This is a genomic window from Streptomyces qaidamensis (assembly GCF_001611795.1).
Taxonomy (GTDB): domain Bacteria; phylum Actinomycetota; class Actinomycetes; order Streptomycetales; family Streptomycetaceae; genus Streptomyces; species Streptomyces qaidamensis.
This window is the reverse complement of record NZ_CP015098.1, coordinates 2,163,810-2,393,884: the sequence shown is the minus strand read 5'-3', so window position 1 is coordinate 2,393,884 and position 230,075 is coordinate 2,163,810. Positions and strand designations below refer to the sequence as shown.

The window sequence follows — 230,075 nt, the reverse complement described above, 5'->3', positions numbered from 1 at the left end:
ACCTGGACGCCGTCGAGCCGCTCGACGACACCGACAAGCAGTGGCTGCACGACGTGGTCCGCCGCCACCAGGAGGAGACGGGCTCGACCGTCGCCGAGAAGCTCCTGGCCGAGTGGGACACCGCCGTCGAGCGCTTCAGCAGGATCATCCCCAGCACGTACAAGGCAGTGCTCGCCGCCAAGGAAGCCGCCGAGCGAGCCGGTCTCTCCGAGACCGAGACCCACGAGAAGATGATGGAGGCGGCGATCAATGGCTGACCCGAAGGGCTTCCTGAACCACGGGCGCGAACTCGCCAGGTCCCGCCCCGTCGAGGAGCGCGTCCGGGACTGGAACGAGGTCTACGTCCCCGGCTCGCTGCTGCCGATCATCAGCAAGCAGGCCAGCCGCTGCATGGACTGCGGCATCCCGTTCTGCCACAACGGCTGCCCGCTCGGGAACCTGATCCCCGAGTGGAACGACTACGCCTACCGCGAGGACTGGGCGGCGGCTTCGGAGCGTCTGCACGCGACGAACAACTTCCCGGAGTTCACGGGCCGCCTGTGCCCCGCTCCCTGTGAGTCGGCGTGTGTGCTCGGCATCAACCAGCCGCCGGTCACCATCAAGAACGTCGAGGTCTCGATCATCGACAAGGCGTGGGAGACCGGGGACGTCGCCCCGCAGATCCCGGAGCGCCTGTCCGGCAAGACCGTCGCGGTCATCGGCTCCGGCCCGGCGGGTCTCGCCGCCGCCCAGCAGCTGACCCGGGCCGGCCACACGGTCGCCGTCTACGAGCGCGCGGACCGCATCGGAGGCCTCCTGCGCTACGGCATCCCCGAGTTCAAGATGGAGAAGCGGCACATCAACCGCCGTATCGAGCAGATGCGCGCGGAGGGCACCCGCTTCCGCACCGGCATCGAGATCGGCCGCGACCTCAAGGCCACGGACCTGAAGAAGCGCTACGACGCGGTCGTCCTGGCCGTCGGCGCCACCACGGCCCGTGACCTGCCGGTGCCCGGGCGCGAGCTCAAGGGCATCTACCAGGCCATGGAGTACCTGCCGCTGGCCAACAAGGTCCAGGAGGGCGACTACGTCACCACTCCGATCTCGGCCGAGGGCAAGCACGTCGTGGTCATCGGCGGCGGCGACACCGGCGCGGACTGCGTCGGCACCGCCCACCGCCAGGGCGCGGCGTCCGTCACGCAGCTGGAGATCATGCCCCGCCCGGGCGAGGAGCGGCACCCCACCAACCAGCCCTGGCCGACCTTCCCCATGCTGTACAAGGTCACCTCGGCGCACGAGGAGGGCGGCGAGCGGGTCTACTCGGTCTCGACGACCCACTTCGAGGGCGACGAGGACGGCAACGTCCAGTGGCTGCACCTCACCGAGGTGGAGTTCATCGACGGCAAGCTGACCCAGAAGCCGGGCACGGAGCGCAAGATCCCCGCCCAGCTGGTCACCCTCGCCATGGGCTTCACCGGCACCGACCGGGACAACGGCCTGGTCGAGCAGTTCGGCCTGGAGCTCGACGAGCGCGGCAACATCGCCCGCGACGCCGACTTCCGGACCAACGTGCCGGGCGTGTTCGTCGCCGGTGACGCCGGCCGCGGCCAGTCGCTCATCGTCTGGGCCATCGCGGAGGGCCGCTCGGCGGCACGCGGGGTGGACCGTGCCCTCACGGGCACGAGCGAGCTGCCGGCGCCGATCCGTCCGACGGACCGCGCGCTGATGGTCTGACAGCACCTCACAAGACGTCCCGCACAACGGCGTGCGGAACACCGACAGCGTCTGCCCAACAGTCCCCGACCGGACGAGCGGGCAGGCGCTGTCGCTTTCCCCCGTCGGCCACGACACCCTGTACGGGCCCTGGTCACGGCACCTTGTACGTGTCCCCGTAGACGGCCCACTCCAGCGGCGTCTCGAGACGCAGGTTGCCCTCGTTCAGGAAACGGCGCTGGGCGGTGTCGACGCGGCTCGTGTCCGTGTGTTCGGTGGCCATGGCGGTGCGGCGGATGTCGAGGAAGGCGTCCAGGTACGCCTTCTCGCTGCCGCCCTCGGCCGGTGTGTCCGCCCCGCGCAGCGCGCGTTCGCGCAGGCCGTAGAAGCCCTCGGGGCCGGCGTCGGGGCCGTGGAAGATCAGAGCGTCGTAGTAGACGAACTGGCCGAGCGTGCCCAGGCCGTCCAGCTTGGCGAGGCGGACCGCCGGGTCGAAGGAGACACGGTCACGGTGCTCGTCCTGGGCCCTGCGGAAGGCCGGAAGCTTCGCCTCCGCCTTCCAGGCCGCGGTGAAGCCGGGGTCCAGGCCCTCGTGGGAGTCCGTGCCGTCGACCTCGCGCAGGGCCGGCAGGTAGCGGGCCAGGCCGTTGTCCGGGTGGGTTTCGGTGTAGTGCTCGACCAGGGCGAGCAGGTCGTGGGTGCCGGTGCAGAAGCCGGCGACCCCGGCGGTGTAGCCCCGCCCGTCCTCCAGGTCCTCGATGGAGCCGTAGAGGGTACGCCAGTTCAGCGTCGACTGGTGGGCGCTCGCGACGATCCGCTGCGCCAGCTCCTTCTTCTCCGGGGCGGCCAGGCCCGCGGGCAGCCCGGCGATCACCTTGTCGTCCTCCGCCCGCTCCTGCTCGGCCCGGTCCTTGGCCTCCTCACGGGCCGCCTGGGCGGCGGACACGGGGGGTTTCGCCGTGGGCTCGGCGGAGTCCGCGGGTACGAGGAAGTAGGCCGACGCCGCGGCGATCGCGGCGACGGAGAACGCCACACCGGCACGCTTCACTGGGATCACCCTGCCTGTCAGCTCCGTCACGTTCCCCGCCGTCCCGGCCGCCTGGAGCATCAGCGGCCCGGCGTACGACCCCGTCCGCACCGGCGCGCGGCGCCGGTCCAGGGGCGCGTAAGCGTACGCCGACGTCCGCGAGTGTCCACCGGCGGGTCGCCCAGGCACAGGAGGCCGATCCCGCGCTGGTCGGGGAAGACCGGCTACCACCCGGCGGTGGACGCCCGGTCGCATGGCCTCAGCCGTTCCCGCTCCCGTTCCCGTTGCTCTCCGGCCACACCTGGATGTGGTCCTCCTCCAGCTCCAGCAGCACCCGGTCCGCCATGCCCAGGGCCGCCGTGTACTCGGCCGGCAGCTGGAGGCGGCCCGCCCGGTCGAGCATCGCGTACTCACGGGCCACCAGGGACTCCCGGCCCGCCTCGTCGACCTCCGTGCGGCGCAGCACCTCCGTCGAGGTGCGGCCGTCGCGGATCGCGACCGTGCGGCGGACCTCACCGGCGACCGCCTGGTCGTGCGTGACGATCACGATCGTCGTGCCCAGCTCCTCGTTGGCCCGGCGGAACGCCGCGAAGACCTGCTGCCCGGTCGCCGAGTCCAGCTCGCCGGTCGGCTCGTCGGCGAGCAGGACGGCGGGGGCGTTGGCGAGGGCGACGGCGATCGCGACGCGCTGCTGCTGACCGCCGGACATCGCCTGCGGACGCCGGTCCCGGCAGTCGGCGACGCCGAGCAGCGACAGCAGCTCGTCCGCCCGCCCGGCCCGCTTCCGCCGGGAGACGCCCGCCAGCTGCATGGGCAGCTCGACGTTCTGAGCGGCCGTCAGGTACGGCAGCAGGTTGCGTGCCGTCTGCTGCCAGACGAAGCCCACCACCTCACGCCGGTACCGCAGCCGCGCCTTCGCGTCCATCGTCAGCAGATCGCGGCCCGCGACCTTGGCGGCGCCCGCGGTCGGGACGTCCAGGCCCGCGAGGATGTTCATCAACGTCGACTTGCCGCTGCCGGACGCTCCCACCAGGGCCATCAACTCACCCTCCCGCACCAGGAGATCGAGCCCCTGGAGGGCCTGCACCTCCACCGCGTCCCCGCCGCCGCGCCGGGCGAAGATCCGCACCAGCCGGTCGCACGCGATCAGGGCGTCGTGCCCGTACGCCGGCCGGTCGCGGCGCCGCGCCACCCGCCGCTCCAGCTCCTCCAGCGACTCCGTCGTACCGCTCATCGCATGTCTCCTGCCCTGAGGTGGCTGATCGGTGTCCGGCGCCCCGCCCACCAGGCCTGCGCGACGGCCACCGCCCCCGCCAGCAGCATCGCGCCCGCGGCCGGCAGGGCCAGCGACCACAGGTCGGTCCGCAGCACGGCATCCGGTGGCGTGACGCCGGACGTGTCCGCCAGGGCGAGCCGGTCCAGGTCGATGCCCGGGGCGAGCAGCCCCACCGTCGCCCAGCCGACGGCCATGCCCCCGCCGGCGGCGAGCAGCGTCTGGGGCAGCGCCTCCAGGCCGAGCAGGCGCCGCCCCTGGCGGGTCGTCATACCGAGGGTGCGCAGCCGGGCCAGCAGCGCGGCCCGTTCCGGCGCGGACCGCACCAGGCCGAGCACCAGGGCGAGCACGGCATAGCCCGCGCCCGCGGCGACGGCCCAGAGGTAGATCCGTTCGGCACCGGCCTGCAACGGTGCGTCGGACAGCGCCGCCCGTGCCTCGCTCCGCAGGGTCACCGAGAGGCCGGAACCGGCGCCGCGCACGGCCGCCCGGAGCGCCTTCGTGTCGAGCCCCGCACCGGCCGCGAGCAGCGTCGACGGGCCTGCCGAGCCCTTCAGCCCCGCCGCGTCGACCAGGAGGAACTCACCCTCGGGGACGGCCGGGGTGCGGGGGCGCACCGCGGTGATCCGCACCGTGAGAGGTCCGGCGTCGGTCACGATCCGGTGCGGTGCCCGCCCGAGCCGCTCGGCGACCTCCGGGGAGGCGACCGCGTCCAGCACCCCGTCCCGCATCCGCAGCCGGCCGGCCTCGAAGCCGCCGAGTCCCATCCGCCCGGCCAGCTCCCCGTACGACTCCGGCTCGACCCCGGCCACGGTCAGCGACCGCGCCTCGTCGGACGCGCCCTCCGAGGCGAACTCGACGCCCACGGCCGTCACCTGCCGCACACCCGCCACCCCCCGTACCGCCGGGGCCAGTCCCGCCGGGAGAGGGGCGCCGTCGGGGGTGGTGATCAGCGCGTCCGCGCCCGTCTCCAGCAGCGCGGCCCGGTCCCGGGCGTCCGCCACGCCCGCCAGCACGGACCCCCCGAACGCGGCCGTCGTCAGGGCCGTCAGCAGGGCGAGCAGCGGCAGCGTGGCGACCGCCGCCGGTGAGCGGCCCGCGCGGGCCAGCGACAGGAACCCCACCACCCCGCGCAGCCGCCCGGCCGGGCCCGCGGCCCACCGCAGGGGCAGCGGATACAGCCGGACGAGGACCAGCGCCGCCACCAGGGCGACGAGCACCGGGGCGGCGCTCACCAGCAGATCACCGTCCCCGCCCGGGCCGCGGCGGCGCAGCGTCAGCACCGAGCCGGCGGCCAGTACCAGCAGGGTCAGTTCGGCGACCGTGCGGCGCCCGCCTGGCCTGGCCCGGGCCAGGTCGTCGCGCCCCTGGTGCGCCCTCGGCCTGCGATGCGCCACCGCCGCGCGCACCGGCAGCGCGGCACAGGCGAGCAGCGCCACGGCACCCGCCCCGAGTACGGAGGGCAGCAGCCGGGCCTCGTCCACGACGAGCACGGCCAGCAGCAGACCGCACGCCGCCGCGGGCACGGCAGGCACCGCGTTCTCGGCCAGCAGCCGCCCGGCGATGCCGCCCAGGGAGCCGCCCCTGGCCCGCAGCAGGGCGAGTTCCCCCTCGCGGCGGGCGGCGGCGAGGCCACCGCTCATCAGCAGGACGACGAAAGCGACCGCGGTGATCCCGAAGGCCGCCACGGCGACCACGGGCGCGACGGCGTCACGCGTCTGCGCGTAGGCGCCCACGACCTGCTCCAAGCCGGTGGACAGCTGCGCCGTCGGACCGGCGACGGCCCGCATCCGCACCAGGGCGGGCCCGTCCTCCAGGGACGCGATCCGGTCGGCCAGGGCCGCGGTGTCCGCCCCGGTCAGCCGCCCGGTCGCGGGAGCGAACCGCCAGTACCGCTCCGGCTCTCCCTGACCGCCGAGCAGGGCCGGGGCGGCACCCGGCGCGAGCAGGACTCCCGCCTCCCAGTAGAACTGCGGCGGACGGCCGCCGTCGCTCGCCATGGCCGGTGTCCGCAGGACCGGTTCCGCGGACCAGTAGCTGCGCTCCGGGTGCCGGGGCTGGAGGACGCCGGTGACGCGGACGGTCAGCGGTCCGTCCGTGAAGCCGTCCAGGGTGAGGGTGGAGCCGGCCCGCAGCCGCAGCGTGCGGGCCGTCTCGGCGGTCACGGCCCCTTCCACCGACCGGGTGTCGACGGTCACCGAGCCGTCGGCGGTGGGCAGCCGGCCCTCCCGCACGGTGGCGTGACCGGCCGCCCCCGACTGCGCGAGCAGGGTGAAGCGGGGCAGCAGCCCGTCGGGCCGGGGCAGCCACGCGTCCAGCGCCTGAAGGCTCTTGCCGGTCCGCACCCCGTACGCCGACTCGGCCGGGTCCACCCGCAGCGGCTCGGGCAGCAGCGCCCGCGCCCGGCCGTCGACCGCCGCGAGCGCCTCCGGCCGGACCTCGGCGGCCCGGGCCTCCTCCGGACGGTTGAGACCGGGCTGCTCCGTCTTCAGCTCCAGCACGGTCGACTCGGGCGCGGCACTCGCGACGGCCTCGCGCAGCCCGTCCGTCTCGTACGCCTCGACAGCCCGGGGCAGGACGGCCGCGAGGAACGCCGTGACCAGCACCAGCACACCGAAGACCACGGCGGGCCAGGGCGCGGCCCGCAGCCGGGTCCGTACCCAGGAGGCTCCCGGTGCGTTCGGCGGCATCTCAGTCCTCCCCCTGGTGGCGGAGCGCGACGGCCGGCTCGGCACGGCGCAGCGCCGACGCGACGGTGATCAACAGCAGCGGGGCGGCCACCCCCGCGAGGAGCAGAGCCACCTGCGGCACCGGGAGTTCGACGAGGACCGGCGGGAGAGGCCGTGCGGCACCGGAGGTCAGCACGATCAACGGGACGACGGCCCGGGTCAGGACCGTGCCGAGACCGAGCCCGGCGAGCAGACCGGCACCGATGAGCAGGCTCTGCTCCGTCGCGACCAGCCGGGCGAGATCCCGGCGGGGCGCGCCCAGGGCACGCAGCACCGCGAACTCCGCGGACCGCTCCCGGCGCGCCCCGGCGGCACTCACCGCGAACCCCCCGGCCGCCAGGGCCGCGGCCGCCACCGCCACCGCCGTCAGCGCCGAACGCGGCCCGGCGCCGAGCGGATCCCGCAGCAGCTCGGCCGCCGTCTCGTCCCGCACCAGCACCTGCCCGGGTTCGAGGTCGGGGCGCGCCCTGAGTGCCGCGGCGACCTCGGCCTCCTTGCCCGGGGCGGTGCTCACCCACCACTCGTTGGGGGTGAGCGGCGTGCTGGCCCGCTGCGCCAGCACGGCGTCGACGGCCCGCAGATCGAGCAGCAGCGCCCCGCCGGACAGGGTCTCCCCGGCCAGGTCGGTGGCGGTGGTCGGCAGCTCCTGGACCGACCGCACGATCCGCACCCGCAGCTGTTCCCCGGACAGCGGTACGTCGATGGTGTCGCCGGTCCGGGCACCCGCCGCCCGCAGGAAGTCCCGGCTCGCGACGGCGGAGAGGATGCGCGGCACCTCGGCGCCGGTGGTGTCGACGCGGACGGTGTAGACCGGCTGGGCGCCGTAGCCGTCGCCCTGGTCGGCGCCGGTGCCGTACGACACGGCCAGCGGCGCGCTCCCCGACGCGCCGGGCCTGGTGGCCGCACGGGAGACGACCTCGCCGTTCTGCGTCACGACCCGGCTGCCCTGCCAGCGCGTCCCGGCAGCGATGTCGACGGTCCGCGCGGAGCCGGCGCCGCCGGTGGCGAGCAGCCGCTCGACGGTGAACCGGTGCCGCTCGGCGCGGCCGGCGGGAGAGGTGTCGTCGAGCTGCATCCCGGTCAGCCGCAACGGCCCGGCCGGGGCCGCCCGGCGGCCCGCCGCGGCTGCGTCCAGGTCGAGCGCCGTCCGGTGGACCCGGCCGTCCACCGGGACGGTGCCGCCGCCCAGCCGGTACGCGATGCCGTACCGGTCCTCCACGACCACCGTGAGCAGCGGTGCGCGATCGGAGGGGGAGCGCTTCGTCCGGGCCCGCTCGTCGGTGATCCGCACGTCCAGGGCGATCCGTCGGGTGCCGTCGGGAAGCCGCACGGCCCGGTCCCCGTCCGGCGCGGGCGGCGCCAGGGCCCCCAGCAGCCGTGCCGGGGACTCCTCGGCGAGGTCGCCGCGCATGAGCATCCCGTCCCGGGCGCGGGCCGTGTCCAGGGCGAGGACCGTCGCCCGGCGGTCCCCGGAGAGGCTCAGAGTGGCGCGGTGCGCGGGAGCGGCGGCCACCGCGCCGGGCAGCGCCGCGTAGAGCCCCGTCTGCCCGGGGCTGCCCGGCCGGTAGTCGAGCACCCGTACGGAGGCGCCCGTCCGGAAGTCGGCCTGGTCCTCCTGCGACCGGTCCCAGGACGCACCGTGCCCGATCGCCAGCATGCCCGTCGCCACCGCGATGACCAGCAGCAGCACCGGCCCCGCCCCGCGCAGCGGACGCCGGCTGAACTGCCAGCCCGCCAGCGCCGCCGGCAGTCCACGCCCGCTCGCCGACCGCCGCTCCGCGAGCCGGGCCACGAACGGCAGCAGACGCAGCGTCAGGACCGTGCCCGCCAGCAGCGCCAGCGCGGGCGCCGCGACCAGCAGCGGATCGATGCCCAGCTCCCCGGCCCGGTCCCGGCTGAGCACGCCGCCGCCGGTCGCGTCGGTCTGCCGGTCGAGCTGCCAGTACGCCACGCCCGCGATCAGCAGCAGCCCCACATCGGCTCCCGCCCGCACGGGCGCGGCCGACGTCGCGGCCCGGACCCGCCGCAGCCGTACCGGAGTTCCCGTCGTCGCCGCCAGCGCGGGCGCCACCACCGCCGCCGCGCAGGCCGCCGCCACCCCGCCCGCGACCAGCCATACCCGGCCCGCCGGGGCGGCGTCGAGCCCCAGCCCGATCCCGTCGAGCGAGGACCACCGCGCGAGCAGCCGGGCCAGCGGGCCGGACAGCAGCGCGGCACACACGGCGGCGGGGACCGCCAGCAGCAGCGCCTCCAGTGCGGCGAGCCCGACGATCCGGCCCCGCGATCCGCCTCTGGCCCGCAGCAGCTCGGTCTCACCCGCCCGTTCGCTGCCCAGCAGCCGGGCCACCAGCAGCAGCGCGTACCCGGCGAGCAGCACCAGCTGCACCGAGACGATCACCAGCGTCGACCGGGACACCAGCAGGCCCCGCTCGGTCCGGTCGAGCACCTCGGGCAGCCCCGTGCGCACGTCCGCGTCGCCCCCGAGCGCCGGGTCCTCGCCCAGCGCCCCGGCCGCGCGGACCGCCGCCGAGCGGAGCGCGCCGATGCCGTCCGTCGTCAGGGCGCCGAAGCCGGCCGTCGCCACCCAGCCGGTGGCGTCCTCGGAGGCGCGGCCGGAGGCGAGCACCGACCCGTGCGTCAGCAGCGGCCCGTACGTGGTGAAGGCGACCGTGCGGATGCCCCGGCCGCCGAGGGCGTCGGCCTGCCAGTAGGGATCGGAGCCGTCGGCCGCCCGGTACACGCCGGTCACCCGGACCCGGAGCGGATCGCCGCCCAGCCGGTCGGTGAGCGTGACCCGCGCTCCGGGCCGCAGCTCCAGCCGGTCGGCGGCCGCCTCGGGCAGGGCCACGGGCACAGCGGCCGAGCGGGACGCCGGGGCCGGGCCCGGCAGGGTGCCCGAGAGCAGCCTGATCCGTGAGACGTCCAGGGCGGCGAGGTGTGTGAGGTCGGGCTCCCCGGCGCGGGCCTCGGCACTCTGCAGGGACCGGGGCAGCGCGTACGGCCCGGACCGCTCCAGCCTCCGGACGGTCACCGGCAGCCCGCCGAAGGCGTCCCGCGCCCCGCGCACCACCGCCCGCTGCGCCGCGTCCCGCCGCTCCCGGGGCACGTCCGCCTCGACGACGAGGGAGGCGGAGGCCGCGGCCCGGCCGCCCAGGGCGCCGCGCAACGCCGCGTTCCCGACGGAGCCGGAGTAGGCCGTCAGGGCGGCGAGCACCGAGGTGGTCAGCAGGACGGCGAGCAGGGCGGCCGTGAGCAGCAGCCGGTGCGCGCGCAGGCGCAGCAGCAGTAAGCCCGTCACTCTTCCCCCACCCGATGCGCGAGCCGTAGATCCCCCAACCCGGCATGCATATCACGGAGTTCCCCACCCGGCACATGAGTTCGAACGCGGGTCGTCCGGCTCTTGACCATGCGGACCGCTTCCGTATGGGATGCGGTGATGACCGAGAACACCAGTGGGGGAACCGGCGCCGCCCTCGCCGACGACGCGTCCGGCGGGCCGATGCTGCGGGTGGAGGACCTCCACCACTCCTACGGCACCGGGGCCGCCGCCGTGCACGCACTGCGCGGGGCCTCCTTCACCGTCCGCAGCGGGGAACTGGTCGCTCTCAAGGGCCGTTCGGGCTCCGGCAAGTCGACGCTGCTCCATCTGATCGGCGGCCTCGACGCCCCGCAGAGCGGCCGCATCGTCGTGGGCGGCACCGACCTGTCGGCGCTCGGCGAGAGCGAGCTGCTGGAACTGCGCCGCGACCGGATCGGCTTCGTCTTCCAGTCCTTCGGGCTCATCCCCATCCTCACCGCCGCCGAGAACGTGGGCGTGCCCCTGCGGCTGCGCCGGGCCGAGCCGCGCGAACGCGAGGAGCGGGTGGCGCTGCTGCTCGCCCTGGTGGGCCTCGCCGGCCATGAGACGCAGCGGCCCGCCGAGCTGTCCGGCGGCCAGCAGCAGCGGGTCGCCATCGCCCGGGCCCTCGCCAACCGGCCGGCCCTGCTGCTCGCCGACGAGCCGACCGGCCAGCTCGACGCCGCCACCGGCCTGGCGGTGATGGAGCTGCTGCGGGCCGTGGTCCGCAGCGAGCGCGTCACGGCCCTCGTCGCCACCCACGACCCCCAACTCCTCGGCCTGGCCGACCGGGTGCTGGAGCTGAGCGACGGGGTGGTCGTCGAGAGGTGAGAGGATGCGGGCCATGGTCGCGATCAGTCTGAGCAAGGTCCAGGAGACGGCTCCCGCGCTGGTGAACCTCTACAAGAGCGCCGGGGTGTCCCTCACCAAGCACGGCCTCGACGGACTGCGGGCCGCGGTCTACCTCGTCGTCGACTACTCCGGCTCGATGAAGCCCTACTACAAGGACGGCAGCGTCCAGACGCTGGCCGACCGGGTGCTCGGCCTGTCGGCGCACCTGGACGACGACGGCACCGTGCCCGTGGTGTTCTTCTCCACCGACATCGACGCCGTCACCGACATCGCGCTCGCCGACCACCGGGGCAGGATCGAGCGGATCGTGGCAGGGCTCGGCCACATGGGCAAGACCGCCTACCACCTGGCCATGGACGCCGTGATCGACCACTACCTCGACAGCGGGACGGCCGAGCCCGCCCTGGTCGTGTTCCAGACCGACGGCGGGCCGATCAACAAACTCGCCGCGGAGCGGTACCTGTGCAAGGCCGCGAGGCTGCCGCTGTTCTGGCAGTTCATCGGGTTCGGCGACCCGAGCAGCAAGCAGTTCGACTTCCTGCGCAAGCTCGACGAGCTGGCCGTACCGGGCAAGCGGACCGTCGACAACGCCGGGTTCTTCCACGCGGGCCAGGACCCGCGGAAGGTCTCGGACGCCGAGCTGTACGACCGGCTGATCGGCGAGTTCCCGAAGTGGCTCGTGGCCGCACGGGCGCAGGGGATCGTGCGGCACCCCGCCGCTCGCTGAGCCGGCCGCTGGTCCCCTTGGCCCAACCCTCCCCACGCCCCGTTTGCACGGCCACGACGCCGTGCCACGCTGGGAAGGATCCGACGGGGAGGCGACGACGCATGGGCGACGACGGCGCACGACGGGTGTACGGGACGGACTCCGCCCACCGGAGGCCGCCCGCCGGCAAGGGTGAGCAGCTCGCCGACTGGGCGGACGGGAGGCTCGGGCTCTACGCCCTGGCCAAGGCCAACATGCGCAAGGTCTTCCCGGACCACTGGTCCTTCATGCTGGGCGAGGTCACCCTCTACAGCTTCGTCGTGCTGATCCTCACCGGCGTCTACCTCACCCTGTTCTTCGAGCCCAGCATGCAGGAGGTCGTCTACAACGGCTCCTACACGGAGCTCAACGGCGTCCTCATGAGCAGGGCGTTCGAGTCCACGCTGGACATCAGCTTCGATGTGCGCGGCGGGCTGCTGATCCGGCAGATCCACCACTGGGCGGCGCTGGTCTTCATCGCCGGCATGCTGGTGCACATGATGCGGGTGTTCTTCACGGGCGCCTTCCGCAAGCCGCGCGAGCTGAACTGGGTATTCGGCTGGACCCTGCTGATGCTCGGCATCATCACCGGCCTGACCGGCTACTCCCTCCCCGACGACCTGCTGTCCGGCACCGGCATCCGCTTCGCGCAGGGCGCGATCCTGTCGGTCCCGATCGTCGGGACGTACCTGTCGTTCTTCCTGTTCGGCGGCGAGTTCCCGGGCGAGGACATCATCTCGCGGCTGTACCCCGTCCACATCCTGCTGCTGCCGGGGATCATGCTGGGCCTGGTGACCGCCCATCTGATCCTGGTCTTCTACCACAAACACACCCAGTTCCCGGGCCCCGGACGCAAGGAGCGGTCGGTCGTCGGGATGCCCTTCCTGCCGGTCTACATGGCCAAGGCCGGGGGCTTCTTCTTCCTCGTCTTCGGCGTCCTGACGGTGATGGGCGCGATCGCCCAGATCAACCCCGTGTGGGCCTTCGGCCCCTACCGCCCCGACCTGGTCACCACCGGCGCCCAGCCCGACTGGTACCTCGGCTTCTCCGAGGGCCTGATCCGGGTGATGCCGGGATGGGAGATCAACCTCTGGGGCCACACCCTCGCCCTCGGCGTGTTCATCCCCTTCTCCCTCTTCCCCCTCATCCTGCTCGCCCTCGGCCTCTACCCCTTCATCGAGGCGTGGATCACCGGCGACAAACGCGAGCACCACATCCTCGACCGGCCGCGCAACGCACCCGTGCGCACCGGCCTCGGCGTGGCCTGGCTGACCCTGTACACGGTGCTGCTGATCGGCGGCGGCAACGACATCGTCGCCACCCATCTGCACCTGTCCATCAACGCGATCACCTGGTTCGTGCGGATCGGCGTGTTCGTGCTGCCGGTCGCCGCGTTCATCGTCACGAAGAAGATCTGCATGGGCCTGCAGCGCCGCGACCGCGCCAAAGTCCTGCACGGCCGGGAGGCCGGCACCATCAAACGGCTGCCGACCGGCGAGTACATCGAGGTGCACGAGCCCCTCGCCCAGGCCGAGCTGTTCACGCTCACCCAGCACGAGCAGAACCCGCCGTACGAGGTCGGGCGCGAGGTCGACGCGGGAGGCGTCCGCCGCAAGGTCAAGCGCTCCGAACGGCTGCGAGCCCGCCTCGCCAAGGCCATGTTCGGGCCCGACGCGCGGATCGAGAAGCCGACGGTGGAGGAGTACCGGCAGATCACCAGCGGCGATCACCAGCACTGACGGCCAGCCACAGGCCCGCCCCGGACACCCCAGGCCCCCGCGCAGCGCCCGATCGCGAACTTTGGGGCCGCGCTCCCTACGTGTCGCACTCCAGCACGCTCCGGCACAGCGCGCACCGGGCCCGGACCCGGCCCCGTACCGGCACCCTGATCCGCTGGTGGCACGTGGGGCACGGGAACGACACCCGCAACCGGCCGCCCCCGTCCGGGGAGAACGCGTACCCCACCCCCGGCAGCGGCTGATCCGACGACCCGTGCCGCCGGTCCCGGGCGTACCGCCGGCGCCCCGCCCAACCCGCCGCCGTCAGCGGCGGCTGCCGCTCGTCGAGGCGGGCCAGCTCCATCCCCTTCGCGTACGCCGTGTACGCCTGCGCACTGGTGAACCACACCGACGGGTCCTCACCGAAGACCAGCGCCCGCTTGGCCAGCACGTACCCGAACTCCTCCGGCGTGAGATACCCCAGCTTCTGCGACGACGCCCCGTCCTCCCGGTACGCGTCCAGCAGCAGCCACCCCGCGCCCAGATACGTCGTCGCCGTGTCCGTGAGGATCTCGTTGTCCCGGACGCCCGGGAAGGACAGGTCCAGACGATGCAGGTACACGTGCATCACCTCGTGCGCGAGGGCCGCCCCGATGTCCCGCCGATGCCTACGGAACCGGTCGTTCAGCTCCACGAAGTACTCCGGCCCCGCCGCGAGCTCCACGTTCGCCGCGTGCCGCATCTCCCGGAAACTCACGATCAGCCGGGCATCCGGCAGGCGGTAGTGCCGCACCAGCTCCTGTGCCACCCGCTGCGCCCCCATATACAGGTCGTCGGTGTCGCAGAACGCCACGTCGACGGGGAGCACGCTGGTCTCGAACGTCCGGACGGTGTCGTACGACAGCCGCTTGTACAGCGCCGTGATGGCGGCCCGCACCGTCTCCAGATGCGGGTAGCCGTGCTCGACCGGCCCGTCGCTCGCCACGCCTCACCCCCAAGGACGCCCCGGAAACCCGGTTCCACTGTACGAGGACGCGACCCGGCGCGCAGACGGCGAAAACCGGTCGTCACCCCCCGGCACCTCCGGCAGAATCCGCGCCGTGACCAGCGAACAGCACACCGTCGCCGCCTCGCTCCGGGTGGGCGGCCAGGACGACGACCTCGAAAAGCGGCTCGACGAGGAGCTGACCGCCTTCAACACCGCCGCCGCCGACGGCGCCGTCACCGAACCCCTCACCGTCCGCGCCACCGACGACACCGGCGACCTGGTCGGCGGGCTCACCGCCTGGACCTGGGGCACCCTGTGCTCGGTGGACATGCTCTGGGTCCGCGAGGACCAGCGCCACCGCGGCTGGGGAAGCCGGCTGATGCGCGCGGCGGAGGCCGAGGCAGCCCGGCGCGGCTGCACCGACATGATCGTCTCCACGTACAGCTTCCAGGCACCCCGCTTCTACCCGACGCTCGGCTTCCGGGAACGCGCCCGCATCCGGGGCGTCCCCGGCGGCCACGAGGACGTCTACTTCCACAAGCGGCTCTCACCGCCGAAGGATGAGACGGCCGGCGGCCACCCCGCGTGATCCCCGTAGGCTGACGCCCCATGACCACCAGCAACACCGGTTCCCGTGACGCCGACACCGCCGTCCGTGAAGAGCTCGCCCGGCTGCGCGACAGCATCGACAACATCGACGCGGCCGTCGTCCACATGCTCGCCGAGCGTTTCAAATGCACCCAGCAGGTCGGCCACCTCAAGGCCCGGCACCAGCTGCCGCCCGCCGACCCGGCCCGCGAGGCCCGCCAGATCGCCCGGCTGCGCGCCCTCGCCGAAAACGCCAAGCTCGACCCGGCCTTCGCCGAGAAGTTCCTCAACTTCATCGTCGCCGAGGTCATCCGCCACCACGAGCGCATCGCGGACGAGGCGCTGGGCGGCTCCACCACCGGCGCCAACTGACTGCGCGCACGCCCCGGGGGAGTGACACAGCGGCCCGCTCGCGGCATGCTGCGCTGTGCACAGCATGTCAGCTGACGAGCACACCCCGTCAGCGTCCCGGACCTACTCTGGTCCTCCACGAGGGAGGGGCGTCGGGCCATGTCGTCGGATACCAGGATCCTCATCGTCGACGACCACGAGGACACGCTGTACGCGCTGGAGAGCGCCCTGGCCCCGCTGGGCTACCAGCTCGGCCGGGCCACCAGCGGCGACGAGGCACTCAAACAGGTCCTCCGTGGCCAGGTCGGCCTGCTGCTGCTCGACGTGCGCATGCCCGGCGTCAGCGGACTGGAGGTCGTGCGCTACATGCGGCGCGTGGAGCAGACCCAGCACATCCCCGTCATCCTGCTCACCGGCTTCGGCGCCGACCACGAACTGACCACCACCGCCTTCGGGCTCGGCGTCGCCGACCTCGTCCTGAAACCCGTGGACCCCTGGGCCCTGCGCACCAAGGTCCGCTACCTCTACGACGCCCACCGGCGCCATCTCGCCCTCGAACGGGAGGTGCACCACCTGCGCGCCCTCATCGGAGAGCACACCGGGACCGCCGCACACCCCCGCCCCGGACTTCCGCACCCCGACGCGCGCGTACCGACACAGCGGCCCATGGGGGCGCACGCCGGGGAGCTCGAAAAGGACCGCACGTAGACCGGACATTGGGCACGTACCGATCCGCCTCTGTGCCTTGCCGACGCCATCAGGCAGCATGTCACGCATGTCCGTACTGACGCGCGACGAAGCGCAGACCCGAGCAGAGCTCCTCGACGTCCACCACTACACCATCGAACTCGATCTGACCGGCGGAGACGAGACCTTCGACTCCCGCACCCTGATCAGGTTCGCTGCCCGCGTGGACGGGAACACCTTCATCGAGCTCAAGCCCGCCGAGCTGCGCTCCGTCACCCTCGACGGACACCCCCTCGACCCCGAAGCCCTGGACGGCAACCGGCTCGCCCTGCCCCACCTCACCGCCGGCGAGCACGAACTGCGTGTGGACGCCCGCATGCGCTACTCCCGCACCGGCGAGGGCATGCACCGCTTCACCGACCCCACCGACGGCGAGACCTACGTCTACACCCAGCTCTTCATGGACGACGTCCAGCGCGTCTTCGCCGCCTTCGATCAGCCCGACCTGAAAGCCGTCTTCGAACTCTCGGTGAAAGCCCCGCAGGACTGGACCGTCCTCGCCAACGGCATCACCGAACACACCGACGGCGTATGGAAGGCGGCCCCCACACCGCTCATCTCCACCTACCTCGTCGCCGTCGCCGCCGGCCCCTGGCACTCCGTGCGCACCGAGCACCGCGGCCTGCCCTTCGGCCTGCACTGCCGCCGCTCCCTCGCCCCCTACCTCGACGCCGACTGCGACGAACTCCTCGACGTCACACGCGCCTGCTACGACCGCTACCACGAGAAGTTCGACGAGCCCTACCCGTTCGACTCCTACGACCAGGCCTTCGTCCCCGAGTTCAACGCCGGCGCCATGGAGAACCCCGGCCTCGTCACCTTCCGCGACGAGTTCGTCTACCGTTCCGCCGTCACCGACACCGAACGCCAGACCCGCGCCATGGTCATCGCCCACGAGATGGCCCACATGTGGTTCGGCGACCTCGTCACCCTCAAGTGGTGGGACGACATCTGGCTGAACGAGTCCTTCGCCGAGTACATGGGCTACCAGACCCTCACCGAAGCCACCCGCTTCACCGACACCTGGACCGACTTCGGCGTCACCCGCAAGTCCTGGGGTTACGACGCCGACCAGCGTCCCTCCACCCACCCCGTCGCCCCCGAGGCCGTCCACGACACCGCCTCCGCACTGCTCAACTTCGACGGCATCTCCTACGCCAAGGGCGCGAGCGCACTGCGGCAACTGGTCGCCTGGCTCGGCGAGAAGGACTTCCTCGCCGGCATCAACACCCACTTCGCCCGGCACAAGTTCGCCAACGCCACCCTCGCCGACTTCATCGACAACCTCGCCGGCGCCACCGACCGCGACGTCCCCGCCTGGGCCGACGCCTGGCTGCGCACCACCGGCGTCGACACGCTCACCCCGCGGATCACCCCCGGCGAGCACGGCACCTGCACCCTCACCGTCGACCGCGCCGGCAGCCGCCCGCACCGCATCGCCGCCGGCCTCTACGACCGGGACCTCGGCGACGACGGCGGGCAGCTCGTCCTGCGCGAAAGCCTCCACCTGGACCTCCCGCAGACCGACGCCCACCCCATCGGCAAGCGCCCCGCCCTGCTCCTCCTCAACGACGGCGACCTCACCTACGCCAAGGTCCGCTTCGACCCCGAGTCCTTCGAGACCGTCCGCAAGGACCTGTCCGGCCTGCCCCGGCCGCTCACCCGCGCGGTCGTCTGGAACGCCCTGCGGGACGCCGTCCGCGACGGTGAACTCGCCCCCGGCGCCTACCTGGAGACCGCTCGCGCGCACCTCCCGCTGGAGACGGACCTCGCCATCGTCCAAGGCGTCCTCGCCTTCGCCTCCACGTACATCGCCGACCGCTACCTCACCCCCGGCGAGCGGCCCGCCGCACTCGCCACCCTCACCGAACTGTGCCGCGACCTCATCCGCCGCACCGAGGACGGCGACAACCCCGGCCTGCGCCTGATCGCCGTACGCCACCGCATCGACGTGGCCGCCCACCCCGACACCATCGCCGCCTGGCTCACCGACGGCACCGTCCCCGGCGGCCCGGAACTCGACCCCGAGCTGCGCTGGCGCGTACTCGCCCGGCTCGCCGTCCTCGGCGCGACCGACGAGGCCGCCATCGCCGCCGAGCTGGAACGCGACCCCAGCGCCACCGGCCAGGAGGGCGCCGCCCGCTGCCGCGCCGCCCTGCCCGACCCGGAGGCCAAGGCCCGCGCCTGGGAGGCCATGTTCGGCTCCGACGACCTGTCCAACTACCTCTTCACCGCCACCGCCCGAGGCTTCTGGCAGCCCGAACAAGCCGACCTGGTACGCGAGTACGTCACGCGCTACTACCCCGACGCGGTCGCCGTCGCCGACCGCCGGGGCCCCGCCATGGCGGAGGCGGCGGGCCGCTGGGCCTTCCCCGCACACGCCGTCGACACGGACAACCTCCACCTCGGCGAGACATGCCTGCACGACGGCGCCCCGATCCCCGCGCTGCGCCGCAAACTCGTCGACCAGCTGGACGACTTGAAGCGGGCGCTCCGGGTCCAGGGAGCCACGCGGGCCTGACGGCGGGCACGGGGCGTCCGCCCTTCGCCGATGCAGCGGCCTGGCCGCCCTTCCCGCCCCGGCCCACGGGCTCGCAACGCGACCCGGGGCCGGGCCCGGGGGCCCATACGGCGGGGTCCGAGAACCGACCCCCGCGCTGCGCGGCATCGTCTGCGCGGCATCGTCGCCCACCTGGACGACGCGAAGGGGCGCTCCGGACCCAAGGGGACCGGGAGGCCTGACGGCGGGGCTCGTGGCGCGGCGGGCGTCCGTCTCCCGCCGTCGCCTTCCGCCCCGGGCCACGAGGCCGTGACCGGCCCGGGCTCGGGGGCTACAAGACCGGGTTCGAGTACCGCCACCGCGCCCAGAGGCCGGCCCGGCCCCGCTCGGGGCGGACGCCCTGCCGCCGTCGCGGGGGCCCGGCCGCCCCTTCCGGCCCGGCCACTGGACCGTGACCGAGCCGGGGCCCATCCCGCCGGGTTCGAGTACCGCCACCGCGCCCAGCAGCCGGCCCGGCCCCGAGGCCCACACGGCGGTTTCGACAACTGGCATCCGCGTACAGAAGTACCTCCACCCGGGTTGGATCGTTGGGCTGTCCGGGCGTGCCGCCACCCGCGCCCCGGAGGTCAGTCCATGAGCACGCCGCCCCTCGCATCGGGCCCCCACGGCCCGCACGCCCTGCGGCCCTTGCTTCACACCGTGCTCGACGCCCTGGACACCGGCGCCCGGGCGCGCGGCGGGCCGCTGCCCGCGGGCGGCCCGGAGCAGGTCGCGGCGCGGCTGCGGGACGCGGTGGGAGACGTCCTCCCCGACCGGGGCGACCCGCACGCCCTCCGCACCCTGGTCCACGCCTTCGCCCGGACCGCCGCCGACCCCGCCCACCCCCTGTGCGCCGCCCACCTCCACTGCCCCCCGCTCGCCGTAGCCACCGCAGCCGACCTCGCGGCCTCCGCCCTCAACCCCTCCCTCGACTCCTGGGACCAGGCCCCGGGGGCGTCGGAACTGGAGCGGCTCATCACGGCGGCACTGGCCCGGGAGGTCCACGGAAACGGCACACCGGCAACCCCCGACTCCCTCATCACCACCGGCGGCACCGAAGCCAACCAGCTCGCCCTGCTCCTCGCCCGGGAGTCCCACGGAGCAACCGTCCGGCTCGTCTGCGGAGCCAACGCCCACCACTCCCTGCCCCGCGCCGCCTGGCTGCTCGGCCTGCCCCAGCCCGTCGTCGTACCCACCCCGCACGGCACACTCGACCCCGACGCGCTCGACCGGACCCTCACCGGGCTGAACGGCCCGCTGCTCGTCGCCGCCACCGCCGGCACCACCGACGCCGGCCTCATCGACCCGCTGCCCGAGATCGCCGCCCGCTGCGCGGTCCACGGCGCCCGGCTGCACGTGGACGCCGCCTACGGCGCAGGCCTCCTCTTCAGCGACCGGCACCGCACCCGCCTCACCGGACTCGACACCGCCGACACCGTCACCCTCGACCTGCACAAACTCGGCTGGCAGCCGGTCGCCGCAGGCCTCCTCGCCGTCCGCGACAGCCGCGACCTCACCGCCCTGCGGCAACGCGCCGACTACCTCAACGCCGACGACGACACCGAGGCCGGACTGCCCGACCTGCTCGGCCGGTCCCTCCGGACCACCCGCCGCCCCGACGTCCTCAAACTCGCCGTCACCCTCAAGACCCTCGGACGCCACGGACTCGGCACACTCGTCGACCAGGTCTGCGCCCACGCCCGCGAGTTCGCCGCCCTCGTCGACGCACACCCCGGCTTCGAACTGCACGCCCCGCCCGTCATCAGCACCGTGCTGTTCCGGCCCACCGGCGCCACCGACACCACCGTCGCCGCCGTACGCCGCGCGCTGCTCACCGACGGCTCCGCCGTCCTCGGCCGGGCCCGCCTCGACGGCCGGCTCTGGCTCAAGGCCACCCTCCTCAACCCCGCCACCGGGCCCGACGACCTGGCCGCCCTGCTGCACCTCGCGGCAGCGAGCCGAGCCACCCTCGTGGAAGGACACACCCCCCGATGAACCCCGCCCCGGCCCCCGAACCCGACGCCCCCCGCGACCTCGTCGGCATCGGCATCGGCCCCGCCAACCTCTCCCTCGCCGCGCTCGCCCACCCCCTCGGCGGCCTCGACACCGTCTTCTACGACCAGCACCCCGCCTTCGGCTGGCACCCCGGCCTGCTCATCGAAGGCGCCACCCTCCAGGTCCCGTTCCTCGCCGACCTGGTGTCTCTCACCGACCCCACCAGCCCCTGGACCTTCCTCAACTACCTCAGGTCCCGCGAACGGCTCTTCCCCTTCTACTTCGCCGAGCGCTTCCACATCCAGCGCGCCGAATACGACGCCTACTGCCGCTGGGTCAGTGAAAACCTCCCCGGACTCCGCTTCGGCCACCAGATCGACGCCGTCCGCTGGAACCCCGAACGCGACGTCTTCGAAGTCGACTTCACCCAGCTCGACACCGACGGAGAAGCCGAGGCCCTCGGCCGCACCTACGCGCGCAACGTCGTCCTCGGCATCGGGACCGAGCCCTACGTCCCCGACCCCCTCAAACCCCTGGTCGAAGCCCCCGGCGTGCCCGTCGTGCACGCCGCCGACTACCTCGACCACCGCGCCGCCCTCCTCGCCGCCGAGCACGTCACCGTCGTCGGCACCGGACAGTCCGGCGCCGAGATCTTCCTCGACCTGCTCCGCAACAGGCCCGCCGGGCGCGAGAAACTGCACTGGCTGGGCCGCACCGAGGCCTTCGCCCCCATGGAGTACTCCAAGCTCGGCCTGGAGCACTTCACCCCCGACCACACCCGCTATTTCCACGCCCTGCCCGAATCCACCCGCGACCGGCTCGTCGACGGCCAGTGGCAGCTGCACAAAGGCATCGACGCCGCCACCATCGCCGCCGTCCACGACGAGCTCTACCGCCGCACCCTGCACGGCGGCTGGCCCGACGCCGTCCTCACCCCCGGCGTCCGCGTCCGCACCGCCGGCCGGATCGCCACGACCAAAGTCGAACTGCACCTGGAACACACCCTCCAGGACAGCCGCTCCCGCCTCACCACCGACGCCGTCGTCCTGGCCACCGGCTACCGCGAACGCCCCCTCGACCGGATCCTCGCCGGCCTCGACCCCTACATGCGCCGCGACAGCCGGGAACGCCCGCGCATCGACGAGGACTACCGGCTCGTCCTCGACCCGTCCGTCACCGGCACGGTGTACGTCCAGAACGCCGAGACCCACACCCACGGCGTCGGCGCCCCCGACCTCGGACTCGCCGCCTGGCGCAGCGCGATCATCCTCAACGCCGTGACGGGCGGGGAGGCCTACGCACTCCCCGCCCGCACCGCCTTCACCACCTTCGGCCTCACCCAGCGGGCCCACGTCCCGCCGCCCCGCGAGGCACCCGCGCTGACCCCGCTCGTCGACGACCGAAGGTGACGAAGCGCCTGCCTCAGAAGCGCCTGCCTCAGAAGCGCCTGCCTCAGAAGCGCGTGCCTCCGAAGCGCCTGCCTCAGAAGACGGGCGTGCCCTCCCGCGTGAGCTTCCAGTCCACCGCCGCGAAGGCGGCCGGGTCGATCGACCCCTTCGCCTTCACCCAGGCGATCATGGTGTTGCGGATCTCGTCCGAGTTCGACCACAGCAACGGGGCCGCGGCGACATGCGGGAAGTTACCGCCGCCGTTGGCCCGGTAGTTGTTCACCGCGAACACGAACTTCGCGTCGTCCGCGAGCGGCTGCCCCTCGAACCGCACGTTCGTCACCCGCGAACCGGCCGGCTTCGCGATGTCGATCTCGTACGCCAGGCCGCTCACCACGTCGTAGTTGTAGTCCGGCGTGCCGTTCGCGTTCGTCAGCTTCGCCGGATCCACCGCGGCACCCGGCGCGGTCTGCACGAAGTAGTTCGCCGAGTACTCCAGATACGCCTTCATCTGCGCACCCGTCATCAGACGCGCCTCCAGGGTGTTCTCGAAGACGTACAGACCCGCCACGTCCCGGATCGTCACCTCACCGGCCGGGATCCGCGCACTGCGCGAGAAGCACGCCGCCTGCGACAGCACCGGCAGTGCGGCGTGCTCCGTGCCCGCCAGCGCCTGCTTCACCGTGTCCGCCTGGATGTGGTTGATCAGATCGATGATCGGCACGTCCTTGTACGGTGCCTCGACCGACGTCATTTCCGCCGCGTTCGTGCCGATGACCTGGTTGACGTACGCCACGACCTTCTCGTGCTCGTCCCCGAGCAGCTTCGTGATCTTCGGGTCCTCCTCCACCGTGTTGGAGTTCAGGACCTTCGCGCCGACCTTCTCGACCTTCCAGCAGCCCTTCTCCCAGACCAGCTCGAAGTCGAACAGCGTCAGCCGCTGACCCCACTTCAGCGGCTCCGACAGCACGACCCGCTTCCCCGTCTTCTTGTTCGTGACGAAGTACTCCGGGATCTCCGTGTGCGCGTGCCCGACCAGGATCGCGTCGATCCCCGGCACCTGCTCGGCCACCAGACCCGCCGCGTTCTCGATGTACGGCAGCTGGTCACCGTAGGACGACGTCCCCGACGAGCCGCTGTGCGCCGACACGATGACCACGTCCGCACCCATCGACCGCAGCTTCGGCACCCACTTCGCCGCCTGCTCCTCAAGACCCGGGAACGTCATCTTCCCCTGCACGTTCGCCTTGTCCCAGATCGCGATGCCCGGGTTGGTCAGCCCCAGCACCGCCACCTTCACGTCCCGCCCGTGCGGCGTGCGCAGCCGGTGCATGCTGTACGGCGCGAACGCCGGCCGCAGCGTCTTAGCGTCCAGCGCGTTCGCCCCCAGCAGCGGGAAACGGCACTGCTGCTCGAACTTCCGCAGCACCGGGATGCCGTAGTTGAACTCGTGGTTGCCGAGCGCCGCCGCGTCGTAGCCCATGGCGTTCATCGCCTGCGCCATCGGATGCACCGGGCCGCCCTCGGCCGTGATCGGATCGACCTTGGCGTAGTAGTACGACAGCTGCGTGCCCTGGATGGTGTCGCCCGCGTCGATCAGCAGCGTGTTGCGGCGGCCCTTCTCCGCACGGACCCGGTTCACGAGCGTCGAGACTTTCGCGAGGCCCACGTCGTTGTGGTCCTTGTCGTCGAACTCCTTGTCCGTGAAGTAGTCCCAGTTGAAGACGTTGCCGTGCAGGTCCGTCGTCCCCAGGACGGTGAACGCGTACCGCTTGGCGCTCCGCTTCGCCTCGGCCGCCTGCGCACCCGGCGCCGAGACCGCACCGGTCAGCGCCACCCCCGCCCCGGTCACGGCGGACTTCTCCAGGAACTTCCGGCGGTTCAACGGCATGTCTGGCTCCTCGCGGAATCTGTGAACGACGCGCGTAGATAACGCGCGTAGATTCTGACCCGTCCATGACCGGCCGCAACAGACCCGCCAGGTTGCGATCTGATGACTCGGTCCCCACATCTCGCCCCTCTGGCCAGCCAAGACGTGACAGAGTGGGGCGTATGACCGCGCCCACGGCAGACGCCTCCCAGCCCGCCGTCCCCTACGGCACACCCGAGGCCCCCCGCATCGCCGTCCGCGGCGAAGCCCGCCTCGAAGTCGACCCCGAAATCGCCCGCATCGGCATCACCGTCGCCGCCCGCGGCCGCGACCGCCGCTCCGCCCTCGACGACCTCACCCGCCGCAACGCCGGCGTCCTCGACCTCGTCAAGTCCTACGGCGACGCCGTCGAACGCCTGGAGACCGGCGCCTTCTCCATCACACCCGAACTCACCAAACACGGCCGCGGTGAACGCGTCCGCACCTACCACGGCAGTGTCCGCGTCACCGCCGAACTCACCGACTTCACCGCCCTCGGCGAACTCACCACCCGCCTCGCCGACCTCGACCTCACCCGCGTCGACGGCCCCTGGTGGGCCCTGCGCCCCGACTCACCCGCCCACCGCGAGGCCAGGAAGAAGGCCGTACACGAAGCCGTCCAACGCGCCCGCGAGTACGCCGACGCCCTCGGCACCACCCTCTCCGCCCTCGTCGAACTCGCCGACATCGGCGCCGAGAGCACCCCTCCGGCCTACCCCCAGGCCCCCGGCCGCATGCGCTCAGCCGCCTACGCCGGCGCCCCCGAGGAAACCCCGGCCCCCCTCGATCTCGAACCCCAGCGCCAGCGCGTCCACGCCCAGATCAACGCCCGCTTCACGATGGTGCCGCCGCAGCTGTAAGCCCCCGGGCGGATATCCGAAAACATGCACGAATTTCTTCCGGGTGCTCATCGGAGCACCCCGCCGCACAATTCAACACTTGTCAATAACGCTTAACGCAAAGTCTGTTGGGCGGCCATGCCCGCCCCATTCCCTACCAGTCGGTAACTCATAAGCTCGTGCCATGCGCCGAGCCAAAATCGTCTGCACCCTAGGACCCGCCACCGACTCGTACGACCAGATCAAAGCCCTGGTCGACGCCGGAATGGACGTAGCCCGCTTCAACCTCAGCCACGGCAGCCACGCCGAACACGAGGAGCGCTACCAACGGGTCCGCAAAGCCGCAGACGAGACCGGCCGCAGCGTCGGCCTCCTCGCCGACCTCCAAGGCCCGAAAATCAGGCTCGGCCGCTTCACCGAAGGCCCCGTACTCCTTGAACGCGGCGACACCTTCACCATCACCGTCGAAGAAGGCGTCGAAGGCGACGGCCAGATCTGCGGCACCACCTACGCCGGCCTCGCCGACGACGTCACCACCGGCGAACGCATCCTCATCGACGACGGCAAGGTCTGCCTCGAAGTCACCGGCGTCGACGGCCCCCGAGTCCACACAACCGTCCTCGAAGGCGGCGTGATCTCCGACCACAAAGGCCTCAACCTCCCCGGCGTCGCCGTCTCCGTACCCGCCCTCTCCAAAAAGGACGAAGACGACCTCCGCTGGGCCCTGCGCACCGGCTTCGACGTCATCGCCCTCTCCTTCGTCCGCACCGGCCGCGACATCCAGGACGTCCACCGCATCATGGACGAAGAAGGCCGCCGCCTCCCCGTCATCGCCAAAGTCGAAAAACCCCAAGCCGTCGAGAACATCGACGACATCGTCGACGCTTTCGACGGCATCATGGTCGCTCGCGGAGACCTCGGCGTCGAAATGCCACTGGAGCAGGTGCCGATCGTCCAAAAGCGCGCCATCAAACTGGCCAAACGCAACGCCAAACCGGTCATCGTCGCCACCCAGATGCTCGACTCGATGATCGACAACGCCCGCCCGACCCGCGCCGAAGCATCCGACGTCGCCAACGCCGTCATCGACGGCACCGACGCGGTGATGCTCTCCGGCGAGACCAGCGTCGGCAAACACCCGATCGACACCGTCCGCACGATGGCCCGCATCGTCGAAGCGGCGGAAGAGGACATCCTGGCGAAGGGCCTCCCGCCCCTGACCGAACGCAACAAACCCCGAACCCAGGGCGGAGCGGTAGCCCGGGCTGCCGCGGAAATCGGCGACTTCCTCGGCGCGAAATTCCTGGTCGCCTTCACCCAGTCAGGCGACACCGCCCGCCGCCTCTCCCGCTACCGCTCCCCGATCCCCCTCCTCGCCTTCACCCCCGACCAGGCGACCCGCTCACAACTCGCCCTCACCTGGGGCGTGGAGACGTATCTCGGTCCCTGCGTCGACTCGACCGACGCGATGGTCGACCAGGTCGACGAGCTACTGCTGCGCTCCGGCCGCTGCGAGAACGGCGACATGGTCGTCATCACGGCAGGCTCCCCGCCCGGCGTCTCCGGCTCGACGAACATGGTCCGGGTCCACCACATCGCGGAGTAGCCAGGTCAGTACTTGGGGCCGACGTGGGCGTCCATGAGGGCGACGGAGGCTTTGCGGGCGACGGAGATGTTGCGCGTGTTTGCCATCTTCCATTCGACGCCCACCTGGTCGAGCGCCGCGGTGAAGAGGCGGATGATGTCGGCGGAGAGGTTGGTGAGGAAGTACCGGGGATATTCGTAGCGCTTCTGCTCACCGCCGACGAGCCGGGTGGTCCAGTTGGTGATCCGGCAGCCGTCAGAATGGATGAGACCACGGATGAACTCCCAGGGGTGCGCGTCGACGATGGCTTGCTGCCAGGGTTCCAGGGCGATGTGGCGTTCGTGCTTCTTCCCGGGTCCGTGCTGAGGGAAGAGGCGCGGCCAGTGTCTGCTGTAGCTGACAACCGAGACGTATCCCTGTGCCTGGGTGCGAGAGGCGCACCCGGTCGGGTTGATGGCGCGCACGGCAATCTCGCATGCCTCGATCAGACCGGGCCACGAGTTCGCGCACGCGATTCTCAGGTAATAGCCGGTGCCGCGAGGGTGGCCACTGATGCAGCCATCGCCGAGATAGAGGCCCAGCAGGTAGGCGTACTTGCACTCGTCGGCGGGCGGTCCGGGGTCCGGCGGCACCATGCGGGGCAACGGTTCCAGGCGGTTCTGCCAGCTGCGGATCGCAGCCCGTGAGATGCCTGTCTCGCGGCTCACCGAATTCAGGCTGCGGCCCTGGGTCACCAATGCGAGTGCTCGCTTGCGTGTGCTGATGTCGTACATGGGATCACTGTGGAACCGTGATCACGTCGACACGCAGCAAAAAGCGGATGTTCACGAGAACGTGGACATCCGCTTCGAAGTGGTGACCTTGGAAACCAAGGAAAAGTGCCCCGGGTCGGACTCGAACCGACACTGTATGGGTTTTGAATCCATTGCCTGCTGCCAATTGGGCTACCGGGGCCCGGTGAATCCAAGGTTGACCTCGACCCACTGCCTGACCACCATACCGCAGCTAGGTACGCTCTTGGGAGCAGTACCGGCCTGCCCCTACCAAGGAGCCCACGTGAGTGCCCCCGAGTCGCCCCAGCCTGTTGACGTGCCTGAAGAGGACAAGTCGCACGTGCCTCCGTTGACGACGCGGGTCGTCATCGCCGAGGACGAGGCGCTGATCCGGCTCGATCTCAAAGAGATGCTGGAGGAGGAGGGGTACACCGTCGTCGGTGAGGCCGGGGACGGTGAGCAGGCCGTGGAGCTGGCCCGTGAGCACCGGCCCGACCTCGTCATTCTCGATGTGAAGATGCCGAAGCTGGACGGCATCTCGGCGGCTGAGAAGATCGCGGAAGAGAGCATCGCGCCGGTGCTGATGTTGACCGCGTTCTCGCAGCGGGACCTCGTGGAGCGGGCCCGGGATGCCGGTGCCATGGCGTACCTCGTGAAGCCGTTCAGCAAGACGGACGTCGTGCCGGCGATCGAGATGGCCGTTTCGCGGTTCACGGAGCTGAAGGAGCTGGAGAAGGAGGTCGCCGACCTCACGCTCCGGCTGGAGACGCGCAAGCTGGTGGACCGGGCGAAGTCGATTCTGCAGACGGAGTACGGGCTGTCGGAGCCGGCGGCTTTCCGGTGGATCCAGAAGACGTCGATGGATCGCCGGATGTCGATGCAGCAGGTTGCGGAGGCGGTTATTCAGGACGCCGACGAGAAGAAGGCCAACAAGGGCTGAAGGCCCGACGCGAGAGGCCCGCTCCCCTTCTGGACCGAAGGGGAGCGGGCCTCTCGGCGTACTGGCCGGGACGTCAGTCCTCGCCCAGGTACGCCTTGCGTACCGATTCGTCGTGGAGCAGGTCCTGCCCGGTGCCGGAGAGGACGATGTTGCCGACCTCCATGACGTGTCCCTGGTCCGCCAGGGACAGCGCGGCCTGGGCGTTCTGTTCGACGAGGAGGATCGTCGTGCCCTGGGACTTCAGCTCCGAGATCGTCGCCATGATCTTCTGCATCATGATCGGGGAGAGGCCCATGGAGGGCTCGTCGAGCATGAGGAGCTTGGGCTGGGACATGAGGGCGCGGCCCATGGCGAGCATCTGCTGTTCGCCGCCCGAGAGGGTTCCCGCGGCCTGCTTGCGGCGTTCCCCGAGGATGGGGAAGAGGTCGTAGGCGCGCTGGATGTCCTTCTCGATGCCTTCTTTGTCCTTGCGGAGGAACGCTCCGAGCTGGAGGTTCTCCGCGATGGTGAGGCGCGGGAAGATGTGGCGGCCTTCGGGGGAGTGGGCCAGGCCGAGGGAGACGATCTTGTGGGCGGGGACCCCGTTCAGGGGCTTGCCGTCGAAGAGGATCTTCCCGGACGTCGGCTTCAGCAGGCCCGACAGCGTGCGCAGGGTGGTGGTCTTGCCGGCGCCGTTGGTGCCGATGAGGGTGACGACCTGGCCGGCGTCGACACTGAAGGAGATGCCCTTGACGGCTTCGATCTTGCCGTAGGAGACCCGGAGGTCCTCGACTTCGAGGAGTGCGGTCACTTGGCTTCTCCCTTGGTGCTGCTGGTGGTGCTGGTCGCGTCGGCGGCGGCTTCGGCGGCCTCGACCTCGGCGGCCTCGACCTCGGCGGCTTCGGCCTCGCCGGGGGCGCCTTCGAACGGCTCTCCGAGGTACGCGGCGATGACGCGCTCGTCGGCCTGGACGACGTCGGAGGTGCCCTCGACGAGTTTCTCGCCCTGGACGAGGACGGCGACGCGGTCGGAGAGGTTGAAGACGAAGCGCATGTCGTGCTCGATGAGCAGGACGGCCATGCCCTTGTCGCGGATGGCGAAGACGAGTTCTTCGGTGGCCCGCGTCTCCTGGGGGTTCATGCCGGCGGTGGGCTCGTCGAGGAGGAGCAGGCGGGGCTCGGAGGCCATGGCGCGTGCGATTTCGAGCTTGCGCTGTTCGCCGTAGGGGAGGTTGCGGGCGAGGTGGTCGCGCTTGTGGGCGAGGCCGATGAACTCGAGGAGTTCCATGGCGCGTTCTTCGCTGTGGCGTTCGGCCTTCTTGAAGCCGGGGCCGCGCAGGAGGGCGGACCAGAGGCCTTCCTTGGTCCGGGTGTGGCGTCCGACGAGCACGTTTTCCAGGACCGTCATGTTGGCGAACAGGCGGATGTTCTGGAAGGTGCGGGCGATGCCGGCCTGGGTGACCAGGTGGGGCTTGGGCGGGAGGACGGTGCCCTTGTAGGAGACGGTGCCCTCGGTGGGGACGTAGAGGCCGGTCAGGCAGTTGAAGAAGGTGGTCTTGCCGGCGCCGTTGGGGCCGATGAGTCCGACGATCTCGCCTGCGTTGACGGTGAAGTCGACGGAGCGTACGGCGGTGAGGCCGCCGAAGCGCATCGTGACGCCGCGTGCTTCGAGTACAGGTGTGGGCTGTGTAGTCATCGTGGTTACGCCCCCGCCTTGGTGACGGCCGGTTCGTCGGTCAGCGTGGTTTGTTTGGGTACGTCGAGTTGGCCGGTCTCGTGGAATTCGAGCTGGCGCCGGCGGTTGGCGATGATGCCTTCGGGGCGGAAGCGCATCAGGAGGACGAGCGCGACGCCGAAGGCGAGGAGCGACTTCTCCTGGAGGAAGACGAGCTTCTCGGGGAGGAGGTAGAGCAGGGCTGCGCCGAGGAGGGGTCCTGCGACTGTGCCCATGCCGCCGAGGACGACCGCGGCCAGGAGGAACGCGGAGTTGGGCGGGGTGGAGCCGGCGAACTGGTAGGGCGTGGGGACGACGCTGTAAGTGACGTGGGCGCTGACGGTGCCGGCGAGGCCGGCGAGGGCGGCGCCGAGGGCGAAGGCGACGAGCTTGACGCGGAAGCCGTTGATGCCCATGGCGGTGGCGGCGGTTTCGTCCTCGCGGATGGCGATCCAGGAGCGGCCGATGCGGGAGTCCGCTGCACGCGTGTAGACCAGGACGACGATGGCCATGATGAGGACCATCAGCAGGTAGTAGTTGGCAAACCGGCCGAGGGTGAAGCCGCCGATGTCGTGCGACTGGCCGAAGTTGAATCCGAGGAGATTCAGGTCGGGGATGGAGGGGATGCCGTTGGGGCCGTTGGTGACGTCGGGTCCGGACTGGCCGTCCATGTTGTTGACGGCGATGCGGAAGATCTCACCGAAGCCCAGCGTCACGATCGCCAGGTAGTCGCCGCGCAGGCGCAGGGTCGGGGCGCCGATGAGGACGCCGAAGACCAGCGAGGCGGCGGCGCCGGCCAGGGCGGAGGCCCAGAAGGGCAGGTGGACGCCGGAGATGGTGGAGAACTCGGAGCCGGAGACGAGGGCGGCGGTGTAGGCGCCGACGCCGAGGAAGGCGACGTATCCGAGGTCGAGGAGTCCGGCGAGGCCGACGACGATGTTGAGGCCGAGGGCGACGGTCCCGAAGATCAGGATGTTGACGCCGATGTTGGCGTAGTGGTCGTCGGTCTGGGTGAAGGGGAAGGCGATGGCCGCGGCGAAGCCCATGGCGAGGGTGAAGCTGCGGTTGCCGGCGACGAGTGCGGAGAAGCGGTCGAGGAGGCCTGCGGTGTGCAGGGCCCAGACTGCGAAGGTGACGACGAAGAGGTAGCCGACGAAGAGTTCGCCGTACTCGGTGTCGATGCCGTAGGTGAAGACGCCGAGGCCGATGATGGTGACCACGGTGATGACGGCCCGCTGGATCCAGGGCGCGGTGGCCTGGGGGGCGGGGATGCGCTCGGGCTTGGCGAGGTAGGCCTTGATGGCTTCCTTGGTGCCGTCGGTGCCGGTGCGCTCCTGGGGGAGGGCGAAGGCGCCGATGACGGGCAGCAGGGAGGCTACGGCCGCGATCCAGCCGCCGGGTTCGAGGTTGACGACGCCGCCGAGTTCGGTGCTGATGGCGATGACGGTGAACCAGGTGACGGCGAAGCCGCCGAGGGCGGTGAGGGCGAGCGGTGCGTTGTTGCGGGCGGGCAGCAGCCAGCCGAGTCCGCGGACGCCGTAGGAGGCGAGGGCGAACAGGGCGGTGAGGACGCCGGCGGTGAAGGTCAGCCACTGCAGGCCGCCGGGGTAGCCGTTGATGGTGAGCTTGCCGGGGAATTCGGCGGTCCAGGTCCAGGCGAGGAACGTGGAGGCGGCGGTGGCGATGCCGCCGGCGAGCAGGAGGCCGCGGGCGGCCGCGGTGGGCAGCGGGATGAGACCGCGCAGTGCGGGCGTCGGGGTGGGGGCGGCGCCCGGCGTCGGGGTCTTGGTCGTCTCGGTCATGTGATCACGCCCTGTCCGCGACGCGCTCGCCGAGCAGGCCCTGTGGCCTGAAGAGGAGCACGAGGATGAGGAGGCAGAAGGCCCAGACGTTGGCCCAGCTCTGGCCGCCGAGCTGCTGCATGCCCGGGATCTCGTCGATGTAGGCGGAGGCGAGGGTTTCGGCGACGCCGAGGACGACGCCGCCGAGCATGGCGCCGTAGATGTTGCCGATGCCGCCGAGGACGGCCGCGGTGAAGGCCTTGAGGCCCATCAGGAAGCCCATGCGGTAGTCGACGTTGCCGTACTTGAGTCCGTAGGCGACGGCGGCGACGGCGGCGAAGAAGCCGCCGATGGCGAAGGCGATGACGATGATGCGGTTGGTGTCGATGCCCATCAGCTGCGCCGTGTCGGGGTCCTGCGCGGTGGCCTGCATGGCGCGGCCGGTGCGGCTGCGGCGCACGAAGAAGGCGAGGGCGGCCATGCAGAGGACGGCGGCGAGGATGAGGAAGATGTCGGCGTCCTTGATGGTGACGGAGCCGATGTCATGGGTGGCGTCGAGGCCGGGGAAGGCGCGGGCGCGGTCGGCGCCGGGGTAGAAGTTGCGCACGACCTCCTGAAGGGCCAGGGAGAGGCCGATGGCGGTGATGAGCGGTGCCAGGCGTGGTGCTCCGCGCAGTGGTCGGTAGGCGAACCGTTCCGCTCCGACGGCTATGAGGATGGCGACGATGGCTCCGCCGAGGAGCATGAGGGGTACGGCGAGGGCCATCGAGGTGCCGTCGGGGAGGATGTAGAAGTAGACCGTGAGGGCGCCGAAGGCCCCGGTCATGAAGATCTCGCCATGCGCGAAGTTGATGAGCTGGACGATGCCGTACACCATCGTGTAGCCGATGGCGATCAGCCCGTACATCGAGCCGAGAAGCAGCCCGTTGGCCAGCTGCTGCGGCAGGGTGTTCACCGCGTGGCCTCCATGTCGCTGGTGGTCGTGTGCACTGGATGCGTGCGTGGTCGCGTGCTGTGTGGGGGTGTGAAAACGGGCCGCGCGGTCGGGGTCCTCCTTCCGCGCGGCCCGGGGTGAGGCTTGCTGGGGGGCTGGTACTACTGCAGGTCGGCGGTGCCGGTCTCGACGGCCTTCCAGGCGCCCTTCTCGACCTGGTACACCGTCAGCTGCTTGTTGGTGGTGTCGCCGTACTCGTCGAAGGCGATCTTGCCGGTGAGGCCTTCGAAGTCGGCCTTCTGGACACCGTCGACGACCTTGGAGCGCAGGTCGTTGATGTCGGTGGGCACCTTGCCGCCGTTGGCGTCGGCCGCGGCCTTGACGGCCTTGATGATGGCGGTGGTGGCGTCGTAGGCGTAGGCACCGTAGGCGCCGTAGTCACCCTTGTAGCCCTTGTCCTTGTACGTCTGGATGAACGTCTTGGCGGCGGGCAGGGTGTCGGCGGGGACGCCGATGGCGGTGGCGAGGTCGCCCTCGGAGGACTTGCCGGCGGCCTCGATGTAGGTGGTGGCGAACATGCCGTCACCGCCGAACAGCGGGATCTTGACGCCGGCGTCCTTGAGCTGCTTGGTGATCAGCGCGGACTCGTCGTACTGGCCGCCGTAGTACAGCAGGTCGGCACCGGAGTTCTTGATCTTGGTGACGAGGGAGCCGAAGTCCTTGTCGCCGGTGTTGACGTGGTCGGTCCCGACGACCTTGCCGCCGAGCTTCTTGTACTGCTCGTTGAAGATCTTCGCGAGACCGGCGCCGTAGGTCTGCTTGTCGTCGACGACGAAGGCCTTCTTCTTCTTGAGGCCGTTGTACGCGTAGCCGGCCGCGAAGCTGCCCTGCAGTTCGTCGGTGGTGGCGGTGCGGAAGTACGTCTTGAACGGGCGCTTCTTGTCCGACTGCCAGTTCTTGCCCTGGGTCAGCTCGGGGGCCGTGTTCGCGGGGGAGATCTGGACCATGTTGGCCGAGGCGAACACCTGCTGCATCGTCTGGGCGACGCCGGAGTTCAGCGGGCCGACCGCGCCGACGGCGGTCTTGTCGCCGACGATGTTGGTGGCGTTGGTCTGGCCGGTGGCGGGCTGCGCCTTGTCGTCCAGGGCCTTGAGCTTGAACTTCACGCCCGGGACCCAGTTGTTCTTGTTGGCGTCGTCGATGGCTATCTGGGCGCCGTACTGGATGCCGAGGCCGGTGGTGGAGTTCTCACCGGAGAGGGGGGCGTCGACGCCGATGGTCAGCGTGGTGCCGCTCCCGTTGTCTCCGCCCTTGTCACCGCTGTCGTCTCGGGAGCCGCAGGCGGTGAGAGTCAGAGCTCCGGTCGTGAGAACGGAGGTAAGAATCACCAAGGAACGCTGTCGCACAATCAGTCCTTTCACAGGCAGGCCCCGCCCTGGTCGGGGGGTGAGTGCCGCGCTGGTACCGAACTCCCGATGGAGGCGGTGACTGGCGGTGACTCTAAGCCCGGGGTAAGGGCATGGGCAGCGGCGTGGGCTGGCTTGTGACTTTCTTGTTATGACGTGGTGGATGCCCGGTCTCGGCGGCGGGCCCTCTCGACGGGTTTGGTGGATTTTCGCCGAGGTCCGCATTCTGAGAACCCGCACTTCCGGTTGGCCGTGGCTGAGATCGTGCGGTGGTCCCGCCGCCTGCGGCCGGAAGAGATCGGAAAGGTCCCGGGCCGTGGGCGCGGCCGGAGATGAATCTGTGGCGTTGTATTGCGTGCGCGTTACGGAGCGTTACGTCGAGAAAAGGGGCGGGCGGCGGCCCCGGGGGAGTGCCGGGAATTGGAATCGGTGATTTCCGGGTGGTGCCGCGGGGGCGTGACGGCCGGTGCGGTCGGTGATCCCGGCCGGGGGGCGGCGGTCTTCAGCGGTCGCGGCGAACCGGAACTTGCCCGGGTCTCAGGGCAGTTGAGGGGGCCGGGGAGGCCGGGTGGTGGCGGCCGGTGACGTGGGCGGGGTATGGGGTGAGGCCGGTGCCGTGCCGCGGCCCCGGCGGGGGCTCGCGCGCCAACTCTGTTGTCCGGCGGCCGGGTTGGCCGGTTCGGCGCGGTCGGCGCCCCGCTGCTCCCGCTGGTCGCGGGATGCGGCGGGGCCGTCGGCCGCGCCGCCGTGCGGCCGGTGGTGCGGATCTCGGCGTCACGGATGACGGCGTCACGGATGACGGCGTCACGGATGACGGCGTCATGGATGACGCCGTCACGGATCACCGGCTCACGGCGTCACGGGTCACGGCAGCTTCACGAACGGCGAGAGGAAGGCGCGGGCGCCGGGTGTGTCCAGGCGGTACGTCACGTTGGTCGCGTAGCAGGGGGTGTCGCCCGTGATGGTGGTGGCGGCAAGGATGCTTCTGCCGCCGATGGTGGCGAAGTTGGGGCCGCCCGAGTCGCCGTAGCAGGCGCCTCCGTTGCCCTGGGGCGCGGTCATCGCGAGCCGGGCCCAGGAGTCGTTGAGGGCGTTGAAGGTGACGGGTGCCTTCATGCGGACCCCGCCGCCGGGGTGGGTCTGGCCGCCGGGGCCGTTGACGGCCTCCTGGGTGCCGTACCCGGCGACGAGCCAGTCGGTGTCGTTCAGGCCCTGCGGTCCGAGCCTGCCGAGCTGGTTTGCGGTGGGCAGGGTCGCCAGGGTGAAGCTCCAGCGGGCCTTGACCTCGGCGGCGGGCAGCTGGACCACCGCGATGTCGTGGGTGTCGGAGGCGGGCCCCGGGTAGTCCGGGTGCGAGTGGGCCGTGCCCGGGACGGCGACGGCGGCGGCCTGTGCGGCCGGGTCGCCGGGGTACTTCTTCGCGGCCGCGTCGAGCCCGGCCTGCACGTCCTGGTCGAGGGACACGTAGAACCGCACGTTGTCCGGCCAGTCGGTGGTGCAGTGCGCCGCGGTCAGGAAGGTGTCCGGGTCGATCATGGTGCCGGAGCAGACCCAGTCGGCCCGGTCGGGGGTGGCGGGATCGCCGTCGTCGTCCCAGGTGGCCACGAGCGCGCCGACCTCGGTGCGTTCGGGGGCGGGTGCGGCGTTGTAGGAGTTGATGGCGGAGGACGGCAGCGCGGTGGCGAGCACGGTGGCGCAGGCCGCCGCGGTGACGGCGAGGACGCGTACGGAGGTCAAGAGAAACCCTTCTGCGGGTGGGACGGGTCTTCTCCTGTGGGGGGAGCGCCAGTGAAATGCCCGCGGGGCGGTCGCGACAAGAGCGCGCCCGCCCCTCCAGGGTTTTCCCTCTGTCCGGATCAGCCCGCGGAGCGGATGAGCTCCTCGTCGCCCGGCCGCACGTCGCGCAGCATGCAGGTCAGCCGGGCGGTGCAGACCCGCTTGTCGTTCTCGTCGGTGATCACGATCTCGTAGGTGGCCGTCGAACGTCCCCGGTGCACGGGCGTGGCCACGCCGGTGACCAGCCCGGAGCGCGCCCCGCGGTGGTGGGTGCAGTTCAGGTCGACGCCCACGGCGATCTTGGAGCTGCCGCCGTGCAGCATCGATCCGATCGAGCCGAGGGTCTCGGCCAGCACCGCGGAGGCCCCGCCGTGCAGCAGACCGTAGGGCTGGGTGTTGCCCTCCACCGGCATCGTGCCGACGACCCGGTCGGCCGACGCCTCGGAGATCTGGACGCCCATCCGGTTGCCGAGGTGGCCCGCGGAGAACAGGGCCAGGAGGTCCACGCCGAGCGCGGCGTACTCGTCGATGACCTCTTGCGGGAACTTCACATGCTGTTGCTCACCCATCGGGCCCGGCTCCGTTCGTCCTCGTCACTCGGCTGCCTGTGTCACTGAGCAAACGCTCAGTCGGTCGCCGATTGTTCCAGACGCACCACGACGGACTTACTGGCCGGGGTGTTACTGGTGTCCGCGGTGGCGTCCAGCGGCACCAGCACGTTGGTCTCCGGGTAGTACGCGGCGGCGCAGCCCCGGGCCGTCGGGTAGTGCACGACCCGGAAACCGGGCGCCCTGCGCTCCACGCCGTCCTTCCACTCGCTGACCAGGTCGACGTAGACGCCGTCCGCCAGCTTCAGGGCCCGCGCGTCCTCGGGGTGCACCAGCACCACCCGGCGGCCGTTGCGGATGCCCCGGTAGCGGTCGTCGAGGCCGTAGATCGTGGTGTTGTACTGGTCGTGCGAGCGCAGCGTCTGCAGCAGCAGGCGGCCCTCGGGCAGCCTCGGGTACTCCACCGGCGCGGCCGTGAAGTTGGCCTTGCCGGTGGCGGTGGGGAAGCGCCGCTCGTCGCGCGGGGCGTGGGGGAGCGCGAAGCCGCCGGGGCGCGCCACGCGCGCGTTGAAGTCCTCGAAACCCGGGATCACACGCGCGATGCGGTCGCGGATCGTCGCGTAGTCCTTCTCGAACTCCTCCCACGGTGTGCGGCTGTTCTCGCCCAGCACGCGGCGGGCCAGGCGGCTGACGATGGCCGGTTCCGACAGCAGGTGCCGGCTCGCGGGCTCCAGGCGGCCCCGGGAGGCGTGCACCATGCCCATCGAGTCCTCGACCGTCACGAACTGCTCGCCGCCGCCCTGCAGATCGCGCTCGGTACGCCCGAGCGTCGGGAGGATCAGGGCACGCGCGCCCGTGACCGCGTGCGAGCGGTTCAGCTTCGTCGACACGTGCACGGTCAGCCGGGCGCGGCGCATGGCCGCCTCGGTGACGTCCGTGTCGGGGGACGCCGAGACGAAGTTGCCGCCCATGGCGAAGAAGACCTTCGCCTCGCCGTCGCGCAGGGCGCGGATGGCGCGGACGACGTCATAGCCGTGCTCGCGCGGGGGCGCGAAGCCGAACTCCTTCTCCAAGGCGTCCAGGAACGCCGGGGCGGGCCTCTCGAAGATGCCCATCGTGCGGTCGCCCTGCACGTTCGAATGCCCGCGCACCGGGCACACGCCCGCACCCGGGCGGCCGATGTTGCCGCGCAGCAGCAGGAAGTTGACGACTTCCCTGATCGTGGGCACGGAGTGCTTGTGCTGGGTGAGGCCCATCGCCCAGCACACGATGGTGCGTTTCGAGGCCAGGACCATACGGAGGGCCTTGTCGATGTCCTCCTGGGCCAGGCCGGTCGCCGTGAGCGTCTCGTCCCGGTCGGCGGCGCGGGCGGCCTCGGCGAACTCCTCGTAGCCGTGCGTGTGCTCGCGCACGAACGCCTCGTCGACCGCGCCGTCCGTCTGAAGGATCAGCTTGTTCAGCAGGCGGAACAGGGCCTGGTCGCCGCCGATGCGGATCTGCAGGAACAGGTCGGTGAGCGCGGCGCCCTTGACCATGCCCTGCGGGGTCTGCGGGTTCTTGAAGCGCTCCAGGCCCGCCTCGGGAAGCGGGTTGACGCTGATGATCTTCGCGCCGTTGTCCTTCGCCTTCTCCAGCGCGGACAGCATGCGCGGGTGGTTCGTCCCCGGGTTCTGCCCGGCGACGATGATCAGGTCGGCCTGGTAGAGGTCTTCCAGCAGGACACTGCCCTTGCCGATGCCGATCGTCTCCGACAGGGCCGAGCCGGACGACTCGTGGCACATGTTCGAGCAGTCGGGGAGGTTGTTCGTGCCGAACTCGCGGGCGAACAGCTGGTAGAGGAACGCTGCCTCGTTGCTCGTGCGGCCGGACGTGTAGAAGACGGCCTCGTCCGGGGAGGCGAGCGCGGCGATCTCCTCACCGATGATGTCGAAGGCGCGCTCCCAGGTGACCGGCTCGTAGTGCGTACCCCCCTCGGGGAGGTACATGGGGTGGGTCAGCCGGCCCTGCTGGCCCAGCCAGTAGCCGCTGCGGCCGGCCAGGTCGGCGACCGGGTGCGCGGCGAAGAACTCGGGCGTGACCCGGCGCAGGGTGGCCTCCTCGGCCACGGCCTTCGCGCCGTTCTCGCAGAACTCCGCCTTGTGCCGGTGCTCCGGCTCGGGCCAGGCGCAGCCCGGGCAGTCGAAGCCGTCCTTCTGGTTCACGCTCAGCAGTGTCAGCGCGGTGCGCTTCACTCCCATCTGCTGCTGGGCGATCCGCAGCGTGTGCCCGATGGCCGGGAGCCCCGCGGCCGCGCGCTTCGGCCCGGCGACCTGCGGCGCGTCCTGAACCGGATCGCTCTTGGGCGGCTTCGACGCCATCGCACACTCTCCTTCGACTGCGCTGTGAGGTACGTCTCCGATCCTCGCACGCTGTGGTGACAGCGGTTGCGGTCGGGCCTGGAGACGCCGAGGGCGGGGTGAGCGGGGTCCCCCGGGGGGTGCGCCCGAGCCCGGCACCCGCGGGGGCGGGGCCGACTGTCAGTGGGGCGTGGCAGGATCGGGGGCGTGGCAGAGACAGCATCGAAGACGACCGACCAGACCTCCGGCGGCAGCCGGCCGCGACTGATGCTCATGGACGGGCACTCGCTGGCCTACCGTGCGTTCTTCGCGCTGCCCGCGGAGAACTTCACCACCGCGACGGGCCAGCCGACGAACGCGATCTACGGCTTCGCGTCGATGCTCGCCAACACGCTGCGCGACGAGGCGCCCACGCACTTCGCGGTCGCCTTCGACGTCTCCCGCAAGACCTGGCGGTCCCAGGAGTTCACGGAGTACAAGGCGAACCGCTCCAAGACCCCCGACGAGTTCAAGGGCCAGGTCGAGCTGATCGGTGAGCTTCTGGACGCGATGGGCGTCGCCCGCTTCGCGGTGGACGGCTTCGAGGCCGACGACGTCATCGCCACGCTCGCCACCCAGGCCGAGGCCGAGGGTTTCGAGGTACTGATCGTCACCGGCGACCGCGACTCGTTCCAGCTGGTCAGCGAGCACACCACGGTGCTGTACCCGACCAAGGGCGTCTCCGAGCTGACCCGCTTCACCCCGGAGAAGGTATTCGAGAAGTACGCGTTGACGCCCGCGCAGTACCCCGACTTCGCGGCCCTGCGCGGTGACCCCTCCGACAACCTCCCCGGCATCCCCGGCGTCGGCGAGAAGACCGCCGCGAAGTGGATCAACCAGTTCGGCTCCTTCGCCGAGCTCGTCGAGCGCGTCGACGAGGTCAAGGGCAAGGCCGGCCAGAACCTCCGCGACCATCTGGAATCCGTCAAGCTCAACCGCCGGCTCACCGAGCTGGAGCGCCGCGTGGAGCTCCCCAAGGGCGTCACCGAGCTGGAGCGCGCGGCCTACGACCGCAAGGCCGTCGCGATGATCCTGGACACCCTGGAGATCAGGAACCCCTCGCTGCGCGAGCGGCTCTTCGCCGTCGACCCCGGCGCCGAGGAGGCGGAGACCACCCCGGTCAGCACCGAGGGCGTACAGGTGGACGGCACGGTGCTCTCCACCGGCGAGCTGCCCGCCTGGCTCACCGAGCACGGCACCCGGCCCCTCGGCATCGCCACGGTCGACACCTGGGCGCTCGGCACCGGCTCGGTCGCCGAGGTCGCCCTCGCCGCACCAGGCGGCCCCGCCGCCTGGTTCGACCCCTCCCAGCTGGACGAGGCCGACGAGAGGGCCTTCGCGGCCTGGCTCGCCGACGCCGCCCGGCCCAAGGTCCTCCACAACGCCAAGGGCGCCATGCGCGTCTTCGCCGAGCACGGCTGGAGCGTCGAGGGCGTGAGCATGGACACCGCGCTCGCCGCCTACCTGGTCAAGCCCGGCCGCCGCTCCTTCGACCTGGACGCGCTGTCCCTGGAGTACCTGCACCGCGAGCTGACCCCGGCCGCCGCGGCCGACGGCCAGCTCGCCTTCGGCGCGGACGACGCCGCCGCGGCCGAGGCCCTGATGATCCAGGCCCGGGCCGTCCTCGACCTGGGCCAGGCCTTCGAGAGCCGGCTGGAGGAGGTCGGCGCCGCCGACCTGCTGCGCGACATGGAGCTGCCCACGTCCGCGCTGCTCGCCCGCATGGAGCGGCACGGCATCGCGGCCGACCGGCCCCACCTGGAGGCCATGGAGCAGATGTTCGCCGGCGCCGTCCAGCAGGCGGTCAAGGAGGCCCATGCCGCGGCCGGGCACGAGTTCAACCTGGGCTCGCCCAAGCAGCTCCAGGAGGTCCTCTTCGGCGAGCTGGCCCTGCCCAAGACCAAGCGGACGAAGACCGGCTACACCACGGACGCCGACGCCCTCGCCTGGCTCGCCACGCAGACGGACAACGAGCTGCCGGTGATCATGCTCCGCCACCGCGAGCAGGCCAAGCTCCGCGTCACCGTCGAGGGCCTGATCAAGACGATCGCAGCGGACGGCCGCATCCACACGACGTTCAACCAGACCGTCGCCGCCACCGGCCGCCTGTCCTCCACGGACCCCAACCTCCAGAACATCCCGGTCCGCACCGACGAGGGCCGGGCGATCCGCCGCGGTTTCGTCGTCGGCGAGGGCTTCGAGTCGCTGATGACGGCCGACTACAGCCAGATCGAGCTGCGTGTGATGGCGCACCTCTCCGAGGACGAGGGCCTGATCGAGGCGTTCACCTCCGGCGAGGACCTGCACACCACGGCCGCCTCTCAGGTCTTCGCGGTGGAGCCGACCGCGGTCGACGCCGAGATGCGCCGCAAGATCAAGGCCATGTCGTACGGCCTGGCCTACGGGCTCTCGGCCTTCGGCCTGTCCCAGCAGCTGAACATCGAGGCGGCGGAGGCCCGCGCCCTGATGGACGCGTACTTCGAGCGGTTCGGCGGCGTACGGGACTATCTGCGCCGGGCGGTCGACGAGGCCCGGGCCACGGGTTACACGGCGACGCTCTTCGGGCGCCGCCGCTACCTCCCCGACCTCAACAGCGACAACCGCCAGCGCCGCGAGGCCGCCGAGCGGATGGCCCTGAACGCGCCGATCCAGGGCACCGCGGCCGACATCGTCAAGATCGCCATGCTCAAGGTCGACGACGCCCTGAAGGAAGCCGGCCTGGCCTCCCGCATGCTCCTCCAGGTCCACGACGAAATCGTGCTGGAGATCGCCCCCGGGGAGCGGGCCGTCGCCGAGGAACTGGTCCGCCGCGAGATGGCGAACGCCGTCCACCTCCGCGTCCCCCTGGGCGTCTCGGTGGGCGCGGGCCCGGACTGGGAGTCGGCGGCGCACTAGCCCGCGGGCGGATCAGAGCGGTGGCCCGGGTGCGCGGGGAGTTTCCCGCGGCCCGGGTCCCGTGCCGGCCGGGTGGCGAGGTTCCGCATGTCTCCGAGGCTCAGGAGCCCTGCCTGGGGCCGGGCCTTGTGGCCCGCCCGCCCCGGGCACGGGCTCGCCCTGGTCACCCACCCCGCCCCGGACCTCACTGAAACCGTCACTCGCGTGGCCCCCGAGAAGGCGCCTCCGTCCACGGTGCTCGCAAAGATGCGGGGCATGGGTATACGCACGCTCCTCAGCCGCACGGCACCAGGCGTGGCACGGCCGCCGGCCCCGGCGTTCGAGGCCGCCGCGAGTACGGTTCGCGTCCCCGTCACCTTCACCTCGGCCCTGCGCCACGCGACGGCGGACCTCCGGCAGCGCCTGGCCCCCGGCCGACGGCGGCCCACCGGCGCCGCCGACACCGGCGTCCTGACCGCCGCCACGGTGCGACCCGGTGCCCACGACCTGCCCGCGGCTCCCGTTCTCGTCGGCGCCGACGCTCTGGCCGTCCTGACCGCTCTCGCCGACACGGATGCTCTGACGGACCTCACCAGCACCGATGCTCTGTCCGCCCTGACCGGTCTCACCGACACGGAAGCCCTCGCTGCCCTGACCGGTCTCAGCGACACGGAAGCCCTCGCTGCCCTCAGCGGCGCCGACGCTCTGGCTGCTCTTACTGGCCTCAGCGGCGCCGACGCTCTGGCCGCTCTCACCGGTCTCAGCGGCGCCGACGCTCTGGCCGCACTCGCCGGTGTCATCGGCGCCGACAACACGCTGACCGTGGCCGGTCTGTCCGCTGTCACCGGCCACGGACCCGCCGAGGCCCGACCCCTCTGCACCCCCGGCCCCCCGGGCAAGCCCTCCCGCCCCTGGGCCCGACTGGCCCGTGACTACCTGGCCCTCGTCCTCACCCTGCTCCCACGCCCCCGCCCCGCGCACACCACCATCACCGTGTACATCACGACGGACAGCGCGCTCAGCGAGCAGTCGGGCGGCTCGGCTCCGTCTCGGCGGCAGGGGCAGGACCGGTGGGGGCCGGAACCGGACGCCGCGCCCTGACCCCCACGGCGTAGAGCAGCAGCGCCGGGACGAGTCCCGCGCCCGCGCCGAAGCACACCGTCGGAATGATCTCCCACGGCTTCGCGGCCGAGCCCCAGTACGCCCACCACCGCGACGCCCGCTGCACCGCCCCCACCAGCGCGAAGCCGCTGATCAGGGCGGCGGCCGCCCACCGGTCCCGCACAGCGAGGACGGGGACCCCCACCGGCTCGCGGACGGGCGTCCGCCGCAGCGCACACGCCACGAACACGGCGATCACGACCGCGGCCACCGCCGAACCGCCGTACTGCAGGTACCAGTACAGCGGCGAGCCCGCCACCTCCCGGCCCAGCACCGGAAACAGCCGCATGCCCCACCGGTCGAGGTGCGTGAACGCGTCCCACACCACATGCGTCAGCGCACCGAGCACCGCGGACACGTACCACCGCGCCACCAGCGACGGCCGCACCCGCTCGCGTGGCACCCCGCACCGCAGCAGGGCCGCCACCCGCCCCTGCCGCGCCCGCGGCAGCAACGCGACGAGCGGCTCACGCACCAGCAGCCACAGCCCCACCAGCGCCCAGGCGATGAGCACATCGACCGTGAAGACCCCCGGGAGGGCGTGCGTGACGTCACCGAACTCCATCGCCCCGGACAGCACACTCGCCGCGTAGTAGGTCATGTCGGGCGCGAAGGAACCCGCCACGAGCACGGCGGGCACCAGCGGACCCCGGCCGGTGCCGTCGGTGCGGACGGCGGGCAGCACGGCTGCCGCATGGCTCAGCGTGAACGGCAACTCGGCTCCTCGCGACGGTCGTTGCGCCAGGTCGGGACGCCCGGCGGTCAGTGGCCCAGTATGCGGGATGCCGCTCCGTCGACGACGTCACGCGGCACACATGACCAACTGGTGAAAAACGGTCACGAACGGGTGCCCGAGCAAAGGAAGTTGTCGTAGGGTCGCCAGAGTCGCCGCGCGGGGAGTGCGTCGATCACATGAACGCGGTAAAGAGCAGAGCACGCAAGAGAACAGAGTTGTGGCCGTCGGAGGGCAACCCCTCGGGCGGTTGGATCGTCACAACAGGGCGAACACTGCGGACGTAGACCGGGCGCTCGCGCGTCCACGGGAGGGGTTCACTCTATGGCGGCGCAATTCGGCAGGAGGCTGCGCAAGGGGGCGGCGACCACCGCCGTGGCCGCGGCAGCGGTCGCGGCCCTGTCCGCCTCCCAGGCTCCGGGCGTGAACGACCACGGCAGACAGACCGCCGCCGACGCCACGCCCGCACCCGAAACGAGTGCCTCCGACGGCAGCAGCGCCACCGGCAACTCGCCGTACTACACGGACCTGCCGCCGCTCAAGAGCCCGAATCCGTCACCGTCCACGGGCCCCGGCCCCGGGGGCACGGGCACGACGGAAGCCGGCATCCCCGCGACCGTCCTGGACGCCTACAAGAAGGCCGAGAGCGCGCTGCGCGAGGCCAAGCCCGGCTGCAACCTGCCCTGGCAACTCCTCGCGGCCATCGGCCGGGTGGAATCGGGACAGGCCCGCGGTGGCCGCGTCGACGCCGACGGCACCACCCTCAAGAAGATCCTGGGCCCCCAGCTCGACGGCAACGGCTTCGCCCTCATCAAGGACACCGACGACGGTGCTTACGACGGCAACAGCACGTACGACTCGGCCGTCGGCCCCATGCAGTTCATCCCCTCCACCTGGGCCTGGGCCGGCCGCGACGGCAACGACGACGGCAAGAAGGACCCCAACAACATCTACGACGCCGCGCTCGCCGCCGGCCACTACCTGTGCCGCAACAACTGGGACCTGTCCGACCAGGACGACCTCGACCGGGCGATCCTCAGCTACAACAACTCGCGGGAATACCTGAACCTCGTCATGAGGTGGCTGGATTACTACCGCAAGGGCACGCACGAGGTCCCGGACGGCACCGGCACACTGCCCGACAACCGCAGCGACGACGGCGCGGGCGCGAGCCCCACGCCCACCACACCGGGCACGACCGCTCCGGGCAGCTCGACTCCCAAGCCGAACCCCAAGCCCGAAAAGCCGGAAAAGCCCGTCAAGCCCGGCGGTGGTACGACGCCCCCGAAACCGCCCACCACCCCGCCCGGGACGCCGTCCGCGCCGCCCACGACGACTCCCACCCCCACCGACACGGTGGACCACCTGGAGGACGCCGGAACCGCGAAGCTCACCGCCATGGCCGGCGACGCGTTCAGCAAGCGGATCAGCACCCGCGCCGAGACGGAGGCCGGCAAGGCCGTCGCCAAGGTCAGGGTCCGCTTCACGATCGTCGGCGACACGGACACCACCTTCACCGGCGGCGAGAGCGTGGCCACGGTCGCCACCAACAGCTCCGGCGTGGCCGTGGCGCCCGCCCTGCAGGCAGGGGAGAAGACCGGCGCCGTCACCGTCCGCGCCACCGTGGTCGGCCGTACCGTCCCGGGCCTCGACTACAAGGCCACCGTCACCGAGCGTGCCGCGGACGCCCTCGCCCGCACCGGTGACGCCGCACTGACCTGCGCCCCGGGCGGCGAGTTCGCGAACCAGGTCGAGGTGAAGGCCACGTACAACGGCGCCGTCGCCGACGCTGTCGCGGCCACCGCCACGCTGATCACGTCGGCGGACGACGCGACCGCCAACGACAAGGGCCCCTACTTCAAGGACGCCGACGGCAAGACCGTCCGCACCCTCACGGGCCTGAAGGCGGACGCGAAGGGCCTGCTGAAGCTGCCGAAGCTGTACGCGGACGACACGACCGGCACGTTCCTGCTCCGCATCGCCACGGCCGGCGGAGCGACGCTCACCGTCGAACTGACCGTGGCGGCGGCCGAGACGTCCTCGCCGAGCGCTTCGGCGAGTCCGAGCGCGTAGCTCTCAGGTACGACAGACGACGCCCCTCCTGTAGGAGGGGCGTCGTTGTGTGTGCAACGTGTTCTCATCTCCGCCGCGCGTTGCTACGGTGCCGAGAACCTGACGGAGTATCAGTTCCGTCCGTCACGACACCCGTGGGGAGGCTCCGTATGCGCGCCCTCATCGCCGCCGCCACCGGTCTCGCCGTCGCGTTCGCCGTGGTCCTGACGCTGACCGCCCTCGGCACCCCCTCGGGCGGGACGTCCCCGAAGCCGCTGCTGACGACCGTGCCCGCACACCCCTGACCGCCCGCCCGGGAGGGAGGCCGAGATGCGCCGCAAGACCGGCCTGGTCCTGCTCGCCCTCGCCGTGTTCTTCGCGGCCCTGTCCCCGCTGCTGCGCTGGTACGCCTTCCCGCGCCTGGCCAAGGTCCCCGCGAACCAGTACCAGGACATGGTCCTGGAGGCGAAGGACGCCACCCTCCTCGACTACGGCACCATGCGCGCGAAGAAGGTCCCCAAGGTCACCATCGTCCAGACCCTCAAGGGCAACGTGGAAGCCTCCGAACGGATCGAGGAGTCGGCCGGGCGGGACGTCGTCGTCTGGGACGGCCTGTCCTACGTCGTCGGCCCCGACGGCAAGATGGTCTCCAAGATCCCCGAGCGCTACATCTTCGACGCCCACACCCAGGAACCCGTTCACGCCACCGGCGAAATGGTCGACGGCGACCCGGTGCGCCGCACGGGCATCGAGTTCAAATGGCCCTTCCTGACGGAGAAACGGGACTACGAGTACTTCGACGCCCAGGCCCGCGTCACCGCGCCCATCACTTACGAGGGCACCCGCGACTTCCGCGGTCTGGAGGTCTACTACTTCGAGCAGACCATCCCCTGGACCAAGGTGAAGATCCCGAAGACCCTGCCCGTGGAGGGCCTCACCGCCGAGGCGGTGGCACAGACCGGCACGACCCGCTGGTACACCACGGTCCGCAAGTTCTGGGTCGAACCCCTCACCGGCGCGCCCGTGTACGGAGAGGAGATCCACCGGGAGGAACTGCGCGGCGGCGCCCTCCTCGGCGACCGCGACAAGGTGACCGCGTTCGCCGGCCACGTGAAGATGCGCGAGGACTACATCACCCACACCGTCGACCTGGTGAAGTCCCAGCGCCTGCTCGTCCTGCTGATGACGTCCTACCTGCCCTGGGGCTTCCTGGCCCTCGGCGTTCTCCTGCTTGCCCTCGCGCTGTACCTGGAGGCGCGCAGCCGCCGCTCCTCGGGCCCGGAGCCCACGGCGGCCGAGGAACCGTCGTCGGTCAGCGCCTGAGCCGTGCGTTGGTGTGCCGGGTCGGCTCGGCACCCGCCGGGTCCTCGGGCCACGGATGCTTCGGATACCGCCCCCGCAGCTCCGCCCGTACGCCTCTGTAGCCGTCCCGCCAGAACGAGGCGAGATCGGCGGTGACGGCGGCCGGGCGCCCGGCCGGGGACAGCAGGTGCACGAGCAGCGGCACCCCGGCGACCCGGGGCGACTCCTGGAGTCCGAACATCTCCTGCAGCTTCACCGCCAGCACGGGCTGCTCGGGCCGGGAGTAGTCGATCCGGATCCTCGAACCGCTCGGCACGGTCATCCGCTCCGGGGCCAGCTCGTCGAGCCGCCCCGCCTCTCCGGACGCCCAGGGCAGCAGCCGGGCGAGCGCCTGCCCGGCGTCGATCCGCGCCAGATCGGCCCGCCGCCGCGCCCGGCCGAGCTCCGGCTCCAGCCACTCCTCCACGCGCGCGTGGAGCGCGCCGTCGGACACGTCCGGCCAGGGCGCACCGACGTGGAGGCGCAGGAACGCCAGCCGCTGCCGCAGGGCATCGGCCTCCGCCGACCACCGCAACAGCCCGAACCCCTCCCGCCGCAGCCCGTCGAGCAACGCGTCGCGCACGAGCCCGGGGCCGGCGTCCTTCAGGGCCCGCACCGTCAGCTCCACGGCCCCCAGCCGCCCCACCCTCCGCGCGACGACATCCCCGCCGTCCCACCGGACCTCGTCCCGCTCGTCGAGCAGCGCGCCCGCTGCGAGCCGGGCCACGTCCTCGTCCACGACCGCCCCGGACTGCACGCGCGCGTGCCCCTTGCCGACGGGCCGGTCCGCCACGGCGACGGCCACCCACTCCGCCCCGCGCAGCGCACTTCCCGCACCGACCTCCGCCCGCGTCCCGGACACCATGAGATACGACCCGCCGTCGGCCCTGGCGAGCCGCTCGGGAAAGGCGAGAGCGGCGACGAGGCCGGCCTGCTGCTCCTCGGAGAGGCCCGCCGGCGTCTCCGCTTCTGCCGCTGCCTTGCAGGAGACACCGGAAACGGCGGCCCGCAGCCGCCGAACCTCCGTCCGCCACCGCGAGGAGTAGGCGTCACCCCCACGCCGAGCACGACGCACGGCACCGGCCAGATCGTCGCCGTACTCCCGCGGAGCCTCCTCGCTCAACAGCGCCACGACCTCCGCAGCCCTCGCGGGCCCCAGGAACGGGACGGAATCGAGCAGTGCCCGCCCCAGCCGGGGATGCACCCCCACCCGGCTCAGCCGGACTCCCCGCTCCGTGGCCCGTCCGACGGAGTCCACCGCCCCCACCGCCGCCAAGACCTCCCGCGCCGCCGCCATCGCCCCGCTCGGCGGCCCGTCCAGCAGCGCCAGACCCGACGCGTCCGGATCCCCCCAGCACGCCACCTGGAGCGCGAACGCCGTCAGATCGGCCACCTTGATCTCCGGCGACGGATACCGCGGCAGACGCGCATCCTCGGCCTGCGCCCAGCAGCGGTACACCGCCCCCGGCGCCTCACGCCCGGCCCGCCCCGCCCGCTGCCGCCCGGCCGCCTGTGACGCCCGCACCGTCGTCAGCGCGCTCAGCCCGCGCGCGTGGTCCACCCGCGGCTCGCGCGCCAGCCCCGAATCCACGACGACCCGGACCCCCGGCACCGTCAGAGACGACTCCGCGACGGACGTGGCCAGTACGACCCGCCGCCGCTCCCCGGGCACCAGCACCGCGTCCTGCACGGCCGCCGGCGCCCGCCCGTGCACCTGGAGCACCTCGACCTCACCGAGCCCCCCGAGCTGCCCGGCGACCCGGGTGATCTCGCCCACCCCCGGCAGGAAACACAGCACGTCCCCCTCCCGCTCGGCCAGCGCCCGCCGCACCACGGACGCCACATGCGTCAACAGCGCCGGATCGACCCGCATCCCGTGCGGCGGGCGTACGGGCCGCACCGGCGGCGCCCACACGGCCTCCACCGGGTACGCCGTGCCCTGCGCCTCGACCACCGGCGCCCCGCCCAGCAGCCGCGCCCACCCCTGCGCGTCGGTCGTCGCCGAGGCGGCCACCAGCCGCAGCTCCGGCCGCAGGGTCTGCCGTACGTCCCAGAGGAAGGCCGCCGCCGTGTCCGCGTCCAGGTGCCGCTCGTGGCACTCGTCGAGCACCACCACGTCGGCACCGGCCAGCTCCTGGTCCCGTTGCAGCCGCTGGACCAGGACACCGGTCGTCACGACCTCCACGCGCGTGTGCCGACCGACGACCCGTTCCCCGCGCACGGTGTAGCCGACGCTTTCGCCGGGCTTCTCGCCCAGCAGCCACGCCATCCGGCGCGCCGCGGCCCGGGCCGCGATCCGCCGCGGCTCGGCCACGACCACCCGCCGCTCGGGCCCCTCCCCGAGCAGTCCCGCCAGCGCCAGAGGCACCAGGGTCGTCTTGCCGGTGCCGGGCGGCGCCACGAGGACGGCGGTGCCGTGCCCGTCGAGGGCTTCCCGCAGGGCGGGCAGGGCACCGCGTACGGGCAGGGAGGCCAGGGCGTCGTCACGGATCACGCCATCAGTGTCGTACGCCCCGGGAGCGTTCCTGCGCGCGCACGGGTCAGTCCCTCCCCCGGCCTTCGGCCGGGGATGACCCGACCTCGCTTCGCTCGCACACGAAGATCGCCGTCCCCGGGATCAGGTTTCCGCGCAACGGCGACCAGCCGCCCCACTCGGACGTGTTCCACACCGGCCACTCCGGCTCCACCAGGTCGACCAGACGGAAGCCCGACGTCACGACGTCCCGGACGCGGTCGCCCAGCGTGCGGTGGTGCTCGACGTAGACCGCCCGGCCCTCGTCGTCCTGCTCGACATAAGGAGTGCGGTCGAAGTAGGAAGCCGACACCGACAGGCCCTCCGGCCCCGGCTCGTCCGGGAAGGCCCAGCGGATCGGATGCGTCACCGAGAACACCAGTCGGCCCCCGGGCCGCAGCACCCGGCGCACCTCCCGCAGGACCCGGCGCGGATCGGCGACGAAGGGCAGCGCCCCGTACGCCGAGCAGGCCAGGTCGAACGAGCCGTCCGCGAAGGGGAGCGCCCCCGCGTCGGCGCACACCAGGGGGAAGGAACCGCCGATGCGCAGCGCGTGCTGGAGCTGCCGGTGCGAGATGTCCAGGGCGACCGGACGCGCACCCTGGGCGGTCAGCCAGCGCGAGCACTGGGCGGCGCCGGCGCCGATCTCCAGCACGTCGCGGCCCTTCAGCCCCTCCGGCGGGCCGAGCAGTTCGGCCTCCACCTCGTCCAGGCCCTCGGGGCCCCAGACGAAGCGGTCGTCGCCGAGGAACGTGCCGTGCTCGGTCTGGTACTCGTCCGCGTTGCGGTCCCACCAGCCGCGATTGGCCCGGGAGCTTTCCGCGACGTCGGCATCGCGCCGGGTGGCCTCGGGTTCGGACGCTTCGGACTCTTGGATGATCGGCTCCCTCGTCGTACTCTTCCGTCCAGCCGGCCCCGGCGGTGGCACAAAAGGGGGCGTCGTACGGCCCGCGTGGCCTCGAACGACACGACTTGTGCCGGGTATGCGGCGATCCGCCCCGCGTGGGCGGCTTCGCGCATTGACCCTGCCCGGCTGCCCCCGTATGCTACAAGTTGCGCTGCGAGCCTGCGTACCTCAGACGTAGCAGGTTGCGCTCGCATCTGTATGTATGTCCCCTCGGTTGTCGAGGCGTCACCATTTCTGTGTGGCGCTTCCTTGGCTGTCCGGCCTTCTGCAGAGCGAAACGGGCTCCCGGCGTAGCAGTACCTACGACTTCAATGTCCGTACCGGAGCCCTTTCCCACATGACGAGCAGCACCGAGACCACCGCCACCACCCCGCAGGTAGCGGTCAACGACATCGGTAACGAGGAAGCTTTCCTCGCCGCGATCGACGAGACGATCAAGTACTTCAACGACGGCGACATCGTCGACGGCGTCATCGTGAAGGTCGACCGGGACGAGGTCCTGCTCGACATCGGTTACAAGACCGAAGGTGTGATCCCGAGCCGCGAGCTCTCGATCAAGCACGACGTCGACCCGAACGAGGTCGTCGCCGTCGGTGACGAGATCGAGGCCCTTGTTCTCCAGAAGGAGGACAAGGAAGGCCGCCTGATCCTCTCGAAGAAGCGCGCCCAGTACGAGCGTGCCTGGGGCACCATCGAGAAGATCAAGGAAGAGGACGGGATCGTCACCGGTACCGTCATCGAGGTCGTCAAGGGTGGTCTCATCCTCGACATCGGCCTCCGTGGCTTCCTCCCGGCCTCCCTGGTCGAGATGCGCCGCGTCCGCGACCTCCAGCCCTACGTGGGCAAGGAGCTCGAGGCCAAGATCATCGAGCTGGACAAGAACCGCAACAACGTGGTCCTGTCCCGCCGTGCCTGGCTGGAGCAGACCCAGTCCGAGGTCCGCCAGACGTTCCTCACGACCCTCCAGAAGGGTCAGGTCCGTTCCGGCGTCGTCTCCTCGATCGTCAACTTCGGTGCCTTCGTGGACCTGGGTGGCGTCGACGGTCTGGTCCACGTCTCCGAGCTCTCCTGGAAGCACATCGACCACCCGTCCGAGGTTGTCGAGGTCGGCCAGGAAGTCACCGTCGAGGTCCTCGACGTCGACATGGACCGCGAGCGTGTCTCCCTGTCGCTGAAGGCGACCCAGGAAGACCCGTGGCAGCAGTTCGCCCGCACCCACCAGATCGGCCAGGTCGTGCCCGGCAAGGTCACGAAGCTGGTTCCGTTCGGTGCGTTCGTCCGCGTGGACGAGGGCATCGAGGGTCTGGTCCACATCTCCGAGCTGGCCGAGCGCCACGTGGAGATCCCGGAGCAGGTCGTCCAGGTCAACGACGAGATCTTCGTCAAGGTCATCGACATCGACCTCGAGCGCCGTCGCATCAGCCTCTCGCTGAAGCAGGCCAACGAGTCCTTCGGTTCGGACCCGGCCTCGGTCGAGTTCGACCCGACGCTCTACGGCATGGCCGCGTCGTACGACGACCAGGGCAACTACATCTACCCCGAGGGCTTCGACCCCGAGACCAACGACTGGCTCGAGGGCTACGAGACCCAGCGCGAGGCGTGGGAGACCCAGTACGCCGAGGCGCAGCAGCGCTTCGAGCAGCACCAGGCGCAGGTCATCAAGTCCCGCGAGGCGGACGAGAAGGCCGCTGCCGAGGGTGGCGAGGCTGCCGCTCCGGCCGCGTCCGGTGGTGGCGGTTCGTACTCCTCCGAGGGCCCGGACAACTCCGGCGCGCTGGCCTCGGACGAGGCGCTGGCCGCTCTGCGCGAGAAGCTGGCCGGTGGGCAGAGCTGAACGCCCACTGAGCTGTAGCTCCTGATCAAGGGGCCGTACCTTTCGAGGTGCGGCCCCTTGGCGTTTTCCGGCCGTCGTTCGGCTGCGGGCCGTGGGGATCGGTCGCGCAGTTCCCCGCGCCCCTGACGGGGCGTTGCCCTCGCCGCCAAGATCATGAATCTCCTCCCGCGGGAATGCCCCCGCCCGCAACGACGTTGTGGAGTGTGAACACGAGGAGGAGCGGTCACTGTGCTTGATCCGCAGGATTTGTACGCCTGGGAGCCGAAGGGGCTGGCCGTCGTCGACATGGCGCTCGCCCAGGAGTCGGCCGGACTTGTCATGCTCTACCACTTCGACGGATACATCGACGCGGGCGAGACGGGCGACCAGATCGTCGACCGGGTGCTCGACTCGCTGCCCCACCAGGTGGTCGCCCGCTTCGACCACGACCGGCTCGTCGACTACCGCGCCCGCCGCCCGCTGCTGACGTTCAAGCGCGACCGCTGGAGCGACTACGAGGACCCCACCCTCGAGGTGCGGCTCGTCCAGGACGCCACCGGCGCACCCTTCCTGCTGCTGTCCGGTCCCGAGCCGGACGTGGAGTGGGAGCGCTTCGCCGCCGCCGTGAAGCAGATCGTGGAGCGGCTCGGCGTCCGCCTCTCCGTGAACTTCCACGGCATCCCCATGGGCGTCCCGCACACCCGGCCCGTCGGCCTGACCCCGCACGGCAGCCGCACCGACCTCGTCCCGGGCCATCCCAGCCCCTTCGAGGAGGCGCAGGTGCCCGGCAGCGCCGAGTCCCTCATCGAGTACCGCCTGCTCCAGGCCGGGCACGACGTCCTGGGTGTCGCCGCCCACGTCCCGCACTACATCGCCCGCTCCCCCTACCCGGACGCGGCGCTGACGGTCCTGGAGGCCATCACGGCGGCGACCGGACTGGTCCTGCCGGGCATCGCCCACGCCCTGCGCTCGGACGCCCTCCGCACCCAGACGGAGATCGACCGGCAGATCCGCGAGGGCGACGAGGACCTCACCGCGCTCATCGACGGCCTGGAGCACCAGTACGACGCCGTCGCGGGCGCCGAGACCCGGGGCAACATGCTCGCCGAGCCGGTGGACATCCCATCGGCCGACGAGATCGGCCAGGAGTTCGAAAAGTTCCTGGCGGAACGAGAAGGCGACAACTGACCCCGGTGCGGCCCGGCGAGGGCCCTGTCAGTGGCAGGGCCTAAGCTGCGGGACATGCTGAAGGTGGGCCTGACCGGCGGCATCGGTGCCGGCAAGAGTGAGGTGTCACGGCTGCTCGTCGCGTGCGGGGCCGTGCTGATCGACGCGGACCGCATCGCGCGGGAGGTCGTCGCACCGGGGACGCCGGGGCTCGCCTCGGTCGTCGAGGCCTTCGGGGAGGAGATCCTCGCCGCCGACGGCAGCCTGGACCGGCCCCGCCTCGGCGCCATCGTCTTCGCCGACGCCGAGAGGCTCGCCACCCTCAACTCGATCGTGCACCCTCTGGTGGGCGCCCGCTCCCGCGAGCTGGAGGAGGCCGCCGCCGAGGACGCGGTCGTCATCCACGACGTCCCGCTCCTCACGGAGAACGGCCTGGCACCGCTGTACGACCTGGTGATCGTCGTCGATACGGCTCCCGAGACCCAGCTCGACCGGCTGGTCCGGCTGCGGGGCATGACGGAGGAGGACGCCCGTGCGCGGATGGCCGCCCAGGCGACGCGCGAGCAGCGCCGGGCAATCGCGGACATCGTGATCGACAACGACGTCCCGCTGGAGGACCTGGAGCGGCGCGTGAAGGACGTGTGGGCCGAGCTCGTGCGCAGGTCACAGGCGCCGCGGCCGGCCCCGGCGGAATAGTGGCACCCGGTGGGGGCGTTGAACCCGTCCAGTGAGGGAAGGACTCTGCCGTGCCCGAGACCAGCGGTTCGACCGGACGTACCCCGGAGACGCACGTCATCGACTTCCGCGCCGCCGAGCAACTGCTCGCGGCGCGAGACCCGCGGGGCGCCGTGAAGCTGCTCGACGGGGTCATCGCCACGCACCCGGAGAACACCGCGGCGCGGCTGCTGCGGGCGCGTGCCTTCTTCGCCGCGGCGCAGCTGAGGCCGGCGGAGCTGGAGTTCCAGATCGTCCTGGAGCGGGAGCCGGACAACGCGTTCGCGCACTTCGCGCTCGCCCGTACCTTCGAGCGTCAGGGCCGTCCCGACCAGGCGAAGCGCCACTTCCGGCTCGCGGCCGCGCTCGATCCGAACCCGGAGTTCCTGAAGGCGGCGAACTTCGACTCGTGAGCCCTCCCCGTCTGCTTCAGGGGCGTCGGTCCGGCGGCTCATAGGGCGGGATACCGGGGCCCGGCTGGTAGTGCGGGCCCTGCCGGATGCGCCGCAGGACGACGGCCAGGTCGATCGTGACGATCAGCAGCAGCACACCGCATGCGATGGCCCACCCGTTCCGCCCGGCGAGCGCGAACGCCACCGTCCCGATGAGCGCCCAGACCAGCCCCCACACGCTCAGCCAGAAGCGCGCCCGCAGGGCACTGCGCGCGGTCCGCGGTTCACTGCCTGTACGCATCCCTCGATCACCACTCCTCTGCTTGCAACGTACTCTTCGGGGCGAGGGTTCACCAAGGCCGACAGGGGGAGCCACCCGTGCTGCCGGACGCAGACACACTGCCCGAGACCCTGCTCGACCTGGCGGTGCCGCACGAGGACATCAACGACCTGGTCGCCCTGCGACGGACGCTCACCGCGGACGCCGGGACCATGAGGCTCGTCCAGGAGTGCGTCGAGGAGCTGGTACGGGACATAGGAGAGGCCGGGGCCGAGGTGCCGCTCGCCGAGCGCGTCGCCGAAGCCCCGCCCACGCTGGGTCCGTACTTCGCCGTGTACGTGTTCGTCGCGGCATTGCCGTACACGCGCTCCTACCACCGCGAGCGGGGTGTCACGGCGGACGTCAGCCGCCGCACCCTCGCCGACCTCGGGCGGAACATGGCGTTCCATCGACGTCGGCACGGCAGGGGAGGGGTGGAGGTCCCGCAGTGGCTCACGCGTCACTTCCGGGGTGAGCTGTACCAGCTGGGGCGGCTCCAGTTCGAGCGGGCCCGCCTCGGGCAGCGGACGGGGCGGGCGGTGGCGCAGGCCGGGCTGGACATGGCGCCGGGGGAGCCCTGCCTGAACCTGCACATTCCCGACTTCCACGGGCCGCTGTCACCGGCGGCCTGCGACCGGTCCCTTCAGCTGGCGCGGGAGTTCTTCGCCCGCCATTTTCCGCGGGAAAGGTATCGGGTGGCGGTGTGCCATTCCTGGCTGCTCGACCCGCAGTTGAAGCGCCATCTGGACCGGGACTCCAACATCGTCCGCTTCCAGGAACGCTTGGAGCCCGGCCGTGACCCCGGTGAGGAGGCTGAACCTGCGGACACCGAGCCCGTCCGCTTCGTCTTCGGGGACCCGGACCTGCCGGTGGCCGGTCTGCCGAGGCGCACGTCGGTGGAGCGGGCGGTGGGGGACCATCTGCGGGCGGGCGGTCACTGGTACGTGCGGCACGGTTGGTTCCGGCTGTAGCCGTAGCGCTCTCCACTCCCTTCCCACGCCACGCCCTTCCTTCACTCGGTCGGGTGAAGCCTGCTGTCACGGGAACGGGCGTGCGGATGCGGCCCGTTGGACGGGCATGGAGATGAAAATGCGTGAGGGGTACGAGGGGACGGGACCCGGGGCCATCACCCCGGACGGCTGCGCGGTGGAGCTCTACTCCCGGCTGCCCGTCGGGGACGAACCGGACGTCATCGCTGCCGCCGCCCCCGAGGGCGCGAGTATCCTGGAGCTCGGCAGCGGGGTCGGACGCATGACCCACGCACTGCTGGAGCGCGGATTCACGGTCACGGGGGTGGACGAGTCCGCCCCGATGCTGGAGCACGTCCGCGGCGCGCGCACGATATGCAGCCCGATCGAGGAGCTGGAGCTGGGCGAGACGTTCGACGTGGTGCTGCTCGCGTCGTTCCTCGTGCACACGGGAGACGCCGAGGTGCGGCGCGGCATGCTGCGCACTTGCGCACGCCATGTCGCGCCGGGCGGCTGCGTGCTGATCCAGCGGGAAGGCGAGGACTACCACGAGAACGTGCCGCGCGAGCGCAAGGACCCCAGCGGTTTCACCGTGCGGATCGCGTCGTCGGAGCCGGTCGGTGACGGGGTCAACTCGGTGCGCGCGGAGTACGAGTTCCCGGACGCGGTCTGGACCCAGACGTTCCGGGCGCGGCCCCTGACCGAGGAGCAGTTCGAGGAGGCGCTCCAGGAGGCGGGCCTGAAGGTGGACCGCTGTCTGACAGAGGACCGGATATGGGTACGGGCGGTGCCGGCGGTCTAGGCGGTGGGGGTGCGTGAGGGCCTGCCCGGGGGAGTGGATCCGGGACGGCTGAGCGACTACGACACGGTCGCGACCTCTCTGGCGCTCCTCGGCGACACCGAGCTGCGTGAACTGGTGCACAGAGCCACACCCTTGGGCACCGGCATCGGCGGATCATCGGCCCGGCTGGACGTGTCCGGCACGCCGGTCTTCGTCAAACGCGTGCCCCTCACGGATCTGGAACTGCGGCCCGAGCACCGCCAGTCCACGGCCAATCTGTTCGGAGTGCCGATGATCTGCCAGTACGGCATCGGCGGGCCAGGGTTCGGGGCGTGGCGGGAGGTCTCCGCGCACACCATGACCACGAACTGGGTGCTCTCCGGGCAGTTCCAGGGGTTTCCGCTGATGTACCACTGGCGGGTGCTGCCGGAGGAGGAACCCCACCGGGCCGAGGAACTCGCCGATGTGGAGAAGGTCGTGGCCTACTGGGGAGGGAGCGCGAGCGTACGGCGACGGGTCGAGGCCCTGCAACGATCCTCCGCGAGCGTCACGCTGTTCCTCGAATACCTGCCCCAGACCCTGCACTCATGGCTCACGACGCAGGTACAAGCCGGTGACGAGGCGCTCGACCGGGCGTGCTCCCTGACGGAGAAGGAACTGGCGGCCGGCACGTCCTTCATGAACAGCCGAGGGCTGCTGCACTTCGACGCCCACTTCGAGAACATCCTCACCGATGGCCGCCGTCTGTACTTCGCCGATTTCGGTCTCGCCCTGTCCACCCGCTTCGACCTCACGCGCCCCGAGGCCGGCTTCTACGAGGAGCACAGCGCCTACGACCGCTGCTACACGGCCGGCTACCTCGTGAACTGGCTGATCACCGCCCTGTACGGCGGCGACTGGGAGATCCGTGGAGAACTGATACGAGCATGGGCCGAAGGGCGGCAGCCGACCGGGGCCCCGCCCGGAGTCGCGGAGGTCCTCACTCGCAACGCCCCGGTCGCGGAGGTGATGACCGACTTCTACCGCACCCTCCAGGAGAAGAGCCGGAGGACTCCCTACCCGAGGAAGAGACTCGAACGGCTCTGCCCGTGACGGGCGGCGGGGGTGGGGATACCGCGGTGACGATCTGCCGGGTGTCGCCTCGGAGCCGCTGCGGTGTCCCCTCGGCCTCTCGGTGTGTCTCGGCGGCGATGAGTTCCTGGGCGAGGGCCGGTCTGTCTCTCCGACACCGCGACACCACACGCACCGCTTCACCCAGGAGACCTTCATGTCCGAGACCACCGCTGCCGTCACCGCCGACTCCACCCCGGCCGGCGTCGTCATCGCCGAGTCCGCGACCGCTCGCGGGCGGCGTGCCCGGGTGGCCCTGCGCGCTCTGCAGGTAGCGCTCGCCCTCTTCTACGCGATCGCCAGCGCCCTGCCCAAGTTGATCGGGCACGCCTCGGCTGCCGAGTCGTTCGAGCGGCTCGGCTGGGGCAGCGCGGGGATGTACACCATCGGTGTGCTCGAACTGGCCGGGGCGATCGCCCTGTTGATCCCGGTGCTCCAGTCGGTGGCGGCTATGGCGCTGGGCGCGTTGATGGTGGGCGCGTTCGTCGTGCAGATATCCGTCTTCGACGGGCAGTATGCGGCGACGCCGGTGATCCTGATCGTGCCGCTCACCCTCATCGCGTGGGCACGGCGGGAGCACAACGCGGATCTGCTCCGGCTGCTGCGGCGGGCGTGACCGGATGGAGGCGAGTCGCATAGGGCTCCGGCGGTGTCGGGGAGGGGCTGAGGGCCCGTCCCGGACACCGGTCCGTGGGATGGCGGCGGTTCCTCGGCCTGCTCACGGCCTCCGTTCGCGTGAGCCGCTGCCGAAGCCCGCGCCGGGGCCACCGCCCGGACCAGGGCCGAGGCCGGGCGCCCTGCCAGGGCCCGGCACGCCGCGGAGGCGTTCCATGTCGCGGCGGTCGCGCTTCGTCGGCCGGCCCGCGCCGCGGTCGCGGATGCCGGCGGGGGCGACGGCCTCGCGGGGCGGGGGCGGCGGGGAGTTGTCGACGTAGCACTGGGCGGCCACGGGTGCCCCGACCCGCTTGCGGATCAGCCGGGTGACGATGACGATCCGCTCGCGGCCCTCGTGCCGTAGACGCACTTCGTCACCGACACGGACGCCGTGTGCGGGCTTCACGCGCTCGCCGTTGACGCGCACGTGGCCGCCCCGGCAGGCGGTGGCTCCCATGGAACGGGTCTTGACGAGCCGTACGGACCAGATCCAGCTGTCGACGCGGACGGTCGTGCCGTCCTGCGGGCCCGCGGCCTCGGCAGCGGCGATCGCCGCGGCGACCTTCGGGTCCGGGGGCTGGGTCTCGCCGCCCGCTGAGCTGCCGGCCGGCTCGGGGGAGTCGGCCGCCGGGTCTGCGGTCCCGTCCGTCCTGTCGTGCTGCGCACCCTGAGAAGCCATGTCCCGACCTTAGTCCTCCGAGGTGCTGCACCGGGCGGGATATCGCCCTCCGAACCCGACTCTGCCAAACAAGTTTTGCAAAAAGTCTTTTGCTAAGCGGCCTCGCCGCCTAACCTCCCGGCATGGACAGCGACGAGCACAAGCGCGTACTCGATCCCGAACACGACACCGCCGCCCTCAAGGCGCTCACCCACCCCCTGCGTATCCAGCTGCTCGGACTGCTGCGGCAGGACGGGCCCGCCACGGCGAGTGAGCTGGCCGCGCGAACGGGGGAGTCGTCGGCGTCGACCAGCTACCACCTGCGGGTGCTGGCGAAGTACGCGTTCATCGGCGAGGCCGAGCACCGCGACGGGCGGGAGCGGCGGTGGCGGGCGCTGCACACCCTCACGTCCTGGAGCAACGAGTCGATGGAGGCCACCGAGGCGGGCCGGGCCTTCGTCGGGCTGGCACGGCGGCGGCAGATCGAGCACCTGGAGAGATCACTCGCCCGGTACGAGGCGGACCTGGCCGCCGGGCGGCTCGGCCAGGAGTGGGTGGAGTCATCCGGGATCAGCGATCTCATGCCCCGGCTCACGGCCGAGTCGGTCACCGAGCTCTTGGAGACCGTCGCAGGCAAGCTGGAGGAACTGACCGCTCGGGACGCAGACGACTCGCGCGCTGAACACGTCGTGCTCCTCACCGCCGCCCTGCCGTTCGCCACCCACGAACACGCCGACTCCGGCCCGGAAGACCGCGAGACCGAAGCCCGCGACGCCGAAGATCTCAACCCGTGACGCCGCTCGCGACCGAGCCGACCGGAGAGCCGGCCGCTCGCCGCCGGTACGTCACCGTCTGCGCGCTCCTGTGGCTGCCGCCGGGGCTGGGCATGGCCACGATGGTCCTGCTGTTCACCGAGCGCGGCATGTCCCTCGCCGCGGTCGCGGGGCTGTTCGCCGCACACTCCCTGACCGTCGCCGCACTGGAACTGCCCACGGGAGGCCTCTCGGACGTCCTCGGGCGCCGGCCGGTCCTGGCCGCGGCCGGTGGGCTCGGCGTCGTCGCCTTCGCGTTGCTCGGCCTCGGCAGCTCCGCCTGGCTGCTCACCGTCGGCATGGTGCTCATGGGCGTGGCCCGGGCCCTGGCCAGCGGAACCGCCGAGGCCTGGTACGTCGACACCGTCCAAGCGTGCTCCGGTCCGGACGCCGAGCTGCGCACGGGCCTGGCCCGGGGCGGCTCCGCGACCTCCGCCGCGCTCGCGGGCGGCATCCTGCTCGGCGGTGCCCTGCCCTGGCTGCTCGGGCTGGGGCCCGACCTCGGTGCCCGGCTGAGCGAGGCGACGTCCGGGGCGGTGCTGCCCCTGTCCGTTCCTCTGCTGCTGGGGGCAGCACTGAGGATCGTGTCCGTCGCCTATGTGCTCGCCGCCCTGCCGGAGCCCCCGAGGCCGCCGGCCACCCTGCGTTCGGTGCTGCGCGGCGTCCCGGTCACGGTCGCCGACGGGCTCCGACTGGGCGGACGGGACGCAATGGTCCGCCGGATCCTGCTCGGTGCCGCGGCCGCCGGAAGCGCCCTGGCCGCCGTCGAACTGCTCGTACCGGGCCGTACGACGGCGCTGACCGGCTCGAACGGCTCCGGAGCGATGGTGTACGCCGCCCTGTCCTGCGCGGGGTTCCTCTGCTCCGGCCTCGGCAGCCACCTGGCGCCGCTCACCGCCCGGATCGCGGGCAGTGGCGAACGTGCCGTGCTGGTCAGCCTCGCGGCCGGGGCGGGTGGCCTGCTGCTGCTCGGGGTCACCGCCTCCTCCGTCCACCCGGCGGCCACAGCCCTCGCGGCAGCCGGCTTCGGGCTGGTCTACCTCGGTCTCGGCGCGGCGGCCCCGAACGAGAACGACCTGCTGCACCGCCGGGTCGACGGTGCGGGCCGCGCCACCGCCCTGTCCGTCCAGTCCCTCGCCCAGCAACTGGTCGGCGCGCTCACCGGCCTGGCCGTCGGGGTACTGCGGCCGGGCCCCCTGCCCTGGCTCCTGACGGGCGCCGCGCTGCTGGCCGGGGCCCTGCTCTGGCTGCGCCGGAGCGACGAACGGGCCGTGCAGGTCACCGGAGTCTGAGCCCGGCGGAGGGCGGTTCGTACCGGTCCGCGTGGATCTCGCCCACCTGACCACTACGACCCGGCCTGCGCCTACGGTGGAGTGATGGACGCCAGCGGACTCACCCTCCTCGACCGGCGCATCGCCGACTGCCGGGCCTGCCCGCGGCTGGTTGCCTGGCGCGAGGAGACGGCCCGTGCCAAGCGAGCCGCCTACGCGGACTGGACGTACTGGGGCCGGCCGGTGCCGGGCTTCGGGCCCGCGGACGCCCGGCTGCTGATCGTGGGACTCGCCCCCGCCGCCCACGGCGGCAACCGCACCGGCCGGATGTTCACCGGCGACCGCTCCGGAGACGTCCTCTACGAGGCGCTGTTCGACGTGGGCCTCGCCTCCCAGCCGACCGCCGAGCACGCCCACGACGGCCTGGAACTGTACGGCGTGCGCGTCACCTCGCCCGTGCACTGCGCCCCGCCCGCCAACAAGCCCACCCCCGAGGAACGGGACACCTGCCGCCCCTGGCTCGTGCAGGAACTGCGGCTGCTGCGCCCGACGCTGCGGGCCGTGGTCGTACTCGGCGCCTTCGGCTGGCAGGCCGCGCTGCCCGCGTTCGCCGCAGCCGGCTGGTCCGTGCCCCGGCCGCGCCCCGCCTTCTCCCACGGCGCCCGGTACCCCCTCGACGGCCTGGAACTCTTCGGCTGCTTCCACGTCAGCCAGCGCAACACCTTCACGGGCCGGCTCACCCCCACCATGCTGCGTGACGTCCTGCGCACGGCCGGGCGAGCGGCGGGCCTGCCCACCGGCACCCCCTAGGGAGCCTCCTCGCCGAACAGGTGCCGGACCGTGGAGCGGTAGTTGGTCCGCACGTGCGTCAGCGCGTGCGCGCGGGCCCGGTCCGGGTCGCCCGAGGCGATGGCCTCGTACAGCTCGCGGTGCTCCACGAGGAGCTGTGGCCACTCCTCGTTGCGCCGGGTCATCCAGCGCAGCCGGCCTGCGACCGGTTCCAGGGCCTCGGTCAGCAGGCTGTTGCCCGCCATTGCCATGATGCGGTCGTGCAGACGGCTGTTGACGTCGGTGATCACCTCGGCGTCCCCGGCCTCGGTCGCGGTGGCCGCGCGGTCGACGAGTTCCTGGACCTCTGCCAGGTCCTCCGGCGTCGCCCGGGACGCGGCGAGTCCGGCGGCGTAGACCTCCAGGGCTTCTCGCAGTTCGAACAGTTCCTTGACGTCGGTCGGGGTGAGACGGCGTACTACCGTGCGGCGGGGTGTCTCGAAGTGGACGAAGCCCTCGGCCACGAGGGCCCGGATCGCCTCCCGGACGGGTACGCGCGAGACACCGAAACGTTCCGCCAGCTCGCGTTCCACCAGGCGGTCCCCGGGGCGGAGGCTGCCCGCGATGATCTCCTGGCGCAGATCGGCCGTGACGCGTTCGCGGACCGCTCCGAGGGGTTCGATCTTCGTCATGCAGCCCATCTTCGTCGACGCGAGGTGTCTTTTACGCGGCGTTAACAAGAGCGACATCGGTCAGAACGGTTGACGGGGAGACCATGGCCGCAGTTTGGTATACCAAACATTCGCGGGGTGCCCCCATCGTCCTGCGGAGCAGTCCTCCGTCGTCCCCTTGCTCATGGAGGCCCCGTGTCACTCGCCGACCGTGCCGCAGACACCGGCACCCCAGCGTTCGTCCCGGATCCCCGGCTCACCAACGAAGACCTCGCGCCCGCCAAGAAGCGCAACTGGAAGGTCTTCGACCTCTTCGCCATGTGGATGTCCGACGTCCACAACCTCGGCAACTACACCTTCGCCGCCGGGCTGCTCTTCCTCGGCATGAACGTCTGGCAGATCTTCACGTCCCTGCTCGTCGGGTTCGTGATCATCTACATCGGCATGAACTGGATGGGGAAGATCGGCCAGCGCCACGGCGTGCCCTTCCCGGTGGTCAGCCGGATCGCCTTCGGCATCTGGGGCGCCAACATCCCGGCGCTGATCAGGGCCGTGATCGCCATCATGTGGTACGGCATCCAGACCTACCTCGCCTCCGTCGCCGTCAACGTGATGCTGCTGGCGGCCTGGCCCGGGCTGGAGTCGTGGACGCACAATTCCTTCCTCGGCCTGGACGCGCTCGGCTGGGTCTCCTTCATCGCGCTGTGGTTGGTGCAGGCGGCGATCATCAGCCGGGGCATGGAGTCGGTCCGCAAGTTCCAGGACTTCTGCGGCCCGGCGATCTGGTTCGTGATGATCGCCCTGGCCGTGTGGATCCTGGCCAAGGCCGGCTGGACGATCTCGCTCACCTCGACCCCCCACCCGGTCTCCGTCGGTGAGCAGTGGCGTCAGTGGTTCGGCGCGATCGGCCTGGTCCTCGCCACCTACGGCACCCTGATGCTCAACTTCTGCGACTTCTCCCGCTTCGCCCCCGACTACAAGTCCGTCAAGCGTGGCAACTTCTGGGGCCTGCCGATCAACTCCACGGCCTTCGTGATCGTGTCGGTCATCGTCACCGCGGGCGCCTTCGAGGTCTTCGGCAAGGAGATCACCGACCCGGCCTACCTCGTCGCCGAGATCGGCAACACCTGGGTGCTGGTGGTGGGCGCGCTGACCTTCGCCATCGCCACCATGGGCGTCAACATCGTCGCCAACTTCGTCTCACCGGCGTACGACCTCGCCAACGTCTGGCCGCAGAAGATCACCTTCAAGGTCGGCGGCATGATCAGCACGGTCGCGGCCCTGCTCGTCACGCCCTGGAACCTCTTCTCCAACCCGACCGTCGTGAACTACTTCCTCGGCGGCCTCGGCGCCTTCCTCGGCCCGCTGTTCGGCGTGATCATGCTCGACTACTACTGGGTCAAGCGCGGCCGCGTGAACGTGGACGAGTTGTTCGACGCCGCCCCTGGCTCCCGCTACTACTACCGCAAGGGCGTCAACCCCAAGGCGCTGTGGGCGTTCCTGCCGGCGGCCGGTGTCGCGGCGGTGCTCGCGCTGGTGAAGACCTTCAGCGACGTCGCCCCGTACTCCTGGTTCATCGGCACGGCGCTCGCCGCCGGTCTGTACGCGGCCCTGTGCCGTCCCGAGCGCGCCACCGCGGAGGCCTGAGAGACGTGCGAATCGTCGTCACCAACTGCAACACCACGCAGGAGATGACCGAGGAGATCGTACGAGGTGCCCGGGCCGCCGCAGGTCCGGGCACCACCGTGACCGGACTGACTCCCGCCTGGGGGCCGGCGTCGGCGGAGGGCTGGCTCGACAGCTACCTGTCCGCCGCGGCCGTCCTGGACACTCTGCGGACCTATGACGGAGCGCCGTACGACGCCGTGGTCATGGCCGGATTCGGGGAGCACGGCAGGGAGGGCGTGCGGGAACTGGTGGACGTGCCGGTCGTCGACATCACCGAGGCCGCCGCGCACCTCGCCTGCCTGCTGGGCCGCCGCTACGGCGTCGTGACCACGCTGGAGCGCTCGTGCGGCCAGATCGAGGACAGCCTGGAGACGGCGGGCGTGGCGCGGAACTGCGCGGCCATCGTCGGAACGGGCCTGAACGTGCTCGACCTCGGCGACGACGAACGCACCGAGACGGCGTTCCTGGCCGCCGCCGAACGGGCCTGCGCGGCCGGGGCAGAGGTGCTCGTCCTCGGCTGCGCCGGCATGACGGGGCTGCAACGGGTTGTCGGGGAGAAGCTGGGCCTGCCGGTCGTCGACGGGGTCGGTGCGGCGGTCAAACTGGCGGAGTCCCTGGTGGCACTGGGGCTGACCACGAGCCGGGTGGGGAGCTACGCCGAGCCGCTCGTGAAACCGAGGGCGTGGGGCAGGCCCGCGGGGCGGTAGCTCATGCCGGGCCGTCGAGGGTGACGTCGTCGTGATGGGCCCCGTAGAACCCCACCTGCCGGGCCATCACCTCCCGCATCGACGTGCCCCGCGGGATGCCGTACACCGTGCCGGGGAAGTCCAGCGCCTCCTGGATCTGCCAGAGTTCGTCGTGCTCCCCGGGGGCGAAGAGCCGGGCCCGGGGCGCGCCCGCCGCGATCCAGCCGATGGCCAGGACGGTGCCGGGCGGCAGCACGGAGTTGACGTGCAGCACGCTGTGGATGCGCAGCTCCGAACCGGCGCCCGCGACGGCCCGGGAAGACGCAGGCACCCGTGGCCACGAAGACCTCGTCCTCCAGGGTCGCCCCGTTGACATGGGCGTGCGGACCGACCAGCACCGCGTCACCGATCACGGCGGGGTGCGCGGACCGCCCCCGCACCAGCGCGTTCTCCATCACGACGACGTCCGCCCCGACCCGCACTTCGCCGTCCTCAGCGGTGAGCACGGCCCCGTGCAGCACCCGGCTGCGCTCACCGAGGACCACGGCCCCGCACAGGACGGCCGTCGGGGCGACGTACGCGGAATCGGGGACGACGGGGCGCCGCCCGCGGTGCTCGATCAACATGGCGGTCCTCGCCTACTCGGGAACGACGGCTGTCGCCGTGATCTCCACCAGTTGTCCCGTGTACCCGAGGCACGCCACGCCGATCAGCGTCGAGGCATGCGGACCCGCACTGAGGCCGGACGCCTCGACCACGCTCCAGACGGCGGACAGTACGGCCGGTTCACCGCTCACCACGTACACGTCGGTCGCCACGACATGCGCCAGATCGCTCCCGACGGCGTCCAGCTGCTCCCGCAGGTTGGCGATGACCTGCTCGGCCTGCCGCACCGGATCCCCCGGCCCGACCAGTGCGCCGTCGGGGCCCAGCGGTACGGAACCGGCGAGGAACGCCAGCCGCGTGCCGGCCTCTACGACGGACGCGTGGGAGTAGGTGGGAGGCGGGAAGAGAGTTGGGACGGTGACGCGGCGGATCACGTGCGGTCTCCGATCTGCGGGCGGCGACAGGGCAACCCACCGATCATGGGGGCCCCGGCACGCGTACGCACCCGTATTTCGGTTCCCGGCGACGGGGGCGCCCCCCTACGCTTCCCGGACCCGTCCGCTCAGCTCCCTACGCATCCCCGGACCCGTCCGCTCAGCTCCCTACGCATCCCCGGACCCGTCCGCTCAGCTCCCTACGCATCCCCGGACCCGTCCGCCCAGCCCCCTACGCATCCCCGGACCCGTCCGCCCAGCCCCCTACACATCCCGGACCGCCCGTCTGCCCAGGAGCCAGCCGTGCCCACCGCCCCGGACCACACCTTCCTCGCCACCACCGCCGACCGCCTCGCCGCCCTGCCCGCCGTGGAGGCCGTCGCCCTCGGCGGCTCCCGGGCCCTGGGCGCCGAACGGCCCGACAGCGACTGGGATCTGGCGGTCTACTACCGCGGCGCCTTCGACCCGGCCGATCTCCGCGCGGTCGGCTGGGAGGGCGAGGTCTGCGAGACCGGCGCCTGGGGCGGCGGCGTGTTCAACTCGGGCGCCTGGCTGACGATCGAGGGCAGGAGGGTGGACGTCCACTACCGCGACCTGGCCGTCGTCGAACACGAACGGGCCGAGGCGGAACAGGGTCGCTTCCGCGTCGAGCCCCTCATGTTCCACCTGGCCGGCATCCCGACCTACCTCCTCGTCGCCGAACTCGCGATCAACCAGGTGCTGCGGGGCGAACTGCCGCGTCCGGGCGCCTATCCGCCGGCGCTGCGCGTCACCGCCCCGGCGCACTGGCACGGCATGGCCGCGGCCGGCCTCGCCTACGCCAAGGCCGGCCACGCCCCGAAGAACGCCGTCACCCAGGTCGCGGGCGCGATCGCTCTCGCCGCGACCCAGAGCGCACACGCGGTGCTGGGCGGCGCGCGGGGAGTGGGTCACGAACGACAAGGGGCTGCTGGCGCGGGCGGGACTCCAGGAGGTGGACACGCTCGTGCGGAACCTCCCGGACGGTCCGGCCGCGCTCACCCGGGCCGTCACCGACGCGGAGACGCTCCTCGCCCGGGCCGTGCGCGCCGTCACCGCCGGGTGAACTGCACGCGGGTCGGCTGGACGGTGTCCGGGCGGATCGCGAGGCCGTCGACGGTGAGCTGTTCGCCGTAGATGTCGGTGAGCCTGAGGGAGCCGCCGCAGCCGGTGCCGTCGGGGGAGAGGAAGTAGTTGTACTCGGTACGCGTCAACCGGCTCCAGCCGCCGCCGGTCCTGACCTCCAGCCGGGCCAGCGGGTTGCGGTGGCCGAGTGCCTGGATGCCGCACCAGTGGCGGCTGGAGCCGGTCTTGTAGCGGATCGAGACCGTGTCGGACGTGGCGGGGCTCAGCAGGCTCCAGGTGATCGGTATCCGTCCCGCGGACAGACCGGCGAGCTTCGCGAAGGCCTCCTTGCTGAGGTCGAGCTGCCCGGGGGCGCAGGGCAGCGGGCACTCGTTGGTGACCCGGACGGTGACGGAGGCTCCGCTTGCGGCGCGGACCAGGATGTACGCCCCGCACGCCTGGGACGTCTCGTAGTCGGTGTGGTTCATCGCCGCGACCATGAGGTCGGGGCTCGGGCCGTACAGGCAGGCGCCGTCACCGTCTTTCGCGTCGTAGTGGGTGGCGACGCCCGTGTAGGTGGTTCCGGGCTTGATCCGTCCCGCCAGGGGCGCGGTGCCCGACGCCGGACGCGGCGCGGGCGATCGGGTGGTGACGGGCGAGGGCCGCGCCGGCGGGGTGGTCGCGGAGGCCGCGGCGGCCGGGGTGCGCTTCGGAGCCGGGGAGGGTGTCGAGGGCTTGGGTGCCGGTGTGGGCTTGTGTGTCGTCGGCGAGACGCTCGGGCGGGTGGCGGCCGTCCCGGCGGCCGTCCGTACCGTGTCCGGCTCGCCGCCCGGGCGCAGGGCGATCACGAGCGAGACGAGGAGTCCCACGGCCGCCACGGCGACGGTCCAGACGAGGGCCGTGCGCCGCTTTCGGAGGGGACGGCGATGAGATGCGGATGCCACGGATGAGTCCTTCGAGTCCTTGCGTGGTTCAGGAGAACGCGCGCTCACGACTCACCAGTGGTCGCCGGGGCCAGAAAGGTTGCCGGGCTCGTTTCCGGATTGCGTACATTCCGGATTGCGTACATAAAGAACGCCGGTTCCCAGCGGTCCGACACGTTCCGGAAACCTATCCTCCAGGAACCCCGCCTACCGTGGGCAGCCACACCCCGCCCCGGCCGCCGTCGCCCGAAGGCTTTCCCCTGCCCTCGTCGAGACGACAGGAGCCCCGTGTCCCGCCGCATCGCCCCGCATCTGCCGCCCTGGCTCGCGCACGCCCTGAGCGCACAGCGGGGGCCGGTGCCCTGGAGCGCGGTGACGCGGGGGGCCCTGTCGGCCGGGCCGTTGCTGCTCGTGGCCGTGCAGACCGGTCTCACCTCCCTCGGCGTCGTCGCCGCCGTCGCCGCCATGCTGGCCGGGATCAACGACCGGCCCGGGAGCCGGCGCGTCTCGGTCAAGCGGATCGGAGTACCCGCCCTGGGCGGTGCCCTGGGGCTCGTGATCGGGACCTACACCGGGCAGGAGACCGGGGCGGTCGTGCTCACCGTGGTCCTCACGGCCGTCGGGCTCGTCGCCGGAGGGATGAGCGCCGTCGGGCCCGTCGCCTCCGCAGTCGGGACGCAGCTGCTGGTCGGCGCGGCGATCGGCGCCGGGATGCCCCTGCCCGAGCCGGGCTGGGAGCGGGCGCTCGCCTATCTCGCCGGGGCGGGCTGGCTGCTCGTGCTGCGGCTCGTCCTGCCCACGCCCGGCTCCCTCCCCGGTGACTTCCGCTTCGACGGGGAGCGCGCGGCCGTGGTCCGTGTGTACGAGGCCGTCGCCGAACTGCTCGACGCCGTCGGCGGGCCGGACGCCATCCGCCGCCGGGCCGCCCTGACCGCCGCCCTCGACCACGCGCAGGACGCCCTCGCCGGGCCCCGGCTGCGGAGGTACGCCTCGTCCTCCACCGAGCGGCGCCTGCACGCGCAGTACGCCGCTGCCCTGCCCCTCGCCGAGGCCGCCACCGCGCTGGCCTGGGCCGAGGAGCCCATCGCCGAGCGGGCCTCCGAAGGCCCCCGGCGGCTCGCCGCCGCCGTGCGCGGCAACACCCACACCGGGCCGCTGCCCGCCCCGTCCCGTTCGGCACCCGCCCTGCGCGCCCTCGACGACGCCCTCCTGCACGCCGCCGAGGTGTTCGACCAGGGGCGGGGTGGTGATCTGCACACGCGGCCCAGGAGCGCCGGGGACCGGCTGCGCGCGGCCTTCGGCAGTGCCGGGCGCGAGTACGGGTTCCGCGTCGCCCTCTGCTTCGGCGCCAGCTCGGCGGTCGCCCAGGCCCTGCACCGGAGCCAGTGGTACGGGCAGCACGAGCACTGGTACTGGCTGCCCGCCACCGCCGTGTTCCTGGTCAAGCCCGACCTGGGGCCGCTGGCCTCGCGGGTGCTGAACCGGGCCGCCGGGACCGTCCTCGGGGCGCTGCTCTTCGCGGCGCTCGCCGCGGTCCTGCCCCGCCCGGAAGGGCTCATCGCGCTCGTCGCCCTCAGCGGCGCGCTCATACCCGTGGCCACCCGCCACTTCGCCGCCCAGACCGCCGTCGCCACCGTCCTGGTCCTCGCGCTCGTCATGGTCGGCGGCGAGCCCCAGGCCTCCGCCGGCCGGATCGGCGAGACGCTGCTGGCCTGCGCGATCGTGCTGATCGTCGGGCACCTGCCGATGCCCGGACAGCACGGCGGGGGAGTGCGCGCCCGGCTCAGGGCGGCGAGCGACGCCGCGCACGCCTACCTCACGCACGTCCTCGACGAGGCCGACGCCCCCCGCATCGGGACCTCGGGCACCCCCTCCGGCCACCGCGCCACCCGCTGGACCCTGCGCCGCGAGGCCTACCGCACCCTGGCCGAGGCCCGCTCGGCCATCTCCCTCTCCGCACACGAGCTGCCCGCTCTCGCCCGGCACACCGAGGGCGCGGACGAGGTGGCCGACCTCCTCGAACGCCTTGTCGACACCACGACCGCCTGCGCCGTGCACCTCGACGACACGGGCCGGCTCGGGACTCGCCACGAGGAACGCCTCGCGGCCGTCCTCACCGAACTCGCCCGCCGGGGCGAGAGGGTGGGACTACAGCCACCGCCCCGGACACCCCTCGCCGGCTAGCCCCCACCCGGCCACCGCCTGGCCCTCACCCGGCCCGCGTCGGTTGGCCCTTACCCGTCCGCGTCGGTTGGCCCTTACCCGTCCGCGTCGGTTGGCCCTTACCCGTCCGCGTCGGTTGGCCCTTACCCGCCCGCGGCGGCCGGCCCTTACCCGCCCGCGCCGTCGTGCCCGCCCTCCCGGTGTCGCCGTCGGCCTGCCGCTCCTCGGCGCCCTGCTCGCAGCAGGCCCTCCGGCACTGGCACTGTCAACCCAACCCGCTCAGCCGCCGACCCGTACCCACACCGGAGCGTGGTCCGACCCGGGCTCGCCGCGGCGCTCCGCGGGATCGGGGCCGACCGACGGCAGGCCGGGCGGGCCCTCGCCCGGCAGGCCCGTGCCCGCCGCCGTCGTCCGGTGCACCAGACGGTGGCTCAGCAGCACGTGGTCGATCAGCTCGCGCCGCCCGGAGTTCACCCGGGACCAGCGCTGCCCGGGCGGGATGAGCGGGGCCACGTCCCACAGCCGCGTCGCGTCGCCCCGGTCGGGCCGGTCGTAGCCCGGGGTGCCGATCTCCGAGCCGGGTGGGCCGAGCAGGATCTGCGTGGTCGCCGCCTGCACCTCGTCGTTCAGGTCGCCCAGTATCGCCACGTCCCGCTCCTGCCCGTCACCGGCCAGCAACGCGTCCGCGAGCGCGCGCAGCGCCGTCGCCTCGGCGGCCCGCCGGTACAGGGCGTAGGCGCCGTAGCGGGCCCGTTCGCCCTCGTCGCGCGGCTGGAACCGGCCGTCCGGATACGACAGCAGCTTCGACTTCAGATGGCAGACGGCCACGCGCAGCAGTCCGTCCCCGCCCTCGATCTCAACGGCCAGGACGCCCCGCCCCGCCTGCCCCGCCGTCAGCCCCGCATCGTCCGCCTGGACGGGACGCAGCTCCGCCGGGAACGCCCGCGTGTCGGCCACCACCGTCAGCGGCGTACGGCTCAGGAACCCGACCCGTATGCCCCGGCTGTCCGGATGCTCGGACAGGGCGACGTGCCAGTCGTCGTCGAGCATCCCGGCCAGGTCCTTCAGGGCCTCGGGGTCGCCGACCTCCTGCACGCCGAGCAGGGCCGGATCGAGCTCCGTGATCACGGCGGCGAGCGCGGCGAGCTTCGCTTCGTAGCCGGCCTCGTCCGGCGGGCCGTACGGGCCGCCGGGCCGGTAGAGGTTCTCCAGGTTCCAGGTGCCGAGGAGCATGCCGGGCTCCTTTCAGAAGCCGACAGACGGGGTGGTGAGGCCAGGGTGCGCGCCCGGCCCGCCCCGCGACAGAGCCGTGACGGGATGTGCGGTTCGGCTCATGCCGCCCTACGACGCCGTCGTACGTTGGCGTGATGACGCCTTCTGCCGCGGACGATCCCGCCGAGCTCATCATCAGCGCATGTACGGTCCTCGTGCACGACGATCAAGAGCGGATCGGGTTCGCGGAGGACGCCGCGGTCGTCGTGCGGGGCGGGATCGTCGAGGCCGTCACGACCACCGCGCAGGCCGCGGACCTGCCCGCCGCCGAGCGGATCGACGCCGCCGGCCAGGTCGCCCTGCCCGGCTTGATCAACTGCCACACGCACGCGCCGATGGTCGCGCTGCGCGGACTCGCCGAGGACCTCCCCACCGAGGAGTGGTTCAACGACGTCGTCTGGCCCGTCGAGTCCAACCTCACGGCGACGGACGTCGAGTTGGGGGCGCGGCTCGCCTGCGCCGAGATGATCCGGGCGGGCGTCACCTGCTTCGCCGACCACTACTTCGCCATGGACGCGGTGGCCCGGGTGGTCACGGAATCCGGCATGCGGGCGCTGCTCGGCGAGGCCTTCTTCTCCTCGCAGGGGCCCGAAGGCCGGGAGCGGTCGCTGGAGTTCGCGCTGCGCCACCGCGGAGCGGCCGACGGCCGGATCACCACCGCGCTCGCGCCGCACGCCCCCTACACGGTGGACGACACCGACCTCGCCGCCACCGCCCAGCTCGCCCGCGCGCACGGCCTGCCCGTGCACCTCCACGCCGCCGAGAACCGCGACCAGACCGAGACCAGTCTTGCCCGCCACGGCGTCACCCCGATCGAGGTCCTGGAACGCACCACCCTCCTCCACACGGACCTGCTCCTCGCCCACGGCACCGGCATCGTCGACAGCGACCTCCCCCTCCTGGAGCAGGCGGACGGCCGCACCGCCGTCGCCACCGCGCCCCGCGGCTACCTCAAGTTCGCCTGGCCCGACACCACACCGGTCCGCGCCCTGCGCGACATCGGCGTCGACGTGGGACTCGCCACCGACGGCGCCGCCTCCAACAACAGCCTCGACGTGTGGGAGTCCATGGCCCTCACCGCGCTGGTGCAGAAGTCGGCCGAGGGCGACCCGCGCCGGCTGACCTCCCGGCAGGCCCTGCACCACGCCACGCTGCAGAGCGCCCGTGCCGTGGGTCTCGGGGACAGCGCCGGCAGCATCGCACCCGGCCGGCGGGCCGACATCGTCCTGGTCGACCTCACCGGGCCGCACACCCAGCCCGTCCACGACCTGGCCGCCACCCTCGTGCACAGCGCCCGCTCCGCGGACGTCCGCACCACGATCGTCGACGGACGGATCCTGATGCGCGACCGGGAGCTCCTGACGATCGACGTGCCGGCGGTGGTACGGGAGCTGGGGGAGCGCCTGCCCGCACTCGTCGACCGCAGCCACGGCCGGCGCATCCAGCGGTACGACACCTGACGGCACGCGCTGCGGGGGGCTTGTGGCCGTTCCGGGAAATTCCGCCGGACGGCGATGAGTTCCGTCCCTCCCGCCGGTCACCACCCCGGACGGACCGTTGTCACAGGAGGGCCCATGTCGCTTCCGGAGATCGTCTCGCGCGGCGAGTGGCGCGCGGCCCGCGCGGAACTGCTGCTCAAGGAGAAGGCTGCCACCCGCGCACGGGACGCGCTCAGCGCCGAGCGGCGCGGACTGCCCATGGTGGAGGTCGGCGAGGAGTACGTCTTCGAGGGCGGGGACGGCAAGGCCACTCTGCTCGACCTGTTCGAGGACCGGCGCCAGCTCGTCGTCTACCACTTCATGTTCGCGCCCGAGTGGGACGCGGGCTGCCGCAGCTGCTCCGCATTCCTGGATCAAATAGGGCATCTCGCTCATCTTCAGGCCCGTGAAACGTCGTTCGCGGCCGTGTCCCGCGCGCCCTACCCGAGGATCCTGCCGTTCAAGGCGCGGATGGGCTGGACGCTGCCCTGGTACTCGTCGCACGCCTGCGACTTCAACCGTGACTTCGAGGTGACTCTGGAGCGTGAGGGCGAACTCGTCGAGCGGCCCGGCCTCAGCTGCTTCCTCCGGGACCGCGACCGGGTCTTCCACACCTACTCGGCGTACGGGCGCGGCCTCGACGGCCTGGGCTCGACCACCAGCCTGCTGGACCTCACCGCGCTGGGCCGCCAGGAGGAGTGGGAGGAACCCGAGGGGCGCGCGTCGGCCTTTGGGGCGCCTGCGGGAAGTGAGCGCATCCGATATCACGATGAGTACGACGACTGATACGGAAAGTGAACACATAGGCCAAGAGGCTGAGAAGTTGGTCACACTTGGCGGTGAACGCGTGTCAACTACGTCTCAGTACCGTCACTTCGCGAGCCGTTCACCCCATGGTTGGCGTTTAACTCTACGAGTACAGCGCTACATGGAGGTGCAGGGTGAACGGGCGAACGGTGCTCGAACGCTTTCCCGCCGGTGGGCCGCGTGGCTCCTGGCCTGCGGAGGAATTCGCGCAGGCACGGCGAAGCGAAGGCCTGCCCGCCGAGGTCGTCATGGACCTGGCCACGGACATGTTCCTGGTGATCGTGCGCAGTGGGGACGTGGCCGACGCCACCGCCTGACGTGTGCCGTCAGGCGCCACCGCCTGACGTGTGCCTTCAGCCCGCCTTCGGCGCCGGCACCTTCCTGACCGGCGCGGGCGACGAGGCGAACTGCTCCGCCTGGAGCGCGTACAGCTCGGCGTAGACGCCACCGGTGGCCAGCAGCTCCTCCGGTGTCCCGGACTCCACGAGCCGGCCCTGGTCCAGGACGTGCACCAGGTCCGCGTGCCGTACGGACGCCAGCCGGTGCGTGATCAGTACGACCGTCTGGCCGCTGTCGGCCAGGGCGCGGATCCGCTCGAAGACCTCCAGCTCGGCCCGGGCGTCCAGGGCCGCCGTCGGCTCGTCCACGATCAGGATGCGGCCCCTGCGGTAGGCCGCCCGGGCGATGCCCAGCCGCTGCCACTGGCCGCCCGACAGTTCGTGACCGCCGCTGAAGTTGCGGGCGAGCAAGGTGTCCAGTCCGCGCGGCAGGTCCGCGATCACCGTCTCCGCCCCCGCGTCGGCGACCGCCGCACCCAGCCGTTCCTCGCACACGGGCATCGAGGAACGCCCCAAGGCCACGTTGACCCGGGCCGTGAACGGCCACCGCTTGAAGTCCTGCGCCACCATCGCGATCCGCTCGGCCAGCCGGTGCCGGTCCGCGGTCGCCGCGTCCACGCCGTCCCACAGGATCCGCCCCTGCTCCGGCGTGTAGAGCCCGGCGAGCAGCTTGACCAGGGTCGTCTTGCCGGAGCCGTTCTCGCCGACCAGGGCCACGATCCGGCCCAGCGGCAGGCTCAGTGTCACGTCGTCGAGAGCGGGGCGGGCGGAGTCGCCCGGGTAGCGGAACGTGACGTTCTCGAAGCGGATCTCCTGCGGATCCTCCGGCAGCGCCACACCGCCCGCCGGGATCGCCCACTGGTCCGCCTCGGTGTACAGCCGGTGCAGGTCCCCGACGAAGAGCGCCTCCTCGTGCAGCGCGTTGACCTCCACCACGAGCGTGTCGAGGCTCTGCGAGCCGGTCCGGATCGCGATCACGGCCGTCCCTGCGACCGACAGGGCCATCGCCCCCGCCAGCAGCAGCCCGCCCAGCGTCGCGTACGTCGCCACCGTCGCCAGGCCCGTCCACGCCGCCGCGATCAGGCCCGTACGGGCGGCGAGCTTGGCCAGGCGGGCCTGCTCGGCCTCGGCCGTCTCCGACATCGCGCGGAAGTGCCGCAGCAGGAAGGAGCCGACCCCGTGCACCCGGATCTCGGGAGCCGCCTCGGGCTCGATCAGCAGGTTGCCGAGCAGCCGCCCGGCCCGGGCGTGCTGCACCCAGGCGTGGAAGGACTCGTAGCGCCGCCGGGCGACGGTCAGCGCGCTCCAGGCGCTCGGGAGGGTCATCGTCACCAGCAGCGGCAGCAGGGCAGGGTGCAGCACGGTCAGCACGCCCGCCGCCGCGACCAGCGAGATCATCGCGTTGATCACGCGGGTCCCGTAGGAGATCATCCGGCGCGCCGAGGCGGCGCCGTACTGCGCGGTGTCCAGCAGCTTGTGGAAGGCGTGGTCCTCGATCGCGGCCAGCTCGACGGCCGCGGCCCGCTCCAGGTACCGCTCGGTCGCCACCCGCTCGACCTTGGGCTCCAGCCGGCCGGTGGCGTAGGTGCTCGCGGCCCGCAGCAGGGCCGCGAGGAACATCACGACGGCCACCGTGGCCAGGGCGGGGGCGGCTCCGCGCAGCCGGTCGTCGATCGGGCCGCCGCTCATCAGCCCGGCCAGCACGCTGTTGACGGCGAGTAGGGCCACCGCCTGCGCCACACCCCGGCCCGCCTCGGCGGCCAGCACGATCCGCGCCGCACCCCGGTCGGCCTGCCGGGCGAGCCGGAGGCTGGACGCGAGCAGGGACGGCAGCCGGGTGATCATGGCGCGGAAGTTCAGCTCCAGGAACGCGTCGGCGTGCTGGTTCCAGCCCATGTCGTAGCGCAGCGGGCCGCCGAACAGCAGCCGCTCCGACTCGGACACCTCCGGCGCGGTCCGCTTTTTCCCCACCGTCGACCGACCTCCCCGCCTCGTGCCCCGCCCGTGAGCGGCCCACTATTGCGGGGCGGAACCCGCCCCGGGCAGGGCGCAGCCCGGGGCGCCGGATGCGCGCGGGCGCACGACCTGGCCGGGAGGAGGTGCGGGGCGGCGCGGGGGGTGCGGGGTGGTGAGGGGTGGTGTGTGCGGGCCGGAGTGCGGAGACCGGTCGTTCGGTGGGACGGGGACTGGGACTGGGGCTGGGGCTGGGGGGGTGATGGGTGTGGGTGTGGGTAGACCGGGTCGTCGTTCGCCTGGCCGGGGCTCCTTGTACGTAGGTCGGTCGTTCGCGGGAGCCGGGAGCCGGGAGCCGGGAGCCGGGAGCCGGGAGCCGGGAGCCGGGAGCCGGGAGCCGGGAGAGGCCGGGCGTTGCCTACGCGCTGACCGGACGCGACCAGGCCGGGGCCGTCCCCGTCGCGCGGCACAGTGCCAGGTAGAGGGGGATGGGCGGGGTGTACGGAAGCGTGCCGTCCGGGCGGTGGATCAGGTCGGGGACCTCCAGCAGGTCCGGCACGACCGCGCCGGTGACGTACCGCGCCGGGGCGGGCCACTCCAGGGCGTGGTCGGAGTCGGACGGCACCAGCCACCACCAGTGCGTTTCATCCGCGTAGACGCAGCCCACTCGGGGCAGCCGGGGCATGATCAGCGGCCCGACGTGGGCGGGGACCGCGACCGCGTCGCAGCCGAGCGGGGCGGTCATGCCGTCGGGCACCGGCAGCCGCAGGGCCGGGCCGGACGTCCGCAGCCCGCGCCGGACGCGCACCAGCGTGTCCAGGTTCAGCACGATGCCTGCCCGCGCGGGACTCATGCGTTCCCCCGCTCTCGGCGGCGCTCCTGCGGGGGAACCTCAGGGGTGGCCCGGGCGTGGCGGGCCTGGTGGGTCCCGTCCCCGTCGTCCGGGTCGTCCGACGGGCCGCGCTTGGGGCGGGCGCCCCAGCCCAGGTCGCCCCGAGGTCCGTCCGGCTCGTGCGAGGTGTCCGCCGTGCGCGGCAGCTCCGCCCAGACCAGCAGTCCGGGGCCGTCCTCCTGGGCGCCCCAGGAGTGGCAGAGGGCGTCGACGAGAAGCAGTCCCCTCCCGTGCTCCTCTTCGGGCCGGGTCCGGCTCGCGGCGTGCGGCTGGCCAGGGGCGCAGCCCTCGTCGCGCACGGCTATCCGCACCAGGTCGTCACCGTCGTGCAGCTCGCACACTATGTGGGTGCTCGCCGTGTGCACGATGGCGTTGGTGACCAGCTCGGAAACGACCAGAGCCGCGCTGTCGCACGTGTCCTCGCACACCGACCAGCCGGTCAGCCGGGCCCGTGTCAGGCGTCTGGCCTGGGCGGGAGAACCCGAATGTGCGGCCAGCTCGAAACGGAACCGGCGCCCGGCAGCGGCCCCGAGGGAGGCCTCTTCCGTGGCGGCGCCAAGCCCGGGAGGGCCGGCGGCGGCGTCTGTTCCTAAGGGCGCGGACGGAATCACGCTTGCCACTATCGCCCCGCCGTGAACACTTGGCAAGTGTCACTCTGAAAATTGCAGAGTGCTGTGTGACGGTCTGGAAGGCCGTGGCACACTGCTCGCAACAGCACCCCGCGCGGCGCCAGTTGAGATCGTCGAAGGTTCGTTCGAAACGTTTGTTCGGATGGGTTTCTTCGAAAGGTCCTCGAATGGCGCCGCCGGGCTGTCAGCGTTCCTTTGTGGCCGGCTCGTCAGAACTTTTCGTGGAGGTGGAGCGTGAGTGAACCGCGGTCCGCACCGACGGTCGGTCAGGTCGTGCTCGGCCGACGCCTGTTGGACCTGCGGGAACGCGCGGGCATGAAGCGTGAGGAGGCCGCGCGCATCCTCCGCGTCGCCCCCGCCACGGTCCGCCGTATGGAGATGGCCGAGGTCACGCTCAAAATCCCCTATCTGCAACTGCTCCTCAAGGCCTACGGAATCTCCGACGAGGAGGCCGAGGCCTTCGTCCGACTGGCCGAGGAAGCCAACCGGCCCGGCTGGTGGCAGCGTTTCCACGACATCCTGCCCGGCTGGTTCTCGATGTACGTGAGCCTGGAAGGCGCGGCGAGCGTCATCCGCAGCTACGAGCCCCACTTCGTCCCCGGGCTGCTGCAGACCGAGGACTACGCGCGCGGGGTGCTCCGGTCCGGCGCCATCGGCCAGACCCGGCCCGAGGACATCGAGCGCCATGTCGCCCTGCGCATGCAGCGCCAGGACCTGCTCACCCGCGAGGACGCGCCCCGGCTGTGGGTCGTGATGGACGAGACTGCGCTGCGTCGCCCGGCCGGAGGCCCGGAGGTGATGCGCGCCCAGATCGACAAGCTGCTCGACGCGACGAAGCTGCCCAATGTGACGCTGCAGATCGCCCCGTTCGCTCAGGGGCCGCACCCGGGGACCTACGGGCCGTTCGTGCTGTTCCGATTCGCCATGCCCGAACTGCCGGACATGGTCTACAGCGAGTACCTGACCGGCGCGGTCTATCTCGACGCGCGCACCGAGGTGGCGACCCACCTGGAGGTCATGGACCGCATGGCGGCGCAGGCCGCTACGGCACATCGCACGAAGGAGATCCTCCGGGACCTCCGCAAGGAGCTGTGAATGGATCGCATCAAGCCGCGCAAACACGTCTACAACGGCATGCCCGCGCGTGACTTGGGCAGCGAAGGCTGGCACAAGCCGTGGAGCGGCGGAAACGGAGGCAACTGCCTGGAGGCGATGAAACTCGCCGACGGCCGGATCGCCCTCCGGCAGTCCACCGACCCCGACGGCCCCGCGCTGATCTACACCAGCGACGAGATGACGGCCTTCATCGAGGGGGCGAAGTCGGGGGAGGCGGACTTCCTGCTGTCCTGACGTGACTGCCCTTGCTACCGCTCGACTTCCTACGCCGGCCTTGAACAACTGGTGCTGAATCGACCACCCCCTGTGCCTTACGGAGCGCCTCATGACCGGGCAGGACCCCGCGTCGGCCGTCCGGATCGACACGACCAGACCCCATCCCGCGCGGATGTACGACTGGTACCTCGGAGGCAAGGACAAGCACCCGGTCGACGAGGCGATGGGCCGGCAGATGCTCACCCTCGACCCGCGGGTGCCGGTGATGGCCCGGGTCAACCGCGCGTTCATGCACCGGGCCACCCGCTGGCCGGCAGCGGCGTACGGCAGTTCCTGGACATCGGCACCGGCATCCCGACCGAGCCCAACCTCCACCAGATCGCCCAGCAGACCGTGCCCGGCGCCCGGGTCGTCTACTGCGACAACGACACCGTCGTCCTGGCCCACGCGGCGGCCCTGCTGCGCGGCACGGACGAGGGCGTGACCGAGTACCTCCAGGCCGGCGTGCGTGACCCGGACGCCATCCTGGAGGGCGCGCGCAAGGTTCTGGACTTCGCCCGGCCCGTCGCGCTGTCGTTCGTCGCGCTGCTGCACTTCGTCTCCGACGAGGACGGCGCCCACCACCTGGTCCGGCGGCTGCTCGCCGAACTGCCCTCCGGCAGCTACCTGGTGATGACCCACGCGACCGCCGACTTCACCCCGGAGGAATCGAAGGCGACCGCCGACTTCACCCAGGAGGAGTCGAAGGCGGCCACCGAGAAGCTGCGCGCCGCCGGCGTCACCCTCGCCCTGCGCTCCCGCGAGGAGTTCACCCGCTTCTTCGACGGCCTCGACCTCGTCGAGCCCGGTGTCGAGGTGCCCCACCGCTGGCACCCAGAGCCGGGCGAGCCCGTGCCCGGGCAGGACGACGGGGTGATCCCGGGGTACGGGGCGGTGGGGCGCAAGCCGTAGCGCTCACGGAGGCGCCTGGGCCGGTCAGGGCGGCGGCAGCGCACCGCACAGCGCCTCCAGGGCCGACCCGTAGGCGTGCTCGGAGGGGGTCGCGTACCCCACGACGAGCCCGTCGCCGACCGGCATGTCCGTCTCCGGGTGCCGGAACGCGGCGAGGCCGTCGAGGGCGATGCCCTGCCAGGCGGCGGCCTTGACCGCGGACGCCTCGGTGCCGGGCGGCAGCCGCAGCACGGCGTGCAGCCCGGCCGCGATGCCGGTGGCCTCGATATGCGGCGCGTGCTCGGCGAGCGCCGCGACGAGCCGGTCCCGGCGACCGCGGTAGCGCTGCCGCATCCGGCGTACATGCCGGTCGTACGACCCCGAAGCGATGAAGTCCGCGAGGCTCAGCTGGTCGAGGACGCTCGCCCACGCCTCGCGCTCGCCCTTGGCGGCCAGGACGGCCTCGACGTACCGCTCCGGAAGCACCATCCAGCCCAGCCGCACCGCCGGCGACAGGCTCTTGCTGACCGAGCCGATGTGGATCACGCGTTCGGGGTCGAGCCCTTGGACGGCGCCGACCGGCTTGCGGTCGTAGCGGAACTCCCCGTCGTAGTCGTCCTCCAGGACCAGACCGTCCCGCGCGCGTGCCCAGTCGATGACGGCGGCCCGGCGCGTGGGGTGCAGCGGGCCGCCGGTCGGGAACTGGTGCGCCGGCGTGAGCAGCACGGCCCGCTCGCGCTCCAACCGGTCGATCAGCGCGCCGTGTTCGTCGAGGGGGAGCGGTACCGTCCGGACCCCGGCCGCGGCCAGGACCTGCCGGTGGAAACCGAGCCCGTACGCCTCCACCGCCAGGGGGCCGCGCAGGACGCCGCCGCCGAACAGCAGCCGCAGCGCGTGCGCGAAGCCGGAGCAGATCACGATCCGGCCCGGCTCGGTCCGCACGCCACGCGCGCGTGCCAGGTACTCGGTGAGCGCCTCCCGCAGTTCCGGCCGGCCGGCGGGGTCGCCCGGCCCGAACACCTCGCTGGGCGCCTGCTGCAGGGCCCGCCGGTAGGAGGCCAGCCAGGCGGTGCGCGGGAACGCCGAGACGTCCGGCGTGCCCTGCGTCAGATCGTGCCGGGGGCCATGCGCGCGTGATGGTGCCTTCTTGGGTACGCGAGCGGCGGGCCGCAGCGGCTCGGCGCGCTCCGCGACCCGGGTGCCGGAGCCCTGCCGGGCGGTGAGCCAGCCCTCCGCGACGAGTTCAGCGTACGCGTCCGCCACCGTGTTGCGGGCGACGCCGAGGTCCGCCGCGAGCGAGCGGTACGGCGGCAGCCGCGCGCCCGGGGCGAGCCGCCCACTGCGTACGGCCTCGCGCAGGGCCCGGATCAGCGCCGCCCGCCGGCCACCCGGCCCGATCAGCTCCAGATGCAGGTCGGACCCGATCCGCTCCGCGGAATTGACCCACGATTCCACCATGGAAGTGCACCCTACAGCGGGTCTTTCCGGCTCGTAGGTTGAAGGGCATGACGACGACCACGAACACGAGCAGCACCCACCCGACGTCCGCCCGGCTGGAGTTCGGCGCGTCGGCCCCGAAGGCCTTCCGGGCCCTCATCGCCTTCGACGCCGCTGCCCGCGACGGCATCGACCCGGCCCTCGTCGAGCTGATCCAGATCCGCTCCTCGCACCTCAACCACTGCGCGTACTGCCTGCACATGCACACGGGCGACGCCCGCAAGGCCGGCGAGAGCGAGGACCGGCTGCACATGGTCGCGGTGTGGCGCGAGGCCCGTCACTTCTTCACCGAGCGGGAGCAGGCGGCTCTCGCCCTCACGGACGCGGTGACCCTCATCGCCGACGCCGGCGTCCCGGACGACGTGTACGCGCGGGCCGCCGCACTGTTCGACGAGCGGGAACTGGCCCAGGTGCTCGCCCTGATCTGCACGATCAACACATGGAACCGGGTGGCGCTGTCGACGGGGAAGGTCGCGGGGACGGACGAGCGGTGACGTCCGCGGGGGCAGCGGCCGGTACCGGCCCAACGGCCGCTGCGGCCCCGCCCGGCGGCAGGACGTCTACACACCGCCATGCCGTCCACACCGCCATGCCGTCTACACCGCCATGGGCCGGTCGTACGGCCCGATCGGTGCCGGCAGCCTCGCACTGCCCGTCAGATGACGGTCGACGGCCGCCGCCACCGCCCGCCCCTCGGCGATCGCCCACACGATGAGCGACTGTCCCCGGGCCGCGTCCCCCGCGGCGAACAACCCGGGCACGTTCGTGGCGAACCCGGAGTCCCGCGCGATCGTCCCGCGGGGCTCCATCTCCAGCCCCAGCTGGTCGACGAGGCCGTCCTCCCGGTCGGGCCCTGAGAAGCCGAGGGCGAGCAGCACGAGGTCGGCGGGGAGCGTCCGCCCGGTGCCCTCCATCGGACGGCGTCGTGCGTCCACCTCGACCAGGTGCAGCGAGCGCACCTGTCCCTGCGCGTCGCCGTCGAAGCGCAGCGTGGACGCCGCGAACAGCCGCGCATCCGCGTCCGCGACCGGGGCGGTCCGCAGGTCACGGGCCTCTTCATGGGCGGCGGACAGCCGGTAGATCCGCATCGGGTACGTCGGCCAGGGCTCGGTGTCCTCGTCGCGCTCCGCGTCCGGCAGCGCGTAGATGTCCAGCTGGGTCACGGACGCCGCGCCCTCCCGGACGGCCGTGCCCAGACAGTCCGCCCCCGTGTCGCCGCCGCCGACGATGACGACGTGCTTCCCGGCCGCCGACAGCGGGGACGTCTCCAGATCACCCTCGCGTACCCGGTTGGCCAGCGGCAGGTACTCCATCGCCTGATGAATGCCCGTCAGCTCCCGCCCCGGCACCGGCAGTTCACGCCACGCGGTCGCACCCGTGGCCAGCACCACGGCGTCGTAGCGGGTGCGCAGCTCATCGGCCCCGATGTCCCGCCCGACCGCCGTCGACGTCCGGAACTTCGTCCCCTCGGCCCGCATCTGCTCCAGCCGCCGCTCCAGATGGTGCTTCTCCATCTTGAACGCCGGAATGCCGTACCGCATCAGCCCGCCGAGCCGGTCGTCCCTCTCGTACACGGCGACCGTGTGCCCGGCCCGCGTCAGCTGCTGCGCCGCGGCCAGCCCGGTCGGGCCCGAACCGATCACCGCGACCGTCTTGCCGGACAGCCGCTCCGGCGGCCTCGGCGGCGCGAACCCCTCCTCCCAGGCCCGGTCGGCGATCGCGCACTCGACGTTCTTGATGGTGACGGCCGGCTGGTTGATCGCCAGCACACACCCCGCCTCGCACGGCGCTGGGCACAGCCGGCCGGTGAACTCCGGGAAGTTGTTCGTGGCGTGCAGCCGGTCGGCGGCCGCCCGCCAGTCCTCCCGGGACACCAGGTCATTCCACTCGGGGATCAGATTGCCCAGCGGGCAGGCGTCGTGGCAGAAGGGGATGCCGCAGTCCATGCAACGGTCGGCCTGCTTGCTGATGATCGGCAGCAGCGCCCCGGGGACGTAGACCTCGTCCCAGTCCCGCGCCCGTTCCTCGACCGGCCGGCGCGGCCACTCCTGGCGGGGCGTGGTCAGGAAACCCTTGGGATCGGCCATGGCCGTCTTCCTTGCGTGCGCGGGGGGGCAGGCCGGACGAGGCCGGTGCCCAGGCCGTGCGTCGTCGGGCGGAGCTGTTCTCACTCGCCGGCGGCACTCTTTTCGCCACGATACGTCCGCCTCCCGGCCGGTGCCTGTCCGCCGAGTAGCACGGCCGTCAGCCGTCAGGTGAGCGCCAGCACGTACGCCAGCGCCGCCCCGGCCGAGGCCGCCGTACGGACGTGGTTCCACAGCGTCCACTCGCGCAGGTACACCGGCCAGTACGCCGCCGCCTCCGGAGTGCCCGGCTCCAGCTCGGCCAGGGCGTCGTTGCGCGGCACGTTCGCGACCATGGTCGGCCCGAACGACCCGAACAGGTACAGCGCGCTGCCCACCAGCAGCTCCACCGTCCCCTCGTCCGGCCACAGCACGAACGTGACAACGGCGATCACCGCGCACAGCACGGCCGATCCGAGGAACACGATCATGAAGGGCGGAGTCACCGCCGCCACATTGACCGCCTGCATCGCGGCGACCCCCTGCGCCGGCGGCAGCATGCCCAGGCCCCGCATCACGAAGGTCGAGAATCCGCAGAACACCCCGGCCACCAGGCCGGTCCCGAGCACACCCAGCACCGTCAGCACGAAGTACGGTCCGTCGATCATGTCTCTCTCCCGCCGTCCAGCCGGGATCCCGCCCGGCACCCTTCCTCGCCACCAGTGAATTCCCGTACGAGCACAGTGACCATGGCCGAACGGCGCGGCGCCATAAGCGAACGTCCACGGGCCGCCGAACGGCCGTGCCGACGGCATGACGGCACGCCACCCGGGGTCTCTCCCGTCCGTCACCCCGTGGGACCGAGCCCGGCCTCGGTCCACCCCCGCAGCACCGTCGCCACCGCCGCCGCGATCCGCCGCCGAGCCTCGTGCCTGGGCACGCCGCTCATCAGCAGCCGGTCGTACGGCGTGTCCAGATGCCGTACCGACGCCACGACCGCCGAGGTCACCGAGCCCTCCGCCAGCGCGCGCCCCGCGGCGCTGCGGCCCACCCGCCCGCTGCCCCGCTCCGAGGCGTGCAGGGCGATGGCCCGCGCCCGTGCGGCCGGGCACCCGGGGAACAGCCGGAGTATCTCCGCCGCGAACGCCCGCGCGAACAGGGCGTCCTGAGCCTCCCGCCGCCGCGCGTCCCGCACCCGGCGCCGCCGTCGCGCCTCGGCGTCCGCCAGGCACCGTTGCTCGGCCCGCGCGAGCGCCGCCTCCTCGACCAGAACGCCCTGCCGTTCGTACCGGCTCTTGCGCCGGTTGAACCGCACGACCACCGCCGACAGCGTGCTCTCCTCCCGCGATCTGCGGGTCAGAGCGGTGTCGCCGCTCGGCAGGAACACCAGATGCCCGAGGTCGGCGCAGTCGAGGCAACGCGGGGCGCCGTCCTCGAGGGCGAGCAGCGGCAGCGGTCCTCGGCGGCACTCGGCGCAGTACCGCCGCTTGAGGGGCTGGAAGACGAGAAGTCCGGTGAGAGGCGGGAGCGTCGCGCGGGGGACCATAGGGGGTTCATTCCCCCTCACGGCAGCGCGAACTACGCATGCCACCGCAGACCCCGGCGATCCGGTCGCCGCCCCTCCCGAGTGGCGGGCCCGCCGGGGCCCGGCCCGGGGCGCCGCCCGGTCGGCGGGCGGGACGCCTCCTGCCCGGCCTGACGCATCATGGGCCGTGTGCGACTCGAAGCGATCACCTGGGAACGGCTCGGCGACCTGCTCGCCGAGCGCCTGCTCGACCTGAAGCCCGCCGACGGCAGCCTCTGGCCGCGCATCGCCATCGACGGGGCCCCCGCCGCCCGCCCGGGAGACCTTGCCCACCGGGTCGGTGAGGCGCTGCGCATACGAGGCCGCTCCTCGCTCGTCGTGGGCACGCAGGGCTTTCTGCGCCCCGCCTCCGTACGGCTCGAATACGGTCACCAGGACGTCGAGGCCTACTACGACGGCTGGTACGACACCGGCGCCCTGTGGCGCGAGGTGTTCGGCCCGCTCGAAGCCGACGGGGACGGCCGCGTGCTGCCCGACCTGTGGGACCCGGCCGTCGATCGCGCCACCCGCAGCCCCTACGTCGAACTGCCGCCCGGCGGCGTGCTGTTGCTGCACGGGCCCTTCCTCCTTCGGCACTGGTTCCCCTTCGATCTGAGCGTCCACGTCCTCCTCACCCCAGGCGCCCTGCGCCGCCGCACCCCCGAGGCCGAGCTCTGGACCCTTCCGGCCTTCGAGCGCTACGAACACGAGGCGGACCCGGTGGGGACAGCGGACGTCCTGGTGCGGGCCGACGATCCGCGCCACCCGGCGTGGAGCGGCTGAGCCAGGGGGCTCGACGTCCGGGCGCCGGGCGGATGCCGGGCGAGAGCCGGGCCGACGGCTGGGCCTGGGCGGGCTCCCGTGCCTGCTTTGGTGTGGACTCCCATGAGGGCTTCCGTGTGGGCTCCCCGCGCGGACTTCCGTGTGTGGAGTCCCGCGCGGACTTCCGTGTGCGGAGTCCCCGGGTGGGCTTCCGTGTGCGGAGTCCCCGGGTGGGTTTCCGTGTGTGGAGTCCCCGTGCCCGCTTGCGTGTGCGGGCATCCGGCGGCCCGGCGAGAATGAGGGGCGCCGGGACTCGCGGTGCGTCCTGCGCCGCGCCGGCCGTCCGGCACCGGGAGGTACTCCATGACCACCGCCGGAGACATCATGCACCGCGGCGCCCAGTGGATCCCCGCCCACGAAACCCTCGACCGCGCCGCCCAGCTCATGCGCGAACTGAACGTCGGCGCCCTGCCCATCAGCGACGAGAACGAACGGCTCTGCGGCATCCTCACCGACCGCGACATCGTCGTCGGCTGCGTCGCCATGGGCCACGACCCCGCCCGGGTCACCGCGGGCGAGATGGCCAAGGGAACGCCCCGCTGGATCGACGCGGACGCCGATGTCGGCGAGGTGTTGCGCGAGATGCGGGAGCACCGGATCCGCAGGCTCCCCGTGATCCGGGACAAGCGCCTGGTCGGCATGATCAGCGAAGCCGACCTGGCCCGGCATCTCGCGAAGGACCAGATCGCATCCTGGGCGCAGAGCGTCTACGCCACGACTGCCATGCACTGACCCCGCGGATCACCCCACCGGCGCTCCGGAGACCCTTCGCGGGTCACTCCCCGCATCAGAGGCCGGTCCCCGCGTCAGAGCCAGCCGCTGCGCCGGAATCCCCGGTACAGGGCAAGACACGCCGCGGATATCACGCCGATCACCATGCCGTAGCCGTACCGCCAGTGCAGCTCAGGCATGTGGTCGAAGTTCATGCCGTAGACCCCGCAGACCATCGTCGGCACGGCGACGATCGCGGCCCACGCCGTGATCTTCCGCATGTCCTCGTTCTGCGCGACCGTGACCTGCGCGAGGTGCGCCTGCAGGATGGAGTTGAGCAGTTCGTCGAAGGCGGCGATCTGCTCCTTCGCCCGCAGCAGATGGTCCGAGACGTCACGGAAGTACGCCTGTATCTCTGGGTCGACCACCCGGATCGGCCGGGTGGCGAGATCCTCCAGCGGCCGGCTGAGCGGCACCACCGCCCGCTTCAGTTCCAGCAGTTCACGCTTGAGCTGGTAGATGCGCCCCGGGTCGGTCCGCGCGCCGGACTCCGAGAACACGTCCGTCTCGACCTGGTCGATGTCCCCCTGCACCGAGTCCGTGACGGTCAGGTAGTCGTCGACCACGTGGTCCGCGATCGCGTGCAGCACCGCAGACGGGCCTTTGGCGAGCTGGCCGGGATCGGACTCCAGCTCCTCGCGCAGCGGGCCGAGCGAGCCGTGCCGGCCGTGCCGCACCGTGATCACGAAGTCCGCGCCGACGAACAGCATGATCTCGCCGGTGTTGACCACCTCGCTGGTGGCCGTCAGTTCCTCGTGCTCGACGTAGCAGACCGTCTTGAACACCGCGAAGAGCGTCTCGCCGTAGCGCTCCAGCTTGGGGCGCTGGTGCGCCTCGATCGCGTCCTCGACGGCCAGCGGATGCAGATCGAAGAGTTCGGCGATGCCCGCGAACTCCTGGTCGGTGGGCTCGTGCAGACCGAGCCAGACGAAGCCCTCCCGGCTCTTGCGCACCCACTGCACGGTGTCCACCAGATCGCCGCGCGCGGGGGTGCGGACGCCGTCCCGGTACGTCACGCAGTTCACCACCGAGGAGCCCAGCGGGGACCGGGCGGGGTGGCTCAGGTCGACGCGCGGGCGCCGCCGGGCCAGCCGGGCCACCTTGCGAAGGCCGCCGACGCCACCGAGGCTCGTGACCTTCCGCAGATTCCCTGCCATGGACATCCGGATCTCCTTGCGTGGAACCTCTCGCGCCGTTCCTGCGCCTTGCCGCGCCAGTCTGCCAGGCCTGCGTGAGCTGCGGGTAAGCCTGTGGAAACGACTCATTCCGCTTGGTTCCCGGCTGTGGACGGACGCCGCTCCCGGGCTCGTGGCCCTGCTGCATCGACGCATTCCCGTGCCGGCCGGTTCTGGGCAGTGAGGCGTCCGCAGAGGGTTCTCGTGCGGAAGCAGGGTCTCCGTGCGGAAGCGAGGCTCCCCGCCGGAGCGTCGCCGGGTATGGATAAGTCGGACAACTGGGATGATCGAGGCATGATGCGAACCGACGGGTACCTCCTCGACAACCGGCAGACCGAGGCGGCAGAGCACTTCAGCGCCTTCGCCGCGCTCTTCGATCCCACGACGTTCCGGCACCTCGAAGCGCTCGGCGTCGGATCCGGCTGGCGGTGCTGGGAGGTCGGCGCCGGTACCACCGTGGTGTCCTGGCTGGCGAAGAAGGTCGGCCCGACCGGACGCGTCGTCGCGACCGACACCGACACCTCACGGCTCGCCTCCGCAGCCCGGCCACCCGTCGAGGTCAGGGCCCACGAGCTCGGCGCCAAGGAGCCGCCGGGGGAGGGCTTCGACCTGGTGCACGCCCGCCTCGCCCTCGTCCATGTGAGCGACCGGGAACGGGCGTTGCGGTCCATGGTCCAGGCACTGCGCCCCGGCGGCCGCCTCCTTGTCGAGGACGCCGACCCCTCCCTTCAGCCTCTGCCCTGCCCCGACGAGTACGGCCCCGATCAGCAGCTCGCGAACCGGCTGCGGCAGGGCTTCCGCAGTCTGCTCGCCGATCGCGGGACCGACCTGCCGTGCGGCCGCACCCTGCCGCGACTGCTCCGGGAGGCCGGACTGGCCCGGGTCCAGGCCGACGCCTACTTCCCCCTCACCTCGCCGGCTTGTGCGGCCCTGGAGTCCGTCACGATCCGGCAGATCCGCGACCAGCTCGTCACGGCAGGCCTCGCCACGGACCAGGAGATCGACCGGCACCTCGGGAACGTCACGTCCGGTGCGCTCGATCTGACGACGGCGCCGATGATCTCGGCGTGGGGGCGGAAGCAGTAGCGAGGGAGCGGCAGGGGTGGTCAGCCGGGCCCGGGGTGGTCAGCCGGGCAGGGGTGGTCTGCCGCCCACCTGCTCCACCGCTCGCGCGCCCGCCCGGCAGCCCTCCGCCGCGGCATCCTCCGGGCCGGCACCCGCGAGCAGGGCGGCGAGGAACGCGCCGGTGAAGGCATCACCGGCGCCGGTCGTGTCCCGTGGCGTCGCCGGTGCGGCCGGAACGCGGGCGCGTACCTTCCCCGAGCGGGCCACGACTGCTCCCTCGTGCCCCTGCTTGACGACGACCAGCGGCACGCGCAGGCTCAGTTCGGCCGCCGCCTCGGCCGCGTCCGCCAGCCCGGTCAGCAGGCACGCCTCGTCCCGGCTGGGCAGCAGCACGTTCACGCCCTCGACCAGCGCCAGGAACCGCTCGGCACCCAGCTCCGCGAGGAAGCCGGCAGAAGCCGGGTCAAGACTCAACGGCACTCCACGCGCGCGGGCGGCTTTCAGGGCAACAGCCACCAGAGCCCGGCTCGACTCGGAGAACAGGAGGTAGCCCGACAGGTGCAGCCGGTCCACGCCGTCGAGCAGCGCGTCCGACCAGTCGGAGGGCCCGAGCCGCCCCGACGCGCCGCTGTCGGTGAGGAACGTCCGCTCCGCCGCAGCGCCCCCGTCGACCATGCAGATCACCGTGCCGGTCGGCACCAGCGGGTCGACGACGAGCTGCGGCCGCACCCCGTGGACGACCAACTCCCGCTCGTGCCAAGCAGCCCCATCCGTCCCGACCCGCCCGAGCAGTCGTACGTCCGCCGCTCCCCGGCGGGCTGCCCAGCACGCCACGTTGGCGCCCGCACCGCCCGCCACCGTCCGGATCGACGCAGTCGTGTCCGTGCCGGCCGCGAGCGGCCCTGTGTGCCGCGCGACGACATCCGTGATGACGTCCCCGACGACCAGCAAACCGCGGGCCACCGCGGAGTCCGTGCCCGCGGAGCCCGTGTCCGCGGAGCCCGTGCCCGGTGAGTCCGTTCCCTCCGGGCCCGTTCCCCCTCCCCGTCCGGTCCCGCCGGCCGCCGTCATCCCCGAGCCCAGGCCGCCGCGATCCGGGCCGCCAGGCGTACGTTGCCGCGGACCGCCGCCAGGTTGGCGCTCAGGGAGGCGCCGTCCGTGTGCCGCACCAGATAGTCGAGCAGGAAGGGCGTGACCGCCTGGCCGGTGATTCCCTGCTCCTCACAGGCGTGCAGTGCGTCCGCGAGCACGCGTGCGTGCAGGTCCGGATCGAGCTGCTCCTCCTCGGGGACGGGGTTGGCGACGATCAGTGCCGACTCCGGCCCGCCGAGTGCGTCCTGGGCCACCATGACGTCCGCCACCTGCTCCGGCGTCCCCAGCGTCCAGTCCACCGGATGCCCCGAGTCGGAGAGGTAGAAGCCGGGGAACCGGTCCGTGCCGTAGCCGGCCACCGCGACACCCAGCGTCTCCAGCCGCTGCAGCGTCGCCGGCACGTCCAGGATCGACTTCACCCCGGCACACACCACCGTGATGCGCGTGCCAGCCAGCAGCCCCAGGTCGGCCGACTCGTCCTGCGTCACCGTCCACTCCCGGTGCACCCCGCCGAGCCCACCCGTCGCGAAGACCCGCACACCCGTCAGTGCCGCCAGCAGCGCGGTCGCCGACACCGTGGTCGCGCCGCTCGCCCCCGACGCCACCGCGAGTGACAGGTCGCGGTGGCCGAGTTTGCGGATTCCGTCCTCGTTCGCGACGCGTTCCAGCTGCTCCTTGTCCAGGCCCACATGAGGACGCCCGTCCAGCACGGCGATCGTGGCGGGCACCGCGCCCTCCTGCCGCACGGCCGTCTCCAGCTCCAGCGCGACCTGGAGATTGCGCGGTCGCGGCAGCCCGTGGGCGATGATCGTGGACTCCAGGGCCACGACCGGTCGGCGCGCGTCGATCGCTTCCCGCACTTCCTCGGACACCACCAGCACCACGCGCCCGCCTCCTGTCGGTCGGTCAGTCGTTCCCCTCCCTCATCTCTGGCGGGCGGCGCGCCGGGCCAAACCCTTGCGGGCCGACGGCGTCGTCACGAACCTGGAGTGCATGACGGATCACATACCGCGTCTCGACCACGTCGTCCTCTGGGTGCGCGACCCGCTCGCCGCCGCCGACTTCTACGTCAAGGCCGTCGGCATGGAGGCCGTCAGGCTCGCGGAATTCGCTGCGGGTGAGGTGCCGTTCCCGTCCGTGCGGGTCAACGACGAGACCATCCTCGACCTCATGCCGCTGAGCTTCGCGGAGCGCATGAGGATGCTGCCCGGCTCCGCCGACAGTGCGGGACACCCGGTCAACCACGTCTGCCTGTCGCTGCCTCGCGGCGACTTCGACGCCCTCCTGGGCCGGCTGGCGGAACGCTCCGTACCGATGTCCGACCTCGCTCACGGCTCCTTCGGAGCCCGGGGCAAGGCCACGCGCAGCTTCTACTTCCGCGATCCGGACGGCAACGTCTTCGAAGCCAGGCATTACGACTGACCAGGCCCGGCACCACAACTGACCAGGCCCGGCAGCACAACTGGCCAGGCCAGGCACCACAACTGACCAGGCCCGGCAGCACAACTGGCCAGGCCAGGCACCATGACGGCCCCGGCCCGGCCCTGCCCGGCGACTGACGGGGCCGTGGGTCGCAGCATCAGAAGAGCGGCTCGGGAAGCACCCCCTCCAAGGCGAGCAGCCTCCGCTTGGTCTCCAGGCCGCCGCCGAAGCCGCCGATGCCGCCGCCGCTCTCGACGACCCGGTGACAGGGCACCACGACCGGCATCGGATTGGCGCCCATCGCCATACCCACGGCCTGGGCGGCGCCCGGCTGGCCGACCCGCCCGGCCAGGTCGCCGTACCCGACGACCGTGCCGTAGGGCACGCCCGAGGCCAGTGCGCGCAGGACCTCCCGGTTGAAGCCGGAGATCAGCGACCAGTCGAGCGGCAGGTCGAAGTCGCGTCGTTCACCCGCGAAGTACGCCTCGACCTGGCGTATCGCCTCGGCCAGCAGCGGGGAGCCGGGCGCCTCGACGGGCTCGGTGCCCAGCCGCGACGCCAGCCGCTCGACCGCCCGGTCCCGCACCGCGTCCGTGGCGTGGAACACGACGTTGACCAGGCCCTCCCGGCTCGCGGCCAGCAGCAACGGCCCGATCCCGCTCTCGACGACCGCCCACACCACCCGCGGCTCGACCTGCCCTTGGCTGTCCATGCGCCCCACAGTAGGACCCGCCACTGACAGCGCCGCCCGCCCGGCGTGCGGGATCAGCCGCCCACGGCCTTCCGCACCACATCAGGCCTGTTCGTGATGATCCCGTCCACCCCGTACCCGGCGATCCGTCGGGCCGTCCTCGCGTCGTCGACCGTCCAGGCGAAGACCTCCAGCCGGCGGCCGTGCGGTCCGTCGAACGCCTGCACCGACGACACGTACGCCGGGGAGAGCGAGCCGTACGAGGGGTTGATCTGGTCGGCGAACTCGGCGACGTCGAGCAAGGCCGACACCGGCGGGGCCCCCAGGAGGCCCGTCTTCACGCCCGGCTTCAGCTCGTGCACGGTCCGCACGCTGTCCGCGCTGAAGCTCTGCACGATCAGCCGGCCCGCCAGATGCGACCGGTCGAGCCAGCCCTCGTTGCTGAGGACCTTCAGCGTCTGCCGCTCGATGCCGGGGTACAGCTCCGGGTTCTTGATCTCCAGGAGAAGCTTCTGGTGATGCCGCTCCAAGCGGTGCACGAACTGCTCCAGCGTCGGCACGCGCGCGCCCGCGTACGCGGGTCCGAACCAGCTGCCCGCGTCCAGCCGGGCGATCTCCGCGGCGGTGAAGTCCTTCACCTTCCAGGGAGCCCGGCCGGGGAAGACCTCCTCGGCGTCGGTGGTGCGCCGCAGGTTGTCGTCGTGGAGGACGACCAGCTCGCCGTCCCTGGTCCGCTGCACGTCGTTCTCCACCCAGCGGATGCCCAGTTCCGCCGCTCTGTCCACGGCGGCCAGGGTGTTCTCGGGCGCGTACGCGGAGGCCCCCCGGTGCGCGATGACCAGCGGCGACGTGCTGGTTCCCGCAGCCCGCGCGGGGGAGGCGGGGAACAGCAGCGCGGCGGTCCCCAGGAGTGCGGTGGTAGAGGCGGCAACAGCGCGCGCGTGCATGCGTACTCCTCGCGACGAGCGATCGGCGACATCACAGACAGCACAACTGTGACAGCAGAGGGTCAACGCGAGAGGGGTGCGGGATGGCCACACGTTGAACGGAGATCACCCAACTCCGCTCACTGGTACCGCACAACTGCGGCAGGGGCGTGTTTCTTTGCCGGAAAGTCGTTCGACCATTCCGGTGGGGGTCATACTCTCTGCGTCAACCCTGACCGCTCGTGCGGTCCTGGGAGGGGGCGCACATCAGGAATACCGGGACGTACACGGGCGGGAAGGGCAGCCGCGCATGCAGGGCACGATCGACGGATTCAGCTATGGCCTGGTCACACCCCTCGTGGCCTACTTCATGGCCTGCCTCGGCGGCGCTCTGGGTTTGCGCTGCACCACCAGATCGATGCTCGTCTCCCACTCCTGGCGCCCCGGCTGGCTCGCGCTCGGCTCCGCCGCCATCGGCTCCGGCATATGGACCATGCACTTCGTCGCGATGATGGGATTCACGGTCCGCGGGACCCCGATCCACTACGACAAGGCGATGACCTTCGCGAGCCTGGCCGTCGCGATCGTCATGGTGGGTGTCGGGATCTTCATCGTCGGCTACAAGGGGGCCCGCGGTACGGCCCTGTTCACCGGCGGCACCATCACGGGCCTCGGCATCGCGTCGATGCACTACCTCGGCATGGCCAGCATGAGCCTGGACGGAAAGCTGGAGTACAACACCGTCACCGTCGGCATCTCCGTCGCCATCGCCATGGGCGCCGCCACCGCTGCCCTGTGGGCCGCCGGCCAGGTCAGGGGCTTCCTGTGGAGCGTGGGCGCCAGCATGGTCATGGGCCTCGCCGTCAGCGGCATGCACTACACCGGCATGGCCGCCCTCAGCGTCCATCTGCACGGCACGGCCGAACCCGCTTCGGGAGAGTCGCCCGCGGCCCTGCTCGCGCCCATGCTGATCGGCCCCCTCGCCTTCCTGCTCCTCGCGGGCGTCGTGGTGATGTTCGACCCGCTGATGGTCATGGGGAAACCCACCGTCGTCCCCGTCGAGCAGAAGCCCGGCATCCCCGCCCACGATGACGTCCGCCACTCCGCCCACCGCCTGCGGTTCCGCCCCCGCCGCACCGTGGAGCACCGGGGGTCCCGCACCCCGCAGAATCGCTGATCAGAGCCAGTTGTCAGTGCGGGGTCGTACGGTGGATCCCATGCGGCCCGTTTCAAAGATCGAACGCACGGTGGCGCCCTTCGAGGTCGTCAGCCCCTACCAGCCGAACGGCGACCAGCCGACGGCCATCGCCGACCTCGCCCGGCGCATCCAGGCGGGTGAGAAGGACGTCGTGCTGCTCGGCGCGACCGGCACCGGCAAGTCCGCCACCACCGCGTGGATGATCGAGAAGCTCCAGCGCCCCACCCTCGTGATGGCGCCGAACAAGACGCTGGCCGCCCAGCTGGCGAACGAGTTCCGCGAGCTGCTCCCGAACAACGCCGTCGAGTACTTCGTGTCGTACTACGACTACTACCAGCCCGAGGCGTACGTCCCGCAGTCGGACACCTACATCGAGAAGGACTCCTCGATCAACGAGGAGGTCGAGCGCCTGCGCCACTCCGCGACCAACTCGCTGCTCACCCGCCGCGACGTCGTCGTGGTCGCCTCGGTCTCCTGCATCTACGGCCTGGGCACCCCGCAGGAGTACGTGGACCGCATGGTCCCCCTCCGCGTCGGCGCGGAGATCGACCGCGACGAGCTGCTGCGCCGTTTCGTGGACATCCAGTACACGCGCAACGACATGGCCTTCACCCGCGGCACCTTCCGCGTCCGCGGCGACACCATCGAGATCTTCCCGGTCTACGAGGAGCTGGCCGTCCGCATCGAGATGTTCGGCGACGAGATCGAGGCGCTGTCCACCCTGCACCCGCTCACCGGCGAGATCATCAGCGACGACGAGCACCTCTACGTCTTCCCGGCCTCCCACTACGTCGCCGGCCCCGAGCGTCTGGAGCGGGCCGTCAACGACATCGAGAAGGAGCTGGCCGAGCGCCTCACGGAGCTGGAGAAGCAAGGCAAGCTGCTGGAGGCCCAGCGCCTGCGCATGCGCACCACGTACGACATCGAGATGCTCCGCCAGATCGGCAGCTGCTCCGGCGTCGAGAACTACTCGATGCACTTCGACGGCCGCTCGCCCGGCTCCCCGCCGAACACCCTGCTGGACTACTTCCCGGACGACTTCCTCCTCGTCATCGACGAGTCGCACGTCACCGTCCCGCAGATCGGCGCCATGTACGAGGGCGACGCCTCCCGTAAGCGCACCCTCGTCGACCACGGCTTCCGGCTGCCCTCCGCCCTGGACAACCGCCCCCTGAAGTGGGAGGAGTTCCAGGAGCGCACAGGTCAGACGGTCTACCTGTCGGCCACCCCCGGGAAGTACGAGATGTCCCGCTCGGACGGCTTCGTCGAGCAGATCATCCGCCCCACCGGCCTCGTCGACCCGGAGGGCGTCGTCAAGCCCACCGAGGGCCAGATCGACGACCTGGTGCACGAGATCCGGCAGCGCACCGAGAAGGACGAGCGCGTCCTGGTCACCACGCTCACCAAGAAGATGGCCGAGGACCTCACGGACTACTTCCTGGAGCTGGGCATCCAGGTCCGCTATCTGCACAGCGACGTCGACACCCTGCGCCGCGTAGAACTGCTGCGTGAACTGCGCGCCGGCGAGTACGACGTACTGGTCGGCATCAACCTCCTGCGCGAGGGTCTCGACCTGCCCGAGGTGTCCCTGGTGGCGATCCTGGACGCCGACAAGGAAGGCTTCCTGCGTTCCGGCACGTCCCTGATCCAGACCATCGGCCGCGCCGCGCGCAACGTGTCCGGCCAGGTCCACATGTACGCCGACAAGATCACCCCGGCGATGGAGAAGGCCATCGAGGAGACCAACCGGCGCCGCGAGAAGCAGATCGCGTACAACACCGAGCGGGGCATCGACCCCCAGCCGCTGCGCAAGAAGATCAACGACATCGTCGCTCAGATCGCCCGCGAGGACATCGACACCGAGCAGTTGCTCGGCTCGGGCTACCGCAAGGCGAAGAAGGACGGCGGAGGCACCAAGGCACCCGTGCCCTCCCTCGGCAAGGCGGCCGGGGCGGCCAAGTCCGCCAAGGGCAGGGGCAAGGCCGAGGAGACGGTGCCGACCGACCGCCCCGCGGCCGAACTGGCCGGGCAGATCGAGGAGCTCACCGCGCGGATGCGGACGGCCGCCGCGGAGCTCCAGTTCGAGATCGCGGCCCGGCTGCGCGACGAGGTCTCCGAGATGAAGAAGGAACTGCGCCAGATGAAGGAGGCGGGCCTGGCCTGACAGCGTGCCGCGTACGCGCAGTGTTGCAAGACCGACACAAAGTGCGGAGCGGGGTACGTCGCTGTCAGTGCCCCTGCGTAGGGTTCTGATCAACCGCGACTACGCGGCAACAGGGGACGTTCGAGAGGGGAATCAGCGCGTGACCGTCAACATGACCAAGGGTCAGGCCATCAGTCTGCAGAAGAACGACGGTGGCAGTCTGACCGCGGTTCGCATGGGTCTCGGCTGGCAGGCGGCTCCCCGGCGCGGCCTGTTCGGCTCGCGCACGCGGGAGATCGACCTCGATGCCTCCGCCGTCCTGTTCGCGGACAAGCAGCCGGTCGACGTCGTCTTCTTCCGCCACCTGGTGAGCGACGACGGCTCGGTGCGCCACACCGGTGACAACCTCGTCGGCGGTGTCGGCCAGGGCGGCGACGACGAGGCGATCCTCGTCGACCTCGCGCGGGTCCCGGTCCACATCGACCAGATCGTCTTCACCGTCAACTCCTTCACCGGCCAGACCTTCCAGGAGGTGCAGAACGCGTTCTGCCGCCTGGTCGACGAGACCAACGGCCAGGAGCTCGCCCGCTACACGCTCGCCGGCGGCGGCCAGTACACGGCCCAGATCATGGCCAAGGTCCACCGCACGGGCCAGAGCTGGACGATGACGGCCCTGGGCAACCCGGCCAACGGCCGTACCTTCCAGGACCTGATGCCGACGATCCTGCCGGTGCTGTGATCCCGATGCTCTGAGCGCACCCGGGCCCGGACCGGCGGGCCCGGCCGGCAGTACCCGACTCCGCACAACGACACATGGGGGACGAAGGCGATGACGGCCGAGCTGGTGCGGGGGCAGAACCACCCGCTCTCCCAGGCCCGTCTCGAGATCCGGATCTCGGCCGGTACGCCGATCGTGGCCGTGGCCGCGCTCGGTGACGAGAACGGCCTGATCCACGGCGCGGAATGGGTGGCCCACCCGGGTGCGCCCACCCAGCCGGGTCTCGAGGTCCCCCGGCAGGCCGCCGCCGACCACCGTCTCGCGGTGGACCTGGACGCCGTGCCGGAGGCCGTCCACCGGGTGAGCGTGCTGCTCGCCCTGCCCGTCGGAGGGACGGGGCCGGTCCGTTTCGGCGCGGTGGCGGCCCCCTTCGTCGCCGTCGCCGGCCTCGACGGCGGCGAGGTCGCCAGCTACACCATCACCGGCCTGGAGGCCGAGTCGGCCGTCGTCGCCCTGGAGCTCTACCGTCGGCAGGGCGCCTGGAAGGTGCGCGCCGTCGGCCAGGGCTACGCGGGAGGCCTCGCCGAACTCCTCACCGACCAGCAGCTGCCGCAGGCCCACCAGCTCGCCGGCAGCATCAACGACGCGGTCTCCCAGGGGCTGGCCCGCTCGGTGCAGGCGCCTTCGCCGCGCACGGCGGACGGCGACCGCTCCCGGCAGGCGGCGGCTCCCGCCCTCGGCCCGGACCAGGGCGGCACCGCGCCTCAGCCGGGCTCCGTGCCACCGGTTTCGCCGTACGGCGGCCAGACGCCCGGCGGTCCCGGACAGCCCGCCCCGCAGCAGTCGTCGTATCCCGGCTCCGCCCCGGATTCCGACGCCGTCACCCAGCCGTCCGCGCCCACGGCCGGCGGCCCCATCGACTACAGCCACCCGCGCCGCCAGAATGCCGCTCCGCCCCCGCCTCCGCCGACCGCACCCCCGGCCGCACCCGGGCAGCCCGCACGGCCCGTCGCGGGCGACGCGACCGGCTGGTCCATGGAGGAGCGGCTCTACAACCAGGTGTGGGGCATGTTCGAGGACCTGGCCCGCACCACCGCCGCCTACCGCAGCGCCGTCGACTTCGCCGAGTCGCGCATGGACAAGGAGCTGGAGCAGGTCCTCTCCGACCCGCGCAGCCGGATCGGCGGGCAGGGCGACGCCGCCCGCGAGGCGGCCCGGGCCCGGCACGCCCAGCTCGTCGCCCAGGCGCGGGAGGCCCTCGACCGGGACCTCGCCCAGCTCGCCGCCGAGGCCGACGTCGTCGAACCGGCGCTGCCACCGGCGTACGCCCGCTGGGACAGCCCGGCGTGGCACGCCTATCGGGTGCCGATGGAGCTTCCCATGGCCCTGCGCCTGGGCGACCTCCACCTCCCCGAGGCCGACCGGATCCGCATCCCGATGCTGGTCCGGCTGCCGCTGGAGCGCGGCCTGTGGATCGACAGCGGACCGGCCGGATCGTCCGACGGTTCGTTCACCGACTCCCACGCCATGAGCCGTCTCGCCATGGAGACGGCGGTCGCGCACGCGGCCCGGCTGCTCGCCGTCTACCCGGCGGGCGAGTTCACCGTCCACGTCATCGACCCGGCCGGCTCGGGGGCACAGCCGCTGACGCCCCTCGTGCAGACCGGGGTGCTCGCGGCCCCGCCCGCGCTCGGCGCCGCCGGGGTGGCGGACGTGCTGGGCCGGCTCACCCAGCGGGTCGACCTGGTGCAGATGGCGGTCCGGGGCGGCGCCGCCGACTCCCTCCCGCCCGGTTTCGACACCTCCCAGCAGCTCCTGATCGTCCACGACTTCCCGCACGGTTTCGACGACCGGGCCGTGAACCAGCTGCGCTACCTCGCCGACGAGGGCCCCGCCTTCGGCGTCCACCTGATGATGGTGGCCGACCGTGAGCAGTCCTCCGGATACGGGCCTTTGCTCGACCCGTTGTGGCGTTCGCTGCTGCGACTGACTCCGGTGGCCGACGATCACCTCGCCGACCCGTGGGTCGGTCATGCCTGGACGTACGAGCCGTCGCTCGTGCCGCCCGGCAGTCAGGTCCTCCAGCAGGTGCTCTCCCAGGTGGCCACCGCCCGTACCAAGTTCACGTAAAGCCCTCTGAACAGGGGTTTTGGTCTTTCTTTTGCCAAGCGCTTTACCTGTTCTTGGTGATTGGGCTACTGTTGACGGCACGGAGGGGAGTACTCCCTGTCTGCTGCGGCGTACCCGTCAATACGGATCAGGCCAGATCCCGGGGCGTCGGCCCATCTTTGGGTGGAAGAGACCTCCGGCAGCGACGACGCTGACATTTGCCGTTACGACTGCCGGAGGCGCAGTGGATGTTTCCATGACCCTATGGGTCCTGACGATCGTGGGCCTCGCCGCCCTCATCGCGGTCGACTTCTTCATCGGCCGCAAGCCGCACGACGTTTCGATCAAGGAAGCCGGGATCTGGACGATCGTCTGGATCGTCCTGGCCGCGCTCTTCGGCTTCGGCCTGCTCCTGTTCGCCGGTGGCCAGCCCGCCGGTGAGTTCTTCGCCGGCTTCATCACCGAGAAGTCGCTCAGCGTCGACAACCTCTTCGTCTTCGTCCTGATCATGGCGAAGTTCGCGGTGCCGTCGCAGTACCAGCAGCGTGTCCTGCTGATCGGTGTCCTCATCGCCCTGGTCCTGCGAGCGATCTTCATCGCCGCCGGTGCGGCGATCCTCGCCAGCTTCGCGTGGGTGTTCTACATCTTCGGCGCGTTCCTCATCTACACCGCCTGGAAGCTCATCCAGGAGGCCCGGGCGGACGAGGCCGACGAGGACTGGGAAGAGAACAAGCTGCTCAAGGCGGCCGAGCGCCGCTTCGGCGTGGCCGACCGCTACCACGGCACCAAGCTGTGGATCCAGGAGAACGGCAAGCGGGTCATGACCCCGATGCTGGTCGTGATGCTGGCCATCGGCACCACCGATGTGCTCTTCGCCCTCGACTCGATCCCCGCGATCTTCGGCCTGACGCAGGACCCGTACATCGTCTTCACGGCCAACGCGTTCGCCCTGATGGGTCTGCGCCAGCTGTACTTCCTCATCGGCGGCCTGCTCAAGAAGCTGGTCCACCTCAGCTACGGACTGTCGATCATCCTGGGCTTCATCGGCGTGAAGCTGGTGCTGCACGCGCTGCACGAGTCCGGGGTGCACGTCCCCGAGATCAGCATTCCGGTCTCGCTCGGCGTGATCTGCGCCGTCCTGATCGTCACCACGATCACCAGCCTGCGAGCTTCCAAGAAGCAGGCGGCGGCCGAGGCGGCGCAGGAGAAGAGCGACGGCGTCACCAAGGACAGCATCGACGTCTGACCTCGTCCGGTCGCATCGGATCAAGGAGAAGCATGCTCAGGAGCGGTGCTCGGCGAATTGCCGACCACCGCTCCTGGTGCTTGCTTGTTCCTGGGTGCGTTTCCCCCTTCCGGAACGCCGAGGCCGGCTGGAGGCACCATGAAGTTCGTGCAGATCATCGACTTCGAGACCGATCGTCTGGAAGAGATGCAGCAAGTGATCGAGGAGGCCGGGCAGCGCTCCGCCGGCCGGACGGGCGGTCCCACCCACAGCATGCTCCTGAAGGACCGGGACAGGCCCAACCGCTATCTCGCGCTCATCGAGTTCGCATCGTTCGAGGAGGCCATGCGCAACAGCGACGATCCCGGAACCAGCCGGATGGCGGAGCGACTGGACGCCCTCTCCCTCAACGAGCGGGTGTTCACCAACGGCGACCTCGTGGACGCCCGTGACCTCGAGTAGCGCGACACAGGCCCAGGGGCGTCCCGCGGCAGCAGTGCGGTGCCCCTTCACGTCTGCGACGATCACGGCATGAAGGCTCGGCGCAGGCCGCTCACGGCACAGTGGACGACTCTGGTTCCCCTGCTCGCGGCCGTGCTGCTGGTCTTCACCTGGGGACGTGATCTGCCGGCGGGGATCGTCGTGCTGGTGACGCTGGTCCTCGCGGGCGCCGTCCTGGCCGCAGTGCATCACGCCGAAGTGGTGGCCCACCGGGTCGGTGAACCGTTCGGCTCCCTCGTGCTCGCCGTCGCTGTCACGATCATCGAGGTCGCCCTCATCGTGACCCTGATGATCGACGGCGGGGACAAGAGCGCGACACTGGCCCGGGACACGGTCTTCGCAGCCGTGATGATCACATGCAACGGCATCGTCGGCCTGTGTCTGCTGGTCGCCTCGCTGCGGCACGGCACAGCCGTCTTCAACCCCGAAGGCACCGGCGCCGCACTCGCGACCGTCGCGACCCTCGCCACCCTCAGCCTGGTCCTGCCGACCTTCACCACCAGCAAGCCGGGGCCGGAGTTCTCCACCGTCCAGCTGACCTTCGCGGCGCTCTCCTCGCTCATCCTGTACGGCCTGTTCGTCACCACACAGACCCGGCGGCACCGGGACTACTTCCTGCCGATCACCCGGCACGGCGAGGTGATCACCGACGAGGAGCACGCCGAGGCACCGACCGCCCGTACCGCCCTGACCAGTCTGGGACTGCTGTGCCTCGCCCTGGTCGGCGTGGTCGGCCTGGCCAAGGGGGTGTCGCCGACCATCGAGTCCGGGGTGGAGGCAGCCGGGCTGCCCCAGGCCGTGGTCGGCGTGATCATCGCGCTGCTGGTGCTGCTCCCGGAGACCATCGCCGCGTTGCGCTCCGCCCGCCGCGACCGCGTGCAGACCAGTCTCAACCTCGCTCTCGGCTCCGCCATGGCCAGCATCGGCCTGACCATCCCCGCCGTCGCCCTCGCCTCGCTATGGCTCTCCGGCCCCCTGGTCCTCGGCCTGGGCGCCACCCACATGGTGCTGCTCGCCCTGACCGTTGTGGTCGCCTCGCTGACCGTGGTGCCGGGCCGGGCCACACCGCTCCAGGGCGGGGTCCACCTGGTGCTGTTCGCGGCGTACCTGGAGCTGGCGATCAACCCGTAGGCGCGCGCGAATGCTCACACAAGCATTTGCGGCAGCCGACGCGGCACCGGCAGCCTCGGTCGGACGCGGCACCGGCAGCCTCGGCCGGAGGCGATACCGGCACCCCTGGCCGACGTGACACCGGCTCGCCCGGCCGCCACGGCACCGGCAGCGCAGCTCACCCCGCAGGAGCCTCCGCAGCCGCACCCACCCGGACCGGGCGCGTCTCCGGCAGCAACGCGAAGCACCCGAGGCTCAACAGCGCGATCGCCGTCAGATACGCGGCCACGCCCCACGGCACCCGCCCGCCCTGCTCGGCCAGCGCCGTCGCCACGATCGGTGTGAGCGCGCCTCCCACGACCCCGCCGAGGTTGTAGCCGACGGCGGCACCGGTGCAGCGCACCCGCGGCTCGTACAGCTCCGGCAGATACGCGGCGATCACGGCGAACATGGTGATGAAGGCGAGCATCGCCCCCATGAAGCCGAGGAACATCGGCAGCGGTGCCCCCGTGGCGAGCAGCGCGACCATGGGGAACATCCACAGCGCGGCGGCCGCGCACCCGGTGAGACACAGCGGCCGCCGGCCATAGCGGTCCCCGAGCAGCGCCATCAGCGGGGTGAGCGCACCCTTCACGAGCACCGCGCCCATGATGCAGGTCAGCATGACGCTGCGACTCACGCCGAGCTGCTCCGTCCCGTAGGCGAGGGACCAGGTCGTCACGGCGTAGAAGATCGCGTAGCCGATGGCGAGTCCTCCGCCGGTCAGCAGGAGGAGCCGCCAGTGGTCGCGGACGACCTCGGCGAGCGGCACGCGCGCGTGGTCGTCGATCTCGAGGAAGGAGGGACTCTCCGTCAGCGACGACCGCAGCCACAGTCCCACGACGGCCAGCACCCCCGCAGCCCAGAACGGCACCCGCCACCCCCACGCGGCGAACTGCGCCTCGGTCAGCGTCGAGGACAGCCCCAGCACCACCCCGTTGGCGAGCAGGAACCCCAGCGCGGGCCCGACCTGCGGGAAGCTCGACCACAGGGCGCGCCGTTCGGCCGGCGCGTGCTCCACGGCCAGCAGCACCGCCCCGCCCCACTCCCCGCCGAGCCCCAGCCCCTGGAGGAAGCGCAGCACCAGGAGCAGCAGCGGAGCGACCACACCGATCGAGTCGTACGTCGGTACGCAGCCGACCGCGACCGTGGACGCCCCGGTCAGCAGCAGGGAGGCGACGAGGACCGGCCGCCGCCCGCGCCGGTCCCCGATGTGCCCGAACAGCACCGACCCGAGCGGCCGGGCCACGAAGCCCACACCGAAGGTGGCGAAAGCGGCCAGTGTCCCGGCCACCGGAGAGAAGGTCGGGAAGAACAGCGGCCCCAGGATCAGGGCTGCCGCGGTGCCGTAGACGAAGAAGTCGTAGAACTCGATGGCCGTGCCTGCGAGCGAGGCGGCCGCGAGGCGCGGCATAGAGGGTGTTCTCACGGTGCGTACGTCGTGCATGCCGCGTCAACTACCCACCGTGATCGCCGGTTACGGGGGCGCGTGGAGGGCTTGGGGCCCTCAGTACGTGACCGTGATGCGCCGGGCCGGTCCGTCCACGCGCACGGTTCCCCCGTACGGGATCACCAGCTGTGGATCGGTGTGCCCGAAGTCCACGTCGAAGACGATCGTGGTGTCGGGGGCGTACGTCCGCATGGCGCGCAGGACGGCTTCCCGCTGGTCGGCCGCGTAACGAGCGGCCTCCTGCGGGGAGTTGGGCCGCTCGAAGGACCATGTCTTGGGCCGGCCCATGAGCAGGGCCGGGAAGCGCCCCAGCAGCCCGCGTTCGCCCATGTTCCGCAGGGTGGAGAAGACCTCCGTGGCGCTCGGCATGTCCTCGGAGGTCTCCAGGAGCAGCACGCCGCCGTCGTACTCCGACAGATCATGTGCGACCTCCCGGTCGGCCATCAGCAGCCACCCGAGGATCTCCAGGCACCCGCCCCAACTGCGGCCCTCGACCACCCGGTCGGGGTTCACCCAGGTCCAGCCGGACCCGGGACGGGTCACCGGCTCCGCGTCGAACGTCGCCGGGTCCGCCCAGTCCCGGTCGATGTCACGCCACAGCTCGGCGGGCCTCAACTCGTACGGCCCCGAAGTGAACAGGGCCGTCCGCAGGGACTCGGCGGTCTGTGGGTGCATGGCCCCGGGGCGGCCCAGTTCGCACATCACGCTCCCGCCGTGGAAGGCGACGATGCCGCAGGTGCGCAGGAACGCGAGCAGGTTCGTGTTGTCGCTCATCCCGAAGAACGGCTTCGGGTTGGCGCGGATCAACTCCCGGTCGAGGTACGGCAGCACGGTGATCTGATCGTCGCCGCCGATCGACGCGATGACGGCCTTGATCCCCGGGTCGGAGAAGGCGGCGTGGATGTCGTCGGCCCGCTGCTGGGGCGTGGAGCCCATCGTGCGGGTCGCCGGATACTCCACCGGCTCCAGCCCGTACTCCTTGCGCAGCCGCTCCAGGCCCAGCTCGTAGGGGAGCGGGAAGAGCCCCGGCAGACCGGAGGAGGGCGAGATCACGGCGATGCGGTCGCCGGCGGACGGCTTGGGAGGATAGGCCGGGCTGCTAGGGCTCGTCATACGGGGAGGCTACGGTCCGGTGAGCTGCCGGCGCACCGTGATAGACCGGCCCACGGCGCCGGGCGGGGCGGTCTGTACACCGGGGAGGGGTGGTCTCCGCGTAGGGAATGCGCACCGGGACGAGATCGGCGCGCGCACCGAGGCGAGAAGGAACGCGCACCGGGGCGAGATCGGCGCGCGCACCGAGGCGAGAGAGAACGCGCACCGGGACGAGATCGGCGCGCGCACCGTGATAGACCGGCTGTGAGCGGCGGTCCGCCACGGGCCGCGCGACCCTGAACGGACCGGAGGAACTGTGCCCCGCACCCTGGCCCACGCCCCGATCATGATCCTCAACGGGCCCAACCTGAACCTCCTGGGCCAGCGCCAGCCGGAGATCTACGGCTCCGACACCCTCGCCGACGTCGAGGCCCTGTGCGCCAAGGCGGCGGCCGCCCACGGCGGGACCGTCGACTTCCGCCAGTCCAACCACGAGGGCGAGCTGGTCGACTGGATCCACGAGGCGCGGCTGAACCACTGCGGCATCGTGATCAACCCCGGTGCCTACTCGCACACCTCCGTCGCCATCCTGGACGCCCTCAACACCTGCGACGGTCTGCCGGTGCTGGAGGTCCACATTTCCAACATCCACCGGCGTGAGGCGTTCCGGCACCACTCGTACGTCTCGCTGCGTGCCGACGGGGTCATCGCGGGCTGCGGCGTGCAGGGGTACGTGTTCGGTGTGGAGCGCGTCGCGGCGCTGGCGGGGTCGGGCACGGCGGAGGCGTGAGCCGTTGCGGGTAAGGACCGCCGACCAGGGCGGGCGCCCCTTACAGCCCAGCCCGCTTCCTGCAGCCTCCCCGCCTCCCCGCCTCCACGATCCGCCGCAGGAAGCGCCGCGTGCGCTCCTGCCGCGGATCCCCGAAGACCTGCTCGGCGGTGCCGCGCTCCAGCACCACGCCGCCCTCCAGGAAGCACACCTGGTCGGCGATCGTCAGCTTGCCCGAGGTGCGGGTGGCCAACTCGCCCTTCTCGCACGTGCTCCCGGCGGACGGCGACGGCTCACCCGACTCCTCCGGCTGCGGGGCGCAGCTCACGGCGGCGGCGAGGAGGACGACGGCGACGGCAGCGCTGCGCAGGGCGCGCGGGGCAGGATGCATGGCGGGAGATTGGCAGCCGGCGGTCCCGTCTGCCGAGGTCACGACGTCACATGTCCGGATAGTGGGAACGGGTGTTGCAAATTCGTGAACGCGCCCCGGATGCTGCCGTGTTGGCATGTGCCGGGGCCGCCGACCGAGGGCGGGGATCGACAGGCCGGCGGCCCATCCGCCCAGGAGCCGTCATCCTGCGCGGGGCTGCTATCAGTTGACTGCGCAACTAGCTTCGAGGGGAGCGCGCGTGCGACACCGGCGTGTGCGAACGATTCACACGGGGCGCGTGCGCGGCTCACCGCTCACGCGACGGCGCTCACCGCTCACGCGACGGCGCTCACCGCTCACGCGACGGCGCTCGCCGCTCAAGGTGACGGTGCTCGCCGCTCAAGGCGACGGTGCTCAACGCGGCCTCACCACCCGCGCGCGTGCCACTCCGGCAGGTGCGGGCGTTCCGCGCCCAGGCTCGTGTCGTTGCCGTGCCCGGGGTAGACCCAGGTCTCGTCCGGGAGCGCGTCGAAGATCTTGGTCTCGACGTCGTGGAGGAGACTGGCGAACGCCTTCGGGTCATCGTGGGTGTTGCCCACGCCGCCGGGGAAGGGCAACGGCGGCGGCAAGCCCCCAAGGGCAAGGGCTCCGGGCCGAAGCCGACCGGCAAGGGCACCAAGGGCCCCGGCAAGAGCGGCGGCAAGGGCAAGGCCACCAAGGGCGGCTGCACCCCGACCGGCCCGAAGGACAAGGGCAACAAGGGCGGGAAGGCCGGAGGGAAGGGCAAGGGCGCAGGACGGCCCGCCCACGGCACCGCCAGCCGGTACAACACTGGACGCCGCTACAAGCGTTGCGTGGCCTCGTGCGGCCGGGCCCTGGCCCTGAGCGCCGCGAAGGACGCCAGCCGTTCCATCGCCCGGCGCAGTCGCCGTGCGGGACGTCGAGGAGCCCGGCGCCTGCGCCGGTACACCCCGAAGGAGGAGGCCCGGTGCGACGAGCTGGCACTTGCGCCGCCACGGCGGACGTGTCCTGTGCCGTACGGCCCCGCCACCCCCCCCGCTACAGCCGACCCGAGCGCGACGTTCTGGGTCTACTCACCGACCGACCGCGAGGCCACCCTGAGGTCGACACGCTTGGCGGCAGCGGTGCCCAGCTTGCCGCCAACGGCCACGACGTGCTGTGCCTGGCCAAGGACCGGAGCCGTGCGGCGGTCTCCCTCTCCGGCGGCGTCAACAAGGTGACCGTGCCGGTTGCCCGGCCACGACCCTCCTCGACCGCCTCACGGTTACACCGACCGAGGGCACGCTGCCGGCGCTCACCTACGAAGCCGGGGACGCAATGCTCGCCGGTTCGACCACGCTCGCCCCGCTGTCCCTCGCCACCGATGGCACGGCGATCACGGGCATCGGCGGGACCCCGGCAACGGCAACACCGTGACGGCTGAGCGGGCCGGTCTGTAGGCGCTGAGCATCCGCTACTCCAACCCCGAACAGTCCGAGGCCACGCACTACAACCCCGACGCTTGCCCGCCACGCCGACATCAGCGTCAACGGCGGCGCGGCGCGTCGGCTTCCCGCACCGCTTCCACGAGAACAACTTCTGGGAGCTCGCCGTCCCGGTTTGGCTGAAGAAGGGAAGGGACACGATCGGCTTCCGCTCCGAGGAACTGCCGAACTTCGATGGCACCACCTACGCCTCGGACACGTTCCCCGGCGTCCTGCTCCGCTCGCGCTACGCGCCGCTGATCGACCGGATCACCGTCGCACTGTACGCACGCGAGGTCCACTGACCCACGGACGCCCGGCGCCCGGGGCCACCTGGGCGGCCCCGGGCGCCGCGCCGTCGCCACCTGGTCACTACGCGGCCGCGCCTCACCGGCCTCGAGGGACTGACAGTCACCCGGCTCCCTGAGTGGAGATCCGCGTACTCCGCACGTTCTTGTCCTCACCGCCGCTCGCCAGGTGCCGGCCGTCGGGGTAGAACGCCACGACGTTGACCGAGCGTTTGTGCTTGATGTGCAGCACATGCTTGCCTGTGGTCGCGCTCCATACGTGTACCGCGCCGTCCTCGCTGCCCGTGGCGATCAGGGCGCCGTCGGGGCTGAAGGCCACTGCACGCAAACCGCTCCGGTGCTCGACGTGGAAGAGAGGATCCCAGGTCCTGGTGTCCCGTATCTGGGCGGTTCGGTCCTCGCTGCAGGTGGCAATCCGTCGCCCATCGGGAGAGAAGGCGGCGCCGAGGACGTAGCTTTCGTGCGGGATCCGCGCCCGCTGTTCGCCGGTCGCCGTGTCCCAGACGTACGCGTGCCGATCCTCGCTGGCGGTGAGCAGCAATGTCCCGTCCGGGCTGAACCTGACGTCCCTGACTGCCCGACCGTGCCGCAGGGTCAGCATTTTGCTGCCCGTACGGAGATCCCAAAGACAAGCCAAGGAATCGGAGTCGCCTGTGGCCAGACGGCGGGTGCCGGCGTCGAAGTCGACGGCGTTCACGAAATGTCGGTGCGCGAGTTCCAGTGAGACCTGACCGGTCGCGAGGTCCCACACACGTGCCGTGTTGTCGGAACTGCCGACGGCCAAGAGGCCGCCGTCGGGGCTGAAGCAGACGGCATTCGCCATCGTGCTCCAGCCCGGGATCCGGCGCTCCCATTCCGCCTGACCGGTGGTCGCGTCCCACAGGCGCACGAGTCGGCGGGCACCCGTGGCGAGCAGGCGCCCCCGGGGATGCACGGCCATGCTTACGACCCAGTGGTCCGTGTCGATCACCGGCAGGACCGGAATGTCGGTGGCCTTTACCGGGCCGGAGCCGGTCTCGGCCCGACTCCTGTCCGGCTCTGTCTCCGGCCCCGTATCCACGCCGTGCTTTCCGCGCTCCGGCGGAGGCTCGGTCGTCTCGGGCGCCGGGGGAGGCGGGGGTGTTCGCGCAGTGAGGTCGAAGAGCCGGGCGTCGCCGGCGCGCTGGTACAGAACCGGTGTGAAGCACTCCAGGCTGTCGTCCTTGTGGACCCGCAACGCGATACGACCGGTTCGCACCGCCTCGTCGACGGGGCGATTCGCCGCGAGGGCCTGGTAAAACGCGCGCGAGAACAGCACGGCCGCCGTGTCGGTCACGGCGAACTGCATGGCCACCACTGCCGGGACAGCGTGCTCCAGCTGGGCTGCTGTACTGGAGAAGAGGTCCTGAGCGTTGGACGTTCCCGTCTGGCAACTGTTGAGTACGACCAGGCGTGGGCGTGGTTGACCGACGCTGATGAGAGAACCGAGTGCTCCCGCATGCAACGGGTCCTCCCGCCCTCTCTCGTCGACGAAAATAATTGTGCCCTGACGCCGATGCTCATCGAATCTCCCATGACCGATGAAATGCAGAACATGGCATCCGCCGCGCAGTAGAGCGCTGTACAAGTCGCTTTTCGTGTTTCCCGGAACCCATTCGAGCCGCACCATCCTCTCGTCGATTAGTGGCTTCAATGCGGCGTGCAGATTCTCTTTCTCGGTCTCGGTGTCCAGGCTCGACAGAGAACCGGGGAGAGCTATCATTCCGAGCACACGGAGCGGCGGCGACACGCGAAGCGGTGCGACCGGTTTCAGGATGTCGACGTAGCGCACGATGGGGTGATCCAGGCACAGGTAGCCGCCGAGCTTCGAGTCGTGAAGAAGTTCCCACGGGAGGGCGGCAAGTTCTGGCGACCGCACCCGAAGAACGATACGCAGCACGTGGTCCTGCTCTTCCGCTTTCTGCTTGCTGGAGATGTAAAGCCCTTTGATGGAGTCCCGGAAGACTGAATCAAACAAAGCGTTACCGATCTGCAGAACCGGCTCCTCGAGTTCGCTGCCGGCTCCCCGGGAGTGAACGGACGATCCCAGAATCGCGGCCTGCAGATCGGGAATTCTACTCAGCAGATCGTCGGTTCTAAGACTGACGACTTCCCGGTCCTCGCCGGCTGATGAGGACACCTCGATCTCGTACCCGCCGGGTGCCTCGCTCATCTGAACCACGAAGTCGAACTCCTCAGCCATGACAGCCTTCTCTTCCGTGGCACGCGATCACTGCTGTGCTGCGGTTTGGGTGGGTGTCGCGGGTGTGGAGTTTGCGGACCCCACAGGTCGTGTGTCACTCAACCAGTCGTTGAATCCGGAAACATCTTCTCGCTTTGCGTGGTTTGCCTCCACGACGATGTCGAATCGCCGGTCCGTGTAGGTCATCCAAAGACTTTCGTCGGTGCCTACCTGGCACGCCGCGTCGCCCAGCACGGGGTATTCGTCGTTGCCATACGAATACTTGCCGCCCGTTTGAAAATCCTCCATACTGCTGCACTCGGATTCGGTAAGTTCTTCCAAGGTGACGCTCTTCGCGTAAAACGCCTGCATGGAGTTGACGTCCGGGAAAAGCGAGTAATAGACGGTTTGCGCGCCGTCGCTCGACGTGCACTTCGCCTCGACTGCTCCCTCGGGTGCCTCACTGTGCTTCTCGCACGTCATCCAGCTCGTCAACGTACTGGGTATGTGATCTTTGAGGTCCGCATAGGAGGGACCATCCTTCTCGTTAGAGGTCATCAACAGCCATCCTCCGCCGACGATCATCACGACGCCGAGGACGGCTATGACCATACGGGGCCATTTATGCATTCTGGGTATAGTCATCAGGCGCCGGGAGATTCCGCTGCCGATCAGCGCAAGCGTCAGAAGGAGTATGCCGACAATGACGAGTAGGATTTCTATCGCGAGTGGCATGGTTCCGCTCCTCGGGTGACTTACCCCGCCCCGCATGTCACGCTCCCGCCGACCCTGCTCCGACCACATGCCGCAAGGCCGGCAAATGGGAGAACGGTCAACTAAGTGGCTAGCCATGGCAGTTCGTGCTATCACGATTCTATGACCCTTGCAGAGTTCGTGCTACAGGATGGCGGTACGGTGCTGGTCAGAGTTTCTGACCAGCAAGCAGAAAGCCCTGTTGTCACCCGCGGAGCCTCGGCATCCGCCGTGATGGCGCGGGCCGAGGGAACATTCGAGTCGGCGATGGGTGTCATCCGTACGGTGAGCCGAAGCGTGGCCACACAAGTGGAGGAATTCGTGCACAAACCAGATGTGCTCGTGGTGGAGTTCGGCGTCGAGCTGAGCGCCCAGGCGGGTGCGTTCGTCTCAGCGGCCGGCGCGTCCGCCCAGTTGAAGGTGAGCCTCACGTGGAACGCCTCCTGAGCGAGTGCGCCCCGTAGATCCGCTGGCGTGACCCAAGCTGCCCCCACCCTGCCCCTCCCCCAGTCCTCGCCGCCGTGCGACATGGCCAGCAGCCTTGGGGCGGCACCTCCCGCGCGCGCAACCCATCACCACTGCTGACAAGCCCTCGCATCCCAGCGCGTTGGGGCTGCCTGGCGAGGCATGGGGGGCAAGTAGCCCGGGGCAGGTAGCCGGAGCGCACACCCGGCTCCCAGTCGTACGTCGGAGCACCGCGCCGCTCTCGTCTGGTCACCCCCCCCCGTCAACGCGAGGAACTCGCCGCGGGAGCGGTGGTCGGAGCCAGCGCCACCACCCCTTCCTCCGAGCAGGCCCTCGCCGAGGAGAAGCCGTTCGACCTCCTCGACTTCCCCCAGAAGCTCCGGGACGCGCAGCGCCGGGCGGCCGAGCTGTACGCCGAGATCCACGCGGCCCAGGAGCGCCTCCCCTGGTCCCGTGAGCCTTCCGACGGGTGGCCCGAGGTGACCGACCGTGGCCGGACGGCCGCCAAGGCAGGAGGACCTGTACAGGTCAACCCGATGACGATCTATAGCGGTAACCCTGGTCACTGCTTCCGACATCGGTGGGGGAGCTCTGGACACCACCATCCGTGGGGCATGGCGCTCTCCGAGCGCCGAAGGGCCTGCACGCGCGTCTGTCCCCGCTTCGGTTTCGAAACGGGGGGCGGACGTGTCGGACGGTTACCAGCCTCGTGCGCGCCACTCCGCGAGGTGGGGCCGCTCAGTGCCGAGGGTGGTGTCGTTGCCGTGGCCGGGGTAGATCCACGTCTCGTCGGGCAGGACGTCGAAGAGCTTGGTCTCCAGGCCGTCCATCAGGGAGTTGAACTCTTCCGGACGTGTTGTCCGGCCAGGACCCCCCCGGAACAGGCAGTCCCCGGTGAACACATGGGGATGCCCGTGCGGGTCGTCGTAGACGAGGGCGATCGAACCCGGCGTGTGCCCGACCAGGTGGCGCGCGGTGAGTTCCACGTGCCCCACCCGGATGCTGTCGCCGTCGTCGACCGGCACGTCGGTCCGTACGGGGATGCCCTCGACGTCCTCCCGGCCCGCGTAGGTGCGGGCGCCCGTGGCCTCCACCACCTCGGCGAGCGCCTGCCAGTGGTCGCCGTGCCGGTGGGTGGTGACGACGGACGCGATGCCGTCGCCACCGATCATGCCGAGCAGCGTGTCCGCCTCGTTCGCGGCGTCGATCAGCAACTGCTCGTCCGTGGCCCGGCAGCGCAGCAGATAGGCGTTGTTGTTCATCGGACCCACCGCGATCTTGGTGATCATCAGGTCCTTGAGCTCGTGCACATCGGCCGGTCCGCCGACCGTCACCTCTCCGCTGTACGTCATGTCAGCCAGCCTATAGCGGCGGCAGCGCCGGAAGCGGGCCGCCTGCCGAGGTCAGCGCCGATCCGTCGCGGCGGCCCGCGAGCCAGCCCAGCAGGTCGGCCGGGGGACCCGTGACCGTCACCTCGGGCCCCTGCCCGCCGGCCTTCCGTCCGGTGCTCCACGCGCGCGTGCCGTCCGTGACGCGGGTGGCCGGTACGTCGGGGTGTCCGGCGAACCGGTCGGCCAGGAAGTCGATCTCCCGCTCGGTGAACTCCGCCGGCAGGTCCTCCAGCTCGTATCCGATCCCCAGGTCCACGTGGTGCAGCTCCACCTCCACCCACCGCCGGAACGGCACCCGGGAAGCGGAGTCCGTGACCCCGTTGCGCAGCTCCACCGTGCGCGACCAGTCCGCGGGAGCGGCCCCGGCCTCCTCGAAACGGGCCGCACTCTCACGAAGGTCGGCGAGCTGGACGTCGAGGGGGCGGGGGGCGTCCCGCTCGATGTCGGTGTCCCGGGCCTCGCCGGAGACGTACATGGGACGCCCTTCGAGCACGTTCACAAGGGCGTCCGCGTTGCGCGCCAGGTGGGCCAGGACATGGCCACGGCTCCAGCCGGGCAGCCGTGACGGCTGCGTCACAGACGCGTTGTCCAGTTTGCCGACTGCGGTCAGCAGCCGCTCCGTCGCGTCCCGTACAGACGCCAGGTCATGAGCGTGATCAATCATGGTGCTGACCCTAACTCCGCCACTCCTTCGGGTGAAGGTGGTGAAGCAGTGCCGGAAATCGAAAGCACGTGCTATATGGTCGGACGTGGCGTCGGGCATGCTGGAGAGCCGGGGTTTGTTGGCAACCCGTGAATCCGACCGGCGTTGTCAGTGGCTCCCCCTAGTCTGAGAAAGACGGGGGCCCCGCCCCTGTCACTTCTCTCAAGAAAGGTGCGGACCGGCGTGGCCGACCGTCTCATCGTTCGTGGAGCGCGCGAGCACAACCTCAAGAACGTCTCGCTCGACCTCCCGCGCGACTCGCTCATCGTCTTCACGGGCCTGTCGGGGTCGGGCAAGTCCTCGCTGGCCTTCGACACCATCTTCGCGGAGGGGCAGCGGCGCTACGTGGAGTCCCTCTCCTCGTACGCCCGGCAGTTCCTCGGCCAGATGGACAAGCCGGACGTCGACTTCATCGAGGGCCTCTCCCCGGCCGTCTCCATCGACCAGAAGTCGACCTCGCGCAACCCGCGCTCCACGGTCGGCACGATCACCGAGGTCTACGACTACCTGCGTCTGCTCTTCGCGCGCATCGGCAAGCCGCACTGCCCCGAGTGCAGCCGCCCGATCTCGCGCCAGTCGCCGCAGGCCATCGTCGACAGGGTCCTGGAGCTGCCGGAGGGCAGCCGCTTCCAGGTGCTGTCGCCGCTGGTGCGCGAGCGCAAGGGCGAGTTCGTCGATCTCTTCTCCGACCTCCAGACCAAGGGCTACTCCCGCGCGCGCGTCGACGGCGAGACGATCCAGCTGTCGAACCCGCCCACGCTGAAGAAGCAGGAGAAGCACACCATCGAGGTGGTCGTCGACCGCCTCACGGTCAAGGACGGCGCCAAGCGCCGCCTCACCGACTCCGTGGAGACCGCCCTCGGCCTGTCCGGCGGCATGGTCGTGCTCGACTTCGTCGACCTCCCCGAGGACGACCCCGAGCGTGAGCGCATGTACTCGGAGCACCTCTACTGCCCGTACGACGACCTGTCCTTCGAGGAGCTGGAGCCCCGCTCCTTCTCCTTCAACTCGCCCTTCGGCGCCTGCCCGGACTGCACCGGCATCGGCACGCGCATGGAGGTCGACCCGGAGCTGATCGTCCCGGACCCGGACAAGAGCCTCGACGAGGGCGCCATCCACCCCTGGTCGCACGGCCACACCAAGGACTACTTCGGCCGTCTCATCGGCGCCCTCGCCGACGCGCTGGGCTTCCGCACGGACATCCCCTTCGCCGGCCTGCCGCAGCGCGCCAAGAAGGCCCTGCTCCACGGCCACAAGACCCAGGTCGAGGTCCGCTACCGCAACCGCTACGGGCGCGAGCGTCGCTACACCACGGCCTTCGAGGGCGCCGTCCCCTTCGTCAAGCGCCGGCACAGCGAGGCCGAGAGCGACTCCAGCCGCGAGCGCTTCGAGGGCTACATGCGCGAGGTGCCCTGCCCGACCTGTCAGGGCACGCGCCTGAAGCCGGTCGTCCTCGCCGTCACGGTCATGGGCAAGTCCATCGCCGAGGTCTCCGCGATGTCGATCAGCGACTGCGCGGACTTCCTGGGCGAGCTGAAGCTCACCGCCCGCGACAAGAAGATCGCCGAACGGGTACTCAAGGAGGTCAACGAGCGGCTTCGGTTCCTGGTCGACGTCGGCCTGGACTACCTCTCGCTGAACCGCGCGGCCGGCACCCTGTCCGGCGGCGAGGCCCAGCGCATCCGCCTGGCCACCCAGATCGGCTCCGGCCTCGTCGGCGTCCTGTACGTCCTCGACGAGCCGTCCATCGGTCTGCACCAGCGCGACAACCACCGGCTGATCGAGACCCTGGTCCGGCTGCGCGACATGGGCAACACGCTCATCGTCGTCGAGCACGACGAGGACACGATCAAGATGGCCGACTGGATCGTCGACATCGGCCCCGGCGCTGGTGAGCACGGCGGCAAGGTCGTGCACAGCGGCTCCCTGAAGGAGCTGCTCGCCAACGCCGAGTCGCAGACCGGTCAGTACCTGTCCGGCAAGAAGGCCATCCCGCTGCCCGAGATCCGCCGCCCGCTGGACCCTTCCCGGCAGCTCACGGTGCACGGTGCCCGGGAGAACAACCTCCAGGACGTCGACGTCTCGTTCCCCCTGGGCGTGTTCACGGCCGTCACCGGCGTCTCCGGCTCCGGAAAGTCGACGCTGGTCAACGACATCCTGTACACGCACCTGGCCCGCGAGCTGAACGGGGCGCGGAGCGTGCCCGGCCGGCACACGCGCGTGGACGGCGACGACCTCGTCGACAAGGTCGTACACGTGGACCAGTCGCCCATCGGCCGCACCCCGCGCTCCAACCCGGCCACGTACACAGGCGTCTTCGACCACATCCGCAAGCTGTTCGCCGAGACCACCGAGGCGAAGGTCCGCGGCTACATGCCCGGCCGCTTCTCCTTCAACGTCAAGGGCGGCCGCTGCGAGAACTGCGCGGGCGACGGCACCATCAAGATCGAGATGAACTTCCTCCCGGACGTCTACGTCCCGTGCGAGGTCTGCCACGGTGCCCGGTACAACCGGGAGACCCTGGAGGTCCACTACAAGGGCAAGTCCATCGCCGAGGTCCTGAACATGCCGATCGAGGAGGCCACGGCGTTCTTCGAGGCGGTCCCCGCGATCGCCCGGCACCTCAACACGCTGAAGGACGTCGGCCTCGGCTACGTCCGGCTCGGCCAGGCCGCGACCACCCTGTCCGGCGGCGAGGCACAGCGCGTGAAGCTCGCCAGCGAACTGCAGAAGCGCTCCACCGGCCGCACGGTCTACGTCCTGGACGAGCCGACCACCGGTCTGCACTTCGAGGACATCAGCAAGCTGCTGACGGTGCTGTCCGGACTGGTCGACAAGGGCAACACGGTCATCGTCATCGAGCACAACCTCGACGTGATCAAGACCGCCGACTGGATCGTCGACATGGGCCCCGAAGGCGGCGCCGGCGGCGGTCTGGTCGTCGCCGAGGGCACGCCCGAGCAGGTGGCCGGGGTCCCGGCCAGCCACACCGGCAAGTTCCTGCGCGAGATCCTCGGCGCCGACCGCATCAGCGACGCGTCCTCGGTGAAGGCCCCGCGCAAGACGACCACCCGCAGGACGGCGGCGGCCAAGACGGTCGCGGCCAGGACGGCATCGACCCGCACGACCGCCACCAAGACGGTCAACAGCACGGCCGCCAAGAAGACGGCCGCCAAGAAGACCGGGGCCAAGACCACCAAGGCCGCCGCGAAGAAGACGACCCGGACCAGCAAGGGCTGAGGTCTTCCGCTCCACGCGCCGTGCCCCACAGGCAACGTCCTGTGGGGCACGGCGCGTTCGGCGCGCGGTCAGGCGCTCTTCGGCTCCACGAACTGCATGTCGAGCTGGATCTTGACCACTTCGCCGAGCAGGCCGGGGGCGAAGTCCAGCCCGAAGTCGCCTCGCCGGATCTCGCCCGTCGCCTCGAACCCGGCGTGCCGGCTGCCGTCCATGGGCACGTCGACCAACCCGCCGAACTCCACGGCGAGCGACACCGGGCGGGTCACGTCGCCGATGGTCAGCTCGCCCTCCATGGTCCAGTCCTCACCACCACCCGACACTCTCGTCGAGCGGTACGTCATCGTGGGGCGCTCCTCCACGTTCAGCAGGTCGGAGGCTCGCACATGCGCGTCCCGGTCGGCGTTGCCGGTGTTGACCGAAGCCAGGTCGACGGTCGCGGAGACCCGCACGTCCTCGATCCGCTCACCGACGAACAGTTCGGCCTCCAGCCGCTCGAAGCGCCCCCGCACCTTGGCGATGCCCAGATGCCGGATGGTGAAGTTCACGGAGGAGTGGAACGGGTCGAGGGCCCACTGACCGGAGGCCAGCGGCAGGGCGGTGATGGCGGTGTCATTCGTCATGCCCTCCACCCTGAGGGCCGCACGGCCCCGAAGGGAGACCGGCCGGAGCCTGGTAGTGAGGGGGCCACCCTCCGCGCCCCGGGGCGCTGTACGTTCGTTCGGGTGAGCGACAACGAGTTGGGCACGTTCCTGCGCACCTGGCGCGAAGCCGTCACCCCGGCCGAGGCGGGCCTGCCCACAGGCCCCCGGCGCCGTACCCCGGGCCTGCGACGTGCCGAACTGGCCACGCTCGCCGGCGTCAGCGTCGAGTACCTCACCCGGCTGGAACAGGGCCGCGACCGCAATCCGTCCGCCCAGGTGCTCGGTGCCCTGGCCGACGCCCTGAACCTCTCCCTCACCGACCGGATGCTGCTGCGCCGCCTGACCAAGGAGGCGGACGGCGGCGACCCCCTGGTCTGTGCGGCGGCCCCGTCACTCAGCCGCGCGGCGCGCCCCACCGTACGGGCCGTGCTGGACCGCCTGGAGCCGACTCCCGCACTGGTGATCAACTGGATCGGTGACGTCCTCGCCCACACGGCCGGGTACGAACGGCTGGCCCGCCCCCTCGGCATGCTGGACGACGAGCGGCCCAACCTGCTCCGGTACCTGTTCACCGACGAGCGGGCGCGCAGCGCTTACCGCGACTGGGACCGGGTGGCCGACGACCTCGTCGCCCGGCTCCGGCACGGCGTCCCCCTGAGGGACCCGTACCTCGCCGAGCTGGCCGACGAGCTGACCGTGACGGCGGGCGCGGACTTCACCGACCGGTTCGCCGATCTGACCATGGCGCCGCGGCGGACGGGCTCCCAGCACATCGAGCACCCGGAGGCCGGTTCCCTGCGGTTGCTGCAGGAGACGCTCGCGCTCCCCGACGAGGGGCAGCGGCTCGTCATCCACCTGCCCGCGGACGACGCCACGGCCGCCGCCCTGGACCGGCTCAACGGCCGCCGCCCCGGCGCCCTGCGGGCGGTGGCGATGGGGGAGACCGGCTGAAGGCCACCCGCCCCTCCAGTCGCCGGAAGGGCCGCCCGGCGTCAGCCCTTCAGCTCGTGCGCGTACGGCGGCTCCGCCCCGGCCCGCGAGCAGGTGATCGCCGCCGCGCGGGCCGCGAAGCCCAGCAGTTCGGTCCAGCCGTCGGGGCCCAGTCCGGCCAGCGCCCGGGCGCTGAGGGCGTCGCGTTCGGCGAGCCCGTGCAGCAGGGCCGCGTTGACCGTGTCGCCCGCGCCGATCGTGTCCACGACCTGCACGCGTTCGCCCGGCACCGCGTACTCGCCGCCGTCAGCGGTGTAGGCGGTCAGCCCCTCGCCGCCCCGGGTGATCACCACCGCCGCCGGACCGGCCGTCAGCCACTCCCCGGGCGTGCCGCCGAGCCACTCGGCGTCCTCCGCGGACAGCTTCAGCAGCGACACCGACGGCAGCCAGCTCTTGAACCGCGCCCGGTAGGCGTCCGCGTCGGGGATCAGTCCGGCCCTGATGTTCGGGTCCAGCGCCGTGAACACGCCCTGCGCGGCTGCCCGGCGCATCAGTTCCTCGTACGCGCTCGCCCCCGGCTCCAGCACCAGCGAGCAGGTGCCGAAGGACACCGCGCGGGTGCCGGAGGGCAGCGCGGCGGGCGCTTCGAACAGCCGGTCCGCCGTCCCGTCGACGTAGAAGGAGTACGCCGCCGAGCCGTCCGCTCCGACCGTGGCGACGGCGAGGGTCGTCGGCTCGGTGCCCCGCTGCACCGAGGACACGCCGACCCCGGTTGTGCGCAGCCGGTCCAGCAGTGCCTCTCCGAAGGCGTCGGACGACACCCGGGAGCAGAAGGCGGCGGGGGAGCCGAGGCGGCCCAGCGCCACGGCCGTGTTGAACGGGCCGCCGCCGAGCGCCGGCTGCAGGGCCGCCAGGGCACCCGTGCCCCGCGGTACCAGGTCGATCAGGGCTTCACCGGCGACGACGATCACGACGGGGTTCCTTCCTCGGACGGGCTGGGGCAGCCGCACGACGTGCGGTGGACGAAGGCGCAGGGCAGGCGCACGGTCCGGGCGGGCCGGTCCGGCTCGGCGAGACGCTCCAGGAGCACGTGGACGGCCCGGGCGCCGATGTCCCTGCCGGGCTGCGCGATCGCGGTGAGACGGGGCGAGAACAGATCCGCCCAGGCGAAGTCGTCGAAGCAGCACAGAGCGATGTCGTCCGGCACGGACAGGCCGCGCGCGCCCAGGGCACGCAGCACCCCGATGGTCATGGCGTTGTTGCCGGTGACCAGCGCGGTGGGCGGCACGCCCAGGGACAGCAGGGCCTCGGTGGCCTGCTCGGCACCGGCGGACTCCGAATCGCCGTACACCAGCAGCCGCCCGTCGTACGCCAGCCCCGCGAACGCGAGACCGCTGCGGTAGCCGGAGATCCGCTCGCTCGTGGTGCTGAGCCCCGGGCGCCCCGCCACCAGACCGATCCGGCGGTGACCGAGCCCGGCGAGATGGGTGACCAGCCGGGACGTCGGTTCGGCGTTGTCGGCGCACACCTGGTCGAAGCGCGGACCGCCGTCGGTCGTGGGCCCGTCCACCAGCCGGTCCAGGAACACGGCCGGTACGTCGTGCCGCCCCAGATAGGCGAGCAGCCCGCGCGGATCGGCCGAGGGCGCGACGATCAGGCCGTCCACCCGGCGCTCGTGCAGCAGCTGGACGACCTTGCGCTCGTGGTCCGGGTCGTCGTGCGGATCGGCGATCAGCAGGCTGTAGCCGGCCTCCAGCGCGGCGGCCTCGACGCCCTGGAGGATCTCCGTGAAGTACGGGTTGCTGATCGCCGAGACCGCCAGCCCGATGGACCGGGTGCGGGCCGTCACCAGGGAACGGGCCAGTGTGTTCGTGGTGTAGCCGAGCTCCTCCACGGCGTCCAGGACCGCCTGGCGGGTGTGCGGCAGCACCGGCCGGGTGCCGTTGAGCACGTGCGAGACCGTCGCCACGGAGACACCGGCGCTCCGCGCGACGTCGGCCATGGTCGCCATGAGTGTTCCCTCCTCCGCTTCCGGCGGGGAAGGTATCGCACAAACCGCCGGACGTAAACGTTTGCGCAATCGCTTACGTGCTACCGGGCGGCAAAGACAGAGGTCACTCCGGGCCCGTTCCGCTACTCCCAGTCCCAGCCGATCCCCAGGAACCCGGCCCGCACCCGGGGCTCGACCAGATGGACCGACCGGTGCCGGCCGCTCAGCGCCAGGTCCTGGCATCCGCTGCGGGGCGCCGCCGCCGAGTGCTGGGCGAAGCGGTGGCAGCGCACCGGCAGGGCCGCAGCGTCGAAGCACACCTGGAGGGCGTACTGGCCGCCGGGGGAGTCGAAGCCGCGCACGTACTCGTGTGACGCATCCGCCGTGCCGTCCTCGACGCCGTAGCGGAACAGGAAGGTGTCCCCGGCCCGCAGCCGGGTGTCGAAGAGCAGCTCGGCGGCGAGCACTCCCGTGTCGCGGTGCCAACGGACGCGTCCGGTACGGCAGTTCTCCAGCGCGTGCACCCGCATGCGCTCTGGCTCCGCTCCCCGGTCGCCGTGGTGGACGGCCACGAAGCGGTCGATGCCGTCCCGGTGGGCGCGCACGATGTGGTGCGACTCGCGCTCCGCCAGCTCGCGCCGCGCACCGATCCGGAGCCGTTCGTGGTGGCCGAGGGTGTGCAGACCCCCGTCCGGCGGGCAGTCCAGCTCGGCCAGCAGCTGGTCCAGCACACCGGAGGCCTCGACGAGGGAGCGGTAGGAGCGGGCGGCGGGCCGCAGCCCGGACGGGCCCTGTCCGGAGTCGGCGAGCAGCCGGATCAGGGACTCCTCGGGAAGCTCCAGGATCTCCTCCAGCGCGCGTACGGCCCGCAGCGACTCGGGGCGCTGCGGACGTCTGGCCCCCTGCTGCCAGTAACTCAGGCTCGTGACGCCGACCTTCACCCCGTGGCGGGACAGATGATGCTGCACGCGCTGCAGCGGCAGCCCGCGGGCTGCGATCGCGGCCCGCAGGGCGACGTGGAAGGGGCCGCCTCGCAGGGCCGAGTCCAGTTCCGCGGTGGCGACGTCCGCGTGCTGTGGGGCGTACGGCATGCAGGGACCTCTCTGAGAGTCGGCGACGGCTGGTCAGACCGTTCGCACGGGCCGCCCGGGTGCCGTCCCGCCGGCGCGGGGCAGGTCCTCACACGCGTACGCCGTCGTTCAGGGCCCCGAGTTCCCCCGCATTGAAGCGTGTTGACCTGGTCCCGACAACACCTGATGCCGGACAGTGACGTACGCACACCCGCCCATGCCGTCCGGACATGCGGACGCCCGGGGCGTGCGCCCCGGGCGTCCGCAGTCGAGGTGTGCTTCTAGGAGCGGTCGCTTCCGCCCTGTTCCCTCAGAGCCAGGCGCTTGGCGCGTGCGATGTCGGGATCGCGCGGGTCCAGGGCGTCGCGCAGCGCCAACGGCTCGTCCGTGTACCTGCGGGCACGGACCGCCCGCCGGGTTTTCTCGATCCGCATCTGCTTCATGTGCGCAGCCCTCCGACCCGTGGCCCGCCCGCTCCGCACCGGGAACGACGGTCCGCACCGACAACCTGTGCCTGCACCGGGACGGACTCCGCCCGCCGGACGTCGCCGTGTCCCGTGGGTGAGCCCCATTCCCGCTCCCGGGGGGGCGTAACCCCGGGGCGGGACATGCCGTTGGAAACTGCCCACCCGCCGAGGCCTTGATCGTGTCCGGTGGCCGCGCCGGACTGTCGGTGCTCGCCAGTAGGGTGTGAGACATGGCCGACCCCTCCAGCTACCGCCCCAAACCGGGTGAGATCCCCGACTCGCCGGGGGTCTACAGGTTCCGTGACGAGCACCGCCGGGTGATCTACGTCGGAAAGGCGAAAAGCCTGCGCCAGCGCCTGGCGAACTACTTCCAGGACCTGGCGGGCCTGCACCCGCGTACCCGCTCCATGGTCACCACGGCAGCCTCCGTGGAGTGGACGGTCGTGTCCACGGAGGTCGAGGCGCTCCAGCTGGAGTACTCGTGGATCAAGGAGTACGACCCGCGGTTCAATGTCAAGTACCGCGACGACAAGAGCTACCCGTACCTCGCGGTGACGATGAACGAGGAGTATCCGCGCGTTCAGGTGATGCGCGGTCACAAGAAGAAGGGCGTCCGCTACTTCGGGCCGTACGCGCACGCGTGGGCGATCCGTGACACGGTCGACCTGCTGCTGCGCGTCTTCCCCGTGCGCACCTGCTCGGCCGGCGTCTTCAAGAACGCCGCCCGCACCGGCCGCCCCTGTCTCCTCGGCTACATCGGCAAGTGCTCGGCGCCCTGCGTCGACCGGGTCTCCGCCGAGGAGCACCGCGAACTGGCCGACGAGTTCTGCGACTTCATGACCGGCCGGACGAACACGTACATCCGCCGCCTGGAGAAGCAGATGGCACAAGCGGCCGACGAGATGGAGTACGAGCGGGCGGCCCGGCTGCGCGACGACATCGGCGCCCTGAAGAAGGCCATGGAGAAGAACGCGGTCGTGCTCGCCGACGCGACCGACGCCGACCTGATCGCGGTCGCGGAGGACGAGCTGGAGGCGGCCGTCCAGATCTTCCACGTGCGCGGCGGGCGCGTCCGCGGCCAGCGCGGCTGGGTCACCGACAAGGTGGAGGAGATCACCACCGGGGCCCTCGTCGAGCACGCCCTGCAGCAGCTCTACGGGGAGGAGACGGGCGACGCCGTCCCCAAGGAGGTCCTGGTCCCGGCCCTGCCCGACCCCGTGGACCCCGTCCAGGAGTGGCTGGCCGGGCGGCGCGGCTCGGGCGTCTCCCTGCGCATCCCGCAGCGCGGCGACAAGAAGGCCCTCATGGAGACCGTGCAGCGCAACGCCCAGCAGGCGCTCGTGCTGCACAAGACCAAGCGCGCCTCCGACCTGACCACGCGCTCGCGCGCCCTGGAGGAGATCGCCGACGCGCTCGACCTGGACAGTGCCCCGCTCCGGATCGAGTGCTACGACATCTCCCACCTCCAGGGCGACGACGTGGTGGCCTCCATGGTCGTCTTCGAGGACGGGCTCGTCCGCAAGAGCGAGTACCGCCGCTTCCAGATCAAGGGCTTCGCCGGCCAGGACGACGTCCGCTCGATGCACGAGGTGATCACCCGCCGCTTCCGGCGCTATCTCGCCGAGAAGGAGAAGACGGGCGAGTGGACCGAGGGAGAGAACGCCGAGACCACTGAGATCGACAGAAACGGCGAGATCGTCGGGACCGGCCTCACCGAGGACGACGGCCGCCCCAAGAAGTTCGCCTACCCGCCTCAGCTCGTGGTCGTCGACGGCGGCGCCCCGCAGGTCGCGGCCGCCCGGCGCGCCATGGACGAGCTCGGCATCGACGACATCGCCGTGTGCGGCCTCGCCAAGCGCTTGGAGGAGGTCTGGCTGCCCGGCGACGACGACCCGGTGGTCCTGCCCCGCACCAGCGAAGGCCTGTACCTTCTCCAGCGCGTCCGTGACGAGGCCCACAGGTTCGCGATCAGCTACCAGCGCACCAAGCGGTCCAAGCGCTTCCGCTCCAGCCCCTTGGACGACGTCCCCGGCCTCGGGGACACCCGCAAGCAGGCACTTCTGAAGCACTTCGGTTCGTTGAAGAAACTGCGATCCGCCACCATCGACCAGATCTGCGAGGTCCCCGGCATAGGCCGCAAGACGGCCGAGACGATCGCGGTGGCCCTCGCCCGCTCGGCCCCGGCCGCACCCGCCGTCAACACGGCGACTGGAGAGATCATGGAGGAGGAACCCGGCACCATGGGTTCCAGTGGGGAACCCGTGACGACGGGAGCCCCGGACGAACGACGGGGGCAGGAGACATGAATGTGAACGAGCACGACAGCCGCACAGAGCACGCCGGAGACGGAGCACAGGTGAGTACGGGCACGCCCAACGAGAAGACCCCGGTCCCGGACGCGGCCATCCCCGAGCTGGTGATCATCTCCGGCATGTCCGGAGCCGGGCGTTCTACGGCGGCGAAGTGTCTGGAGGACCTCGGCTGGTTCGTCGTCGACAACCTGCCGCCCGCGTTGATCCCCACCATGGTGGAGCTCGGCGCCCGTTCCCAGGGCAACGTGGCGCGGATCGCCGTCGTCGTCGACGTCCGCGGCCGCCGCTTCTTCGACAACCTCCGCGAGTCCCTCGCCGACCTGGAGGCGAAGAACGTCACGCGGCGGATCGTCTTCCTGGAGTCCTCCGACGAGGCCCTGGTGCGCCGCTTCGAGTCGGTGCGCCGGCCGCACCCCCTGCAGGGCGACGGCCGCATCGTCGACGGCATCGCCGCCGAACGCGAGCTGCTGCGCGAGCTGCGCGGCGACGCCGACCTGGTGATCGACACCTCCAGCCTCAACGTGCACGAGCTGCGCGCCAAGATGGACGCCCAGTTCGCCGGCGAGGAGGAGCCGGAGCTGCGGGCCACGGTCATGTCGTTCGGCTACAAGTACGGCCTCCCCGTCGACGCCGACCTGGTCGTCGACTGCCGCTTCCTGCCGAACCCGCACTGGGTCCCGGAGCTGCGCCCGTACACCGGCCTCAACGACGAGGTCTCCGGGTACGTCTTCAACCAGCCCGGCGCCAAGGAGTTCCTCGACCGCTACACGGAGCTCCTCCAGCTCGTCGCCACCGGCTACCGCCGCGAGGGCAAGCGCTACGTGACCATCGCCGTGGGCTGCACGGGCGGAAAGCACCGCTCGGTCGCCATGTCGGAGAAGCTCGCCGCCCGGCTCGCCGCCGAGAGCGTGGAGACGGTGGTCGTACACCGGGACATGGGACGCGAATGACACCACGTACACCGCGGCTGAGCCGGCTGCGCCGGGTGGTGCCCGAGGGCAACGGCGGAAAGGGCGGCCGGCCCGCCGAGGCCCGGGGCGGCAAGCCGCGCCGCCGGGGGACCCAGCCCAAGGTCGTCGCCCTCGGCGGCGGCATGGGCCTGTCCGCCTCGCTCGCCGCGCTGCGCCGGATCACCGGCGACCTCACCGCCGTCGTCACCGTGGCCGACGACGGCGGCTCCAGCGGGCGCCTGCGCGACGAGCTCGGCGTGCTGCCGCCCGGTGACCTGCGCAAGGCGCTGGCCGCGCTGTGCGGTGACGACGACTGGGGCCAGACCTGGGCCCGGGTCATCCAGCACCGCTTCCAGTCGCAGGGCGACCTGCACGAACACGCGGTCGGCAATCTGCTGATCGTCGCCCTGTGGGAGCAGCTCGGCGACCACGTGCAGGCCCTCGACCTGGTCGGGCGGCTGCTGGGCGCCCAGGGCCGCGTGCTGCCGATGTCCGCCGTGCCGCTGGAGCTCCAGGCGCTGGTCAAGGGCCACGACCCGGCGCGCCCGGAGGAGGTCGACACGGTCCGCGGACAGGCGACCGTCGCCCTCACTCCGGGCGAGGTGCAGTCCGTGCACCTCGTGCCGAACGACCCGCCGGCGGTGCCCGAGGCGGTCGAGGCCGTGCTGGACGCCGACTGGGTGGTGCTCGGCCCCGGCTCCTGGTTCTCCTCGGTCATCCCGCACCTGCTCGTGCCCGAGCTGCTGGACGCGCTCAGCCAGACGAAGGCCCGCCGGGTACTCTCCCTGAACCTCGCGCCGCAGCCCGGAGAAACCGACGGCTTCTCCCCGCAGCGTCATTTGGAGGTTTTGGGACGACACGCCCCTAAACTCGCCCTGGACGTGGTGCTGGCCGACGAGGCCGCCGTGCCCGACCGCGACTTGCTGACCGATGCCGCGAAGCGGTTCGGGGCCGCGGTCGAGCTGGCGCCGGTGGCCAGACCCGACGGAACCCCGAGGCACGACCCGGAGCTGTTGGCCGCCGCGTACGACCGTATTTTTCGGATGCATGGAAGGATCGGCCCATGGCGATGACGGCAGCGGTGAAGGATGAGATCTCCCGGCTCCCCGTCACCCGGACCTGCTGCAGAAAGGCGGAGGTCTCCGCCATCCTGCGGTTCGCCGGCGGCCTCCACCTGGTGAGCGGTCGGATCGTGATCGAGGCGGAGCTGGACACGGCGATGGCGGCCCGCCGCCTCAAGCGGGACATCCTGGAGATCTTCGGCCACAGCTCCGAACTGATCGTGATGGCACCGGGCGGGCTGCGCCGCGGCTCGCGCTACGTCGTGCGGGTGGTGGCGGGCGGCGACCAGCTCGCGCGCCAGACCGGCCTGGTCGACGGGCGGGGCCGCCCGATCCGCGGCCTGCCGCCGCAGGTGGTCTCGGGGGCCACCTGCGACGCCGAGGCCGCCTGGCGTGGCGCGTTCCTGGCGCACGGCTCGCTCACCGAGCCCGGCCGCTCCTCCTCCCTGGAGGTCACCTGCCCGGGCCCCGAGGCGGCGCTCGCCCTGGTCGGCGCCGCCCGCCGGCTGTCGATCGCCGCGAAGGCCCGCGAGGTGCGCGGCGTGGACCGGGTCGTCGTCCGGGACGGTGACGCGATCGGCGCCCTGCTGACCCGCCTCGGCGCGCACGAGTCGGTGCTGGCCTGGGAGGAGCGCCGGATGCGCCGCGAGGTGCGTGCCACGGCGAACCGGCTCGCCAACTTCGACGACGCCAACCTGCGCCGGTCGGCCCGTGCGGCCGTCGCCGCGGGCGCCCGGGTGCAGCGCGCCCTGGAGATCCTCGCCGACGACGTGCCCGAGCACCTGGCTGCCGCAGGCCGGCTGCGCATGGAGCACAAGCAGGCCTCCCTGGAGGAGCTGGGCGCGCTCGCCGACCCGCCGCTGACCAAGGACGCGGTCGCCGGCCGGATCCGCCGCCTGCTGGCCATGGCCGACAAGAGGGCCTCCGACCTCGGCATCCCGGGCACGGAGGCCAACCTCAGCGAGGAGCTTGCCGACAACCTGGTGGGCTGATCCCACACAACGTCAGGAAGCCGGTGCCGGAGCCCACTTGGGTGACCGGCACCGGCTTTCGCGTGTCGCTGAGGCACCCTTGACTCGATCATGGTCTGTCATGAGCCTGGCATCTGTTCGCTGCTGTGGCGGACCCACGCTAGGGGGGTTCATGAGACGAAGAGCGAGATCGATCCTCGCTGTCGGCGCGCTCCTGATCGGCGGAGCGAGCTTCGCACCCATCGCCCAGGCACAACCGGTACCTCCGACCTCGTCCGACCCGGACGAGGTCAAGGTGTTCCGCGCCGAGGTCACCCAGAAGCAGGTACCCCTGCTGCTGGCCGCCGGCCAGGACGGCCACGAACTGAGCGAGCGGGTGCCCGAGAAGGGCACCGCGACCGTCGAGGCCTATCTGACGGACCAGCAGGCGAAGAAGCTGGAGAGGCAGGGCGTCGACCTCACCGAGCACAAGGTCTCCGCCCGGGCCGAGGCCCGCGTCGAGGACGCCGCCGAGGGCGTGTTCCGCCCGTACAGCGGCAAGGGCGGCCTGCGGGAGGAACTCCTGCGGACCGCGCAGGAGAACCCGGGCCTCACCAAGGTCGTCTCCATCGGCAAGACGATCAAGGGCCAGGACATCCTCGCGCTGAAGCTCACCAAGGGCGCGAAGAAGACGAAGGACGGCTCCAAGCCCTCCGTCCTCTACATGTCCAACCAGCACGCGCGCGAGTGGATCACGCCGGAGATGACCCGGCGCCTGATGCACCACTACCTGGACAACTACAAGAAGGACCGGCGCGTCAAGAAGATCGTCGACTCCACCGAACTGTGGTTCCTGCTCTCGGCCAACCCCGACGGCTACGACTACACCTTCGCCGACCCCGCCAACCGCCAGTGGCGCAAAAACCTGCGGGACGTCAACGGCGACGGCACCATCACCACCGGCGACGGGGTCGACCTCAACCGCAACTTCGCCTACAAGTGGGGCTACGACGACGAGGGCTCGTCCCCCAACCCCACCAGCCAGACCTACCGCGGCGCGGGTCCGAACTCCGAGCCGGAGACCAAGGCCCTGGACGCCTTCCAGAAGCGGATCGGTTTCACCTACGGCATCAACTACCACTCCGCCGCCGAGCTCATCCTCTACGGAGTCGGCTGGCAGGTGGCCACGCACACCCCGGACGACGTCGTCTACGAGGCGCTGGCCGGTACGCCCGACAACTCCGCGATCCCCGGCTACCACCCGCAGCTCTCCTCCGAGCTGTACACCACCAACGGCGAGGCCGACGGCCACGCGGCGAACGTCAACGGCCTGGCGATGTTCACCCCTGAGATGTCGACCTGCCAGACCGTCTCGGACCTCGACCCGAACGACCAGTGGAAGGCGTCCGACTGCCAGTCGGTCTTCACCTTCCCGGACGACGAGAAACTGATCCAGCAGGAGTACGCCAAGAACGTCCCGTTCGCGCTCTCCGTCGCGGAGTCCGCCGCGCGCCCCGACCGGCCGTCGTCGTCGGTCGGCCTGAACGCCGCCGACTTCACCCCGGCCGCGTTCGGCACGTCGTACTCCCGCGGCGCCGACCAGGAGGTCTCCGTCGTCGTACGGAAGTCCGTACGCGACAAGGAACTCAAGTACCGCGTGAACGGCGGCCGCACCGAGGACATGGCGCTCAAGCCCTGGAAGGGCGGCGAGACCTACGGCGGTGAGGACAACCTCTACTTCGACGAGTACCGGGCGAAGGTCAAGGACGGCGAGCCGGGCGACAAGGTCGAGGTGTGGTTCACCGGCGAGGCGAGGAACGGCAAGAAGCTCTCCAGCGAGCGCTTCACCTACACCGTCGCCGAACGGCCCCGGGCGAACACCCTCGTCGTCGCCGAGGAGGGCGCTGCCGCCACGCAGGCACAGACGTACGTGGACGCGCTCAAGGCGAGCGGCCGCAAGGCGGTCGTCTGGGACGTCGCCAAGCAGGGCGCGCCGGACGCGCTCGGTGTGCTGAGCCACTTCGACACCGTCGTCCACTACATGGGCGCGGACGTCCCGGGTGTCGCCACCCAGCTGCAGCTGCGGGCCTTCCTCAACGAGGGCGGCCGGCTGATCGAGGCCGGTGAGCAGGCCGGCGGCAACGTCGATCTCGGCGGCGCGCTGTCGAACGACTTCGGCCAGTACTACCTGGGCGCCTACACCCGCACCGCCACCCCCGGGGCCACCGGCTTCACCGGCTCCGGCGAGCTGGGCGGCGTCAGCAGCCCGCTGGGCGCGGCCCCCGGCAACCCGCTGGACAAGGCCGGCACCTACAGCGTCACCTCCGACGAACTGGGGACCGACGCGTTCCCGCAGTTCGCGAGCAAGGGCGCCGGGCAGTTCGCCGGCACGGTCAACCCGTACGGCCCGTACGCGGGCTCGTCGATGGCCGCCGCCGTCCACACCGACGACGCCTACAAGCGCCTCACCCGCACCGTGGACCTCACCGGCACCACTGCGGCCGAGAAGCCGACCCTGCGCACCCATCTCCTCTGGGACACCGAGTCCGGCTACGACCACGCCATCGTCGAGGCCCGCACCACGGGCGCCGACGACTGGACGACCCTCCCCGAGTCGGGCGGCGCCACCACAACGGCCGTTCCGGCGGAGTGCCAGGCCGGGTACTACGTCAACGAGCACCCCTGGCTGAAGCACTACCTCACCGTGGCGGACGACGGCTGCACCGCGACCGGCACCACCGGCACCTGGAACAGCCTCACCGGCACCTCCAACGGGTGGCAGCAGGTGAACTTCGACCTGAGCGCCTACGCCGGCAAGACGGTCGAGGTCTCGATCAGCTACGTCACCGACCCGGGCAGCGGCGGACACGGCGTCCTCGCCGACGACGCCTCGCTCGTCGTCGGCGGCACCGCGAAGGAGACCGAGGGCTTCGAGACCTCGCTCGGCGCCTGGAAGGTCACCGGACCGCCCCAGGGCAGCCCGGCCGTCCTCAAGGACTGGGCACGCACCGGCGCCCTGTTCCAGACGTACGGCGCGGTCACCACGGACGACACCGTGCTGCTCGGCTTCGGACTGGAGCACGTCACCGCGGCGGCCGACCGGACGGCACTGATGCGGAAGGCGCTCGCTTCCCTGGACGGGTGACATCCCTGGTCAACGGGGAACTCGTGCGGTAGCGAAATCGAGTGATTCCGCTCTCGGCCGTGGGCGGTCCGTACCCCTACTGGCGGGTACGGGCCGCCCTGCCGTGTATGGGGCATCTGGATGTCACCACCGCCGCTTCAGGGAGGTAGGGTCGTAGGCGGTCGGGGACATCCCAAACAGAGCTCGCCGGCATCGCATGGCCGGCGTACCAACGAGGAGATCGGTTCGTGACGATCCGCGTAGGCATCAACGGCTTCGGTCGTATCGGTCGCAACTACTTCCGCGCGCTGCTGGAGCAGGGTGCAGACATCGAGATCGTGGCTGTCAACGACCTGGGTGACACCGCCACCACCGCCCACCTGCTGAAGTACGACACCATCCTGGGCCGTCTCAAGCAGGAGGTCACGCACACCGCTGACACGATCACGGTCGACGGCAAGACCATCAAGGTGCTCGCCGAGCGCAACCCCGCCGACATCCCGTGGGGTGAGCTGGGCGTCGACATCGTCATCGAGTCGACCGGCATCTTCACCAAGAAGGCGGACGCCGAGAAGCACATCGCCGGTGGCGCGAAGAAGGTCCTCATCTCGGCTCCGGCCAAGGACGAGGACGTCACCATCGTGATGGGCGTCAACCAGGACACGTACGACCCGGCGAACCACCACGTCATCTCGAACGCCTCCTGCACCACCAACTGTGTGGCGCCGATGGCGAAGGTCCTGGACGAGAACTTCGGCATCGTCAAGGGCCTGATGACGACGGTGCACGCGTACACCAACGACCAGCGCATCCTGGACTTCCCGCACAAGGACCTGCGTCGCGCGCGTGCCGCCGCCGAGAACATCATTCCGACCACCACGGGTGCCGCCAAGGCCACCGCGCTGGTCCTGCCGCAGCTCAAGGGCAAGCTGGACGGCATGGCCATGCGCGTCCCGGTCCCGACCGGCTCGGTCACCGACCTGGTCCTGGAGCTGTCCCGCGAGGTCACCAAGGAAGAGGTCAACGCCGCCTTCCAGAAGGCCGCGGAGGGCGAGCTCAAGGGCATCCTCGAGTACACCGAGGACCCGATCGTCTCCTCCGACATCGTGAACGCCCCGGCGTCCTGCACCTTCGACTCCTCCCTGACCATGGTCCAGGAAGGCAAGAGCGTGAAGGTCATCGGCTGGTACGACAACGAGTGGGGCTACTCCAACCGCCTCGTGGACCTTACGGTCTTCGTCGGCAACCAGCTCTGATCAACCCAGCAGGCACGTCCATGTGAGAGCAGGGCTCGGGCGGCGCGAGGACGCGCCGTCCGAGCCCTGACTCACGTACAGATCAGAGCTGTTCGATCACGAGCGCTTACGACCGATCACGAGCTCTTTCAGGAGTCCCCTTCATGAAGACGATCGACGAACTCCTCTCCGAGGGAGTGGCGGGCAAGCGGGTCTTCGTCCGCGCCGACCTGAACGTGCCGCTGGACGGCACGCGCATCACCGACGACGGCCGCATCCGCGCCGTGCTGCCCACGGTCAAGGCCCTCGCCGACGCGGGCGCCCGGGTCGTCGTCGCCTCCCACCTCGGCCGCCCCAAGGGCGCCCCGGACCCGAATTTCTCCCTCGCCCCGGCCGCCGGGCGCCTCGGTGAACTCCTCGGGTCGGACGTGGCCTTCGCGACCGACACGGTCGACGAGTCCGCCCGCGCCACCGTCGCCGGCCTCGCCGACGGCCAGGTCGCGGTCGTGGAAAACCTGCGCTTCAACGCCGGCGAGACCAGCAAGGACGATGCCGAGCGCGGCGCCTTCGCCGACCAGCTCGCCGCCCTCGCGGACCTCTACGTCGGCGACGGCTTCGGCGCGGTGCACCGTAAACACGCCTCCGTCTTCGACCTCCCGGCCCGGCTGCCGCACTACGCCGGCCACCTCATCGCCACCGAGGTCGGCGTCCTGAGGAAGCTGACCGACGACGTCAAGCGGCCCTACGCCGTCGTCCTGGGCGGCGCCAAGGTGTCCGACAAGCTTGCCGTCATCGACCAGCTGCTCGGCAAGGCCGACCGCCTGCTCATCGGCGGCGGCATGGTCTTCACCTTCCTCAAGGCCAAGGGCCACGAGATCGGCTCGTCCCTGGTCCAGGAGGACCAGCTCCCCGTCGTCCGGGAGTACATCGAGCGCGCCGAGAAGAACGGCGTCGAACTGGTCCTGCCGACGGACGTCGTGGTCGCGCCGGAGTTCCCGGATCTCAAGACCAAGGCCCCGGGCCGGCCCAGCACGGTCGCCGCGGACGCCATGCCGGCCGGCCAGATGGGCCTGGACATCGGCCCCGAGTCCCGCAAGCTGTACGCCTCGAAGATCGCCGACGCCGCCACCGTCTTCTGGAACGGCCCCATGGGCGTCTTCGAGCACCCCGATTTCGCCGAGGGCACCAAGGCGGTCGCCCAGGCCCTCCTCGACTCCCAGGCCTTCACGGTGGTCGGTGGTGGCGACTCCGCCGCCGCCGTCCGCATCCTGGGCTTCGACGAGAACGCATTCGGCCACATTTCGACCGGTGGCGGCGCCTCCCTCGAATACCTCGAGGGCAAGACGCTCCCCGGCCTCGCCGCACTGGAGGACTGACCTACATGAGCACGCGCACGCCGCTGATGGCGGGCAACTGGAAGATGAACCTCAACCACCTCGAGGCCATCGCGCACGTCCAGAAGCTCGCCTTCGCCCTGGCCGACAAGGACTACGAGGCCGTCGAGGTCGCCGTCCTGCCGCCCTTCACCGACCTGCGCTCCGTGCAGACCCTGGTCGACGGCGACAAGCTCAAGATCAAGTACGGCGCCCAGGACATCTCGGCGCACGACAGCGGTGCCTTCACCGGTGAGATCTCCGGCCCCATGCTGGCCAAGCTGAAGTGCACGTACGTCGCCATCGGCCACAGCGAGCGCCGCCAGTACCACGCCGAGACCGACGAGCTGGTCAACGCCAAGGTCAAGGCCGCGTACAAGCACGGTCTGACCCCGATCCTGTGCGTGGGTGAGGAGCTGGAGGTCCGCGAGGCGGGCAACCACGTCTCCCACACCCTCGCCCAGGTCGAGGGCGGTCTGAAGGACCTCCCCGCCGAGCAGGCCGAGACCGTCGTGATCGCCTACGAGCCCGTCTGGGCCATCGGCACCGGCAAGGTCTGCGGCGCCGAGGACGCCCAGGAGGTCTGCGCGGCGATCCGCGGCAAGATCGCCGAGCTGTACTCGCAGGACCTGGCCGACAAGGTCCGCATCCAGTACGGCGGATCCGTCAAGGCGGGCAACGTCGCGGAGATCATGGCTCAGGCGGACATCGACGGCGCCCTGGTAGGCGGCGCCTCGCTGGACGCCGACGAGTTCGTCAAGATCGTGCGCTTCCGCGACCAGTGAGTATGCGGTAGCGGCGATCCGTCGTACCCTTGCGGGGTCCAGCGCTGTGCTGGGCCCCGCGTCGTCATCCGAATCCGAGGAAGTTGGTCCAGCCGTGGTTTTGGGGTTCTCGATCGCCCTGATCGTCTTCAGCCTGCTGCTGATGCTGCTGGTGCTGATGCACAAGGGGAAGGGCGGCGGCCTCTCCGACATGTTCGGCGGTGGCATGCAGTCCTCCGTCGGCGGCTCCTCGGTCGCCGAGCGCAACCTCGACCGGATCACCGTCGTGATCGGTCTGCTGTGGTTCGCGTGCATCGTCGTGCTCGGCATCCTCATGAAGGTGAACAACTGACCGAGCCGCGGTCCGCACGGAACTTGCACGTAAGGCCCCATGTCCGGTACGCGCAGCAGAGCGCGGCCTATCATGGGGCTTGCGTCTAGGTGTGAGGGTTGTAACTCCAATCACTGGACGCGCGTTGGGCCTTACGTAGACTGAGGCGCTCGCAGCGAAGCGGAACGCCGACTCGCTTCGCGGCACCATCACGCAGGGAGTTACGACCGTGGCAAGTGGCAACGCGATCCGGGGAAGCCGGGTCGGGGCGGGGCCGATGGGCGAGGCCGAGCGCGGCGAGTCCGCGCCGCGGCTGCGCATCTCCTTCTGGTGCTCCAACGGACACGAGACCCAGCCGAGCTTCGCCAGCGACGCGCAGGTGCCCGATACCTGGGACTGTCCCCGCTGCGGCTTTCCGGCAGGCCAGGACCGGGACAACCCCCCGGCCCCGCCGCGCACCGAGCCCTACAAGACGCACCTGGCGTATGTGCGTGAGCGGCGCAGCGACGCCGACGGCGAGGCCATCCTCGCCGAGGCGCTCGCCAAACTGCGGGGCGAGATCTAGAAGTCGGGACCGGCCGGGCACCAGCGGGTGCCCGGCCGGAGCTGCCTCCCCGCCATCACCGCCGGCCGATTGTCAGTGGTGCCCTCTACGGTTTGTGCATCGGACGAACCATGAGGGGGAGCGGTGGCGACGGTCGAGGTGGGAAGCAGCGCTCCGGCCGCGTGGCGCGGGGGCTTCGGACGGCTGTGGAGTGCCGCCGTACTGTCCAGCTTCGGCGACGCGCTGCGGACGGCCGCGTTGCCCCTGCTGGCCGTGACCCTGACCGACGATCCGCTGCTCATCGCCTCCGTCACGGCCTGCGGCTATCTGCCCTGGCTCCTCTTCGGCCTGCTCGGCGGGGCCGTCGCCGACCGCGTGGACCGGCGGCGGGCCATGTGGACGGTCGACGCGTTACGCGGGCTGCTGGTCGCCGCCTTCGCGGTGGCCGTCGCCCTCGGCCATGCCTCGATCGCCCTGCTAATCGTGCTGGCCTTCGCCCTGACCACCCTCCAGACCCTCTTCGACAACGCCGCGACCGCGCTGCTGCCCGCCCTGGTCGACCGGGACGGGCTGGGCAGCGCCAACGCCCGGCTGATGACCGGCCAGCGCATCGCCGGCGGCCTGCTGGGCGGGCCCGTCGTGCCGCTGCTGCTGGCGGCCGGGGCGGCCATGCCGTTCGCGGTGGACGCGGTGACCTTCCTGCTGGCCGCCGCCCTGATCGCCACGCTCCCGGCCACCGCGCCGGACCGTGAGCCGAGGCCGGCGGGGAGCACACTGCGACGGGAGATCGCCGAGGGACTGCGCGTCCTGACCCGCGACAGGGCCCTGCGCGGGCTGTGCACCGCCACCGCCCTGTGCAACATCGGCATGGGCGCCCTCGTCGCCACCCTCGTGATCCTGGTGACCGGCTGGCTCGACGCGGGCAACGCCGGGTACGCGGTGGCGATGACCGCCTACACGGTCGGCAGCCTGGCCGGGGGAGCGGCCGGAGGCCGGCTCGTCGCCCGCTTCGGACGGATGTGCCTGGTGCTCGTCGCCGGGACGGCGCAGACCGCCGCCCTCGTCGTCATGGGCTCGGTGCGCAGCATGGTCGCGCTGGTGGCCGCCCTGGCCGTCTTCGGGTTCATGGGGATGGTGTGGAACGTCAACACCACGACGCTGATGCAGCAGCGCACCCCCGCAGAGTTGCTGGGGCGCGTGAGCTCCGCCTTCCGGACGCTCGCGGTCGCGGGTGCCCCCCTGGGCGCGCTGCTGGGCGGAGCCGTCGCCGCCGCCTGGGGGGAGAACACCCCGGCGCTGCTCGCGGCCGCCTTCTTCGTCCTGTCCGTCACCGCGCTGATACCCGCGCGCCGGTCGGACGTACCTGTTGTTGCGCCGGACGACGGCGCGACGACAGGCCACGGCAACCGCTGATCAATTAGGTTGGACCGGCAGCGGGGCAGGTACGCAGCAGCACAGGCAGGCAAGGAAGAAGGCTGAAGTCCGAGATGAACGCAGACGGCCGTACCAGGCTCAACCAGACGCCCGAGTGGACGGCACTGGCCAAGCACCGCGAGGAGCTGGGCGACATCCGGCTGCGCGAACTGTTCGCTGCCGACCCCGGCCGCGGCGGCGCGTACAGCCTCCGGGTGGGAGACCTGTACATCGACTACTCCAAGCACCTCGTCACCGACGACACCCTGCGGCTGCTGCGCGAACTGGCCGCCGCCACCGATGTCTTCGGCCTCCGGGACGCCATGTTCCGCGGCGAGAAGATCAACACCACCGAGGACCGGGCCGTGCTGCACACCGCGCTGCGCGCCCCGCGGGACGCGGTGATCGAGGTCGACGGCGAGAACGTCGTGCCCGACGTGCACGCCGTGCTCGACAAGATGGCGGACTTCGCGAACCGGGTGCGCTCCGGCGAGTGGACCGGCCACACCGGCAAGCGGATCCGCAACGTCGTCAACATCGGCATCGGCGGCTCCGACCTCGGCCCGGCGATGGCCTACGAAGTGCTGCGGTCCTTCACCGACCGCTCGCTGACGGTGCGTTTCGTATCGAACGTGGACGGCGCCGACCTGCACGAGGCGGTACGGGACCTGGACCCGGCGGAGACGCTGTTCGTCATCGCGTCCAAGACCTTCACCACCATCGAGACGGTCACCAACGCCACGTCCGCGCGCTCCTGGCTGCTGGACGCGCTCGCCGAGGAGGCCGCCGTCGCCCGGCACTTCGTGGCGCTGTCGACGAACGCCGAGAAGGTCGCCGAATTCGGCATCGACACGGCCAACATGTTCGAGTTCTGGGACTGGGTCGGCGGCCGCTACTCGTACGACTCCGCGATCGGCCTGGCCCTGATGATCGCGATCGGCCCGGACCGCTTCCGGGAGATGCTCGACGGCTTCCGCATCGTCGACGAACACTTCCGGACCGCGCCCGCCGAGTCCAACGCGCCGCTGCTGCTGGGCCTGCTCGGCATCTGGTACGGCAACTTCCACGACGCCCAGTCGCACGCCGTGCTGCCGTACAGCCACTACCTGTCCAAGTTCACCGCCTACCTCCAGCAGCTCGACATGGAGTCCAACGGCAAGTCGGTGGACCGCGAGGGGAACCCGGTGGACTGGCAGACCGGGCCGGTCGTGTGGGGCACGCCCGGCACCAACGGGCAGCACGCCTACTACCAGCTCATCCACCAGGGCACGAAGCTCATCCCGGCCGACTTCATCGGCTTCGCCCGGCCGGTCGACGAGCTGAGCGACGAACTGAAGGCCCAGCACGACCTGCTGATGGCCAACTTCTTCGCCCAGACGCAGGCGCTCGCCTTCGGCAAGACGCCCGAGGAGGTGCGGGCCGAGGGAGTCCCGCAGGAGCTGGTGCCGCACAAGACGTTCCAGGGCAACCACCCGACGACCACGATCCTCGCGCCCGAGCTGACCCCGTCGGTCCTCGGCCAGCTGGTCGCCCTCTACGAGCACAAGGTGTTCGTGCAGGGCGCGGTGTGGAACATCGACTCCTTCGACCAGTGGGGTGTGGAGCTCGGCAAGGTCCTCGCCAAGCGCGTCGAGCCCGCCCTGACGGAGGGCGCCGAGGTCGAGGGCCTGGACGCCTCCACCAGGGCGCTGGTCGCCGCCTACCGGGAGCTGCGCGGCCGGCAGTGACGGGAGCCGGACGAGGAGGCGGGCGGCAGCGCGCCGTCCGCTTCCCGTAGACTCCCCGGCGATCATCACGGCGAGTGCTCGGGGGAGCGCGAAGTGGCACGCACACGCGGAAGTTGGACCGGTGGCACCCTGACGGCCCGGTCCCTGCTCAAGCCCCAGGACGTGGCGCGGGCGGTGTTCCACCCCGCGTGGATTCCGCAGCCGCTCGATCCGTCGGTGGAACGGCTCAAGAAGTTCCGCGTCATCGCCGGGGCGGCGGCGTCCCTCGGGGTCTTCACCTTCATCGAGGGCGGCTTCGACTTCACGGAACTGCTGGAGAACGCGATGACGGCCTCCGTCGTCCTGCTCTTCCTCACACCGCTGACGGTCGGCGCGATGCTCTGGGTCTGGCGGCGCGGCGGCACCGTACGACAGTTGCGGGTGCCCCTGGTCAACTCCCTGCTGCTGCTTCTGCTGTTCGTCGGGTGCGTGGCCGCTGTGCTGGTGCTGGTGCAGACCGTGAACGGGTCGGCGAACCCGGCCGTGATCATCGGGGTCGGTCTGACGATGATGTGGATGCTCATCTTCACGGCCTACGGAGCGGTGCGGCTCTCCGGCAACTTCTTCGGTACGGCCGCCGTGCACCGCTGTCTGCCACCGCTGCTCGCCGTGGTGACCAGCTGGCTGATGGCGGTCCCGGACCTCGTCACCGGTGATCTGCACGGGCTCAGCCTCACCCTGGGCATCATCTTCATCCTGGGCGCGCCGGTGACGGTCACCGCCATCGCCCTGCTGGAGATGGGGCGGCTGAAGCGGCGTTACGGGATCCGGCTGAAGGCCCATCCCGCGACGCAGGCACCGGCGCCCGGGCCGGTCCCGCCGATGCCTGCGGGGATGCCCCCGACGGGTGCGCCGTACCTGCCGGCGCAAGGGACACCGTACGGCCGTCCCCACACGGCGAACGGGCAGCACCCGTACGCCCCGCACCCGCAGCCGCCGTACAACCCGCAGCACCCCTACGGCGGCTGACCGGCGGAGAGGTCAGGTCACCGCGCTCAGGGTGTCCGCGAGCCGCCGCCGCGCCGCCCGGGCTGCGGGGACGGCTGCCAGCGCGGCGGCGCAGAGGACCGCTGCCGCCCCGAGTGACGCCACGAGGACGGCGGAGGGGCCCTGTGCGATGCCCGCGCCGATGCCGCTGGAGCGGCCCTGGGCGTCGATCAGCCAGTGGGCCAGCGGCAGGCCCAGGGCGGAGGCGGCGAGGACGGCCGCCAGAGCCGTGAGGCCGGTGGCCGTGACGGTGATCGCCGTGATCTGCCGGGGGGACAGGCCGATGGCCTTCAGGGCCAGCAGGTCCCGTTCCCTCTCGCGGACGGTCCCGCCGATCGCGGTCAGCAGCTCGATGAGCCCGATGAGGGCGAGTACGGCGATCAGCCCGGCCACGACCGCGCGCAGCGGGGACAGCCCGTCCGCCGGGTTGGCCACCGTGTGCACGTCCAGGTGGCCGTCCCCGGCGGCGCTGAGCCGGTCGGCGACCTCCCGCGGGTCGGCGCCCGGGTCCAGGCGGAGCTCGTAGAGGGTCGGGCGGAGCCCCGGGTCGTTCTCGCGGAGGGTGTCGAGGGACGTGGAGATGACCCGGCCGGCGTTCTCCGGCTCGATGCTGCGGCCCACGATGTGCAGGATCAGCGGCTGGTCACCGACGGTCATCCGGACCCAGTCGCCGACCCGCGCGTCCAGCAGATCGAGCAGCCCCTGACCGGCCACGGCCTCGTCGGCGCCGCGGGCGGGGCGCCCCTCGGCAAGGGTGTGCGGGTAGGGGTCCCGGTGGGTGCCGAGGCCGCGCAGCGCGATGGTCGACGTCTGGCTCGGACCCAGGGCGGCCGTCTCGACTCCCGGGTAGGCGGCGGCCACCCCCGGGTCGCGTTCCAGCAGCGCGCGGGTCTGCTGCTCGCTGTGCCCGGCGTCGGCGCGGACGCTGAGCGCGGCGGGCAGGCCCACCTGCTCGGGCTCGCTGTGAAAGCGGTCGATGGTGGTCCAGGCGCTCATCGCGACGACGATCAGCAGCAGCGGCAGCGTGAGCCGGGCGACGGTGGCCAGGGAGCGGGGGCGTCGGGTGAACGCCGTGTGCCAGCCCAGTACCAGCGCGGGCGGAATCCGTACGCCCAGGGCCCGGCGTGCCACGCCGGACAGTCGTCCGCCCGAGGTCGCGGCGGGCCGCGGGAGCGGTACCGGCGGCACCCGTCCGGCCCGCCAGGCGGCGAGGCCGGTGGTCGCGCCGATGAACAGCACCGCGCCGACCGGCACCACGATCAGCGCCACGGTGTGCCCGGGCAGCCCCTGCCACACGCCGATCGCGTCCCCGAGCCGCCCGGGGATCCGGCTGCCGAGGGCCTCGGCGAGCCCGGCGGCGGCCAGGGCGCCGAGCAGGGCGTAGGCGAGGTGCTGGAGCAGGAAGATCCGGACGACCTGGCCGGGAGTGAAGCCGATGGCCTTCAGGACGGAGAGGTCGCGCAGGTGTCCGCGGATACGGGTGCCGATCGCCCCGTGCACGGCGAGCCCGGCCGCGACCAGCGCGCCCAGCCCGAACAGCCCCAGCACCTGGCCGAGCAGCCGGTTGTCGCCCTGCGCCTCCGCCCGGGCCTGCTGCCAGGTGGAGACCTCGCCGATCGCCCCGGAGCCCAGCACCGTCACGGCGCGCTGGACGATGTAGGACGTGTCACCCGGGTCCGTCAGCCGCAGCCCGATCACCTGGCCGCCGGGGTCCGGCACGGCCGAGGGCAGTGCCCACACCAGGCCGGGCTGCTCACCGGGCCGGTAGCGCGGCTCGGCGCTCTCGGCGAGACCCACGACGGTCAGCTCGCGGGCGGTGCCGGGCACGGTGAGGGTGTCGCCGGGCTCGGCCAGCAGGGCCCGGGCGAGACGGCTCTCCAGGACCACGCCGTTCGGGGCCGAGGGGTCCAGCCAGTGGCCGGAGACGATCGGCGGGCGGCCGTCCGAGGGCCGCTCCGGGGTGCCGCGCAGTTCGACGGAGGCGCGGCTGCCGCGCGAGGAGACGGTGACGGCGGCGGTGGGGTAGGGGCCGGCGACGGTGTCCACGCCGTCCAGAGCGGCCAGCTTCCCGGTGTCCGCCGCCTTGTCGGTGTGCAGCCACACATGGGCGCCGTGCGACTGCGTGAAGACGCGCTGCCAGGGGTTGGTCGCGTAACCGAACAGTGCCGTGGCCAGCAGCAGGGAGGCGACGATGCCCGCGGTGGCGAGGACGAGGAACAGCGCCTCGCCGCGGTGCGTGCGCAGATCGGAGTGGGCCCAGCGCAGGGTGGCTCGCACAGGCCTCAGTCCCTCGGCCCGCGGACCGCGCGGCCGTCGTGGAGGCGCAGGTCCGCACCGTCGTCGTGGACGTCGCGCATGTCAGTCCTTGAGCTCCAGCACACCGGATATCCCGGAGCGGCGCGGCGGGGTGCTGCCGCCGTCGAGTTCCGCGTCGTCGGCGATCCGGCCGTCGAAGAAGCTGATCACCCGGTCCGCGGCGCTGGCCAGCCGGGCGTCATGGGTGACCAGCACGATCGTCTGGCCGCGCTGGTGGAAGCGGGACAGCAGCCGCATCACCTCGCGGGTGCCCTTGCTGTCGAGGCTGCCGGCCGGCTCGTCGGCCAGCAGCAGCGGCGGATGGTTGACCAGGGCCCGGGCCAGGGCGACACGCTGCTGCTCACCACCGGACAGCTCACCCGGCATGCTGCGCTCCTTGCCCGTCAGGCCCAGCTCGGCCAGCAGCGCCTCACGCTCGGCACGCGCCTGCTTCGGCGAGGTGCCCGCGAGCAGGGCGGGCAGTTCCACGTTGTCGGCGACGGACAGGTTCGAGACGAGGTTGAAGAACTGGAAGACGATCCCGATCCGCTTGCGGCGCTCCACCGCCCAGCGGGCCTCGCCGTAGGTGTCGGTGGACTCGCCGTCGAGCCAGATGCTGCCCGCGTCGGGCCGCTGGAGTCCGCCGAGCAGATGCAGCAGCGTCGACTTGCCGGCGCCGGACGGGCCGGTGATCGCCACGAACTCGCCGGGGCGAACGCACAGGTCGACCCCGCGCACGGCATGGGCGGGCGCGCCCTCGCCGTGGTGGGTCTTCACCAGCCCCTCGGCGCGCAGCACAGGAGCGGGACGGTCGTCGCTCACTCCAGCTCCTCCAGCTCTTCCTGGCACCGTTCCAGCCAGTCGAGGTCGGCCTGCAGGTGCAGCATCGCGCCCTCGATCAGCAGCTGGGCGATGCGGTTGTCGCGGTCTTCTGCGGCGGCCAGCTTCGACAGGTGCCGCATGGTGTTCAGGTACTGGCGGCGCTGCTGGTTGATCAGGGAGATCTGCTCGGCGAGACCGGTCTGCGGAGCGAGCGCCAGCTTCATGAAGAACTCGTCCCGCACCCGCGGCTCGTCCTCGGGCTCCTCGAACCAGGCGCGCAGCGCCTCCCGCCCGGCGTCGGTGAGGTGGTAGACCTTTTTGTTGGGCCGGCTGGACTGCGCCACGTCCTCGCCCTCGATCAGTCCCGACTTCTCGAGGCGGCCGAGGGTCACATAGATCTGGCCGACATTCGGCTGAGGGTACGCGGAGCCCAGCAGTTGCTCAAGGTCCTGCTTGAGCTCGTAGCCGTGGGCGGGCCCGCGGGCGAGGAGGGCCAGGAGGGGCAGGCGCACGCGTGCAGTCCTCCTGTCCGGTCCAATGTGCTCCAGGCCCTAGTATCGCCCATACCTAACAGGTATACATGGCCTCTGTTCCGGGCAAGGGTGCCCAGCGCCGGTGTACAGGGAGGAACCTATGCGGTGGATCCATGCCGCGGGTAGGGGCCTTCTCGTTCTCATCGTGGTCCTGACAGGCTACGTCGCCGCCGGAGCGCAGGCGGGCGAACCCCCGCAGGGCCGTCGCGGCCCCCTCACCCTGGCCACCGCCGGAGACCTCACCGGCTACCTCGGCCCGCTGCTGGAGGGTTGGAATCGCACCCACCCCGGCGAGAAGGTCACCCTCGTCGAGCTGCCGGACTCGGCCGACGAGACCCAGGCCCAGATGGTCAGCGACCTGCGCGACGGCGACCGCAGCCGGTTCGACGTGCTCAACATCGACGTCAACTGGACCCCGGAGTTCGCCGCGGCGGGCTGGATCAGACCCCTGCCGCGGGACCGCTTCCCCCTGAAGACCTTTCTCCAGCCGGTCGTGGACACGGCGACCTACGACGGACAGCTCTACGCCGTCCCGTACGTCACCAACGCCGGACTGCTCCTGTACCGCAAGGACGTCCTCGCCGAGGAGGGCGTCGCGCCGCCGCGCACCTGGGCGGAGCTGGAGCGGTACGCGAAGACCATCGCCCCGAAGCACGGCCTCGACGGATACGCCGGACAGTTCCTGCCGTACGAGGGCCTCACCGTCAACGCGGCCGAGGCCGTCTACTCGGCGGGCGGGTCGATCCTCGGCGACGAGGGCGAGCGCGTCACCGTCGACTCGGCGGCGGCCCGTGAGGGCATCGGGTTCCTGGCGCGCGGGGTGCGCGAGGGATGGATCCCCAGGGAGGCGCTGACGTACAAGGAGGAGGAGTCCAAACAGGCCTTCCAGGACGGCCGGCTGCTCTTCCTGCGGAACTGGCCGTACGCCTACGTCGGTGCCTCCGCCCCCGGTTCGAAGGTCGCCGGGAAGATCGGCGCCGTACCCCTGCCAGGACCCGACGGGCCGGGAACCAGCGTCCTGGGCGGCTCCAACCTGGCTGTCAGCGCGCACACGCGGCACCCCGACTCGGCGGCCCGCCTGATCGCGTACCTCACCAGCGAGCGCGTCCAGCGCCAGGTCCTCACCCGTGGCGCGCTGCCGCCCGTACGGGCCGATCTCTACCAGGACCCGGCTCTCATCCGCAGGTTCCCGTACCTGCCGACCCTGCGGACGAGTGTGCTCGCGGCCGAGCCGCGCCCCAAGAGCCCGCGCTACGACCAGGTCAGCCTCGTCGTGCAGGCGGTCGTGCACGACGCGATGGCCGGGCACCGGACGCCCGCGGCGGCGGTGCGGCGACTGGCGCGAGAGCTCGCGGCCATCTCGCACCGCTAGCTCCGCTCTGGGCTGGGCTGGGCGTCTCTCTAGTTACTTGTTAGGTAACGCGAGGGTCTCATCTTGCTCTATAGCGCCCGAAAAGTCCTGGTTCAGGCACGTCAATCCGTCAGTTGCTTCTGCCTTTTCATTGACACCCTCTCGACGCGCCTACTTAACATGCATGCATAACCGCTGCCCTTCTCAGAGACAGGTCGATGGGTTGAACAGGCACCACTGGTGGCGTGACGCAGTGATCTATCAGGTCTACGTCCGCAGCTTCCTCGACAGCACCGGCGACGGCATCGGCGATCTCGCCGGCGTCCGGGCCGGACTGCCGTACCTCAAGAAGCTCGGCGTCGACGGGATCTGGCTGAGCCCCTTCTATCCCTCGCCGCAGCACGACCACGGCTACGACGTGGCCGACTACTGCGACGTCGACCCGCTCTTCGGCGACCTCGGCGAGTTCGACCAGCTGGTGGGGGCGGCGCGGCGGCTCGGCGTCAAGGTGCTGCTCGACATCGTCCCGAACCACTGCTCCAGCGAGCACCCCTGGTTCCGCGAGGCGCTCGCAGCGGCTCCCGGCAGCCCGGCCCGGGCCCGTTTCCACTTCGCCGACGGCCGTGGCCCCGACGGGTGCGAGCCGCCCAACAACTGGCACTCCATGTTCGGCGGCCCCGCCTGGAGCCGGGTGACCGAGCCGGACGGGACGCCCGGCCAGTGGTACCTGCACATGTTCGCGCCCGAGCAGCCCGACTGGAACTGGCGCAACCCCGAGATCGGCGCCGAGTTCGACCGGGTCCTGCGGTTCTGGCTGGACCGGGGCATCGACGGCTTCCGCATCGACGTCGCCGCCGGCCTCTACAAGCACCCGGCGCTGCCCGACTCGGACGACCCCGAGGCCGACGCCCGCACCCGCGACTCGGTCAACCCGCTCGCCTGGAACCAGCCCGAGGTGCACGACGTGTGGCGGCGCTGGCGCTCCATATGCGAGGAGTACACCGAGCGCGACGGCTGCGAACGCCTCCTCGTCGGCGAGGTGTCCGTCCCGACCGCCCGCGAGCACGCGCAGTACGTCCGCCCCGACGAGCTGCACCAGGCCTTCTTCTTCGACCTGCTCAGCGCCTCCTGGGACGCCGACGCCTTCCGGAAGGTCATCTCCGAGGCCATGGACGACATCGCCGGCACCGGCTCGACGGTCACCTGGGTCCTCAACAACCACGACCAGGTCCGCACCGTCACCCGCTACGGCGAACCCGCCACCGAGGGCAGCGGTCTCGGCGCCGCCCGCGCCCGCGCCGCCGCGCTGCTCCTGCTGGCCCTGCCCGGCGCCGCGTACATCTACCAGGGCGAGGAGCTCGGCCTGCCGGAGGTCGTGGACCTGCCCGACGACGTGCTCACCGACCCGATCTTCCGCCGCACCGGCAGCAGGGCCCGCATCCGCGACGGCTGCCGGGTCCCGCTGCCCTGGTCGGGCCAGGCCTCGCCGTTCGGCTTCACCCCGGGCGTCGAGAGCGCCAAGCCCTGGCTGCCGCAGCCGGAGTACTTCGCCGAGTACGCCACCGACCGCGCCCTCGCCGACACCCGATCCTTCTGGCACCTGTACCGCGACGGCCTCCAACTGCGTGCCGCCCTGCCCCAGTTGGGCGAGGGCACGCTGCGCTGGCTGGACGCCCCGCCCGGCGTCCTGGCCTTCGAACGCGGCGACCTGGTGTGCGCCGTCAACTTCGGTACGGCCCCCACCCCCGCGCCGGTCCCCGGCACCCCCCTGCTCGCCAGCGGTCCCTGCCTGCCCGGAGTCCTCTCCGGCTCGACGGCCGCCTGGTGGATCTGTTCCTGAACGCCCCGCAAGCGAACGCTTCGCAAGTCAACTTCCCGAAGGGACATCAACGATGATGCGACGACGTACCACCCTGCTCACCGGCTGCACCGCCCTCGTCCTGGCGCTCGGCGCGACCGCCTGCGGCGGCGGCCCCGTCTCGGCCGGCGGCGGCGACAAGGCGCTCGACGGCCAGACCATCACCGTGGCCGGCGTCTGGTCCGGCACCGAGCAGAAGAACTTCCAGAAGGTGCTGGACGCCTTCACCGAGAAGACCGGCGCCAAGACGCAGTTCACGTCCACCGGCGACAACGTCTCCACCGTCGTCGGCAGCAAGATCGAGGGCGGCAACGCCCCGGACGTCGTGATGGTCCCGCAGGTCGGCGTGCTCAAGCAGTTCGCTCAGAAGGGCTGGCTCAAGCCGCTCTCCAAGAAGACCGAGCAGGCCGTCGACGCGGGCTACGCCCCCGTGTGGAAGGAGTACGGCAGCGTCGACGGCACCCTCTACGGCCTCTACTTCAAGGCCGCCCACAAGTCGACCGTCTGGTACAGCCCCGACGCGCTGGAGCAGGCCGGCGTCAAGCCCCCGAAGAGCTACGACGAGATGCTCAAGGCCGGGCAGACCGTGTCCGACTCCGGCCTCGCCGCGTTCTCCGTCGCCGGACAGGACGGCTGGACCCTCACCGACTGGTTCGAGAACGTCTACCTCTCCCAGGCCGGACCCGAGAAGTACGACGCCCTCGCCGCCCACGAGCTGAAGTGGACCGACGCCTCCGTCGTCGACGCCCTCACCACGCTCGGCAAGCTCTTCAAGGACAAGCAGCTCATCGCCGGCGGCCAGAAGGGCGCCCTGAACACCGACTTCCCCGGCTCGGTCGAGAAGGTCTTCGGGCCGGAGCCCGAGGCCGGCATGGTCTACGAGGGCGACTTCGTGGCCGGTGTCGCCAAGGACCAGTTCGGCAAGAAGGTCGGCGAGGACGCGAACTTCTTCCCGTTCCCGGCCGTCGGCGGCGGCGAGGCACCGGTCGTCAGCGGCGGAGACGCCGCCGTCGTCCTCAAGGACGGCAAGAACCAGAAGGCCGCCCAGGCCCTCCTGGAATACCTCGCGACCCCCGAGGCCTCCGCCGTCTGGGCCGAGGCGGGCGGTTTCCTCTCCCCGAACAAGAAGCTCGACCTCGCCTCCTACGGCGACGACGTCACCCGCGCCACCGCCAAGTCCCTCGTCCAGGCCGGGGATTCGGTCCGCTTCGACATGTCCGACCAGGCCCCGGCCGCGTTCGGCGGCACGAAGGGCACCGGCGAGTGGAAGCTCCTCCAGGACTTCCTGCGCGACCCGTCCGACCCGAAGGGCACCGCGGCGAAGTTGGAGGCCGCGGCGGCCAAGGCGTACCAGGACTGATCCGCCATGACAGCGACCCTCGTCCAAGAGACGAGCTCCCCACCGCGCGGCCCGGTCGCCGACCGCACCCGGCGGCTGCGCCGGCGCGGGAAGATCATCGCCCTGCTGTTCGTGCTGCCCGCGCTGCTGCTGCTCGGCGCGCTCGTCGTCTACCCCGTGCTGTTCAGCATCGGCCGCAGCTTCTTCGACGCCTCCGGGACGAGCTTCGTCGGCGGCGACAACTACGCCGAGATGTTCCGCGACCCGGCGACCCTCAAGGCCGTCCGCAACACGGCCATCTGGGTCGTCATCGCCCCGGCCCTGCTCACCGGCCTGGGCCTGATCCTCGCCGTGCTGGTGGAGAAGGTCCGCTGGGCGACGGCCTTCAAACTGCTCCTCTTCATGCCGATGGCGGTCTCCTTCCTCGCCGCCGGCATCATCTTCCGCCTCGCCTACGACGAGGACCCCGACAAGGGCGTGCTCAACGCGGCGGTGGTCTCCGTCCACGACGCCTTCAAGGGCGAGTCCTCCTACCCGACGGCCCGGGCGCGCGACGGCCAGGGCCTGACGAAGGACAACGACGGCTCCTACCGCACGAGCGCGAGCGTGTCACCCGGGGGCGCGGTGGCGCTGGGCCTGGTCGGCGTGCAGCCCGACGACCTGCCGGACGGGGCCGAGCCGGCGTACGCGGCGGCGGGACGCACGGCCGCCGCCGACGAACTGCGCGGTGTCGTCTACCTGGACTTCACCCCCGGCGGGGGAGGTGAGCAGGGCAAGGTCGACCGCCGGGAGAGCGGGCTGCCGCAGATGAAGGTCGAGGCGGTCCGCGACGGCAAGCAGGTCGCCTCGGTGACCACAGCAGCCGACGGCTCCTTCCGCTTCGAAGGGCTCGAAGCGGGCTCCTACGAGGTGAGACTGCCGTCGTCGAACTTCGCCCCGCCCTACGAGGGCGTCTCCTGGCTCGGTCCGGCGCTGGTCACCCCGGCGATCATCGGCGCGTACCTGTGGATCTGGACCGGCTTCGCCATGGTGCTGATCGGGGCGGGTCTGTCGACGCTGCCGCGGGACGCCCTGGAGGCGGCACGGATGGACGGCGCGAACGAGTGGCAGATCTTCCGCCGGATCACGGTGCCGCTGCTGGCACCCGTCCTGTCGGTCGTGTTCATCACCCTCGTCATCAACGTGATGAAGGTCTTCGACCTCGTCTACATCATCGCGCCCGGGCCAGTACAGGAGGACGCGACCGTGCTCGCGACGCAGATGTGGCTGGTGTCGTTCGGCGGCGGCAACAACCAGGGACTCGGCAGTGCGCTGGGCGTGCTGCTCCTGCTGCTGGTCGTCCCGGCCATGGTGTTCAACGTCCGCCGTTTCCGAAAGGGGCAGCGATGAACGCGGTTCGGCGCGGGCTGGGCAACGGGGTCGTCCAGGCCTTCCTCGTCCTGGTGGGCCTCGTGTGGATGACGCCGCTGGCGGGGCTGTTCCTGTCCTCGATGCGGTCCGCCGAGGACACGGCGAAGGGCGGCTGGTGGACGGTGTTCTCCAGCCCCGGGCAGCTGTCCTTCGACAACTACTCGTCGCTGCTGGGGAACGCCGGCATCACGCAGGCGTTCTGGAACACGGTGCTGATATCGGTGCCGACGACCGTGCTGGTCGTGGTCGTCGCGGCCCTGGCGGGGTACGCCTTCGCGTGGCTGGACTTCCCCGGGCGGGAGGCGATCTTCCTGGTGGTGGTCGCGCTGCTGGTGGTGCCGGTGCAGATCGGTCTGCTGCCGGTCGCCAAACTCTTCGGGCAGCTGGGCCTGTTCGGGACGATCCCCGGTGTCGTGCTCTTCCACGTGGCCTACGGTCTGCCCTTCGCGGTGTTCCTGCTGCGGAACTACTTCGCCGAGATTCCGAAGGAGATGCTGGAGGCGGCCCGCATGGACGGGGGCAGCGAGTGGCGCATCTTCACGCGGCTCGTCCTGCCCGTGGGGCGGCCCGCGATCGCCTCACTGGCCATCTTCCAGTTCCTGTGGGTGTGGAACGACATGCTGGTGGCGCTGCTGTTCGCGGACAGCGCGTCGCAGCCGCTCACCGTGGAACTCCAGTCCCAGATACGCCAGTTCGGCAGCAACATCGATGTCCTGGCGCCCGGGGCGTTCGTGTCCCTGGTCGTCCCGGTCGTGGTGTTCTTCGCGTTCCAGAAGCACTTCGTACAGGGGGTGATGGCGGGGTCGGTGAAGTGAGGTCGCCGACCCCGGCCCGTCACTCGGGCAGGTGTGCCTCGGGGTCGTCCGCGCGGTGGTCGGGGAGTGCCGAACGGGCGGACGCCTCGTCGTGCAGCCGCAGGAACTCCAGGTGCCGCTCGTACTGGTCGAGGACGTCGGCGATGAGCTGCTCCTTGGTGTAACCCATCACGTTGTAGTCCTGGTTGCCCTCGGCGAGCTGCACCTCGAAACGCACGTACGTGTCGTGCGTGGTGACCGACCGGGTGGCGAACCCGGGGGTCGGCATCTCGACCGGCCACACCCGGTAGACGAACTCGTCGCTCGGTCCGATCGGCACCCGCAGACCGACATGCGCGACGCCGTTCTCCTCGGCCACCCCTTCCAGCAGTTCCGCCTCGGCCCCCTGCCCCCGCAGCTCCGAGGCGACGTCCGTGAAGGCGGGACGGCACACGTCCTCGACGAAGCGGCCGGCCGCCCGCCTGCCCGGGAACGCCATCGCGCGTGCCAGCCTCCGCCGCCAGTTCGGCGCCCCCGGCGGACCGTGCGGCATCGTACGTCCGGACAACGACCCCGGCAGCGAGGTGACCTGCGCTTCCTCCCGCATCCGTTCGGTGCGCAGCGCCTGGTAGAGCCCCGCCATGATGAGGAACATCACGAAGGAGAACGGCAGGCCCATGATGATGGTCGCGTCGGTCAGCGCCGTCACCCCGCCCACGATGAGCATGGCGAGAGTGAGCAGCCCGGTCGCCACCGCCCAGAAGATCCGCAGCCAGGGCGCCGCGTCGGTCACCGGAGTGGGCAGGTCGGAGCTGAGGTTGCCCATGACCAGGGCCCCGGAGTCGGCAGAGGTGACGTAGAGCAGCAGCCCGACGAACGTGGCGAGTCCGATGCTGAACCCCGCGCCGGGGTACTGCTCCAGCAGCCCGTAGAAGCCCTGTTCGGGAGCGGCCATCGCCGTCTCACCGAACTCGGTGTTCCCGTCCCGGACCAGGAACAGCGCGCTGTTGCCGAAGACGGCGAGGAACAGGCCGGTGAAGAGGAACGGGATGATCAGCGTCGCCGCGACGAACTGGCGCAGGGTGCGCCCACGGGAGATCCGGGCCAGGAACAGCCCGACGAACGGCGCCCAGGCGATCCACCACGCCCAGAAGAACAGCGTCCACGCGTCCAGCCACTCGGTCGGCTGGTCGTAGGCAAAGGTGTTCAGGGTCATCGACGGGAATCCGGCGACGTAGTCCCCGACGTTCTGCACCAGGGCGTTGAGCAGCCGGAACGGCTCGCCCACGATCAGGATGAAGAGCATCAGCAGGACGGCGAGCAGGACGTTGAGCTGAGAGAGCCGGCGGATGCCCTTGTCCACGCCGGCCACTGCGGAGACCGTGGCCATCACCACGGCCACGGCGATCAGGCCGATCTGCGCGGGCAGCCCCTCCGGCACGTCGAACAGGAGGTTCAGGCCGTAGTTCAGCTGTACCACGCCGATACCGAGCGACACGGAGATGCCGAACACCGTGCCGATGATGGCCGCCAGGTCGACGGCGTCGCCGATCCGTCCGTGGATCCGCCGGCCGATGATCGGGTAGAGGGCGGACCGGATCGCCAACGGCAGCCGGTGGCGGAAGGCGAAGTAGCCGAGCACCATGCCCATCAGCGCGTACATGGCCCATCCGGTGATGCCGTAGTGGAACAGCGTCCACACCACGGCCTGCCGGGCCGCCTCGATCGTCTCGGGGTCACCTTCGGGCGGCGCGAGGTAGTGGCTGACCGGCCCGGCGACGGAGAAGAACATCAGGTCGATGCCGATGCCCGCCGCGAACAGCATCGCGCTCCAGGCGAAGAGCCCGTAGTCGGGCTTGTAGTGCCTGGGGCCCAGCTTGATCGTGCCGTACTTCGACACGCCGATGAACACGACGAACACCAGATACAGCGTCGCTGCGAGGAAGTAGTACCAGCCGAACCACGAGGAAATCTTGTCGACGGTCACTCCGATGGCCTTCTCGGCACCGGACGGTGTGATGATCGCCCAGATCGAAACCGCGAGAATCAGTACGGCGGAGCCGATGAACACCACGGGCTTGAACGTGCCCGCGCCCACCGCCTCGTCTTCCGCCTGGCCAATTCCGGGTGCCGTTTCGCCGCCGTCGTCTCCCGCGTTGGACATGGCCGCGCTCCTTCTACGTCAGAGGACGCCCCAGTCTCCTGACACCCGCGTGTCCCAGTCCAGTACCCGGATCACGTGTCCGGCACAAACGCCGGAGCGGCTGTACCAAGCCACTCCGGCGTTCAGCGGATCAAACCCGCCCGCGACCTATGCGGACGCCGGTGGATACAAGGAGCGGGGCAGCTGCGAGGCCGCCGCCGCGTCCAGCAGCCACAGCGTGCGGCTCCTGCCGTACGCCCCCGCCGCCGGTGCCTGGATCTCGCCCGCTCCCGAGAGGGCGATCGCCGCCGCCTGGGCCTTGTCCTCCCCGGCCGCGAGAAGCCACACCTCACGGGCGGCGCGAATCGCCGGCAGCGTCAGCGTCACCCGGGTCGGCGGCGGCTTGGGCGCGCCGTGGACGCCGACCACCGTGCGGTCGGTCTCCCTGACCGCCGGCAATTCGGGGAACAGGGACGCGACATGCGTGTCCGGCCCGACGCCCAGCATCAGCACGTCGAACGTGGGCACGGGGCCGTGGTTCTCCGGGCCAGCCGCCCGTGCCAGTTCCTCCGCGTACGCGGCGGCCGCCGCGTCCACGTCGGTGCCGTGCGGGCCGTCAGACCCGGGCATCGCGTGCACCCGCTTCGGATCGACCGGCACCGAGTCGAGGAGGGCCTCCCGGGCCTGGGTGACGTTGCGCTCCGGGTCGCCCTCGGGCAGGAACCGCTCGTCGCCCCACCAGAGGTCCAGCCGGCTCCAGTCGATCGCGTCCCGGGCGGGCGCCGCGGCCAGGGCGGCCAGCAGGCCGTTGCCGTTGCGGCCGCCCGTCAGCACCACGGACGCCGAGCCCCGGGAGGCCTGCGCGTCCACGATCTTCGTGATCAGCCGGGCCGCCGCGGCCTGCGCCATCAGCTCCTTGTCGTGGTGCACGACCAGCTGCGGTGCCGTACTCACTTCGTCGTCGCCTTCCGTACCGGCTCCAGCTCGGGCGGTTCCCGCCTCACCGGTGCCTGCGCCGTCGCTTCCGCAGCGGGTGCTTTCGCAGCCGCTTCAACGGGAGCGGGGAGGGCGAGTCCTGCTCGCCCTTCACTTTTGGGCACCGACTGCACCGAGTGCGCCGACTGCGCCGACGAGGAGGACTTCAGCCGGTCCACCCCGTACCGCAGCGCCGACGCGTACGTGTCGTCCGGGTCCAGGCGCCGCAGTTCCTCTGCCATCAGCTCGGCGGTCTCCCGGCGCTTGAGCGCCACGGCCCGGTCCGGCTGGCCCTCGATGGAGAGCGTCGCCAGGGAGCCGTCGGCACGGTCCAGCTTGATCGGGCCGCAGCTGGTGTCCATCCGGACCGCCGTCAGACCGGGGCCGGCGGACAGCGAGCGCTTCACGGGGACGTCCAGTCGGTCCGCGAGCCACATCGCCAGCAGCTCGCAGCTCGGGTTGAACTCCTCGCCCTCCACCTCGACGGCCCGGACCTCGCAGGTGACCTGGTCGAGGGCCGCCGCCAGCATGGAACGCCAGGGCGTGATGCGCGTCCAGGAGAGGTCGGTGTCGCCGGGGGTGTAGGTCCCGGACCGGGTGGCCAGGTCCCGTACCGGCTGCTCGGAGGCGTACGTGTCGGTGACGCGGCGCTGCGCGAGGGCACCCAGGGGGTCCTTCGCCGGGTCGAGCGGCGCGTTCACCGGCCACCACACCACCACCGGGGCGTCCGGCAGCAGCAGCGGCAGCACCACCGACTGGGCGTGGTCCGCGACCTCGCCGTACAGCCGGAGCACCACCGTCTCACCGGAGCCGGCGTCGGCGCCGACCCGCACCTCCGCGTCCAGGCGGGACTGCGTACGGTCGCGGGGCGAGCGGGAGACGCGCCTGATGACCACGAGCGTGCGCGAGGGATGCTCGTGCGCGGCGTCGCTCGCGGCCTTCAGCGCGTCGTAGGCGTTCTCCTCGTCCGTCACGATGACCAGCGTGAGCACCATGCCGACCGCCGGGGTGCCGATCGCCCTGCGCCCCTGCACCAACGCCTTGTTGACCTTGCTGGCGGTGGTGTCCGTGAGGTCTATCTTCATGGCCGGCGCCAGCTCCGTCCGTGTCGCTCGAGCATTTCGTCCGCCTCGACGGGCCCCCAGGTACCGGCCTGGTACTGGGCGGGCTTGCCGTTCGTGTCCCAGTACTCCTCGATCGGGTCGAGGATCTCCCAGGACAGCTCGACCTCCTCGGTACGCGGGAAGAGGTTCGAGTCACCGAGCAGGACGTCCAGGATCAGACGCTCGTACGCCTCCGGGCTCGACTCCGTGAAGGACTCGCCGTACGCGAAGTCCATCGACACGTCCCGGATCTCCATCGACGTGCCCGGCACCTTCGAGCCGAAGCGGACCGTGACGCCCTCGTCCGGCTGGACGCGGATGACGATCGCGTTGGAGCCGAGCTCCTCGGTGGCGGTGGAGTCGAAGGGGGAGTGCGGGGCCCGCTGGAAGACGACGGCGATCTCCGTCACCCGGCGGCCCAGACGCTTGCCGGTGCGCAGATAGAAGGGGACGCCCGCCCAGCGGCGGTTGTCGATCTCCAGCTTGATCGCGGCGTACGTATCGGTCTTCGACGAGGCGTTGATGCCGTCCTCGTCGAGGTAGCCGATCACCTTCGCGCCGCCCTGCCAGCCCGCTGAATACTGGCCGCGCACGGTGTCCCGGCCCATGTCCTTGGGCAGCTTCACGGCGCCGAGGACCTTGGTCTTCTCGGCGGCCAGCGCGTCCGCGTCGAAGGAGGCCGGCTCCTCCATGGCCGTCAGGGCCATGAGCTGGAGCAGGTGGTTCTGGATGACGTCACGGGCGGCGCCGATGCCGTCGTAGTAGCCGGCCCGGCCGCCGATGCCGATGTCCTCGGCCATGGTGATCTGCACGTGGTCCACGAAGGACCGGTTCCAGATCGGCTCGAACATCGTGTTGGCGAAGCGCAGCGCCAGGATGTTCTGGACGGTCTCCTTGCCCAGGTAGTGGTCGATGCGGAAGACCTGGTCCGGGGCGAAGACCTCGTGGACGACCTTGTTGAGCTCCTCGGCCGAGGCGAGGTTGTGGCCGAACGGCTTCTCGATGACCGCGCGCCGCCAGGATCCGCCCGTCTGGTCGGCCAGCTGGTGCTTCTTCAGCTGCTGGATGACCACCGGGAAGGCCGACGGCGGCACGGACAGGTAGAAGGCGAAGTTGCCGCCCGTGCCCTGTGCCTTGTCCAGCTCGTCGATCGTGGAGCGCAGCCGCTCGAACGCGTCGTCGTCGTCGAACGTGCCCTGCACGAAGCGCATGCCCTGGATGAGCTGCTGCCAGACCTCCTCGCGGAAGGGCGTGCGGGCGTGCTCCTTGACCGCGTCGTGCACCTCCTGCGCGAAGTCCTCGTGCGCCCACTCGCGGCGGGCGAAGCCCACCAGCGAGAAGCCCGGCGGCAGCAGCCCCCGGTTGGCGAGGTCGTACACGGCGGGCATGAGCTTCTTCCGGGACAGGTCGCCCGTGACGCCGAAGATGACCAGGCCCGACGGCCCCGCGATACGCGGGAGCCGTCGGTCCGCGGGGTCACGCAGCGGGTTGCTGCTCGACACCTGTTCAGCCCTCCGAGGGGGCGAGGCGCTTGAGCTCGGCCTCGGTCGACTTCAGCAGGTCGGTCCAGGACGCCTCGAACTTCTCGACGCCCTCCTCCTCCAGCAGCCGGACCACGTCGTCGTACTTGATCCCGAGCTTCTCGACCGCGTCGAGGTCGGCGCGGGCCTGCTCGTACGTGCCGGCGACGGCGTTGCCGCGGATCTCGCCCTGCTCCTCCGTGGCGAACAGGGTCGCCTCCGGCATGGTGTTCACCGTGTTGGGAGCGACCAGCTCGTCGACGTACAGGGTGGCCTTGTACGCCTTGTCCTTCACGCCGGTGGACGCCCACAGCGGACGCTGCTTGTTGGCGCCCGCCTTCTCCAGGGCGCTCCAGCGGTCCGAGGAGAAGACCTCCTCGTAGGCCTGGTAGGCCAGACGGGCGTTGGCGACCCCGGCCTTGCCGCGCGCGGCCTTGGCCTCGTCGGTGCCCAGCGCGTCGATCCGCTTGTCGATCTCGGTGTCCACACGGGAGACGAAGAACGACGCCACGGAATGGATCTGCGACAGGTCCAGGCCGCGCTCCTTGGCCTTCTCCAGGCCCTCCAGGAACGCGTCCATGACCAGGCGGTAGCGCTCCAGCGAGAAGATCAGCGTGACGTTCACGCTGATGCCCAGGCCGATGGTCTCGGCGATGGCCGGGATGCCCGCCTCGGTCGCCGGGACCTTGATGAGCGTGTTGGGCCGGTCCACCAGCCAGGCGAGCTGCTTGGCCTCGGCGACCGTCGCCCGCGTGTTGTGCGCCAGGCGCGGGTCGACCTCGATCGAGACCCGGCCGTCCTGGCCACCGGTGGCGTCGAAGACCGGGCGCAGGATGTCGGCGGCGTCACGGACGTCCGCCGTCGTGATCATGCGGATGGCCTCTTCGACGGTGACCCTGCGGGCGGCGAGGTCGGTCAGCTGCGTGTCGTAGCCGTCGCCCTGCGAGATCGCCTTCTGGAAGATCGACGGGTTGGTGGTGACGCCCACGACGTGCTGCTGGTCGATCAGCTCGGCGAGGTTGCCGGACGTGATCCGCTTGCGCGACAGGTCGTCCAGCCAGATCGCCACGCCTTCCTCGGAGAGGCGCTTGAGTGCGTCTGTCATGGAAATTCCATCTCCTACGTGTCGTATAAGAGCGTCAGCGCTGGGCTGCGGCGATCGATTCCCGCGCGGCGGCGGCCACGTTCTCGGGAGTGAACCCGAACTCGCGGAAAAGCACCTTGCCGTCGGCCGAAGCACCGAAGTGCTCCAGGGAAACGATGCGGCCGGCGTCCCCCACGTACTTGTGCCACGTGAGACCGATACCGGCCTCCACCGCGACACGGGCCCGGACGGACGGCGGCAGGACGCTGTCCCGGTACCCCTGGTCCTGCTGCTCGAACCACTCCACCGACGGCATGGACACCACGCGCGTGGGCACGCCGGCGCCCTGGAGCTGCTCACGCGCCTCGACGGCGACGTGCACCTCCGAGCCGGTGGCGATCAGGATCACCTCGGGCTCGCCGCCGTCGGCCTCGAACAGGACGTAACCGCCCCTGGCGGCATCCTCGTTGGGCTCGTACGTCGGCACACCCTGACGCGTCAGCGCCAGGCCGTGCGGCTGCCCCTTGCCGAACTCCTTCGTCCAGCGCTTGAGGATCTCGCGCCAGGCGATGGCGGTCTCGTTGGCGTCGGCCGGGCGCACCACGTTCAGGCCCGGGATCGCGCGCAGTGACGCCAGGTGCTCGACGGGCTGGTGGGTCGGGCCGTCCTCGCCCAGGCCGATGGAGTCGTGCGTCCACACGTACGTCACCGGCAGGTGCATCAGCGCCGACAGACGTACCGCGTTGCGCATGTAGTCGGAGAAGACCAGGAACGTGCCGCCGTAGATCCGGGTGTTGCCGTGCAGCGCGATGCCGTTCATCTCGGCGGCCATCGCGTGCTCGCGGATACCGAAGTGGATCGTGCGGCCGTACGGGTCCGCCTCCGGCAGCGGGTTGTCCGCCGGGAGGAAGGAGCTGGTCTTGTCGATCGTGGTGTTGTTGGAACCGGCCAGGTCGGCCGAGCCGCCCCACAGCTCCGGGACGACCGCGCCGAGCGCCTGGAGGATCTTGCCGGAGGCGGCACGCGTGGCCACGCCCTTGCCGACCTCGAAGACCGGGATCTTCTCCTCCCAGCCCTTGGGCAGCTCGCCCTTGGCGACGCGGTCGTACTCGGCCGCGCGCTCGGGGTTGTTGTCCCGCCACTGCTGGTAGGCCTTCTCCCACACCGCGCGGGCCGCCTGGCCCCGCTCCAGCGCCTTGCGGGTGTGCGTGATGACCTCGCCCGCGACCTCGAAGGACTGCTCCGGGTCGAAGCCCAGAACCCGCTTGGTGGCTGCGACCTCGTCGTCGCCGAGCGCCGAGCCGTGCGCGGCCTCGGTGTTCTGCGCATTGGGGGCCGGCCAGGCGATGATCGAGCGCATCGCGATGAACGACGGCCGGTCGGTGACGGCCTTGGCCTTCTGGACCGCCTCGAAGATCGCGGCCGGGTCGAGGTCGCCGTCCGGCTTCGGCTCCACGCGCTGCACGTGCCAGCCGTAGGCCTCGTAGCGCTTGGCGGTGTCCTCGGAGACTGCCGTCTCGGTGTCGCCCTCGATCGAGATGTGGTTGTCGTCCCACAGCAGGATCAGGTTGCCGAGCTTCTGGTGGCCCGCCAGGGAGGAGGCCTCGGCGGAGATGCCCTCCTGGAGGCAGCCGTCACCGGCGATGCAGTAGATGAAGTGGTCGAACGGCGACTCGCCCTCGGCGGCCTCCGGGTCGAACAGGCCGCGCTCGTAGCGGGCGGCCATGGCCATGCCCACCGCGTTGGCGACACCCTGGCCGAGCGGCCCGGTGGTCGTCTCCACACCGGTCGTGTGCCCGTACTCGGGGTGGCCGGGGGTCTTCGAACCCCAGGTGCGGAAGGACTTCAGGTCGTCCAGCTCCAGGCCGAAGCCGGCCAGGTACAGCTGGGTGTAGAGGGTCAGGGACGAGTGGCCGGCGGACAGCACGAAGCGGTCCCGCCCGACCCAGTCGGCGTCCGCCGGGTCGTGCCGCATCACCTTCTGGAAGAGGGTGTAGGCGGCAGGCGCCAGGCTCATCGCCGTACCCGGATGGCCGTTACCGACCTTCTGTACGGCATCGGCGGCCAGGACACGCGCGGTGTCGACGGACCGCTGGTCCAACTCGGTCCACTCGAGGTCTGTGGTGGTCGGCTTGGTGCTCACCCTGGGTCAGGGCTCCTCTCCACATGTCGGATGCCGGTGTATCGGGGCGCCCACCGGCCGCAGCCGAGCCTACCCCCGTGGGACGTGCGTTTTTTCGAGTCACTCCAGAGTGCCGGGGCCGATCCCGATCCGCCTCCTGACTGGGCCGTACCGCATTCGACAGGTGAATACGGAGCCGCTCATCCGGGTGCTCAATCGAGCTTCGCCGCGCCCTTCGGAAGCCCACCTCCAACACGAGCCGACCCCCGCGAATGTCCGAGTCTGGGCAACGTCTAAAGTGGCGTGGTACGCGCGAGCCTTTACCGGGACTTCACAGCGGTGAGGCTTGCTGGGATGTCTCTGTAGGGGTGTGCGTGACGGCCGTTGAATCCCGTCCAGCGGGGATGCTAGGGGCGGACCAGAGCCCGGCCCACCGGCCGTTCGGGGCCCGTGTCAAGGCGTTCGTGGCTCTCACCAAGCCGCGGATCATCGAGCTGCTGCTGATCACGACGGTGCCGGTGATGTTCCTGGCGCAGCAGGGTGTGCCCGACCTGACGCTGGTGCTGCTGACGTGCCTCGGCGGCTACATGTCCGCGGGCGGCGCCAACGCCCTCAACATGTACATCGACCGCGACATCGACGCGCTGATGGACCGCACCTCGCAGCGGCCGCTGGTCACCGGCATGGTCAGCCCGCGCGAGTGCCTCGCCTTCGGCATCACGCTGGCCGTCGCCTCGACGCTGCTGTTCGGCCTCACGGTGAACTGGCTGAGCGCCTGGCTCGCCCTCGGCGCGCTCCTCTTCTACGTCGTCGTCTACACGATGATCCTCAAGCGCCGGACCTCGCAGAACATCGTGTGGGGCGGCATCGCCGGCTGCCTGCCGGTGCTGATCGGCTGGTCCTCGGTCACGAACTCGATGTCCTGGGCGCCGGTCATCCTGTTCCTCGTCATGTTCTTCTGGACGCCGCCGCACTACTGGCCGCTGTCCATGAAGGTCAGGGAGGACTACGCCCGCGTGGGCGTGCCCATGCTGCCGGTGGTCGCCTCCAACAAGGTCGTCGCCCAGCAGATCGTGCTCTACAGCTGGGTCATGGTCGGCGTGTCGCTCCTGCTGCAGCCGCTCGGCTACACCGGCTGGTTCTACACCTCGGTGGCGCTGCTGGCGGGCGGCTTCTGGCTCTGGGAGGCGCACGGCCTGCAGAACCGGGCGAAGGCGGAGGTGACGGGCGCGAAGCTGAAGGAGATGCGCCTGTTCCACTGGTCGATCACCTACGTGTCGCTGCTGTTCGTCGCGGTCGCGGTCGACCCGTTCCTGCGCTGACGTACGTCACACCGCCCTGCCCTCGCAAGACGATCTACCCGTGAGTAGCATCCTGGCCATGGCAGACACGCAGCAGGTTGACCCGAAGGCCGAGCGCAAGGTGGCCCGGCTGGCCAAGCAGATCTCCTCCTTCTCCCAGGCCCACGGCGGCGCCGAGGGCCAGGTCGCCTACCTCGGCGAGCGCGGCGCCCGCATCGTCCTGGTCGGCGAGGACGGCAACTGGGGCGACCTGGTCGCCCCCTCCTACGAGATCGCCGAGAAGGCCGTGGAGAAGTCGGGCATCACGACCCACGAGGCCTTCGACGGCGAATTCGCGGCCAAGGTCAAGACGGGCCGCTACGAGTGGTCGCGCATGGCGGGCATCCAGGTAGGCGGCCCCAAGAACGACTGACCTATCGGGGGGCGCGGGGCTGTATCGATTTGCGGCTCCGCCGCGTGGGCGCGACACGCCACACGCCGCCCGCAGCCGCCGAATCACCCGCACCCCCTCCGGGACCGCGACCTCGAACCCGGTTCACCCGTTAGGACCCTCGAGAGCAACAGGGTCCACACCGGGGAGCCCGGATGATCGAAACGCCGTCCCTAGTGGACCAGTACTGCCACGGAGTACTCCGCACGGAGCTGGGCCTCGGCACCTTCGAGGCCCATCTCAGCCGCACCGAGGGCCCACCCGCCCCCGGCACGACCCTCTTCGACACCCAGACCGGCTTCGCCGTGCGGCGCTGGTGCCCGCCCCTGCTGGGCCTCGAACCGCACTGCACGCCCGCCCGCTACCTGGCCCGCCGCCGGGAACTGGGCGTTCTGGAGTCCGGCCGCCGGCTCCTGCGCGGCAGCGGCATCACTACGTACCTGGTCGACACCGGCCTGCCCGGCGATCTGACGGAACCCGGCGAGCTGGCCTGTGCCGGAGCCGCCGAGGCCCGCGAGATCGTGCGCCTGGAACTCCTCGCCGAGCAGGTCGCCGACACCTCCGGAACCGTCGAGTCCTTCCTCGCCAACCTCGCCGAGTCGGTGCACGCGGCCGCCGCGAACGCCGTCGCCTTCACTTCGGTCGCGGGTGTACGGCACGGCCTCGCCCTCGCGCCGGAGCCGCCCGGGCCGGGGGAGGTGCGCGGGGCGGCCGGCCGCTGGCTCGCCGGGCGGGGCGTCGGCGGGGAGCTGAGCGACCCGGTGCTGCTGCGGCATCTGCTGTGGAGCGCGGTCGCCTCGGGCCTGCCGCTCCAGCTGCACGCGGGGCTGGGTGCGCCGGGGCTGCGGACCGACCGTACGGACCCGGTGCTGCTGACGGACTTCGTGCGGGCCACGGCCGGGCTCGGCACGGACCTGGTCCTGCTGCACGGCTACCCGTACCACCGCAACGCGGCCCATCTCGCTGGTGTCTTCCCGCACGTCCACGTCGACTGCGGCGCCGCCCTGGTCCGCACGGGCGCCCGGGCCGCCACCGTGCTCGCCGAGATCCTGGAACCGGCGCCCTTCGGCAAGATCCTCTTCTCCACCGGCGCGCAGGGACTGCCCGAACTGCACGTCGTGGGCGCCCGCCTGTTCCGCGAGGCCCTGGGGCGGGTGCTCGGCACCTGGGTCGCCGAGGGGGCGTGGTCCCTGGCCGACGCGCAGCGGGTGGCGGGCATGCTGGCGTCGGGAAACGCGCGCAGGGTGTACGGGCTGGACTAGGCCTTGGTCAGGGTGGTCTCGGCCGTGGGGCCGGGCAGGTCGGCCACGGACTCCGGCCGCTCGCGCAGCGACAGCACCACCCGCAGCACCCAGATCCACATCACGGCCGAGCCCAGCATGTGCAGGCCGACCAGGACCTCGGGCAGGTCCGTGAAGTACTGGACGTAGCCGATGACGCCCTGCGCGAGCAGGATCAGGAACAGCTCGCGGGTGCGGTTCAGCGGGTTCTTCGGCGCGTTGACCGCCTTGAGGACGAACCACAGGGCGAAGGTCAGCGTCACCACGATCCACGCCAGCACGGCGTGCAGCTTGCTCACCGTCTCCCAGTCGACCGGCATCCGCTCGACCTCACTGGAGTCGCCCGCGTGCGGGCCCGCGCCGGTGACGACCGTGCCGACCAGGATGAGCAGAACGGCCGCCGCGGTCAGGAACCACACCAGCTGCTGCACGGCCTTGCCGACCAGCGGACGGGGCGGGGTGTCGCCCTCACGGGTGCGCTGCCACATCACCGTGGCCACCGCGATCAGCGCGGACGTCGCCACGAAGTGGGCCGCCACCGTGTAGGGGTTGAGACCGACCAGCACCACGATGCCGCCCAGCACCGCGTTGCTCATCACGATCCAGAACTGCACCCAGCCCAGCCGGACCAGGCCACGCCGGTACGGCTTCTGCGAGCGCGCGGCGATGATCGCCCAGCCGACGGCGGCGCACAGCACGTACGTCAGCATGCGGTTGCCGAACTCGATGACGCCGTGGAAGCCCATCGCGCTGGTGGTGGTGAGCGAGTCGTCGGTGCACTTGGGCCAGGTCGGGCAGCCCAGGCCCGAGCCGGTCAGCCGTACGGCGCCCCCGGTGACGACGATGAACACCGCCATCAGGAGCGCGGAGAGGGCAGCGCGCCGGACCGTCCGGGGTTCCGGGGTCCAGCGCTCGGCGATGAAGGCGAGCGGGTTGCGCAGGGCGGCCTGAGCGTCGGCGCGGGTCACGTTTGGCACGCGAACCATCGTAGGCCGCCGCTTGTGCACGCTTTCACGAGGGTCCGTCACAGGGCATCTTCCCTACTCCCAGCGGAAGAACTTCCCGGCCGCCGCCAGCCCCGCGACCGCCCAGACGGCCAGGATCGCCAGATTGCCCCAGGGCATCCCGGCACCGTGCTGGAGCACGTCCCGCAGCCCGTCGGACAGGGCCGAGATCGGCAGCAGACCGAGCACGTCCTGGGCGCCGGAGGGGAACTTGTCCAGCGGCACGACGACCCCGCCGCCGACCAGCAGCAGCAGGAACACCAGGTTGGCCGCGGCCAGCGTCGCCTCGGCCCTCAGCGTCCCGGCCATCAGCAGCCCGAGGCCCGAGAAGGCCGCCGTGCCGAGGACCAGGAGCAGCAGGACGGCGACCGGATTGCCCTGCGGCGACCAGCCGAGCGCGAAGGCGATCACCGTGAGCAGGATCACTTGGAGCACCTCGGTGACCAGGACCGACAGCGTCTTGGCCGTCATCAGGCCCCAGCGGGGCAGGGGCGAGGAGGCCAGTCGCTTCAGCACGCCGTAGCGGCGCTCGAAGCCGGTGGCGATGGCCTGGCCGGTGAACGCGGTCGACATCACCGCGAGCGCGAGGACGCCGGGGGTGAGGAAGTCGACGGCCTCGCCGGCGCCGGTGTCGACGATGTCCACGGTGCTGAACAGCGCCAGCAGCAGGGTCGGGATCACCACCGTCAGCAGCAGCTGCTCGCCGTTGCGCAGCAGCATCTTCGTTTCGAGCAGGGCCTGGGCCGCGATCATGCGCGGGAGCGGGGCCGCGCCGGGCTTCGGCGTGTACATCCCGGTGCCGGTGGCGGTCATGAGCGCAGCTCCTTGCCGGTGAACTCCAAGAAGACGTCCTCAAGGGTGTGGCGCTCGACCGAGATTCTCTCCGGCATCACGCCGTGCTGGGCGCACCAGGAGGTGACCGTCGCGAGCAGCTGGGGGTCGACCTTGCCGACGACCCGGTAGGAACCCGGCGTCAGCTCGGCGGCCGAGCAGTCGGCGGGCAGGGCCTTCAGCAGCGAGCCCACGTCCAGGCCCGGCCGGCCCGAGAAGCGCAGCGTGTTCTCCGCGCCGCCCCGGCACAGCTCCTCCGGGGAGCCCTGGGCGATGACCCGGCCCGCGTCGATGATCGCCACGTCGTCGGCGAGCTGCTCGGCCTCGTCCATGTAGTGCGTGGTGAGGATCACCGAGACGCCGTCGGCCCGCAGGTCCCGGACGAGGTCCCAGGTGGCGCGGCGGGCCTGCGGGTCGAGCCCGGCGGTCGGCTCGTCGAGGAAGACCAGCTCCGGGCGCCCCACCACGGCCATGGCCAGCGCGAGCCGCTGCTGCTGCCCGCCCGACAGCCGCCGGTACGTCGTACGGCCGCAGGAGCCGAGGCCCAGGCGCTCGATCAGCGCGTCCACGTCCAGCGGGTGCGCGTGCAGCTTGGCGACGTGGCGGAGCATCTCGTCGGCCCGGGAGCCGGAGTAGACGCCCCCGGACTGGAGCATCACGCCGATGCGGGGCCGCAGGTCGGCGGAGTGTCCCACCGGGTCGAGGCCCAGGACGCGCACCGTGCCGGAGTCCGGCTTCCGGTACCCCTCGCAGGTCTCGACCGTGGTCGTCTTGCCCGCCCCGTTGGGGCCGAGCACGGCGGTCACACCCGCCCGGGCCACCAGGTCGAGCCCGTCCACCGCGGTCTTCGTGCCGTACCGCTTCACCAGGGCCTGGATCTGGACCACGGGCTCACTTCGCATGGGTCCAGAGTCTAGGTACGTCCGTGCCGGCTCAGACCTGGGGGTCCCCCCGCTCGAGCGGAGCCGAGAGTGGGGGAGGGTGGGGAAACTCCTCCTCACGCGGCCGGTGGACCGCCAGCCACCGTTCGGCGTAGGCCACCGCGTCCGCCACCGGGAACAGCCGCACCTCGGCCGCTGCGACCTTTCCGCGGACGACGGGACGGTCCCGCTCGAAGTCGTAGCCCAGTTCGTCGAAACGGTCCGAGCTGATCGACACCTCGGTGACGGTTTCCCAGCCCTCGGGACCGGGCCGGCCCACCGCGACGCGCGGGGACGGGATCCGGTACTCGGCGAGGTGGAAACTCGTGCAGGAGGCGTAGCCGGCACCGAGCAGCAGCACCCGGGCGCCCATCGCCTCCAGTTTCGCCAGCGGGCTCCGCTCGCCGAGCCGGCAGTCGGGTGCGTGCCCGTCGAGCACCTCCGCCGCACGCGGGCCGAGCGCCGCGAACGAGGTCTGCGGATGTGCGCTGCGCAGCGCGCCGGGCCAGGTCCGCACGGTCTCCGGGACGACGCCGACCCCCCGGGCGGGCGTGATCCGCGGGTCGTAGGCGGGCATGGTGGCCCGGATGGCCGCCCACCATTCCGGGGGCACGGGCGGGTTGCTCCACAGGGCCGGGTCGGACAGGTCGCCGGTCTGGGTGGGGACCACGAGCGTGCCCTGCGGGCCGAGCGCGTCGAGCAGCGCCCGCACCACCGCGACGGCACCGCCGTTCACCCAGCCGAGGGCGCTGAGCGAGGAGTGCACGAGGAGGGTCTCACCGGGGCGTACACCGAGCTCGACGAGCTGCGTCCGGAGCGTCTCGCGGGTGACAAGAGGGCCGGTCGGAGGGGGTGTGGGCATGGTTGTGGAGTGTCCCCGAAGCGGCTGCCGCATGCCACCGCTTTGATCGATCAGAGATCGTTTCCGCAGGTCAGATTAGGTTTACCTAAGTGACGCAGGGCACCGTGGAGTGCGACACCCACGGCTTGCCCGGTCCGGAAGAATTACGCAACAATGGCGTTGTGAAAAACGTCGGCGAGGCACCCCATGAGGAGCTGGCGACCGGGGAGCGGTCCACCCGCAACCGGGTCGCGCGGTCCATCCTGGACCACGGGCCCTCGACCGTCGCCGAGCTCGCCGAGCGGCTGGGCCTCACCCAGGCGGCCGTGCGCCGGCACCTCGACGCCCTCACGGGCGACGGTGTCGTCGAGGCGCGCGAGCAGCGGGTGTACGGCGCGCGGACCCGCGGCCGGCCGGCCAAGGTGTTCGCCCTGACGGACTGCGGCCGGGACGCCTTCGACCAGTCCTACGACAAGCTCGCCACGGACGCCCTGCGCTGGATCGCCGACCGCGAGGGCGGCAACGAGGCGATCGCCGCCTTCGCCCGCGCCAGGATCGCCGCGCAGGCGGGCGCCTACCGCCAGGCGGTCGAGACCGCACCGCCCGAGAAGCGGACCGAAGCGCTGGCCAAGGCTCTGAGTGCCGACGGGTACGCTGCTACGGCGCGCAGCGCGCCCCACCCGCAGCAGGGTGAGCAGCTCTGTCAGCACCACTGCCCGGTCGCCCACGTCGCCGAGCAGTTCCCGCAACTGTGCGAGGCGGAGACGGAATTTTTCGCCGAGCTGCTCGGTACGCATGTACAGCGGCTCGCCACCATCGCGCACGGCGACGGCGTCTGCACGACGTTCATCCCCAAGATTTCCCACAACGCATCTGCAAGCACGGCCGGGAGGAACCCCGCATGACTCTCCCCACGGAGACTGCCCACCCCGAGCTGGAGGGCCTGGGCAAGTACGAGTACGGCTGGGCCGACTCCGACACGGCCGGCGCCTCTGCCAAGCGCGGCATCAACGAGGACGTCGTCCGGGACATCTCCTCCAAGAAGAACGAGCCGGAGTGGATGACCAAGCTCCGCCTCAAGGGCCTGCGCCTGTTCGAGAAGAAGCCCATGCCGAACTGGGGCTCCGACCTCTCGGGCATCGACTTCGACAACATCAAGTACTTCGTGCGCTCCACGGAGAAGCAGGCGGAGTCCTGGGAGGACCTGCCCGAGGACATCAAGAACACGTACGACAAGCTCGGCATCCCCGAGGCGGAGAAGCAGCGCCTCGTCGCCGGTGTCGCCGCCCAGTACGAGTCTGAGGTCGTCTACCACCAGATCCGCGAGGACCTGGAGGAGCAGGGCGTCATCTTCCTCGACACCGACACCGCGCTGAAGGAGCACCCGGAGCTCTTCAAGGAGTACTTCGGGACGGTCATCCCCGTCGGCGACAACAAGTTCGCGTCGCTGAACTCCGCCGTGTGGTCGGGCGGCTCCTTCATCTACGTGCCGCCGGGCGTCCACGTGGAGATCCCGCTCCAGGCCTACTTCCGCATCAACACGGAGAACATGGGCCAGTTCGAGCGGACCCTGATCATCGTCGACGAGGGTGCCTACGTGCACTACGTCGAGGGCTGCACCGCCCCGATCTACAAGTCGGACTCGCTGCACTCCGCGGTCGTCGAGATCATCGTCAAGAAGAACGCCCGCTGCCGCTACACGACCATCCAGAACTGGTCGAACAACGTCTACAACCTGGTCACCAAGCGCGCCGTCGCCTACGAGGGCGCGACCATGGAGTGGATCGACGGCAACATCGGCTCCAAGGTGACGATGAAGTACCCGGCCGTCTACCTGATGGGTGAGCACGCCAAGGGCGAGACCCTCTCCATCGCCTTCGCGGGCGAGGGGCAGCACCAGGACGCCGGCTCCAAGATGGTCCACATGGCGCCGAACACCTCGTCGAACATCGTGTCGAAGTCCGTGGCGCGCGGCGGCGGCCGCACCTCCTACCGCGGTCTCGTGGAGATCGGTGAGGGTGCCCACGGCTCGAAGTCCAACGTGCTGTGCGACGCGCTGCTCGTCGACACCATCTCCCGCTCCGACACCTACCCCTACGTGGACGTCCGCGAGGACGACGTGTCCATGGGGCACGAGGCGACCGTCTCCAAGGTCTCCGAGGACCAGCTCTTCTACCTGATGAGCCGCGGTCTGAGCGAGTTCGAGGCGATGGCGATGATCGTGCGCGGCTTCGTCGAGCCCATCGCCAAGGAGCTCCCCATGGAGTACGCGCTGGAGCTCAACCGGCTGATCGAGCTGCAGATGGAGGGCGCGGTCGGCTGACCCGCCCCCTCGACAGCAGACGTCCCACTCAGGAAAGAGAGCACTACGACAGCCATGGCTGAGGCCCAGAACATCCCCGTGGGTTCCACGACCGCGGGCTCGATCGCGGTCGCCGCGGAGTCGACCGTCGCCACGCGCATGAGCGCGCCCCCCTCCTTCGACGTGGCGGACTTCCCCGTCCCGCACGGCCGTGAGGAGGAGTGGCGGTTCACCCCGCTGGAGCGTCTGCGCGGCCTGCACGACGGCACCGCCGTCGCCACCGGCAACGGCGTGAAGGTCGAGGTCCAGGCCCCCGAGGGCGTCACCGTCGAGGCCGTCGGCCGCGACGACGCGCGGCTCGGCAAGGCCGGCACCCCGGTGGACCGCGTCGCGGCCCAGGCCTATTCGGTCTTCGAGAAGGCCTCGGTCGTGACCGTCCCCAAGGAGACCGTCCTCACCGAGCCCATCCGTATCGCGGTGCACGGCGAGGGCGGGACCGCCTTCGGCCACCAGGTGATCGAGCTGGGCGCCTTCGCCGAGGCCGTCGTGGTCATCGACCACAGCGGTGACGCGGTGCTCGCCGCCAACGTCGACTACCTCCTGGGCGACGGCGCCAAGCTCACCGTCGTCTCCGTCCAGGACTGGGACGAGAAGGCCGTCCACGTCGCCCAGCACAACGCGCTCGTCGGCCGTGACGCCTCCTTCAAGTCGGTCGTCGTCACCTTCGGCGGCGACGTCGTCCGGCTGCACCCGCGCGTGCGGTACGCCGGCCCCGGCGGCGAGGCCGAGCTGTTCGGCCTGTACTTCACCGACCAGGGCCAGCACCAGGAGCACCGCCTCCTGGTCGACCACAACGTCCCGCACTGCAAGTCGCACGTCGTCTACAAGGGCGCGCTCCAGGGCGACGACGCGCACGCGGTGTGGATCGGCGACGTGCTCATCGAGGCCAAGGCCGAGGGCACGGACACGTACGAGATGAACCGCAACCTGGTCCTCACGGACGGGGCGCGGGTGGACTCCGTACCGAACCTCGAGATCGAGACCGGCGAGATCGTCGGCGCCGGCCACGCCTCGACGACCGGCCGTTTCGACGACGAGCAGCTCTTCTACCTCATGGCCCGCGGCATCCCGGAGCACGAGGCCCGCCGGCTGGTGGTCCGCGGCTTCTTCGCCGAGCTGGTCCAGCAGATCGGCCTCCCCGACATCGAGGAGCGCCTGATCGCCAAGATCGAGGAGGAGCTGGAGGCGGCGGTCGCATGACCTTCGTACGCGCCTGTGGACTGGGCGAGCTGGAGGAGGACACCCCGAAGCGGGTGGAACTCGACGGCACGCCCCTGTCCATCGTGCAGACCGAGGGCGAGGTGTTCGCGATCCACGACATCTGCTCGCACGCGAACGTCTCCCTGTCAGAGGGCGAGGTCGACGACTGCCACATCGAGTGCTGGCTGCACGGCTCGCGCTTCGACCTCCGTTCCGGCAAGCCCGACGCCCTCCCGGCGACGCGCCCCGTCCCCGTTTACCCCGTACAGATCGATGGGGACGACGTGCTCGTCTCCCTCACCCAGGAGTCCTGAGGCATCCATGGCAACGCTTGAAATCCGAGACCTGCACGTCACCGTCGAGGCCGACAACGCCACGAAGGAGATCCTCAAGGGCGTCGACCTCACCGTGAAGCAGGGCGAGACGCACGCCATCATGGGCCCCAACGGCTCCGGCAAGTCGACCCTCGCCTACTCCCTCGCGGGTCACCCGAAGTACACGATCACCGGCGGCACCGTCACCCTCGACGGCGAGGACGTCCTGGAGATGTCCGTCGACGAGCGCGCCCGCGCCGGCCTGTTCCTCGCGATGCAGTACCCCGTCGAGGTGCCGGGTGTCTCCGTGTCGAACTTCCTGCGCACCTCCGCCACCGCCGTCCGCGGCGAGGCCCCCAAGCTGCGCACCTGGGTGAAGGAGGTCAAGGAGGCCATGCAGCGCCTCAACATCGACCCGTCCTTCGCCGAGCGCAACGTCAACGAGGGCTTCTCCGGCGGTGAGAAGAAGCGCCACGAGATCCTCCAGCTGGAGCTGCTCAAGCCGAAGGTCGCGGTCCTCGACGAGACCGACTCCGGCCTGGACGTCGACGCCCTGCGCGTCGTGTCCGAGGGCGTGAACCGCGTCCGCGAGACGGGCGAGGTCGGCACCCTGCTGATCACGCACTACACCCGCATCCTCCGCTACATCAAGCCCGACCACGTGCACGTCTTCTCCGGCGGCCGGATCGTCGAGTCCGGCGGCGCCGAGCTCGCCGACAAGCTGGAGAACGAGGGCTACGAGGCCTACGCGAAGCACGACGGGGCCGACACGAAGGGTGGCGCATCCGCGTGACATTGCTGCCGGGCCTCCTCGACACCGAGGCGATCCGCAAGGACTTCCCCATCCTGGACCGCCAGGTCCACGAAGGCCGGAAGCTCGTGTACCTGGACAACGCGGCGACCAGCCAGAAGCCGCGCCAGGTGCTGGACGCCCTGAGCGAGTACTACGAGCGCTACAACGCCAACGTCCACCGCGGTGTGCATGTGCTCGCCGAGGAGGCCACGGCGCTGTACGAGGGCGCGCGCGACAAGGTCGCCGAGTTCATCAACGCGCCCTCGCGCGACGAGGTGATCTTCACCAAGAACGCCTCCGAGTCGCTCAACCTCGTGGCGAACATGCTGGGCTGGGCCGACGAGCCCTACCGCGTGGACTCCGAGACCGAGATCGTCATCACGGAGATGGAGCACCACTCCAACATCGTGCCGTGGCAGCTGCTCGCGCAGCGCACGGGCGCGAAGCTGAAGTGGTTCGGACTCACCGACGACGGCCGCCTGGACCTGTCGAACATCGAAGAGGTCATCACCGAGAAGACGAAGATCGTCTCCTTCGTGCTGGTCTCCAACATCCTCGGCACCCAGAACCCCGTCGAGGCGATCGTGCGCCGTGCCCAGGAGGTCGGTGCGCTGGTGTGCGTCGACGCCTCCCAGGCCGCGCCGCACATGCCGCTGGACGTGCAGGCCCTGCAGGCCGACTTCGTGGCCTTCACCGGCCACAAGATGTGCGGCCCGACCGGCATCGGCGTCCTGTGGGGCCGCCAGGAGCTGCTGGAGGACCTGCCTCCGTTCCTCGGCGGCGGCGAGATGATCGAGACGGTGTCGATGCACTCCTCGACGTACGCCCCGGCGCCCCACAAGTTCGAGGCGGGCACGCCCCCGATCGCCCAGGCGGTCGGTCTCGGCGCGGCGATCGACTACCTCGACTCGATCGGCATGGACAAGATCCTCGCCCACGAGCACGCGCTCACCGAGTACGCGGTCAAGCGGCTGCTGGAGGTCCCCGACCTGCGCATCATCGGCCCGACCACGGCCGAGGACCGCGGCGCGGCGATCAGCTTCACCCTCGGGGACATCCACCCGCACGACGTGGGCCAGGTCCTCGACGAGCAGGGCATCGCGGTCCGGGTCGGCCACCACTGCGCACGGCCTGTCTGCCTGCGCTACGGAATTCCTGCGACCACGCGAGCGTCGTTCTATCTGTACTCCACGCCGGCCGAGATCGACGCGTTGGTCGACGGCCTGGAGCACGTACGGAACTTCTTCGGCTGAGGGGCGTGCTAGACGGTGAAACTGGACTCCATGTACCAGGAAGTCATCCTGGACCACTACAAGAACCCGCACGGGCGGGGCTTGCGGGATGGCGACGCCGAGGTGCACCACGTCAACCCGACGTGCGGTGACGAGATCACGCTGCGCGTGAAGTACGACGGCACCACGATCGAGGACGTCTCATACGAGGGCCAGGGCTGTTCGATCAGCCAGGCGAGCGCGTCCGTACTGAACGACCTCCTCGTCGGCAAGGAGCTCTCCGACGCGCGGAAGATCCAGGAGACCTTCCTGGAGCTGATGCAGTCCAAGGGGAAGCTCGAACCCGACGACGCGATGGAGGACATCCTGGAGGACGCGGTCGCGTTCGCCGGGGTGTCCAAGTACCCGGCCCGGGTGAAGTGCGCCCTGCTGAGCTGGATGGCCTGGAAGGACGCGACGGCCCAGGTGCTGGGCGGAGCCGACGCCGAGAAGGAGACGACGGCATGAGCGAGACCGTTGAGATGAAGCCGGCCTCGGAGGAAGAGGTCCGTGAGGCGCTGTACGACGTCGTCGACCCCGAGCTGGGCATCGACGTCGTCAACCTCGGCCTGATCTACGGCATCCACATCGACGACGCGAACATCGCGACGCTCGACATGACCCTGACGTCGGCGGCCTGCCCGCTGACGGACGTCATCGAGGACCAGGCGAAGTCCGCCACGGACGGCCTCGTGAGCGAGCTGCGCATCAACTGGGTCTGGATGCCGCCGTGGGGCCCCGACAAGATCACGGACGACGGCCGCGAGCAGCTGCGTGCTCTGGGGTTCAACGTCTGAGGATCACGTCTGAGATCCACTGACGCGCGTGAGGGCGGCACCCATCCCGGGTGCCGCCCTCACGCATGCTCAGTCCAACCCGGCCACGATCTGGAACGACGCGTCCGCGTAGTACTGGTGACTGTTCTCGAAGGGGTCCAGGCGGAGCTGGAAGTTGCGGTGGCGCAGGAAGCGGCCCGGGTAGTTGACCGACTCCAGCGTGAGCGTTCCCGAGCGGGACCAGACGCGGGGACAGAACGTCGCGTCCTGGCGGAACAGGGACGAGCCGTCGTTGCTGTCGGCGACCAGGACGAAGCTGCGGTGGCGGAGGTAGCGGCCGTCCGCGGTGGTGAAGGAGTAGCAGGAGGAGTCGGAGAGGCCGGCGACGCGCTGGAAGGTGGCGTCCTCGCGCTGCTCGGGGCCCGATCCGATCTGGTCGAGGCGCACAGAGCCGTCGCGCACCCGCCAGTAGCGGTCGGAGAAGTTGACCGCGCGTATGGATATGCCGTGGGAGGACGGAGGCTTCGGGCTCTTCGTCGGAGACGGGGACGTCTTCGGCGGCTTCGGGGCCTTCTTCCCGGGCTTCGGACTCGGGGCCGCGCTGGGAGCGCTGCTGGTCGGGGTGGGGGACGGGCGGGGGCGGTCCGCGCCGGCGTTCTCGGCGCCGCCCTCGGACGGGGTCGCGAAGGAGATCAGGCCGCCCGGGGCCGAGCTGCTGAGGGTGGTCGGCTCCGCCGCCCGGTCCTCCTGCTCGCCGGACTCCTGGTCCATCACGGTGACGGCCGTGACGCACGCGGTGATCGTGGCCAGGGCCAGCGCGCCCGCCAGCCAGAGCCTTCGCGTGCCCGGTGCCCGCGTGGTGTCAGGGGCCCAGCCGCTCTCCCAGGGGCGGTCCTGCGGCGGCCGGGACTTCTGTTCTGACATGCGCTGTTCCTCCAGCGGGGCACCCTTGACGGCGGCGCAGTTGTGGTGGCCCGGTGTGTGATCGGTGGACACCGTAGTGGACTGGTGGGGCGCCTGTGGCGCATTTGGTGAGAGCGGTTTCTCTCCGATATCCAGGCCGCCGTTATGTACGGGCGTACAGGTGTTGTGTACGCTCGTACACATGGGTTATCTGCTGCTGGCCGGGGCCATAGCCGCCGAAGTGGGCGCGACCACCGCCATGAAGTACAGCGACGGGTTCAGCAGGCTCGGGCCCTCGCTGCTCACGCTCGTCGGCTACGTCCTCTCCTTCGGGCTGCTCGCGCAGACCCTGAAGACCGTGTCGGTCGGCACGGCCTACGCGATCTGGGCCGGGGCCGGCACCGCCGCCATCGCCACGATCGGGATCGTCTTCCTGGGGGAGGGCATGACCGTCGCCAAGGCCGCCGGGATCGCGCTGATCATCGTGGGGGTCGTGGTGCTGAACCTGGGAGGTGCGCACTGATGCCCCGGCGCCATGACCCCGAGCGGCGGCAGCGGATCATCGACGCGGCGATCCGGGTCGTCGGCTCCAAGGGCATCGCCGGACTGAGCCACCGCAGCGTCGCCGCCGAGGCGGACGTGCCGCTCGGCTCCACGACGTACCACTTCCGGACGCTCGACGAGCTGATGGTCGCCGCGCTGCGGCAGACCAACGAGGGCTTCGCCAAGATGGTCGCCTCGTGCGGTGGCCTGGAGGACCCCCGGACCGATCTGGCCGCCGAACTCGCCGGATGGATCGGGGAGTGGCTCTCCGGTGACCGTACGGGCGTGGAGCTGGAGTGCGAGCTGTACCTGGCCGCCCTGCGCCGGCCCGCTCTGCGACCCGTCGCCGCCGAGTGGGCCGACGGGGTCGCCGACCTGCTGGCCCCGCGCACGGATCCCGTGACCGCGCGAGCACTGGTGGCGGTCGTCGACGGCATCTGCCTGCAGGTGCTGCTGACAGGGGTGCCGTACGACGAGGAGTACGCGCGGGAGGTGCTGGCGCGAGTGCTCGCGGGAGCGGCCGGATGAGGCCGGGGCGGCTCCCGGCCGCGGTCGGACGGGCGTGGCGCTGTCAGTGGAGCGGTCCTGAGGGAGTCGTCCGCAACTCGGGTGTCCGTGCTGCTGAGGGGCGTCTTGGGGGAGTGGATACCGCCCGTCCCGTGAGACGCCCGCGCACGGGTTCGCATCCATCGGCGTCCGCCGGTTAGGTTGCCCTCATGACCGACACGACTGCTCCTCGCACCACCGGCGCCGTGGCCGCCGGCCTCGCCACGATCGCCGCCGACGGCACCGTTCTCGACACCTGGTTCCCCGCGCCCGAGCTGGCCGACCAGCCCGGCCCGTCCGGCACCGAGCGGCTGTCCGCCGAGCGTGCCGCGGAGCTGCTCGGCGGTGGCGCGACCGCGGCTATCGGCCCGGACGCCCGCCGGGGCGTCGAGGTGGTCGCGGTCCGCACGGTCATCACCTCGCTCGACGAGAAGCCGATCGACGCGCACGACGCCTACCTGCGCCTGCACCTGCTCTCCCACCGCCTGGTCAAGCCGCACGGCCAGAGCCTGGACGGCATCTTCGGCTTCCTCGCCAACGTCGCCTGGACCTCGCTCGGCCCGGTCGCCGTCGACGACCTGGAGAAGGTGCGGCTCAACGCCCGCGCCGAGGGCCTGCACCTCCAGGTGACCTCCGTGGACAAGTTCCCGCGCATGACGGACTACGTGGCCCCCAAGGGCGTCCGGATCGCCGACGCCGACCGGGTCCGTCTCGGCGCCCACCTCGCCGAGGGCACCACCGTCATGCACGAGGGCTTCGTCAACTTCAACGCCGGCACGCTCGGCACCTCGATGGTCGAGGGCCGCATCTCCGCCGGTGTCGTGATCGGCGACGGCTCCGACATCGGCGGCGGCGCCTCCACGATGGGCACCCTCTCCGGCGGCGGCAACGTCATCATCTCCGTCGGCGAGCGCTGCCTGATCGGTGCCGAGGCGGGCGTCGGCATCGCCCTGGGCGACGAGTGCGTCGTCGAGGCCGGCCTCTACGTCACCGCCGGCACCCGCGTCACCATGCCCGACGGGCAGATCATCAAGGCCCGCGAGCTGTCCGGCGCCTCCAACATCCTCTTCCGCCGCAACTCGGTCACCGGCACGGTCGAGGCCCGGCCGAACAACGCGGTGTGGGGCGGGCTGAACGAGATCCTCCACAGCCACAACTGACGGTCCCGCGCCGGGCCACGTACGGCCCGCACGGCCCGCACGTCTCGTATGGATGACCTGGCGTGACCTCGCGGTGGTTTTGGCAGATGAACGGGTGGACGCAGTGTCCGATCAGATGCCGAACCGACGAAACGAGGACCGGGGTATGAGGAACGAGCGGGGGCGGACCGCCGTGCGCAGGCTGGCCGGGGTGGCCGCGGCGCTGGCGGTGTGCTGGCTGACGGCGGGCGCCGCGCACGCCGACGAGACCAACACGGACTCCCACAACGGCCACCGGGTCGGTCTGATCAACGTCAACGTGGGTCAGATCGACGACCCCGCGGAGGACGTGCTGGAGCACACACTGCTGTTCGGTGACGGGTACGCCTGGAACTGAACCGGCACTCAGGAAGGGGACGGCCCGCACCGCAGGTGACTGCGGTGCGGGCCGTCCCCTTCCTGTCTGCCGGCCGGTGGCATGGCGGAGCGCCCGCGGACGATGCGTTCCTCGCCTGCCAAGCGGTGATCAGGCCTCGGAGAGGTCCGCGTGGAGCGACAGCAGGGTGTCGGCCGTGGCCGGGTCGGCGGCCCGGAGCGGGGCGCGGACCGGGCCTGCGGGGAGGGCCAGGGCGTTCAGGAGCGCCTTGACGGTGACGCTGCCCGGCAGGCCCGCAGACATGACCGCCTCGATGAGCGGCGTGGCCCGCTGCTGGAGGCGGGCCGCCCGGGCCGTGTCGCCCGCGTCGAACGCGTCCAGGACGGCTCGCAGCCGGTCCGGGACCACGTTGGCGACCGTGCTGACGTAGCCCGACCCGCCCACGGCGTACAGCGCGAGGTTGTGCTCGTCGCAGCCCGCGTAGTACGCCAGGTCCGTTCGGGCCAGTACCTTCTGGGCGGCCAGGAAGTCGTTCGAGCAGTCCTTGACCGCGACGATGCCGGGGTGTTCGGCGAGGCGCAGCATCGTCTCCGGGGCGATGCGGGTGCCGGTGCGGGCCGGGACGTCGTAGACCATGAGGGGGAGTCCGGTGGCGTCCGCGACCTCATGGAAGTGGGCCTCGATCGCGTCCTGCGGGGGGCGGCTGTAGTACGGCGACACCACCAACAGGCCGTCCGCGCCCGCCTTCTCCGCCTCCCGGGCCAGATCGGTGGTGTGGCGGGTGTCGGGGGTGCCGATGCCCGCGACGATCCGCGCCCGGCCGCCCACGGCCTCGCGGACGGCCGCGATGAGGGCCGACTTCTCGGCGTCCGTGGTGGTGGGGGACTCGCCCGTCGTGCCGGACAGGACGAGGCCGTCACAGCCGTTGCCGACCAGGTGTGCGGCGAGGAGCTGGGCGCCGCCGAGGTCGAGGGTTCCGGAGGCGGTGAAGGGGGTGATCACCGCGCAGAGGGTGCGGCCGAAGGGTGTCGTCATGCAGGTAGTGTCGGCCCGACCTATATGTAGCTCCACTTAATTCTTCTACCGGATGTCGTTAAGCGTTGCTACGGAGTTCGGTGGAGTGGCCGATCGGCGGGCCCTGCTTTCCCGACCGCGGGCCCCGCTGTCCCGTGCGGCGTAGCCGGTGTACGGGCGGGTACTCGGGGGTCCCTACTTCGAGAGGAGGCGGAACACCGTGACCGGAACCATGGATCGCCGGGTCGTGCACGACGAACACCACTCCGTGGGCGAGCTCGTCAATCAGGCCGCCGAGCAGGCCTCCCGGCTCGTGCGGCAGGAAGTGGCGCTCGCGAAGGAAGAGCTGGCCGAGAAGGGACGGCGGGCGGGGCGGGGCGGCGGGCTGCTCGGTGCGGCGGGAGCCGTCGCGTATGCCGGGTTCCTCGCGCTGGCCGGTACGGGTGCCGCCGCGCTCTCGCTGGTGCTGCCCGTGTGGGCCGCCGCGCTGATCGTGACGGGGGTGCTGTTCGTGATCGCGGCCGTGCTGGCGGCCGTCGGGCGGGGGCAGCTGCGACGGGCCACGCCCCCCACGCCTGAGGAGGCCATCGGCAGCGTCAAGGCGGACGTGGAGGAGATCAAGGGAAGGGCGCATCGATGACGAAGCCGACGGGTGGGGCCAAGGGGCCCGATGAGCTGCGGCGGCAGATCGAGCAGACGCGGAGCGAACTCGGGAACACCGTGGAGGAGTTGGCCGGGAAGGCCGATGTGAAGGGGCGTGCGCTGGCCCGGGCCGCCGATCTCCGGGACAAGGCCGGGGCGGTGACGGTGCAGTTGCGCAGCAGTGCGGCACAGGCGGGACACGCGGTCCAGGACCGAGCGGCGCACGCGGGGCCCGGTCCGGTGCGGACGGTCGTGCAGGCCGGGATGCGCCATCCGCGCCCGGTGCTGATGGCCGGGGCGGCCGCGGGTGTGGTGGCCGTCGGGGTGCTGCGGTGGAGGCACGTGCAGGGGCATCACTGAGCGGCGGGACGTGCGGACGCCCAGGGGCGCCGGGCTACCGGACCCCGCTTGACCTCAAGTTTGGTCGAGGTTGAACAGTGGGGTGTGCAGGCAGTCGGCGCACACAACTGGAGCGTTCCATGAGCCGTCGGACAGAACAGCACCCCGACCCCACCGACCCCCGGATCGGTGCTCCCTTCTTCAGCACCTGGCGCCTGGGAACCCCCGAGCGGCAGCGGCAGGCCGTCGAGGCGATCGGGTGGACGTGGGAGCGGCGGCCCTGGCCGAGCGCCGATCTGCTGGGGTACCACGTGTACGCCGGGCAGGACGGATCCACGCTGATGCACTACTCGCAGTGGAGCAGCGAGCAGGCCTTCGAGGCGTTCGTGAAGGTCCACCGTCAGGAGCGTGTCGACGAGGTCGACACCGCCGTACCGGGGATCGAGCGGGTCGGACTCGCGCGCTACCGGCGGTACCGCAGCCGGGAGCGGGCCGTGGGGGACACGCGCGTGCCCGGGCTCGTCGTCACCGTGCGGATCGATTTCGAGGCGGGAGATGAGGGGCGCCGGGAGGAGTGGGCCGACCTGGTGCTGAAGGCCGTCGAGGACGACCCGGAGGGGCACGCCGGGTTGCTGTCCGCTCATTTCCACATGAGTGCGGACGGCAGACACGTGCTGAACTACGCCGAGTGGGAGAGCGCCGAGGCGTACGACCGGGCGCTGGCCGCGCCGCCGACCGACGCGTGGGAGCGGGTGCGGACGTACCCCGGGATGGCGGGGGTCACCGGCAGCCGGTACGTGCACGCTCTGGGGCTGCACCCCGGGCGAGGGTGAGGCGGGACCGCGGGGCCGGCCGGGACGGAAGGTCCGGCCGGCCCCGGGCCGCTTACGGGCGGAACCGCAGGATCTGCGGGTCGTGGTCGCTGATCTGGTCGTGGAACTCCGCGTTGACGTGCACGCTGTCGTACTCGAAGTCGCAGTCGCGGCGGATCGACGGGCTGATCAGGATCTGGTCGAGGACCTGGCTGTTGCCCTGGTAGACGTAGGAGTAACGCTCGCTCCTGGGCAGCGACTTGATCGCCGACCAGAGTTCGCCGCGGCCTTCCAGGAGCTTCGTGGTCTCCGAGAACTCGAAGTCGTTGATGTCGCCCAGCGTGATGACGTCCGCGTTCTTCTGGGTGTCGAGGATGTCCTTGACGAAGGCGTTCACCAGGGTGGCCTGCTGGTGGCGCTGCGTCTCGGAGCTGCGCGACGGCGGCTGGTACTGGGCGGTCAGGCCCTGGTCGCCGCCCTTGGAGCTGAAGTGGTTGGCGATCACGAAGACCGAGCGGCCGCGGAAGACGAACTCGCCGGCCAGCGGCTTGCGGCTGTTCTTCCAGGCCTCGTCGGCGGGGGCGATACGGCCCGGGCTGAGCGTCAGGTGCGCCTTGCCGCGGATCCTCGTCACGCCGGTGGCCGTCGTGGCGTCGCCGCCCGCGCGGTCCGCGAAGGAGACCCGCTCCGGGTTGAACAGGAACGCCTGGCGGATGTTGCCGCCCGGCTGGCCGCCGTCGCTGCCGTCGGCCGGGTCGATCGCGCGCCAGTCGTACCTCGGGCCGCCGGCCGCGACGATCGCGTCGATCAGCTTGGTCAGCGTCTGGTCGGCGGCGACCGTGCCGTCGTTCTCCGCGCCGTTGTTGTCCTGGATCTCCTCCAGGGACACGATGTCCGGCGACTTCAGGTTGTTCACGATCGCGGCGGCGTGGGCGGCGAACGTGTCGTCGGCCGGGTCGAGGTTCTCGACGTTGTAGGTGGCGACCGCGAGTTCGGAGGAACGCTGCTTCCGGGTCGTCTCCCGCTCCAGGCCCGCGCTCTTCAGCGTGCCCAGTTCGCTCGCGACCAGGGTGTAGCCGCCGAACTGGTTGTAGTCCAGGGGGCCCTCGGTGCTGCCCGTGAGGGTGTCGCCCACGTTCGCCTTCGGGAAGTCCGCCGTCGAGCCGAGGGACTGGATCTGGAGGCGGCCCGTGTTCTGGCCGTCGTAGGAGCCGTAGACCGTGCCGCCGTGGCGGTTGCGGTTCTCGTGCGGCTTCACCGTCACCCACAGCTCGGTGTACGGATCGGTGGCGCCGACGACGCGGGTGTCGGTGACCCGGACGGACATGCCCTCCAGCGCCTCGTAGTGGTCCAGGGCGTACTTCGAGGGCTTCAGGGGAAGCGCGTTGACCGAACCGCCGGCGGCCGTGTCGCCAGCGGGCGCGTAGGCGGCGGGGACCGAGCGGGAGGTGATCGCCGTGGCGGCGGGGAGCGCGTTGCCGCTGGAGACGACCGTGGTCGTCGGTTTGGTGATCTCCGTCACCGACTGGTTGCCGGAGGTCGCTCCGCCGGGGACGTACTCCGTGACGGTGCCGCTGACCGTGACGGCGTCACCGACGGCGACCCCCTTCGGTGCGGAGCCGGTGAAGACGAAGACGCCCTCGCTGGTCGCCGGATCGGCGTCCGCGGTCGGGTCCTGGATCCAGAAGCCGCGGGACGAGCCGTAGGTCCGGATGCCGGTGACGATTCCGGCCACGTCCGTGACCTGCTTGCCTGCGTACGGGGATATCCGGGTGCTGCCCTGGATGTCGTGGATGCGCACCGACTCCGCGTGCGCGGGGCTGGTGAGGACGATCGTGGATGCCGCGGAGCACGCGGCGGCGACGGTGAGCGCGGCGAGACGCGCGGACGACTTGCTCGGCAACGGGGTTCCCTCCGGGGACGTGACAGGGCGCCGGGACGAGGGCGGAAAGGACGGAAGTGGCTGACTGCCGCTCCCTGTGGGGCGGGTGCGGTGACGCGCGTAGAGCGCGGCGGACGGGTAAGCCTGGTGGGGCCGGCCCGGTGAACAAGTGTCCGCCGACTTCTACGCGCGTCAATCTCCAGCCTGCTCACGCCACTTGTCAAGGTTTCGGCCATGTACGGCAGCCGACGGGGAGATGAAGTGGGCGGCATGGGTGGAAATCCGTCTAGGCTGAGCGGTTGAGTCACCTGAGGCGCGCTAGGAGAAACAGCCGATGTCAGACAGCTCCCCCCTGCCGCCGGTGCGGCTGCACACCGAAGCGGAGCTGGCGCGCGACGCGCTGTCCACACCGTTGCTGTCCCGGGCCGCCCGGCTCGCCCGCTGGGCCGGGCCGGACACCCGCGTCGACGCCGGGGGAGGGCTCGTCGACGAACAGCTGCCCGCGGCCGTCGAGGCACTCGGGCTGAGCGGGGACGACGCCGCCGCCGACGCGAGCGAGGCGTGGCGGGTCGCCGTGGACGCCGGGCTCGTCGAGGTCGTCGACGAGGACGAGGGCACCGTGACGGCCGGTGAGGACCTGGCCCTGCTCACCGGCGGCTCGCCGCAGGAGGTGCTCGCCGTGTGGCTCTCCGCCGTGGAGACCGTCCTCGCCGACGCGAGCGTGCCCGACCTGGACGGGCTCGTGGACGAGGAGGGCGAGGTCGACCTCTCCGCCCTCGACTGGGACCCCGAGGGCGAGGCCGAGTTCCTCGACGGCGTGCTCGGCAACCTCTATCTGCTGACCGCCGGTGAGGACACGCCCGGCGCCCCGGTGCCGCTGCCGGCGCTGGCCGCCTCGGTGATCGTGCCCAGCGACATGAGCGAGCCCACCAACGACGTCCTGGAGCAGGTCTCCGACGCGATGATGCGACTGGACGACCAGTTCCGGATGCTGGAGCCGGTGGGATTCGTCGCGTACCAGCCCGTCGACGAGGCGCTCATGGCCGACGCCGACGAGGAGCCCGCCGCACCCGTCGACGACACCGACGTCTCCCGCTACGGCATGGTCCGCCTCACCCCGCTCGGTCTGTACGGCATGCGCGCCCGGCTGCTGGAGGCCGGTTTCGACGCACCGGCCGTCGGCGACCTCGCGGACAAGGGGGCCGACGCGCTGCTCGACGGCACGGCGGAGTTCCCGCCGGGCGCGGTCCAGGCCGAGACCGAGCAGTGGCTCCAGCGGCGCGAATCGCTCGCGGCGGCCCGGGAGTTGCTCGCGGCGGCCCGGGGCTCGGATGCCGGGGCGCCGCTGCGGCGGCTGCGGTGCCAGCAGGCCCTGTCGCTCGTCGGCGCCTCGGCCGAACCCGCCTTGCGGGAGGTGCTCGACGACGCCGAGCTGGGCGGGCTCGCACGGGTCTGGCTGACCGAGCACGGCGCGATGGACGTGCCCGCGCCGTCCGAGGCGATGGTGTACTGGCTGACCATCGACACGGTGGCCGCGCAGCTCGCGGCGGAGGGGAACTCCGAGGAGCTGCGGGCGCTGGTGGAGGGGCTCGCGCGGCAGCACGGTGGCTTCTTCGACGCCGTGTGGCGGGTTGATCACCCGGCCACGGCCGATGTGCTGGAGGCCATGGGGCGGTTGCATCCCGACAAGAAGGTGGCCAAGGAAGCGCGGAAGGCGGCCTTCAAGGCGCGATCCCAGCAGGGGGGTTGATCCCGGTTCGCGGTCGCGCGGCACCGTCTCGGCTTGTCGCGCAGTTCCCCGCGCCCCCGGGGTGTTGTTCAACCGGCGTTCACGCATGAGCGGGACGGTTTCGCCGAACGAGGTCCGCCACCTCCCACGGCACTCTCACCGTCACAGGAGACACCATGTCGCTCACCCGCAGGGACTTCGCCAGAACCTCCGCGATCACCGGTGCCGGTGTCGCGCTGGCGGGCAGCGTCGGCGCCCTCTCCACCGCGCCGAACGCCCTCGCGTCCACCGACACCGACAGCGCGGGGGGCGAGGCGCCGGACGCCCGGCACGGAGTCGGCTACGGCCCGCTGGTCCCCGACCCCAAGGGCATCCTCGCCCTGCCCGCCGGCTTCACGTACCGGATCATCACCTACAGCGGCAGGACCAAGCTGGAGTCCGGTGAGCCCACGCCGTCCAACCACGACGGCACCGCCACCTTCGACGGCCCCCGCGGCACCACCCTGCTCGTCAACAACCACGAGCTGAAGGGCCCGCGCACCAAATGGCAGTACCCGGTGCCGCTCACCGAGGGCCTCGTCTACGACCCGGCCGCGGCCGGCGGCTGTACGGTCGTCGAGGTACGCCCCGACGGACGGGTCGCGGAATGGGTGGGCATCGCCGGCACCTCCACCAACTGCGCCGGCGGCAGCACGCCCTGGGGCACCTGGCTGACGTGCGAGGAGAACTCCGACAAGGCCGGCGTCAACGGCATGACCAAGGACCACGGCTACGTCTTCGAAGTCGACCCCTGCGACCGGCGCGCCAACCGCGACCCCAAGCCGCTGAAGTTCTTCGGCCGCTACGACCACGAGGCCGTCGTCATCGACCCCCGGCGCGGCCACGCCTACCTCACCGAGGACGCCTCCGGCCCCAACGGCCTCTTCTTCCGCTGGACCCCGCCCAAGGGCTTCGAGTACGGCCCCGGGAAGTTCCGGGGGCTCGCCGATGACGCCGGTGTCCTCCAGGCCCCCAAATGCTTCGACTCCGGCGGCACGTTCGTCGACGACCTGTCCCGCGCCACGAAGACCGGCACCGTCTACGGCGTCGACTGGGTGGACGTCCCCGACCGCGACGCCCGCACCACCCCCGTGCGCAAGCAGTTCGCCGACGGCGAGGTGACCCGCGCCCGCAAGCTGGAGGGCATGTGGTGGGGCGACGGCGGCGCCTACATCGTCTCCTCGTACGCCCGTGAGGAGAGCCCCGTCCGGCACGACGGCCAGGTCTGGTTCTACGACCCCAAGCGCCGCACGCTGACGCTCAAGGTGCTGCTCGGGGTGAACCCCGACCCGTCGAAGGACGGCGCGTTCGACGGCCCCGACAACATCACCGTCTCCCCGTACGGCGGCATCGTGCTGGCCGAGGACGGCGAGGGCGTCTCGCACCTCTTCGGCGCCACCGAGAGCGGCCGCACGTACCCGATCGCCCGGAACGACCTGAACGTCGGCACCGAAGAGGAGCCGGAGTACAGCGAGTTCGCCGGGGTCACCTTCTCGCCCGACGGCAAGACCCTCTACGCCAACATCCAGGACCCGGGCATCCTGCTCGCCATCACCGGTCCCTGGAAGCGCCAGAAGCGGTCATAAATTCGCTCGCAGTTCCACAGTTGCGCCTCCTACAGTGAGATCACAACGTCACGCACCTCCCGGTGCGATGGCAGCGGCTACTTCTCTTCCAAAGAATCCGACGCCGCCGCCGACTTGATCTCGGGAGGCGCAGCATGTGGTGGGTGCCCGGTGCGAAGGCAACGGTTACTTCCTGGGATCGGAGGGTTGCGGGTTCGAGTCCCGTCAGCGACTTCGGGTCGCTGTAGCTCAAGTGGGTAGAGCATCTGAATTAGTCCGTCGCCGACTTCTGTCCTCGGGCACCCACCTCTTTTCCCGCATGCAGCGTCTCCCCCGGAAACAGGAACGAATTCGGGGGAATTCACCATGGCGCGATTCAATTCCAAGGCAGCCCGCGCGCGTCCCGTCTCGCGCGTGACGTCCACCGGGCGTGTGCTGCGCACCTACGAGGGCGGCCGGGGCCGCGAGCGGGACGCCCGCTCCGAACTCTTCCTGCTCTCCGTCTCCAACTTCGTCTCCCAGCAGACCTTCTACGAGACCGGCGCCGACCGCGACGACCGCTTCACGAAGCTCGTGCGCGAACTCGCCGTCACCGACCCGGAGTGGACGGCCGGCCTGCTCGGCTGGCTGCGCGGCGAGGGCAACCTGCGCACCGCCTCGGTCGTCGGCGCCGCCGAGTACGTCAAGGCCCGCCTGGACGCGGGCGCGACCGACGGCCCGTCCAACCGGCAGGTCGTCGCCTCCGTCCTCCAGCGGCCCGACGAGCCCGGCGAACTGCTCGCGTACTGGACCGCGATGTACGGCCGCAACGTGCCGAAGCCGGTCAAGCGCGGCATCGCCGACGCCGTGCGCCGCCTGTACCACGGCAAGGCGCTGCTGAAGTACGACACCGCCTCCAAGGGCTACCGCTTCGGCGACATCCTCAACCTCGTGCACGCGGCCCCGGACCCGGACAAGCCGTGGCAGGGCGAGCTCTTCCGGTACGCCCTCGACCGCCGGCACCACCCGGACACCGCCGTGCCGCCCGCGTCCGACCACGTACTGAGCGCGCACCGCGAGCTGATGGCGCTGCCCGTGGCGGACCGGCGTGCGGTCGTGACCGCCGAGGGAGGTGCCGAGCGGCTGGCCGCGGCCGGGATGACGTGGGAGGCGCTGGCGGGCTGGCTGCAGGGGCCGATGGACAAGGCGGCCTGGGAGGCCGTGATCCCCTCCATGAGGACCATGGCTCTCGTGCGCAACCTGCGGAACTTCGACGAGGCCGGCGTCTCGGACGAGGTGGCCGAGCGGGTCGCCGCGCGGATCAGCGACCCGGCCGAAGTCGCCCGTTCGCGGCAGTTCCCCTTCCGGTACCTCGCCGCCTACCAGCACGCGCCGTCGCTGCGCTGGTCGTACGCCCTGGAGCGGGCGCTCGGCCACTCGCTGGCCCACGTGCCCGCGCTGCCCGGCCGGACGCTGGTGCTCGTGGACCGCTCGGGGTCGATGTTCTGGTCGCGGCTGTCCGACCGCTCGGAGCTGACCCGGGCCGACGCGGCGGCGATCTTCGGCACGGCGCTCGCGCTGCGGGCTGAGCGCGCGGACCTGGTCGAGTTCGGCTCGACGAGCGACCGCGTGAAGTTCCGCCGCGGCGAGTCGGTGCTGAAGATCCTGGACCGCTTCGGCGACCTGGGCGGCACCGACACCACGGAGGCGGTGCGCCGGCACTACAAGAAGCACGACCGGGTGCTGATCGTCACCGACGAGCAGTACACGCACCACCACCGGGGCGACCCGACCGAGCAGATCCCGGCTGACGTGCCGGTCTACACCTGGAACCTCGCAGGGTACCGGGCGGGCCACGGTCCGTCGGGCAAGGGCAACCGGCACACGTTCGGGGGGCTCTCGGACGCGGCTTTCCGGATGGTTCCGCTGATCGAGGCCTCCCGGGACGCCGACTGGCCCTGGGCGGCCTGAGGGGCGACAGGCCGCGGCCCGCACCGCGTGGGGAGTGCGGGCCGCGGTTCTGTGCGCTTGTTGAGCCGGGATGACCGACCTGGTGTCGAGGGGGAGAGCGCGGCTGAGCAGTTCTGAGCGCCGGGCCGGGTGGGCAGCCGGGTGCACAGGGGAATCCTTCGGCGGGCTGTCGGGTTGTCCCGGTCAGTCGACGTCCTTTGAGGAGCCGCCATGTCCGGTCAGCCTGCCGTTCGCGAACTCCGCCTGGTCGTGACCGCCGAGGACTACGACGCCGCGCTGCACTTCTACCGGGACGTGCTCGGGCTGACCGAGCAGGGCGCGTTCGCCTCGGAGGACGGGCGGGTCACGATCCTCGACGCCGGGCGGGCCACCCTGGAGCTGACCGACCCGAACCATGCCGCGTTCATCGACGAGGTGGAGGTGGGGCGGCGGGTGGCCGGGCACATCCGGGTCGCCTTCCAGGTGGACGACTCCGTCGCCGCGACGGCGAAACTGGCCGCCGCGGGAGCCGAGGTCGTCGCCGGGCCGACCCGAACGCCCTGGAACTCCCTGAACTCCCGGCTCGAAGCGCCTGGTGACCTTCAGCTGACCCTGTTCACCGAGCTCGGCGACTGACGGGGGCGGGGTGATCGACCGGCTGCGGCCGCTTCGTCTTCTCGCGGGGTGCGGGTCGGGGCCGTGCCGGGGTGTGTCCGTGGCCGCCCGCAGCGGTTGGCACGTCAACGATCAGTCGGTCGGCGTCCTGTCCCCTCGCGCCGTTCCGATGACGTCCGGCTGCCCCTGACGGGGCGGCCGGAGTGCCGGATACAGTGCTGGACGTGTGGACGGACAATCAGCGTGCGGAGCCGAGTGCCGAGCGGCCCGCCGGTGCGCGGCGCCGGGCCACGATCCACGACGTCGCCCGCCTGGCCGGGGTGTCCCGCCAGACGGTCTCCCGGGCGGTCAACGACAAGGGTGAGATCGACCCCGGCACCAAGGAGCGGGTCCTGGAGGCGGCGCGGCTCCTGGACTACCGGCCGAGCCGGTTCGCGCGCGGGCTCGTCCAGAAGGGCGCGGTGACGGCCGGCCTGGTCATCCCGGACTTGCGCAACCCGTTCTTCCCCGAGGTGGCCGCCGGCGTGCTGGAGGCGGCCGAGCAGCGCGGCTGGCAGGTCGTCGTGTGGGACTCCCGGATCGACGAGGCCAGGGAGCGGGAGGCGCTCGACGTGCTCTCCCACCAGGCGGACGCCGTCGTGGGCTACTTCAAGGACCCGGACGACGTGCTCACCCGGCATCTCGGCGGCGTACCGCTGGTGCTGCTGGAGCGCGGCCCGCAGCAGACCCGGTTCGCGGCCGTGGGCATCGACGCCGCCACCGGGGTCGAGCAGGGCATGAACCACCTGTTCCGCGCGGGGCACCGCAGGATCGGCATGCTGGACGGCGTGCACGGCCCCGGTCCCCGCAGACAGGCCTTCCTGGAGCAGGCACGGCGGCTCGGCCTGCCGGCCGACGAGAGCTGGGTCGTGATGTGCCCCGAGCACAGCGTGGCAGGCGGCGAGGCCGGCATGGAACGGCTGCTGGCCGCGCGGCCCGAGATCACCGCGGTCTTCGGCTTCAACGACCTCATCGCGGTCGGGGCGATGCGCACCGCCCGCCGCCGCGGCCGGAGCGTCCCGGACGACCTGGCCGTGCTCGGCTTCGACGGCCTCTCCCTGGGTGACCTGGTCGAACCCGCCCTGACCACCCTGCACATCGACAAGCGGCAGCTGGGGCGGCTGGCCGTGGAGCAGGTGGCCCGGCTGCGCGCGGGCGAGGAGCCGCTGCGGGGCGCCGACGCGTGGGTGACACCCGAACTCGTGGTGCGCGACTCCGCCTGACGTTCCGGCCGCCCGGCCTCCGGCAGATCAGCCGCGCCGGTCCCTTGACACCGTGCACTTCGAGGCCGTGGAACGACTCCATCTGGCCCCTGGTCGTGATGATCGACCCGGAGAAGGTCACGTTCCAGGTGGCACTGGCGAACCTCAACGTCCTCTCCTGTTCGGGGCGCCGCACTTCCTGCGGGACCCCGCGGCGGAGCGCTGAAGATGTGAGGGCGGGCCCCGGGTCCGGCCTCTCGGTAGGGTGCGGAGAAAGGACCCGCCAGGTCCCGGTCGGTGAGGAGTGGTCGCGTGGCGCAGGTCAGGCCCATGCGGGCGGACGCCCGGCGCAACTACGAGCGGTTGCTGACGGTCGCCGTCGAGGCCTTCGCCGAGCATGGGGAAGGCGCGTCGCTCGACGACATCGCCAAGCGGGCCGGGGTCGGCTCCGGCACGCTGTACCGGCACTTCCCGACCCGGCAGGCGCTGCTGGAGGCCGCGTACCTGGACCGCGTCGAGGTGATCGCGGCCCGGGCCGATGCGCTCGCGGCCGAACTGCCGCCGGGCGAGGCGCTGGGGGAGTGGCTGTACGAACTGGGCGCCGGGATGATCCGGATGCGGGGGCTGAAGGCGCTGCTGGGGCCGGCCGTCACGGACTCCGGCGCCCTCGTGAACACGGCCTGCGGCGACTCGGTCAAGGCCGCGGCGGGGCGGCTGGTCCGGGCGGCGCAGGAGGCGGGCACGCTGCGGCGGGACGTCGAGCCGGTCGACGTGCTGCGGCTGGCGCACGGGGTGGCGACGGCGTCCGAACTGGCGGACGGGGAGGGCCGGCACATCCGGCGGTATCTGACGCTGCTGATGGAGGGCTTGGTGGCGGAGCGCCGCTGATCCGGTGAGCCGGACGCCCCCTGGATGAGGGGGCGTCCCGGAGGCCGGTTCGGTGGGTTACAGGGCCTGCGCCGCCGGCTTCACCATTCCCCTCACCGTGCGGGACTTCACGAAGTCGCCCATGGCCGTCATGTCCCACTCGCCGGAGAACTGGCGGACGAGCTTGGCCATCATCACGCCGGTCTGCGGCTCGGCGCTGGTGAGGTCGAAACGGACCAGTTCCTCGCCGGTGGTGCCGTCCATGAGGCGGCAGTAGGCCTTGGCGACCTCGGTGAACTTCTGGCCGGAGAAGGAGTTGACCGTGAAGACCAGGCCGGTGACCTCCTGGGGCAGGCGGCCGAGGTCGACCATGATGGTCTCGTCGTCCCCGCCGCCCTCGCCCGTGAGGTTGTCGCCGGAGTGCCGGATCGCGCCGCCGACGATCTGGAGCTTGCCGAAGTAGCAGCTGTCGATGTGGTTGCGCTGCGGGCCGTAGGCGATGACCGAGGCGTCCAGGTCGATGTCCTTGCCGCGGTACGCGGGCTCCCAGCCGAGACCCATCCTGACCTGGGAGAGCAGGGGGCGGCCGCCCTTGATCAGGGAGACCGTCTGGTTCTTCTGGAGGCTGACGCGGCCCTTGTCCAGGTTGATCTTCCCGGCGCCGGGCGCGGGCGGAGGAGGCGTGGCCGGGGCGGCCGGGGGCGCGGCGGGGGCGGAGACGGGCGGGGCCGGCGGCTGCACCGGGGCCGGCGGCGGGGTCACCGGCTGGGGCGGGGCGGCCGCGGCCGGCTCCTCCACCGTGACACCGAAGTCCGTGGCGATGCCCGCGAGGCCGTTGGCGTATCCCTGGCCGACGGCCCGGGCCTTCCACTGGCCGCCTCGCTGGTAGACCTCCACGATGACCAGGGCCGTCTCACTGCCGAGCTGCGGCGGCGTGAACGTGGCCAGGACGGAGCCGTCGTCCGCGTTGCGGATGGTGGCCGTCGGCTCGATGCTCTGGAAGGTCTGGCCCGCGGCGTCCGGGCTCGCCGTGACGACGATCTTCTCGATGCCCGGGGGCACGGCCGCCGTGTCGACGACGATCGCGTCGGGCGCACTGCCGCCGCCCGAGCGGTACGTCACGCCGGGGCCGGACGGCTGGTTGTAGAAGATGAAGTCGTCGTCGGAGCGCACCTTGCCGTCGGCGGTGAGCAGCAGGCCCGATACGTCGAGCCGCACCGGGGCGGCGACGTCCACCGTCACGCGGGCGGCGGACAGGGGGATGTTCGAGCCAGGGGTCATAGCTGTCATGCCGGGTGAACGAGCGAGGCGGTTTTGCCGTTCCCTTACCTTGCCGCCAATCGGGTCACCGGCGATCGCTGGGGCTCTCAGCGGCGATTGCGGGGATGGGCGCGGGCGATGCGTTCGTTGCCCCGCTTGTAGTTGCCGGTCCAGCGGGCCATGACGAGCTGGGGGTCGGAGGTCTCGACCTCGGCGAGGAACTGCGCGGCCCGGGGGCCGTTCAGGGTGGTGGCGGGGCGGCCGTGGTGACTGATGCGGACGGTGCCGCCGGTGTGCTGCTCGTAGGTGAATCCGTGAGGTCTCGGCATGCCGTGAGGGTACGAGGCGGGGAGCAGGCGTCCCAGCGAATTTCGCCTGCCCCCGCCCGCGGTGGTCCCTTCCCTACGGCACGACGACGATCTTGCGGCCGACCCCCGCCGCGAACTGCTCCAGCGCCTGCGGGTACCGCTCCAGCGGGATGCGGTCGCTGATGAAGACATCGGGGTCGAGGACGCCGTTCGCGAAGAGCTCCGCGGCCCGCTCGAAGCTGTGCAGCACCGCCATCGAGCCGGTGATGGTGATCTCCTGGTTGTAGATGCGGTACGGGTCGATCGTCACCCGCGTCGCGTAGTCGGCCACACCGAACTGCAGGAACGTGCCCGCCTTCGCCACCCGGTCCAGTCCGTCCTGGATCGCCGCCGCGTTGCCCGTGGCGTCCACGACCAGGTCCCAGCCCTGGGGGCGGTCCAGTTCGTCGGGGTTCGTCGCCGCCGCCGAGACGCCCAGGCGGCGGGCCGTCTCCAGGCGGGCAGGGTTCACGTCGACGACGTCCACGCTCGCCGCGCCCGTGCGCTTGGCCAGCTCCAGCATCATCAGGCCCATGGTGCCCGAGCCGTAGATCAGCACGTGCGCGCCGAGACGGGCCTGCAGGACGTCGTAGCCGCGCACGGCGCAGGAGAGGGGCTCGACGAGCGCCGCGTCCTCGGTGCGGACGTGTTCCGGGAGCTTCACGCAGTTCGCCACCGGGGCGAGGGCGTACTGTGCCGCGCCCCCGGCCGTGGTCACGCCGATCGCCGCCCAGCGTTCGCAGAGGTTGTTGTGGCCGGTGCGGCAGTAGCGGCACTCGTAGCAGTAGAGGGACGGGTCGACGGCGACCCGGTCGCCCACCGCCACCTCCGTGACCCGGGTGCCGACCCCGACCACCTCGCCCGCGAACTCGTGCCCGGGCACGATCGGCAGCTTCGGGGCGAACTCGCCCTGGAGAATGTGGAGGTCGGTTCCGCACAGGCCGCAGGCCGCGACCTCGACCACGACCTCGCGCGGGCCGGGCGTCGGGTCGGGGACCTCGGCGACGACGGCCTTGCCCACGGACTCGATGACGGCGGCCTTCATTTCACGGCTCCCAACGACAGACCCTGGACCAGCTTGTCCTGGGCGGCGAACCCCGCGGCGAGCACCGGCAGGGAGATGACGAGCGACGCGGCGCACACCTTCGCCAGGAACAGGCCCTGGCTGGTGATGAAGCCGGTCAGGAAGACGGGGGCGGTCTCGGCGACCACACCCGTGAGCACCCGGGCGAAGAGCAGTTCGTTCCAGCTGAAGATGAAGCAGATCAGGGCGGTGGCGGCGATACCGGGGAGGGAGATCGGGGCGACCACGCGCGCGAGGACCGTGGGCAGTCGTGCTCCGTCCACCCGGGCGGCCTCGATCACCGCGACCGGGATCTCGGCGAGGAAGGACTGCATCATCCACACCGCGATCGGCAGGTTCATGGAGGTGTAGAGGATGACCAGCAGCCAGATGTTGTCGAGCATCCCGGCGTTCTTGGCGAAGAGGTAGATCGGGAGCAGGCCCGCCACGGCCGGCAGCATCTTCGTGGAGAGGAAGAAGAACAGGACGTCCGTCCACTTGCGGACCCGGTTGATGGACAGCGCGTAGGCCGCCGGGAAGGCCAGCAGCAGGACCAGCAGGGTCGAGGCCACGGACGCGACCGTGGAGTTGATCAGTGCCGGCCAGGGGCTCGCGCCGCCGCCCGCGCCGAAGAACTCGCGGTAGCCGTCCAGGGTCAGGGCGGCCGCGAAGGACGGCGGGTTGGTCGCCGCGTCCGTCTCCGAGTGGAAGGACGTCAGCGCCATCCACGCGATGGGCAGGAAGAACGCGATGCCGAGCAGCCAGGCCAGCAGGCCCAGGCCCGCCCCCTTGCCACGGACACGGCGGGCGTGTGGTGCGGTCGTGCTCATGCGCGGGACACCTCCTCGCGGAACAGGGACGACACCACGCGCAGGGCGAAGGTCGCGATGACGATCGAGCCGATGACGACCAGGACGCCCGCGGCCGAGGCGAGGCCGTTCTCGTGGGCCTGGTAGAAGCTCTGGTAGACGGTGTAGGGGAGGTTGGCGGTGCCGAGGCCGCCGGAGGTGATCGTGAAGACCGCGTCGAAGTTCTGGACGATGTAGATCGAGCCCAGCAGGGCGCCCAGTTCGAGGTAGCGGCGCAGGTGCGGGAGCGTCAGGTGGACGAAGATCTGCCAGTCGCTCGCGCCGTCGACCCGGGCCGCCTCGATCTGCTCGTGGTCGCGGCTCTGCAGGCCGGCGAGCAGGATCAGCATCATGAAAGGCGTCCACTGCCAGACGAGGGATGCCTCGACCGCGAGCAGCGGGGTGCTGGAGATCCAGTCGGGCTGTGGCCCGCCCACATAGTGCAACAGCCCATTGAACAGGCCGTATTCAGGGTTGTAGAGCACATGCTTCCAGAGCAGGGCCGCCGCGACCGGCACCACCAGGAACGGCGCGATCAGCAGCGTCCGTACGATGCCCCGGCCGCGGAACCGCCGGTCCAGCAGGAGCGCGAGGACCAGTCCCAGCACCAGGCTGGCCAGCACCACCGCCACCGTCAGCAGCACGGTCGTCCACACCGAGTGGCGCAGGTCCGGGTCGGTGAGGACCTCTTGGTAGTTGTCCAGGCCGGTGAAGTGCCGGGCGTCCGGGTAGAGGCTGTTCCAGTCGAAGAACGAGATCACCAGCGTGGCCACGAAGGGCAGCTGGGTGACGACGATCATGAAGATCAGGGCGGGCAGCAGCGGGGCCCGGGTCGCCCAGGCGCGCAGCCGGGCGGAGGGTGGGCGGGCCGGGGCGCCCGTCCGGGGTGCGGCCACGGGGGCCGTTGTCGTGGCGGTCATCGTCCCTCGTACTCCTCGGAGATCTTCTCGGCGAGCGCCTGAGCCTTCTTCAGGGCCGACTCGACGGACTGGCGTCCGGCGATGGCCGCGCTGATCTCCTGGGAGACCTTGGTGCCGAGGTCGGTGAACTCGGGGATGCCGACGAACTGGATGCCGGGCGCGGGCCGCGGCTGCACGCCGGGGTCGTTCGGCCGGGCCTGCTCGATGGCCTCCTTGGTCATCTCCTGGAAGGCGGCGGCCTCCTTGCGGTAGTCGGCGTTGGCGTACGTGGAGGCCCGCTTGCCGGCCGGGACGTTCGACCAGCCGACCTCGTCGCCGACCAGTTCCTCGTAGCCCTTGCCGGACGCCCAGGAGACGAACTTCCAGGCGTTGTCCGGGTTGCGGGACGCCTTCTGGATGCCCCAGGCCCAGGTGTAGAGCCAGCCCGAGGACTCGGTCTTCTCGACGGGGGCGGGGGCGTAGCCGACCTTGCCCTTGACCGGGGAGTCGGCGGCCTCCAGGGAACCGGCCGCGGAGGTGGCGTCGTACCACATGGCGACCTTGCCCTGGGTCATGTTGTTCAGGCACTCGGCGAAGCCGGACTGGGCGGCGCCGGACTCGCCGTGCTCGCGCACCAGGTCGACATAGAACTTCGTCGCCTTCTCGAAGGCGGGGGAGTCGAGCTGCGCCTTCCAGTTCTTGTCGAACCAGGTGCCGCCGAAGGTGTTCACGACCGTCGTCAGCGGTGCCATCACCTCACCCCAGCCGGGCAGGCCGCGCAGGCAGATGCCCTTCATGCCGGGCTCGGCGCCGTCCGCCTTCGCGGCCAGGTCCGCCACCTGCTGCCAGGTGGGGTGCGCGGGCATCGTCAGGCCGTGCTTGTCGAACACGTCCTTGCGGTACATGAGGAAGGACGACTCGCCGTAGAAGGGCTGGCCGTAGAGCTTGCCGTCGTCCGCGGTGAGGGACTGGCGCATCGGCTTCAGGACGTCCTGCTCGTCGTAGGCGGGGTCCTTCGCGACGTAGCCGTTCATCTCGTGCAGCCAGCCGTTGCGGGCGTAGATCGGTATCTCGTAGTTGGACAGGGTGGCGACGTCGTACTGGCCGGCCTGGTTGGCGAAGTCCTGGCTGATCTTGTCGCGGACGTCGTTCTCGGGCAGGACGGTGAAGTTGACCTTGATGCCCGTCTCCCGGGTGAAGTGGGCGCGGGTCAGCTTCTGCAGCTCGACCATCTGGGGATTGTTGACCATGAGGACGTTGATGGCGTCGCCGCCGGATCCGGCCCCGCCCGCGCCGACCCAGCAGCCGGAGAGCAGCGGGGCGAGCAGCGTCCCTGCGGCGGCCAGGGCGAGCGGGGCTCGCGGTGGCCGTCGTCGGCTCTGGGTTCGCATGGATCGCTCCTGGATGTATAGGGAGATAAGGGGCATCGCAGGGCGTGCGGTCGCCCTGGGGGAGGTGGGTGGACGTGCGATCAGACGCGGATGACCTGCGGTCCGAGCAGCGAGTAGCGGTGGGCCTCGGCGGCCGGCAGCAGGGTGCTCGTCACGATCGTCTCCAGCGTGCCGACCTCGGCGAACCGGCAGAAGCTGACCGCTCCGAACTTGGTGTGCACGCCCGCGAAGACCACGCGCCGGGCGGCCCGGATCGCCTGCGTCTTGACCTCGCTGACGGCCGGGTCGGGGGTGGTGAGGCCGTGTTCGCGGGAAATGCCGTTGGCGCCGATGAACGCCAGGTCGATGACGAAGCCGGACAGCATCTTCGTCGTCCAGTGGTCGACGGTGGCGAGGGTGCCGCGCCGCACCCGGCCGCCGAGCAGCAGCACGGAGACGTGCTCGGCCTCGGCGAGGGCGCCCGCGACCGGCAGGGACGCGGTGACCACGGTCAGCGGCCGGTCCCGGGGGAGCGCCTCGGCGATGAGCTGGGGGGTGTAGCCCTCGTCGACGAAGACGGTCTCGGCGTCGCCGAGCAGCTCGGCCGCGGCGGCCGCGACCCGGCGCTTCTCGGGGACGTGGCTGGTGGCCCGGAAGGCGAGCGTCGTCTCGAAGCCGGCGCTCTCCACGGGGTAGGCGCCGCCATGGGTGCGGCGGAGCAGGCCGTGGTCCTCCAGGACGCGCAGGTCCCTTCGTACGGTTTCCTTGGCAACGCCCAGCTCGGTGGCGAGGGCGGTGACGTCGACCGAGCCGTCCCGCCGCGCGGCCAGCACGATCTCGCGCTGGCGTTCTTCCGCGGTCCTGTTCATGGCCGTCACCCACCTTCCTGCTGTGCTGCCCGTTCGGGCCCTCGGTCGGGCCTTGGGGGAAGTTCTACAGGGGGTGGGATGTGGTGACCAGGCCTGACCTGGGCCCGATACTGCCCGCGTGTGCCCGTTCGGGCGGGGCGGGCCCATGATGCGGGGGGTGCTGTGGTGTGGCGGCCGCGGGTTCGTCGTGGCTGGTCGCGCGGTCCCCGCGCCCCCGGGCGTGGCGCTGTCGCGCCTACGACCGGGGCACGGCTCGTGCCCGGATCCGCCTGCGGGCGGGCCCGTTCTCTGCCCGCCCGCCCTGGTTCGGGCTCTGTCCGGTCAGTACGGCCAGACCGGCGGGTCCGTCACGAACTGGCCGCCCAGGTAGGCGTGCGCCTCGTTGCCGTCCTGCAGTTCGCCCTGCTCGGCGATGAGCTTCTCGGCGTACGGCTCGGAGTCGTCCTGCGGCTCGTAGCCGAGCGCCCGGGCGCTGGTGAGGTCCCACCACAGCCGGGTGTTGGCGGAGGAGCCGTGCACGACGGTGTGGCCGACGTGCTCGGCGGTCAGGGCCGCGTGGAAGAGGCGGGCGCCGTCGGCGGGGCTCATCCACACCGAGAGCATGCGCACACTGGTCGGCGCGGGGAAGCAGGAGCCGATGCGCACCGAGACCGTCTCCAGGCCGTGCCTGTCCCAGTAGAGCTGTGCGAGATCCTCGCCGAAGCACTTGGACAGGCCGTAGAAGGTGTCCGGGCGGCGCGGGGTGTCGACCGGGATGAGGGGGGCGTCGCCCCGGGGGCGCGGGGTGTAGCCGACGGCGTGGTTGGAGGAGGCGAAGACGATCCTGCCGACGCCTTCTTCGCGGGCGGCCTCGTAGAGGTGGTAGGTGCCCTCGATATTGGCCTTGAGGATCTTCTCGAAGGGCGCTTCCAGGGAGATGCCCGCGAGGTGGAGGATCGCGTCGACGCCCCGGACGGCCTCGCGCACGGCGTCCCGGTCGGCCAGGTCGGCGGTGATCGCGTCGGGCTCGCCCTCGACCGGGCGCAGGTCCAGCAGGCGCAGGTCGTAGCCGTAGGCAGGGAGCAGGTCCCGCATCAGGGTGCCGAGGCCGCCGGCGGCGCCGGTGAGCAGGACGGTGCGGGGAGCGGGCATCCTCGGGTCTCCTTGATCGCCAACCATGCACATGAGCGCACGGCATTCATATGCGTGGACACGCTAAGGAGCTGGGGTGGAGCCCGTCAAGTATGCCGCGGAGGGGGCGAATCCGCAGGTGCGTCGCGGGTGTGCGCGCTTGACCGGCGCCGAGGCGGCGCCTTAGCGTGGAGTTGTTCAGAAATATAGACGCCAATCATGAATATGGAACCGGGAGAGCTTGTGACGCCAGCCCCTCTCGCCACACGACTCGACATCCCCAGCGGGCCGCTGTTCTTCCCGGTCACCGCCTATGGACCCGACGGCTCCGTGGACCTCGATACCTACCGCACGCACGTCCGGCGCGGGGTGGAGGCCGGAGCCGCCGCCGTGTTCGCCTGCTGCGGCACCGGCGAGTTCCACGCGCTGACGCCCGAGGAGTTCGAGGGCTGCGTCCGGGTCGCCGTCGAGGCCGCCGACGGGCGGGTGCCGGTCGTCGCCGGCGCCGGGTACGGCACCGCGCTCGCCGTGCGCTACGCCCGCCTCGCCGAGGCCGCCGGGGCGGACGGACTGCTCGCCATGCCGCCCTACCTCGTCGTCGCCGGGCAGGAGGGGCTGCTGCGGCACTACCGCGAGGTGGCCGCCGCGACCGCCCTTCCGGTCATCGTCTACCAGCGCGACAACGCCGTGTTCACCCCGCAGACGGTCGTCGCACTCGCCCGCACGGACGGGATCATCGGCCTGAAGGACGGGCTCGGCGACCTCGACCTCATGCAGCGCGTCGTCAGCGCCGTCCGCTGCGAAGCCCCGGGGGACTTCCTCTACTTCAACGGCCTGCCGACCGCCGAGCAGACCCAGCTCGCCTACCGGGCCCTCGGGGTCACGCTCTACTCGTCGGCCGTGTTCTGCTTCGCGCCGGAGATCGCCCTCGCCTTCCACCAGGCCCTCAGGACCGGCGACGACGCCACCGTGGCGAAGCTGCTGGACGGCTTCTACCGCCCGTTCGTCGAACTGCGCGACCGGGGCCGCGGCTACGCGGTCGCCCTGGTCAAGGCCGGCGTACGGCTGCGCGGCCTGGACGTGGGGGAGGTGCGGCCCCCGCTGCACGAGCCGAGCGGGGATCATGTGAAGCAGCTCGCCGAACTGATCGAGCGGGGCCACGCGCTGCTGGAGGAGGCCAAGTGAAGGCGTCGGCATTCGTCTACCCCTGGGACGTCAACGGGGATCCGGAGGCACCCGCACGGATCGCCGCGCTCGGCGTGGACCAGGTGACCCTGGCCGCCGCCTACCACTCCACCCGTGCCCTCACGCCCCGCCACCCGCGCCACCGCATCGTCACCGCCGAGCACGCCGCGGTGCTGTACCCGGCGGACGACCGCTGGGCCGGACGCGAGCTGCGGCCCTACGCGGCCGGCGCCTGGGCCCCCGGGGACGCCTTCGGCGAGGCCGCGGGCGTGCTCACCGAGGCCGGTCTGGAGGTGCACACCTGGGTCGTCCTCGCGCACAACTCCCGCCTGGGCGCCGAGCACCCGGACACCTCGGTCGTCAACGCCTACGGTGACCGTTACCCCTGGGCGCCCTGCATCGCACAGCCCGCCACGCGCGCCTACCTGACCGATCTGGCCGCCGAGGCCGCCGTCCGGCCCGGAGCGCGCGGCACCGAGCTGGAATCCCTCGGCTGGTACGGGCTGCAGCATCTGCACGCCCACGACAAGACCGGCGGCGTCGGCCTCGGGGACGCCGGCCAGTACCTGATGGCACTGTGCTTCTGCCCGTCCTGCCGGGAGGGCTACGGCCGGCACGGCCTGGACGCCGACCGGCTGGCCGCCGCCGTACGGACCGCGCTGGAGCCGGTGTGGCAGGGAGCGCCCTCCGACGGAGCCTGGGCGGGCATCGAGAAACTCCTCGGCGAGACCCTCGCGAACACCACGCGCGCGTACCGCGACGAAACCGCCCGCACGCTCCAGGAACAGGCCGTCGCGGCGGTCCGGGCAGCCGCTCCCGACGGCTTCCAGGTGCTGCTGCACGCGGACCCCGTCTCGTACCACGTCGGAGCCAACCCCGGCGTCGACCCGGAGCACATCCTGTCCGTCGCGGACGGTGTGGTCGTCCCCTGCGCGGGCGGCACCGGCACCCTCACGCCGTTCGCACGGCAGGAGCGCGAGCGCGCCGTCATCGCCGCCAACTTCACCGTCGTCTCGGGCATGGGCGGCAGCCCCGGCACCCTCGCCGCCGACGCCGCCGAGGCACGGCGGCTGGGCGCCACCGAACTGCGGCTGTATCACGCCGGACTGGCGTCCGACGACGATCTGGACACGGTCCGCTCCGCCCTCGCCGGGCGCTGAGGGGTCGCCCTCACCGCCCCGGGGCGGCTTCGGCCCCGGCCGGGGGAGCGCACAGCGCCGCCGCCGTCACCAGCAGGGCCACGCCCAGGGCCACCAGCACCGGCCGGTGGCCCACCGGCTCCACCAGGGCCGCCCCGGCGGCCAGCCCGGCCACGTTCGGCGCGTACACCAGCGTGTGGGCGGTGGCCGTGACCCGGCCCAGCAGCGCACCGGGCGTCTCGCGCTGCACGGACGTCAGCGCGGCGATCAGCACCGCGGGCAGCCCCGCGCCGATCGCCGCGCTGCACACGAGCGCAACCGGGTCGGACGGCACCGCCCGCAGGGCCACCGCGAGTGCCAGCAGGGCGATGCCGTAGGCCCCGAAGTGCCGCGCCCCCAGCCGGCGCAGGGCGGGGCCGGAGAGCAGGCCGACCGCCACCGAACCCGCGCCCTGCACGGCGTACAGCACACCGGCGTACGCCGGGGAGTGCCCGAGGCCGTCGACGACGGCGTACACCATCGCCCCGTTCAGTCCGGCGCACAGCATCGTGGCGCCGCCCGCCAGGACCAGGGGGCGCAGCACGGGGTGCGCCCACAGGTGGCGGGCCCCCTCCGCGCTCCGGCGCCGGCGCCCGCCGCGGTCCGGCGCGGGCTTCTCCTCCCGCACACGGAGCAGCGCGTACACCCCTGTGGCCAGCACGAACGTCGCCGCGTCCAGGAGGGCGACGCTCGCACCGCCGTACGCCGCGTACAGACCCGCGCCCGCCAGCGGGGCCAGCAGCTTCATGCCCTCGGTGGCCGTCATGCGCAGGCCGTTGAAGTCGCCCAGCAGGGAAGGGTCGACGGCGGCCGCGACCAGCGCCGACTCGGCCGCCTCGTGGACGACGCCCGCTGCCCCGTACACGAACAGAACGGCGTACAGCAGCCACAGGTCGCCCGGGGCGTCGATGCTCACCAGGGTGAGCAGGAGGGCGCCCAGCAGCAGGTTCACGCCGATCAGCAGCGGCTTGCGGCGGCCCCGGTCGGCGAGGGTGCCCAGCAGCGGGCCGGCCAGCGTCGGCACCCACAGGGCGAGCATGCACAGCGCTGCCAGGCCGTCCGAGCCGGTCAGATCCTTGACCCACACGCCCGAGGCCAGCCAGAGGGCCGAGGTGCCGAAGCCGGAGACCACCACTCCGGAGAGGCAGAGGCCCGCCTCGGGGTCGCGCAGGACGCGTACGAGGGGCCAGGTCGTTTTCGTCGTCATGCCTGGCCATCGTGCGGCTAAGGACCGTACGGAGGGATCGGGAGGATGCCCTGATTCCAGGAAATTCCAGTGGGGATGGTCAATCCCACTGTGAGGCGAGCATTTCCCCGAGCTTGCCGAGGCCCTGAACCCAGCCTTCCTCGTGGAGGGCCCGCCGCCGCTCCGTGGCGAAGTCGCCCTGGTCGAGGGTGAGGTGGGACTGTCTGACGTCGGTGTCGTACAGCGACAGCGTCACCACCGTCTCCCGGTCCTCGGGGTCGGGATCCTCCCAGCGGAAGGTGTACGACAGGCCTACCGGGGGATCGACGTCGATGTATTCGCCCACCAGGTAGAACAGCTCGCCTTCCGGTGGCTGCATCGCGATCCGGTAGGCGCCACCGGGGCGGAGGTCGATCTCCACACTCGGGGTGCCGAACCCGTCGGGGCCCCACCAGCGGGCCACTTCCCCCGGGTCGGTCAGCTCCCGGAACACGCGCACGGGCTCATCCGCCAACTCACACTCCAGATGCAGCCTCAGCTCGACGTCCTGTGTCATCGCGCACCACCTGCCGCCGAAGGTGCCTGGAATAACCCCTATATCCATTTTAGGATGGCTGGCCACGGGCCACGAGTCCGTAGCGATGAGTTTCGTGGCCGGAGTCGGTCTGCCTCTCAGGAACGGAAACCAGGAGGAGCAGCCGATGACCGACACGACCCAGACCCCGACCGTGGACCTCGGACCGCAGGCGGAGGTGGTGGCGCGCCTGGCGGCGGGCGTCACCGACGAGCAGCTCGCGGACCCGACGCCCTGCCCGAAGTACGCGGTGCGCAACGTGCTGGCCCACCTCGCCGGGCTCGCCGTCGCCTTCCGTGACGCAGGCCGCAAGGATCTGGGTGTCACGACCGACACCCGCCCGGACTCCACCGTGCCCGAGCTCGGGCACGGCTGGCGCGAGGAACTGCCCAGGGTGCTCGGCGAGATGGCCGAGGCCTGGCGTGATCCTGCCGCCTGGACCGGCATGACCCGCGCCGGGAGCGTGGACCTGCCCGGCGGGATCGCGGGCCTGGTCGCCACCGACGAACTGGTCGTCCACGGCTGGGACCTGGCCCGCGCCACCGGTCAGCGGTACGAGCCCGACCCGGCCGCGCTCCGGGTCTGTCACGACTTCCTCGCGGAGTCCGTCGACGACCCCGGCCGCGGCGCCATCTTCGGGCCCGTCGTCACGGTCGAGCCGGAGGCGTCCCTGCTGGCCCGGGCGGTGGGACTGAGCGGGCGGGACCCGGAGTGGGCCCCTCAGCCGTAGAAAGCGATTGCTGTTTCTTTGCCGAAAGCATTGACGAAGCCCACGCGCCCTCCTACCGTCATCGCGTCGTACTTCGTACGTCATATATGAGACGCGATACGCGAGATCCGATACGCGATCCACCGAGACGCGAGATCCGAGAGGCGCGCATGACCTCTGTGCCCACGCCGATCCCCTCCCGCACGCAGTACGTGCTGGAGGGGATCAAACACCGCATCCTCACCGGGCAGTTGACGCCGGGACAGGCGCTGGTCGAGACCGAACTCGCCGCGCAGTTCGGCGTGTCGAAGACCCCGGTGCGCGAGGCGCTCAAGACCCTCGCCGGGACCGGGCTGGTCGTGATGAACCAGTACAAGGGCGTCACCGTGCGCCTGGTGGACGCGGACATGGCGCGCGAGGTCTACGACGTACGGCTGCTGCTGGAGCCGGAGGCGCTGCGGCGCGCCGTGCAGCGCGGCGCCTCCCTGGACGTCGCCCGCGAGGCGCTGACCCGGGCCGACGCCGCCACCGACACCGCCGAACGCTCCCTCGCCAACCGGGAGTTCCACCGCGCCCTGTACCTGCCGTGCGGCAACCCGCTGCTCGGCCGGATGCTCGACGAGGTCCGCGACCAGGCCGCCCTGGTCTCCGCCGTCGCCTGGGCCGCCTCCCCCTCCTGGGAGCGGGAGGCCGGCGAGCACCGGGAGATCCTGCGGCTCGCGCTCGACGGCGACGCCGACGGCGCGGCGCGTGCCCTGCACGCCCACATCGCCTCCTTCGTGCAGCGCGCTTTCCCCCAGGCAGGACTGGAACAGGAAGGTCAGGAATGAGCAGCGTGGCGTTCGAGACCCAGCGGGCGGCCCTGGCCGACGTGGTGGCGATCCCGGTGACCCCGTTCGCCGAGGACGGCTCCGTCGCGCAGGACACCCACCGGGCCCTGCTGCGCCGCCTGCTCGACGGCGGCATCACGACCCTCACCCCGAACGGCAACACCGGCGAGTTCTACGCCCTGACCCCCGAAGAGCGCCGGCTCGTCACGGAGCTGACGATCGACGAGGCCGGCGAGCGGGCTGTCGTCCTGGTCGGCGTCGGACACGACATCCCCACCGCCGTCGCCTCCGCCCGGCACGCGCGGGAGCTCGGTGCCCACATGGTGATGGTCCACCAGCCGGTCCACCCGTACGTCTCACAGGCCGGCTGGGTCGACTACCACCGCGCCATCGCCGAGGCCGTGCCCGAGCTGGGCGTCGTGCCGTACATCCGCAACGCGCAGCTCACCGGCGCCCGGCTCGCCGAACTAGCCGACACCTGCCCGAACGTCATCGGCGTGAAGTACGCCGTCCCCGACGCGGCCAGATTCGCCGCGTTCGCCCGGGACGCGGGCCTTGAGCGGTTCGTCTGGGTGGCGGGACTCGCCGAGCCGTACGCCCCCTCCTACTTCTCCGCCGGAGCCACCGGCTTCACCTCGGGGCTGGTGAACGTCGCCCCGGCCGTCTCGCTGAACATGATCGAGGCGCTGCGCTCCGGCGACTACCGGGCCGCGATGAAGGTCTGGGAGCAGATCCGCCGCTTCGAGGAGCTGCGCGCGGCCAACGGCTCCGCCGACAACGTCACCGTAGTCAAGGAGGCCCTCGCCTCCCTCGGGCTGTGCCGCCGCGAGGTCCGTCCGCCGAGCAAGCCGCTGCCCGAGAGCGGTCGGGCCGAGGTCGCCGCGATCGCCGCGGGGTGGTCGATATGACCGGCAGACTGCGTCCCGAGGAGCTCAGGAGCCACCAGTGGTACGGCGCCGAGGGTCAGTTGCGCACCTGGTCGCACAACGCCCGTATGCGCCAGCTCGGTTACGAGGCGGAGGAGTACCTCGGTCGCCCGGTGATCGCCGTCCTGAACACCTGGTCCGACATCAACCCCTGCCACGTCCACCTGCGTGAGCGGGCCGAGGCGGTCAAGCGGGGGGTGTGGCAGGCGGGCGGCTTCCCGCTGGAGTTCCCGGTCGCCACGCTCTCCGAGACGTACCAGAAGCCGACCCCGATGCTCTACCGCAACCTGCTCGCGATGGAGACGGAGGAGCTGCTGCGGTCGTACCCCATCGACGCGGCGGTGCTGCTCGGCGGCTGCGACAAGTCGACGCCCGCGCTGCTCATGGGCGCGGCCTCGGCCGACGTACCGTCCCTCTTCGTGCCCGCGGGGCCGATGCTGCCGGGCCACTGGCGCGGTGAGACCCTCGGGTCCGGTACCGACATGTGGAAGTACTGGGACGAGCACCGCGCCGGCAACCTGACCGACTGCGAACTGAGGGAGCTGCAGGGCGGGTTGGCCCGGTCGCCCGGTCACTGCATGACCATGGGGACCGCGTCGACCATGACCGCGGCGGCGGAGGCCCTCGGCATGACGCTGCCGGGCGCCTCCTCGATCCCGGCCGTCGACTCCGGGCACGAGCGGATGGCCGCCGCCTCCGGGCGCCGTGCCGTGGAGCTCGCCTGGACCGCGCTGAAGCCGTCCCGGATCCTCACCCGCGAGGCCTTCGAGGACGCCGTCACCACGGTCCTCGGGCTCGGCGGCTCGACCAACGCCGTCATCCACCTCATCGCGATGGCGGGGCGCTGCCGGGTGGACCTCACCCTCGACGACTTCGACCGCATCGCCCGCACCGTGCCGGTGCTCGCCAACGTCCGGCCCGGCGGACAGAGGTACCTCATGGAGGACTTCCACTTCGCCGGCGGTCTGCCCGCCTTCCTCTCGCGGGTCACCGACCTGCTGCACCTGGACCGGCCCACCGTCAACGGAACCCTGGGAGAGCAGATCGAGGGCGCCGTCGTCCACGACGACGACGTCATCCGCCCCCGCGAGAACCCGGTCGCCGCCGAGGGCGGGGTCGCCGTACTGCGCGGCAACCTCTGCCCCGACGGTGCGGTCATCAAGCACATCGCCGCCGAGCCGCACCTGCTCAAGCACACCGGTCCCGCCGTCGTCTTCGACGACTACAAGACCATGCAGCGCACCATCAACGACCCGGAGTTGGGGATCACCGCGGACAGCGTCCTGGTGCTGCGCAACTCCGGACCCAAGGGCGGCCCGGGCATGCCCGAGTACGGCATGCTCCCCATCCCCGACCACCTGCTCAAGCAGGGCGTCCGGGACATGGTCCGGATCTCCGACGCCCGGATGAGCGGCACGAGCTACGGCGCCTGCGCCCTGCACATCGCGCCCGAGTCGTACGTCGGCGGGCCGCTGGCCCTGGTCCGCAGCGGTGACTCGATCACCCTGGACGTCGAGGCCAGGACCCTCCACCTCGACGTGAGCGAGGAGGAGTTGGAGAGCCGTCGCAAGGACTGGGCTCCCCCGCCCACCCGCTACGAACGCGGCTACGGCGCCCTGTACAACGACCAGATCACCCAGGCCGACACAGGCTGCGACTTCGAGTTCTTGGCAAGGCCGGGCAAGGCCCCGGATCCCTACGCCGGTTGACCCGTCCCACCCAGGGGCGCGGGGCTGTATCGACATGCGGCTCCGCCACGTGGGCGCGACACACCCCATCGGACCCGTACCCGCCGCACAACAGCAAGAGGCGTCCCGTACCGCGAACAGGGGCCTCCGCATATCCAGAAAGCGCTTCCTGCGCCACGAAAGCAAGCCGCACCGAGACGTACCGAGATCGGAGACCCTGTCATGGCCCAAGTCGCAGCCGTGGCGAAACCGCCCGCGCCACCCCGGCGGCGCCGGGCCTCCGCCACGCCGCGCAGGCTCCCGTACCTGCTGATCGCACCGGCCGCCCTGCTGATGCTGGGCTTCATCGCCTACCCGGTCATCAGCGTCTTCTACTACAGCCTGCAGAACTACAACCCCACCAAGCCATGGCGGAACGGCTACGCGGGCTTCGACAACTTCGTCCATGCCTTCACCAAGGACCCCGTCTTCTGGGACACCCTGGTCTTCAGCGCCAAGTGGGTCGTCGTCGAGGTCGGACTCCAGCTGCTGTTCGGTCTCGCGCTCGCCCTGATCGTCAACCAGACCTTCGTGGGCCGGGGCCTGGGACGCGCCCTGGTCTTCTCCCCGTGGGCCGTCTCCGGCGTGCTGACCTCCGCGATCTGGGTGCTGCTCTACAACTCCCAGACGGGCATCACCCGTTACCTCGCCGACATGGGCATCGGCTCCTACGGCACGAGCTGGCTGTCGGACACCTCCACCGTGTTCCCGGCGGCGGTCGTGGCCGACCTGTGGCGCGGCGTGCCGTTCTTCGCGATCCTCATCCTCGCCGACCTCCAGTCCGTCTCGAAGGACCTGTACGAGGCCGCCGAGGTCGACGGCGCCAGCCGCATCAAGCAGTTCTGGCACATCACGCTGCCGCACCTGAAGGACGCCATCATCCTGTCCACGCTGCTGCGCGCGGTCTGGGAGTTCAACAACGTCGACCTGCTCTACACCCTGACCGGCGGCGGCCCCGCGGGCGAGACGACCACGCTGCCGCTGTACATCGCCAACACATCCGTCGACGCCCACAACTTCGGCTACGCGTCGGCCCTGACCACGGTGGCGTTCGTGATCCTGCTCTTCTGCTCGATGGTCTACCTGCGGCTGAGCAAGTTCGGAGGCGAGAGCAAGTGAGCGTCAAGGAAGCCACCAAGACGGCGCCCGCCCCCGTGCACGCCGCCCCCGAACCGCCGCGGCCCGCCAAGGGCCACCGCGCCTGGGACGAGGCGCCCCGCTGGCAGATCTACCTGCCCCTGGGCATCTACCTCCTCTTCACCCTCGTCCCCTTCTACTGGATCCTGCTCTTCTCACTGCGCCCGGCCGGCTCGACCTCGCTCGTGCCCTGGCCGATGACCTTCGACCACTTCGAGAAGGTCTGGACGGAGCGCAGCTTCGGCACCTACTTCGGCAACAGCGTGCTCGTCGGCGTCGCCACGCTGCTCATGACGACGCTCGTCGCGCTGGCCGGCGGTTACGCCCTCGCCCGGTTCGACTTCAAGGTCAAGCGGGCGTTCATGCTGGCCCTGCTCTGCTCCCAGTTCGTGCCGGGCGCGCTGCTGCTGGTGCCGCTGTTCGAGATCTTCGCCGAACTGCAGATGATCAACTCGCTCGGCAGTGTCATCCTCGCCGAGACGGTCTTCCAGTTGCCGCTGTCGATGATCCTCATCAGCAACTTCATCAAGAACGTGCCGTACTCCCTGGAGGAGGCGGCCTGGGTCGACGGCTGCAACCGCATGACGGCCTTTCGGATCGTGGTGCTGCCCCTGCTGCGGCCCGGTCTGATCGCCGTCGGCTCGTTCGCCTTCGTCCACTCCTGGAACCACTTCCTGTTCGCCCTGATGTTCCTGAACAACCAGGACAAGCAGACGATCCCCGTCGGCCTCAACTCCCTGATGAGCGCGGACAGCGTGGACCTGGGCGCGCTCGCCGCGGGCGGCATCATCGCGGCCGTGCCGGTGGTGATCGTGTTCGCCTTCATCCAGAAGTGGCTGATCACCGGGTTCAGTGCGGGGGCGGTGAAGGGATGAGGGGCGGACAACTGGCCGTCGCGGCCGGGCTGTTGGCGGTGCTCTGCGTGCCCGCGCACGCCGAGGCCCGGGACATCGGCCGCGACACCCTCCCCGCGAACGACGGCTGGGCCGCCGAGGGAGCGGGCACCACCGGAGGCGCGGCGGCCGACGCCGGCCACGTGTACACGGTCACCGACCGGGCCGGACTGGTCCGGGCCCTCGACGGCGGCAGCGACACCCCGAAGATCATCAAGATCGCCGGGACGGTCGACGCCAACACCGACGACGACGGCGCCCGGCTGGACTGCGCCGACTACGCCACCGGCGGCTACGCCCTGAAGAAGTACCTCGCCGCCTACGACCCCCGCACCTGGGGCTCCGCCAAGCCCAGCGGCCCCCAGGAGGAGGCCCGCCAGGCCTCCGCCGCCCGGCAGGCCGAGCGGATCGTGCTGCCCGTCGGCTCGAACACCACTCTCGTCGGCCTGGGCGACTCGGCCGTCCTGAAGGGCGCGAGCCTCCAGGTGAGGAACGCGGACAACGTGATCATCCGCAACCTCGACGTGCGCGACGCCTACGACTGCTTCCCCGTCTGGCAGCCCAACTCCGGCGGCCTCGGCGACTGGAAGACGGCCTACGACAACATCTGGCTGACCGGCGCCACCCATGTGTGGGTGGATCACGTGACCCTGAGCGACAAGGGCCACCCGGACGCGAAGGAACCCACCCACTTCGCCCGCAACTACCTGCGCCACGACGGCCTGCTGGACATCACCAACGGCTCCGATCTCGTCACCGTCTCCTGGAGCCGCTTCGCCGGCCACGACAAGGCGATGCTCATCGGCAGCGGCGACACCGCCACCGGCGACCGCGGCAGGCTCCGGGTCACCCTGCACCACAACGCGTTCGAGTCCGTCGTCCAGCGCGCCCCGCGCGTCCGCTTCGGCCAGGTCCACGTCTACAACAACCGGTACGACATCACCGGCGACGACTACCGCTACTCGCTCGGCGTCTCCACCGAGTCACGGATGTACGCCGAGAACAACGCCTTCCACACACCCGGCCACGTGGAGGTCGCCGACCTGGTCAAGAGCTGGAACGGCAGCGCCCTGCACCAGAGCGGCACGCTCTTCAACGGCTTCCCGGTCGACCTGCTCGCCATCCACAACGCCTACAACTCGGGCAGCGAGCGCGATCTGACGGCCGACGTCGGCTGGACGCCCACCCTGCACGGGCGGATCGACAGTGCCCGGGAGGCCGACCGGGCGGTGGCCCGCGGCGCGGGTGCGGGGAGGATCCCATGACCGGTCGCATGATCGACTCCATGAGTGAATCCCCGAGCGATCGCCTGAGCACCCCCCTGCCCGTCGTCCTCGCCGGGGCCCGCGGGCACGGCCGCTGGCACGTCGAGAACATCCGCCGCCTGCAGCACAAGGGCATCGTCCGGCTCGTCGGGATCTGCGAGCTGACGCCGCTGACCGAGGAGGAACTGGGCGACCTGGGCGCTCCCGAGCAGTCCGCCGACTTCGGCGCCCTGCTGGACTCCACCGGCGCCCGGGTCGCGGTGATCTGCACACCGATCCCGACCCACACCGACCTCGCCCTCACCGCGGCCGAGCGGGGGGTGCACCTCCTCCTGGAGAAGCCGCCCGCCCCCTCCTACGCCGAGTTCCGCCGGATGGCCGACGGGGTCGCCGCTGCCGGGGTCGTCTGCCAGATCGGCTTCCAGTCGCTGGGCTCGCACGCCCTGACGGCCGTCCGCGAGCTGATCGAGAAGGGCGCGATCGGCAAGCTCGTCGGGCTCGGCGGCGCCGGCGCCTGGGTGCGCGACGAGGACTACTTCCGGCGGGCGCCCTGGGCGGGCAAACGGCGGCTGAACGGCGTCGAGGTGATCGACGGGGCACTGACCAACCCCCTCGCACACGCCGTCGCCACCGCCCTCGCCCTGAGCGGCAGCACCCGCGCCGAAGACGTCGCCGGCATCGAGACCGAGCTGCTGCGCGCCAACGCCATCGAGTCCGACGACACCTCCTGCGTCCGGATCACCACCGCGCAGGGCCACCCGGTGACCGTCGCCGCGACGCTGTGCGCAGAGCGGGCGGACGAGCCGTACGTGCTGGTGCACGGCAGCAGCGGCCGGATCACCTTCTGGTACAAGCAGGACCGGGTGCTGCTCCAGCGCGCGGGGCACGGCCCGGAGGAGTCCGAGCACGGCCGCACCGATCTGCTGGAGAACCTCGTCGAGCACCTCACCACCGGCGTGGACCTGCTCGTCCCGCCGGACGAGACCGGCGCCTTCATGAAGGTCGTGGAGGCCATCCGCACCGCTCCCGACCCGGCACCGCTGCCGGACACCGCCTGGCACCGCATCCCCGGCGAGAACCGCCGGGTCGTGCCGGGCATCGACGGACTCGTCGCGGCCGCCGCCGACACCCTCTCCCTCTACTCCGAGCTCGGCGCCCCCTGGGCGCCCCCGTCGAACGAGGTGAGCACCCGATGACCAGCAACGACACCGCGGTCCTGCGCGTCGCGGGCCGGCCGGTCGGCCGGTACGTCACCCGGCCCGAGCTGCCGGCCCGGCTCTCCCCGCGCCCCTATCTGCACCCCGTCACCACCCTGGCCGGCACGGCCGTGACCGAACTCGCCCCTGCCGACCACGCACACCACCTCGGCGTCGGTGTCGCCGTTCCCGACGTCGAGGGGTTCAACTTCTGGGGCGGGCGCACCTACGTCCGCGGCCAGGGCCCCACCGAGCTCGACAACCACGGCGCGCAGCGGCACATCGCCTTCCAGCTGCGCGACCCGGACGGCTTCGTGGAGGAGCTGCGCTGGGTCAGCGCGGGCGGCGAGCTGCTGCGCGAACGCCGGACGGTCGCGGCCACCGAACTCACCGACCGGGCCTGGGCGCTGGACCTCACGTTCTCCCTCACCAACGTCACCAGGAACGCGCTGTCGATCGGCAGCCCCGCGACCAACGGGCGCCCGGGCGCCGCCTACGGCGGCTTCTTCTGGCGGGCCCGCAAGGAGCCCTGCGCGCCGGAGGTCTTCACGGCCGCCGCCGACGGCGAGGAGAAGGTCCACGGCAACCCCGCCGACTGGCTCGCCCTGCGGGGCGCCACCTGGACGCTGGTCTTCGCCGGCGCCACCGAACGGACCCGCCGCGACCCGTGGTTCGTGCGCACCGAGGAGTACCCGGGCGTCGGCTCCTCCCTGGCCCACGACGAACGGGTGCCGGTCCCGCCGGGTGAGACCGTCGTGCGCCGGGTGGTCACCGTCGTCGCCGACGGCCGTCTCGACCGCGACGCCGCGGCGTCCCTCGTCCGCAAGGCGGTGAGCCCGTGACCTCCGAGACCTACCGCAATCCGATCCTGAACGCCGACTGGTCCGACCCGGACGTCGTCCGCGTCGGCGACGACTTCTACCTGACCGCCTCCAGCTTCGGGCGCGCCCCCGGCCTGCCGCTGCTGCACTCCCGCGACCTCGTCAACTGGACCCTGGTCGGCCACGCCCTGGAACGCCTGGAACCGGCCGAGGAGTTCGCGACACCCCGCCACGACTGCGGCGTCTGGGCCCCGTCCCTCAGGTATCACGACGAACGCTTCTGGATCTTCTGGGGCGATCCCGACCAGGGCATCTTCCAGGTCAACGCCCCGGCGGTCCGTGGTCCCTGGACCCGCCCGCACCTGCTGAAGGCGGGCAAGGGCCTGATCGACCCGTGCCCCCTGTGGGACGAGGAGACCGGTGAGGCCTACCTGGTCCACGCCTGGGCCAAGTCCCGCTCCGGCGTCAAGAACCGCCTCACCGGCCACCGGATGCGCCCCGACGGCACCGACCTCCTCGACGAGGGCAAGGTGATCGTCGACGGGGACCGCATACCCGGCTGGTTCACCCTCGAAGGCCCCAAGCTCTACCGGCACGACGGCTGGTTCTGGATCCTCGCCCCCGCCGGCGGTGTGGAGACCGGCTGGCAGGGCGCCTTCCGCTCGCGCGGCTTCTTCGGGCCGTACGAGGAGAGGATCGTCCTGGAGCAGAAGGACACCGACGTCAACGGCCCCCACCAGGGCGGCTGGGTGCGCACCCGGTCGGGGGAGGACTGGTTCCTGCACTTCCAGCAGCGCGGCGCCTACGGCCGGGTCGTCCACCTCCAGCCGATGCGCTGGGGCCCGGACGGCTGGCCGGTGCTCGGGGACGACGGCGCCCCCGTCGCCGTACACGAGAAGCCGGACCTGCCGCCGCAGCCGCCCGCCGCGCCCGCCACCGACGACGACTTCCCCGGCGGACGGTACGGCCGCCAGTGGCAGTGGACGGCCAACCCGGGCGACGGCTGGGCCACCCAGCACTCCGGGGACGGACTGCGGCTGACCTGCGTACGCTCGGCCGACACGCACGACCTCCGCACACTCCCGAACGTCCTCACTCAGCGGCTGCCCGGCACCCCGTCCGCCGTCGAGGTGGAGCTGCGCCTGCACAGTGAGGAGCCAGGGGCGCGGGCCGGACTCGCGGTCCTCGGGGACGCGTTCGGCTGGATCGGCCTTCAGCGCGGGGCCGACGGCACGGTCCACCTCGTGCACCGGTTCGCCGAGGGGGTCGCCGAGCGGGAGCGCGACGCGGCCCACCCGCGCCTCGCACCCGAGGGGCGCGTCGGACTCCGCATCGAGATCGGCGCCGGAGCCCGCTGCCGCTTCTCCTACGACCTCGGCGACGGTCCGTGTCCGTCCGGTCCCGTTTTCGCCGCCACGCCCTGGCGCTGGGTCGGCGCCCTGCTGGGCCTCTTCGCCCTCGCGCCCGTCGGGTCGGGACACGCGGGCGCCGCCACGTTCACGCAGTTCCGGATCACCGACTTGTAACCCATCGCACCTGTACGCCCATCACGCCTGTTGGGAGCCGCAATGACGCACCTCCGTAGCAAGCGCTTGCCCAGACCGGGTGTCGCCCTGGCCGCCGTCGCGGGCCTGGTCGCCGCCCTGGGACTGGGCGCGACCGGGGAGGCAAGGGCCGCCGAACCCGCCCCCGCCGGGATGTCCGCACCGGCGGCCGCCCGCTGGACCGACCAGGCCCACGGCTTCGCCTCGCTGGCCGGAGGAACCACGGGAGGTGCCGGCGGCAAGGTCGTCACGGTCACCGACCAGGCCTCGCTGGCGAAGTACGCGGCCGCCGAGGAGCCCTACGTCATCCGGGTGGCGGGGACGGTCGCCGTCGAGCCCTTCGGCTCGGACATCGTCGTCGCCTCGAACAAGACGATCATCGGCGTCGGCGACACCGGTGAGATCGTCCACGGCGAACTGCACCTCGACCCCGGCACGCACAACGTCATCATCCGCAACCTGACGATCCGCGACTCCTACGTCGAGGGCGACTGGGACGGCAAGACCACCGACTTCGACGCCATCCAGATGGATGCCGTCCACCACGTCTGGATCGACCACAACCGCTTCACCCACATGGGCGACGGCCTGCTCGACATCCGCAAAGACAGCCAGTACGTGACCGTCTCCTACAACGAGTTCAGCAACCACAACAAGGCGTTCGGGATCGGCTGGACGACCAACGTCCAGACGCAGATCACCATCGACCACAACTGGTTCACCGGCACGAAGCAGCGCAATCCCTCGGCGGACAACTGCGCCTACGCGCACCTCTACAACAACTACATCTCCGCACAGGTGGCCGATGGCGACCCCGTGTGGACGTACGGGAACTGGTCCCGGGGCCGCAGCAAGATGGTCATCGAGAACAGCTACTACGACCGGGTCCAGCACCCCTACCAGGCCGACACCACCGCGGAGTTGGTGGAGCGGGGCTCGATCCTGAGGAAGACGAGCGGGCGGACGGACGAGTGGGGTGCCGCCTTCGACCCGCGGGACTTCTACGACTACCGGCTCGATCCCGCGGCCGCCGTCCCCGCCCTGGTGAAGAAGTTCTCCGGTCCGCAGCGGCAGATCGGCGTGACCCTCGACGTCCCGGGCGCCTACCCGACCGTGCAGGCCGCCGTGGACGCCGTGCCGGACGGCAACGACGTGCCGGTGACGATCGCGGTCGCGCCGGGCACCTACCGGGAGAAGGTGTTCATCCCGGCGGCCAAGCCGAAGATCCTGCTCCGGGGGACGGGACACGACCGCTCCGACACCGTCATCGTCCACGACACGCCCGCCGAGTACGGCGGTTCCACGGGCAGCGCCACCGTGCGGATCGCCGCGAACGACGTCACCGCCCGCAACCTCACCTTCAGCAACGACTTCGACGAGTCCGCGGTCGAGCTGAAGGGCGAGCAGGCCCTCGCCATGAAGACGACCGGCGACCGGATCGTCTTCGAGGACACCGCCTTCCTGGGAAACCAGGACACCCTGATGACCGACAGCCCCAAGCTGAACGTGATCAGCCGGGTGTACGTCCGCGACTCGTACATCGAAGGTGACGTCGACTTCATCTACGGGCGGGCGACGACCGTGATCGAGCGGTCCGTGATCAAGGCGCTCAGCCGGGGATCCGCGACCAACAACGGCTACATCACGGCCGCTTCGACGTGGAAGGACAACCCGTACGGGTTCCTGATCACCCGCTCGAAGATCGTGAGCGACGCCCCGGCCGGGAGCTTCCACCTCGGCCGGCCCTGGCACCCGGGCGGCGAGCCGAACGCGGTGGCCCAAGTGCTGATCCGCGACACCCGGCTGCCTGCCGCGGTCAAGTCCTCGCCGTGGACGGACATGAGTGGCTTCTCGTGGAAGGACGCGCGCTTCACGGAGTACCAGAACTACGGGCCGGGGGCCGCTGTCACCCAGGACCGTCCGCAGATGAGCGATGAGGACGCGAGGACGCACACCGTCACCGCCTACCTCAAGGGCAGCGACAACTGGGCGCCCCACGCACGCCACTGACCCCCCTCAACTTCACATCTCCGTTTGATCCAGAAGAGAGAGCCGACCATGAAGAGCAGCATTCGCAGAAGCAGGCGCGCGGCCACGGCCGTCGCCCTGGGCTCCGTCCTCGCCCTGACCGCGACCGCCTGCGGTGACGACGGCAGCGGCGCCGGTGGAGACAAGGGGTCCGAGGGCAGCGGCAAGGGCGAGATCGTCTTCTGGGACAACAACGGCGGTGTCCGTACGGACATCTGGAAGCAGATCATCGCCGACTTCGAGAAGGCGAACCCGTCCATCAAGGTCGAGTACGTCGGTATCGCCGCCACCGAGTACCAGTCCAAGGTCGACACCGCCATCCAGGGCGGCGGTCTGCCGGACGTCGGCGGCGTCGGCGCGGCGATGGCCGCCGGGTTCGCCGCCCAGAACGCGCTGGACCCCCTGGACGGCCGACTCGGCAAGTCCACGATCAAGGACAAGCTCAACGAGGGCATGGTCGAGTCGCTGAAGTCCGCCGGTGGCGGGGACACGCTGTACTCGATCCCGACCTCCGCGAACAACGGCACCCTCTACTACCGCACCGATCTGTTCGAGAAGGCCGGCCTGGACGCGCCCACCACCTGGGAGAAGTTCTACGAGGCCGCCGAGAAGCTCACCGACGCCAAGAAGAACGAGTTCGGCTACACCATCCGTGGCGGCGCGGGCTCCATCGCACAGGCGCTGGACGCGATGTACGGGCAGTCGGGCATCACGTCCTTCTGGGACGCGAGCGGCAAGAAGACCACGGTCAACGACCCGAAGAACGTCGAGGCGCTGGAGAAGTACGCCGGTCTGTACAAGAAGTACACGCCGGCCGCCGACCTCAACAACGACTTCACCAAGATGGTCGCGCAGTGGGACTCCGGCACGATCGGGATGCTCAACCACAACCTGGGCTCCTACCAGGACCATGTGAAGGCGCTCGGCACCGACAAGTTCCGCGGCATCCCGCAGCCCACCGGCCCCGGTGGCAAGCGCGTCCAGGTGTCCAACCCGGTCGACGGTCTCGGCCTGTTCAAGAGCTCCAAGAACAAGGAGGCCGCCTGGAAGTTCATCGAGTTCGCCGCCTCGCACGAGTCCAACTCCAAGTGGAACGAGTCGGCCGGCGCCATCCCGTCCAACACGGACGCCGCCAAGGACGCCTGGATCTCCAAGGCCGAGCCGACCAAGCTCGCCGCAGACGCCCTCAACGACGGCTCCACCACCATCGTCCAGCTGCCGTACTACCTGCCCGACTGGAACACCATCTCCAAGGCCGAGAACGAGCCCGGCTTCCAGAAGGTCCTGCTCGGTGACATGAGCGCCAAGGAGTTCCTGGACAAGATGGCCGACCAGCTGAACGAGGCCCAGGCGGAGTGGGACCAGCAGAAGAGCTGACGCTGCCGGGGAACCGCCCTGGGACGGCCTGTGATGTGCAGGCCACGGGCCGTCCCGGGCCGGTCGCGCGTACGCGGCGGAGCCACGTACGGAATCACCCCCGCGCCACCGGGGGCCCGCTGAAAGAAGGGTTTGTCGTGTCACTGAGCCGTAGACAAGTCACCGCGGCCGCTGTTGCCGCCGTTCCTCTCACCTTCGCCGCGACCGGTACCGCGCAAGCCACCGGCCGCCGCGCCCGAACCCTCTACATCGCCGGTGATTCCACCGCCGCACAGAAGTACACCGACGCAGCTCCCGAGACCGGGTGGGGAATGGCGCTTCCGTTCTTCCTCCACAAGGACCGTCCGGTCGCCAATCACGCGGTCAACGGCCGTAGTTCCAAGAGCTTCGTCGATGAGGGACGGCTCGACGTCATCCTCCGGCAGATCAGGCCGGGCGACTTCCTGCTCATCCAGTTCGGCCACAACGACGAGAAGGTGAACGACCCCACCCGGTACACCGAGCCCTGGACGACGTACCAGGACCATCTGCGGATGTACATCGACGGGGCCCGGGAGCGTGGGGCCCGGCCCGTGCTCGCCACGTCCGTCGAGCGGCGCAAGTTCAACGCGGCCGGCAAGGCGCTGCCGAGCCACGGCGAATACCCGGCGGCCATGCGGGCGCTCGCCAAGCAGGAGGGGGTGACACTGCTCGACATCCAGGCGCTGTCGATCGCGCTGTGGCAGCGGCTGGGGGTCGAGGAGACGAAGAAGTACTTCAACTGGACCGCGACCGAGCAGGACAACACGCACTTCAACCCGCCCGGCGCGATCTCCGTGGCGCGGCTCGTGGCGCGAGAGCTGCTGCGTACCCGGGTGCTCGCGCCGAGCGAGGTGCGCCGGCTGGACGAGACGATTCCCGAGTCCTGGATCACCTGGCCGAAGGCCACCGCGTAACCCCCCCGTCCCTGGAAAAGGAGAACCGCACCATGCACGCACGTAGATGGCATGGGCATGCCATGAAGAAGAGGGTCGTCGTCCTCGCCGGCTGCACCGCACTGGTGCTGTCCCTCACCGGCACCGCCACCGCCCAGGCCGACTCCCGCGATCCCGCCCGGCAGACGCTCGGGGCGAAGGACGGATGGGGGTCCTACGGCACCGGGACCACCGGCGGTGCCGCCGCCGACGCCGAGCACGTGTACACCGTGACCACCTGGGCCCAGTTCAAGGCCGCCCTCGCCGCGGGCGGCAGCGCACCGAAGATCATCAAGGTGAAGGGGACCATCGACGCGGTCTCCGAGGGGTGCGACGCCTTCGCCGTGCCCGGGTACGACTTCGACGCCTACCTGAAGAAGTACGCGCCCGAGACGTGGGGGCGGGACAAGGACCTGAGCGGCGAACCCGCCGACAGTCCGGAGGGGCTGCGCCGCGCCTCCGCCGACAACCAGGACCAGGCCATCAAGGCCGCTGTCCCCGCCAACACCACCATCATCGGCGTCGGGAAGAACGCGGGCTTCAAGGGCGCCAGCCTCCAGATCAAGGGCGTCGACAACGTCATCGTCCGCAACCTCACCTTCGAGAGCCCCCTCGACTGCTTCCCGCAGTGGGACCCGACCGACACCTCCACGGGCGCGTGGAACTCCGAGTACGACACCGCCGTCGTCTACGGCTCCACCCACGTCTGGATGGACCACAACACCTTCACCGACGGCAGCCACCCCGACAGCAAGGCACCGACGTACTTCGGCGCGCTGTACCAGCAGCACGACGGCGAGCTGGACATCGTCCGGGGATCCAACTACGTCACCGCCTCCTGGAACATCTTCGCCGACCACGACAAGACGCTCATGATCGGCAACAGCGACAGCGAGTCGACGGCCGTCGGCGACCGGGGCAAGCTCAAGGTGACACTCCACCACAACCTGTTCCGGAACGTGATCGAGCGCGCTCCGCGCGTCCGCTTCGGGCAGGTCGACTCGTACAACAACCACTTCGTGGCCGGCCGGGACTACGTCTACAGCTTCGGCATCGGCAAGGAGTCCCAGCTCGTCGCCGAGCACAACGCCTTCACGCTGGCGAAGGGGGTCAGCCCGGCGAAGATCCTGAAGAAGTGGATGGAGGCCCCGGTCACCGCCGCGAACAACTACGTCAACGGCAAGAAGACCGACCTGATCGCCGTGCACAACGCGGAGATCCCCGAGGAGACCCTCCAGTCGGGCGCCGGCTGGACGCCGACACTGCGCACCAAGGTCGACCCTGCGAAGGCCCTCCCCGGCATCGTCGACCACCGCGCGGGCGCCGGCCGCATCTGCTGACGCCCCCCGAGAACCGGCCGGGCCGGGCACACGCCACGAGGTGCGCCCGGCCCGGCCGCCCTCGGCCCATCCCCCCCCCACGAGCCGCACCGCGAAGGGACAGCCGCATGTCCTCGCACGTCCACCGTTCCCTCTCCCGCAGAGGATTCCTCGTCGCGAGCGCCGGAGCGGGCGCCGCACTCGCCCTAGCGTCGGCACCCGCGCAGGCCCTCGGACGACAACGCCCGTTCGGCCGGTACGGTTCACCGGCCGCCCGCCTCACCCCGAAGACGCTGTACGTCGATCCGCGCGGCCGCGGCGACCACACCTCCGTCCGGGAAGCCGTCGCCGCCGCCGGCGGCAGCGGCTGGACGCTGGTCATCGCGCCGGGCACCTACCGGGAGACGGTCGCCGTCGACGCCACCCGCACCGAGGCGACCTGGATCGGCGCCTCCGAGAACCCCCGTGACGTCGTGATCGTCTACGACAACGCGGCGGGCACCCCGAAGCCGGACGGCTCGGGCACCTACGGCACCACCGGCTCCGCCACCACCACCGTCCGGGCCGACGGCTTCACCGCCCACCGGATCACCTTCGCCAACGACTTCCTGCGCCAGGAGCATCCCGAGATCAGCGGCACCCAGGCCGTCGCCATCAAGGTGCAGGGCGACCGCTCGGCCTTCCACCACTGCCGCTTCCTCGGCTGCCAGGACACCCTGTACGCCGACTCCAACTCCGCGAGCCTCGTCGCCCGCCAGTTCTTCTCGCACTGCTACGTCGAGGGCGACGTCGACTTCGTCTTCGGCAGGGCCACGGCCCTCTTCGAGCACTGCCACTTCCGCACCCTGAACCGCACCGACGCGTCAGGCGCCCCGTACGGCTTTGTCTTCGCCCCCTCCACGGAGCGCGCCAACCCGCACGGCTACCTCGTGACGCGCAGCCACGTCGGCAGCGAGGCCCCGGACGGCTACTACAAGCTGGCCCGCCCCTGGGTGCCCACCTCCAGCACCACCGTCCGCCCGATGCTCACGGTGCGCAACACCTGGCTGGGCCCGGGCATCGACGCGGTCGCGCCCTACGCCAACATGCGAGACGCCCACCCCTGGCAGGACCAGCGCTTCGCCGAGTACCGCAACACCGGCCCGGGCGCCGCCGTCACCGTCCCCGAGAACCGGCCCCAGCTCACCGACGAGCAGGCCGAGTCGGCGACCCGCGCCACCTGGCTCGGCGACTGGCGGCCACCGGGGGCGTGCTGAGATGCGCCGACGCACACTCCTGCTCACCGGCGTCGCCGGCGGCCTGACCGCTGCCGGCCCCCGGCCCGCCTCGTACGAGACCACGGCCCGGCCCTCGCCGGTGGTACGGGAGACCCGGGTCGGGCCGGGCACCGACGCGGTGGCCCCGTACACCACCATGCGGGAGGCCCGTCCCCGGCAGTCGATGCGTTTCGCCGAGTACCGGAACGCGGGGCCGCGGGCGGCCGTTCACGCACCGGAGAACCGGCCGCAACTCACCCGGCCGCACACCAGGAAGACGTACGTCGGCGACTGGCGACCCTGTGCGTAGGGCCGCTGCTCTCCTCCTCGGTCTCTGCCTGCTCTGGCCTGTCCCGCCGGCCTCCGCCACCGAACGCACCCCGGTGGGCTGGGCCTCGACCGGCTCCGGCACCAGCGGCGGAGCGGGCGGCCGGACCTGGACGGTGGACACTCGCGCCGAACTCAAGAGGGCCCTCGCGAACGACGGCGATGCCACCGCGCCCAAGGTGATCCGGGTCGTCGGCGACATCAACGGCCACGAGAGCGACGGCGGTTCCCTGCTCGGCGAGCAGGACTACGCGCCCGGGTACGACCTCGGCCAGTACATGTCCTGCTTCGGCGAGGACGGCGCCGTCTGGTCCGACACCCGTTTCGACTACTGCAAGCAGCAGCGGCAACTGCGCCAGACCGGGTCGAACAAGGAGAAGGCCCAGATCCAGCTCACCGTGCCGAGCAACACCACGCTCGTCGGCGCCGGCCGCGACGCACGGCTGCTCGGGGTGTTCCTGACCGTCAACACAGGCAGCAACGTCATCGTGCGCAACCTGCGCCTGGAGGCTCCCGTCGACCACTTCACCAGCTGGTCACCGGACGACGGCACCCGGGGCAGCTGGAACGCCCGCTTCGATGCGCTGACCGTGATCACCGGCAGGAACATCTGGATCGACCACTGCACCTTCGCCGACGGACGCTTCCCCGACCGCGCGGCACCGCCGGGCTTCCACGGCGAGCCCGTGCAACGGCACGACGGGCTGCTGGACATCGAGGACGGCTCCGACTTCGTCACCGTCTCCGACAGCCGGTTCGAGGACCACGACAAGGCGGTCCTCATCGGCTCGGGCGACGGACGCGGCGACCGTGACCGGGGGCACCTGAAGGTGACCTTCGCCCGCAACCTGTTCAGCGACATCGTGCAACGGGCCCCGCGGGTCCGCTTCGGGCAGGTGCACGTCGTCAACAACGTCCACCGGGGGCGGGCCCCGCTCTATGCCCTGGGCGTCGGCGTGGAGTCCGCGATCTTCTCCGAGCACAACGTCTTCCGGTACCCCGGGGCAGGGCCGTCGCTCGCCGTCGCGGCCTACGGGGGCGCGGAGTTCCGCGACACCGGCTCCTGGTTCAACGGGCGGCCCGCCCGCCTGAACGCCGTGGCGAGCGCTCTCGGACTCGGGAGCGACGTCGGCTGGGACCCCGCCGACGTCTACGACCACCGTGCCCTGACCTCCCCGGCGGCGGTCGAGCGGTACGTACTGCGGCACGCCGGAGCCGGGAGGCCGCATGGACGCCCATGACGCGCTGGGGCGACGGACGTTCGTGGTCGGGACGAGTGCCGCGCTGCTCGGCGCAGGAGCGGTGAGCGGGGCGGAGGCGGCGGTCGTGGACGGGCCGCTGCCCGATTTCCACCCGGCGCTGAAGGACGCCCTGACCTTCCCGCTGGCCTGGGGCCGGTCCCCGGTCCGCGACGTCCGTGCCTGGCGGCGGGCCGCCCGCGCCAGAGTCGAGGAGCACCTCCTCGTCGAGCGGCAGGACGGGACGCCGTACGCACCGGAGTTCACCGGCCGCTCCCGGACGCGGCACTTCACACGGGAGCTGGTGACCGTCTCCCTCACCCGCTACGAACGGGTCCGCGGCGCCCTGCTCACGCCGCACGGCCGCGGGCCCTTTCCCGCGGTGCTGCTCCTGCACGACCACGGCGCCCGGTTCGACATCGGCAAGGAGAAACTCGTCCGGCCCTGGTACGACGACACCCGTCTGGCCTCCGCCCGGGCCTGGGCCGACAAGTACTTCAGCGGACGGTTCGTCGGGGACGAACTGGCCCGCCGCGGCTATGTGGTGCTCTGTCTGGACGCGCTCGGGTGGGGCGATCGCGGTCCCCTCGCCTACGAGCAGCAGCAGGCGCTGGCCGCCAACTTCTACAACCTCGGCTCCTCGTTCGCCGGGCTCATGGCCCGGGAGGACCAGCGGGCCGCCGCCTTCCTGGCGGGGCTGGACCGGGTGGACGCCCGGCGGGTCGCGGCCGTCGGCTTCTCCATGGGCGCCTACCGGGCCTGGCAGACCGCCGCCCTCAGCGACCAGGTGGCGGCCGCCGCGAGCGTCTGCTGGATGACCGGCCTGAAGGAGATGATGGTGCCCGGCAACAACACCCTGCGCGGGCAGTCGGCCTACTGCATGCTCCACCCCGGCCTCGCCCGGCACCTCGACATCCCGGACGTGGCGAGCATCGCCGCGCCCCGGCCGATGCTGTTCTTCGACGGCGGACTCGACACGCTGTTCCCGGCCGGGGGCGTGCGGGTCGCGTACGACAAGCTGCGTGCCGTCTGGCGCGCGCACCACGCCGAGGAGCGGATACGGATGAAGACGTGGCCGGAACTCGGCCACGTCTTCACCGCACCCATGCAGGACGAGGTCGTCAGCTGGCTCGACGACGTCCTGTGAGACTCACCGCCGCACCGGCTCGATGCCCTCCAGAGTCGGCACCACCGGCTTGATGCTGCCGTCGGCCGCGAACTCCATGCGGTCGATGGTCGTCTCACGGTGCATGCCGTCGCCGCCCGGCCGTCCGGGCCCGTTGAGGGCGAAGCGGTGGTAAACGGCGTACCAGTCGTCGGTGCCGGGGGTGTTCACCACCGAGTGGTGACCGGTGCCGAGGATGCCGTACTCGGGCCGCTTCTGAAGGATCGTCCCGTGTTTGGTCCACGGGCCGAGAGGGGACGGCCCCGTCGCGTACGCCACGTGGTAGTTCTCGCTGCGGGTGTCGTCCTCCGACCACATGAAGTAGTACGTGCCCTTCCGCTTGATCACGAAGGCGCCCTCGCGGAAGTTGTCCGGGGTGATGTCCCGCACCTTCGACGCGTCGTACGACACCATGTCGTCATTCAGCGGCACGACGTACCCGTGACCGTTGCCCCAGTACAGATAGGCCTGGCCGTCGTCGTCCGTGAAGACGGCCGGGTCGATCATCTGGCCCTTCAGCGAACCGCCCTTGGGGACCAGGGGCTTGCCGAGCGCGTCCTCGAAGGGGCCGGCGGGGGAGTCCGCCACCGCCACGCCGATCTGCTGCTCGGCGCAGAAGTAGAAGTAGTACTTGCCGTCCCGCTCGGCGATCGCGGGTGCCCAGGCGTTCTTGTCGGCCCAGGTCACGTCCGGCCCGAGGTCGAGGATGACGCCGTGGTCCTTCCAGTTGACCAGGTCCTTCGACGAGTAGGCCTTGAACTTGGTGCCGCTCCAGCCGGGGAAGCCGTCCGTCGTCGGATAGATCCAGTACCTGCCGTTGAGGTAGTGGACGTCCGGGTCGGCGTTGAGGCCCGGCAGGATCGGGCTGCGGGTGCGGACCGCCTCGACCGTCCAGGTCCGCCTGGTGCCGTCGGCGGCCGTGACCGTGTACTTCTGCGGCTTGCGGAAGTCGCGCCGGGTGCCGGACTTCGGGCTGAGCTTCGCGCCCTCACCGACCCACAGCTTCGGGGCGAGGCCGCGCAGGTCGGCGTCGGGCCGCATCGGCAGGACGACCTTCGAGGCGCTGTCCGTGACGATCGCGTACCCCTTCTGGTGCTTCGCCGTCGCGTCCACCACCGAGGCGGGCGTGGCCGGGTAGGCGGCCAGCAGGCGGTCGTACTCCTGCTGCGTCACCGGCAGGACCGTGCCGTGCCGCGGGCTCGCCGGGAGCTGGTAGTCCGTGGACGGTGTCCACTTGCCGGAGGCGAGGTCGGTGGTCTCGAAGGGGATGTAGCCGCGGCCGCCGTACTCGTCGATGAACAGGTACCACTTCTTCTCGGTGTTCGACTTGAACACCGTCGGGCCCTCACCGCGGTCCATCGCGCCCTTGCCGATGCAGTCGGCCACGAAGTCGTACTTCGTCGAGGTCAGGGAGGTGGACTTCTCCCCGGTGATGAACTTCGAGCAGGGGCTGGAGGAGCCGGGGTCCCGCTCGTCCTTGGTGTAGCGGTAATACTCGTCCTCGTACTTCACGACCGTGGAGTCGATCACCGAGTAGCCCGGGTCGTTCCAGACCTTCGGCTCGCTGAAGGTGCGGAAGTCCTTCGTCGTCGCGTACAGCATCTTGTTGTACGTGCTGCCCTTGTGGTCAGGGTCGTCGTCGGCGTACAGCTTCGACGCCCAGAAGACGACGTACGCGTCGAGCTCGTCGTCCCAGTAGGCCTCCGGGGCCCAGGTGTTGCCAGCGCTGTCCGGGGAGACCTTCACCAGGCGCTGGTCGGTCCAGTGGACCAGGTCGGTGGACTCCCAGACCATGATCGACTTGCTGCCGTGCCGCTGGACCTGGTCCCAGCTGCCGCTGGAGTTCTTGTACATCCGCAGGTCGGTGGCGATCAGGTAGAACTTGTCGCCCTCGGGGGAGCGGATGACGAACGGGTCGCGCAGGCCCTTCTCGCCGATCGTGGACGTCAGCACCGGCTTGCCGGCGTTCAGCTCGCGCCAGTGCAGCGGGTCGTTGCCGCGGCTGAGGGCGTAGCGGATCTGCTCGCCGTCGGCGGTGCCCTCGCCGGTGAAGTAGGCGAAGAGATAGCCGGCGTACTTGCTGTGCTTCACGGGTGGGGCTCCGGGATCTGCGGTGCTGGGAGGTGCCGTGAGGAGGGTCATGAGGAGGCCGGTCAGGGCCAGGAGAGGCAGCAGGAGCGTGCGGGCGATGCGGGGGCGCATGACACTTCCTGTCGGAGTGTGGGGGATTCTGTTGGATAGCGGCCCTCGGAGTTTCACCGGAGGGGCGCAGGGCGTCAACGGGTCGGCATGAGGCCGATGGTTCCGAAACTTTCGGAACGGCGGCGCCTCCGGTGCACGTGACGGCGGCAACCCTTTCCGGCGCGGCGGCGACTGGTGGACGGGAAACGGGGCGGAGCGGGCCCCTCCGAACCGTTTCCGTCCCCGACCCCCAGGAAAGGAACGCTCCGTGCCGCCGAGCACCGGACGCCATCGCAGCACCCGTACGCTCTCCATCGCCGCGGCCGTGGTCTGTGCCGCGGGGGCCGGCGGCGTCGGCCTCGGGCTGACGACCGGCGGCGCCCGGGCCGCCTCGACGACGATCACCGTCTCCACCGCGGCCCAGCTCGAAGAGGCCGTGCGGAACGCCACCGCCGGCACCGTGATCCAGGTCCGCGGCGGCACCTACCACCCGTCCGCCACCCTGGAGTCCAGCGCGAACGGCACCGCTTCCGCGCCCATCACCCTGCGGGCGTACGACGGGGAGAAGGTGCGGATCGACGGGTCCGGACTGCCCGCCGGCTCCTGGCTGGCCGGGATCAACGGCGACCACTGGACCGTCCAGGACCTCGCGTTCGTCAACTCCCCGGCCCAGGGCTTCGTCGCCACTTCCTCGGTCGGCGGGGTCTTCAGAAACCTGGTCACCGCGGACAACGGCGACTCCGGCTTCACCCTGCGCGGCGACGGCACCACCGGCAACCTCGTGCAGAACCTGGACAGCCACGGCAACTACGACCCGGCCGGCCACGGCCGGAACGCCGACGGCATCGCGGTCAAGTTCGGCTCGGGGACCGGGAACAGGATCACCGGAGCCCGGCTGTACGACAACGCCGACGACGGCCTCGACCTGTGGCAGTTCTCCTCGCCGGTGACCATCGAGCACTCCTGGGCCTTCGGCAACGGCGAGAACCGCTGGAAGGACCCGGCCTTCGAGGGCGGCGGCAACGGCTTCGAGCTGGGCGGCGGGGGCGCGTCCGTCGCCCACGTCGTCACCGGCAACGCGGCCTGGGACAACACGCGGCACGGCTTCACCGAGAACTCCAACACCGGCGCCGTCGCCCTGCACCGCAACACCGCCTTCGCCAACGCGGGGAACGGTTTCTCCTTCGCCACCGGCACGGCCCGCCTCGGCGGGAACCTCGCCGTCGGCGACAAGGGTGGAGCGGCGGCGCTCGGCCCCTCGGCGGTCTCCGTCGGCAACACCTGGGACAGCGGCACCGCCACCCCGTCCTTCCGGTCGACGGACCCGGCCGGCGCGTACGGAGCCCGCCGGGCGGACGGCTCCCTGCCCAGGACGAATTTCCTGACGACCGGCTCCACGACCACCGGCTCGGCGATGGACTGAGACTGCTCCCCGTATGGCGACGCCCCCGTCGGTGCGAAGCGACGGGGGCGTCCTGCCGACCGGTCGAGGGGGGCTCGACCGGTACCGTCCGGCCGTCCGGAGGGGGGCTCCGGAGGGCCGAGGTGCCGGGACGTCCGACTGGGGGGCCGGACACCCGGCATTCCGGCCGGCCCAAGGGGGGACGAGGGCCGACCGGAGTCACAGGGGGGCAGCGCCTACGGGTAGCTGATGTCGGAGGCCTTGAACTTGCAGCTCTTGCCGTCCGGGCCGGGAGGCGACAGCTCCTTGGGCTCCTTGCCCGTGTTGTTGCCCTCGAAGCGCACACACGTCTTGATCTTCTTCTTGCTGTCGCCGTGGATGCGGATCTTCGACAGCGTCGCCGTGTCGCCGTAGTTGGCGTTCACTCCGACGATCGAGTTCATCGGAGCCGTCACGTCGATGTCGCTGAGCACGATCGTGCGCTTGTACTGCGTCTTGCAGTTGCCGCAGGAGCGGACCAGCTTGCCGGCGTTCTGGACCTGGAAGCCCGACACGGTGAGGGTGCCGGCGCCGTTGAACTGGAGCACCTTGTCGTCGGCGTTCTTGGCGCCGCCGCCGATCACCTTGTACACCGCCGACGAGGACTTGCCCTTGAAACTGGCCGCGTCCTCGCCGACGTCCAGCCACCACACGTTCTGCAGGGTGCACGTGCCCTTGCAGTGCACGCCGTCCGCCGCGGGGGTGCCGATGATGACGTTCTTCAGGGTCGCGCCGTCGGCCAGCTCGAAGATCGGGTCCTGGCCCTCGTCCTGGTTGTCGTTGCCGAGCGCGCCGGTGCCGTAGAACATCTTCATCCCGCCGTCACGCACACCGGAGACCGGGATGGTCTTCGGCACGGGCGTCTTGCCCTTGTCCGTGGGCCAGGAAGACGCGGCGCCCGCCGTCGACAGCATCGACGTGGTGACGATCGCCGCTCCCGTGATGCCGAACGCGGACAGCGCGGCGATCACCGCCCGCCGCTTGGTGACGCTGCGGCGGTGGCGGACGCGCCGTTCTGCTGGTGCAGTCATGTACCGATTCCTCAGATGGGTGACTCTTGCGCCTGGTGGTCGTCACCGGTGAAGGAAGGGTTGCCGCGTCTTCAGGAATTTTTCACGAGCCGCCGTCGCCGTCGTCCACGGCGGCGAAGGAACCGCTCACCGACAGCTGCCGCGAACCGGCGGCGGCCGTCACCGAGTAGCGGTCCCCGCCCGCGTCGCGGCCACCGCGGGCGTGGTCGAACTGCCCCGCGAAGACCCACTCGCCCACCGGGACCGTACGGCCCTCCTTGAGGGTCCAGGTGTATTCGAGGAAGCCGTCCCGCTCGGTCACCGCGAGGGTGAAGTCCGTCTCGGGCAGGGAGCGCCACGCGCCCGCGTCGGAGACCCCGCCGGTCTGGGCCACCTTCAACCGCACGGTCAGCGCGGTCAGTTGCTCGCGGGTCTTGAGGGTGATGTTGCTCTGCGCCCAGAAGTCGTTGCTGTGCGGGTCGACCGAACCGTCCGACCACAGCGGGCCGTCCTCCGTACCGGCGGCGGACGGCCGCTCGGCCGCCGGAGCGCTCGGAGTCCTCGACGGCGGCGGGCTCGACTCGCGGCGCTCGGGTGACCGGCTCGGCGACGGCTCCACCGGAGCCGGAGGTGCGGGCGGCCGGCTCGTCGCCTCCGGGGACGGCGTGGGCGTCCCCGTCGTGGCCACTTCCTGCTGCTGCGGGGCGGGTTCGTCCTTCACCGCCGATGCCACCGCGTAACCGCCCACCGCCAGGACGCCGGCGACCGCGGCCGTCGCACCGGCCACCCGCATCCAGCCGAACACCGGCGCAGGCGTCACCCGGTGGCCGGAAACGGCCGGACCGGCCATGCCGCGCTCGACCCGGGCGAGCATGCGCTCCCGATCGGGCTCGTGCGCCCCGGCCGCCTCGTGCAGCCGGGCGCGCACCTCCTCGTGCACGTCCCGCCGCATGCTCATCGGTCCCTCCCTCCGCCCTCACCGGTGCGCACGCCCTCCACGGCGGGCGAACAGTGCGGCGCACCCAGCGCCACGTGCATCCGCTGCGGCACGGCCCGCGTCCCCAGCAACCGCTGGAGTTCGGCCATCCCCTTCGAGGTCTGGCTCTTCACCGTACCCACCGAGACGCCGAGGGCGAGCGCGGTGTCCTTCTCCGACAGGTCGAACGCGTGCCGCAGCACCACACAGGCCCGCTTGCGGAACGGCAGCCTGCGCAACGCCTCCTGCACGTCGACCACGCCCGCGATGTCCGGGTTCTCGGTGTTCTCCTCGCGCTGCGACCAGAACAGGGCGATGCGCCGCCGCTCGCGCACCGCGCTGCGGATGCGGGTACGGGCCAGGTTGGCGACAACACCGCGCGCGTACGCCACCGGGTGGTCGGCCGCGCGCACCCGGTCCCAGCGGTGCCACAGCGCCAGCAGCGCGTCCGCCGCCAGGTCGTCGGCGGTGTCCGACTCGCCGGTCAACAGATGGGCCAGGCGCGACAGATCGGCGTAGTGACGCTCGAAGAAGGCGTGGAACTCCACGGAGGCGGCGTCGTCGACGACTGTGCCCACGGGCGACCTCTCCTGGCAGCGGCTCCGGGCGCTCCCGGCCGGGGCACCCTGTGTGGCTGTCATGTAGATGACATGTGATCATCCGGGGGAGGCCCGGACGAGACCGGGAAGCGTAGCAGCGATCGTCGGATGGTTCGTACGGAGCTTCGAACGTCGTCGGGCAGGCCGGACTTCGTTTTCGTAACACGAACAAAACCTGAACGTGGTTCAACGCGACGAAAATCCAGCCAGCACCCGCACACCGATCACCCAGGCATCAAGGAGCACGCGCCATGTCCGAATCGCAGAAGGTGGCCGACCGGTCGGACGCCGCGCCACCAGCGGCGAACAGCGTCGACCGGTTCTTCAAGATCTCCGAGCGGGGGTCCACCTTCGGCCGGGAGATCCGCGGCGGCTTCGCCACGTTCTTCACGATGGCCTACATCCTTGTCCTGAATCCCATCATCCTGGGCAGTGCGAAGGACAAGTTCGGGCACCAGCTGGACGCCGTCCAACTCACCACCGCCACCGCCCTGGTGGCCGCCGTCATGACCATCATCATGGGCATCGGCGGCAACCTGCCCCTGGCGCTCGCCGCCGGACTCGGCCTGAACGCCGTGGTCGCCTTCCAGATCGCCCCGCTGATGAGCTGGGACGACGCGATGGGCCTGATCGTCCTCGAAGGCCTGCTGATCTGCGTACTGGTGGTGACCGGTCTGCGCGAGGCCGTCATGCACGCGATACCCCAGCCGCTCAAGCAGGCGATCAGCGTCGGCATCGGCCTGTTCATCGCCTTCATCGGCTTCGTCGACGCCGGGTTCGTCAGCCGCATCCCGGACGCCGCCAACACCACCGTGCCCGTTCAGCTGGGCGGCACCGGCACCCTCGCCGGCTGGCCGATGCTCGTCTTCTGCCTCGGCGTGCTGCTGACGATCGGACTGCTCGCCCGCAAGGTCAAGGGCGCCATCCTGATCAGCATCGTCACCATGACCGCGCTGGCGATCGTGATCAACTCCATCGCCGACATCAAGTCCTGGGGCCTGACCACACCCTCCTGGCCGGACCGGCTCGTCGACACCCCCGACTTCGGGCTCATCGGCGACTTCGACCTGTTCGGCGCGTTCAGCGCCCCCGGCGTCGGTGTCATCACCGTCGTCCTGCTGATCTTCACGCTGATCCTGTCCGACTTCTTCGACACCATGGGCACGGTCGTCGGCATCAGCGCCGAGGCCGGGCTGCTCGACGAGGACGGCAAGGTCCCGAACCTCGGCCGGGTGCTGCTCATCGACGGTGCCGCCGCGGTCGCCGGCGGTGCGGCCTCCGCCTCCTCGGCGACCTCCTACATCGAGTCAGCGGCCGGTGTCGGCGAGGGCTCGCGCACCGGCTTCTCCAACCTCGTCACCGGCGGCCTGTTCGGCCTCGCGCTGTTCCTCACCCCGCTGCTCACCATCGTCCCGCTCCAGGCGGCAGCCCCCGCCCTGGTCGCCGTCGGCTTCCTGATGATGACCCAGGTCAAGCACATCGACTGGGACCGCTACGACATCGCCATCCCCGCGTTCCTCACCATCGCCGTGATGCCGTTCACCTACTCCATCACCAACGGCATCGGCGCCGGCTTCCTCGCCTACGTCGTCATCAAGACCGTCCTCGGCAAGGCCAAGGAGGTCCACTGGCTGCTCTGGGGGACCTCGGCGCTGTTCCTCGTGTACTTCGCGATCGACCCGATCGAGCAGCTCCTCGGGGCGAAGTGACGCCGGGCGGCCGGTGACACGAGGACGGGCCGCCCCCGGGGGGAAGGGGGCGGCCCGTCTCGTCCGTGAAGACGGCTTACGGACGGCTGAGGTTCAGTCCTTGAGCGCCGCTTGCATCATCGCCTTGGCGACCGGCGCCGCCAGACCGTTGCCGCTGACCTCCGAGCGGGCCGCGTCCGACTGCTCGACCACGACCGCCACGGCGACCTCCTTGCCCGACGAGTCGGACTTGCCGTACGAGGTGAACCAGGCGTACGGCACCTGGCTGTTGTTCTCGCCGTGCTGGGCCGTGCCCGTCTTGCCGCCCACGGTCGCGCCCGGCACCTGGGCGTTCGTGCCCGTGCCCTTGCTCACGACCGTCTCCATCGCCGACTGCAGCTGCTCGGCGGTCGAGGAGCTGACGATCTCCTTGGTGCCCGCCTCGTCGTCGTAGTCCCGCAGCACGTCACCGCCGCTGTCGGTGATCTGCGAGACCATATGAGGCGATACCAGCTTGCCGCCGTTGGCTATGGCCGCCGACACCATGGCCATCTGCAGCGGTGTGGCGGTGACGTCGAACTGGCCGATGCCCGTCAGGGCCGTCTGCGACGGATACATGTCCGACGGGTACACGCTCGTGTAGGCCCGGACCGGTACGTCCAGTTTGTCGTCGTTGAAGCCGAACTTGTCGGCCATCGCCTTCACCTTGTCCTGGCCCAGCTTCACGGCCATCTTCGCGAAGACGTTGTTGCACGAGTACTCCAGCGCCGTGCGGATCGTGGCGTTGGTGCAGGGCGCGTTCGGGTTCTCGTTCGTCAGCTCCCGGCTGGTGCCCGGCAGCGTGTACGGGTCCGGGCTGTCCGTCCGCTCGTCCACCGACGAGTACAGCCCGTCCTCCAGCGCGGCCGCCGCCACGACCAGCTTGAACGTCGAACCGGGCGGCAGCGGCTGCCGCAGCGCACGGTTGACCAGCGGCTTCTCCGGGTCGGTCGTGAGCTTCTGCCAGGCTGCCCCGGCCGTGTTGGCGTCGGTCAGCGAAGAAGGGCTGTACGACGGCGTCGACACGACCGCGAGGATCTTCCCGGTCTTCGGGTCGATCGCGACGGCACCGCCCTTCTTGTCGCCCAGCGCCTCGTAGGCCGCCTTCTGCACGTCCGGGTCGATGGTCGTGACCACGTTGCCCGGCTCGGCCCGCTGGTTGGTGAGCGTGTCCATCACGGACTTCAGCCGGCTGTCCGTGCCGTTGAGCAGATCGGTGTAGATGCCCTCCAGCTGAGTCGGGGCGTACGCCTGCGACGCGTAACCCGTCACCGCTGCGTACAGCGGACCGTCCGTGTACGTCCGCTTGTACTTCAGGTCGCCCGTCTTCGTCGGCGCCGAGCCGGTGACCGACCGGCCGCCCACGATGATGTTCCCGAGCGGCGCCGAGTACGTCTCGATCGCGTTCCGCCGGTTGTCCTTGTCGTCTGCCAGCGCCCGGCCCTCGTAGAACTGCACCCAGGTCGCCCTGACCAGCAGAGCGAACACCAGCAGCAGAGCGAAGACCGAAGCGCGCCTGATCGTCTTGTTCATTCCGAACAGGAGGACGAGCCACGCCGGGCGGATCGTTCCCGTCCGTCCCGTTTTCTCATCCGGCGGGCCGGTTTTCTCATCGGCCGTTCAGAAAACCGGCCTCGTACGCCGCGATCACCGCCTGCGTGCGGTCCCGGGTGCCGGTCTTGGCCAGGACCGCCGCGACGTGCGACTTCACCGTGGCCGCGCCGACCTCCATCCGGCGGGCGATCTCCGCGTTGGTCAGCCCCTGCGCCATGTGCCGCAGCACCTCCCGCTCACGGCCCGTGAGCTTCGCCACCCACGCGGGCGGCGCCGGACGGGCGCGGGCGTGCTCGGCCGCGAGGGTGCGGACCGCCGCCGGGAACAGCAGGCTGTCGCTGCGCGCCACCAGCCGGACCGCCTGCACCAGCGCGTCGGCGTCCACCCGCTTCAGCAGGAACCCGGCCGCTCCGGCCCGCAGCGCGTCGTACACGTAGGAGTCGTTCTCGAACGTCGTCACGACGACGATCCGCGGCGGCTCGGCCGACGTGGCGAGGATCTGCTCGGTGGCACGGATCCCGTCGGTCTCCGGCATCCGGACGTCCATGAGGACGACGTCGGGCCGCACCTCCCGTACCACCGACACCGCCTCGGCACCCGTGGCCGCCTCGCCCACCACCTCCAGGTCCGGTTCGGCGGACAGGATGGCGCGCAGCGCGGTGCGCACCATGCGCTCGTCGTCGGCGAGGACGACACGGATCGGGGCCGGGCGGGTCATGCGGGTCCTCTCATCACGGGTCCTGTCATCGGCAGCGTCGCGTGCAGCCGCCAGGTCTGCGTCCCGGTCGGTCCGGCCGTCGCGGTCCCGCCCAGCAGCCTGGCCCGGTCCGCCATGCCGCGCAGCCCGTGGCCGCCGCCGGCGCGGGAGGGAGCGGCGCCGTCCACCGGATTCTCCACGGTGATCTCCAGCGCCCCGCCCGCCACCGTGATCCGCAGCTCCACCGCGGCCCGCTCACCGGCGTGCTTGAGGGCGTTGCTGAGCCCCTCCTGCACGATGCGGTAGGCCTCGCGGGACAGCAGCGGGGGCAGCGCCTCCGGGTCGGCGTCCACGGTCGCGCGCACCCGCTGTCCGCCCGCCCGGGTACGCCGCAGCAGACCGTCGAGGTCGGCGGCGAGGGTCGGCGCCGGGGCCGTGCCGGGGGCGTCGCCCTCACGCAGCACACCCAGCACGGCGTCGAGTTCACCGACGGTGCGCCGGGTGGTGTCCTCGATCGCGGCGAGGGCCTCGCGGACGAACGCCGGGTCGCTGTCGAGGACCCGGCGGGCGGCGCTCGCCTGCAGGGTGACCGCGCTCAGGGCGTGACCGACCGAGTCGTGCAGCTCGCGCGCCAGCCGGTTGCGTACGGCGAGGTCCGCGGCGCGCGCCTCGGCGGCGGCGAGCCGCTCCCGGGGCGTGGGGCCGAGCAACGGAGGCGCCCAGCGGGCCAGCAGCGCGCCGCAACCGGCCGCACAGCCGGCCAGGGCCACCAGC

General features: G+C 71.1%; 200 protein-coding genes, 1 tRNA gene and 4 pseudogenes (2 of these 205 cut by a window edge). 121 read left to right on the top strand and 84 right to left on the bottom strand.

The genetic code is table 11. The annotated features are described in order from the left end of the window. A protein-coding gene (gene gltB / locus A4E84_RS10480) for a glutamate synthase large subunit (protein WP_079128928.1) crosses the window boundary here: on the top strand, positions 1-257 show its final stretch. It extends 4,342 nt beyond the left edge of the window; the window shows 257 of its 4,599 coding nt (coding positions 4,343-4,599); its start codon lies off the left edge, out of view; the stop codon is at positions 255-257. Next, on the top strand, positions 250-1,713 hold the full coding sequence (locus A4E84_RS10475) for a glutamate synthase subunit beta (RefSeq protein ID WP_062926293.1): 1,464 nt from the start codon (positions 250-252) through the stop codon (positions 1,711-1,713). Before gltB ends, A4E84_RS10475 begins: the two co-directional genes overlap by 8 nt. 133 nt (positions 1,714-1,846) lie before the next feature. Here the strand turns inward: A4E84_RS10475 and A4E84_RS10470 are convergent, their stop codons facing one another. The 4 genes from A4E84_RS10470 to A4E84_RS10455 form a co-directional block, all read right to left on the bottom strand. Beyond that, positions 1,847-2,740, bottom strand: a complete 894-nt coding sequence (locus A4E84_RS10470) for a chitosanase (protein WP_062931388.1) — start codon at positions 2,738-2,740, stop codon at positions 1,847-1,849. Between the two features lie 238 nt (positions 2,741-2,978). After that, complete coding sequence (locus A4E84_RS10465) at positions 2,979-3,953, bottom strand: ABC transporter ATP-binding protein (RefSeq protein ID WP_062926292.1); 975 nt, start codon at positions 3,951-3,953, stop codon at positions 2,979-2,981. Continuing rightward, positions 3,950-6,682 (bottom strand): thioesterase domain-containing protein, encoded by a 2,733-nt coding sequence (locus A4E84_RS10460; protein WP_062926291.1) that lies wholly within the window; start codon positions 6,680-6,682, stop codon positions 3,950-3,952. Before A4E84_RS10460 ends, A4E84_RS10465 begins: the two co-directional genes overlap by 4 nt. A gap of 1 nt (position 6,683) precedes the next feature. Beyond that, positions 6,684-10,019, bottom strand: coding sequence for an FtsX-like permease family protein (locus A4E84_RS10455; protein ID WP_062926290.1), 3,336 nt, complete (start codon positions 10,017-10,019; stop codon positions 6,684-6,686). A gap of 138 nt (positions 10,020-10,157) precedes the next feature. Here A4E84_RS10455 and A4E84_RS10450 point away from each other — a divergent pair, with 138 nt between their 5' ends. The 3 genes from A4E84_RS10450 to qcrB all read left to right on the top strand — a co-directional run bounded on the left by A4E84_RS10450 (position 10,158) and on the right by qcrB (position 13,394). Beyond that, positions 10,158-10,889, top strand: coding sequence for an ABC transporter ATP-binding protein (locus A4E84_RS10450; RefSeq protein WP_062926289.1), 732 nt, complete (start codon positions 10,158-10,160; stop codon positions 10,887-10,889). 13 nt (positions 10,890-10,902) lie between these two features. Continuing rightward, the gene (locus A4E84_RS10445) at positions 10,903-11,637 is read left to right on the top strand and encodes a vWA domain-containing protein (protein WP_062926288.1); all 735 of its coding nucleotides are present in this window, start codon (positions 10,903-10,905) and stop codon (positions 11,635-11,637) included. Positions 11,638-11,738: 101 nt separating this feature from the next. Next, the gene (qcrB, locus tag A4E84_RS10440; protein ID WP_062926287.1) at positions 11,739-13,394 is read left to right on the top strand and encodes a cytochrome bc1 complex cytochrome b subunit; all 1,656 of its coding nucleotides are present in this window, start codon (positions 11,739-11,741) and stop codon (positions 13,392-13,394) included. A gap of 76 nt (positions 13,395-13,470) precedes the next feature. Here the strand turns inward: qcrB and A4E84_RS10435 are convergent, their stop codons facing one another. After that, entirely contained in the window at positions 13,471-14,358 is an 888-nt protein-coding gene (locus A4E84_RS10435; RefSeq protein WP_062926286.1) for a hypothetical protein, read from the bottom strand. Positions 14,359-14,473: 115 nt separating this feature from the next. Between A4E84_RS10435 and A4E84_RS10430 the strand changes: the two genes are divergently transcribed. From A4E84_RS10430 to A4E84_RS10405, 6 genes are all read left to right on the top strand, one after another. Further along, positions 14,474-14,950 (top strand): GNAT family N-acetyltransferase, encoded by a 477-nt coding sequence (locus A4E84_RS10430; RefSeq protein ID WP_237304889.1) that lies wholly within the window; start codon positions 14,474-14,476, stop codon positions 14,948-14,950. Positions 14,951-14,970: 20 nt separating this feature from the next. Then, positions 14,971-15,321 (top strand): chorismate mutase, encoded by a 351-nt coding sequence (locus A4E84_RS10425; RefSeq protein ID WP_062926285.1) that lies wholly within the window; start codon positions 14,971-14,973, stop codon positions 15,319-15,321. Positions 15,322-15,459: 138 nt separating this feature from the next. Next, positions 15,460-16,008, top strand: a complete 549-nt coding sequence (locus A4E84_RS10420) for a response regulator (RefSeq protein WP_062926284.1) — start codon at positions 15,460-15,462, stop codon at positions 16,006-16,008. A gap of 67 nt (positions 16,009-16,075) precedes the next feature. Beyond that, a complete protein-coding gene (gene pepN / locus A4E84_RS10415) occupies positions 16,076-18,568 on the top strand; it encodes an aminopeptidase N (protein WP_062926283.1) in 2,493 nt (830 codons plus the stop codon). 612 nt (positions 18,569-19,180) lie between these two features. Then, complete coding sequence (locus A4E84_RS10410) at positions 19,181-20,581, top strand: pyridoxal phosphate-dependent decarboxylase family protein (protein ID WP_062926282.1); 1,401 nt, start codon at positions 19,181-19,183, stop codon at positions 20,579-20,581. After that, the gene (locus A4E84_RS10405) at positions 20,578-21,990 is read left to right on the top strand and encodes a lysine N(6)-hydroxylase/L-ornithine N(5)-oxygenase family protein (RefSeq protein ID WP_062926281.1); all 1,413 of its coding nucleotides are present in this window, start codon (positions 20,578-20,580) and stop codon (positions 21,988-21,990) included. Before A4E84_RS10410 ends, A4E84_RS10405 begins: the two co-directional genes overlap by 4 nt. 73 nt (positions 21,991-22,063) lie before the next feature. On the opposite strand, the gene A4E84_RS10400 is transcribed toward A4E84_RS10405, so the two are convergent. Further along, the gene (locus A4E84_RS10400) at positions 22,064-23,860 is read right to left on the bottom strand and encodes a bifunctional metallophosphatase/5'-nucleotidase (RefSeq protein ID WP_062926280.1); all 1,797 of its coding nucleotides are present in this window, start codon (positions 23,858-23,860) and stop codon (positions 22,064-22,066) included. A gap of 161 nt (positions 23,861-24,021) precedes the next feature. On the opposite strand from A4E84_RS10400, the gene A4E84_RS10395 reads away from it, so the two are divergent. Then, positions 24,022-24,738, top strand: a complete 717-nt coding sequence (locus tag A4E84_RS10395; RefSeq protein WP_062926279.1) for an SIMPL domain-containing protein — start codon at positions 24,022-24,024, stop codon at positions 24,736-24,738. Between the two features lie 163 nt (positions 24,739-24,901). Beyond that, positions 24,902-26,323, top strand: coding sequence for a pyruvate kinase (gene pyk / locus A4E84_RS10390; RefSeq protein WP_062926278.1), 1,422 nt, complete (start codon positions 24,902-24,904; stop codon positions 26,321-26,323). A gap of 5 nt (positions 26,324-26,328) precedes the next feature. Here the strand turns inward: pyk and A4E84_RS10385 are convergent, their stop codons facing one another. Both A4E84_RS10385 and A4E84_RS10380 read right to left on the bottom strand, forming a co-directional pair. After that, the gene (locus tag A4E84_RS10385) at positions 26,329-27,075 is read right to left on the bottom strand and encodes a helix-turn-helix domain-containing protein (RefSeq protein ID WP_062926277.1); all 747 of its coding nucleotides are present in this window, start codon (positions 27,073-27,075) and stop codon (positions 26,329-26,331) included. 106 nt (positions 27,076-27,181) lie between these two features. Further along, a tRNA-Leu gene (locus A4E84_RS10380) sits at positions 27,182-27,256 on the bottom strand. 102 nt (positions 27,257-27,358) lie between these two features. On the opposite strand from A4E84_RS10380, the gene A4E84_RS10375 reads away from it, so the two are divergent. Next, entirely contained in the window at positions 27,359-28,015 is a 657-nt protein-coding gene (locus A4E84_RS10375; RefSeq protein ID WP_062926276.1) for an ANTAR domain-containing response regulator, read from the top strand. Between the two features lie 73 nt (positions 28,016-28,088). Here A4E84_RS10375 and A4E84_RS10370 read toward each other — a convergent pair whose 3' ends face one another. From A4E84_RS10370 to A4E84_RS10335, 8 genes are all read right to left on the bottom strand, one after another. Then, on the bottom strand, positions 28,089-28,805 hold the full coding sequence (locus A4E84_RS10370; protein ID WP_062926275.1) for an ABC transporter ATP-binding protein: 717 nt from the start codon (positions 28,803-28,805) through the stop codon (positions 28,089-28,091). Then, positions 28,802-29,689, bottom strand: a complete 888-nt coding sequence (locus A4E84_RS10365) for an ABC transporter ATP-binding protein (RefSeq protein ID WP_062926274.1) — start codon at positions 29,687-29,689, stop codon at positions 28,802-28,804. The genes A4E84_RS10370 and A4E84_RS10365 overlap by 4 nt, the downstream gene beginning before the upstream one ends. 5 nt (positions 29,690-29,694) lie before the next feature. Then, on the bottom strand, positions 29,695-31,509 hold the full coding sequence (locus A4E84_RS10360; RefSeq protein WP_062926273.1) for a branched-chain amino acid ABC transporter permease: 1,815 nt from the start codon (positions 31,507-31,509) through the stop codon (positions 29,695-29,697). A 4-nt stretch (positions 31,510-31,513) separates the two neighbouring features. Beyond that, a complete protein-coding gene (locus A4E84_RS10355) occupies positions 31,514-32,443 on the bottom strand; it encodes a branched-chain amino acid ABC transporter permease (protein ID WP_062926272.1) in 930 nt (309 codons plus the stop codon). 140 nt (positions 32,444-32,583) lie between these two features. Next, positions 32,584-33,813 (bottom strand): branched-chain amino acid ABC transporter substrate-binding protein, encoded by a 1,230-nt coding sequence (locus A4E84_RS10350; protein WP_062926271.1) that lies wholly within the window; start codon positions 33,811-33,813, stop codon positions 32,584-32,586. Between the two features lie 879 nt (positions 33,814-34,692). Further along, positions 34,693-35,565, bottom strand: a complete 873-nt coding sequence (locus A4E84_RS10345; protein WP_062926270.1) for a trypsin-like serine protease — start codon at positions 35,563-35,565, stop codon at positions 34,693-34,695. A 119-nt stretch (positions 35,566-35,684) separates the two neighbouring features. Next, positions 35,685-36,173, bottom strand: coding sequence for a PaaI family thioesterase (locus tag A4E84_RS10340; RefSeq protein WP_033310619.1), 489 nt, complete (start codon positions 36,171-36,173; stop codon positions 35,685-35,687). A 56-nt stretch (positions 36,174-36,229) separates the two neighbouring features. Continuing rightward, positions 36,230-38,509 (bottom strand): FdhF/YdeP family oxidoreductase, encoded by a 2,280-nt coding sequence (locus tag A4E84_RS10335; RefSeq protein WP_062926269.1) that lies wholly within the window; start codon positions 38,507-38,509, stop codon positions 36,230-36,232. Positions 38,510-38,695: 186 nt separating this feature from the next. Between A4E84_RS10335 and polA the strand changes: the two genes are divergently transcribed. Both polA and A4E84_RS10325 read left to right on the top strand, forming a co-directional pair. Next, a complete protein-coding gene (polA, locus tag A4E84_RS10330; RefSeq protein WP_062926268.1) occupies positions 38,696-41,422 on the top strand; it encodes a DNA polymerase I in 2,727 nt (908 codons plus the stop codon). 255 nt (positions 41,423-41,677) lie between these two features. Continuing rightward, complete coding sequence (locus A4E84_RS10325; RefSeq protein WP_159029562.1) at positions 41,678-42,502, top strand: hypothetical protein; 825 nt, start codon at positions 41,678-41,680, stop codon at positions 42,500-42,502. On the opposite strand, the gene A4E84_RS10320 is transcribed toward A4E84_RS10325, so the two are convergent. Beyond that, positions 42,420-43,277, bottom strand: a complete 858-nt coding sequence (locus tag A4E84_RS10320; RefSeq protein WP_062926266.1) for a DUF4184 family protein — start codon at positions 43,275-43,277, stop codon at positions 42,420-42,422. The two genes, A4E84_RS10325 and A4E84_RS10320, sit on opposite strands and share 83 nt — an antisense overlap. A gap of 342 nt (positions 43,278-43,619) precedes the next feature. Here A4E84_RS10320 and A4E84_RS10315 point away from each other — a divergent pair, with 342 nt between their 5' ends. The 3 genes from A4E84_RS10315 (at position 43,620) to pgfA (ending at position 46,670) form a co-directional block, all read left to right on the top strand. Further along, the gene (locus A4E84_RS10315; RefSeq protein WP_062926265.1) at positions 43,620-45,368 is read left to right on the top strand and encodes a lytic transglycosylase domain-containing protein; all 1,749 of its coding nucleotides are present in this window, start codon (positions 43,620-43,622) and stop codon (positions 45,366-45,368) included. Between the two features lie 149 nt (positions 45,369-45,517). Beyond that, positions 45,518-45,652, top strand: coding sequence for an SPW_0924 family protein (locus A4E84_RS42130; RefSeq protein ID WP_107308296.1), 135 nt, complete (start codon positions 45,518-45,520; stop codon positions 45,650-45,652). Positions 45,653-45,677: 25 nt separating this feature from the next. Then, entirely contained in the window at positions 45,678-46,670 is a 993-nt protein-coding gene (gene pgfA, locus A4E84_RS10310) for a cell envelope lipid trafficking protein PgfA (RefSeq protein WP_062926264.1), read from the top strand. On the opposite strand, the gene hrpB is transcribed toward pgfA, so the two are convergent. After that, entirely contained in the window at positions 46,660-49,182 is a 2,523-nt protein-coding gene (hrpB, locus tag A4E84_RS10305) for an ATP-dependent helicase HrpB (RefSeq protein ID WP_062926263.1), read from the bottom strand. The genes pgfA and hrpB overlap by 11 nt on opposite strands. 46 nt (positions 49,183-49,228) lie before the next feature. Beyond that, a complete protein-coding gene (locus A4E84_RS10300) occupies positions 49,229-50,128 on the bottom strand; it encodes a class I SAM-dependent methyltransferase (RefSeq protein ID WP_079128926.1) in 900 nt (299 codons plus the stop codon). A 316-nt stretch (positions 50,129-50,444) separates the two neighbouring features. Here A4E84_RS10300 and rpsA point away from each other — a divergent pair, with 316 nt between their 5' ends. The 4 genes from rpsA (at position 50,445) to A4E84_RS10280 (ending at position 54,214) form a co-directional block, all read left to right on the top strand. Then, on the top strand, positions 50,445-51,941 hold the full coding sequence (gene rpsA / locus A4E84_RS10295; protein ID WP_062926262.1) for a 30S ribosomal protein S1: 1,497 nt from the start codon (positions 50,445-50,447) through the stop codon (positions 51,939-51,941). A 228-nt stretch (positions 51,942-52,169) separates the two neighbouring features. Continuing rightward, positions 52,170-53,108, top strand: coding sequence for a PAC2 family protein (locus A4E84_RS10290; RefSeq protein WP_062926261.1), 939 nt, complete (start codon positions 52,170-52,172; stop codon positions 53,106-53,108). A gap of 54 nt (positions 53,109-53,162) precedes the next feature. Continuing rightward, positions 53,163-53,783, top strand: coding sequence for a dephospho-CoA kinase (coaE, locus tag A4E84_RS10285; protein WP_062926260.1), 621 nt, complete (start codon positions 53,163-53,165; stop codon positions 53,781-53,783). A gap of 50 nt (positions 53,784-53,833) precedes the next feature. Beyond that, positions 53,834-54,214, top strand: coding sequence for a tetratricopeptide repeat protein (locus tag A4E84_RS10280; protein WP_062926259.1), 381 nt, complete (start codon positions 53,834-53,836; stop codon positions 54,212-54,214). A gap of 16 nt (positions 54,215-54,230) precedes the next feature. On the opposite strand, the gene A4E84_RS10275 is transcribed toward A4E84_RS10280, so the two are convergent. Then, the gene (locus A4E84_RS10275; protein WP_062926258.1) at positions 54,231-54,494 is read right to left on the bottom strand and encodes a DUF6343 family protein; all 264 of its coding nucleotides are present in this window, start codon (positions 54,492-54,494) and stop codon (positions 54,231-54,233) included. Between the two features lie 77 nt (positions 54,495-54,571). Here A4E84_RS10275 and A4E84_RS10270 point away from each other — a divergent pair, with 77 nt between their 5' ends. The 4 genes from A4E84_RS10270 (at position 54,572) to A4E84_RS10255 (ending at position 57,987) form a co-directional block, all read left to right on the top strand. Beyond that, positions 54,572-55,483 (top strand): acyltransferase domain-containing protein, encoded by a 912-nt coding sequence (locus tag A4E84_RS10270; protein WP_062926257.1) that lies wholly within the window; start codon positions 54,572-54,574, stop codon positions 55,481-55,483. Between the two features lie 118 nt (positions 55,484-55,601). Beyond that, the gene (locus A4E84_RS10265) at positions 55,602-56,282 is read left to right on the top strand and encodes a class I SAM-dependent methyltransferase (RefSeq protein ID WP_062926256.1); all 681 of its coding nucleotides are present in this window, start codon (positions 55,602-55,604) and stop codon (positions 56,280-56,282) included. A 9-nt stretch (positions 56,283-56,291) separates the two neighbouring features. Beyond that, on the top strand, positions 56,292-57,353 hold the full coding sequence (locus A4E84_RS10260) for a protein kinase family protein (RefSeq protein WP_237304888.1): 1,062 nt from the start codon (positions 56,292-56,294) through the stop codon (positions 57,351-57,353). A 175-nt stretch (positions 57,354-57,528) separates the two neighbouring features. Then, positions 57,529-57,987 carry a DoxX family protein gene (locus tag A4E84_RS10255; protein ID WP_062926255.1) on the top strand — a complete coding sequence of 153 codons (459 nt, stop codon included), beginning with the start codon at positions 57,529-57,531 and terminating at the stop codon, positions 57,985-57,987. Positions 57,988-58,089: 102 nt separating this feature from the next. On the opposite strand, the gene A4E84_RS10250 is transcribed toward A4E84_RS10255, so the two are convergent. Continuing rightward, positions 58,090-58,704 carry an RNA-binding S4 domain-containing protein gene (locus A4E84_RS10250; protein WP_062926254.1) on the bottom strand — a complete coding sequence of 205 codons (615 nt, stop codon included), beginning with the start codon at positions 58,702-58,704 and terminating at the stop codon, positions 58,090-58,092. 122 nt (positions 58,705-58,826) lie between these two features. Between A4E84_RS10250 and A4E84_RS10245 the strand changes: the two genes are divergently transcribed. The 3 genes from A4E84_RS10245 (at position 58,827) to A4E84_RS10235 (ending at position 61,576) form a co-directional block, all read left to right on the top strand. Further along, positions 58,827-59,477: a helix-turn-helix domain-containing protein gene (locus A4E84_RS10245; RefSeq protein ID WP_062926253.1), complete on the top strand. Its 651-nt coding sequence runs from the start codon at positions 58,827-58,829 to the stop codon at positions 59,475-59,477. Beyond that, positions 59,474-60,787: an MFS transporter gene (locus tag A4E84_RS10240; RefSeq protein ID WP_062926252.1), complete on the top strand. Its 1,314-nt coding sequence runs from the start codon at positions 59,474-59,476 to the stop codon at positions 60,785-60,787. The genes A4E84_RS10245 and A4E84_RS10240 overlap by 4 nt, the downstream gene beginning before the upstream one ends. An 84-nt stretch (positions 60,788-60,871) precedes the next feature. Then, complete coding sequence (locus tag A4E84_RS10235) at positions 60,872-61,576, top strand: uracil-DNA glycosylase (protein WP_062926251.1); 705 nt, start codon at positions 60,872-60,874, stop codon at positions 61,574-61,576. Here A4E84_RS10235 and A4E84_RS10230 read toward each other — a convergent pair. Continuing rightward, on the bottom strand, positions 61,573-62,226 hold the full coding sequence (locus A4E84_RS10230; protein WP_107308295.1) for a GntR family transcriptional regulator: 654 nt from the start codon (positions 62,224-62,226) through the stop codon (positions 61,573-61,575). The two genes, A4E84_RS10235 and A4E84_RS10230, sit on opposite strands and share 4 nt — an antisense overlap. A 174-nt stretch (positions 62,227-62,400) precedes the next feature. On the opposite strand from A4E84_RS10230, the gene A4E84_RS10225 reads away from it, so the two are divergent. Both A4E84_RS10225 and A4E84_RS10220 read left to right on the top strand, forming a co-directional pair. Next, on the top strand, positions 62,401-63,852 hold the full coding sequence (locus A4E84_RS10225) for an NCS1 family nucleobase:cation symporter-1 (RefSeq protein ID WP_062926249.1): 1,452 nt from the start codon (positions 62,401-62,403) through the stop codon (positions 63,850-63,852). A gap of 5 nt (positions 63,853-63,857) precedes the next feature. Next, positions 63,858-64,580 (top strand): aspartate/glutamate racemase family protein, encoded by a 723-nt coding sequence (locus tag A4E84_RS10220; RefSeq protein WP_062926248.1) that lies wholly within the window; start codon positions 63,858-63,860, stop codon positions 64,578-64,580. Position 64,581: 1 nt separating this feature from the next. Here the strand turns inward: A4E84_RS10220 and A4E84_RS44380 are convergent, their stop codons facing one another. After that, a complete protein-coding gene (locus A4E84_RS44380; RefSeq protein WP_237305170.1) occupies positions 64,582-64,890 on the bottom strand; it encodes a hypothetical protein in 309 nt (102 codons plus the stop codon). Positions 64,891-65,197: 307 nt separating this feature from the next. Next, positions 65,198-65,599, bottom strand: a complete 402-nt coding sequence (locus tag A4E84_RS10210) for a RidA family protein (protein WP_062926247.1) — start codon at positions 65,597-65,599, stop codon at positions 65,198-65,200. A gap of 303 nt (positions 65,600-65,902) precedes the next feature. Here A4E84_RS10210 and A4E84_RS10205 point away from each other — a divergent pair. Then, positions 65,903-66,683, top strand: a pseudogene (locus A4E84_RS10205) (nucleotidyltransferase domain-containing protein). On the opposite strand, the gene A4E84_RS10200 reads toward A4E84_RS10205, so the two are convergent. After that, positions 66,670-67,626 carry an expansin EXLX1 family cellulose-binding protein gene (locus A4E84_RS10200; RefSeq protein WP_062926246.1) on the bottom strand — a complete coding sequence of 319 codons (957 nt, stop codon included), beginning with the start codon at positions 67,624-67,626 and terminating at the stop codon, positions 66,670-66,672. The pseudogene A4E84_RS10205 and the gene A4E84_RS10200 sit on opposite strands and share 14 nt — an antisense overlap. Before the next feature lie 267 nt (positions 67,627-67,893). On the opposite strand from A4E84_RS10200, the gene A4E84_RS10195 reads away from it, so the two are divergent. Continuing rightward, positions 67,894-69,789, top strand: a complete 1,896-nt coding sequence (locus A4E84_RS10195; RefSeq protein ID WP_062926245.1) for an FUSC family protein — start codon at positions 67,894-67,896, stop codon at positions 69,787-69,789. A 258-nt stretch (positions 69,790-70,047) separates the two neighbouring features. On the opposite strand, the gene A4E84_RS10190 is transcribed toward A4E84_RS10195, so the two are convergent. Continuing rightward, positions 70,048-71,001 (bottom strand): endonuclease/exonuclease/phosphatase family protein, encoded by a 954-nt coding sequence (locus A4E84_RS10190; protein WP_062926244.1) that lies wholly within the window; start codon positions 70,999-71,001, stop codon positions 70,048-70,050. A 134-nt stretch (positions 71,002-71,135) separates the two neighbouring features. Here A4E84_RS10190 and A4E84_RS10185 point away from each other — a divergent pair, with 134 nt between their 5' ends. The 3 genes from A4E84_RS10185 (at position 71,136) to A4E84_RS10175 (ending at position 73,642) form a co-directional block, all read left to right on the top strand. Then, positions 71,136-72,500, top strand: coding sequence for an amidohydrolase (locus A4E84_RS10185; protein ID WP_062926243.1), 1,365 nt, complete (start codon positions 71,136-71,138; stop codon positions 72,498-72,500). Between the two features lie 114 nt (positions 72,501-72,614). Continuing rightward, positions 72,615-73,304: a DUF899 domain-containing protein gene (locus A4E84_RS10180; RefSeq protein ID WP_062926242.1), complete on the top strand. Its 690-nt coding sequence runs from the start codon at positions 72,615-72,617 to the stop codon at positions 73,302-73,304. Between the two features lie 155 nt (positions 73,305-73,459). Next, positions 73,460-73,642: a hypothetical protein gene (locus A4E84_RS10175; RefSeq protein WP_010039591.1), complete on the top strand. Its 183-nt coding sequence runs from the start codon at positions 73,460-73,462 to the stop codon at positions 73,640-73,642. A gap of 36 nt (positions 73,643-73,678) precedes the next feature. Here A4E84_RS10175 and A4E84_RS10170 read toward each other — a convergent pair whose 3' ends face one another. From A4E84_RS10170 to A4E84_RS10160, 3 genes are all read right to left on the bottom strand, one after another. Beyond that, the gene (locus A4E84_RS10170; RefSeq protein ID WP_062926241.1) at positions 73,679-75,634 is read right to left on the bottom strand and encodes an ABC transporter ATP-binding protein; all 1,956 of its coding nucleotides are present in this window, start codon (positions 75,632-75,634) and stop codon (positions 73,679-73,681) included. A 400-nt stretch (positions 75,635-76,034) separates the two neighbouring features. Beyond that, positions 76,035-76,469 carry a hypothetical protein gene (locus A4E84_RS10165; RefSeq protein ID WP_062926240.1) on the bottom strand — a complete coding sequence of 145 codons (435 nt, stop codon included), beginning with the start codon at positions 76,467-76,469 and terminating at the stop codon, positions 76,035-76,037. Continuing rightward, positions 76,466-77,128, bottom strand: coding sequence for an ATP-binding protein (locus tag A4E84_RS10160; RefSeq protein ID WP_079128925.1), 663 nt, complete (start codon positions 77,126-77,128; stop codon positions 76,466-76,468). The genes A4E84_RS10165 and A4E84_RS10160 overlap by 4 nt, the downstream gene beginning before the upstream one ends. A 243-nt stretch (positions 77,129-77,371) precedes the next feature. On the opposite strand from A4E84_RS10160, the gene A4E84_RS10155 reads away from it, so the two are divergent. From A4E84_RS10155 to A4E84_RS10145, 3 genes and pseudogenes are all read left to right on the top strand, one after another. Next, the gene (locus A4E84_RS10155) at positions 77,372-78,232 is read left to right on the top strand and encodes a helix-turn-helix domain-containing protein (RefSeq protein WP_062926238.1); all 861 of its coding nucleotides are present in this window, start codon (positions 77,372-77,374) and stop codon (positions 78,230-78,232) included. Beyond that, positions 78,233-78,487, top strand: coding sequence for a DUF397 domain-containing protein (locus tag A4E84_RS10150; RefSeq protein ID WP_062926237.1), 255 nt, complete (start codon positions 78,233-78,235; stop codon positions 78,485-78,487). Positions 78,488-78,578: 91 nt separating this feature from the next. Next, positions 78,579-79,420, top strand: a pseudogene (locus A4E84_RS10145) (SAM-dependent methyltransferase). 24 nt (positions 79,421-79,444) lie between these two features. Here the strand turns inward: A4E84_RS10145 and pdxR are convergent. Continuing rightward, positions 79,445-80,857 (bottom strand): MocR-like pyridoxine biosynthesis transcription factor PdxR, encoded by a 1,413-nt coding sequence (gene pdxR / locus A4E84_RS10140; RefSeq protein ID WP_062926236.1) that lies wholly within the window; start codon positions 80,855-80,857, stop codon positions 79,445-79,447. A gap of 47 nt (positions 80,858-80,904) precedes the next feature. Between pdxR and A4E84_RS10135 the strand changes: the two genes are divergently transcribed. Continuing rightward, positions 80,905-81,390, top strand: coding sequence for a carboxymuconolactone decarboxylase family protein (locus A4E84_RS10135; protein WP_062926235.1), 486 nt, complete (start codon positions 80,905-80,907; stop codon positions 81,388-81,390). 102 nt (positions 81,391-81,492) lie between these two features. On the opposite strand, the gene A4E84_RS10130 is transcribed toward A4E84_RS10135, so the two are convergent. The 3 genes from A4E84_RS10130 to A4E84_RS10120 all read right to left on the bottom strand — a co-directional run bounded on the left by A4E84_RS10130 (position 81,493) and on the right by A4E84_RS10120 (position 84,505). Beyond that, the gene (locus A4E84_RS10130) at positions 81,493-82,983 is read right to left on the bottom strand and encodes a glutamate synthase subunit beta (protein ID WP_062926234.1); all 1,491 of its coding nucleotides are present in this window, start codon (positions 82,981-82,983) and stop codon (positions 81,493-81,495) included. 164 nt (positions 82,984-83,147) lie between these two features. Continuing rightward, entirely contained in the window at positions 83,148-83,627 is a 480-nt protein-coding gene (locus A4E84_RS10125; RefSeq protein ID WP_062926233.1) for an anthrone oxygenase family protein, read from the bottom strand. Between the two features lie 179 nt (positions 83,628-83,806). Then, positions 83,807-84,505 carry a DUF2293 domain-containing protein gene (locus tag A4E84_RS10120; RefSeq protein WP_062926232.1) on the bottom strand — a complete coding sequence of 233 codons (699 nt, stop codon included), beginning with the start codon at positions 84,503-84,505 and terminating at the stop codon, positions 83,807-83,809. Between the two features lie 159 nt (positions 84,506-84,664). On the opposite strand from A4E84_RS10120, the gene A4E84_RS10115 reads away from it, so the two are divergent. After that, positions 84,665-85,306, top strand: coding sequence for a nucleoside/nucleotide kinase family protein (locus A4E84_RS10115; RefSeq protein WP_174569416.1), 642 nt, complete (start codon positions 84,665-84,667; stop codon positions 85,304-85,306). A 342-nt stretch (positions 85,307-85,648) separates the two neighbouring features. After that, on the top strand, positions 85,649-86,077 hold the full coding sequence (locus A4E84_RS10110) for a CBS domain-containing protein (protein WP_062926231.1): 429 nt from the start codon (positions 85,649-85,651) through the stop codon (positions 86,075-86,077). A gap of 74 nt (positions 86,078-86,151) precedes the next feature. On the opposite strand, the gene A4E84_RS10105 is transcribed toward A4E84_RS10110, so the two are convergent. Then, positions 86,152-87,279: a magnesium and cobalt transport protein CorA gene (locus tag A4E84_RS10105; RefSeq protein WP_062926230.1), complete on the bottom strand. Its 1,128-nt coding sequence runs from the start codon at positions 87,277-87,279 to the stop codon at positions 86,152-86,154. Between the two features lie 306 nt (positions 87,280-87,585). On the opposite strand from A4E84_RS10105, the gene A4E84_RS10100 reads away from it, so the two are divergent. After that, on the top strand, positions 87,586-88,377 hold the full coding sequence (locus tag A4E84_RS10100) for a methyltransferase (protein WP_062926229.1): 792 nt from the start codon (positions 87,586-87,588) through the stop codon (positions 88,375-88,377). A 39-nt stretch (positions 88,378-88,416) separates the two neighbouring features. Here A4E84_RS10100 and A4E84_RS10095 read toward each other — a convergent pair whose 3' ends face one another. After that, the gene (locus A4E84_RS10095; RefSeq protein ID WP_062931383.1) at positions 88,417-89,319 is read right to left on the bottom strand and encodes a carbohydrate kinase family protein; all 903 of its coding nucleotides are present in this window, start codon (positions 89,317-89,319) and stop codon (positions 88,417-88,419) included. Positions 89,320-89,423: 104 nt separating this feature from the next. After that, positions 89,424-90,332, bottom strand: a complete 909-nt coding sequence (locus A4E84_RS10090; protein ID WP_062926228.1) for a pseudouridine-5'-phosphate glycosidase — start codon at positions 90,330-90,332, stop codon at positions 89,424-89,426. Positions 90,333-90,441: 109 nt separating this feature from the next. Between A4E84_RS10090 and A4E84_RS10085 the strand changes: the two genes are divergently transcribed. Then, on the top strand, positions 90,442-90,870 hold the full coding sequence (locus A4E84_RS10085; protein WP_062926227.1) for a VOC family protein: 429 nt from the start codon (positions 90,442-90,444) through the stop codon (positions 90,868-90,870). A gap of 157 nt (positions 90,871-91,027) precedes the next feature. Here A4E84_RS10085 and A4E84_RS10080 read toward each other — a convergent pair whose 3' ends face one another. Together A4E84_RS10080 and A4E84_RS10075 are read right to left on the bottom strand one after the other, a co-directional pair. Continuing rightward, on the bottom strand, positions 91,028-91,582 hold the full coding sequence (locus A4E84_RS10080) for a methylated-DNA--[protein]-cysteine S-methyltransferase (RefSeq protein WP_062926226.1): 555 nt from the start codon (positions 91,580-91,582) through the stop codon (positions 91,028-91,030). Positions 91,583-91,635: 53 nt separating this feature from the next. After that, positions 91,636-92,508 (bottom strand): glycerophosphodiester phosphodiesterase, encoded by an 873-nt coding sequence (locus tag A4E84_RS10075; protein WP_062926225.1) that lies wholly within the window; start codon positions 92,506-92,508, stop codon positions 91,636-91,638. Positions 92,509-92,797: 289 nt separating this feature from the next. Here A4E84_RS10075 and A4E84_RS10070 point away from each other — a divergent pair, with 289 nt between their 5' ends. The 7 genes from A4E84_RS10070 to A4E84_RS10040 all read left to right on the top strand — a co-directional run bounded on the left by A4E84_RS10070 (position 92,798) and on the right by A4E84_RS10040 (position 101,512). After that, entirely contained in the window at positions 92,798-93,664 is an 867-nt protein-coding gene (locus tag A4E84_RS10070; RefSeq protein ID WP_062926224.1) for an MHYT domain-containing protein, read from the top strand. Positions 93,665-93,704: 40 nt separating this feature from the next. Then, positions 93,705-95,849: an excinuclease ABC subunit UvrB gene (gene uvrB, locus A4E84_RS10065; protein ID WP_062926223.1), complete on the top strand. Its 2,145-nt coding sequence runs from the start codon at positions 93,705-93,707 to the stop codon at positions 95,847-95,849. 139 nt (positions 95,850-95,988) lie between these two features. After that, positions 95,989-96,567: a TerD family protein gene (locus tag A4E84_RS10060; protein ID WP_062926222.1), complete on the top strand. Its 579-nt coding sequence runs from the start codon at positions 95,989-95,991 to the stop codon at positions 96,565-96,567. A gap of 90 nt (positions 96,568-96,657) precedes the next feature. Next, positions 96,658-98,676 carry a TerD family protein gene (locus A4E84_RS10055; protein ID WP_062926221.1) on the top strand — a complete coding sequence of 673 codons (2,019 nt, stop codon included), beginning with the start codon at positions 96,658-96,660 and terminating at the stop codon, positions 98,674-98,676. Positions 98,677-98,899: 223 nt separating this feature from the next. After that, the gene (locus tag A4E84_RS10050; RefSeq protein ID WP_107308294.1) at positions 98,900-99,901 is read left to right on the top strand and encodes a TerC family protein; all 1,002 of its coding nucleotides are present in this window, start codon (positions 98,900-98,902) and stop codon (positions 99,899-99,901) included. A gap of 138 nt (positions 99,902-100,039) precedes the next feature. After that, a complete protein-coding gene (locus A4E84_RS10045; protein WP_062926219.1) occupies positions 100,040-100,342 on the top strand; it encodes a hypothetical protein in 303 nt (100 codons plus the stop codon). Positions 100,343-100,411: 69 nt separating this feature from the next. Next, positions 100,412-101,512, top strand: coding sequence for a calcium:cation antiporter (locus A4E84_RS10040; RefSeq protein WP_062926218.1), 1,101 nt, complete (start codon positions 100,412-100,414; stop codon positions 101,510-101,512). Positions 101,513-101,669: 157 nt separating this feature from the next. Here the strand turns inward: A4E84_RS10040 and A4E84_RS10035 are convergent, their stop codons facing one another. Next, on the bottom strand, positions 101,670-102,944 hold the full coding sequence (locus A4E84_RS10035; RefSeq protein ID WP_062926217.1) for an MFS transporter: 1,275 nt from the start codon (positions 102,942-102,944) through the stop codon (positions 101,670-101,672). A 93-nt stretch (positions 102,945-103,037) separates the two neighbouring features. After that, the gene (locus tag A4E84_RS10030) at positions 103,038-104,093 is read right to left on the bottom strand and encodes a S66 family peptidase (protein ID WP_062926216.1); all 1,056 of its coding nucleotides are present in this window, start codon (positions 104,091-104,093) and stop codon (positions 103,038-103,040) included. Between the two features lie 295 nt (positions 104,094-104,388). Between A4E84_RS10030 and aroQ the strand changes: the two genes are divergently transcribed. Further along, the gene (gene aroQ / locus A4E84_RS10020) at positions 104,389-104,862 is read left to right on the top strand and encodes a type II 3-dehydroquinate dehydratase (RefSeq protein WP_062926214.1); all 474 of its coding nucleotides are present in this window, start codon (positions 104,389-104,391) and stop codon (positions 104,860-104,862) included. A gap of 40 nt (positions 104,863-104,902) precedes the next feature. Here the strand turns inward: aroQ and A4E84_RS42125 are convergent, their stop codons facing one another. Further along, positions 104,903-105,232: a hypothetical protein gene (locus A4E84_RS42125; RefSeq protein WP_062926213.1), complete on the bottom strand. Its 330-nt coding sequence runs from the start codon at positions 105,230-105,232 to the stop codon at positions 104,903-104,905. Between the two features lie 404 nt (positions 105,233-105,636). Then, positions 105,637-105,822: pseudogene (locus tag A4E84_RS10010) on the bottom strand (MBL fold metallo-hydrolase); the annotation flags it as partial. A gap of 911 nt (positions 105,823-106,733) precedes the next feature. Between A4E84_RS10010 and A4E84_RS45470 the strand changes: the two are divergent. Next, positions 106,734-107,000 carry a carbohydrate-binding protein gene (locus A4E84_RS45470; RefSeq protein ID WP_062926211.1) on the top strand — a complete coding sequence of 89 codons (267 nt, stop codon included), beginning with the start codon at positions 106,734-106,736 and terminating at the stop codon, positions 106,998-107,000. Positions 107,001-107,106: 106 nt separating this feature from the next. On the opposite strand, the gene A4E84_RS10000 is transcribed toward A4E84_RS45470, so the two are convergent. Both A4E84_RS10000 and A4E84_RS09995 read right to left on the bottom strand, forming a co-directional pair. Beyond that, on the bottom strand, positions 107,107-109,224 hold the full coding sequence (locus A4E84_RS10000) for a CHAT domain-containing WD40 repeat protein (protein ID WP_062926210.1): 2,118 nt from the start codon (positions 109,222-109,224) through the stop codon (positions 107,107-107,109). Positions 109,225-109,251: 27 nt separating this feature from the next. Continuing rightward, a complete protein-coding gene (locus tag A4E84_RS09995; protein WP_062926209.1) occupies positions 109,252-109,938 on the bottom strand; it encodes a hypothetical protein in 687 nt (228 codons plus the stop codon). 141 nt (positions 109,939-110,079) lie between these two features. Here A4E84_RS09995 and A4E84_RS09990 point away from each other — a divergent pair, with 141 nt between their 5' ends. Then, a complete protein-coding gene (locus A4E84_RS09990) occupies positions 110,080-110,403 on the top strand; it encodes a CU044_2847 family protein (RefSeq protein ID WP_063827493.1) in 324 nt (107 codons plus the stop codon). Between the two features lie 716 nt (positions 110,404-111,119). Here the strand turns inward: A4E84_RS09990 and A4E84_RS09985 are convergent. Then, a complete protein-coding gene (locus A4E84_RS09985) occupies positions 111,120-111,773 on the bottom strand; it encodes an MBL fold metallo-hydrolase (protein ID WP_062926207.1) in 654 nt (217 codons plus the stop codon). A 10-nt stretch (positions 111,774-111,783) separates the two neighbouring features. After that, entirely contained in the window at positions 111,784-112,476 is a 693-nt protein-coding gene (locus tag A4E84_RS09980; protein ID WP_062926206.1) for a maleylpyruvate isomerase family mycothiol-dependent enzyme, read from the bottom strand. Positions 112,477-112,698: 222 nt separating this feature from the next. On the opposite strand from A4E84_RS09980, the gene uvrA reads away from it, so the two are divergent. Next, positions 112,699-115,755, top strand: coding sequence for an excinuclease ABC subunit UvrA (gene uvrA, locus A4E84_RS09975; RefSeq protein WP_062926205.1), 3,057 nt, complete (start codon positions 112,699-112,701; stop codon positions 115,753-115,755). 68 nt (positions 115,756-115,823) lie between these two features. On the opposite strand, the gene A4E84_RS09970 is transcribed toward uvrA, so the two are convergent. Beyond that, complete coding sequence (locus A4E84_RS09970) at positions 115,824-116,375, bottom strand: YceI family protein (protein ID WP_062926204.1); 552 nt, start codon at positions 116,373-116,375, stop codon at positions 115,824-115,826. A gap of 102 nt (positions 116,376-116,477) precedes the next feature. On the opposite strand from A4E84_RS09970, the gene A4E84_RS09965 reads away from it, so the two are divergent. Beyond that, entirely contained in the window at positions 116,478-117,347 is an 870-nt protein-coding gene (locus tag A4E84_RS09965; RefSeq protein WP_062926203.1) for a helix-turn-helix domain-containing protein, read from the top strand. A gap of 41 nt (positions 117,348-117,388) precedes the next feature. Here the strand turns inward: A4E84_RS09965 and A4E84_RS09960 are convergent, their stop codons facing one another. The 4 genes from A4E84_RS09960 to A4E84_RS43360 form a co-directional block, all read right to left on the bottom strand. Further along, positions 117,389-118,297: a carbohydrate kinase family protein gene (locus A4E84_RS09960; RefSeq protein ID WP_062926202.1), complete on the bottom strand. Its 909-nt coding sequence runs from the start codon at positions 118,295-118,297 to the stop codon at positions 117,389-117,391. Next, the gene (locus A4E84_RS09955) at positions 118,294-119,337 is read right to left on the bottom strand and encodes a LacI family DNA-binding transcriptional regulator (protein ID WP_062926201.1); all 1,044 of its coding nucleotides are present in this window, start codon (positions 119,335-119,337) and stop codon (positions 118,294-118,296) included. Before A4E84_RS09955 ends, A4E84_RS09960 begins: the two co-directional genes overlap by 4 nt. A 122-nt stretch (positions 119,338-119,459) precedes the next feature. Next, entirely contained in the window at positions 119,460-120,407 is a 948-nt protein-coding gene (locus A4E84_RS09950) for a hypothetical protein (RefSeq protein WP_062926200.1), read from the bottom strand. 260 nt (positions 120,408-120,667) lie between these two features. Beyond that, complete coding sequence (locus tag A4E84_RS43360) at positions 120,668-120,829, bottom strand: hypothetical protein (protein WP_167455403.1); 162 nt, start codon at positions 120,827-120,829, stop codon at positions 120,668-120,670. A gap of 254 nt (positions 120,830-121,083) precedes the next feature. Here A4E84_RS43360 and uvrC point away from each other — a divergent pair, with 254 nt between their 5' ends. The 13 genes from uvrC to A4E84_RS09885 all read left to right on the top strand — a co-directional run bounded on the left by uvrC (position 121,084) and on the right by A4E84_RS09885 (position 137,645). Then, positions 121,084-123,159, top strand: coding sequence for an excinuclease ABC subunit UvrC (uvrC, locus tag A4E84_RS09945; RefSeq protein WP_062926199.1), 2,076 nt, complete (start codon positions 121,084-121,086; stop codon positions 123,157-123,159). After that, complete coding sequence (gene rapZ / locus A4E84_RS09940) at positions 123,156-124,115, top strand: RNase adapter RapZ (RefSeq protein ID WP_062926198.1); 960 nt, start codon at positions 123,156-123,158, stop codon at positions 124,113-124,115. The genes uvrC and rapZ overlap by 4 nt, the downstream gene beginning before the upstream one ends. Continuing rightward, on the top strand, positions 124,112-125,188 hold the full coding sequence (locus A4E84_RS09935; RefSeq protein ID WP_062926197.1) for a gluconeogenesis factor YvcK family protein: 1,077 nt from the start codon (positions 124,112-124,114) through the stop codon (positions 125,186-125,188). The genes rapZ and A4E84_RS09935 overlap by 4 nt, the downstream gene beginning before the upstream one ends. After that, entirely contained in the window at positions 125,179-126,168 is a 990-nt protein-coding gene (gene whiA, locus A4E84_RS09930) for a DNA-binding protein WhiA (RefSeq protein WP_062926196.1), read from the top strand. Before A4E84_RS09935 ends, whiA begins: the two co-directional genes overlap by 10 nt. A gap of 151 nt (positions 126,169-126,319) precedes the next feature. Then, positions 126,320-129,271, top strand: a complete 2,952-nt coding sequence (locus A4E84_RS09925) for a M14 family metallopeptidase (protein WP_062926195.1) — start codon at positions 126,320-126,322, stop codon at positions 129,269-129,271. Positions 129,272-129,498: 227 nt separating this feature from the next. Continuing rightward, positions 129,499-130,506 (top strand): type I glyceraldehyde-3-phosphate dehydrogenase, encoded by a 1,008-nt coding sequence (gap, locus tag A4E84_RS09920; protein ID WP_062926194.1) that lies wholly within the window; start codon positions 129,499-129,501, stop codon positions 130,504-130,506. A 143-nt stretch (positions 130,507-130,649) separates the two neighbouring features. Beyond that, on the top strand, positions 130,650-131,861 hold the full coding sequence (locus A4E84_RS09915) for a phosphoglycerate kinase (protein WP_062926193.1): 1,212 nt from the start codon (positions 130,650-130,652) through the stop codon (positions 131,859-131,861). Positions 131,862-131,866: 5 nt separating this feature from the next. Then, positions 131,867-132,643, top strand: coding sequence for a triose-phosphate isomerase (gene tpiA, locus A4E84_RS09910; RefSeq protein WP_033310745.1), 777 nt, complete (start codon positions 131,867-131,869; stop codon positions 132,641-132,643). Positions 132,644-132,737: 94 nt separating this feature from the next. Next, positions 132,738-132,974 (top strand): preprotein translocase subunit SecG, encoded by a 237-nt coding sequence (gene secG / locus A4E84_RS09905; protein ID WP_094052663.1) that lies wholly within the window; start codon positions 132,738-132,740, stop codon positions 132,972-132,974. 208 nt (positions 132,975-133,182) lie between these two features. Continuing rightward, positions 133,183-133,518, top strand: a complete 336-nt coding sequence (locus A4E84_RS09900; protein WP_010352468.1) for an RNA polymerase-binding protein RbpA — start codon at positions 133,183-133,185, stop codon at positions 133,516-133,518. Between the two features lie 123 nt (positions 133,519-133,641). Continuing rightward, the gene (locus tag A4E84_RS09895) at positions 133,642-134,910 is read left to right on the top strand and encodes an MFS transporter (RefSeq protein WP_062926192.1); all 1,269 of its coding nucleotides are present in this window, start codon (positions 133,642-133,644) and stop codon (positions 134,908-134,910) included. Between the two features lie 74 nt (positions 134,911-134,984). Beyond that, on the top strand, positions 134,985-136,637 hold the full coding sequence (pgi, locus tag A4E84_RS09890) for a glucose-6-phosphate isomerase (RefSeq protein WP_062926191.1): 1,653 nt from the start codon (positions 134,985-134,987) through the stop codon (positions 136,635-136,637). Between the two features lie 93 nt (positions 136,638-136,730). Continuing rightward, a complete protein-coding gene (locus tag A4E84_RS09885; RefSeq protein ID WP_062926190.1) occupies positions 136,731-137,645 on the top strand; it encodes a hypothetical protein in 915 nt (304 codons plus the stop codon). Positions 137,646-137,657: 12 nt separating this feature from the next. Here the strand turns inward: A4E84_RS09885 and A4E84_RS09880 are convergent, their stop codons facing one another. From A4E84_RS09880 to A4E84_RS09870, 3 genes are all read right to left on the bottom strand, one after another. Further along, entirely contained in the window at positions 137,658-139,940 is a 2,283-nt protein-coding gene (locus A4E84_RS09880; protein WP_062926189.1) for an ABC transporter permease, read from the bottom strand. Between the two features lie 81 nt (positions 139,941-140,021). Next, entirely contained in the window at positions 140,022-140,780 is a 759-nt protein-coding gene (locus A4E84_RS09875; protein WP_107308292.1) for an ABC transporter ATP-binding protein, read from the bottom strand. Continuing rightward, a complete protein-coding gene (locus A4E84_RS09870) occupies positions 140,777-141,292 on the bottom strand; it encodes a PadR family transcriptional regulator (protein WP_062926187.1) in 516 nt (171 codons plus the stop codon). The genes A4E84_RS09875 and A4E84_RS09870 overlap by 4 nt, the downstream gene beginning before the upstream one ends. A gap of 121 nt (positions 141,293-141,413) precedes the next feature. Between A4E84_RS09870 and A4E84_RS09865 the strand changes: the two genes are divergently transcribed. The 5 genes from A4E84_RS09865 to A4E84_RS09845 all read left to right on the top strand — a co-directional run bounded on the left by A4E84_RS09865 (position 141,414) and on the right by A4E84_RS09845 (position 148,086). Next, positions 141,414-142,685 (top strand): ABC transporter substrate-binding protein, encoded by a 1,272-nt coding sequence (locus A4E84_RS09865; RefSeq protein ID WP_062926186.1) that lies wholly within the window; start codon positions 141,414-141,416, stop codon positions 142,683-142,685. Between the two features lie 163 nt (positions 142,686-142,848). Next, a complete protein-coding gene (locus A4E84_RS09860; RefSeq protein ID WP_174569415.1) occupies positions 142,849-144,504 on the top strand; it encodes a glycoside hydrolase family 13 protein in 1,656 nt (551 codons plus the stop codon). A 52-nt stretch (positions 144,505-144,556) separates the two neighbouring features. Next, a complete protein-coding gene (locus tag A4E84_RS09855; protein WP_062926184.1) occupies positions 144,557-145,882 on the top strand; it encodes an ABC transporter substrate-binding protein in 1,326 nt (441 codons plus the stop codon). A 6-nt stretch (positions 145,883-145,888) separates the two neighbouring features. Further along, entirely contained in the window at positions 145,889-147,250 is a 1,362-nt protein-coding gene (locus A4E84_RS09850; RefSeq protein ID WP_062926183.1) for an ABC transporter permease subunit, read from the top strand. Beyond that, entirely contained in the window at positions 147,247-148,086 is an 840-nt protein-coding gene (locus A4E84_RS09845) for a carbohydrate ABC transporter permease (RefSeq protein WP_062926182.1), read from the top strand. Before A4E84_RS09850 ends, A4E84_RS09845 begins: the two co-directional genes overlap by 4 nt. Positions 148,087-148,105: 19 nt before the next feature. On the opposite strand, the gene betT is transcribed toward A4E84_RS09845, so the two are convergent. The 6 genes from betT to tkt form a co-directional block, all read right to left on the bottom strand. Further along, positions 148,106-150,229 carry a choline BCCT transporter BetT gene (gene betT, locus A4E84_RS09840; protein WP_062926181.1) on the bottom strand — a complete coding sequence of 708 codons (2,124 nt, stop codon included), beginning with the start codon at positions 150,227-150,229 and terminating at the stop codon, positions 148,106-148,108. Between the two features lie 147 nt (positions 150,230-150,376). Further along, entirely contained in the window at positions 150,377-151,162 is a 786-nt protein-coding gene (gene pgl / locus A4E84_RS09835) for a 6-phosphogluconolactonase (protein ID WP_079128921.1), read from the bottom strand. Further along, positions 151,159-152,268, bottom strand: a complete 1,110-nt coding sequence (opcA, locus tag A4E84_RS09830; RefSeq protein WP_062926180.1) for a glucose-6-phosphate dehydrogenase assembly protein OpcA — start codon at positions 152,266-152,268, stop codon at positions 151,159-151,161. The genes pgl and opcA overlap by 4 nt, the downstream gene beginning before the upstream one ends. Then, positions 152,265-153,788, bottom strand: a complete 1,524-nt coding sequence (gene zwf, locus A4E84_RS09825; protein ID WP_062926179.1) for a glucose-6-phosphate dehydrogenase — start codon at positions 153,786-153,788, stop codon at positions 152,265-152,267. The genes opcA and zwf overlap by 4 nt, the downstream gene beginning before the upstream one ends. A 4-nt stretch (positions 153,789-153,792) precedes the next feature. Further along, positions 153,793-154,911, bottom strand: a complete 1,119-nt coding sequence (gene tal / locus A4E84_RS09820; RefSeq protein ID WP_062926178.1) for a transaldolase — start codon at positions 154,909-154,911, stop codon at positions 153,793-153,795. A 34-nt stretch (positions 154,912-154,945) separates the two neighbouring features. Beyond that, positions 154,946-157,033: a transketolase gene (gene tkt / locus A4E84_RS09815; RefSeq protein ID WP_062926177.1), complete on the bottom strand. Its 2,088-nt coding sequence runs from the start codon at positions 157,031-157,033 to the stop codon at positions 154,946-154,948. 383 nt (positions 157,034-157,416) lie between these two features. Between tkt and A4E84_RS09810 the strand changes: the two genes are divergently transcribed. From A4E84_RS09810 to A4E84_RS09800, 3 genes are all read left to right on the top strand, one after another. Next, positions 157,417-158,334 (top strand): heme o synthase, encoded by a 918-nt coding sequence (locus A4E84_RS09810; protein ID WP_174569508.1) that lies wholly within the window; start codon positions 157,417-157,419, stop codon positions 158,332-158,334. A gap of 58 nt (positions 158,335-158,392) precedes the next feature. Next, positions 158,393-158,725, top strand: a complete 333-nt coding sequence (locus tag A4E84_RS09805; RefSeq protein ID WP_062926175.1) for a hypothetical protein — start codon at positions 158,393-158,395, stop codon at positions 158,723-158,725. Between the two features lie 173 nt (positions 158,726-158,898). Next, on the top strand, positions 158,899-160,005 hold the full coding sequence (locus A4E84_RS09800; protein WP_062926174.1) for an amidohydrolase family protein: 1,107 nt from the start codon (positions 158,899-158,901) through the stop codon (positions 160,003-160,005). On the opposite strand, the gene A4E84_RS09795 is transcribed toward A4E84_RS09800, so the two are convergent. Genes A4E84_RS09795 through A4E84_RS09780 form a run of 4 tightly spaced genes read right to left on the bottom strand, consistent with a single transcriptional unit; the run spans position 160,002 to position 163,640 of the window. Further along, positions 160,002-161,009 carry a COX15/CtaA family protein gene (locus A4E84_RS09795; RefSeq protein WP_062926173.1) on the bottom strand — a complete coding sequence of 336 codons (1,008 nt, stop codon included), beginning with the start codon at positions 161,007-161,009 and terminating at the stop codon, positions 160,002-160,004. The two genes, A4E84_RS09800 and A4E84_RS09795, sit on opposite strands and share 4 nt — an antisense overlap. 54 nt (positions 161,010-161,063) lie before the next feature. Continuing rightward, positions 161,064-161,840 (bottom strand): ABC transporter permease, encoded by a 777-nt coding sequence (locus A4E84_RS09790; RefSeq protein WP_062926172.1) that lies wholly within the window; start codon positions 161,838-161,840, stop codon positions 161,064-161,066. Next, positions 161,837-162,760 (bottom strand): ABC transporter ATP-binding protein, encoded by a 924-nt coding sequence (locus tag A4E84_RS09785; RefSeq protein ID WP_062926171.1) that lies wholly within the window; start codon positions 162,758-162,760, stop codon positions 161,837-161,839. Before A4E84_RS09785 ends, A4E84_RS09790 begins: the two co-directional genes overlap by 4 nt. Positions 162,761-162,791: 31 nt before the next feature. Further along, on the bottom strand, positions 162,792-163,640 hold the full coding sequence (locus tag A4E84_RS09780; protein ID WP_062926170.1) for an AAC(3) family N-acetyltransferase: 849 nt from the start codon (positions 163,638-163,640) through the stop codon (positions 162,792-162,794). Positions 163,641-163,801: 161 nt separating this feature from the next. On the opposite strand from A4E84_RS09780, the gene A4E84_RS09775 reads away from it, so the two are divergent. The 8 genes from A4E84_RS09775 to A4E84_RS09740 are packed head-to-tail and all read left to right on the top strand — an operon-like array spanning position 163,802 to position 170,356. Then, positions 163,802-164,524: a helix-turn-helix transcriptional regulator gene (locus tag A4E84_RS09775; RefSeq protein WP_062926169.1), complete on the top strand. Its 723-nt coding sequence runs from the start codon at positions 163,802-163,804 to the stop codon at positions 164,522-164,524. Further along, a complete protein-coding gene (gene sufB / locus A4E84_RS09770) occupies positions 164,521-165,942 on the top strand; it encodes a Fe-S cluster assembly protein SufB (RefSeq protein ID WP_062926168.1) in 1,422 nt (473 codons plus the stop codon). The genes A4E84_RS09775 and sufB overlap by 4 nt, the downstream gene beginning before the upstream one ends. A 54-nt stretch (positions 165,943-165,996) precedes the next feature. Further along, the gene (gene sufD / locus A4E84_RS09765) at positions 165,997-167,181 is read left to right on the top strand and encodes a Fe-S cluster assembly protein SufD (RefSeq protein ID WP_062926167.1); all 1,185 of its coding nucleotides are present in this window, start codon (positions 165,997-165,999) and stop codon (positions 167,179-167,181) included. Next, positions 167,178-167,495 (top strand): non-heme iron oxygenase ferredoxin subunit, encoded by a 318-nt coding sequence (locus A4E84_RS09760; protein ID WP_030852669.1) that lies wholly within the window; start codon positions 167,178-167,180, stop codon positions 167,493-167,495. The genes sufD and A4E84_RS09760 overlap by 4 nt, the downstream gene beginning before the upstream one ends. A gap of 7 nt (positions 167,496-167,502) precedes the next feature. Next, positions 167,503-168,288: a Fe-S cluster assembly ATPase SufC gene (gene sufC / locus A4E84_RS09755; RefSeq protein WP_062926166.1), complete on the top strand. Its 786-nt coding sequence runs from the start codon at positions 167,503-167,505 to the stop codon at positions 168,286-168,288. After that, positions 168,285-169,541 carry a cysteine desulfurase gene (locus tag A4E84_RS09750; protein WP_062926165.1) on the top strand — a complete coding sequence of 419 codons (1,257 nt, stop codon included), beginning with the start codon at positions 168,285-168,287 and terminating at the stop codon, positions 169,539-169,541. Before sufC ends, A4E84_RS09750 begins: the two co-directional genes overlap by 4 nt. A 15-nt stretch (positions 169,542-169,556) precedes the next feature. Beyond that, complete coding sequence (gene sufU / locus A4E84_RS09745) at positions 169,557-170,027, top strand: Fe-S cluster assembly sulfur transfer protein SufU (RefSeq protein WP_062926164.1); 471 nt, start codon at positions 169,557-169,559, stop codon at positions 170,025-170,027. Continuing rightward, complete coding sequence (locus A4E84_RS09740) at positions 170,024-170,356, top strand: metal-sulfur cluster assembly factor (RefSeq protein WP_028809645.1); 333 nt, start codon at positions 170,024-170,026, stop codon at positions 170,354-170,356. Before sufU ends, A4E84_RS09740 begins: the two co-directional genes overlap by 4 nt. Before the next feature lie 69 nt (positions 170,357-170,425). Here the strand turns inward: A4E84_RS09740 and A4E84_RS09735 are convergent, their stop codons facing one another. Beyond that, the gene (locus A4E84_RS09735; RefSeq protein ID WP_062926163.1) at positions 170,426-171,259 is read right to left on the bottom strand and encodes an AbfB domain-containing protein; all 834 of its coding nucleotides are present in this window, start codon (positions 171,257-171,259) and stop codon (positions 170,426-170,428) included. A gap of 181 nt (positions 171,260-171,440) precedes the next feature. Between A4E84_RS09735 and A4E84_RS09730 the strand changes: the two genes are divergently transcribed. The 4 genes from A4E84_RS09730 (at position 171,441) to A4E84_RS09715 (ending at position 173,863) form a co-directional block, all read left to right on the top strand. Next, a complete protein-coding gene (locus tag A4E84_RS09730; protein WP_062926162.1) occupies positions 171,441-171,761 on the top strand; it encodes a DMT family transporter in 321 nt (106 codons plus the stop codon). Then, positions 171,761-172,309 (top strand): TetR/AcrR family transcriptional regulator, encoded by a 549-nt coding sequence (locus A4E84_RS09725; RefSeq protein WP_062926161.1) that lies wholly within the window; start codon positions 171,761-171,763, stop codon positions 172,307-172,309. Before A4E84_RS09730 ends, A4E84_RS09725 begins: the two co-directional genes overlap by 1 nt. Positions 172,310-172,497: 188 nt before the next feature. Then, complete coding sequence (gene dapD, locus A4E84_RS09720) at positions 172,498-173,487, top strand: 2,3,4,5-tetrahydropyridine-2,6-dicarboxylate N-succinyltransferase (RefSeq protein ID WP_062926160.1); 990 nt, start codon at positions 172,498-172,500, stop codon at positions 173,485-173,487. A 145-nt stretch (positions 173,488-173,632) separates the two neighbouring features. Continuing rightward, a complete protein-coding gene (locus A4E84_RS09715) occupies positions 173,633-173,863 on the top strand; it encodes a hypothetical protein (RefSeq protein WP_062926159.1) in 231 nt (76 codons plus the stop codon). 129 nt (positions 173,864-173,992) lie between these two features. Here the strand turns inward: A4E84_RS09715 and dapA are convergent, their stop codons facing one another. Beyond that, positions 173,993-174,877, bottom strand: coding sequence for a 4-hydroxy-tetrahydrodipicolinate synthase (gene dapA, locus A4E84_RS09710; protein ID WP_062926158.1), 885 nt, complete (start codon positions 174,875-174,877; stop codon positions 173,993-173,995). 199 nt (positions 174,878-175,076) lie between these two features. Between dapA and A4E84_RS09705 the strand changes: the two genes are divergently transcribed. The 3 genes from A4E84_RS09705 (at position 175,077) to A4E84_RS09695 (ending at position 176,670) form a co-directional block, all read left to right on the top strand. After that, a complete protein-coding gene (locus tag A4E84_RS09705; RefSeq protein WP_062926157.1) occupies positions 175,077-175,496 on the top strand; it encodes a phage holin family protein in 420 nt (139 codons plus the stop codon). Then, complete coding sequence (locus A4E84_RS09700) at positions 175,493-175,858, top strand: DUF3618 domain-containing protein (RefSeq protein WP_062926156.1); 366 nt, start codon at positions 175,493-175,495, stop codon at positions 175,856-175,858. Before A4E84_RS09705 ends, A4E84_RS09700 begins: the two co-directional genes overlap by 4 nt. A gap of 119 nt (positions 175,859-175,977) precedes the next feature. Then, on the top strand, positions 175,978-176,670 hold the full coding sequence (locus tag A4E84_RS09695) for an antibiotic biosynthesis monooxygenase (RefSeq protein WP_062926155.1): 693 nt from the start codon (positions 175,978-175,980) through the stop codon (positions 176,668-176,670). A gap of 52 nt (positions 176,671-176,722) precedes the next feature. Here the strand turns inward: A4E84_RS09695 and A4E84_RS09690 are convergent, their stop codons facing one another. Then, a complete protein-coding gene (locus A4E84_RS09690; protein ID WP_062926154.1) occupies positions 176,723-178,552 on the bottom strand; it encodes an endonuclease/exonuclease/phosphatase family protein in 1,830 nt (609 codons plus the stop codon). A gap of 313 nt (positions 178,553-178,865) precedes the next feature. Between A4E84_RS09690 and A4E84_RS09685 the strand changes: the two genes are divergently transcribed. From A4E84_RS09685 to A4E84_RS09660, 6 genes are all read left to right on the top strand, one after another. After that, entirely contained in the window at positions 178,866-180,281 is a 1,416-nt protein-coding gene (locus A4E84_RS09685; RefSeq protein WP_062926153.1) for a hypothetical protein, read from the top strand. A gap of 155 nt (positions 180,282-180,436) precedes the next feature. Then, complete coding sequence (locus A4E84_RS09680) at positions 180,437-181,885, top strand: alkaline phosphatase PhoX (protein WP_062926152.1); 1,449 nt, start codon at positions 180,437-180,439, stop codon at positions 181,883-181,885. Positions 181,886-182,230: 345 nt separating this feature from the next. After that, entirely contained in the window at positions 182,231-183,814 is a 1,584-nt protein-coding gene (locus A4E84_RS09675) for a TROVE domain-containing protein (protein WP_062926151.1), read from the top strand. A gap of 210 nt (positions 183,815-184,024) precedes the next feature. Continuing rightward, on the top strand, positions 184,025-184,429 hold the full coding sequence (locus A4E84_RS09670) for a VOC family protein (protein ID WP_062926150.1): 405 nt from the start codon (positions 184,025-184,027) through the stop codon (positions 184,427-184,429). 203 nt (positions 184,430-184,632) lie between these two features. Continuing rightward, positions 184,633-185,670: a LacI family DNA-binding transcriptional regulator gene (locus A4E84_RS09665; protein WP_079129347.1), complete on the top strand. Its 1,038-nt coding sequence runs from the start codon at positions 184,633-184,635 to the stop codon at positions 185,668-185,670. Positions 185,671-185,961: 291 nt separating this feature from the next. Further along, positions 185,962-186,537: a TetR/AcrR family transcriptional regulator gene (locus A4E84_RS09660; protein WP_062926149.1), complete on the top strand. Its 576-nt coding sequence runs from the start codon at positions 185,962-185,964 to the stop codon at positions 186,535-186,537. Between the two features lie 57 nt (positions 186,538-186,594). On the opposite strand, the gene A4E84_RS09655 is transcribed toward A4E84_RS09660, so the two are convergent. The 8 genes from A4E84_RS09655 to A4E84_RS09620 form a co-directional block, all read right to left on the bottom strand. Beyond that, entirely contained in the window at positions 186,595-187,797 is a 1,203-nt protein-coding gene (locus A4E84_RS09655) for a TerD family protein (protein WP_107308291.1), read from the bottom strand. A gap of 86 nt (positions 187,798-187,883) precedes the next feature. Further along, the gene (locus A4E84_RS09650; protein ID WP_062926147.1) at positions 187,884-188,105 is read right to left on the bottom strand and encodes a hypothetical protein; all 222 of its coding nucleotides are present in this window, start codon (positions 188,103-188,105) and stop codon (positions 187,884-187,886) included. Between the two features lie 73 nt (positions 188,106-188,178). Then, the gene (locus A4E84_RS09645) at positions 188,179-189,168 is read right to left on the bottom strand and encodes a zinc-dependent alcohol dehydrogenase family protein (RefSeq protein ID WP_062926146.1); all 990 of its coding nucleotides are present in this window, start codon (positions 189,166-189,168) and stop codon (positions 188,179-188,181) included. Then, positions 189,165-190,016 (bottom strand): carbohydrate ABC transporter permease, encoded by an 852-nt coding sequence (locus A4E84_RS09640; RefSeq protein ID WP_062926145.1) that lies wholly within the window; start codon positions 190,014-190,016, stop codon positions 189,165-189,167. Before A4E84_RS09640 ends, A4E84_RS09645 begins: the two co-directional genes overlap by 4 nt. Beyond that, positions 190,013-190,954 carry a carbohydrate ABC transporter permease gene (locus A4E84_RS09635; RefSeq protein WP_062926144.1) on the bottom strand — a complete coding sequence of 314 codons (942 nt, stop codon included), beginning with the start codon at positions 190,952-190,954 and terminating at the stop codon, positions 190,013-190,015. The genes A4E84_RS09640 and A4E84_RS09635 overlap by 4 nt, the downstream gene beginning before the upstream one ends. After that, positions 190,951-192,324 (bottom strand): ABC transporter substrate-binding protein, encoded by a 1,374-nt coding sequence (locus A4E84_RS09630; RefSeq protein ID WP_062926143.1) that lies wholly within the window; start codon positions 192,322-192,324, stop codon positions 190,951-190,953. Before A4E84_RS09630 ends, A4E84_RS09635 begins: the two co-directional genes overlap by 4 nt. An 80-nt stretch (positions 192,325-192,404) precedes the next feature. Further along, positions 192,405-193,172, bottom strand: a complete 768-nt coding sequence (locus A4E84_RS09625; protein WP_062926142.1) for a DeoR/GlpR family DNA-binding transcription regulator — start codon at positions 193,170-193,172, stop codon at positions 192,405-192,407. A 321-nt stretch (positions 193,173-193,493) separates the two neighbouring features. Further along, complete coding sequence (locus A4E84_RS09620) at positions 193,494-194,303, bottom strand: NAD-dependent epimerase/dehydratase family protein (protein ID WP_062926141.1); 810 nt, start codon at positions 194,301-194,303, stop codon at positions 193,494-193,496. 222 nt (positions 194,304-194,525) lie between these two features. Here A4E84_RS09620 and A4E84_RS09615 point away from each other — a divergent pair, with 222 nt between their 5' ends. Together A4E84_RS09615 and A4E84_RS09610 are read left to right on the top strand one after the other, a co-directional pair. Continuing rightward, positions 194,526-195,467, top strand: a complete 942-nt coding sequence (locus tag A4E84_RS09615; RefSeq protein ID WP_062926140.1) for a 5-dehydro-4-deoxyglucarate dehydratase — start codon at positions 194,526-194,528, stop codon at positions 195,465-195,467. Next, positions 195,464-196,627: a hypothetical protein gene (locus A4E84_RS09610; RefSeq protein WP_062926139.1), complete on the top strand. Its 1,164-nt coding sequence runs from the start codon at positions 195,464-195,466 to the stop codon at positions 196,625-196,627. The genes A4E84_RS09615 and A4E84_RS09610 overlap by 4 nt, the downstream gene beginning before the upstream one ends. 10 nt (positions 196,628-196,637) lie before the next feature. On the opposite strand, the gene A4E84_RS09605 is transcribed toward A4E84_RS09610, so the two are convergent. Both A4E84_RS09605 and A4E84_RS09600 read right to left on the bottom strand, forming a co-directional pair. After that, positions 196,638-197,852 (bottom strand): MFS transporter, encoded by a 1,215-nt coding sequence (locus tag A4E84_RS09605; protein WP_062926138.1) that lies wholly within the window; start codon positions 197,850-197,852, stop codon positions 196,638-196,640. Between the two features lie 79 nt (positions 197,853-197,931). After that, entirely contained in the window at positions 197,932-198,387 is a 456-nt protein-coding gene (locus A4E84_RS09600) for an SRPBCC family protein (RefSeq protein ID WP_062926137.1), read from the bottom strand. A gap of 145 nt (positions 198,388-198,532) precedes the next feature. Between A4E84_RS09600 and A4E84_RS09595 the strand changes: the two genes are divergently transcribed. The 18 genes and pseudogenes from A4E84_RS09595 to A4E84_RS09510 all read left to right on the top strand — a co-directional run bounded on the left by A4E84_RS09595 (position 198,533) and on the right by A4E84_RS09510 (position 219,098). Continuing rightward, a complete protein-coding gene (locus A4E84_RS09595; RefSeq protein ID WP_062931380.1) occupies positions 198,533-199,135 on the top strand; it encodes a TIGR03086 family metal-binding protein in 603 nt (200 codons plus the stop codon). 149 nt (positions 199,136-199,284) lie between these two features. Then, positions 199,285-199,944, top strand: coding sequence for a GntR family transcriptional regulator (locus A4E84_RS09590; protein WP_062926136.1), 660 nt, complete (start codon positions 199,285-199,287; stop codon positions 199,942-199,944). Beyond that, the gene (locus A4E84_RS09585) at positions 199,941-200,852 is read left to right on the top strand and encodes a dihydrodipicolinate synthase family protein (protein WP_062926135.1); all 912 of its coding nucleotides are present in this window, start codon (positions 199,941-199,943) and stop codon (positions 200,850-200,852) included. Before A4E84_RS09590 ends, A4E84_RS09585 begins: the two co-directional genes overlap by 4 nt. Continuing rightward, positions 200,849-202,579 carry an L-arabinonate dehydratase gene (araD, locus tag A4E84_RS09580; RefSeq protein ID WP_062926134.1) on the top strand — a complete coding sequence of 577 codons (1,731 nt, stop codon included), beginning with the start codon at positions 200,849-200,851 and terminating at the stop codon, positions 202,577-202,579. The genes A4E84_RS09585 and araD overlap by 4 nt, the downstream gene beginning before the upstream one ends. A gap of 201 nt (positions 202,580-202,780) precedes the next feature. Then, entirely contained in the window at positions 202,781-203,716 is a 936-nt protein-coding gene (locus A4E84_RS09575; RefSeq protein WP_062926133.1) for a carbohydrate ABC transporter permease, read from the top strand. Then, positions 203,713-204,609: a carbohydrate ABC transporter permease gene (locus A4E84_RS09570; RefSeq protein ID WP_062926132.1), complete on the top strand. Its 897-nt coding sequence runs from the start codon at positions 203,713-203,715 to the stop codon at positions 204,607-204,609. Before A4E84_RS09575 ends, A4E84_RS09570 begins: the two co-directional genes overlap by 4 nt. Next, positions 204,606-205,892: a pectate lyase family protein gene (locus A4E84_RS09565; RefSeq protein WP_062926131.1), complete on the top strand. Its 1,287-nt coding sequence runs from the start codon at positions 204,606-204,608 to the stop codon at positions 205,890-205,892. The genes A4E84_RS09570 and A4E84_RS09565 overlap by 4 nt, the downstream gene beginning before the upstream one ends. Then, on the top strand, positions 205,889-207,088 hold the full coding sequence (locus A4E84_RS09560) for a Gfo/Idh/MocA family protein (protein WP_174569414.1): 1,200 nt from the start codon (positions 205,889-205,891) through the stop codon (positions 207,086-207,088). The genes A4E84_RS09565 and A4E84_RS09560 overlap by 4 nt, the downstream gene beginning before the upstream one ends. Next, on the top strand, positions 207,085-207,930 hold the full coding sequence (locus tag A4E84_RS09555; protein ID WP_062926130.1) for a DUF6807 domain-containing protein: 846 nt from the start codon (positions 207,085-207,087) through the stop codon (positions 207,928-207,930). The genes A4E84_RS09560 and A4E84_RS09555 overlap by 4 nt, the downstream gene beginning before the upstream one ends. Further along, entirely contained in the window at positions 207,927-209,435 is a 1,509-nt protein-coding gene (locus A4E84_RS09550; protein ID WP_062926129.1) for a glycoside hydrolase family 43 protein, read from the top strand. Before A4E84_RS09555 ends, A4E84_RS09550 begins: the two co-directional genes overlap by 4 nt. A 42-nt stretch (positions 209,436-209,477) precedes the next feature. After that, positions 209,478-211,463 carry a pectinesterase family protein gene (locus A4E84_RS09545; protein WP_062926128.1) on the top strand — a complete coding sequence of 662 codons (1,986 nt, stop codon included), beginning with the start codon at positions 209,478-209,480 and terminating at the stop codon, positions 211,461-211,463. Positions 211,464-211,511: 48 nt separating this feature from the next. Continuing rightward, on the top strand, positions 211,512-212,858 hold the full coding sequence (locus A4E84_RS09540; protein WP_062926127.1) for an ABC transporter substrate-binding protein: 1,347 nt from the start codon (positions 211,512-211,514) through the stop codon (positions 212,856-212,858). Between the two features lie 137 nt (positions 212,859-212,995). After that, entirely contained in the window at positions 212,996-213,793 is a 798-nt protein-coding gene (locus A4E84_RS09535; protein WP_062926126.1) for a rhamnogalacturonan acetylesterase, read from the top strand. A gap of 32 nt (positions 213,794-213,825) precedes the next feature. Then, positions 213,826-215,151 carry a pectate lyase family protein gene (locus A4E84_RS09530; protein WP_062926125.1) on the top strand — a complete coding sequence of 442 codons (1,326 nt, stop codon included), beginning with the start codon at positions 213,826-213,828 and terminating at the stop codon, positions 215,149-215,151. 107 nt (positions 215,152-215,258) lie between these two features. After that, positions 215,259-216,386: a pectinesterase family protein gene (locus A4E84_RS09525; RefSeq protein WP_062926124.1), complete on the top strand. Its 1,128-nt coding sequence runs from the start codon at positions 215,259-215,261 to the stop codon at positions 216,384-216,386. 52 nt (positions 216,387-216,438) lie between these two features. After that, positions 216,439-216,696: pseudogene (locus A4E84_RS09520) on the top strand (pectinesterase family protein); the annotation flags it as partial. A gap of 73 nt (positions 216,697-216,769) precedes the next feature. Continuing rightward, positions 216,770-217,954: a pectate lyase family protein gene (locus A4E84_RS09515; RefSeq protein WP_237304887.1), complete on the top strand. Its 1,185-nt coding sequence runs from the start codon at positions 216,770-216,772 to the stop codon at positions 217,952-217,954. Continuing rightward, on the top strand, positions 217,941-219,098 hold the full coding sequence (locus A4E84_RS09510) for a dienelactone hydrolase family protein (protein WP_062926121.1): 1,158 nt from the start codon (positions 217,941-217,943) through the stop codon (positions 219,096-219,098). Before A4E84_RS09515 ends, A4E84_RS09510 begins: the two co-directional genes overlap by 14 nt. A gap of 3 nt (positions 219,099-219,101) precedes the next feature. On the opposite strand, the gene A4E84_RS09505 is transcribed toward A4E84_RS09510, so the two are convergent. Beyond that, positions 219,102-221,318 (bottom strand): glycoside hydrolase family 43 protein, encoded by a 2,217-nt coding sequence (locus tag A4E84_RS09505; protein WP_062926120.1) that lies wholly within the window; start codon positions 221,316-221,318, stop codon positions 219,102-219,104. A 247-nt stretch (positions 221,319-221,565) separates the two neighbouring features. Between A4E84_RS09505 and A4E84_RS09500 the strand changes: the two genes are divergently transcribed. Further along, a complete protein-coding gene (locus A4E84_RS09500) occupies positions 221,566-222,720 on the top strand; it encodes a right-handed parallel beta-helix repeat-containing protein (protein WP_062926119.1) in 1,155 nt (384 codons plus the stop codon). A 215-nt stretch (positions 222,721-222,935) separates the two neighbouring features. Here A4E84_RS09500 and A4E84_RS09495 read toward each other — a convergent pair whose 3' ends face one another. From A4E84_RS09495 to A4E84_RS09485, 3 genes are all read right to left on the bottom strand, one after another. After that, complete coding sequence (locus A4E84_RS09495) at positions 222,936-223,769, bottom strand: pectate lyase (protein WP_062926118.1); 834 nt, start codon at positions 223,767-223,769, stop codon at positions 222,936-222,938. 82 nt (positions 223,770-223,851) lie between these two features. Next, positions 223,852-224,706: a hypothetical protein gene (locus tag A4E84_RS09490; RefSeq protein WP_062926117.1), complete on the bottom strand. Its 855-nt coding sequence runs from the start codon at positions 224,704-224,706 to the stop codon at positions 223,852-223,854. Next, complete coding sequence (locus A4E84_RS09485; RefSeq protein ID WP_062926116.1) at positions 224,703-225,302, bottom strand: SigE family RNA polymerase sigma factor; 600 nt, start codon at positions 225,300-225,302, stop codon at positions 224,703-224,705. The genes A4E84_RS09490 and A4E84_RS09485 overlap by 4 nt, the downstream gene beginning before the upstream one ends. Before the next feature lie 272 nt (positions 225,303-225,574). On the opposite strand from A4E84_RS09485, the gene A4E84_RS09480 reads away from it, so the two are divergent. Next, entirely contained in the window at positions 225,575-227,032 is a 1,458-nt protein-coding gene (locus A4E84_RS09480; protein ID WP_062926115.1) for an NCS2 family permease, read from the top strand. 93 nt (positions 227,033-227,125) lie between these two features. On the opposite strand, the gene A4E84_RS09475 is transcribed toward A4E84_RS09480, so the two are convergent. The 3 genes from A4E84_RS09475 to A4E84_RS09465 form a co-directional block, all read right to left on the bottom strand. After that, positions 227,126-228,583: a peptidoglycan D,D-transpeptidase FtsI family protein gene (locus tag A4E84_RS09475; protein WP_062926114.1), complete on the bottom strand. Its 1,458-nt coding sequence runs from the start codon at positions 228,581-228,583 to the stop codon at positions 227,126-227,128. Between the two features lie 76 nt (positions 228,584-228,659). Beyond that, positions 228,660-229,322 (bottom strand): response regulator, encoded by a 663-nt coding sequence (locus tag A4E84_RS09470; protein ID WP_062926113.1) that lies wholly within the window; start codon positions 229,320-229,322, stop codon positions 228,660-228,662. Continuing rightward, positions 229,319-230,075: the 3' portion of a sensor histidine kinase gene (locus A4E84_RS09465; RefSeq protein WP_062926112.1), read on the bottom strand. The gene runs 512 nt beyond the window's last position; only the last 757 of its 1,269 coding nucleotides appear in the window; its start codon lies beyond the right edge, outside the window — the gene reads right to left on this strand; the stop codon is at positions 229,319-229,321. The genes A4E84_RS09470 and A4E84_RS09465 overlap by 4 nt, the downstream gene beginning before the upstream one ends.

What these genes read in the sequence shown, in the direction of transcription:
- A4E84_RS10475 (WP_062926293.1), top strand. Translation starts at nt 250, where the DNA reads ATGGCTGACCCGAAGGGCTTCCTGAACCACGGGCGCGAACTCGCCAGG.
- A4E84_RS10465 (WP_062926292.1), bottom strand. Translation starts at nt 3,953, where the DNA reads ATGAGCGGTACGACGGAGTCGCTGGAGGAGCTGGAGCGGCGGGTGGCG.
- A4E84_RS10460 (WP_062926291.1), bottom strand. Translation starts at nt 6,682, where the DNA reads ATGCCGCCGAACGCACCGGGAGCCTCCTGGGTACGGACCCGGCTGCGG.
- A4E84_RS10450 (WP_062926289.1), top strand. Translation starts at nt 10,158, where the DNA reads ATGACCGAGAACACCAGTGGGGGAACCGGCGCCGCCCTCGCCGACGAC.
- A4E84_RS10445 (WP_062926288.1), top strand. Translation starts at nt 10,903, where the DNA reads ATGGTCGCGATCAGTCTGAGCAAGGTCCAGGAGACGGCTCCCGCGCTG.
- qcrB (WP_062926287.1), top strand. Translation starts at nt 11,739, where the DNA reads ATGGGCGACGACGGCGCACGACGGGTGTACGGGACGGACTCCGCCCAC.
- A4E84_RS10425 (WP_062926285.1), top strand. Translation starts at nt 14,971, where the DNA reads ATGACCACCAGCAACACCGGTTCCCGTGACGCCGACACCGCCGTCCGT.
- A4E84_RS10420 (WP_062926284.1), top strand. Translation starts at nt 15,460, where the DNA reads ATGTCGTCGGATACCAGGATCCTCATCGTCGACGACCACGAGGACACG.
- pepN (WP_062926283.1), top strand. Translation starts at nt 16,076, where the DNA reads ATGTCCGTACTGACGCGCGACGAAGCGCAGACCCGAGCAGAGCTCCTC.
- A4E84_RS10410 (WP_062926282.1), top strand. Translation starts at nt 19,181, where the DNA reads ATGAGCACGCCGCCCCTCGCATCGGGCCCCCACGGCCCGCACGCCCTG.
- A4E84_RS10405 (WP_062926281.1), top strand. Translation starts at nt 20,578, where the DNA reads ATGAACCCCGCCCCGGCCCCCGAACCCGACGCCCCCCGCGACCTCGTC.
- A4E84_RS10400 (WP_062926280.1), bottom strand. Translation starts at nt 23,860, where the DNA reads ATGCCGTTGAACCGCCGGAAGTTCCTGGAGAAGTCCGCCGTGACCGGG.
- A4E84_RS10395 (WP_062926279.1), top strand. Translation starts at nt 24,022, where the DNA reads ATGACCGCGCCCACGGCAGACGCCTCCCAGCCCGCCGTCCCCTACGGC.
- pyk (WP_062926278.1), top strand. Translation starts at nt 24,902, where the DNA reads ATGCGCCGAGCCAAAATCGTCTGCACCCTAGGACCCGCCACCGACTCG.
- A4E84_RS10385 (WP_062926277.1), bottom strand. Translation starts at nt 27,075, where the DNA reads ATGTACGACATCAGCACACGCAAGCGAGCACTCGCATTGGTGACCCAG.
- A4E84_RS10365 (WP_062926274.1), bottom strand. Translation starts at nt 29,689, where the DNA reads ATGACTACACAGCCCACACCTGTACTCGAAGCACGCGGCGTCACGATG.
- A4E84_RS10360 (WP_062926273.1), bottom strand. Translation starts at nt 31,509, where the DNA reads ATGACCGAGACGACCAAGACCCCGACGCCGGGCGCCGCCCCCACCCCG.
- A4E84_RS10340 (WP_033310619.1), bottom strand. Translation starts at nt 36,173, where the DNA reads ATGGGTGAGCAACAGCATGTGAAGTTCCCGCAAGAGGTCATCGACGAG.
- A4E84_RS10335 (WP_062926269.1), bottom strand. Translation starts at nt 38,509, where the DNA reads ATGGCGTCGAAGCCGCCCAAGAGCGATCCGGTTCAGGACGCGCCGCAG.
- A4E84_RS10325 (WP_159029562.1), top strand. Translation starts at nt 41,678, where the DNA reads ATGGGTATACGCACGCTCCTCAGCCGCACGGCACCAGGCGTGGCACGG.
- A4E84_RS10315 (WP_062926265.1), top strand. Translation starts at nt 43,620, where the DNA reads ATGGCGGCGCAATTCGGCAGGAGGCTGCGCAAGGGGGCGGCGACCACC.
- A4E84_RS42130 (WP_107308296.1), top strand. Translation starts at nt 45,518, where the DNA reads ATGCGCGCCCTCATCGCCGCCGCCACCGGTCTCGCCGTCGCGTTCGCC.
- pgfA (WP_062926264.1), top strand. Translation starts at nt 45,678, where the DNA reads ATGCGCCGCAAGACCGGCCTGGTCCTGCTCGCCCTCGCCGTGTTCTTC.
- rpsA (WP_062926262.1), top strand. Translation starts at nt 50,445, where the DNA reads ATGACGAGCAGCACCGAGACCACCGCCACCACCCCGCAGGTAGCGGTC.
- coaE (WP_062926260.1), top strand. Translation starts at nt 53,163, where the DNA reads ATGCTGAAGGTGGGCCTGACCGGCGGCATCGGTGCCGGCAAGAGTGAG.
- A4E84_RS10275 (WP_062926258.1), bottom strand. Translation starts at nt 54,494, where the DNA reads ATGCGTACAGGCAGTGAACCGCGGACCGCGCGCAGTGCCCTGCGGGCG.
- A4E84_RS10265 (WP_062926256.1), top strand. Translation starts at nt 55,602, where the DNA reads ATGCGTGAGGGGTACGAGGGGACGGGACCCGGGGCCATCACCCCGGAC.
- A4E84_RS10255 (WP_062926255.1), top strand. Translation starts at nt 57,529, where the DNA reads ATGTCCGAGACCACCGCTGCCGTCACCGCCGACTCCACCCCGGCCGGC.
- A4E84_RS10250 (WP_062926254.1), bottom strand. Translation starts at nt 58,704, where the DNA reads ATGGCTTCTCAGGGTGCGCAGCACGACAGGACGGACGGGACCGCAGAC.
- A4E84_RS10245 (WP_062926253.1), top strand. Translation starts at nt 58,827, where the DNA reads ATGGACAGCGACGAGCACAAGCGCGTACTCGATCCCGAACACGACACC.
- A4E84_RS10235 (WP_062926251.1), top strand. Translation starts at nt 60,872, where the DNA reads ATGGACGCCAGCGGACTCACCCTCCTCGACCGGCGCATCGCCGACTGC.
- A4E84_RS10230 (WP_107308295.1), bottom strand. Translation starts at nt 62,226, where the DNA reads ATGACGAAGATCGAACCCCTCGGAGCGGTCCGCGAACGCGTCACGGCC.
- A4E84_RS10190 (WP_062926244.1), bottom strand. Translation starts at nt 71,001, where the DNA reads ATGCTCCTCGGCACCTGGAACCTGGAGAACCTCTACCGGCCCGGCGGC.
- A4E84_RS10185 (WP_062926243.1), top strand. Translation starts at nt 71,136, where the DNA reads ATGACGCCTTCTGCCGCGGACGATCCCGCCGAGCTCATCATCAGCGCA.
- A4E84_RS10180 (WP_062926242.1), top strand. Translation starts at nt 72,615, where the DNA reads ATGTCGCTTCCGGAGATCGTCTCGCGCGGCGAGTGGCGCGCGGCCCGC.
- A4E84_RS10165 (WP_062926240.1), bottom strand. Translation starts at nt 76,469, where the DNA reads ATGAGTCCCGCGCGGGCAGGCATCGTGCTGAACCTGGACACGCTGGTG.
- A4E84_RS10150 (WP_062926237.1), top strand. Translation starts at nt 78,233, where the DNA reads ATGGATCGCATCAAGCCGCGCAAACACGTCTACAACGGCATGCCCGCG.
- pdxR (WP_062926236.1), bottom strand. Translation starts at nt 80,857, where the DNA reads ATGGTGGAATCGTGGGTCAATTCCGCGGAGCGGATCGGGTCCGACCTG.
- A4E84_RS10135 (WP_062926235.1), top strand. Translation starts at nt 80,905, where the DNA reads ATGACGACGACCACGAACACGAGCAGCACCCACCCGACGTCCGCCCGG.
- A4E84_RS10130 (WP_062926234.1), bottom strand. Translation starts at nt 82,983, where the DNA reads ATGGCCGATCCCAAGGGTTTCCTGACCACGCCCCGCCAGGAGTGGCCG.
- A4E84_RS10125 (WP_062926233.1), bottom strand. Translation starts at nt 83,627, where the DNA reads ATGATCGACGGACCGTACTTCGTGCTGACGGTGCTGGGTGTGCTCGGG.
- A4E84_RS10120 (WP_062926232.1), bottom strand. Translation starts at nt 84,505, where the DNA reads ATGGTCCCCCGCGCGACGCTCCCGCCTCTCACCGGACTTCTCGTCTTC.
- A4E84_RS10115 (WP_174569416.1), top strand. Translation starts at nt 84,665, where the DNA reads ATGGGCCGTGTGCGACTCGAAGCGATCACCTGGGAACGGCTCGGCGAC.
- A4E84_RS10110 (WP_062926231.1), top strand. Translation starts at nt 85,649, where the DNA reads ATGACCACCGCCGGAGACATCATGCACCGCGGCGCCCAGTGGATCCCC.
- A4E84_RS10105 (WP_062926230.1), bottom strand. Translation starts at nt 87,279, where the DNA reads ATGTCCATGGCAGGGAATCTGCGGAAGGTCACGAGCCTCGGTGGCGTC.
- A4E84_RS10100 (WP_062926229.1), top strand. Translation starts at nt 87,586, where the DNA reads ATGATGCGAACCGACGGGTACCTCCTCGACAACCGGCAGACCGAGGCG.
- A4E84_RS10085 (WP_062926227.1), top strand. Translation starts at nt 90,442, where the DNA reads ATGACGGATCACATACCGCGTCTCGACCACGTCGTCCTCTGGGTGCGC.
- A4E84_RS10080 (WP_062926226.1), bottom strand. Translation starts at nt 91,582, where the DNA reads ATGGACAGCCAAGGGCAGGTCGAGCCGCGGGTGGTGTGGGCGGTCGTC.
- A4E84_RS10075 (WP_062926225.1), bottom strand. Translation starts at nt 92,508, where the DNA reads ATGCACGCGCGCGCTGTTGCCGCCTCTACCACCGCACTCCTGGGGACC.
- A4E84_RS10070 (WP_062926224.1), top strand. Translation starts at nt 92,798, where the DNA reads ATGCAGGGCACGATCGACGGATTCAGCTATGGCCTGGTCACACCCCTC.
- uvrB (WP_062926223.1), top strand. Translation starts at nt 93,705, where the DNA reads ATGCGGCCCGTTTCAAAGATCGAACGCACGGTGGCGCCCTTCGAGGTC.
- A4E84_RS10055 (WP_062926221.1), top strand. Translation starts at nt 96,658, where the DNA reads ATGACGGCCGAGCTGGTGCGGGGGCAGAACCACCCGCTCTCCCAGGCC.
- A4E84_RS10045 (WP_062926219.1), top strand. Translation starts at nt 100,040, where the DNA reads ATGAAGTTCGTGCAGATCATCGACTTCGAGACCGATCGTCTGGAAGAG.
- A4E84_RS10040 (WP_062926218.1), top strand. Translation starts at nt 100,412, where the DNA reads ATGAAGGCTCGGCGCAGGCCGCTCACGGCACAGTGGACGACTCTGGTT.
- A4E84_RS10035 (WP_062926217.1), bottom strand. Translation starts at nt 102,944, where the DNA reads ATGCCGCGCCTCGCGGCCGCCTCGCTCGCAGGCACGGCCATCGAGTTC.
- A4E84_RS10030 (WP_062926216.1), bottom strand. Translation starts at nt 104,093, where the DNA reads ATGACGAGCCCTAGCAGCCCGGCCTATCCTCCCAAGCCGTCCGCCGGC.
- A4E84_RS42125 (WP_062926213.1), bottom strand. Translation starts at nt 105,232, where the DNA reads ATGCATCCTGCCCCGCGCGCCCTGCGCAGCGCTGCCGTCGCCGTCGTC.
- A4E84_RS10000 (WP_062926210.1), bottom strand. Translation starts at nt 109,224, where the DNA reads ATGGCTGAGGAGTTCGACTTCGTGGTTCAGATGAGCGAGGCACCCGGC.
- A4E84_RS09995 (WP_062926209.1), bottom strand. Translation starts at nt 109,938, where the DNA reads ATGCCACTCGCGATAGAAATCCTACTCGTCATTGTCGGCATACTCCTT.
- A4E84_RS09990 (WP_063827493.1), top strand. Translation starts at nt 110,080, where the DNA reads ATGACCCTTGCAGAGTTCGTGCTACAGGATGGCGGTACGGTGCTGGTC.
- A4E84_RS09985 (WP_062926207.1), bottom strand. Translation starts at nt 111,773, where the DNA reads ATGACGTACAGCGGAGAGGTGACGGTCGGCGGACCGGCCGATGTGCAC.
- A4E84_RS09980 (WP_062926206.1), bottom strand. Translation starts at nt 112,476, where the DNA reads ATGATTGATCACGCTCATGACCTGGCGTCTGTACGGGACGCGACGGAG.
- A4E84_RS09970 (WP_062926204.1), bottom strand. Translation starts at nt 116,375, where the DNA reads ATGACGAATGACACCGCCATCACCGCCCTGCCGCTGGCCTCCGGTCAG.
- A4E84_RS09955 (WP_062926201.1), bottom strand. Translation starts at nt 119,337, where the DNA reads ATGGCGACCATGGCCGACGTCGCGCGGAGCGCCGGTGTCTCCGTGGCG.
- A4E84_RS09950 (WP_062926200.1), bottom strand. Translation starts at nt 120,407, where the DNA reads ATGCCGTACGCCCCACAGCACGCGGACGTCGCCACCGCGGAACTGGAC.
- A4E84_RS43360 (WP_167455403.1), bottom strand. Translation starts at nt 120,829, where the DNA reads ATGAAGCAGATGCGGATCGAGAAAACCCGGCGGGCGGTCCGTGCCCGC.
- uvrC (WP_062926199.1), top strand. Translation starts at nt 121,084, where the DNA reads ATGGCCGACCCCTCCAGCTACCGCCCCAAACCGGGTGAGATCCCCGAC.
- rapZ (WP_062926198.1), top strand. Translation starts at nt 123,156, where the DNA reads ATGAATGTGAACGAGCACGACAGCCGCACAGAGCACGCCGGAGACGGA.
- A4E84_RS09935 (WP_062926197.1), top strand. Translation starts at nt 124,112, where the DNA reads ATGACACCACGTACACCGCGGCTGAGCCGGCTGCGCCGGGTGGTGCCC.
- whiA (WP_062926196.1), top strand. Translation starts at nt 125,179, where the DNA reads ATGGCGATGACGGCAGCGGTGAAGGATGAGATCTCCCGGCTCCCCGTC.
- A4E84_RS09925 (WP_062926195.1), top strand. Translation starts at nt 126,320, where the DNA reads ATGAGACGAAGAGCGAGATCGATCCTCGCTGTCGGCGCGCTCCTGATC.
- A4E84_RS09915 (WP_062926193.1), top strand. Translation starts at nt 130,650, where the DNA reads ATGAAGACGATCGACGAACTCCTCTCCGAGGGAGTGGCGGGCAAGCGG.
- tpiA (WP_033310745.1), top strand. Translation starts at nt 131,867, where the DNA reads ATGAGCACGCGCACGCCGCTGATGGCGGGCAACTGGAAGATGAACCTC.
- pgi (WP_062926191.1), top strand. Translation starts at nt 134,985, where the DNA reads ATGAACGCAGACGGCCGTACCAGGCTCAACCAGACGCCCGAGTGGACG.
- A4E84_RS09865 (WP_062926186.1), top strand. Translation starts at nt 141,414, where the DNA reads ATGCGGTGGATCCATGCCGCGGGTAGGGGCCTTCTCGTTCTCATCGTG.
- A4E84_RS09860 (WP_174569415.1), top strand. Translation starts at nt 142,849, where the DNA reads ATGCATAACCGCTGCCCTTCTCAGAGACAGGTCGATGGGTTGAACAGG.
- A4E84_RS09855 (WP_062926184.1), top strand. Translation starts at nt 144,557, where the DNA reads ATGATGCGACGACGTACCACCCTGCTCACCGGCTGCACCGCCCTCGTC.
- A4E84_RS09850 (WP_062926183.1), top strand. Translation starts at nt 145,889, where the DNA reads ATGACAGCGACCCTCGTCCAAGAGACGAGCTCCCCACCGCGCGGCCCG.
- A4E84_RS09845 (WP_062926182.1), top strand. Translation starts at nt 147,247, where the DNA reads ATGAACGCGGTTCGGCGCGGGCTGGGCAACGGGGTCGTCCAGGCCTTC.
- betT (WP_062926181.1), bottom strand. Translation starts at nt 150,229, where the DNA reads ATGTCCAACGCGGGAGACGACGGCGGCGAAACGGCACCCGGAATTGGC.
- opcA (WP_062926180.1), bottom strand. Translation starts at nt 152,268, where the DNA reads ATGAAGATAGACCTCACGGACACCACCGCCAGCAAGGTCAACAAGGCG.
- tal (WP_062926178.1), bottom strand. Translation starts at nt 154,911, where the DNA reads ATGACAGACGCACTCAAGCGCCTCTCCGAGGAAGGCGTGGCGATCTGG.
- A4E84_RS09810 (WP_174569508.1), top strand. Translation starts at nt 157,417, where the DNA reads ATGCTAGGGGCGGACCAGAGCCCGGCCCACCGGCCGTTCGGGGCCCGT.
- A4E84_RS09805 (WP_062926175.1), top strand. Translation starts at nt 158,393, where the DNA reads ATGGCAGACACGCAGCAGGTTGACCCGAAGGCCGAGCGCAAGGTGGCC.
- A4E84_RS09800 (WP_062926174.1), top strand. Translation starts at nt 158,899, where the DNA reads ATGATCGAAACGCCGTCCCTAGTGGACCAGTACTGCCACGGAGTACTC.
- A4E84_RS09795 (WP_062926173.1), bottom strand. Translation starts at nt 161,009, where the DNA reads ATGGTTCGCGTGCCAAACGTGACCCGCGCCGACGCTCAGGCCGCCCTG.
- A4E84_RS09790 (WP_062926172.1), bottom strand. Translation starts at nt 161,840, where the DNA reads ATGACCGCCACCGGCACCGGGATGTACACGCCGAAGCCCGGCGCGGCC.
- A4E84_RS09785 (WP_062926171.1), bottom strand. Translation starts at nt 162,760, where the DNA reads ATGCGAAGTGAGCCCGTGGTCCAGATCCAGGCCCTGGTGAAGCGGTAC.
- A4E84_RS09780 (WP_062926170.1), bottom strand. Translation starts at nt 163,640, where the DNA reads ATGCCCACACCCCCTCCGACCGGCCCTCTTGTCACCCGCGAGACGCTC.
- sufB (WP_062926168.1), top strand. Translation starts at nt 164,521, where the DNA reads ATGACTCTCCCCACGGAGACTGCCCACCCCGAGCTGGAGGGCCTGGGC.
- sufD (WP_062926167.1), top strand. Translation starts at nt 165,997, where the DNA reads ATGGCTGAGGCCCAGAACATCCCCGTGGGTTCCACGACCGCGGGCTCG.
- A4E84_RS09760 (WP_030852669.1), top strand. Translation starts at nt 167,178, where the DNA reads ATGACCTTCGTACGCGCCTGTGGACTGGGCGAGCTGGAGGAGGACACC.
- sufC (WP_062926166.1), top strand. Translation starts at nt 167,503, where the DNA reads ATGGCAACGCTTGAAATCCGAGACCTGCACGTCACCGTCGAGGCCGAC.
- A4E84_RS09740 (WP_028809645.1), top strand. Translation starts at nt 170,024, where the DNA reads ATGAGCGAGACCGTTGAGATGAAGCCGGCCTCGGAGGAAGAGGTCCGT.
- A4E84_RS09735 (WP_062926163.1), bottom strand. Translation starts at nt 171,259, where the DNA reads ATGTCAGAACAGAAGTCCCGGCCGCCGCAGGACCGCCCCTGGGAGAGC.
- A4E84_RS09730 (WP_062926162.1), top strand. Translation starts at nt 171,441, where the DNA reads ATGGGTTATCTGCTGCTGGCCGGGGCCATAGCCGCCGAAGTGGGCGCG.
- A4E84_RS09725 (WP_062926161.1), top strand. Translation starts at nt 171,761, where the DNA reads ATGCCCCGGCGCCATGACCCCGAGCGGCGGCAGCGGATCATCGACGCG.
- dapD (WP_062926160.1), top strand. Translation starts at nt 172,498, where the DNA reads ATGACCGACACGACTGCTCCTCGCACCACCGGCGCCGTGGCCGCCGGC.
- A4E84_RS09715 (WP_062926159.1), top strand. Translation starts at nt 173,633, where the DNA reads ATGAGGAACGAGCGGGGGCGGACCGCCGTGCGCAGGCTGGCCGGGGTG.
- dapA (WP_062926158.1), bottom strand. Translation starts at nt 174,877, where the DNA reads ATGACGACACCCTTCGGCCGCACCCTCTGCGCGGTGATCACCCCCTTC.
- A4E84_RS09700 (WP_062926156.1), top strand. Translation starts at nt 175,493, where the DNA reads ATGACGAAGCCGACGGGTGGGGCCAAGGGGCCCGATGAGCTGCGGCGG.
- A4E84_RS09695 (WP_062926155.1), top strand. Translation starts at nt 175,978, where the DNA reads ATGAGCCGTCGGACAGAACAGCACCCCGACCCCACCGACCCCCGGATC.
- A4E84_RS09685 (WP_062926153.1), top strand. Translation starts at nt 178,866, where the DNA reads ATGTCAGACAGCTCCCCCCTGCCGCCGGTGCGGCTGCACACCGAAGCG.
- A4E84_RS09680 (WP_062926152.1), top strand. Translation starts at nt 180,437, where the DNA reads ATGTCGCTCACCCGCAGGGACTTCGCCAGAACCTCCGCGATCACCGGT.
- A4E84_RS09675 (WP_062926151.1), top strand. Translation starts at nt 182,231, where the DNA reads ATGGCGCGATTCAATTCCAAGGCAGCCCGCGCGCGTCCCGTCTCGCGC.
- A4E84_RS09670 (WP_062926150.1), top strand. Translation starts at nt 184,025, where the DNA reads ATGTCCGGTCAGCCTGCCGTTCGCGAACTCCGCCTGGTCGTGACCGCC.
- A4E84_RS09655 (WP_107308291.1), bottom strand. Translation starts at nt 187,797, where the DNA reads ATGACCCCTGGCTCGAACATCCCCCTGTCCGCCGCCCGCGTGACGGTG.
- A4E84_RS09650 (WP_062926147.1), bottom strand. Translation starts at nt 188,105, where the DNA reads ATGCCGAGACCTCACGGATTCACCTACGAGCAGCACACCGGCGGCACC.
- A4E84_RS09645 (WP_062926146.1), bottom strand. Translation starts at nt 189,168, where the DNA reads ATGAAGGCCGCCGTCATCGAGTCCGTGGGCAAGGCCGTCGTCGCCGAG.
- A4E84_RS09640 (WP_062926145.1), bottom strand. Translation starts at nt 190,016, where the DNA reads ATGAGCACGACCGCACCACACGCCCGCCGTGTCCGTGGCAAGGGGGCG.
- A4E84_RS09635 (WP_062926144.1), bottom strand. Translation starts at nt 190,954, where the DNA reads ATGACCGCCACGACAACGGCCCCCGTGGCCGCACCCCGGACGGGCGCC.
- A4E84_RS09630 (WP_062926143.1), bottom strand. Translation starts at nt 192,324, where the DNA reads ATGCGAACCCAGAGCCGACGACGGCCACCGCGAGCCCCGCTCGCCCTG.
- A4E84_RS09625 (WP_062926142.1), bottom strand. Translation starts at nt 193,172, where the DNA reads ATGAACAGGACCGCGGAAGAACGCCAGCGCGAGATCGTGCTGGCCGCG.
- A4E84_RS09620 (WP_062926141.1), bottom strand. Translation starts at nt 194,303, where the DNA reads ATGCCCGCTCCCCGCACCGTCCTGCTCACCGGCGCCGCCGGCGGCCTC.
- A4E84_RS09605 (WP_062926138.1), bottom strand. Translation starts at nt 197,852, where the DNA reads ATGACGACGAAAACGACCTGGCCCCTCGTACGCGTCCTGCGCGACCCC.
- A4E84_RS09600 (WP_062926137.1), bottom strand. Translation starts at nt 198,387, where the DNA reads ATGACACAGGACGTCGAGCTGAGGCTGCATCTGGAGTGTGAGTTGGCG.
- A4E84_RS09595 (WP_062931380.1), top strand. Translation starts at nt 198,533, where the DNA reads ATGACCGACACGACCCAGACCCCGACCGTGGACCTCGGACCGCAGGCG.
- A4E84_RS09590 (WP_062926136.1), top strand. Translation starts at nt 199,285, where the DNA reads ATGACCTCTGTGCCCACGCCGATCCCCTCCCGCACGCAGTACGTGCTG.
- A4E84_RS09585 (WP_062926135.1), top strand. Translation starts at nt 199,941, where the DNA reads ATGAGCAGCGTGGCGTTCGAGACCCAGCGGGCGGCCCTGGCCGACGTG.
- araD (WP_062926134.1), top strand. Translation starts at nt 200,849, where the DNA reads ATGACCGGCAGACTGCGTCCCGAGGAGCTCAGGAGCCACCAGTGGTAC.
- A4E84_RS09575 (WP_062926133.1), top strand. Translation starts at nt 202,781, where the DNA reads ATGGCCCAAGTCGCAGCCGTGGCGAAACCGCCCGCGCCACCCCGGCGG.
- A4E84_RS09565 (WP_062926131.1), top strand. Translation starts at nt 204,606, where the DNA reads ATGAGGGGCGGACAACTGGCCGTCGCGGCCGGGCTGTTGGCGGTGCTC.
- A4E84_RS09560 (WP_174569414.1), top strand. Translation starts at nt 205,889, where the DNA reads ATGACCGGTCGCATGATCGACTCCATGAGTGAATCCCCGAGCGATCGC.
- A4E84_RS09555 (WP_062926130.1), top strand. Translation starts at nt 207,085, where the DNA reads ATGACCAGCAACGACACCGCGGTCCTGCGCGTCGCGGGCCGGCCGGTC.
- A4E84_RS09545 (WP_062926128.1), top strand. Translation starts at nt 209,478, where the DNA reads ATGACGCACCTCCGTAGCAAGCGCTTGCCCAGACCGGGTGTCGCCCTG.
- A4E84_RS09540 (WP_062926127.1), top strand. Translation starts at nt 211,512, where the DNA reads ATGAAGAGCAGCATTCGCAGAAGCAGGCGCGCGGCCACGGCCGTCGCC.
- A4E84_RS09530 (WP_062926125.1), top strand. Translation starts at nt 213,826, where the DNA reads ATGCACGCACGTAGATGGCATGGGCATGCCATGAAGAAGAGGGTCGTC.
- A4E84_RS09525 (WP_062926124.1), top strand. Translation starts at nt 215,259, where the DNA reads ATGTCCTCGCACGTCCACCGTTCCCTCTCCCGCAGAGGATTCCTCGTC.
- A4E84_RS09510 (WP_062926121.1), top strand. Translation starts at nt 217,941, where the DNA reads ATGGACGCCCATGACGCGCTGGGGCGACGGACGTTCGTGGTCGGGACG.
- A4E84_RS09505 (WP_062926120.1), bottom strand. Translation starts at nt 221,318, where the DNA reads ATGCGCCCCCGCATCGCCCGCACGCTCCTGCTGCCTCTCCTGGCCCTG.
- A4E84_RS09495 (WP_062926118.1), bottom strand. Translation starts at nt 223,769, where the DNA reads ATGACTGCACCAGCAGAACGGCGCGTCCGCCACCGCCGCAGCGTCACC.
- A4E84_RS09490 (WP_062926117.1), bottom strand. Translation starts at nt 224,706, where the DNA reads ATGAGCATGCGGCGGGACGTGCACGAGGAGGTGCGCGCCCGGCTGCAC.
- A4E84_RS09480 (WP_062926115.1), top strand. Translation starts at nt 225,575, where the DNA reads ATGTCCGAATCGCAGAAGGTGGCCGACCGGTCGGACGCCGCGCCACCA.
- A4E84_RS09475 (WP_062926114.1), bottom strand. Translation starts at nt 228,583, where the DNA reads ATGAACAAGACGATCAGGCGCGCTTCGGTCTTCGCTCTGCTGCTGGTG.
- A4E84_RS09470 (WP_062926113.1), bottom strand. Translation starts at nt 229,322, where the DNA reads ATGACCCGCCCGGCCCCGATCCGTGTCGTCCTCGCCGACGACGAGCGC.